The organism is Williamsia muralis, from assembly GCF_002735905.1.
GTDB classification, from domain to species: Bacteria; Actinomycetota; Actinomycetes; order Mycobacteriales; family Mycobacteriaceae; genus Williamsia; species Williamsia muralis_A.
In genome coordinates this window covers 112,226-342,911 of the sequence record NZ_PEBD01000004.1, presented here as the reverse complement: position 1 = coordinate 342,911, position 230,686 = coordinate 112,226, and the positions used below count along the sequence as shown (strand labels likewise).

At 65.3% G+C, this 230,686-nt stretch carries 219 protein-coding genes, 3 tRNA genes, 1 other RNA gene, 1 pseudogene and 1 riboswitch (2 of these 225 cut by a window edge); of the genes and pseudogenes, 106 read left to right on the top strand and 118 right to left on the bottom strand.

All coding sequences use genetic code 11. The annotated features are described in order from the left end of the window. The 5 genes in view from CSW57_RS02270 to CSW57_RS02250 are tightly spaced (at most 52 nt apart) and all read left to right on the top strand, a layout consistent with a single transcriptional unit that may run on beyond the window. Positions 1-919: the 3' portion of a dipeptidase gene (locus CSW57_RS02270; RefSeq protein ID WP_099381984.1), read on the top strand. It extends 443 nt beyond the left edge of the window; only the last 919 of its 1,362 coding nucleotides appear in the window; its start codon lies beyond the left edge, outside the window; it ends in the stop codon at positions 917-919. Beyond that, the gene (moeA, locus tag CSW57_RS02265; protein WP_099381266.1) at positions 919-2,154 is read left to right on the top strand and encodes a molybdopterin molybdotransferase MoeA; all 1,236 of its coding nucleotides are present in this window, start codon (positions 919-921) and stop codon (positions 2,152-2,154) included. Before CSW57_RS02270 ends, moeA begins: the two co-directional genes overlap by 1 nt. 28 nt (positions 2,155-2,182) lie before the next feature. Beyond that, positions 2,183-2,896, top strand: a complete 714-nt coding sequence (locus tag CSW57_RS02260; protein ID WP_099381983.1) for a phosphatidylserine decarboxylase — start codon at positions 2,183-2,185, stop codon at positions 2,894-2,896. Then, positions 2,893-3,864: a CDP-alcohol phosphatidyltransferase family protein gene (locus CSW57_RS02255; protein ID WP_099381265.1), complete on the top strand. Its 972-nt coding sequence runs from the start codon at positions 2,893-2,895 to the stop codon at positions 3,862-3,864. Before CSW57_RS02260 ends, CSW57_RS02255 begins: the two co-directional genes overlap by 4 nt. 52 nt (positions 3,865-3,916) lie before the next feature. Next, positions 3,917-6,157 (top strand): AAA family ATPase, encoded by a 2,241-nt coding sequence (locus CSW57_RS02250; RefSeq protein WP_099381264.1) that lies wholly within the window; start codon positions 3,917-3,919, stop codon positions 6,155-6,157. Positions 6,158-6,173: 16 nt separating this feature from the next. On the opposite strand, the gene CSW57_RS02245 is transcribed toward CSW57_RS02250, so the two are convergent. After that, positions 6,174-6,695, bottom strand: coding sequence for a hypothetical protein (locus tag CSW57_RS02245; protein ID WP_099381263.1), 522 nt, complete (start codon positions 6,693-6,695; stop codon positions 6,174-6,176). A 192-nt stretch (positions 6,696-6,887) separates the two neighbouring features. Here CSW57_RS02245 and CSW57_RS02240 point away from each other — a divergent pair, with 192 nt between their 5' ends. The 3 genes from CSW57_RS02240 to CSW57_RS02235 all read left to right on the top strand — a co-directional run bounded on the left by CSW57_RS02240 (position 6,888) and on the right by CSW57_RS02235 (position 9,151). Continuing rightward, entirely contained in the window at positions 6,888-7,451 is a 564-nt protein-coding gene (locus CSW57_RS02240; RefSeq protein WP_099381262.1) for a dihydrofolate reductase family protein, read from the top strand. A 234-nt stretch (positions 7,452-7,685) separates the two neighbouring features. Continuing rightward, complete coding sequence (locus CSW57_RS24225; protein ID WP_143696454.1) at positions 7,686-7,886, top strand: hypothetical protein; 201 nt, start codon at positions 7,686-7,688, stop codon at positions 7,884-7,886. Between the two features lie 53 nt (positions 7,887-7,939). Further along, positions 7,940-9,151, top strand: coding sequence for an HNH endonuclease signature motif containing protein (locus tag CSW57_RS02235; RefSeq protein WP_370623880.1), 1,212 nt, complete (start codon positions 7,940-7,942; stop codon positions 9,149-9,151). Positions 9,152-9,283: 132 nt separating this feature from the next. Here the strand turns inward: CSW57_RS02235 and aroQ are convergent, their stop codons facing one another. Then, on the bottom strand, positions 9,284-9,886 hold the full coding sequence (gene aroQ / locus CSW57_RS02230; RefSeq protein WP_099381260.1) for a gamma subclass chorismate mutase AroQ: 603 nt from the start codon (positions 9,884-9,886) through the stop codon (positions 9,284-9,286). A 149-nt stretch (positions 9,887-10,035) separates the two neighbouring features. Beyond that, positions 10,036-10,458, bottom strand: coding sequence for a hypothetical protein (locus CSW57_RS02225; RefSeq protein WP_143696453.1), 423 nt, complete (start codon positions 10,456-10,458; stop codon positions 10,036-10,038). A gap of 277 nt (positions 10,459-10,735) precedes the next feature. On the opposite strand from CSW57_RS02225, the gene CSW57_RS02220 reads away from it, so the two are divergent. From CSW57_RS02220 to CSW57_RS02190, 7 genes are read left to right on the top strand one after another with little or no spacing between them, the layout of a single operon-like run. Then, positions 10,736-13,639, top strand: coding sequence for a Na+/H+ antiporter subunit A (locus CSW57_RS02220; RefSeq protein WP_099381258.1), 2,904 nt, complete (start codon positions 10,736-10,738; stop codon positions 13,637-13,639). Next, the gene (locus CSW57_RS02215) at positions 13,636-14,202 is read left to right on the top strand and encodes a Na(+)/H(+) antiporter subunit C (protein WP_099381257.1); all 567 of its coding nucleotides are present in this window, start codon (positions 13,636-13,638) and stop codon (positions 14,200-14,202) included. The genes CSW57_RS02220 and CSW57_RS02215 overlap by 4 nt, the downstream gene beginning before the upstream one ends. Continuing rightward, entirely contained in the window at positions 14,199-15,812 is a 1,614-nt protein-coding gene (locus tag CSW57_RS02210) for a Na+/H+ antiporter subunit D (RefSeq protein WP_099381256.1), read from the top strand. The genes CSW57_RS02215 and CSW57_RS02210 overlap by 4 nt, the downstream gene beginning before the upstream one ends. Beyond that, a complete protein-coding gene (locus tag CSW57_RS02205; RefSeq protein WP_099381255.1) occupies positions 15,809-16,570 on the top strand; it encodes a Na+/H+ antiporter subunit E in 762 nt (253 codons plus the stop codon). The genes CSW57_RS02210 and CSW57_RS02205 overlap by 4 nt, the downstream gene beginning before the upstream one ends. Further along, the gene (locus CSW57_RS02200; RefSeq protein ID WP_023955466.1) at positions 16,567-16,830 is read left to right on the top strand and encodes a monovalent cation/H+ antiporter complex subunit F; all 264 of its coding nucleotides are present in this window, start codon (positions 16,567-16,569) and stop codon (positions 16,828-16,830) included. Before CSW57_RS02205 ends, CSW57_RS02200 begins: the two co-directional genes overlap by 4 nt. A gap of 2 nt (positions 16,831-16,832) precedes the next feature. Beyond that, positions 16,833-17,165: a monovalent cation/H(+) antiporter subunit G gene (gene mnhG / locus CSW57_RS02195; RefSeq protein WP_023955468.1), complete on the top strand. Its 333-nt coding sequence runs from the start codon at positions 16,833-16,835 to the stop codon at positions 17,163-17,165. Then, on the top strand, positions 17,165-18,553 hold the full coding sequence (locus CSW57_RS02190) for an ABC1 kinase family protein (RefSeq protein ID WP_099381254.1): 1,389 nt from the start codon (positions 17,165-17,167) through the stop codon (positions 18,551-18,553). Before mnhG ends, CSW57_RS02190 begins: the two co-directional genes overlap by 1 nt. On the opposite strand, the gene CSW57_RS02185 is transcribed toward CSW57_RS02190, so the two are convergent. The 4 genes from CSW57_RS02185 to CSW57_RS02170 all read right to left on the bottom strand — a co-directional run bounded on the left by CSW57_RS02185 (position 18,543) and on the right by CSW57_RS02170 (position 21,534). Then, positions 18,543-19,625 (bottom strand): glutamate--cysteine ligase, encoded by a 1,083-nt coding sequence (locus tag CSW57_RS02185; protein ID WP_370623879.1) that lies wholly within the window; start codon positions 19,623-19,625, stop codon positions 18,543-18,545. The genes CSW57_RS02190 and CSW57_RS02185 overlap by 11 nt on opposite strands. A 56-nt stretch (positions 19,626-19,681) precedes the next feature. Further along, complete coding sequence (gene sodC / locus CSW57_RS02180; RefSeq protein ID WP_099381252.1) at positions 19,682-20,362, bottom strand: superoxide dismutase[Cu-Zn]; 681 nt, start codon at positions 20,360-20,362, stop codon at positions 19,682-19,684. Positions 20,363-20,466: 104 nt separating this feature from the next. Continuing rightward, the gene (locus tag CSW57_RS02175) at positions 20,467-21,087 is read right to left on the bottom strand and encodes a LytR C-terminal domain-containing protein (protein ID WP_317615564.1); all 621 of its coding nucleotides are present in this window, start codon (positions 21,085-21,087) and stop codon (positions 20,467-20,469) included. A 99-nt stretch (positions 21,088-21,186) separates the two neighbouring features. Beyond that, entirely contained in the window at positions 21,187-21,534 is a 348-nt protein-coding gene (locus CSW57_RS02170) for a DUF3263 domain-containing protein (RefSeq protein WP_023955476.1), read from the bottom strand. 153 nt (positions 21,535-21,687) lie between these two features. Here CSW57_RS02170 and CSW57_RS02165 point away from each other — a divergent pair, with 153 nt between their 5' ends. Together CSW57_RS02165 and CSW57_RS02160 are read left to right on the top strand one after the other, a co-directional pair. Then, on the top strand, positions 21,688-22,296 hold the full coding sequence (locus CSW57_RS02165) for a peptide deformylase (RefSeq protein ID WP_099381250.1): 609 nt from the start codon (positions 21,688-21,690) through the stop codon (positions 22,294-22,296). 38 nt (positions 22,297-22,334) lie between these two features. Then, positions 22,335-23,297, top strand: a complete 963-nt coding sequence (locus CSW57_RS02160) for a GNAT family N-acetyltransferase (protein ID WP_099381249.1) — start codon at positions 22,335-22,337, stop codon at positions 23,295-23,297. Here the strand turns inward: CSW57_RS02160 and CSW57_RS02155 are convergent. Next, positions 23,291-23,734, bottom strand: coding sequence for a protein-tyrosine phosphatase family protein (locus tag CSW57_RS02155; protein WP_099381248.1), 444 nt, complete (start codon positions 23,732-23,734; stop codon positions 23,291-23,293). The genes CSW57_RS02160 and CSW57_RS02155 overlap by 7 nt on opposite strands. Positions 23,735-23,823: 89 nt before the next feature. Between CSW57_RS02155 and CSW57_RS02150 the strand changes: the two genes are divergently transcribed. After that, complete coding sequence (locus tag CSW57_RS02150; protein ID WP_099381247.1) at positions 23,824-24,396, top strand: hypothetical protein; 573 nt, start codon at positions 23,824-23,826, stop codon at positions 24,394-24,396. A 114-nt stretch (positions 24,397-24,510) separates the two neighbouring features. On the opposite strand, the gene eutC is transcribed toward CSW57_RS02150, so the two are convergent. From eutC to eat, 3 genes are read right to left on the bottom strand one after another with little or no spacing between them, the layout of a single operon-like run. Beyond that, entirely contained in the window at positions 24,511-25,233 is a 723-nt protein-coding gene (gene eutC, locus CSW57_RS02145; protein ID WP_099381246.1) for an ethanolamine ammonia-lyase subunit EutC, read from the bottom strand. Then, complete coding sequence (locus CSW57_RS02140) at positions 25,233-26,654, bottom strand: ethanolamine ammonia-lyase subunit EutB (RefSeq protein WP_099381245.1); 1,422 nt, start codon at positions 26,652-26,654, stop codon at positions 25,233-25,235. Before CSW57_RS02140 ends, eutC begins: the two co-directional genes overlap by 1 nt. Before the next feature lie 4 nt (positions 26,655-26,658). Further along, complete coding sequence (gene eat / locus CSW57_RS02135; protein ID WP_099381244.1) at positions 26,659-28,068, bottom strand: ethanolamine permease; 1,410 nt, start codon at positions 28,066-28,068, stop codon at positions 26,659-26,661. Between the two features lie 135 nt (positions 28,069-28,203). On the opposite strand from eat, the gene CSW57_RS02130 reads away from it, so the two are divergent. The 3 genes from CSW57_RS02130 to CSW57_RS02120 all read left to right on the top strand — a co-directional run bounded on the left by CSW57_RS02130 (position 28,204) and on the right by CSW57_RS02120 (position 31,353). Further along, entirely contained in the window at positions 28,204-29,004 is an 801-nt protein-coding gene (locus CSW57_RS02130; RefSeq protein ID WP_099381243.1) for an exodeoxyribonuclease III, read from the top strand. 167 nt (positions 29,005-29,171) lie between these two features. Continuing rightward, a complete protein-coding gene (locus tag CSW57_RS02125; RefSeq protein ID WP_143696452.1) occupies positions 29,172-29,519 on the top strand; it encodes a hypothetical protein in 348 nt (115 codons plus the stop codon). 364 nt (positions 29,520-29,883) lie between these two features. Then, a complete protein-coding gene (locus tag CSW57_RS02120) occupies positions 29,884-31,353 on the top strand; it encodes a wax ester/triacylglycerol synthase domain-containing protein (RefSeq protein ID WP_099381241.1) in 1,470 nt (489 codons plus the stop codon). 97 nt (positions 31,354-31,450) lie between these two features. Here CSW57_RS02120 and CSW57_RS02115 read toward each other — a convergent pair whose 3' ends face one another. Together CSW57_RS02115 and CSW57_RS24375 are read right to left on the bottom strand one after the other, a co-directional pair. Beyond that, entirely contained in the window at positions 31,451-31,885 is a 435-nt protein-coding gene (locus tag CSW57_RS02115; RefSeq protein ID WP_099381240.1) for a MarR family winged helix-turn-helix transcriptional regulator, read from the bottom strand. 181 nt (positions 31,886-32,066) lie between these two features. Further along, positions 32,067-32,231: a hypothetical protein gene (locus tag CSW57_RS24375; protein ID WP_156045404.1), complete on the bottom strand. Its 165-nt coding sequence runs from the start codon at positions 32,229-32,231 to the stop codon at positions 32,067-32,069. Positions 32,232-32,287: 56 nt separating this feature from the next. On the opposite strand from CSW57_RS24375, the gene CSW57_RS02110 reads away from it, so the two are divergent. The 3 genes from CSW57_RS02110 to CSW57_RS02100 are packed head-to-tail and all read left to right on the top strand — an operon-like array spanning position 32,288 to position 35,354. After that, complete coding sequence (locus CSW57_RS02110; RefSeq protein ID WP_099381239.1) at positions 32,288-32,989, top strand: siderophore-interacting protein; 702 nt, start codon at positions 32,288-32,290, stop codon at positions 32,987-32,989. A 20-nt stretch (positions 32,990-33,009) separates the two neighbouring features. Continuing rightward, complete coding sequence (locus tag CSW57_RS02105) at positions 33,010-33,993, top strand: ABC transporter substrate-binding protein (protein ID WP_099381982.1); 984 nt, start codon at positions 33,010-33,012, stop codon at positions 33,991-33,993. A 20-nt stretch (positions 33,994-34,013) separates the two neighbouring features. After that, positions 34,014-35,354 (top strand): SagB family peptide dehydrogenase, encoded by a 1,341-nt coding sequence (locus CSW57_RS02100; RefSeq protein WP_189339106.1) that lies wholly within the window; start codon positions 34,014-34,016, stop codon positions 35,352-35,354. Positions 35,355-35,388: 34 nt separating this feature from the next. On the opposite strand, the gene CSW57_RS02095 is transcribed toward CSW57_RS02100, so the two are convergent. The 6 genes from CSW57_RS02095 to CSW57_RS02070 all read right to left on the bottom strand — a co-directional run bounded on the left by CSW57_RS02095 (position 35,389) and on the right by CSW57_RS02070 (position 52,072). Beyond that, a complete protein-coding gene (locus tag CSW57_RS02095; protein ID WP_099381980.1) occupies positions 35,389-39,948 on the bottom strand; it encodes a non-ribosomal peptide synthetase in 4,560 nt (1,519 codons plus the stop codon). Continuing rightward, entirely contained in the window at positions 39,945-45,881 is a 5,937-nt protein-coding gene (locus CSW57_RS02090) for a non-ribosomal peptide synthetase (protein WP_099381238.1), read from the bottom strand. Before CSW57_RS02090 ends, CSW57_RS02095 begins: the two co-directional genes overlap by 4 nt. Positions 45,882-45,926: 45 nt before the next feature. Beyond that, entirely contained in the window at positions 45,927-46,652 is a 726-nt protein-coding gene (locus tag CSW57_RS02085) for a hypothetical protein (protein ID WP_143696451.1), read from the bottom strand. 112 nt (positions 46,653-46,764) lie between these two features. Further along, the gene (nbtC, locus tag CSW57_RS02080) at positions 46,765-49,962 is read right to left on the bottom strand and encodes a nocobactin polyketide synthase NbtC (protein ID WP_099381236.1); all 3,198 of its coding nucleotides are present in this window, start codon (positions 49,960-49,962) and stop codon (positions 46,765-46,767) included. Next, complete coding sequence (locus CSW57_RS02075) at positions 49,955-51,289, bottom strand: polyketide synthase (protein ID WP_099381235.1); 1,335 nt, start codon at positions 51,287-51,289, stop codon at positions 49,955-49,957. The genes nbtC and CSW57_RS02075 overlap by 8 nt, the downstream gene beginning before the upstream one ends. A gap of 12 nt (positions 51,290-51,301) precedes the next feature. Continuing rightward, a complete protein-coding gene (locus tag CSW57_RS02070) occupies positions 51,302-52,072 on the bottom strand; it encodes a thioesterase II family protein (protein ID WP_099381234.1) in 771 nt (256 codons plus the stop codon). Positions 52,073-52,239: 167 nt separating this feature from the next. On the opposite strand from CSW57_RS02070, the gene CSW57_RS02065 reads away from it, so the two are divergent. Further along, on the top strand, positions 52,240-52,866 hold the full coding sequence (locus CSW57_RS02065) for a GNAT family N-acetyltransferase (protein WP_099381233.1): 627 nt from the start codon (positions 52,240-52,242) through the stop codon (positions 52,864-52,866). Positions 52,867-52,891: 25 nt separating this feature from the next. Here CSW57_RS02065 and CSW57_RS02060 read toward each other — a convergent pair whose 3' ends face one another. The 3 genes from CSW57_RS02060 to CSW57_RS02050 are packed head-to-tail and all read right to left on the bottom strand — an operon-like array spanning position 52,892 to position 59,129. Further along, positions 52,892-54,199 (bottom strand): SidA/IucD/PvdA family monooxygenase, encoded by a 1,308-nt coding sequence (locus tag CSW57_RS02060; RefSeq protein ID WP_099381232.1) that lies wholly within the window; start codon positions 54,197-54,199, stop codon positions 52,892-52,894. Then, a complete protein-coding gene (locus CSW57_RS02055) occupies positions 54,196-57,732 on the bottom strand; it encodes a non-ribosomal peptide synthetase (RefSeq protein ID WP_099381231.1) in 3,537 nt (1,178 codons plus the stop codon). Before CSW57_RS02055 ends, CSW57_RS02060 begins: the two co-directional genes overlap by 4 nt. An 8-nt stretch (positions 57,733-57,740) precedes the next feature. Then, entirely contained in the window at positions 57,741-59,129 is a 1,389-nt protein-coding gene (locus tag CSW57_RS02050; RefSeq protein ID WP_370623877.1) for a salicylate synthase, read from the bottom strand. A 215-nt stretch (positions 59,130-59,344) separates the two neighbouring features. On the opposite strand from CSW57_RS02050, the gene CSW57_RS02045 reads away from it, so the two are divergent. From CSW57_RS02045 to thiD, 3 genes are all read left to right on the top strand, one after another. Continuing rightward, on the top strand, positions 59,345-60,967 hold the full coding sequence (locus CSW57_RS02045; protein WP_099381230.1) for a (2,3-dihydroxybenzoyl)adenylate synthase: 1,623 nt from the start codon (positions 59,345-59,347) through the stop codon (positions 60,965-60,967). Between the two features lie 127 nt (positions 60,968-61,094). Beyond that, positions 61,095-62,783, top strand: coding sequence for a phosphomethylpyrimidine synthase ThiC (thiC, locus tag CSW57_RS02040; protein ID WP_099381229.1), 1,689 nt, complete (start codon positions 61,095-61,097; stop codon positions 62,781-62,783). Further along, positions 62,780-63,634 (top strand): bifunctional hydroxymethylpyrimidine kinase/phosphomethylpyrimidine kinase, encoded by an 855-nt coding sequence (gene thiD, locus CSW57_RS02035; RefSeq protein WP_189339105.1) that lies wholly within the window; start codon positions 62,780-62,782, stop codon positions 63,632-63,634. The genes thiC and thiD overlap by 4 nt, the downstream gene beginning before the upstream one ends. A gap of 21 nt (positions 63,635-63,655) precedes the next feature. On the opposite strand, the gene CSW57_RS02030 is transcribed toward thiD, so the two are convergent. From CSW57_RS02030 to thiO, 5 genes are all read right to left on the bottom strand, one after another. Further along, positions 63,656-64,405, bottom strand: coding sequence for an ABC transporter permease (locus CSW57_RS02030; protein WP_099381228.1), 750 nt, complete (start codon positions 64,403-64,405; stop codon positions 63,656-63,658). Continuing rightward, positions 64,405-65,514, bottom strand: a complete 1,110-nt coding sequence (locus tag CSW57_RS02025) for an ABC transporter ATP-binding protein (RefSeq protein ID WP_099381227.1) — start codon at positions 65,512-65,514, stop codon at positions 64,405-64,407. Before CSW57_RS02025 ends, CSW57_RS02030 begins: the two co-directional genes overlap by 1 nt. A 55-nt stretch (positions 65,515-65,569) precedes the next feature. Continuing rightward, positions 65,570-66,394 carry a thiazole synthase gene (locus CSW57_RS02020; protein ID WP_370623876.1) on the bottom strand — a complete coding sequence of 275 codons (825 nt, stop codon included), beginning with the start codon at positions 66,392-66,394 and terminating at the stop codon, positions 65,570-65,572. Next, positions 66,387-66,590, bottom strand: coding sequence for a sulfur carrier protein ThiS (gene thiS / locus CSW57_RS02015; protein ID WP_023956287.1), 204 nt, complete (start codon positions 66,588-66,590; stop codon positions 66,387-66,389). The genes CSW57_RS02020 and thiS overlap by 8 nt, the downstream gene beginning before the upstream one ends. Beyond that, positions 66,575-67,657 (bottom strand): glycine oxidase ThiO, encoded by a 1,083-nt coding sequence (thiO, locus tag CSW57_RS02010; RefSeq protein WP_099381226.1) that lies wholly within the window; start codon positions 67,655-67,657, stop codon positions 66,575-66,577. Before thiO ends, thiS begins: the two co-directional genes overlap by 16 nt. After that, positions 67,648-67,767: riboswitch (TPP riboswitch) on the bottom strand. It overlaps the preceding gene by 10 nt. Positions 67,768-67,911: 144 nt before the next feature. On the opposite strand from thiO, the gene thiE reads away from it, so the two are divergent. Next, a complete protein-coding gene (thiE, locus tag CSW57_RS02005; protein WP_099381976.1) occupies positions 67,912-68,592 on the top strand; it encodes a thiamine phosphate synthase in 681 nt (226 codons plus the stop codon). 129 nt (positions 68,593-68,721) lie between these two features. Then, positions 68,722-69,210, top strand: coding sequence for a 2-isopropylmalate synthase (locus CSW57_RS02000; protein WP_099381225.1), 489 nt, complete (start codon positions 68,722-68,724; stop codon positions 69,208-69,210). A gap of 39 nt (positions 69,211-69,249) precedes the next feature. On the opposite strand, the gene CSW57_RS01995 is transcribed toward CSW57_RS02000, so the two are convergent. Continuing rightward, a complete protein-coding gene (locus tag CSW57_RS01995; RefSeq protein WP_099381224.1) occupies positions 69,250-69,714 on the bottom strand; it encodes a VOC family protein in 465 nt (154 codons plus the stop codon). A 103-nt stretch (positions 69,715-69,817) separates the two neighbouring features. Between CSW57_RS01995 and CSW57_RS01990 the strand changes: the two genes are divergently transcribed. Beyond that, a complete protein-coding gene (locus CSW57_RS01990; RefSeq protein ID WP_099381223.1) occupies positions 69,818-70,819 on the top strand; it encodes a helix-turn-helix transcriptional regulator in 1,002 nt (333 codons plus the stop codon). A 25-nt stretch (positions 70,820-70,844) separates the two neighbouring features. Here the strand turns inward: CSW57_RS01990 and CSW57_RS01985 are convergent, their stop codons facing one another. Next, a complete protein-coding gene (locus CSW57_RS01985; protein WP_099381222.1) occupies positions 70,845-71,330 on the bottom strand; it encodes an NUDIX hydrolase in 486 nt (161 codons plus the stop codon). A gap of 215 nt (positions 71,331-71,545) precedes the next feature. Here CSW57_RS01985 and CSW57_RS01980 point away from each other — a divergent pair, with 215 nt between their 5' ends. From CSW57_RS01980 to CSW57_RS01970, 3 genes are all read left to right on the top strand, one after another. After that, positions 71,546-72,928 carry a hypothetical protein gene (locus tag CSW57_RS01980; RefSeq protein ID WP_099381221.1) on the top strand — a complete coding sequence of 461 codons (1,383 nt, stop codon included), beginning with the start codon at positions 71,546-71,548 and terminating at the stop codon, positions 72,926-72,928. Beyond that, a complete protein-coding gene (locus CSW57_RS01975; RefSeq protein WP_099381220.1) occupies positions 72,925-73,917 on the top strand; it encodes a glutamate ABC transporter substrate-binding protein in 993 nt (330 codons plus the stop codon). The genes CSW57_RS01980 and CSW57_RS01975 overlap by 4 nt, the downstream gene beginning before the upstream one ends. 66 nt (positions 73,918-73,983) lie before the next feature. Then, on the top strand, positions 73,984-76,254 hold the full coding sequence (locus CSW57_RS01970) for a serine/threonine-protein kinase (protein WP_099381975.1): 2,271 nt from the start codon (positions 73,984-73,986) through the stop codon (positions 76,252-76,254). A 137-nt stretch (positions 76,255-76,391) separates the two neighbouring features. Here CSW57_RS01970 and CSW57_RS01965 read toward each other — a convergent pair whose 3' ends face one another. From CSW57_RS01965 to CSW57_RS01950, 4 genes are all read right to left on the bottom strand, one after another. Further along, positions 76,392-77,603: an acetate kinase gene (locus CSW57_RS01965; RefSeq protein WP_099381219.1), complete on the bottom strand. Its 1,212-nt coding sequence runs from the start codon at positions 77,601-77,603 to the stop codon at positions 76,392-76,394. A 1-nt stretch (position 77,604) separates the two neighbouring features. Next, on the bottom strand, positions 77,605-79,701 hold the full coding sequence (pta, locus tag CSW57_RS01960; protein ID WP_099381218.1) for a phosphate acetyltransferase: 2,097 nt from the start codon (positions 79,699-79,701) through the stop codon (positions 77,605-77,607). Between the two features lie 176 nt (positions 79,702-79,877). Further along, on the bottom strand, positions 79,878-80,438 hold the full coding sequence (locus tag CSW57_RS01955; protein WP_099381217.1) for a TetR/AcrR family transcriptional regulator: 561 nt from the start codon (positions 80,436-80,438) through the stop codon (positions 79,878-79,880). A 9-nt stretch (positions 80,439-80,447) separates the two neighbouring features. After that, on the bottom strand, positions 80,448-81,356 hold the full coding sequence (locus CSW57_RS01950) for a DMT family transporter (protein WP_223248990.1): 909 nt from the start codon (positions 81,354-81,356) through the stop codon (positions 80,448-80,450). Between the two features lie 82 nt (positions 81,357-81,438). Here CSW57_RS01950 and CSW57_RS01945 point away from each other — a divergent pair, with 82 nt between their 5' ends. Together CSW57_RS01945 and CSW57_RS01940 are read left to right on the top strand one after the other, a co-directional pair. Further along, positions 81,439-82,335, top strand: a complete 897-nt coding sequence (locus tag CSW57_RS01945; RefSeq protein WP_099381215.1) for a LysR family transcriptional regulator — start codon at positions 81,439-81,441, stop codon at positions 82,333-82,335. Positions 82,336-82,687: 352 nt separating this feature from the next. After that, positions 82,688-83,521, top strand: coding sequence for a DUF1206 domain-containing protein (locus CSW57_RS01940; protein WP_099381974.1), 834 nt, complete (start codon positions 82,688-82,690; stop codon positions 83,519-83,521). An 82-nt stretch (positions 83,522-83,603) separates the two neighbouring features. Here CSW57_RS01940 and fgd read toward each other — a convergent pair whose 3' ends face one another. Then, on the bottom strand, positions 83,604-84,626 hold the full coding sequence (gene fgd / locus CSW57_RS01935; protein ID WP_370623875.1) for a glucose-6-phosphate dehydrogenase (coenzyme-F420): 1,023 nt from the start codon (positions 84,624-84,626) through the stop codon (positions 83,604-83,606). Positions 84,627-84,754: 128 nt separating this feature from the next. On the opposite strand from fgd, the gene CSW57_RS01930 reads away from it, so the two are divergent. Continuing rightward, a complete protein-coding gene (locus tag CSW57_RS01930) occupies positions 84,755-86,698 on the top strand; it encodes an ABC transporter ATP-binding protein (RefSeq protein WP_099381214.1) in 1,944 nt (647 codons plus the stop codon). On the opposite strand, the gene CSW57_RS01925 is transcribed toward CSW57_RS01930, so the two are convergent. The 5 genes from CSW57_RS01925 to CSW57_RS01905 all read right to left on the bottom strand — a co-directional run bounded on the left by CSW57_RS01925 (position 86,653) and on the right by CSW57_RS01905 (position 91,281). Continuing rightward, on the bottom strand, positions 86,653-87,012 hold the full coding sequence (locus CSW57_RS01925; RefSeq protein ID WP_023956329.1) for a hypothetical protein: 360 nt from the start codon (positions 87,010-87,012) through the stop codon (positions 86,653-86,655). The genes CSW57_RS01930 and CSW57_RS01925 overlap by 46 nt on opposite strands. A gap of 25 nt (positions 87,013-87,037) precedes the next feature. After that, positions 87,038-87,949, bottom strand: coding sequence for an oxygenase MpaB family protein (locus CSW57_RS01920; protein ID WP_099381213.1), 912 nt, complete (start codon positions 87,947-87,949; stop codon positions 87,038-87,040). 96 nt (positions 87,950-88,045) lie between these two features. Then, the gene (locus CSW57_RS01915) at positions 88,046-88,975 is read right to left on the bottom strand and encodes a TauD/TfdA dioxygenase family protein (RefSeq protein ID WP_099381212.1); all 930 of its coding nucleotides are present in this window, start codon (positions 88,973-88,975) and stop codon (positions 88,046-88,048) included. A 136-nt stretch (positions 88,976-89,111) separates the two neighbouring features. Then, positions 89,112-90,299, bottom strand: coding sequence for an acyl-CoA dehydrogenase family protein (locus CSW57_RS01910; RefSeq protein ID WP_023956335.1), 1,188 nt, complete (start codon positions 90,297-90,299; stop codon positions 89,112-89,114). Positions 90,300-90,303: 4 nt separating this feature from the next. Next, positions 90,304-91,281 carry an alpha/beta hydrolase fold domain-containing protein gene (locus CSW57_RS01905; RefSeq protein ID WP_099381211.1) on the bottom strand — a complete coding sequence of 326 codons (978 nt, stop codon included), beginning with the start codon at positions 91,279-91,281 and terminating at the stop codon, positions 90,304-90,306. Between the two features lie 225 nt (positions 91,282-91,506). On the opposite strand from CSW57_RS01905, the gene CSW57_RS01900 reads away from it, so the two are divergent. Then, positions 91,507-95,385, top strand: coding sequence for a Pls/PosA family non-ribosomal peptide synthetase (locus CSW57_RS01900; protein WP_099381210.1), 3,879 nt, complete (start codon positions 91,507-91,509; stop codon positions 95,383-95,385). 38 nt (positions 95,386-95,423) lie between these two features. On the opposite strand, the gene CSW57_RS01895 is transcribed toward CSW57_RS01900, so the two are convergent. Further along, on the bottom strand, positions 95,424-95,870 hold the full coding sequence (locus CSW57_RS01895; protein WP_062795155.1) for a DoxX family protein: 447 nt from the start codon (positions 95,868-95,870) through the stop codon (positions 95,424-95,426). A gap of 134 nt (positions 95,871-96,004) precedes the next feature. Here CSW57_RS01895 and CSW57_RS01890 point away from each other — a divergent pair, with 134 nt between their 5' ends. Both CSW57_RS01890 and CSW57_RS01885 read left to right on the top strand, forming a co-directional pair. Continuing rightward, positions 96,005-97,369: a M1 family metallopeptidase gene (locus CSW57_RS01890; RefSeq protein WP_189339104.1), complete on the top strand. Its 1,365-nt coding sequence runs from the start codon at positions 96,005-96,007 to the stop codon at positions 97,367-97,369. Beyond that, the gene (locus CSW57_RS01885) at positions 97,369-98,655 is read left to right on the top strand and encodes a lipopolysaccharide biosynthesis protein (protein ID WP_099381208.1); all 1,287 of its coding nucleotides are present in this window, start codon (positions 97,369-97,371) and stop codon (positions 98,653-98,655) included. The genes CSW57_RS01890 and CSW57_RS01885 overlap by 1 nt, the downstream gene beginning before the upstream one ends. On the opposite strand, the gene CSW57_RS01880 is transcribed toward CSW57_RS01885, so the two are convergent. Then, entirely contained in the window at positions 98,599-99,474 is an 876-nt protein-coding gene (locus CSW57_RS01880; RefSeq protein ID WP_223248989.1) for a glycosyltransferase family 2 protein, read from the bottom strand. The two genes, CSW57_RS01885 and CSW57_RS01880, sit on opposite strands and share 57 nt — an antisense overlap. A 100-nt stretch (positions 99,475-99,574) precedes the next feature. On the opposite strand from CSW57_RS01880, the gene CSW57_RS01875 reads away from it, so the two are divergent. Further along, positions 99,575-100,264 (top strand): glycosyltransferase family 2 protein, encoded by a 690-nt coding sequence (locus CSW57_RS01875; protein WP_099381207.1) that lies wholly within the window; start codon positions 99,575-99,577, stop codon positions 100,262-100,264. 2 nt (positions 100,265-100,266) lie between these two features. Then, the gene (locus CSW57_RS01870; protein ID WP_023956351.1) at positions 100,267-100,632 is read left to right on the top strand and encodes a DUF2304 domain-containing protein; all 366 of its coding nucleotides are present in this window, start codon (positions 100,267-100,269) and stop codon (positions 100,630-100,632) included. Here the strand turns inward: CSW57_RS01870 and CSW57_RS01865 are convergent. Beyond that, positions 100,629-100,925, bottom strand: coding sequence for an ArsR/SmtB family transcription factor (locus tag CSW57_RS01865; RefSeq protein ID WP_062795151.1), 297 nt, complete (start codon positions 100,923-100,925; stop codon positions 100,629-100,631). The two genes, CSW57_RS01870 and CSW57_RS01865, sit on opposite strands and share 4 nt — an antisense overlap. A gap of 122 nt (positions 100,926-101,047) precedes the next feature. Between CSW57_RS01865 and CSW57_RS01860 the strand changes: the two genes are divergently transcribed. From CSW57_RS01860 to CSW57_RS01840, 5 genes are read left to right on the top strand one after another with little or no spacing between them, the layout of a single operon-like run. After that, the gene (locus tag CSW57_RS01860; RefSeq protein WP_099381206.1) at positions 101,048-102,616 is read left to right on the top strand and encodes an ABC transporter substrate-binding protein; all 1,569 of its coding nucleotides are present in this window, start codon (positions 101,048-101,050) and stop codon (positions 102,614-102,616) included. After that, the gene (locus tag CSW57_RS01855; protein ID WP_099381971.1) at positions 102,613-103,608 is read left to right on the top strand and encodes an ABC transporter permease; all 996 of its coding nucleotides are present in this window, start codon (positions 102,613-102,615) and stop codon (positions 103,606-103,608) included. The genes CSW57_RS01860 and CSW57_RS01855 overlap by 4 nt, the downstream gene beginning before the upstream one ends. Positions 103,609-103,610: 2 nt before the next feature. Next, a complete protein-coding gene (locus tag CSW57_RS01850) occupies positions 103,611-104,432 on the top strand; it encodes an ABC transporter permease (protein ID WP_099381205.1) in 822 nt (273 codons plus the stop codon). Beyond that, on the top strand, positions 104,426-105,196 hold the full coding sequence (locus tag CSW57_RS01845) for an ATP-binding cassette domain-containing protein (RefSeq protein WP_223248988.1): 771 nt from the start codon (positions 104,426-104,428) through the stop codon (positions 105,194-105,196). Before CSW57_RS01850 ends, CSW57_RS01845 begins: the two co-directional genes overlap by 7 nt. Continuing rightward, complete coding sequence (locus CSW57_RS01840) at positions 105,193-105,807, top strand: ABC transporter ATP-binding protein (protein ID WP_099381203.1); 615 nt, start codon at positions 105,193-105,195, stop codon at positions 105,805-105,807. The genes CSW57_RS01845 and CSW57_RS01840 overlap by 4 nt, the downstream gene beginning before the upstream one ends. A 5-nt stretch (positions 105,808-105,812) precedes the next feature. Here CSW57_RS01840 and CSW57_RS01835 read toward each other — a convergent pair whose 3' ends face one another. Together CSW57_RS01835 and rfbA are read right to left on the bottom strand one after the other, a co-directional pair. Further along, the gene (locus CSW57_RS01835) at positions 105,813-106,430 is read right to left on the bottom strand and encodes a dTDP-4-dehydrorhamnose 3,5-epimerase family protein (RefSeq protein ID WP_099381202.1); all 618 of its coding nucleotides are present in this window, start codon (positions 106,428-106,430) and stop codon (positions 105,813-105,815) included. 5 nt (positions 106,431-106,435) lie between these two features. Beyond that, positions 106,436-107,311: a glucose-1-phosphate thymidylyltransferase RfbA gene (gene rfbA / locus CSW57_RS01830; RefSeq protein WP_099381201.1), complete on the bottom strand. Its 876-nt coding sequence runs from the start codon at positions 107,309-107,311 to the stop codon at positions 106,436-106,438. 83 nt (positions 107,312-107,394) lie between these two features. Between rfbA and rfbB the strand changes: the two genes are divergently transcribed. Both rfbB and CSW57_RS24900 read left to right on the top strand, forming a co-directional pair. Beyond that, a complete protein-coding gene (rfbB, locus tag CSW57_RS01825; RefSeq protein WP_099381200.1) occupies positions 107,395-108,399 on the top strand; it encodes a dTDP-glucose 4,6-dehydratase in 1,005 nt (334 codons plus the stop codon). Positions 108,400-108,421: 22 nt separating this feature from the next. Beyond that, positions 108,422-108,736, top strand: a pseudogene (locus CSW57_RS24900) (hypothetical protein); the annotation flags it as partial. Here the strand turns inward: CSW57_RS24900 and CSW57_RS01820 are convergent. Together CSW57_RS01820 and CSW57_RS01815 are read right to left on the bottom strand one after the other, a co-directional pair. Then, the gene (locus CSW57_RS01820; RefSeq protein WP_099381199.1) at positions 108,733-109,665 is read right to left on the bottom strand and encodes an NAD-dependent epimerase/dehydratase family protein; all 933 of its coding nucleotides are present in this window, start codon (positions 109,663-109,665) and stop codon (positions 108,733-108,735) included. The pseudogene CSW57_RS24900 and the gene CSW57_RS01820 overlap by 4 nt on opposite strands. Further along, complete coding sequence (locus tag CSW57_RS01815) at positions 109,665-111,692, bottom strand: DUF6541 family protein (protein ID WP_099381198.1); 2,028 nt, start codon at positions 111,690-111,692, stop codon at positions 109,665-109,667. Before CSW57_RS01815 ends, CSW57_RS01820 begins: the two co-directional genes overlap by 1 nt. 117 nt (positions 111,693-111,809) lie before the next feature. Here CSW57_RS01815 and CSW57_RS01810 point away from each other — a divergent pair, with 117 nt between their 5' ends. Further along, a complete protein-coding gene (locus CSW57_RS01810) occupies positions 111,810-112,352 on the top strand; it encodes a GNAT family N-acetyltransferase (protein ID WP_099381197.1) in 543 nt (180 codons plus the stop codon). Between the two features lie 32 nt (positions 112,353-112,384). Here CSW57_RS01810 and cysC read toward each other — a convergent pair whose 3' ends face one another. The 5 genes from cysC to CSW57_RS01785 form a co-directional block, all read right to left on the bottom strand. Continuing rightward, a complete protein-coding gene (gene cysC / locus CSW57_RS01805) occupies positions 112,385-114,253 on the bottom strand; it encodes an adenylyl-sulfate kinase (protein ID WP_099381196.1) in 1,869 nt (622 codons plus the stop codon). Next, positions 114,253-115,179 (bottom strand): sulfate adenylyltransferase subunit CysD, encoded by a 927-nt coding sequence (gene cysD / locus CSW57_RS01800; RefSeq protein ID WP_099381195.1) that lies wholly within the window; start codon positions 115,177-115,179, stop codon positions 114,253-114,255. Before cysD ends, cysC begins: the two co-directional genes overlap by 1 nt. Next, a complete protein-coding gene (stf0, locus tag CSW57_RS01795; protein ID WP_099381194.1) occupies positions 115,176-115,979 on the bottom strand; it encodes a trehalose 2-sulfotransferase in 804 nt (267 codons plus the stop codon). The genes cysD and stf0 overlap by 4 nt, the downstream gene beginning before the upstream one ends. A gap of 99 nt (positions 115,980-116,078) precedes the next feature. Continuing rightward, positions 116,079-117,566 (bottom strand): cryptochrome/photolyase family protein, encoded by a 1,488-nt coding sequence (locus tag CSW57_RS01790; RefSeq protein ID WP_317615562.1) that lies wholly within the window; start codon positions 117,564-117,566, stop codon positions 116,079-116,081. Positions 117,567-117,587: 21 nt separating this feature from the next. After that, a complete protein-coding gene (locus tag CSW57_RS01785) occupies positions 117,588-118,154 on the bottom strand; it encodes a TetR/AcrR family transcriptional regulator (RefSeq protein ID WP_099381192.1) in 567 nt (188 codons plus the stop codon). A gap of 210 nt (positions 118,155-118,364) precedes the next feature. On the opposite strand from CSW57_RS01785, the gene CSW57_RS01780 reads away from it, so the two are divergent. Beyond that, a complete protein-coding gene (locus tag CSW57_RS01780) occupies positions 118,365-118,916 on the top strand; it encodes a DUF1942 domain-containing protein (protein WP_143696450.1) in 552 nt (183 codons plus the stop codon). Positions 118,917-118,947: 31 nt separating this feature from the next. Here CSW57_RS01780 and CSW57_RS01775 read toward each other — a convergent pair whose 3' ends face one another. The 3 genes from CSW57_RS01775 to CSW57_RS01765 all read right to left on the bottom strand — a co-directional run bounded on the left by CSW57_RS01775 (position 118,948) and on the right by CSW57_RS01765 (position 120,995). Then, positions 118,948-119,724: a PIG-L family deacetylase gene (locus tag CSW57_RS01775; protein ID WP_099381190.1), complete on the bottom strand. Its 777-nt coding sequence runs from the start codon at positions 119,722-119,724 to the stop codon at positions 118,948-118,950. Positions 119,725-119,789: 65 nt separating this feature from the next. Beyond that, a tRNA-Thr gene (locus tag CSW57_RS01770) sits at positions 119,790-119,865 on the bottom strand. A gap of 59 nt (positions 119,866-119,924) precedes the next feature. Beyond that, complete coding sequence (locus CSW57_RS01765; RefSeq protein WP_143696449.1) at positions 119,925-120,995, bottom strand: hypothetical protein; 1,071 nt, start codon at positions 120,993-120,995, stop codon at positions 119,925-119,927. Between the two features lie 93 nt (positions 120,996-121,088). On the opposite strand from CSW57_RS01765, the gene CSW57_RS01760 reads away from it, so the two are divergent. After that, complete coding sequence (locus tag CSW57_RS01760; RefSeq protein ID WP_189339103.1) at positions 121,089-121,508, top strand: MarR family winged helix-turn-helix transcriptional regulator; 420 nt, start codon at positions 121,089-121,091, stop codon at positions 121,506-121,508. 13 nt (positions 121,509-121,521) lie between these two features. On the opposite strand, the gene CSW57_RS01755 is transcribed toward CSW57_RS01760, so the two are convergent. Further along, positions 121,522-122,778, bottom strand: a complete 1,257-nt coding sequence (locus tag CSW57_RS01755; protein WP_099381187.1) for a DNA polymerase III subunit delta' — start codon at positions 122,776-122,778, stop codon at positions 121,522-121,524. Between the two features lie 69 nt (positions 122,779-122,847). On the opposite strand from CSW57_RS01755, the gene CSW57_RS01750 reads away from it, so the two are divergent. Beyond that, a complete protein-coding gene (locus tag CSW57_RS01750; RefSeq protein ID WP_370623873.1) occupies positions 122,848-124,389 on the top strand; it encodes an adenylate/guanylate cyclase domain-containing protein in 1,542 nt (513 codons plus the stop codon). Positions 124,390-124,467: 78 nt separating this feature from the next. Here CSW57_RS01750 and topA read toward each other — a convergent pair whose 3' ends face one another. The 3 genes from topA to CSW57_RS01735 all read right to left on the bottom strand — a co-directional run bounded on the left by topA (position 124,468) and on the right by CSW57_RS01735 (position 128,531). Further along, positions 124,468-127,431, bottom strand: a complete 2,964-nt coding sequence (topA, locus tag CSW57_RS01745; RefSeq protein ID WP_099381969.1) for a type I DNA topoisomerase — start codon at positions 127,429-127,431, stop codon at positions 124,468-124,470. A gap of 170 nt (positions 127,432-127,601) precedes the next feature. Beyond that, positions 127,602-128,180, bottom strand: coding sequence for a hypothetical protein (locus CSW57_RS01740; protein WP_030169088.1), 579 nt, complete (start codon positions 128,178-128,180; stop codon positions 127,602-127,604). Positions 128,181-128,327: 147 nt separating this feature from the next. Further along, positions 128,328-128,531, bottom strand: coding sequence for a cold-shock protein (locus tag CSW57_RS01735; RefSeq protein ID WP_023956397.1), 204 nt, complete (start codon positions 128,529-128,531; stop codon positions 128,328-128,330). A 303-nt stretch (positions 128,532-128,834) separates the two neighbouring features. On the opposite strand from CSW57_RS01735, the gene CSW57_RS01730 reads away from it, so the two are divergent. Further along, positions 128,835-131,153 carry a DEAD/DEAH box helicase gene (locus CSW57_RS01730; protein ID WP_099381186.1) on the top strand — a complete coding sequence of 773 codons (2,319 nt, stop codon included), beginning with the start codon at positions 128,835-128,837 and terminating at the stop codon, positions 131,151-131,153. A gap of 190 nt (positions 131,154-131,343) precedes the next feature. Further along, positions 131,344-132,123 carry a DUF5336 domain-containing protein gene (locus tag CSW57_RS24370; protein WP_189339102.1) on the top strand — a complete coding sequence of 260 codons (780 nt, stop codon included), beginning with the start codon at positions 131,344-131,346 and terminating at the stop codon, positions 132,121-132,123. A gap of 6 nt (positions 132,124-132,129) precedes the next feature. Here the strand turns inward: CSW57_RS24370 and CSW57_RS01720 are convergent, their stop codons facing one another. The 7 genes from CSW57_RS01720 to ssd are packed head-to-tail and all read right to left on the bottom strand — an operon-like array spanning position 132,130 to position 136,750. Further along, complete coding sequence (locus tag CSW57_RS01720; RefSeq protein WP_099381185.1) at positions 132,130-132,483, bottom strand: Rv3654c family TadE-like protein; 354 nt, start codon at positions 132,481-132,483, stop codon at positions 132,130-132,132. Continuing rightward, the gene (locus CSW57_RS01715) at positions 132,480-132,800 is read right to left on the bottom strand and encodes a TadE family type IV pilus minor pilin (protein WP_062795131.1); all 321 of its coding nucleotides are present in this window, start codon (positions 132,798-132,800) and stop codon (positions 132,480-132,482) included. Before CSW57_RS01715 ends, CSW57_RS01720 begins: the two co-directional genes overlap by 4 nt. 41 nt (positions 132,801-132,841) lie before the next feature. Continuing rightward, positions 132,842-133,048 carry a DUF4244 domain-containing protein gene (locus CSW57_RS01710; protein ID WP_030169063.1) on the bottom strand — a complete coding sequence of 69 codons (207 nt, stop codon included), beginning with the start codon at positions 133,046-133,048 and terminating at the stop codon, positions 132,842-132,844. Positions 133,049-133,093: 45 nt separating this feature from the next. After that, the gene (locus tag CSW57_RS01705) at positions 133,094-133,696 is read right to left on the bottom strand and encodes a type II secretion system F family protein (RefSeq protein WP_099381184.1); all 603 of its coding nucleotides are present in this window, start codon (positions 133,694-133,696) and stop codon (positions 133,094-133,096) included. After that, positions 133,693-134,493 (bottom strand): type II secretion system F family protein, encoded by an 801-nt coding sequence (locus CSW57_RS01700; RefSeq protein ID WP_099381183.1) that lies wholly within the window; start codon positions 134,491-134,493, stop codon positions 133,693-133,695. Before CSW57_RS01700 ends, CSW57_RS01705 begins: the two co-directional genes overlap by 4 nt. Next, positions 134,490-135,686, bottom strand: a complete 1,197-nt coding sequence (locus CSW57_RS01695) for a TadA family conjugal transfer-associated ATPase (RefSeq protein ID WP_099381182.1) — start codon at positions 135,684-135,686, stop codon at positions 134,490-134,492. Before CSW57_RS01695 ends, CSW57_RS01700 begins: the two co-directional genes overlap by 4 nt. Then, complete coding sequence (gene ssd / locus CSW57_RS01690) at positions 135,683-136,750, bottom strand: septum site-determining protein Ssd (RefSeq protein ID WP_099381181.1); 1,068 nt, start codon at positions 136,748-136,750, stop codon at positions 135,683-135,685. Before ssd ends, CSW57_RS01695 begins: the two co-directional genes overlap by 4 nt. Positions 136,751-137,180: 430 nt before the next feature. On the opposite strand from ssd, the gene CSW57_RS01685 reads away from it, so the two are divergent. Continuing rightward, entirely contained in the window at positions 137,181-138,017 is an 837-nt protein-coding gene (locus CSW57_RS01685) for an HAD-IB family hydrolase (RefSeq protein ID WP_099381180.1), read from the top strand. Positions 138,018-138,522: 505 nt separating this feature from the next. Here the strand turns inward: CSW57_RS01685 and CSW57_RS01680 are convergent. Together CSW57_RS01680 and CSW57_RS01675 are read right to left on the bottom strand one after the other, a co-directional pair. Beyond that, the gene (locus tag CSW57_RS01680) at positions 138,523-139,269 is read right to left on the bottom strand and encodes an oxidoreductase (protein WP_099381179.1); all 747 of its coding nucleotides are present in this window, start codon (positions 139,267-139,269) and stop codon (positions 138,523-138,525) included. 72 nt (positions 139,270-139,341) lie between these two features. Beyond that, positions 139,342-140,184 carry a helix-turn-helix transcriptional regulator gene (locus CSW57_RS01675; protein ID WP_099381178.1) on the bottom strand — a complete coding sequence of 281 codons (843 nt, stop codon included), beginning with the start codon at positions 140,182-140,184 and terminating at the stop codon, positions 139,342-139,344. Between the two features lie 172 nt (positions 140,185-140,356). Here CSW57_RS01675 and acs point away from each other — a divergent pair, with 172 nt between their 5' ends. Beyond that, entirely contained in the window at positions 140,357-142,300 is a 1,944-nt protein-coding gene (acs, locus tag CSW57_RS01670) for an acetate--CoA ligase (protein WP_099381177.1), read from the top strand. A 29-nt stretch (positions 142,301-142,329) separates the two neighbouring features. Here the strand turns inward: acs and CSW57_RS01665 are convergent, their stop codons facing one another. Beyond that, entirely contained in the window at positions 142,330-142,836 is a 507-nt protein-coding gene (locus CSW57_RS01665) for an SRPBCC family protein (protein WP_099381176.1), read from the bottom strand. 249 nt (positions 142,837-143,085) lie between these two features. Here CSW57_RS01665 and CSW57_RS01660 point away from each other — a divergent pair, with 249 nt between their 5' ends. Both CSW57_RS01660 and CSW57_RS01655 read left to right on the top strand, forming a co-directional pair. Then, the gene (locus CSW57_RS01660; protein ID WP_223248987.1) at positions 143,086-143,607 is read left to right on the top strand and encodes a phage holin family protein; all 522 of its coding nucleotides are present in this window, start codon (positions 143,086-143,088) and stop codon (positions 143,605-143,607) included. Between the two features lie 3 nt (positions 143,608-143,610). Continuing rightward, positions 143,611-144,540, top strand: coding sequence for an alpha/beta fold hydrolase (locus CSW57_RS01655; RefSeq protein WP_030169030.1), 930 nt, complete (start codon positions 143,611-143,613; stop codon positions 144,538-144,540). Between the two features lie 6 nt (positions 144,541-144,546). Here CSW57_RS01655 and CSW57_RS01650 read toward each other — a convergent pair whose 3' ends face one another. Genes CSW57_RS01650 through nth form a run of 4 tightly spaced genes read right to left on the bottom strand, consistent with a single transcriptional unit; the run spans position 144,547 to position 147,880 of the window. Then, a complete protein-coding gene (locus CSW57_RS01650; protein WP_030169027.1) occupies positions 144,547-145,746 on the bottom strand; it encodes a MarP family serine protease in 1,200 nt (399 codons plus the stop codon). Beyond that, positions 145,743-146,483 (bottom strand): NUDIX hydrolase, encoded by a 741-nt coding sequence (locus tag CSW57_RS01645; protein ID WP_099381174.1) that lies wholly within the window; start codon positions 146,481-146,483, stop codon positions 145,743-145,745. Before CSW57_RS01645 ends, CSW57_RS01650 begins: the two co-directional genes overlap by 4 nt. Further along, a complete protein-coding gene (locus CSW57_RS01640) occupies positions 146,480-147,196 on the bottom strand; it encodes a TlpA family protein disulfide reductase (RefSeq protein ID WP_099381173.1) in 717 nt (238 codons plus the stop codon). Before CSW57_RS01640 ends, CSW57_RS01645 begins: the two co-directional genes overlap by 4 nt. 3 nt (positions 147,197-147,199) lie before the next feature. Continuing rightward, positions 147,200-147,880 carry an endonuclease III gene (gene nth / locus CSW57_RS01635; protein ID WP_223249075.1) on the bottom strand — a complete coding sequence of 227 codons (681 nt, stop codon included), beginning with the start codon at positions 147,878-147,880 and terminating at the stop codon, positions 147,200-147,202. Between the two features lie 256 nt (positions 147,881-148,136). On the opposite strand from nth, the gene CSW57_RS01630 reads away from it, so the two are divergent. Beyond that, the gene (locus tag CSW57_RS01630) at positions 148,137-148,385 is read left to right on the top strand and encodes a hypothetical protein (protein ID WP_023956440.1); all 249 of its coding nucleotides are present in this window, start codon (positions 148,137-148,139) and stop codon (positions 148,383-148,385) included. A 168-nt stretch (positions 148,386-148,553) separates the two neighbouring features. Next, positions 148,554-149,228 (top strand): Crp/Fnr family transcriptional regulator, encoded by a 675-nt coding sequence (locus CSW57_RS01625; RefSeq protein ID WP_023956441.1) that lies wholly within the window; start codon positions 148,554-148,556, stop codon positions 149,226-149,228. Positions 149,229-149,302: 74 nt separating this feature from the next. Here the strand turns inward: CSW57_RS01625 and CSW57_RS01620 are convergent, their stop codons facing one another. Beyond that, positions 149,303-150,109, bottom strand: a complete 807-nt coding sequence (locus CSW57_RS01620) for an MBL fold metallo-hydrolase (protein WP_099381171.1) — start codon at positions 150,107-150,109, stop codon at positions 149,303-149,305. 98 nt (positions 150,110-150,207) lie between these two features. Here CSW57_RS01620 and hypB point away from each other — a divergent pair, with 98 nt between their 5' ends. Continuing rightward, on the top strand, positions 150,208-150,999 hold the full coding sequence (hypB, locus tag CSW57_RS01615) for a hydrogenase nickel incorporation protein HypB (protein ID WP_099381170.1): 792 nt from the start codon (positions 150,208-150,210) through the stop codon (positions 150,997-150,999). Positions 151,000-151,008: 9 nt separating this feature from the next. On the opposite strand, the gene CSW57_RS01610 is transcribed toward hypB, so the two are convergent. Further along, on the bottom strand, positions 151,009-151,473 hold the full coding sequence (locus tag CSW57_RS01610) for a RidA family protein (RefSeq protein ID WP_099381169.1): 465 nt from the start codon (positions 151,471-151,473) through the stop codon (positions 151,009-151,011). Positions 151,474-151,479: 6 nt separating this feature from the next. After that, the gene (locus CSW57_RS01605; RefSeq protein WP_023956445.1) at positions 151,480-151,644 is read right to left on the bottom strand and encodes a DUF4177 domain-containing protein; all 165 of its coding nucleotides are present in this window, start codon (positions 151,642-151,644) and stop codon (positions 151,480-151,482) included. 136 nt (positions 151,645-151,780) lie between these two features. On the opposite strand from CSW57_RS01605, the gene CSW57_RS01600 reads away from it, so the two are divergent. Continuing rightward, positions 151,781-152,791, top strand: a complete 1,011-nt coding sequence (locus CSW57_RS01600; protein ID WP_223248986.1) for an ArsA-related P-loop ATPase — start codon at positions 151,781-151,783, stop codon at positions 152,789-152,791. After that, positions 152,791-153,885 (top strand): ArsA family ATPase, encoded by a 1,095-nt coding sequence (locus tag CSW57_RS01595; RefSeq protein ID WP_099381167.1) that lies wholly within the window; start codon positions 152,791-152,793, stop codon positions 153,883-153,885. The genes CSW57_RS01600 and CSW57_RS01595 overlap by 1 nt, the downstream gene beginning before the upstream one ends. Positions 153,886-153,930: 45 nt before the next feature. On the opposite strand, the gene CSW57_RS01590 is transcribed toward CSW57_RS01595, so the two are convergent. Beyond that, complete coding sequence (locus tag CSW57_RS01590) at positions 153,931-154,248, bottom strand: WhiB family transcriptional regulator (protein WP_030169006.1); 318 nt, start codon at positions 154,246-154,248, stop codon at positions 153,931-153,933. Positions 154,249-154,471: 223 nt separating this feature from the next. Between CSW57_RS01590 and CSW57_RS01585 the strand changes: the two genes are divergently transcribed. Next, positions 154,472-156,931 carry a penicillin-binding protein gene (locus CSW57_RS01585; RefSeq protein WP_099381166.1) on the top strand — a complete coding sequence of 820 codons (2,460 nt, stop codon included), beginning with the start codon at positions 154,472-154,474 and terminating at the stop codon, positions 156,929-156,931. A gap of 17 nt (positions 156,932-156,948) precedes the next feature. On the opposite strand, the gene CSW57_RS01580 is transcribed toward CSW57_RS01585, so the two are convergent. Then, positions 156,949-157,416, bottom strand: a complete 468-nt coding sequence (locus tag CSW57_RS01580; protein WP_099381165.1) for a GatB/YqeY domain-containing protein — start codon at positions 157,414-157,416, stop codon at positions 156,949-156,951. Between the two features lie 70 nt (positions 157,417-157,486). Between CSW57_RS01580 and CSW57_RS01575 the strand changes: the two genes are divergently transcribed. Then, positions 157,487-158,482 (top strand): metallophosphoesterase, encoded by a 996-nt coding sequence (locus CSW57_RS01575; RefSeq protein WP_099381164.1) that lies wholly within the window; start codon positions 157,487-157,489, stop codon positions 158,480-158,482. 66 nt (positions 158,483-158,548) lie between these two features. Beyond that, positions 158,549-158,622: transfer RNA gene (locus tag CSW57_RS01570), tRNA-Pro, on the top strand. Positions 158,623-158,845: 223 nt separating this feature from the next. On the opposite strand, the gene CSW57_RS01565 is transcribed toward CSW57_RS01570, so the two are convergent. Next, entirely contained in the window at positions 158,846-159,247 is a 402-nt protein-coding gene (locus CSW57_RS01565) for a hypothetical protein (protein WP_099381163.1), read from the bottom strand. Between the two features lie 127 nt (positions 159,248-159,374). Here CSW57_RS01565 and CSW57_RS01560 point away from each other — a divergent pair, with 127 nt between their 5' ends. Beyond that, the gene (locus CSW57_RS01560) at positions 159,375-160,121 is read left to right on the top strand and encodes an SDR family oxidoreductase (RefSeq protein WP_099381162.1); all 747 of its coding nucleotides are present in this window, start codon (positions 159,375-159,377) and stop codon (positions 160,119-160,121) included. Between the two features lie 36 nt (positions 160,122-160,157). Here the strand turns inward: CSW57_RS01560 and CSW57_RS01555 are convergent, their stop codons facing one another. Further along, a complete protein-coding gene (locus tag CSW57_RS01555) occupies positions 160,158-160,637 on the bottom strand; it encodes a MarR family winged helix-turn-helix transcriptional regulator (protein WP_099381161.1) in 480 nt (159 codons plus the stop codon). 1 nt (position 160,638) lies between these two features. Next, complete coding sequence (locus tag CSW57_RS01550; protein WP_223248985.1) at positions 160,639-161,007, bottom strand: nuclear transport factor 2 family protein; 369 nt, start codon at positions 161,005-161,007, stop codon at positions 160,639-160,641. A 224-nt stretch (positions 161,008-161,231) separates the two neighbouring features. On the opposite strand from CSW57_RS01550, the gene CSW57_RS01545 reads away from it, so the two are divergent. Both CSW57_RS01545 and CSW57_RS01540 read left to right on the top strand, forming a co-directional pair. Continuing rightward, a complete protein-coding gene (locus CSW57_RS01545) occupies positions 161,232-163,613 on the top strand; it encodes an FdhF/YdeP family oxidoreductase (protein WP_099381160.1) in 2,382 nt (793 codons plus the stop codon). A 106-nt stretch (positions 163,614-163,719) separates the two neighbouring features. Continuing rightward, positions 163,720-164,844, top strand: a complete 1,125-nt coding sequence (locus tag CSW57_RS01540; protein WP_099381159.1) for a nitronate monooxygenase — start codon at positions 163,720-163,722, stop codon at positions 164,842-164,844. Between the two features lie 17 nt (positions 164,845-164,861). Here the strand turns inward: CSW57_RS01540 and CSW57_RS01535 are convergent, their stop codons facing one another. After that, positions 164,862-165,053, bottom strand: coding sequence for a (2Fe-2S)-binding protein (locus CSW57_RS01535; protein ID WP_099381158.1), 192 nt, complete (start codon positions 165,051-165,053; stop codon positions 164,862-164,864). Between the two features lie 15 nt (positions 165,054-165,068). Further along, positions 165,069-165,686 carry a fatty-acid--CoA ligase gene (locus tag CSW57_RS01530; RefSeq protein ID WP_099381157.1) on the bottom strand — a complete coding sequence of 206 codons (618 nt, stop codon included), beginning with the start codon at positions 165,684-165,686 and terminating at the stop codon, positions 165,069-165,071. A 149-nt stretch (positions 165,687-165,835) separates the two neighbouring features. Between CSW57_RS01530 and bfr the strand changes: the two genes are divergently transcribed. Both bfr and CSW57_RS01520 read left to right on the top strand, forming a co-directional pair. Continuing rightward, the gene (bfr, locus tag CSW57_RS01525; protein ID WP_023956474.1) at positions 165,836-166,315 is read left to right on the top strand and encodes a bacterioferritin; all 480 of its coding nucleotides are present in this window, start codon (positions 165,836-165,838) and stop codon (positions 166,313-166,315) included. Between the two features lie 250 nt (positions 166,316-166,565). Beyond that, the gene (locus CSW57_RS01520) at positions 166,566-167,231 is read left to right on the top strand and encodes a peptidase S1 family protein (protein ID WP_099381156.1); all 666 of its coding nucleotides are present in this window, start codon (positions 166,566-166,568) and stop codon (positions 167,229-167,231) included. Between the two features lie 37 nt (positions 167,232-167,268). On the opposite strand, the gene CSW57_RS24365 is transcribed toward CSW57_RS01520, so the two are convergent. Then, positions 167,269-167,439, bottom strand: coding sequence for a hypothetical protein (locus CSW57_RS24365; protein WP_189339101.1), 171 nt, complete (start codon positions 167,437-167,439; stop codon positions 167,269-167,271). A gap of 83 nt (positions 167,440-167,522) precedes the next feature. Here CSW57_RS24365 and CSW57_RS01515 point away from each other — a divergent pair, with 83 nt between their 5' ends. Continuing rightward, a complete protein-coding gene (locus tag CSW57_RS01515; RefSeq protein ID WP_099381155.1) occupies positions 167,523-168,476 on the top strand; it encodes a GlxA family transcriptional regulator in 954 nt (317 codons plus the stop codon). A 72-nt stretch (positions 168,477-168,548) separates the two neighbouring features. Further along, the gene (locus tag CSW57_RS01510; RefSeq protein ID WP_099381154.1) at positions 168,549-169,430 is read left to right on the top strand and encodes a hypothetical protein; all 882 of its coding nucleotides are present in this window, start codon (positions 168,549-168,551) and stop codon (positions 169,428-169,430) included. A gap of 44 nt (positions 169,431-169,474) precedes the next feature. Here CSW57_RS01510 and CSW57_RS01505 read toward each other — a convergent pair whose 3' ends face one another. Next, on the bottom strand, positions 169,475-169,954 hold the full coding sequence (locus CSW57_RS01505; protein ID WP_223248984.1) for a hypothetical protein: 480 nt from the start codon (positions 169,952-169,954) through the stop codon (positions 169,475-169,477). Positions 169,955-170,159: 205 nt separating this feature from the next. Between CSW57_RS01505 and CSW57_RS01500 the strand changes: the two genes are divergently transcribed. The 3 genes from CSW57_RS01500 to CSW57_RS01490 are packed head-to-tail and all read left to right on the top strand — an operon-like array spanning position 170,160 to position 172,283. Then, positions 170,160-170,783, top strand: a complete 624-nt coding sequence (locus CSW57_RS01500) for an AIM24 family protein (RefSeq protein ID WP_099381153.1) — start codon at positions 170,160-170,162, stop codon at positions 170,781-170,783. Between the two features lie 5 nt (positions 170,784-170,788). Beyond that, complete coding sequence (locus CSW57_RS01495) at positions 170,789-171,514, top strand: AIM24 family protein (protein ID WP_099381152.1); 726 nt, start codon at positions 170,789-170,791, stop codon at positions 171,512-171,514. Between the two features lie 10 nt (positions 171,515-171,524). Continuing rightward, positions 171,525-172,283 (top strand): AIM24 family protein, encoded by a 759-nt coding sequence (locus tag CSW57_RS01490; RefSeq protein WP_023956490.1) that lies wholly within the window; start codon positions 171,525-171,527, stop codon positions 172,281-172,283. 131 nt (positions 172,284-172,414) lie between these two features. On the opposite strand, the gene CSW57_RS01485 is transcribed toward CSW57_RS01490, so the two are convergent. The 7 genes from CSW57_RS01485 to CSW57_RS01455 all read right to left on the bottom strand — a co-directional run bounded on the left by CSW57_RS01485 (position 172,415) and on the right by CSW57_RS01455 (position 178,452). Beyond that, positions 172,415-173,623, bottom strand: coding sequence for an HNH endonuclease (locus tag CSW57_RS01485; protein ID WP_099381966.1), 1,209 nt, complete (start codon positions 173,621-173,623; stop codon positions 172,415-172,417). A 340-nt stretch (positions 173,624-173,963) separates the two neighbouring features. Next, a complete protein-coding gene (locus CSW57_RS01480; RefSeq protein WP_189339100.1) occupies positions 173,964-174,701 on the bottom strand; it encodes an acyl-CoA thioesterase domain-containing protein in 738 nt (245 codons plus the stop codon). Positions 174,702-174,835: 134 nt separating this feature from the next. Next, positions 174,836-175,201: a fluoride efflux transporter CrcB gene (gene crcB, locus CSW57_RS01475; protein ID WP_099381150.1), complete on the bottom strand. Its 366-nt coding sequence runs from the start codon at positions 175,199-175,201 to the stop codon at positions 174,836-174,838. Further along, positions 175,198-175,680 (bottom strand): fluoride efflux transporter FluC, encoded by a 483-nt coding sequence (locus tag CSW57_RS01470; RefSeq protein ID WP_223248983.1) that lies wholly within the window; start codon positions 175,678-175,680, stop codon positions 175,198-175,200. The genes crcB and CSW57_RS01470 overlap by 4 nt, the downstream gene beginning before the upstream one ends. A 131-nt stretch (positions 175,681-175,811) precedes the next feature. Continuing rightward, complete coding sequence (locus CSW57_RS01465) at positions 175,812-176,285, bottom strand: Dps family protein (RefSeq protein ID WP_099381965.1); 474 nt, start codon at positions 176,283-176,285, stop codon at positions 175,812-175,814. A 137-nt stretch (positions 176,286-176,422) separates the two neighbouring features. Beyond that, positions 176,423-177,877 carry a catalase gene (locus CSW57_RS01460; RefSeq protein WP_099381148.1) on the bottom strand — a complete coding sequence of 485 codons (1,455 nt, stop codon included), beginning with the start codon at positions 177,875-177,877 and terminating at the stop codon, positions 176,423-176,425. Positions 177,878-177,972: 95 nt separating this feature from the next. Continuing rightward, on the bottom strand, positions 177,973-178,452 hold the full coding sequence (locus tag CSW57_RS01455; RefSeq protein WP_099381147.1) for a Fur family transcriptional regulator: 480 nt from the start codon (positions 178,450-178,452) through the stop codon (positions 177,973-177,975). A 176-nt stretch (positions 178,453-178,628) separates the two neighbouring features. On the opposite strand from CSW57_RS01455, the gene CSW57_RS01450 reads away from it, so the two are divergent. Continuing rightward, entirely contained in the window at positions 178,629-179,252 is a 624-nt protein-coding gene (locus CSW57_RS01450; protein WP_223248982.1) for a DUF2231 domain-containing protein, read from the top strand. 2 nt (positions 179,253-179,254) lie between these two features. Here CSW57_RS01450 and CSW57_RS01445 read toward each other — a convergent pair whose 3' ends face one another. Then, the gene (locus tag CSW57_RS01445) at positions 179,255-179,884 is read right to left on the bottom strand and encodes a TetR/AcrR family transcriptional regulator (protein ID WP_317615561.1); all 630 of its coding nucleotides are present in this window, start codon (positions 179,882-179,884) and stop codon (positions 179,255-179,257) included. Between the two features lie 63 nt (positions 179,885-179,947). Between CSW57_RS01445 and CSW57_RS01440 the strand changes: the two genes are divergently transcribed. The 3 genes from CSW57_RS01440 (at position 179,948) to CSW57_RS01430 (ending at position 181,878) form a co-directional block, all read left to right on the top strand. Then, positions 179,948-180,514, top strand: a complete 567-nt coding sequence (locus CSW57_RS01440) for a VOC family protein (RefSeq protein ID WP_099381963.1) — start codon at positions 179,948-179,950, stop codon at positions 180,512-180,514. 36 nt (positions 180,515-180,550) lie between these two features. Next, positions 180,551-181,189, top strand: coding sequence for a carboxymuconolactone decarboxylase family protein (locus CSW57_RS01435; RefSeq protein WP_099381145.1), 639 nt, complete (start codon positions 180,551-180,553; stop codon positions 181,187-181,189). A 233-nt stretch (positions 181,190-181,422) separates the two neighbouring features. Then, entirely contained in the window at positions 181,423-181,878 is a 456-nt protein-coding gene (locus CSW57_RS01430; RefSeq protein ID WP_189339099.1) for a hypothetical protein, read from the top strand. Between the two features lie 81 nt (positions 181,879-181,959). Here CSW57_RS01430 and CSW57_RS01425 read toward each other — a convergent pair whose 3' ends face one another. Then, complete coding sequence (locus CSW57_RS01425; RefSeq protein WP_099381144.1) at positions 181,960-183,360, bottom strand: GntT/GntP/DsdX family permease; 1,401 nt, start codon at positions 183,358-183,360, stop codon at positions 181,960-181,962. Further along, positions 183,360-183,860, bottom strand: coding sequence for a gluconokinase (locus CSW57_RS01420; RefSeq protein ID WP_099381143.1), 501 nt, complete (start codon positions 183,858-183,860; stop codon positions 183,360-183,362). Before CSW57_RS01420 ends, CSW57_RS01425 begins: the two co-directional genes overlap by 1 nt. Before the next feature lie 124 nt (positions 183,861-183,984). Between CSW57_RS01420 and CSW57_RS01415 the strand changes: the two genes are divergently transcribed. Next, positions 183,985-184,695 (top strand): FadR/GntR family transcriptional regulator, encoded by a 711-nt coding sequence (locus CSW57_RS01415; RefSeq protein ID WP_223248981.1) that lies wholly within the window; start codon positions 183,985-183,987, stop codon positions 184,693-184,695. On the opposite strand, the gene CSW57_RS01410 is transcribed toward CSW57_RS01415, so the two are convergent. Beyond that, complete coding sequence (locus CSW57_RS01410; RefSeq protein WP_099381141.1) at positions 184,692-185,423, bottom strand: hypothetical protein; 732 nt, start codon at positions 185,421-185,423, stop codon at positions 184,692-184,694. The genes CSW57_RS01415 and CSW57_RS01410 overlap by 4 nt on opposite strands. Positions 185,424-185,527: 104 nt before the next feature. On the opposite strand from CSW57_RS01410, the gene CSW57_RS01405 reads away from it, so the two are divergent. Continuing rightward, positions 185,528-186,145, top strand: a complete 618-nt coding sequence (locus CSW57_RS01405; protein WP_099381961.1) for a pyridoxamine 5'-phosphate oxidase family protein — start codon at positions 185,528-185,530, stop codon at positions 186,143-186,145. A gap of 9 nt (positions 186,146-186,154) precedes the next feature. On the opposite strand, the gene CSW57_RS01400 is transcribed toward CSW57_RS01405, so the two are convergent. From CSW57_RS01400 to CSW57_RS01390, 3 genes are all read right to left on the bottom strand, one after another. Beyond that, complete coding sequence (locus CSW57_RS01400; RefSeq protein WP_370623870.1) at positions 186,155-187,570, bottom strand: hypothetical protein; 1,416 nt, start codon at positions 187,568-187,570, stop codon at positions 186,155-186,157. 99 nt (positions 187,571-187,669) lie between these two features. Beyond that, a complete protein-coding gene (locus tag CSW57_RS01395; RefSeq protein WP_099381140.1) occupies positions 187,670-188,695 on the bottom strand; it encodes an aspartate-semialdehyde dehydrogenase in 1,026 nt (341 codons plus the stop codon). Between the two features lie 2 nt (positions 188,696-188,697). Continuing rightward, positions 188,698-189,963, bottom strand: a complete 1,266-nt coding sequence (locus CSW57_RS01390; protein WP_030168898.1) for an aspartate kinase — start codon at positions 189,961-189,963, stop codon at positions 188,698-188,700. A 266-nt stretch (positions 189,964-190,229) separates the two neighbouring features. Here CSW57_RS01390 and CSW57_RS01385 point away from each other — a divergent pair, with 266 nt between their 5' ends. After that, a complete protein-coding gene (locus CSW57_RS01385) occupies positions 190,230-191,495 on the top strand; it encodes a hypothetical protein (RefSeq protein WP_099381959.1) in 1,266 nt (421 codons plus the stop codon). Between the two features lie 8 nt (positions 191,496-191,503). Here the strand turns inward: CSW57_RS01385 and CSW57_RS01380 are convergent, their stop codons facing one another. Further along, positions 191,504-192,229, bottom strand: a complete 726-nt coding sequence (locus tag CSW57_RS01380) for a TetR/AcrR family transcriptional regulator (RefSeq protein ID WP_099381139.1) — start codon at positions 192,227-192,229, stop codon at positions 191,504-191,506. A gap of 228 nt (positions 192,230-192,457) precedes the next feature. On the opposite strand from CSW57_RS01380, the gene CSW57_RS01375 reads away from it, so the two are divergent. From CSW57_RS01375 to CSW57_RS01360, 4 genes are all read left to right on the top strand, one after another. After that, positions 192,458-193,978 (top strand): MFS transporter, encoded by a 1,521-nt coding sequence (locus CSW57_RS01375; protein WP_223248980.1) that lies wholly within the window; start codon positions 192,458-192,460, stop codon positions 193,976-193,978. Between the two features lie 28 nt (positions 193,979-194,006). Beyond that, on the top strand, positions 194,007-194,579 hold the full coding sequence (locus CSW57_RS01370) for a nitroreductase family protein (RefSeq protein ID WP_099381138.1): 573 nt from the start codon (positions 194,007-194,009) through the stop codon (positions 194,577-194,579). Between the two features lie 158 nt (positions 194,580-194,737). Continuing rightward, positions 194,738-196,594: a 2-isopropylmalate synthase gene (gene leuA / locus CSW57_RS01365; RefSeq protein WP_099381137.1), complete on the top strand. Its 1,857-nt coding sequence runs from the start codon at positions 194,738-194,740 to the stop codon at positions 196,592-196,594. Continuing rightward, positions 196,582-196,998, top strand: a complete 417-nt coding sequence (locus CSW57_RS01360; protein ID WP_099381136.1) for an acyl-CoA thioesterase — start codon at positions 196,582-196,584, stop codon at positions 196,996-196,998. Before leuA ends, CSW57_RS01360 begins: the two co-directional genes overlap by 13 nt. 25 nt (positions 196,999-197,023) lie before the next feature. Here CSW57_RS01360 and CSW57_RS01355 read toward each other — a convergent pair whose 3' ends face one another. Together CSW57_RS01355 and CSW57_RS01350 are read right to left on the bottom strand one after the other, a co-directional pair. Further along, on the bottom strand, positions 197,024-197,917 hold the full coding sequence (locus tag CSW57_RS01355; protein WP_099381135.1) for a LysR family transcriptional regulator: 894 nt from the start codon (positions 197,915-197,917) through the stop codon (positions 197,024-197,026). Positions 197,918-197,926: 9 nt separating this feature from the next. Then, positions 197,927-199,306 (bottom strand): cytochrome P450, encoded by a 1,380-nt coding sequence (locus CSW57_RS01350; protein ID WP_099381134.1) that lies wholly within the window; start codon positions 199,304-199,306, stop codon positions 197,927-197,929. A gap of 101 nt (positions 199,307-199,407) precedes the next feature. Between CSW57_RS01350 and CSW57_RS01345 the strand changes: the two genes are divergently transcribed. Together CSW57_RS01345 and CSW57_RS01340 are read left to right on the top strand one after the other, a co-directional pair. Next, positions 199,408-200,043 carry a TetR/AcrR family transcriptional regulator gene (locus CSW57_RS01345; protein WP_099381133.1) on the top strand — a complete coding sequence of 212 codons (636 nt, stop codon included), beginning with the start codon at positions 199,408-199,410 and terminating at the stop codon, positions 200,041-200,043. A 56-nt stretch (positions 200,044-200,099) separates the two neighbouring features. Next, on the top strand, positions 200,100-200,693 hold the full coding sequence (locus CSW57_RS01340; RefSeq protein WP_099381132.1) for a class I SAM-dependent methyltransferase: 594 nt from the start codon (positions 200,100-200,102) through the stop codon (positions 200,691-200,693). Positions 200,694-200,723: 30 nt separating this feature from the next. Here CSW57_RS01340 and CSW57_RS01335 read toward each other — a convergent pair whose 3' ends face one another. Together CSW57_RS01335 and CSW57_RS01330 are read right to left on the bottom strand one after the other, a co-directional pair. Then, a complete protein-coding gene (locus CSW57_RS01335) occupies positions 200,724-201,140 on the bottom strand; it encodes a globin domain-containing protein (protein ID WP_099381957.1) in 417 nt (138 codons plus the stop codon). A gap of 44 nt (positions 201,141-201,184) precedes the next feature. Next, positions 201,185-202,432 carry an oxygenase MpaB family protein gene (locus CSW57_RS01330; RefSeq protein WP_370623869.1) on the bottom strand — a complete coding sequence of 416 codons (1,248 nt, stop codon included), beginning with the start codon at positions 202,430-202,432 and terminating at the stop codon, positions 201,185-201,187. 151 nt (positions 202,433-202,583) lie between these two features. Between CSW57_RS01330 and CSW57_RS01325 the strand changes: the two genes are divergently transcribed. From CSW57_RS01325 to CSW57_RS01305, 5 genes are all read left to right on the top strand, one after another. Beyond that, on the top strand, positions 202,584-203,243 hold the full coding sequence (locus tag CSW57_RS01325; protein WP_223248979.1) for a TetR/AcrR family transcriptional regulator: 660 nt from the start codon (positions 202,584-202,586) through the stop codon (positions 203,241-203,243). A 71-nt stretch (positions 203,244-203,314) separates the two neighbouring features. Further along, positions 203,315-203,608, top strand: a complete 294-nt coding sequence (locus CSW57_RS01320) for a hypothetical protein (protein ID WP_099381131.1) — start codon at positions 203,315-203,317, stop codon at positions 203,606-203,608. Positions 203,609-203,701: 93 nt separating this feature from the next. Beyond that, on the top strand, positions 203,702-204,181 hold the full coding sequence (locus tag CSW57_RS01315) for a DUF2975 domain-containing protein (RefSeq protein WP_099381130.1): 480 nt from the start codon (positions 203,702-203,704) through the stop codon (positions 204,179-204,181). Then, the gene (locus CSW57_RS01310; RefSeq protein WP_023956557.1) at positions 204,181-204,387 is read left to right on the top strand and encodes a helix-turn-helix domain-containing protein; all 207 of its coding nucleotides are present in this window, start codon (positions 204,181-204,183) and stop codon (positions 204,385-204,387) included. The genes CSW57_RS01315 and CSW57_RS01310 overlap by 1 nt, the downstream gene beginning before the upstream one ends. A gap of 103 nt (positions 204,388-204,490) precedes the next feature. Continuing rightward, entirely contained in the window at positions 204,491-205,414 is a 924-nt protein-coding gene (locus tag CSW57_RS01305) for an NAD-dependent epimerase/dehydratase family protein (RefSeq protein WP_099381129.1), read from the top strand. A gap of 9 nt (positions 205,415-205,423) precedes the next feature. Here CSW57_RS01305 and CSW57_RS01300 read toward each other — a convergent pair whose 3' ends face one another. After that, a complete protein-coding gene (locus CSW57_RS01300) occupies positions 205,424-206,533 on the bottom strand; it encodes a GGDEF domain-containing protein (RefSeq protein ID WP_099381128.1) in 1,110 nt (369 codons plus the stop codon). 253 nt (positions 206,534-206,786) lie between these two features. Here CSW57_RS01300 and CSW57_RS01295 point away from each other — a divergent pair, with 253 nt between their 5' ends. The 8 genes from CSW57_RS01295 to CSW57_RS01260 all read left to right on the top strand — a co-directional run bounded on the left by CSW57_RS01295 (position 206,787) and on the right by CSW57_RS01260 (position 213,402). Next, on the top strand, positions 206,787-207,239 hold the full coding sequence (locus CSW57_RS01295) for an ATP-binding protein (protein WP_099381127.1): 453 nt from the start codon (positions 206,787-206,789) through the stop codon (positions 207,237-207,239). Beyond that, positions 207,236-208,474, top strand: coding sequence for a glycosyl hydrolase (locus CSW57_RS01290; protein WP_223248978.1), 1,239 nt, complete (start codon positions 207,236-207,238; stop codon positions 208,472-208,474). Before CSW57_RS01295 ends, CSW57_RS01290 begins: the two co-directional genes overlap by 4 nt. Positions 208,475-208,544: 70 nt before the next feature. Then, on the top strand, positions 208,545-209,483 hold the full coding sequence (locus CSW57_RS01285; RefSeq protein ID WP_099381126.1) for an EamA family transporter: 939 nt from the start codon (positions 208,545-208,547) through the stop codon (positions 209,481-209,483). A 47-nt stretch (positions 209,484-209,530) separates the two neighbouring features. Next, a complete protein-coding gene (locus CSW57_RS01280) occupies positions 209,531-210,802 on the top strand; it encodes a Mur ligase family protein (RefSeq protein WP_099381125.1) in 1,272 nt (423 codons plus the stop codon). Beyond that, positions 210,802-211,527 carry a type 1 glutamine amidotransferase gene (locus CSW57_RS01275; RefSeq protein ID WP_099381124.1) on the top strand — a complete coding sequence of 242 codons (726 nt, stop codon included), beginning with the start codon at positions 210,802-210,804 and terminating at the stop codon, positions 211,525-211,527. The genes CSW57_RS01280 and CSW57_RS01275 overlap by 1 nt, the downstream gene beginning before the upstream one ends. Positions 211,528-211,549: 22 nt before the next feature. Continuing rightward, a complete protein-coding gene (locus tag CSW57_RS01270) occupies positions 211,550-212,107 on the top strand; it encodes a hypothetical protein (protein WP_143696447.1) in 558 nt (185 codons plus the stop codon). Beyond that, complete coding sequence (locus tag CSW57_RS01265) at positions 212,107-212,649, top strand: hypothetical protein (RefSeq protein ID WP_099381122.1); 543 nt, start codon at positions 212,107-212,109, stop codon at positions 212,647-212,649. The genes CSW57_RS01270 and CSW57_RS01265 overlap by 1 nt, the downstream gene beginning before the upstream one ends. A gap of 63 nt (positions 212,650-212,712) precedes the next feature. Next, positions 212,713-213,402, top strand: a complete 690-nt coding sequence (locus CSW57_RS01260) for a phosphoribosyltransferase (RefSeq protein ID WP_099381121.1) — start codon at positions 212,713-212,715, stop codon at positions 213,400-213,402. Positions 213,403-213,406: 4 nt separating this feature from the next. On the opposite strand, the gene CSW57_RS01255 is transcribed toward CSW57_RS01260, so the two are convergent. From CSW57_RS01255 to CSW57_RS01230, 6 genes are all read right to left on the bottom strand, one after another. Continuing rightward, positions 213,407-213,964, bottom strand: coding sequence for a uridine kinase family protein (locus tag CSW57_RS01255; protein WP_099381120.1), 558 nt, complete (start codon positions 213,962-213,964; stop codon positions 213,407-213,409). Between the two features lie 5 nt (positions 213,965-213,969). Then, entirely contained in the window at positions 213,970-214,581 is a 612-nt protein-coding gene (gene recR / locus CSW57_RS01250; protein ID WP_023956577.1) for a recombination mediator RecR, read from the bottom strand. Positions 214,582-214,588: 7 nt separating this feature from the next. Next, positions 214,589-214,975, bottom strand: a complete 387-nt coding sequence (locus CSW57_RS01245; protein ID WP_099381119.1) for a YbaB/EbfC family nucleoid-associated protein — start codon at positions 214,973-214,975, stop codon at positions 214,589-214,591. Then, positions 214,914-215,318: a hypothetical protein gene (locus CSW57_RS01240; RefSeq protein ID WP_189339098.1), complete on the bottom strand. Its 405-nt coding sequence runs from the start codon at positions 215,316-215,318 to the stop codon at positions 214,914-214,916. The genes CSW57_RS01245 and CSW57_RS01240 overlap by 62 nt, the downstream gene beginning before the upstream one ends. A gap of 12 nt (positions 215,319-215,330) precedes the next feature. Next, entirely contained in the window at positions 215,331-216,206 is an 876-nt protein-coding gene (locus CSW57_RS01235) for a pseudouridine synthase (protein WP_223248977.1), read from the bottom strand. Positions 216,207-216,288: 82 nt separating this feature from the next. Further along, positions 216,289-216,729, bottom strand: coding sequence for an SRPBCC family protein (locus CSW57_RS01230; RefSeq protein WP_099381118.1), 441 nt, complete (start codon positions 216,727-216,729; stop codon positions 216,289-216,291). A gap of 178 nt (positions 216,730-216,907) precedes the next feature. Here CSW57_RS01230 and CSW57_RS01225 point away from each other — a divergent pair, with 178 nt between their 5' ends. Together CSW57_RS01225 and CSW57_RS01220 are read left to right on the top strand one after the other, a co-directional pair. Then, positions 216,908-218,320, top strand: coding sequence for an FAD-binding oxidoreductase (locus CSW57_RS01225; RefSeq protein ID WP_099381117.1), 1,413 nt, complete (start codon positions 216,908-216,910; stop codon positions 218,318-218,320). Beyond that, complete coding sequence (locus CSW57_RS01220; RefSeq protein WP_099381116.1) at positions 218,317-219,639, top strand: class I SAM-dependent methyltransferase; 1,323 nt, start codon at positions 218,317-218,319, stop codon at positions 219,637-219,639. Before CSW57_RS01225 ends, CSW57_RS01220 begins: the two co-directional genes overlap by 4 nt. A gap of 144 nt (positions 219,640-219,783) precedes the next feature. Here CSW57_RS01220 and CSW57_RS01215 read toward each other — a convergent pair whose 3' ends face one another. The 5 genes from CSW57_RS01215 to ffs form a co-directional block, all read right to left on the bottom strand. Then, on the bottom strand, positions 219,784-222,066 hold the full coding sequence (locus CSW57_RS01215; protein WP_099381115.1) for a DNA polymerase III subunit gamma and tau: 2,283 nt from the start codon (positions 222,064-222,066) through the stop codon (positions 219,784-219,786). Between the two features lie 289 nt (positions 222,067-222,355). Then, positions 222,356-223,699, bottom strand: a complete 1,344-nt coding sequence (locus CSW57_RS01210) for a glycosyltransferase 87 family protein (RefSeq protein ID WP_223248976.1) — start codon at positions 223,697-223,699, stop codon at positions 222,356-222,358. Positions 223,700-223,729: 30 nt separating this feature from the next. Beyond that, complete coding sequence (locus CSW57_RS01205) at positions 223,730-225,082, bottom strand: glycosyltransferase 87 family protein (RefSeq protein WP_099381113.1); 1,353 nt, start codon at positions 225,080-225,082, stop codon at positions 223,730-223,732. Positions 225,083-225,122: 40 nt separating this feature from the next. Next, entirely contained in the window at positions 225,123-226,403 is a 1,281-nt protein-coding gene (locus CSW57_RS01200) for an aminotransferase class I/II-fold pyridoxal phosphate-dependent enzyme (RefSeq protein WP_099381112.1), read from the bottom strand. A gap of 64 nt (positions 226,404-226,467) precedes the next feature. Then, an RNA gene (gene ffs, locus CSW57_RS01195) (signal recognition particle sRNA small type) lies at positions 226,468-226,564 on the bottom strand. A 93-nt stretch (positions 226,565-226,657) separates the two neighbouring features. Here ffs and CSW57_RS01190 point away from each other — a divergent pair. Then, positions 226,658-226,746, top strand: a tRNA-Ser gene (locus CSW57_RS01190). A gap of 72 nt (positions 226,747-226,818) precedes the next feature. Here CSW57_RS01190 and CSW57_RS01185 read toward each other — a convergent pair. From CSW57_RS01185 to CSW57_RS01175, 3 genes are all read right to left on the bottom strand, one after another. Next, entirely contained in the window at positions 226,819-228,543 is a 1,725-nt protein-coding gene (locus CSW57_RS01185) for a cation:proton antiporter (protein WP_099381111.1), read from the bottom strand. Between the two features lie 134 nt (positions 228,544-228,677). After that, positions 228,678-229,721, bottom strand: a complete 1,044-nt coding sequence (gene ligD / locus CSW57_RS01180; RefSeq protein WP_143696446.1) for a non-homologous end-joining DNA ligase — start codon at positions 229,719-229,721, stop codon at positions 228,678-228,680. Continuing rightward, on the bottom strand, positions 229,721-230,686 hold the 3' portion of the coding sequence (locus tag CSW57_RS01175) for an ATP-dependent DNA ligase (protein WP_099381109.1). Its footprint extends 75 nt past the window's final position; the window shows 966 of its 1,041 coding nt (coding positions 76-1,041); its start codon lies off the right edge, out of view; the stop codon is at positions 229,721-229,723. Before CSW57_RS01175 ends, ligD begins: the two co-directional genes overlap by 1 nt.

Sequence of the window (230,686 nt, the reverse complement as noted above, 5' to 3'; positions counted from 1 at the left end):
GGGAATTCGAGTGGTGATCGAGGGCTCGGAAGAAGCCGGCGGCGACGGTCTGGATCAACTCGCCCGCATGCAGTCAGACCTCTTCGATGCGGACATGATCCTGATCTGCGACACCGGAAACGTGGCCCCGGGTGTACCCACGCTCACCACCAGCCTGCGCGGGGTCGCGGGCGTGAAGGTCTCGGTCGAGACCCTCGCATCGGAAGTGCATGCGGGACAGTTCGGCGGCGCGGCCCCCGACGCGCTTGCCGCACTCATCGCCGGGCTGGCGACCCTGCGAGATGCGGACGGCAACACCACGATCGACGGGCTGCCCGCCAGTCAATCCTGGCCCGGCGCAACCTACGATCCCCTGCAGTTCCGCTCCGACTCCACAACGCTCGACGGTGTGGACATCCTCGGCTCGGGCACCCCTGCCGAGATGGTGTGGGCGCGGCCGGCGGTGACGGTGATCGGATTGGACGCACCGAACACCGACGACTGCGTGGCCGCCATCAATCCACGCGCCTCGGCGATGCTCAACCTGCGTGTGCCACCCGGCGTGAATCCCGGTGTGGCCGCGTTGGCACTGGAAGGTCATCTGCACAAGCACATTCCGTGGCACGCCAAGGTGCAGGTCGACACCGTGATGACCGGGGCACCGTTCGCTGCCGACACCTCGGGCCCTGGATACAAGGCGCTCACCGAGGCGATGAGCAAGGCATACCGGGCCGAGGTGGTCCATTCCGGTCAGGGTGGATCGATACCCCTGTGCACGGTGCTCTCGGAGATCTGCCCCAGAGCCGAGATTGCACTACTCGGCGTCGAGGAACCGAACTGCCGGATCCATGCACCCAACGAGAGTGTGGATCCGGACGAGATCTCGAAAACCGCACTGTCCCTTGCCCTGTTCCTCGCCACATACACGGTGGACGCCTGATGCGCACAGTCGAAGAACACCGGGCCGTCGTCGCATCCTTGTTCGCCGAGCCCCGGCCTGTCACCGTGCCTGCCGCAGCCGCCCTCGGCAGGGTGCTCGCCGACGATGTCGTCGCCGGGGTCACGCTGCCCGGCTTCGACAACTCGGCGATGGACGGTTACGCCGTCATCGCCTCGGACATCGCGCACGCGACGGAGACCGATCCCGTCATCCTGCCTGTCGCAGAAGACATCCCGGCAGGGCGAACCGATCAGCTCACCCTGTCTCCCGGCACGGCCCACCGCATCATGACCGGAGCCCCCGTGCCTGCCGGAGCGGACGCGGTGATCCAGGTGGAGCTCACCGACGGCGGCGTCTCCGAGGTGAGGATCAACGCACCGGTCCCAGCCGGAGCCGCCATCCGCGCCGCCGGTTCCGATATCGGTGCAGGGACCCGTGCCCTCTCGTCCGGGCGCGTTCTGCACGCACCGCAGTTGGGCCTGCTGGCCGCGCTCGGGATCGCCGAGGTCGCGGTGTTTGCGCCGCTGCGGGTGCTGGTCCTGTCGACCGGAAGTGAGCTGGTGCCCGCAGGCACGCCGCTGGAGTACGGACAGATCTACGAGTCCAACGGCGCGATGCTGACCGCCGCGGCCATCGAGGCCGGGGCGATCTCCGAACAGGTGCACTTCGTGCCCGATGACGTCGGCCAGTTCCGGGCACGACTCGACGAGTACGTCGACGGCGCGGACGGTACCGCCGTCGATCTCATCATCACCTCCGGCGGTGTCAGCGCCGGCGCCTACGAGGTCGTCAAGGATGCGTTGGTCGGTCACGGGGTGGAGTTCGCCAAGGTGGCCATGCAGCCAGGCATGCCGCAGGGTTGCGGCACCTATACGAGTTCGGGGGGCACGGCTGTCCCGATCATCACCTTGCCCGGCAATCCGGTGAGCGCTCAGGTGTCCTTCGAAGTGTTCGTCCGGCCGGCCCTGCGCGCAGCCATGGGCCTGCCCGCCTCACGGCGCACCATCACCGCGTCGGTCACCGAACCGATCGCCTCCCCCAGAGGCAAGCGCCAGTTCCGCAGGGGTGAACTCACGATCGCCGACGGTGTCGCCTCGGTGCGGCCCATCGGGCCGCCGGGTTCACATCACCTGGCGTTCATGGCATCGGCAAACGCGTTGCTCGACATCGCTGCGGACACCGACAGGGTCGAGACCGGCGCCGACGTCGAAGTGCTGATCCTGGAGGACAGCTGACCGATGAGCACCTGCGACAATGGCGGCCATGGCCAGACGACCCAGACCTACTGAACCCGAGAGTGTGACCCGCCTGGCACATTTTGCCGACCTCGTGCGGGAAACCGTGCCGCCGATCCATCGGGCCGGTGTGCCGTTCGTGGCGGCGGGCGCCGCCGTGGCCCTCGCCGGCCGACGCCACGGCTGGATCCGGACACCGGCTACCGCAGCCACACTCGCCACCGCCGCGTTCTTCCGTCACCCGAGCCGGGTGCCTCCGAACGCTGCCGGAGTCGTGGTCGCACCGGCGGACGGGCAGGTCGCGTTGGTGGACCATGCCGCGCCGCCGCACGAGCTCGGGCTGGGCGACACTCCCCGACCACGCGTGTCGACCTTCCTCTCGATCTTCGACGTACACGTGCAACGGATCCCGATCGCCGGCACGGTCGAGTCGGTCGAATACCGGCCGGGCAAGTTCGTCAGCGCCGACCTCCCCGATGCAAGCGCGGAGAACGAGCGCAACTCCATGCTGATCCGGACCGCCGACGGCACCGAGTTGGTGGTGGTGCAGATCGCCGGTCTCATCGCCAGGCGCATCGTGTGTGAGGCCAGTCCCGGCGACCCGGTGACGCTCGGCGACACCTATGGCTTGATCCGGTTCGGGTCACGTGTCGACGTCTACCTGCCCGAGGGCACCCGCCCGCTCGTCGCCGTCGGCCAACGCGCCGTCGGCGCGGAGACCGTGTTGGCGCAGCTGGGATGAAGGAGTCCGTCCGCAAGGAACCTGGCCGAAAGGAACCCGTCCGCAAGGACCCGGTTCGCCGGTCCGGCAGCAGGGTGGTTCCGGCGGGGAGTTCCCGGCGGCGCCGCCGTCCGAGCCGCGCCGGAACGCTGAACACCGGCAAGCTCCTCGTTCCGTCGGCGCTCACCGTCCTTGCCATCTGCGCCGGCCTGTCGGCCACCAAGTTCGCTCTCGATGGCCGAATCCACCTGTGCGTTGCGATGATCGCAGCTGCGGCATTGCTCGACGGCCTCGACGGCCGGGTGGCCCGCCTGCTGGGGGCGACCACGCGCATCGGCGCCGAACTGGATTCTCTCGCCGACGCCATCAACTTCGGGGTGGCCCCCGCGCTGACCCTCTACGTCCTCCTGCTCGAGGGCAACGACGTGGGATGGCTTCTGTCGCTGATCTATTGCTGCGCAATCGTTTTGAGGTTGGCGCGGTTCAACACCCTGATCGACGAAGACGACACGCCGCAGTACACCAAGGACTTCTTCGTGGGTGTGCCCGCCCCCGCCGCCGCTCTCATCGCGATGCTTCCCATCGCCCTCGAGGAGCAATTCGGAATGGGCTGGTGGACCTCGGAGGCAACCGTCGGCACATGGATGACCATCACTGCGCTGCTGGCCGTCAGTCGCCTGCCGACCGCATCACTCAAGTCGTACGCGGTGCCGCCGAATGCGTTGGTGCTGGTACTCATCGGTGTGGCCCTGTTCGCCGCCGCGCTGCTGACCTACCCGTATCTGCTCATGGTGGTGGCGATCGGTCTCTACCTGCTGCACATCCCGTTTGCCTGGCGCACCAAGCGATGGGTGGCCAGCCGACCGGAGACCTGGGACTTCCACCCCCGGGAACGCCGGGCCGAACGACGCGCCATCCGGCAAGTGCGGCGCGGCAGGCCCACCAAATCGTCGGCCCGTCTGGGCCTGCGACGCCCCGGCGACCAGTAACGGGTAGCGAGCACCAGCCCGCGCCGATCGGCGCAGACGGTAGTTTTGGCCTGTGACTCCCGCATCTGCCGCATCTGCCGCGTCTCCGCAACTGACGCTGACCGCCCGGCTCAACCTCTCGGCGGCCGAGGCGCGCCGCGGCATCGTCAGGGTGCATCCGGAGGTCCTGGCCGCCTTGGCGCTGCGCGAGTGGGATGGGGTGGCCGTGATCGGCTCGCGTACCACCGGTGCGGTGATCGCAGCCACCGATGCGTCCGCACCCACCGGCATCGCGCTACTCGATGAGTTGACGCTGTCCAACGCGGGCCTGAAGTCCGACGCCCCGGTGGTGTTGTCCCCCGTGGTGGTCCACGGCGCTACCCGCGTCATGGTGCGCGGTTCGATGCTGACCGCCGATTCGGTGGACGAGACCACCCTGCGGCGCGCACTCCTCGGAAAGGTGGTGTCGGCCGGAGATGTGGTGTCGCTCTTGCCGCGCGACCTCGGTCCCGATTTCGCGACGTCCGACGCCACTCGTTCGCTCGCCAGGTCGGTGGGCATCACCTGGACCAACGAACTGCTGACCGTGGTGGACGCCGACCCATCCGGCCCGGTGAGCGTGCAACCGAACACCGCGGTGCTGTGGGCTGACAAGAGCGCCGGACCGCCTACGACCGCCGAGGCGGCCACCAGTGCATCCACCCGGCACACACCGGCCAAGGCGACCGTCAACACTGCTCCTCCGGCTCGGACCGTCGACGAACTCGTCGGCGTCGACGCACAGGTGGACAAGCTGACCGAATGGCTCGGCCTCGCCCTCGACAACCCGGAACTGCTCACCGCCCTCGGCGCGCAAGCTCGACTCGGTGTGGTGCTCACCGGCCCACCCGGGGTGGGCAAGGCAACCGTCGCCCGGGCCGTGTGCGCCGGGCGAGCCCTCGTCTACATCGACGGCCCGGTCACCGGCGCGCTCGAGGCATCCGGCCGGCTCACTGCTGTCAAAGATGCGGTCGGTCAACTGGTGTCGGCAGCGTCCGGCACGGGCGCGGTGTTGCTCATCAGCGATGTCGAGGCGCTGCTTCCCGCCGAGGCAGACCCCGTCTCGGCGCTCATCCTCGACGCCCTGCGCACGGCGATCACCGCCGACCGGGTCGCCCTGATCTGCACCAGTTCGGCGCCCGAAAACCTCGACCAACGGCTCCGCGATCCCGACCTCTGCGACCGCGAGCTGTCGATCGGATTGCCCGACAACAAGATCCGGCGAGGTCTCCTCGGCGCGCTCCTGGATTCCGTGCCCACCGGAACCATCGACCTCGGCGCGATCAGCGCTCGCACACCCGGTTTCGTCGCCGCCGACCTCGCCGCCCTCACCCGCGAGGCCGCCCTGCGGGCAGCTGCCCGCAGCGCCCGCGACGGCGAGCCACCTACGCTCGTCGAGGCCGATCTGCTGGGCGCACTGGAGGTGATCCGGCCGGTGTCCAGGTCGGCATCGCCCGAGGTCGCGGTCGGCAGCCTGACGCTCGACGAGGTCGGCGACATGGTGGAGACCAAACAGGCTCTCACCGAGGCCGTGCTCTGGCCGCTACAGCACCCGGACACCTTCACCCGCCTCGGCGTCGACCCACCCCGCGGCGTGCTGCTCTACGGTCCCCCCGGATGCGGCAAGACCTTTGTGGTGCGCGCACTCGCCGCGTCCGGACAGCTGAGCGTGCACAGCGTCAAAGGTGCTGAGCTGATGGACAAATGGGTCGGGTCATCGGAGAAGGCAGTCCGCGACCTGTTCGACCGGGCACGCGAATCGGCGCCATCGCTCATCTTCCTGGACGAGATCGACGCCCTGGCCCCACGCCGCGGTCAGTCGTCGGACTCAGGCGTCGGCGATCGGGTGGTCGCGGCGCTGCTCACCGAACTCGACGGGGTCGAGCCGCTACGGGATGTGGTGGTTCTCGGCGCGACCAACCGTCCCGATCTCATCGATCCAGCGCTGCTGCGTCCCGGCCGTCTGGAGCGACTCGTGTTCGTGCCGCCGCCCGACGCCGATGCCCGCGCCGCGATCCTGCGGACGTCGAGCAAGTCGGTGCCACTTGCAGAGGACATCGATCTCGACGAGCTGGCCGCGGAGCTGGACGGATACTCGGCCGCCGACTGTGCCGCACTGCTCCGAGAGGCTGCTCTGGCCGCGATGCGGCGGAACATCGACGCGGCCATCGTCACCGCCGAGGACGTCGGGGTGGCGCAGGACAAGGTTCGGCCGTCCCTCGATCCGGCCCAGGTGGAGAACCTGCGTCAGTACGCCGAAAAGCGTGGAGCCTGAAGCTCTCTTACGACTCTCAGTGGGCCATCGACGGCGTTTTTGTCAGCGACGTCGTGGATGCGGTGCGATGCCGACGCGCGGCCAAGGCCGTGCCGACGAGCAATCCGAGCACCGGCAGCGCGACGAAGACCACGCTCCGCGACATGGTTGTGCCATGGCCCGCGGTGTCCTGGAACACCAACTGCTGGGGAATGAGCCAGACCGCACCCGCGGCCCCAGCGCCTCCGGCCATACACCCCGCGATGAGCAGACCATCGCGTACTCGGGGGGTCACCAGCGTATTCGTCCGCTCGAGAAGACTTTGCACCGCCAATCCCGCCAGCCCGAACGTGGCCCCGAAGATGTAAGGCAGCCACCAGATCACGTCGGGTGTGTCCACCGACTGGTACTGGCCTGGGGCCTGCACTGGAGCACGTTGGTGCCCGTTGTCGGTGACGAACCATGCGCCGGCCGCCACCACACCGGCACACAAGCCGATCAGGCCGGACCAGTCCCACAATCGATACACCTCGACCTCAGGCTGATTTGACGCTTTCACTACCTCAGTATTGTCGAGGCATTCTTAATTCGCTGGCGAACACGACGGCGGAACAAGTGATGTACCGGCGCCGCGCGTCTCTTCTCGTGCCATTCCTCTGCAATTCCTGTCGATTTCCGGTTCTCTCGTTCGACGTAGGGATGAGAACAGCTTCGGCACGGGCCGAGGCATCACCCATCACGGAGGTTTGTCATGCGCACATTGATCGTCACCGCATTCGTCTCGCTGGACGGTGTCATGGAAGGGCCGGGCGGCGAGCCCGGGTACCGCAATTCGGGGTGGACCTTCAAGGATGTCGAGTTCGACGAAGCTGCCTACGAGATCAAGGGGCGCGAGCAAGAGGAGACCACCGCACTACTGCTGGGCCGCACGTCGTACGAGGCGTTCGCTCCGATCTGGCCGACCATGGACGAGTTCGCCGAGTACAACGCGATGCCCCGATACGTCGTCTCCACAACACTCCAGAAGGACGACTCACGCTGGCCGGCGACGATCCTTCGGTCGGTGGATGACGTCGCGGCACTCAAAGAGACCGATGGTGGCCCGATCGCCGTGCACGGCAGTGCAACCCTCGGGCGCAGCCTCGCCGACGCCGGCCTCGTGGATCGCTATCACCTTCTGGTGTTCCCACTCCTTCTCGGCGCCGGCAAGCGCCTGTTCAGTGAGTCGGACAAAGACACCACCAAGCTCAACCTGGTCGAGCACGAGGTGTACGGCAACGGCATCCAGAAACAGATCTTCGACGTGGTGCGGTAGGTCGAGCCGATAACGGTTCTAGCGCAACGCCGTTCGTAGCATGCGCAACTCTGCTGCGGGCTGTAGCGCAATCACACGCAGGGCTTTTGTTCGCCTGCAGGCGTTGCAACACCTGCAGATGAACGCAAAGCCTGCAAGGAAGCCAGAGCCTATCGAACTCGAACACATGTTCGACAATGTCGGATTCTGTTGGTAGGCTTGGCGCAAGGGGTTCGAGGGCTGGGGGGCTTGTCGATGAGTGATTCGGTGACGGTGAATCCACCGCCAATGCCGGTGTTGGTGGGGTTGTATCGCGATCTTGATGCGGTGTTGCAGCGGATTGCTGGTGCGTCCGCAGCTGATGTTGATGATGTGCAGGTTGCTGAGTTGGTGCGGGTGAACGAGAGAGTTGTTCGGGCACTTGCGTTCAGGGCCTCAAGCGGTTGCAGGAGGTGAATGATCGGGGTTTGTTTCGTAAGGCTGGTCATTCGACGTTGCACCGGTTTGTGATGAGTGAGCTGCGCGTGTCTCGCGGTGATGCCTCCTCACGGTTGAAAGCACTCGATGCCGCCAGCGAGTTGTTGTCGATGCACGGGCAGCCGTTGCCACCGAAATGTCCGGCTGCAGCCGAAGCGTTGGCCGACGGTGTTATTGGGTTGGCGCACATGGACGTGATGCTCAAAGTCCGCGACAAAATCCCACACAAGTCAGCGCCAGAAGTGTACGACGTGGTCGATGCCTGGATGACCGACAACGCCCGCACCCTGGGCCCCACCGAACTCGAAGTCTGCGGACGAGAAGTGTTGGCCCGGGTGGACCCGGACGGGACACTCACCGACGACGCCGACCGCAGACGCAACCGGGGTTTGTCCGACGGTGCCCAAGGGTTGGACATGATGGCCAAGCTCACCGGCAACCTTGATCCGGCGACGTTGGCACTGTTTCGGACGGTGATGGATGTGTGGGCAGCACCAGGAATGAACAATCCTGATGACCCCAATTCACCCGTCGGTGCTATTGACGATCCGCGCATGGATCCCGCGATCATCGAGGCTGCCGCGGGGCGTGACACCCGTTCCCGTGCTCAACGGCAGCACGATGCGTTCAAAGCGATCTTGAAGACCATTCTGGAGTACAAACTGCTCGGTTCCTCCCATCGTGGGCTGCCGGTGCAGGTGATGGTCACCATGACCAAACAGCAGCTTGATGAGGCTGCAGGGATCGCCCACACCGCGTCGGGGGTGGATGTACCCGTGAAGGATGCGTTGGAGTTGGCGGCTCGCTCGGATTGGTCGTTGGCGGTGTTCGCCAACCACTCCGCCGACGTCCTCTACTTCGCCCGCGCCAAACGCACCGCCCAACAAGGCCAACGGATGGCGCTGTTCGCCAAAGACCGAGGCTGTACCAGTCCGGGTTGTCGTAACCCGATCTCGTGGACCGAGATCCATCACACCACTGCCTGGGCTGACGGCGGTTTCACTGACATCGACGAACTGGCCCCGGCCTGCATCCCGCACCACGCGATGATCGGACCCGGCGAGGATCAATGGCAAACCATCATGCTCCGCGACGGCCCCGATGCCGGCCGCGTCGCGTGGATTCCACCCACATACATCGACCCGGACCAACAACCAAGAATCAACCGAGCCCACCACACCGACCACACCATCGAAGCGGCATGGCAAAAGATCATCGCCGAACGCCAAGCGGCACTCGACTAACGCGAGCAACGCATGCAACAGCAACAACGACAGCAACGAAATGCTCCACCATTTGCGGGTTCCGAATCAGACGGCGAAGCAACGCATCTCGAATAGAAACCTCGACGAGGTCGATCCGGCCGCCCACCCGTCTCAGCAAATATGTTGCACTGCAACGCGCATCGCCGTCACGATGCTCGGAACCATTGCGGGATCGCCGGCATCGGCAATGACCCGTGCAGCGGTCGGACCGCTTGCCGCAACTACCGACAGTTGGCAGAGCTGCGGTGAGGTGTTCGCCGACCTCACCCCGGCAAGGTCAATCAGGAGGCGTGAGGAGATGCTGTCGAGCTTGGCCCTTAGATCCGACAGCGGCGGGTTCGGAATGGACAACTGCGCTTGGTCCGAGAGCGTCCATGTGGAGAAATACGCGTACTGAACACCGGTCGCCGCCTGAACCTGATCGGTGAAGAACGCGGCCACCCGCGCTCGATCCAGCCCGTGAGCGGCCGCCGAGTCCGACGCGGCCTGGACGACCGTGGCCGCACGAACAGGGTCGTTGATCGGGCTGCCGGAGTGCCACTTCGACTGCGCGACCTCATGGGCCACGATCAAACGGTCACCAATGGTGTTGACCAACCGGACGACTCGATCGTGCCCTACCGGCGTCGCATGAGCTGTCGGGCCCGCCAACACCGCACAGACTGCGGCCAACGACATCACCAGGAACGACGCAACAACTCGTACTGCCCGCATTCTTCCTCCGACCCGTCCAGCCCGATTCCATGCGACCGTACTCGCCGCGACCGGGCCGAGCGTTGCGAATTGCCGCACACCGATCCTTCAGCCGTCCGCCCGTGGACCGCACTCGCCGCACCGGGCCGCGCGACGACCGATGAGCAGTGTCAGCGTTGCGACACGAGATATGTGATCGACGTCGGGCCGCTCGGTGAGCCGGCCGTGGTCCCTATCACCACCGTGTAGCGCTTGCCGTCCTTGTCGGCTCCATACCCGACGACGGTCTGGCCACCTTCCTGCCGACGGAACTCCTCGGTGAACCCCGCGTCGGTGAGCACCTTGCCTGCGTTGTCGAAGGGATTCCCCGCGTCGGGCTTGCCGGCGACGGTGAGGTTCCAGCCCTCCTGCGCGGTCCCGCCCGCGGCGAGTATCGAACCCTCGATCAGCGGTACCGAATCCGGGAAGTCTTGCGGCAGATTCACCGACCCGACCGTGGTGGATTCAGCCTCCTCGCTGTCTCCGCCACACGCTCCCAACACCAGCGCAAGACCCGTGATCATCAGCACCAAAACCACTCGCACCCGACTCATGCGAACAGAGTAGGGGGTGGGGTCCGGTTGTGCCCGATCGGCTGCGATCTTGTCGTGAACACCAACTTGTCCGTTCTGCGGTGACCAGCAGCGAGAGGCCGCCTCGGCGGCCGCCTCATCCCCGAATACGGCACCTAGCAGCAGCAACGGTAGACTGGGTGACAACAAACCGGAGCTAATCCGTCTTCGGTGAACGGTCGCAGGCATTGTTCGGTGTGCCTGTCCCCGTTGTCACGACCCACCCGACACCCCGCCCATTCGATCGACGGAGTGCCTCTTGATCGCAGTCTTGGCCGCCTTGGCCATCACGGCTGTGCTGGCCCCTGCGATCATCACCGCCCTGGGCAGGCGCGGCTTCTACCTCCTCGCGCTCGCCCCGCTGGGCGGCCTGGTGTGGGTGGTGCTCAATTGGCCCGACGACGAGCACGGCGTCCGCACGGAATCCTTCAGCTGGGTCCCTGCCCTGCAGATGAACATCGACTTCCGCTTCGACACGCTCGCGGCCGTCATGTCTGTTCTGGTGCTCGGGGTCGGAGCCCTGGTGCTCTGTTACTGCGCCGAGTACTTCAGTGAGGTGCGACGTCGGGTCGCCGGCTTCGCGGCCGAGATGGTGGCCTTCGCCGGCGCGATGTTCGGGCTGGTCATCAGCGACAACATGCTCGTGCTCTACATCTTCTGGGAACTGACCACGGTGCTGTCGTTCCTGCTGGTCGGTTTCTACGCCGTCCGCGCGACGAGCCGCCGGGCCGCCACCCAGGCCCTGCTCGTGACCACGGCCGGTGGACTCGCGATGCTGGTCGGCATCGTGATGCTGGGCGAGAAAGCCGGCTCCTACCTGTTGTCGGACATCGTGGCCGACCCCCCGGTCGGGTGGACGGTCACCGTGGCCATCGTCCTGATCCTGATCGGCGCGCTCAGCAAGTCGGCGATCTTCCCGTTCCACTTCTGGCTTCCCGGTGCCATGGCGGCCCCCACCCCGGTCAGTGCCTATCTGCATGCCGCAGCCATGGTCAAGGCCGGAATCTTCTTGGTGGCCAGGCTCGCCCCGGGCTTCTCCGACCTCGTTTCCTGGGACGTCCTGGTGGTCGGGCTCGGCTGCGCCACCATGGTCCTCGGCGGATTCCGGTCGCTGCGCGAATACGACCTCAAGTTGGTGCTCGCCTTCGGAACGGTCTCGCAGCTGGGGTTCCTGATGGTGCTGGTCGGCATTGGCGACGAGGATGTCGCGATGGCGGCGATGGCGATGCTGGTGGCCCATGCGCTGTTCAAAGCGTCGCTGTTCATGGTGGTCGGCATCATCGACCACTCCACCGGTACCCGCGACCTGCGTAAACTTGCCAGACTTGGTCACAGCACCCCTGTGTTGGCGGGCATCGCCGCACTCGCGGCCGCCAGCATGGCGGGCCTCCCCCTCACCCTGGGATTCGTCGGCAAGGAGACCGCCTTCGCCGAGATCTGGGACACGGGCGCCCTGAGTGAGTGGCAGGGGCCGGTGGTGGTCCTGGTGCTGGTACTCGGATCCACTCTGACCGTCGCCTACTCGCTGCGATTCCTGTGGGGCGCATTCGGCCGCAAACGTAAGGCCGAACCCAGCCCAGCAGTGGCGCGCATGCACCGTCCGAGCGCCGCGTTCCAGGCGCCCGCGGCGATACTCGCGCTCGCCGGGGTGGTCTCCGGTCCACTCGCCGGACTCATCGGAAAGCGCGTGGAGCCCTACGCCGAAACGGTGCCCAGCTACGACGAAGGCATAGCCCACCTTTCGCTGTGGCATGGCTTTAACCTCGCCCTCGGTTTCACGGCCATCGCAGTGGTCGCGGGTACCGCACTGTTCCTCCTGGTACGCGAACTCGGCCGGCTGGGTTTTGTGCGTCCCGCGCTCGGTAACGCCGACAGGATCTACGACGCGGTGCTGCGCGGCGCGGACACCATCTCGATCAACCTGACCCGCAACACCCAGCGGGGGTCGTTGCCACTCACCCAGGGCGTCATCGTGATCACGCTGGTGCTCCTGCCCACGATCGTCCTGTTTCTCGGGCAGCGGAACAGGCTGCAGATCAACGGCTTCGAGTCTCCCGTGCAGTTCGTGATCGGCGGGATCATGGTGGCCGCGGCGATCGCCGCCACTGTCCTGCGCAACCGGCTCGCAGCCGTCCTCGTCGTCGGGGTCACCGGCTACAGCTGCGGCGTGCTGTTCGCCTTGCACGGCGCACCCGATCTCGCGCTCACCCAGTTCCTGGTGGAGACACTGACGCTGGTCATCTTCGTACTGGTCCTGCGCAAGCTCCCCGCCGAGGCGGAAAACCGCCACGCCACCGGGTTCAAGCCGTTGCGCGCACTGCTCGGCCTGGCCTTCGGCGCACTGCTCGTGGTGGTCGGCCTGTTCGCCGCCGCCGCCCGCAACACCATCCCCATGTCCACCGAGATCCCCTATGCCGCATACAAGTACGGCAATGGCTCCAACGCGGTGAACGTGCTGCTCGTGGACATCCGGGCATGGGACACCCTCGGCGAGGTCTCGGTCCTGATGGTTGCCGCGACCGGGGTTGCGTCGATGGTGTTCCGGCACCGCCGATTCGGTGCGGCGCCGCGAGTGGCCGACGCGACCAGGGCACGCACTCCCCGACCTGAAGCCGATGGCGAGCAGCTGTTCGGCGAACGCACCACGTGGTTGCGTGGCAGCGACTTCCGCGACCCACGCCATCGGTCGATGGTGCTCGAGGCCACCACACGACTGCTGTTCCCGACGATGATCGTGTTGTCGCTCTACTTCTTCTACGCCGGTCACAACGCTCCGGGCGGCGGATTCGCAGGTGGTCTGACGATGGGGCTGGCTCTGGTCCTGCGTTACCTGGCCGGTGGCCGATACGAACTCGGCGAGGCGTTGCCGATCGACGCGGGGCGCATCCTCGGCGTGGGCCTCGGCCTGTCCGCCGGTACCGCCGCCGCGTCGGTTCTGCTCGGCGCGCCTGCACTCTCGTCGGCGACCTTCGAGTTCACGCTTCCGATCTTCGGCGACGTGAAGCTGGTGACCGCCCTGTTCTTCGACCTGGGTGTCTACCTCATCGTGGTGGGCCTGGTGCTCGACGTACTGCGCAGTCTCGGGGCCCGGCTCGACGAAGACAGTCCACGGGTGCGTCGCGGCGCCGACCAGTCCGAGCCCGAGGAGGTGGCGGCACAATGACCATCAACCTCGGCCTGATGATCGTGGTCGCCCTGATGGCCGCCTGCGGCGTCTACCTGTTGCTCGAACGCAGTCTCATCCGCATGCTGCTCGGACTGCTGCTGGTGGGCAACGCGATCAACCTGATGATCGTCACCGTCTCAGGAGCCATGGGCAATCCGCCGATCATCGGCCGCACGTCAGAGGGCCGCACCGGAGACGCCGATCCGCTGGCGCAGGGCATGGTGCTCACGGCCATCGTCATCACGATGGGCATCGCTGCCTTCGTCCTGTCCTTGGCCTACCGCTCCTTCATGATCAACACCGACGACGAGGTGGACGACGACCCCGAAGACCTCAAGGTGAAGTCACAGTCGAGCGCCACCGCACCCGACCGCGATCGCAGCGACGACCCGATCACCGGTCTCGACACGTTCCGTGGCGACCTGTTCGACGACGACGGCAACCCGCTCACCGACGAACAACTGCGCGCCCGTGCCGAGTTGCATCAGACCGACCTGCTGCCCAGCCCCGACGACAGTGATGACGTCGAGCCGACCGACCGTGACGGGGATGGCCGATGACCTTGTCGCACGAGTGGTTCTCGACGCTCATCGTCGCTCCCGTCCTTGCGCCGATGATGGGCGCGGTGCTGACCCTGATCATGGGGCGGTATCCCCGGTTCCAGCGTGTGGTCACAGTCGCGGCGATCACGGTCGCGTTTGTCGCCTCGTGCCTCCTGCTCTATCTGACGAACCGCGACGGTACGTATGCCTTGCACGTCGGCGGTTGGGACTCCAAGGGCGGTGACCTCGGTCCCCTGGGCATCACCCTTGTGGCGGATCAGCTCTCGGCGTTGATGCTGGTGGTGTCCACCGCGGTGTTGCTCTGCGTCATGCTCTACGCCGTCGGGCAGGGTATCCGCGACGGCACAACCGAACAGCCGGTGTCGATCTTCTTGCCGACCTATCTGCTGCTGTGCACCGGCGTCTGCAACGCCTTCCTCGCCGGCGACCTGTTCAACCTGTACGTCTCGTTCGAGGTGCTGCTCGCCGCGAGCTTTGTGCTGCTCACACTTGGTGCCAGCGCGGACCGGGTGCGCGCCGGTGTCTCGTACGTGATGGTCTCGATGGTGTCGTCGCTGATCTTCCTGGCGGGCATCGCGTTTGCCTATGCAGCCACCGGCACGCTGAACCTCGCGGAGATGGCGGTCCGACTCGAGGATGTTCCCGACGGGACCAAAGGTGCGCTCTACGCGGTGCTGCTGGTGGCGTTCGCCATCAAGGCCGCGGTCTTCCCGCTGTCGACATGGCTGCCCGACTCCTACCCCACCGCCCCCGCCCCGGTCACCGCGGTCTTTGCCGGCCTGCTCACCAAAGTCGGTGTGTACGCAATCATCCGCGCGCACACCCTGCTGTTCCCCGGCGGCGCAATGGACCGGGTGCTCTTGGTGGCCGGACTTCTCACGATGTTGGTGGGCATCTTCGGCGCCATCGCGCAGTCCGACATCAAACGTCTGTTGTCGTTCACGCTGGTCAGCCACATCGGGTACATGATCTTCGGCATCGCTCTGTCCACCGAGTTCGGTTTGTCGGGCGCGATCTACTATGTGGCGCACCACATTTTGGTCCAGACGACGCTGTTCCTCGTGGTGGGGCTGATCGAGCGGCAGGCAGGCTCGGCGTCACTACGACGTCTCGGTGGTCTGGCGGCCAGCCCTCTGCTCGCTGCCTTGTTCCTGATCCCAGCTCTGAATCTGGGTGGCATCCCGCCCTTCTCGGGTTTCATCGGCAAGGTCGCTTTGATCGAGGCGGGTGTACAAGAGGGCAGCGTGCTGGCCTGGATCCTGGTGACCGGCTCGGTGGTGACCAGCCTGCTGACCCTCTACGTCGTCGCCCGCGTCTGGACCAAGGCGTTCTGGCGGCCGCGCGCCGATGCCCCCGACGGTGAGATGGCCGATGCGGGACCGGCGGCGCTTCTCGAGGGCTCGGCCGACGTGTCGTTCGACGACCGCGCCGACGTGGGCCGGATGCCGATCGGCATGGTGGTCCCCACCATCGCCATGGTGGCAGCCGGACTCGTGTTGACTTTGTGGGCCGGGCCGTTCTTCGAGTTCACCGAATCGGCCGCTGCCGACCTGATCGACTCCAGCATCTACCTCGACGCCGTCCTCGGCGCAGGAGGCCCCCGATGACCCACGAACCTGACCCCGGACAGCGGCCACAACCGCCGGCTCCCCGGGGCCCCATCCGGGCGCACCTGGTGAACGCCTGGCGTTACTCGGTGATCTTCGTTGCGTGGTATTCGGTGAAGGCCTTCCTCTTTCTCAAGTCTCACATCCACATCAAGCGCTGGTTCGGCGGAAATGCACGCGAGGTGGCCGTCCGGCTGTGGACGATGGCGTGGCTGACGTTCGTGTGGGTGCTGCTGTGGGGTACCTACGACATCGCAACGGTGGTCAGTGGTCTCGGTATCGCACTCCTCGTGCTGATCGCACTGCCATTGCCCCGGGTACCGGTCGAGGGCCGAATCCATCCGCTGACGATCCTCGAACTGGTGATCAGACTGGTGATCGACCTGTTCCGGTCGAGCCTGCAAGTGGCCTGGCTGTCGGTGCGCCCAGGCAAGCCGCCATTGAGCGCGGTGGTCCGGGCACGCCTGGCCATCAAATCCGACATGGTGCTGACCCTTGCGGTCGACTATCTCAATCTCGTGCCCGGCACCATGGTCGTGGAGATCGACCACAGTCGCCGTCTGCTGTACGTGCACCTCATCGACGCGAGCTCACCGGAGAAGGTGAAGGCGTTCTATGGGCAGGTCGCCACCATCGAGAGGCTGTTCATCAAAGCCTTCGAGCGTGAGAGCGAATGGCACGCCAGTCCCTACCATGGGATCGACGATGAAGTCGGTGGCCAAGACGCCCAGAATCTTCGGAGCGGAGCGAAGTCATGAACGTGGTCTGGATGATCGCCGCCGGTCTGTTGTTGGCAGCATCGGTACTCACCACCGCACGGATCCTCATCGGCCCCAACACGCTCGACCGCCTGGTCGCCCTGGACACCGGTGTCGCGATGGCGATGTGCTCGCTGGCCGTGTGGGCCGCATATTCGATGGATTCGACAGTGGTGTCCGGCCTCGTCGCCTTGTCACTGCTGAGTTTTGTGGGCACGGTTGCCGTCGCCCGATTCCGCGTACGGGACAACGAGGTTTAACGATGGTCTCCGACATCTTCGTCGCGGTGCTGGTGCTGTCCGGTTCAGGTCTGGCGTTCACCGCATCGGTGGGCATCTTGCGATTCCCTGACACGCTCACCCGCATGCACGCGGCCACCAAACCGCAAACCCTCGGTTTGCTGCTGGTCCTGATCGCGGCGATGATCCGTCTCTGGGACACCGTCGACTTCGGAATGCTGGTGCTGACCGGGATATTCGCGCTGATCACCGCACCGGTGATCGCACACCGCGTCGGCAAACTGGCGTATCAGGAGCAACGGGTGCGGGACGACCTGATCGACAGCAGCGAGCTCGAATCCCCCCGCAGCGACTGATGACGGGCGACGATCAGCTTCCCCCGACCTCTCGTGTGCGCCGCGGGAGTGAACTGGGAAAGGTTGCCGCCCATTCGGTTGCCCGGCGCGTCCGCTCGCGGGCCGCCGGGGTCGGTGCCACACCCGACGAGCGGCGCTCGCGCGCCGAACTCGATGCCCTCGCTGCCGCAGACGAACTCATCACCGTGCTCGGGTCGATGAAGGGCGCAGCGATGAAGGTCGGGCAGTTCCTGTCGATGATGGACCTGGGTATGGTGCCGGCCCACGCGCGTGACGGCTTCAACCGGAAGCTCGCCATCCTGCGCGACAACGCCCCTCAGGTCTCCTCGGAAACGATGCTCGAGGTTGTCCGAAAAGAGCTCGGCTCGAACATGTCCCACATCGAGTCGATCCATCCGAATCCCATTGCAGCCGCTTCCATCGGCCAGGTCTACCAGGCCAGATTGATCGACGGGCGCGACGTGGCCATCAAGGTGCAGTACCCGGGCATCGACCGGGTGGTCCGGGCAGACCTCAAGAACCTCGCGATGGCCCTGCGCCTCTACAAGGGTCTGCTGCCGACGGTGGACCCGCAGTCGTTTGTCCGGGAGATCTCCGGGGACATGTTGTCAGAACTGGACTATCGGGCCGAGGCGGCCAATCACCGTCGTCTCGCGGACCGCTACGCCGGGCACCCGTTCATCCAGATCCCCGATGTCGTCGAAAGTCTGTGCACATCGAAGATCCTCACCTCCGAGCTGATCACCGGGATACCGTTCGACGAGATCACCGCCCTCGACGCCGACATACGAGACCAGGTCGGCGAGGTGATCTATCGCTTCTACTGCGGCAGTATCCATACCGACGTCACCTTCTGCGGCGATCCACATCCCGGAAATGTGATGCTCGCCGACGACGGTCGGGTGGCGTTCCTCGACTTCGGATCCTGCAAGACGATGTCGGCCGATGCCCGGGACCTGGAACGTCGCGCGGTCATCGCAGCTCGCGCCGGGGATGCTGCCGAGGTGGCTCAGATCCTCCGGCAGGGACAGGTGCTGATCAGCGAGGAGTCCATCGATGACGCCGACGTGCTTTCCTATGTTCGAGACGCCACCTGGTGGCACATGGACGACGCCGAATTGACCATCACCCCGGACATCGCCAACGGCGTCATGATCTCTGCGGTGCACCCGGCCACCGAGTACGGCAGCGCGGCGCGGGAACAGCATTTCCCGGAAGACAATTTGATCGCACGCCGCGTCGAGTTCTACACCTGCGCGATGCTCGGGCAACTCCGGGCGACGGCGAACTGGTGTCGAATCGAAGCCGAATGGCTGAGCGGAGCCGAACCCGAAACCGAACTGGGTCAGATCGATCAGTGGTGGCGACGGCGAACGTTCACCGATTGAGTTCGGAGACAACCTGATCGACCACGGCCACCATGTCTCCGGTGTCGGCGAATGTACGCCGCTGCCGCTGGTACGAGCCCCCGTGGCCGGGGATGTCGGCGACCGACGCCAACTCGTCGGCGCACCCGAGGTCGACGGCGACCGGAGTGAGACGTTCGAGCATGTCGTAGAGGTCGTCCGTCACCAACCGCTCGTTGCAGTCCGAGTCGGTGATGATGATCGCGTCGAGTCCGTAACGGGCTGCGCGCCACTTGTTTTCCTGCACCAGCCAAGGCGCCATGTCGGGCAATGTCTCCCCGGCATCGAGTCGCCGATCGAGGTCCACCACCAGGCAGTGAATCAGTGCCACGAGCCCGGCCAATTCGGCGATGGTCGAGACACCGTCACACACCCGGATCTCGACGGTACCGAGGTTCGGAGAAGGCCGGATATCCCAACGGATCTCGTTGAGGTTCTCGATGATGCCCGTGGTCATCTGGTCACCGACGAACTTCTCGAACTCGTTCCACCGCTGGAACTGGAACGGAAGGCCGGCCGTGGGCAACTGCTGGAACATCATCGCCCGGTTGCTGGCGTACCCGGTGTCCTGCCCCGACCACATCGGCGATGACGCTGACAGCGCCAGCAGATGGGGATACTGGTTCAGCAACGACGACACGATCGGCAAGACCTTGTCGCGGTGGTTGATCCCGACGTGAACGTGCACACCCCAGATCAGCATCTGCCTGCCCCACCACTGGGTCCGCTCGATCAGCTCGGCGTACCGCGGCGACGGCGTCAACTGCTGGGTGGACCACAGTGCAAACGGGTGGGTTCCTGCGCCGAACAGGTCCACACCGAGATCGTCAGCAATCAGGCGCACCACCGACAGCGACTCTTCGAGATCGGCGATCGCCTCACCGGTGGTACGGCAGACACCCGTCACCAGTTCAACTGTGTTGCGCAGCAGTTCCTTGTGGATCCGATCTCCGGAGCTGGGATTGTCCAGTTCACTCACACGCTCGAACAGCTGCGCCGCAGAGTTCGACAGATCTCGCGTCTGCTTGTCGACAAGCGCGAACTCCCACTCCACGCCCAGCGTGGGCCGCGGGGAAGCGTTGAAATCGATGGAGCGAACGTTGTTTATTCTCAGCTCTTTTCGATGACGCCGCAGGCGATCCGCTTGCCCGCGTCTCCGGTGGCGAGGGTTTCCTCATCAGGGGCGGGAGCGTACTTGGTGGGGATGTTGCCGAAGTTGTCCGGCTTCTCGTGGATCATGATCGAGGTGTCGATGATGTCCTCGATGCTGAAAGCATCACTGGCAGTGGTGGTCTCGCCATTGCCGGCTTCGTCGATGAAGATCGAGACCAGGTCGCCGCTGGCCGGATGACCGGAGTGACCCTCGACCTGCAGGTGGCCACCCGCGGAGAGGAAGTCACCGGCCGCGCCCCCGGTGGGAGGCGTCGAGTTGGCTTCACACTTGCCGACCGCGTGCAGGTGCATGCCGTGAAACCCCGGGGCGAGGTTCTCGGCCTTCACACTCACGATCACCGAACCCTCCGCGGTGGTGAACGTCGCCTCGCCTGCAGGTTCGCCACTGGGGGTCTGGAGTTCGGCAGTGGCCTCGCCACCTTCGCTGGGCGCCCCGATCGCGCCCACATCCTCGGGTGCCGGGTCACCGGTGATCACACTGGGAGTGGTTCCCTTGGCGTCGGTCGGCTCTTCGTCCGGACTGCAACCCACAACCAGCAGCGCGACGGCTGCGGCGGGTGCCACCAGCGCGGCGATTCGCCGGGTGCCGGTCAAGTTCCTGAGCGAACGCTGCGCCATGGTTGAGCTCCCTTGCAGTTGGCGGTCGAGTGCAGTTCTACCGTTGGTAGTAGTCAGCGAAATCATATCGGTTCCCCGCACACGGTTCGCCGCCGGTTGAGTGGCTAACGCGTCACGACGATCAGGACGAGGCCACCCTGACATTGACTGAAGGCGGCCGGACGGGGATCCACCGAGATGTCGCCGCCGAGTTCTTCGGCCAGCTGATCGGCGTACTCCTGCTGCGTCCCGGTGTAGAAGATGGTGTTCTCGGTGATGCTGGCCGACTGCAGGTTGGACGGCGTCGCCGTGGTCCAGCCCGCATCGTCGACAAGCTTGCGGTACGTCTGCCCGAGCCCGCCGACGGTGCCTGCGTTGAAGATGCACACCCGCGGCCGGTCGGGATCCACCGACGTCGACGTGCTACTGCTCGCAGACGTCTCGGCGCCGCTTGAACTGGTGGCCGCTGGTGACGACGATGTGGGCTGGCGGCTCTGAGCTGCCTCGAGACCTGCCTCGGGATCGGAGTCACCGGTGGCTGCCGAGTGCCATCCGAGTCCGATGAACACCACTGCGATCGCCAGCAACAGCATCGCCCCGGCACGTAACGGCAGGTGAGCCGCCTCGGAGCGGGCCGGAGCGGGGGGCCGAGCACGACGCGAGCCCGCCCCGCCCGAGTCCGGACTATTCGTGCCGGTCCCGCTCGGGTCTTCCCCGGGCTGGTCTGGACGGTCGGACGTGGTCATTGGACCAACCTTACGAAACTTGCCAATCTTACGAAAATTCGCGGCCCGTCTGGCCGACAAGGCCGACGGCGCCGAGGGCGTGGCGGGTCGGCACACCCATCAGGTGACGTCGAACCCGAGCCGGCGAGCCGCCCGGGCCTTCTGCCGGCTCGCGCGCAGACGACGGAGTCGCTTCACGAGCATCGGATCCGCGGCCAGTGCCTCCGGCCGGTCCACCAAGGCGTTGAGGACCTGGTAGTACCGGGTCGCAGACAGACCGAACAGTTCTTTGATGGCCTCTTCCTTGGCACCGGCGTACTTCCACCACTGCCGTTCAAACGCCAAGATGTCATGCTCACGCCGAGTCAATCCGTCGGCCCCGACCTCGCCCGGACCGAGCTCTGCGTGGTCTTGGTGTGAGTTGTCCGCCTGCCCGGATTGCTGGTCTCGCGCGGTTGCGCCGTCCATCTCGCTCCCTTGAGAATCGGTCCTGCTCCACCCCGTCGCCACACCGGAGTTCGTCGCTATCAACGGTGTGAATTACAACAGTGTGGTTCGCAGTACATCTAACCACGCCGCCAAAGGAATTCGCGCGATGGCGTGCCGAGTAATCTGACCCCCATGGCAATTCTTCCCATCTGCATCGTCGGTGATCCGGTGCTGCACAACCCGACTGAAATCGTCGCATTGGACGCCGAGGGCAAGGCCCCCGCCGACGTGGCCGCGCTGCTCGACGACATGTACGAGACGATGGACGCCGCAAACGGTGTCGGGCTCGCCGCCAATCAGGTCGGCGTCGCAAAGCGGATGTTCGTCTACGACTGCCCCGAGGGCGACGGCCGCACGGGTCCTCGTCGCCGGGGCGAGGTGATCAATCCCGTCCTCGAGACGTCGGAGATCCCCGAGACGATGCCCGACCCCGACGACAACGACGAGGGGTGTCTGTCGGTGCCAGGCGAACAGTTCCCGACCGGCCGGGCCGACTGGGCCAAGGTGACCGGGGTGGACCGCAACGGCGACCCGGTGGAGATCGAGGGCAAGGGGTTCTTCGCCCGGATGCTGCAGCACGAGACCGGCCACCTCGACGGCTTCCTCTACACCGACGTGCTGATAGGCCGAAACGCTCGCGCCGCCAAGAAGACGATCAAGCGCAACGGCTGGGGCGTACCCGGGCTCACCTGGCTGCCCGGCGAAGACGCCGATCCCTTTGGACACGATGACGAGGACTGACCGCATCGGTCGGGTTTGCGTGTGATCGGCCGCAGCACGTGACCAGCCCGTCACCCGGTGACCGTGTGGTGATCCGGTTCCGCAAGGGTCCGGGTGCGCCCGCCGACTGGCGCGCCGACGAGTCGGCGACCCTGAGCGATGTCACCGGCATCCTGCAGGCAGGCGATGCCTCTGCCATGGTTGTTCGTCGAGGCAGCGATGAGGTACGGGTGCCCGCATCGCTGGTCGAAGCGGTGAGAGTGCTCTCGGACAAGCCTGTCCGCAACTCCAAGATCCGCTCGCTCGAGGTCGCCGCGGCGCGCAGCTGGCCCGGGCTGGAGTCGACGATGATCAACGGCTGGCGGGCCCGAGCCGGCGGCGGTTTCAGCCGACGGGCGAACTCCGCGGTGCCGCTTGAGATGGGTGCCCGCATCGATGCCGACACGGTCACGCGCCTACGAGAGTGGTACGCCGGCCGCGGACTACCGCTCAAGCTCGCGGTTGTGACACGTTTGATTCCGGGGTCGCACGTGTCGGTGGATGATTACGTCGTCACGGTGGAAGCACTCACAGCGCCGGTCGATGTGCTGTCGAACTCCCCTACTCAGGGCGTCGAGCTGAGCGATCAGCCCTCGGACTCGTGGGCTGCCACCTACTGCGCCGAGCACGGCGACTCCGACGTCGCGCTCGCCGGGGCCGTGGTGTCTGCGGTCGATTCCGGCACCCTCGCCTTTGCGAGTGTTCGTGATCCCGGCGGGCCGCTCATAGCGATCGGCAGGGGCGCAGTCACCGAAGGATTGAAAGGTGATCGCTGGCTGGGACTTTCGGCGTTGTGGACCGCACCCGAGCACCGAGGCGCAGGACTCGGCCGGTCTGTGCTCGGGGCCCTGGCCCAGTGGGGCGCCGACCAGGGTGCTTCATCGATCTACCTGCAGGTGGAAACCGGAAACTTGTCCGCCCGAGAGTGGTACCGCCGCTTGGGTTTCGGACTTCACCACAGCTACGGCTACATCGACTACTGACACCCCGCCGGCCTGAACCCCATGACAAACCGACGTTGCCATGGGGTCTCGATGGCACGCGGTGCGTAATGGGTGCGTACGTACGCCACCGCTTCGGTCGGAGGCACTCCATCGATGATCGCAAGGCACGCCATCGCCGTGCCCGTGCGTCCGCGTCCGCCGCCGCAAGCGACCTCTACACGCTCTGACGCCGCACGTACCCAGATCTCCTGCAGCGCGTCCGCGAAGTCGACGGGGTCTGATGGCAACCAGAAGTCACGCCACCGCACCCATCGGCTCTCCCAGTCCATTGCGGGAGGCCTGGCCCCCAGCAGGTACAGCCCGAAGTCGGGGACTGATTCAGGTCGCGTCTCGTATCGCAGACCGCGGCCGCGAATCACTCGCCCCGACGGCAGTCGCAGGAGGCCTGACTCAGAGTTCTCCCAGCTGAGGGACATACCGCGAGACTAGCGCTCCGCCGACAGCGAACGAACTCGACGGCGGTATGTAACGGTGTAATCATGTAATCACCACCGAAGGAGACATCATGAAAAACGAACACAGAGGTTCGCGTGGGCCGGGAGCCGGACGCCGCGGCGGTTGGCAGCAGGCCGAACTACCCGACGCGGGCGACGCTGCCGCCTGGTTCGCCGGACGGCTTCCCGACAATTGGTTCTCAGGACCTGTCGAGGTGACCGTCGACCGAGACGAGATCACCGTGATCGGCACTCTCACACCGCCGGACACCGGCGAGGAGGGGAACGCGGCTGCAGCAGCAGAGGGTCGGGCGTCGCGCTTCCGCGAGGACACCCGCGGCGAACGGATGGCCATCGCCGACGAGGCCCAGGCCCGTTATGCGCGCAAGGTGTCATGGGGCGTCAAGGTCGGCGACCAGCGAATCCTCTTCACCCACATCGCCGTTCCCGTGATGACCCGGCTCCGCCAGCCCGAACGTCAGGTGCTCGACACTCTCGTGGACGCCGGGGTTGCCCGCTCCCGCGCCGACGCGCTGGCGTGGTCGGTCAAACTGGTCGGCGCGCATACCGATGAGTGGCTGGGCAAACTCCGAACGGCAATGGACGAGGTCGACAACCTGCGCGCGGAGGGCCCCGGGCTCTGACCCACCCGCGTGAATACGCTCCACCTGCTTGCGTTCGAGCCCGTTGCAACCGGATCGAACGCAGGCAAGTGGAGCGAATTTGGGAAAGGGCGAGGGCGAGGGCGAGAGCGAGGGTCAGGTCAGGGCGCGGCTGTTGTCCTTGAGGTCCACACCGCTGCGCCCCAGCTTGCGGGCACCTTCGACGAGCGCTGCGCAGACGCGTGCGGCGTCGGCGTACCCCAGGCCCCCGGGCGGATGGATGTTCGATATGCAGTTACGCATCGAATCCGCCCGGCCGGGCTTCGGGAGGTGGGTGAGGTAGATGCCCACACTGTCGGCCACCGACAGTCCCGGCCGCTCGCCGATGATGACGATCAGTGTCCCGACCTTTTGAGCCGCGCCGATGTGGTCGCCGAGGGCCACCCGCGCCTGGGTTGCGATGACCGGCGGAGCGAGCGAGTAGCGCGGTGCGAGAACGTCTTTGAGTGCCGTGAGCAATCCGACTCCGTGTTCGGACAGGGCAATCGGTGACAGCCCGTCCGCCAGGACGAAGCCGATGTCCGCGCTGACGTCCGAGACTGCCGTCAGGTCGTCCGGAGTGCGGCCCAGATCCGGACGCCTCAGGTATTCGCTGCGGTCGGATGCCTTGCTGGTGACCACGATGGGCTCACCGAGACCCACCTCGGCCACCGCTGCCGCCAGACCCCCGACATCCAGCGGCTGATGCACCGCGTCGCGAGCGGCGGCGTGCGCGGCAGCGAACTCCAACACGCGGCTGGTGGGCAACGAATCGCCGGTGCGCCCCAGCCCTATTCGAGCGGCGGTCCGCAATCGCAGACCGTCCCACAAGTCGCTCATCAGGCCACCGGCCCCGTCAGGCTTCGCAGCGGCGACGACTCGGGTGCCAGGTCGAGCACCCGACCGTCTGCTCCCAGCATTCCCACCCGGTCGAGCCACGCCTCGAACTCCGGCGCCGGCTTCAGTCCGAGCGTCCGCCGCGCGTACAGGGCGTCGTGGAACGACAGGCTCTGGTAGCCGAGCATCACGTCGTCGGCGCCGGGGACGGTGATGACAAACGGCACGCCGGCGACCCCGAGCAGGGTGAGCAGATCGTCCATGTCGTCCTGGTCGGCCTCGGCGTGGTTGGTGTAGCAGACATCCACACCCATTGGCAGCCCCAGCAACTTCCCGCAGAAGTGATCCTCGAGACCGGCCCGCACGATCTGTTTTCCGTCGTAGAGGTACTCGGGACCGATGAAGCCCACGACCGTGTTGATCAGCAGCGGATCCAGTTCTCGCGCAACGGCGTACGCCCGCGTCTCCAAAGTCTGCTGGTCCACCGGCCTACCGCCGGTTCCGAGGTGTGCCCCTGCCGAGAGGGCAGATCCCTGGCCGGTTTCGAGATACATCACATTGTCGCCGACGGTCCCGCGCGACAACGACCTGCCCGCCTCGTTGCCCTCGCGCAACAGCGCGAGATCCACTCCGAACCCCTTGTTCGCGCCCTCGGTACCAGCGATCGACTGGAACACGAGATCCACCGGCGCCCCGGCTTCCACCAGACCGATGGTGGTGGTGACGTGCGACAGCACGCACGACTGCACAGGGATCTCGAAGCGCTGACGGATGTCGTCGAGCAACAGGAGCAGTTCAGATGTGGCGTGCGGCGAATCGGTGGCCGGATTGATCCCGATCACCGCGTCGCCGCATCCGAGCAGCAGACCATCCAGCGTCGCCGCGGCGATGCCGGTCGGATCGTCGGTCGGATGATTCGGCTGCAACCGTGTGGCCAGCCGGCCCGGAAGGCCGATCGTGGTGCGGAACGCCGTCACCACCGAAACCGCCTTGGCGACCGCGATGAGGTCCTGGTTGCGCATCAACTTACTCACTGCGGCAACCATTTCCGGCGTCAGACCCGGCGCGACGTTCCGGAATGTCGCCGCCGCGACATCCGAGGGCCGCGCCGCGATCTCGAGCAGCCAATCACGTAGACCACCGACGGTCATCGACGACACCGGCGAGAAAGCCTCGCTGTCATGCGAATCCATGATCAACCGGGTGACCTCATCGGATTCGTACGGCACCACGGCCTCGGACAGGAACACGGTCAGGGGTACGTCGGCCAAGGCCCACTGCGCTGCCGCCCGCTCGGTGTCCGACTCGGCAGCACACCCGGCCAACTCGTCGCCACTTCGGCGTGGAGTGGCCTTTGCCAGCAGCTCGACCAACCCGTCGAAGGCGTAGGTGGTGCCGGCAAGCGTGTGTCGATAGACGGTCACACCCTCATTCCATTTCTTTGTCGACCTCGGCAAGCAGGGCGAACTCCTCGTCGGGCGAGGACGCCACCAGGTGCTTGCGGCTGTACAGGCCAAAGTAGGCCATGAACGCGACGAACGCTGCCAGACACCATAAAGCTGCGGTGGTGTCGACCAGGAAGGTGGCGATCACCGATGCCACCGCGATGACCAGCGCGAATCCGGTGGTGACGATGCCTCCGGGTGTTTTGTAGGGCCGTTCCATTTCCGGCTCGCGCACGCGCAACACGATGTGACTCACCATCATCAACACGTAGCTCAGCGCCGCTCCGAAGACCGCCATGTTGAGCAGGATCGCACCCTCGCCGGTGAAGGTCAGGGCGAACCCGATGACACCCGGGATGATCAGCGCCCAGGTGGGTGCCTTGCGACTGTTGGTCACCGACAACACGGTCGGCAGGTAGCCAGCACGCGACAGCGCGAAGAGTTGGCGCGAATATGCGTACATGATCGAGAAGAAGCTGGCGACCAGGCCGGCCAACCCGATGTAGTTGACGACGGTCGCGGTGGTGCCGTCGAGCGCGTCGACCAGCGGATTGGCGGACTCCCCCACACCCTGGGCCCCGAGGGCCCCGGTGGCGAGGAACAACACCAGCGCGCAGGTCAGGAGCAGTACGCCCATTGCGGCGATGATGCCCCGCGGCACGTTCTTCTCCGGGTTCTCGGCTTCCTCCGCGGCGAGCGGAACACCCTCGATCGCGAGGAAGAACCAGATGGCGAAGGGAAGCGCAGACCAGATGCCCAGGTATCCGAACGGCATGAAATCCGACGACCCCGCGGCGTCGGGGTCCGGGGCGATGTCGGTGAGGAGTCCCGCATCGAATTTGCCGAGCGCGGCGACCCCGAAGATCACCAGGCCGACCAGTGCGATGGCGGTGATCACGAACATTGCCTTGAGTGCTTCACCGGCCCCGACCAGGTGGATGCCGATGAAGACCACGTAGACAACCAGGTAGACCCACCAGCCGTCGGAGATGCCGAACAGGTCGAGCGATTCGACGTATCCCCCGATGAACGTGGCGATTGCTGCAGGCGCGATGGCGTACTCGATGAGGATGGCCGTGCCCGTGGCGAAACCACCCCACGGGCCCATCGCCCGACGGGCGAAGGTGTAGCCACCTCCGGCCGCGGGCAACGCAGAGGACATCTCGGCCATCCCGAGGACCATCGCGAGGTACATCGCCGCGATGATGATCGAGGCGATGAGCAGTCCACCGAAGCCACCCTCGAGTAGCCCTGCATTCCAGCCGGCGTAGTCGCCAGAGATCACATAACTCACGCCGAGCCCGGCCAGCAGCACCCAGCCGGCCGTGCCCTTGCGTAGTTGGCGCTTTTCGAGATAGTCGGAGTTTTCCGACGATGCAACGGTTTCAGTCATGCCGCAAGGTATCCGGCGACTGAAACCGCATCGTTAGCGTGAGTTTTCGTTCGTGTTTCGTTTTGGCGGTCCTTCGCGGTGAAAAGCCCACCTCAGCAGCCGGCCACCTTTTCCCCGTGTGAAAAACTGCATGGCATGCGTATCGCCACCTGGAACGTCAACTCCATCCGGGCCCGGAGTGAACGGGTCGTCGATTGGCTCGAACGGGCCGACATCGATGTGCTGGCGATGCAGGAGACCAAGTGCAGCGACGACCAGTTCCCCGCCATGGGGTTCGCTGCGGCAGGATATGACCTCGCCACGATCGGATACAACCAGTGGAACGGCGTGGCCATCGCGTCGCGGGTCGGACTGACCGACGTCCGCACGGCATTCGACAACCAACCGGGTTTCAGCAAGGACGCCGACGTGGATCCCGCGGTCGAGGCCCGGGCCATCGGTGCCACGTGTGGTGGGGTGCAGGTGTGGAGTCTCTACGTACCCAATGGCCGCAGCCTCGACGACCCCCACTACACATACAAGCTGGAATGGCTTGCTGCGCTGCGTGATACTGCGGCGGGATGGCTCACCGACGACCCGACGGCGCAGATCGCGCTCACCGGAGACTGGAACATCGCCCCCACCGACGACGATGTCTGGGACCCCGCACTCTTCGCCGACAGGACACACACATCCGAGCCCGAGCGCAAGGCGTTCCGTGCGGTGGTCGATGCCGGGTTCTCTGATGTGGTGCGCCCGCACACACCTGGCCCGGGGGTGTACACGTACTGGGACTACACGCGGTTGCGGTTCCCACGCAAGGAGGGGATGCGCATCGACTTCGCACTCTGTTCACCGGCGCTGTCCGCGCGGGTGAACGGTGCCGAGATCGACCGCCAGGAACGAAAGGGCAAGGGCGCCAGCGATCACGCGCCCGTGATCGTCGAACTCGGTTAGGACGGGTGGTGCGGCGCGTCGGGCGGAAGGAGCATAGGCCAGGGCGCTCCACAGCAGCACGCACCGATCGTCAGATATGTTGCTGGAGCGACGGTTAGAAGTGACCGTCACAGTCAGTATCGCGGACTTGCCGCCTACACCCGGCGATCGTCGTACTCTCACTTCCTGTGAAGCGCTGGGTAACCGTGGTGCCGGTCGCCGCGATCATCGCGAGTGGGTGTTCTCAGGACGACCACTCGCTCGACCACGCGGTCCCACCTTCGCAGCCGAAGATGGTGAGCGACAGAACTGTTGCCGATGTTCCGTCGGTGACAGACCCTGACTTCTACTCCGACACCTGCACCCTGCTACGACACACTCAGGACGTCACCGGCCTTCATCCGGGCTCATCCGACTCCGAATTACGGGCTTTCCTCATCGCGCAGGAACAGGCTTCGTGGTGGGTCGCGCTCGACGTCGGCCGCCAGGATACCTATGTACGCGCGGCCCGTGACTTCACCGGAGGTAAATGCTGAGTACTCACCAGTCATCGTTCACGACTGCCGTAACCCGTTGTAGTACAACACCTTTATTCATCGGTAGCCGGGGTTGCAATCCGTTCGACAAGCATTTTGCGGTCGCGTGTCGTGCGTTATCCTGCGATCGCCGGTCGGGGCCGCGAACACCGAGAAGAGGATACGTGTTACATCGTCGACCAGTCTTGACCGCGAGCGCAAAGCGTATGCGATCTTGTGACAACCGCTGCCGTATAGGAAAATGGCCCAAATCTTCTGTGCTCGAACACTACCGAGCGATGCGTACTCGTTCCACCGTGGCATCATCTGACGTCTTTTTGCCAGGTGACATCAAACATCCGGCAGCCGCGATACCACCAACGGTGTGCGAATCGCTCTCGCCGACCAGTGCGGGCGGTTCGTCGTGGTCGATCTGAACTGGGGCGAACTGTCCCCACATGACGCCGCCTACATCTACTTCGGCAGGTCCGCGACCACGTCAACAGTGTTGTCGTGCAGCGTGATCGCCGCCGAAGACGGCAAACCCCTGAATATCACGGTCAGCGAAGTCATCGAGTATGTGCAGCGCCGACTACACATCTCGGATATGTTCACCGCGCGACTGGTTCGGCTACCCGGTGACATCGCCATGCCCTACTGGACCCGAGAACGGCACCGAGATCTGGCTGAGCACATCACCGTGCACGCCGCGGGCCTCACGTGGACGTCGGTGCAGCAGGTGCTTTCGTCGCTAGCCGACGCGCCCGTGCGGACCGACCGACCCCTGTGGTCGCTCGACGTAGTCCCTGACATCCCGGATTACCCCCACACCGACGGCATGGTCACGGTGGTTGCGATCCGCTTGCACCATGCCGCCATCGACGGGGTGTCGATGGCAACAGTGCTCTCCGCAATCTGCCGCGACGACATCACTCCCGAAACCCTTCACCGACTGCTTCCCCCGCGCGAACACCCCCGACATCGCCACCTGATGCGCGCTGTGGCGCGCGTGCCACTTTCCTGGACCCGATTCGCGATCGCCATCGGCACGACCATGGGTACCAAGGGAAAGTCGACATCCTCGCCCGTCCGCAAGCAGTGGCCGATCACCCGTTTCAACACCGGTTTCACCGGTCCGCGCACGACCACCGTGTTCGAGATGGATCTCGAAGATGTCCGGGCCATGAAACGCACCGTCCCTGGGGCAACCGTGAACACGGTGCTGCTGTCGGTGATCGGAGACGCGGTCATCCGGTACCTGGACGAGCACGGGGAACATCCGCCGAGACTGTCGGCGTTGGCACCGATGTCCACCCGCGCCATCGCCGGCACCCGGGATGCACCCTCGCGTGGATCCAATCAGTTCACACCGCTGGTCATTGATCTGGCCGTCGACGAAACCGACCCCACCCTGCGACTGCAGCAGATCACCCACGCCAGCAACGAGGAAAAAAGCAGGGCGGCCGTCCACACCTCTGACAGGAACGGCCCGCTGCTGGAAACCGCACCCCCGGCTCTGCTGCGGCTTCTCGGAGCGCTCACCCGTCGACAGCACCGACGCCGGCCCACGCCCGCCGCAGCGATCGCCAACATCGTCGTCTCCAACGTCTACAACCCCAACCCCTCCCGGACAGTGTTCGGGCATCGCATAGTGAGCGGTTTCGGAATTCAGCCACTGACACCGCTCTCGACCCTCGCGCACGCCGCATCCACCAGAGACGACAACATCTCGATCTCCATCACCACCGACCGCGCAGTCATGCCCGACCTTGATCGATACCGTCAGATCCTGCACATCACCTACCTCGACCACCGAAACGCCCTGCTCGGCGACCAACGCAACCGCGCGATGTAGCCCCATCACTCAGACGCCTGCGACAACACAGACCAGGTGTTAGAACACATCGTCGGGTAGCCCCCACTCAAGAGGTGACTTCAACACCGGCGTAACACTATTCGCGATCTTCCACCAACTCGTCGGCGACCACGCGCAGGGTGCGGCCCAGCACCTCGCGCTCCGCGGAATCGAGTCCGTCGAGTGCTTTCTCCAAAGCCTGGATACGACGTGATCGGCTGCCGTTCACCAGTTCATTGCCGGCATCACTGAGGGCGAGCAGACTCGCCCGGCCGTCGGCAGGATCAGCAGTCCTGGCCACCAGACCATCCCGTTCGAGAGCAGTCACGATCCGCGACATCGTTGGCACCGTGACGTTTTCACGTTCGGCCAGTTCGGAGAGCCGGATCGGCGCCTCGGCGGCCATCAGGACCCACATCGCCGACAAGGCACTGAGCGGCTGCGAATGCTGGCCGGTCCGCTGACGCAGCGCCCGGGTGATCCTGGTCAAATCGCGGTACAGCGACGATGCGGTGGTGGTCTGGCCAGTCATGACTTCGATCCTGTCAGTTCGGTACGCGGCGCCTTCGAGAGATCATCGTTCACTGAGCTCTTCGGCGCCATCGGAGGACGCCATGGACGCAGTGACCATCATGACGGTCGTCGACGGCATCCGACCACCCCTCACACAAACTCGTCACCGGGGCGACACAGCCTGTGCAACTGACGGCTGTTCACCGGGTGTGGAGGATGAGGATCAGGACGAGCCCGCTGGTCACGATCAGTGCGGCGACCACGGCCGAGACCCCGACAGCCACGAGAACGGTCGCCGTGTTGACGCCTGATTCCGGTTCGACGGCCCGGATCTCCTGCGTCGGATCGTCGTCTTGCGGCTGCATTTGCCCATTACAACACGGCAACGCGATCCATAGGGAGCTTAGGCTAAGCTCACCCCATGACCAGAGGACTGTCCGGTTTGGCCCTCAAGGCGTTCGGGGCGAACGACTACCGGCTCACGGTGACGGGCAAACAGCAGATCACCGACCGCTACATCCGTCTCGGATTCGCAGCGGGGGGGTTGCTGGAACACCACCCGAGTCACCCGACCCAGTGGATCCGGCTGTGGATCCCGAACGGTGACAAGGTGCAGCAACGGGGCTACACCCTCGTCGACCCCGATCCGGCGGCCGACCGCTTCGACATCGAGTTCGCGCTCCACCCCGGCCCGGCATCGGACTGGGCGACCTCCGCGGCGGCCGGCGACGAGATCGACGCGTCTGTGATGGGTTCGAAGTTCGAGATCCCCACACCGCCCCCAACCGAGTACCTCCTGTTCGGCGACCCCGCGTCCCTCCCTGCGATCAACTCGCTGCTTGACGTCGTCGGCGACGTGCCGGTGCGCGTCTGGCTCGAGTACCAGCACGACTCAGATCGCGATCTGCCGCTGCGCACCACATCCAGCACAACTGTGCAGTGGTTCGATCGGGGAGACAAGGGCCAGGCCCTGCGAAGAGCAGCGAGCGAGTTGAGTTGCGGCCCAGGCGCATACGCATGGGTTGCCTGCGAGTTCCACACCACGCGCGACATCGTCAAGTCGCTCAAGTCGATACACAAGATCCCCAAGTCCGCGATCAAGTCGCAGGCCTACTGGAAATGACCGTCAGCGAAAGAGTGCAGATGCCCACCCGTTTCAACCGCCTCGGGGGCCCGGCCCTCACCGCAGTGTTCGCCGTCTTGATCCTGCTGATCTCCGCCTGCAGTTCACCCGAGGAGAAGGACGACTCCGCAGGCGGTCCGATCCAGGTGAACACCTCGATGGGTCAGGTCACCATCGACGGCACACCGGAACGGATCGTCACCCTCGGTACCCAGTGGACCGATGTTGCCCTCGCGTTCGGTGTGACGCCGGTGGCCTACCTCGACAACGTCGAATTGCTCACCAAGGAACCCACGCCGTGGGTGGGAGAACGCCTTGCCTCGTCGCAGTCGGTGGACCCTGCTCGCGACGTCGCCAGTCAGGTCGCGTCCGTCGATCCGCAGCTCATCCTGTCGACGAACTTCGGCGAACAGCAGGAGACTTACGAGAAGCTGAACAAGCTCGCCCCCACCATCCCGTCGATCACCGGACAGCAGGTCGATCCGTGGGAGGACATGGTGACCTTCATGGGCACGGTGCTGCGTCAGCCCGACAAGGCCAAGGAGATCATCGATGGCGTCCACGCCAAGGTCGACCAGATCAAGCAGGACCATCCCGGGCTGAACGGCAAGACCTTCTCGCTGGCGTACATGTTCACCAACGACCAGATCCAGGTCTTCGGTGATCCCAATGACGGTGCGGCCACCCTCTTCTCGTCACTCGGTATGGCGATGGCCCCCAGCTTGCTCGACACGTTCAAGAAGAACGGTGAACCGCGGTTCCCGATCTCCACCGAGAACGTGCCGCTGATGAACTCGGATCTGCTGGTGGTGACGGCCAATTCACCGCAGATGCGGGGCGCCCTCGAAAGTCTGCCGGGATACAAGAACCTGACCTCGGTCAAGGACAAAGCCGTGTCGTGGCTCAGTGTCGCCGAGATCAGCGGCATCAATCAACCGTCGCCGCTGTCACTTCCGTACGTCCTCGACAAGATCACGCCCGCATTCGACGCCGCTGCCAAGTGACCGGGGCCAACCCATCCTCGATGGGTGACCTGCAGTTCGTCTACGCCTTCCGGCCGGGAGCGTCCTGCATGACCGCCCCCGGCGGCGTGGCGGTGTTGTTGCCCGACAAACAGCGCCTCACCGGGCTGTCACCCGAACAGATCCGACTGCTCAAAGCGCTGGGCCGAGAACCCACCCAACTCGACCCGGCCGACACCCGTGTCAGCCCTCTGCTCGATCGACTCATCACGGCCGGACTGCTTAAGGTCACCGTCCGGTCGGGCGGAGTGGACCTGTACTCGCTGCTGCCGTTTGCGCCTCCGCCGGCGCGAACGGCCCCCGAGGCCGGCCGGGTACCGATCACCCTGTCGAAGTTCGCTGTGATCCATCGGATCGACGACCGTTGTGTTGCAGAACATCCGATGTCGTGGTGTGACATCGAGATACACGACGGGCGGGTGCTCGCGGCCATCGCAGGCATGTCCGCCACCGGGGAGCTCTCTCCCGATGCCCTGTCGAGGTTGACCGACGACCTGGGCTGGGCGGGTTTTGTCACCGACCCGCGATCCGAGCACGACGACTTCGCCACCCGCAGTTGGGGTCCGCACGAACTGTGGTTCCATCGCCGGAGCACGTTCGGTGTGCGCACCCGAGACTGGGGACGCTTCGGGCCGACCAAATGGGCGGCCGGTACGTTCCCTCCCCTGCCCGCTCGCAAGACCGCCTATGTAACAGACCCGATCGCCTTGCCCCCTCCCGACCTGAACAGCCTGCGCGTCGCTGGGCATTCACTCACCGCCGCGATCGAGGACCGCACCTCGTGCCGCGACTTCGCGGCCCAGTCCCCGCCCACCGTCGCCCAACTCGGAGAGTTCCTCTTTCGCACGGCACGGAACCGGACGCTCCGGGTGATCGGGGACGAGGAGTTCCCGTCGAGGCCGTTCCCATCGGGCGGGGGTCTGTACGAGATGGAGGTGTATCCCGTTGTGCGACAGGTGCACGGACTCGCTCCCGGGATGTACCACTACGACGCATTCGATCACGCACTGCGTCCGGTGGCCGCCATCGACCATCCGGCGATCAGCCGGCTGCTCACCCCGTCGTCGCTCACTCTCGCCGACGGACAGCTGCCGCAGATCCTGTTCGTCTTCGCCGCACGCGTAGGCCGGGTGATGTGGACCTACGAGCAGATTCCTTACGCAGTCATGCTCAAGCATGTCGGTGTGCTGACCCAGACGATGTCGCTGGTGGCCACCGACATGGGCATGGGGTCGGTGGCGCAGGGCTACTGCGACACTGCCGCATTCGCCGAACTGGCCGGGGTCGATGAGATGACCGAATGTGCCATGGGCAGTCTGGTTCTCGGCTCCCCGCGCCGGTAGGTCAACCAGTCCAGTCGTGGACGAGAACCCGACGTCAGAGGGCGCGGGCGAGCGCGGCCACACACTCCTGCCAGATACCGGCGAGGTCGTCGGCCTGCCTGGCGTTCATCAGCGACTCACTCCAGCGCAGGCTGGTGACCAACTGCGGCCCCTCGACCGTGCCCCGGACGACTGCGACCACGTCCAGTGCGTACCGGAGCGGCAACTCGGGTTCTGGGGCGGTGGGCAGATGACCGTTGAGTTCGAGGTCGGTGATGGCCGACCACGGTCTGGGATTGTCCGTCGCTCCGGCCGAACTCAGATCGAACCGCCCGAGGTAGTTGAACTCGATCTGCGGGTCGGCGAGATCCACGAGGCCTGGAACCCGCTCGACATGGCGTAGCAAGCCGTAGTCGATCCCGCGACGCGGGATGGCGCCGACATGCGAGGTGACCGAATCCAACAGGGCAACTGCGACTTCCGGAACGCGTGTGACCGCGTCGAGGTCGACCGGCTTGCCCGCACCGAGCCGGACCGGGAAGACGCTGGTGAACCACCCGACGGTCTCCGAGGTGTCCACTTCACCTGCCACCACGCCGTCTTCGCGGCCGTGTCCCTCGAGGGCGATCAGAGCACCGCCGGTGTTGTCCTGCCCGTTGACGGTTCGCCACGTCGTCACGGCAATGGTGAGGGCAGTCAGCAGGAACTCGCGCATCCCGGCGTCCTGGCCCGCCAGTTTCGCCAGCACGCGGCCGGTGATCTCGGTGGTGGTGTGTGCGTCGGTGGTCTGCAGCGACGACCAGTCGTCGACGGCCGGATCGGGAGGCCGCTCCCCGATCTCCGGGTCGGGCCCCGCGAGTTGACCGACCCAATAATCCTGCTGCGCAAGAACGTCCTCGGATCCGCTCCGCTCGGTGAGCAAGTGCGTCCAGCGTCGATACGAGGTGGACACACGTCCCAGAACGGGCGCCGATCCCTCGCTCAGCATGCGTCCGCACTCGGCGAGATCGCCGAAGAGTATCTGCCAGGACACCGCATCTGTCGCCAGATGGTGGATGGCGAGGAGCAACACGTCTGCGCCGACCGGGTTCTGTAGTCGAACAGCGGCCATCATGGCGCCGGCTTCGGGGTCGATCCGCCCCGCCGCGATCCGAGCGGCGTCCTCGACTGCACGGCCCGGGTCTTCGGCCACCACAACCGTCTCGATGATGTCCGCCCCGCTCACCGCCCCGATCTCTCGCGTCACGAGCCGGTGGCCGGACGGATCGGAGTACAGCTTCGACCGCAGCATGTCGTGGCGGTCGAGCAGCGCTTGCAGCACCGACTGCACGTCTCCGTCCGTCACACCCTCCGGCAATGCGATCAAAGTTGTCTGGGTGAACCGACGGAAACGACCGTACTCGTACATCCACCGGACGATCGGCAGTGCAACCACCTCGCCGGGGCCGTCGTGCTCGCCGTCGTCGTCGACCACGGCCACCTCACCGGCATCGATGGCCGCGGCAAGAGAGCGCACCGAGGGGTTCTCGAGAACCGCTCGTGGACTGACGTGCACGCCGAATCGTCTGAGCGCGTTCACCAGCGACATGGCGACGATGCTGTCCAACCCGAGATCGAAGAAGTCCTCGTCGACGCCTGGCGGGGGCCCGCCGATCAATTCGGCGAACGCCGTGCACAAGGCTCGCTCGGTGTCCGTCGACGGCAGCGCATCGGCTCCTGTCCTGGCCGACAGTGCGTCTCGCGCCAGATTCGTCAGGATGTCGTTGTCCAGCTTGCCGTTTGATGTCATCGGCAAGGACTCGAGCGTCAGCACTCGGGCGGGAAGCATATGGGTGGGCAGGCGTTCGGCGAGGAACGCACGAATCCGTTGATCCGACATAGACGTTCCGACAACAAAGCCGACCAGCGTGGCCCCGGCCGAACGTCGAAGTACCACCACCGCAGCCGTTTTCACGCCCGGCACGCCGCGCAAGGCGCTCTCGATCTCGCCGATCTCGATGCGATATCCCCGGATCTTCACCTGACTGTCAGCCCGGCCGAGAAAGGTCAGCTTGCCGTCGGGCAGATGCCGGACGAGGTCCCCGGTTCGGTACATCCTGTCGCCGGCACCGGTGGGGTTGGCGACAAACCGCCCGGCGGTCATCCCGGGCTGCGCAGCGTAACCGCGGGCGACCTGCTCGCCGGCGAGATACAGCTCCCCCGCTACCCCACGCGGAACGGGCCGCAAAGCCGAATCCAGAACGTGCGCCGTCATGCGGTCCACGGCCTGACCGACCGTGGGTGTGGGTGATTCCTTGACCGTTGCGACCACGGCTTCGACAGTGGTCTCGGTGGGTCCATAGCAGTTGTAGACGTCCAGATCGTCGAACTCTTGCAACTGTTTCCACAGTGCCGCGCTGATGGCCTCGCCGCCGAGCGCCAGCACCGACAGCGGTGTGCGCGTGCTGTTCGCCGGGATCAGGCCGGCACCCGAGAGTTGCCCGAACATCGACGGGGACGTGTCGATCATGTCGAGTCCGTGCGTGATGATCCCCTCGACGAGGGCGTCGGCATCACGCATGTCCTCGGAGTCGAACAGATGGACGCTGTGCCCGTCGAGCAGACCGACCAGTGGTTGCCACGACGCGTCGAAACTGAGCGACCACGCGTGAGCGATGCGCAACGGGCGGCCGAGGCGATTCTTCGCGGGCGCGTACACCCGGTCCCGGTGGTCGGCGAAGTAGCTCAGCACGGCGCCGTTGGTACCGATGACACCTTTGGGCTCACCGGTCGAGCCGGAGGTGAAGATGAGATAGGCGCTGAGGTGGGGCTCGTCCGGCACCGATGGCGGCACGGGTTCTCGGCGTGCGATCGAATCGGTCACCGCCGGGTCGTCGAGCCGCAGTACGGTTGTGGCACCGCCCAGGAGCTCTGCGAGCAGCACATCTGACCTGGTGATCACGAAGGCGGAGTTCGACTGTCGCAGAATCGATTCGATCCGCGCCGCCGGCAGCGAGACATCCACGGGGACGTACGCCGCACCAGCGGCCAGCACACCGAGGATCGAGATCACCGAATCGGCCGACCGCTCCAGCGCGATCGCCACCACGTCTTCCGGACCGACTCCACGGTGGCGGAGTTCCTGAGCCACACGCAGTGTGCGGTCGCGCAATTCGGCATAGGTGAACTGGGTGGTCGTGGTGGTGAGTGCGGTCGCGTACGGGGTCATCGCGGCCTGGCGGAGGAACGCGGCAGCGATGGTGCCGGTGGGCACGTCATCGACGGCGACACCGCGTTCGGTGGCAGTGTGCTCGGCGGGTAGCAGCACGTCGAGCGCGTCGGTACCGGCAGACCCAGAATCGGGAATCTGCTTGAGCACCTGCAGGATCCGCTCAGCAATGTCTACGGCGGGCAGGTGCGGAAGGGCCTCGTCGATGGCCTCTGCCATCACCACCAAGGAACCGTTCTGCAGGTATGCCGCGATGGTGAGTGGGTAGTGCGCGAGGCTCTCCATCGCCACGGGCAAGAATCGCGTCCCATCGCTGGTGCTGAGAGGGTCGGTCACCGCACCGATCGGGGCGTTCTCGAAGACGAACAGGGTGTCGAAGAGACTGCCGTGCCCTGCGGCACGCTGCACCGCAGACAGACCGAGATAGCCGAGATCGCGCATCCGCGCAGAGTCTCGCTGCAGTGCCGCAAGACTTTCTGCCACCGATGTGCCGGGTTCGAAGACGACCACAGAGGGAACAGTGTTGATGAACAGGCCGATCATGCCCTCGACGCCGGGCAGGGAGTCCGGCCGACCCGAGATGGTGGTGCCGAACACCACGTCACGCCGATCGGTCAGCCGTCCCAACACCACTGCCCATGCGTATTGGACGACGGTGTTCACCGTCAGACCCTGGGTCCGTGCCCACGATGTCAGCCTGGTGGTGTCGGACCGGTTCAGCTGCACTCTCGTGCGCCGGGGGACCGAATCCGGCTCGGCCCCGCGGCCTTCGGCCAGCATCACCGGACCACGTAACGGCGCGAGGTAGTCGACCCAACTCGCCAACGCGGAGTCATCGTCCTGGGCCGCCAGCCAGCCGATGTAGTCACGGTATGGCCGCGGCAGAGGCAATGACCTGCCATCGCCGCCCGCCTCGTACACAGCCAACATCTCCTGGAAGAAGATCGCGACGGCCCACCCGTCCATCAAGATGTGGTGCGCGGTGATCAGCAGTCGCCGGCGGTCGTCAGGCATGTTCACCAGCAGCACACGCAGCGCGGGGCCCCGGGACAGATCGAACTTGCGTCGCCGCTCGGATCCGGCGATCGAATCGAACTCGCCCGGGGTGGCGGAACGCTCGGCCCACGGCAGTTCGACCCAGGTGGGAACGATCTGTACGGGTTTGGGGATGTCGCGGTCCCAGAAGGAGACCCTCAGGTTCGGGTGGCGCTCGAGGATCACCTCGACGCTTCTGCGCAACAACTCGGTGTTCACATCGCCGCTGATCTCGACGATGAATTGCATCGTGTACAGATCGAGGTCGTCGCCCGCGATCTCGGCGAGTGAGAAGAGCCCCTCCTGCAGTGGACTCAGTGCCAGAACATCCTCGATGGCGGGTGCGGAGCGATTGACCACGTCCTCGGTCATGAACCCGGTTTCCACGAGGCGGTTAGGGCTGCCAGGGCGTCGTCACTCAACCCGGAGACAGACATCGGCGCATGGGTTGATGCGGGGGCCTCGGGCCGGCCGACCTCGGGGTCCTCATCCGATCCGGGATTTGCGGCACGGGCCTCGTCGACTGCGGTGGCCACCTCGGCGATCGTGTGGTGATCGAAGATCATCTGTGGCGTGAGCGGGATGTTCTCGGCTGCAAGCTTTCCCGCGAGCTGTATCGAGATGACGCTGTCGCCACCGAGTGCAAAGAAGTTGTCATCGCGACCCACGCCGTCGATGTCCAGCAACTCCGCGAGAACATCGCAGATCGCGCGCTCGGTGTCGGTCCGGGGCTGTTCGCCGCCGCCGGCGACGCCCACGACCCCACCGGCCACCGTGGCCTCGGACGGCATCTGGAAGACAAGCGAACCCGTGCGGTCCCACCTCGCCCTGTCACCGGTGCGCACGCGTCCCGACCCCGCCACCTGGACGTGGACGTCGCCCACCACCCCCGGCGGAACCGGGTCGAGGTGTGCATCGAGCACCAATACCTTCGATCCTGGGACCGGACGTCCGGACTGAGAGGCGGAGTGGGAACCGGACAGCTCGCCCGTCACCAAGATGGCATCCAGATCCCCTGCTGTGTAACGGTACTCAGCAACCGAACCGGCAGACAGGGACCCGAGCGTCTCGCCCAGAGATGGTTGGGTGCTGACCGAGGCAGCCACCCAGGTCCGCACCGACGGCATCATCGACACCCCCGAGTGCGGGAGCATGCCGAGCATCTCCGGTGAAGCGACCACCCTCTGCGCCGACTGCCCGGCGATCACAGCCGCCAGGGCGGCCGGATCGGTGCGTTCGGAGTCGGTGGCGAGCACCACGGTCGCTCCGTCCGACAGTCCGGCGAGAAGTTCGGAGACCATCACCGGGTCGCCGGAACGAACAGCGATCAACCGAATGTCATCGGTGCCCGGAACCGGAAGATGACACGGATGTCCTTGCAGCGCACGGCGCGCCACCGTGACGACATCGGACAGCGGGCCACTCGCGTCGTCGTTGCTTGCCAGATCATCGGCGAGGGAACGGTAGTCGAGGACATCGTCGCCCCGCCGGATCGCAATCGTGTCACTGCCGGCAGGAAGGGCATTCATCCTGGCCCGGAAGGCCTCGACATCAGGCGGTCCTCCATCGCACCACTGGTCGAGAAGGCGGTGACGTTCGTCGGCAAGAAACACGTCCGCCTTCTCCACCGGAGTGTCCACGTGGTCGGCAAAGTGCTCGAGCATGACGATCATTCGGCGGGCCAGCTCTTCGGCGGTGTCGCGATCGTAGAGATCCGTCGATGCCACGAGGCGTGCGGCCAGACCGCCATCGGCTTGCGAGGCGAAGATGATGTTCAGGTCGAGGAACGAAGTCTCGAAATCCACCGGCAGCAACGAGATCGTGGTTCCGTCGGTCAGTGCCGATGCGCTGGAGGCACCGCTCTCGGCGCGGCCGTGCTCATCCCGGCTGTGCTCATCACGAAAGTGCATCATCACTTGGAACAGTGGATTACGGGACCGGGTGCGGCGCGGGTTGAGTGCTTCGACGAGGCGCTCGATGGGCACGTCCTGGTTGGCGTACGCTCCCAGCGCTGCATCTCTCCCCCTGATGAGGACGTCGTGCAGCGTCGGGCTTCCGCTGAAGTCGTTGCGTAACACCACCATGTTCGCGAACAGCCCGACGATGTCGGCCGTGGCATCGTCGGTCCGGCCGGCGACCGGCGTACCGATGGTGATGTCGTCGCCGCCGCCCAGTTTGTGCAGCAGGGTCGCCACCGCAGAGTTCAGCAACATGAACTCGCTGACGCCGGCGCGATCGGCCACCGAACGCAACTTGGCCCGCAGATCTGCGGGCACGGCGAACGTCACGATCTCGCCGGACTTTCCGAGCACCGCGGGCCGGGGACGGTCCGCTGCGACGGTGATGTGGTCGGGAATGCCCGCCAACGTCGACCGCCAGTACTCGAGCTGCGCATCACCCACGTCGTGCGCCACCGCGCCTGGTTCGAAGAGGTCGCGTTGCCACAACGCGTAGTCGCTGTACTGGATCGGCAGGGGCAACCAGGGCGGCGCCGACCGATGACCGAGGCGGTGGCGGTAGGCGGTGCCCACATCGGCCAGCAGCACGTTGAACGACCAGTGGTCGATCACCATGTGATGCACCAAGATCGACAGCACATGCGAATTCTCGCCGAGTGAGAACAGCTCCGTACGGATCAGCCGTTCGGATTCGATCGCGAAAGTATGGCCGGCCACCCGCTCGAGTTCCGAACTCAGCTGCGCTTCCTTCTCGGCGATCGACGTGCCGTTCACCACCGTGAGTGGCAACACCGCGGGCTCGACGGGTCCGACAACCTGATACGGCACACCTTCTCGCTCGACAAACGTTGTCCGCAGAGCCGAGTGGCGGGCGATCACGTCGCCCAATGCGTCGGTCAGGGCAGGCACATCAAGCGGACCATCGATCCGCACCGCCATCGGGATGTTCCCGACCGCACTGGGCCCTTCGAAGCTACGGGCGAACCACATCGCGAGCTGTGAGTACGACAGGGGCACGTGTTCTGGCGCCTCGGTGCGAGCAGAGATCGCGGGCCGACGCGGTGCGCCGGTCAGAGACGATGACGCCGCAGCCTCCGCGATCGAACTGCCGCCGAGATCCCAGTCTCCGCCTTCGTCATCGTCATGCGCGTCGAGGTCGATGCCGAACTCACTGCGTACCTGGGCCACCAACCACGACGCCAAGCCGGCAACGGTGGGCGTGTCGAACGGTGCCCGGACGTCGATGTCCACTCCGAACTCGGTCCGGATCTGCGTGACCAAGCGCGCCGCCAGCAACGAGTGCCCGCCGAGTTCGAAGAAGGAGTCGTCTGCGCCGATGTCATCGCGGCCGAACAGGGACGTGAACAGTGCGGCAACACGGATCTCGGTCGGGGTGGTGGGCGCACGCGATTCCGCGGGCCGGCTGCTCACCGGTTCCGGAAGCGCTCTGCGATCGAGTTTCCCGTGTGCGGTGAGTGGTATCTCGTCGATCACGGCAAAGCCGCTCGGCACCATGTATTCCGGCAGCACCGACGCAGCGTGGTCCCGGACAGCTCCGATCTCGATGGTCTGATCACGTTCGGCGACAAGGTAAGCCGCCAGCGATGCGCCCACACGTGGATCGTCGGTGACGATGACCAGGGCACGGGCGACCGCAGGGTGGCCGGCGAGCGCCGACTCGACCTCGCCGAGTTCGATCCGGAAGCCGCGTATCTTCACCTGCTCATCGATCCGGCCGACGAACTCGATGTCGCCGTCGACGTTCCAGCGCGCGAGGTCGCCCGTCCGGTACAGCCGGCCACCGGGCGACATCGGATCGGCGACGAACCTCTCGGCGGTCAGCGCTGGACGGCCGAGGTATCCACGTGCGAGTTGCTCTCCACCGATGTAGATCTCGCCGACCACTCCGGTCGGCACGAGTTGCAGTGCGGCGTCGAGGACGTACACCGTCACATTGCGGTTCGGCACACCGATCGGCACGATCCGGACACCCTGTGGTCCGTCGACCGGGTAGTGGGTGGCCGCGACAACCGCTTCGGTGGGGCCGTAGTTGTTGCGCAATTGGGCGTCGAACACCGTGCCGAACTTGTCTGCGATCTCACCGGGCAGCGCTTCTCCACCCACGGGTATCTGGCGCAGGGTGGTCCACTCGTTGACCCCGGGCAGCAGCAGGAACATCCCCAGCATGGAGGGAACCATGTGCATGACGGTGACGCCCTGGCGCACCAACAGGTCCGCCATGTACGGGATATCCTGCAAGCCATCGGATTTGGGGATCACCAGGGTGGCCCCGAGGGTGAGCGTGCAGAACACCTCGAACAGCGAGGCATCGAAGCTGACCGACGATGTCTGAACCAGTCGATCCTCGGCGGTCATCCCGAATTGGGCATGGAAGCCGGCGAGATGGTCCGCGATCGCCGCATGGGGTACCGGGACACCTTTGGGCCGGCCGGTGGAGCCGGAGGTGTAGATGACGTACGCCAGACCAGCCGGGAGCAGCGGGCGGATCCGATCCGCGTCGTCCGGGTCGACGACGGACAGGACCTCGGCTGCCTGCTCAGCAGCGGCCAGATCGGCCTGGGACAGCACGATTCGCGGCCTGGCGTCCTCGACGAGGAAATCGATCCGGTCCTGCGGGTAGGACGGATCTATCGGAAGGTACGCGGCGCCCGCCTTGAGCACGGCGACCGCCGCCACGACGAACTCTACCGACGCGGCAAGACTCAGTGCCACAAGGTCTTCGGGTCCGATGTCGCGAGAGATGAACCAGCGGGCCAGACGGTTGGACCGGGCGTTGAGCTCGGCGTAGGTGAGGGTGTGGTTGTCGTCGATGATCGCGGGCTGGTCCGGATGTGCCCTGACCCGACTCTCGAACATCTCCGGCAGCGTGGCGAGTGTCGCAGAGACCTGGCCACCGTGCGAACGCTCGATGATCTCCGTTCGCCGCTCCCCCAGGATGTCGAGATCGACGATTTGTGTGCTGGGTGACGCGACAGCCTCGTGGAGCAACCGCACGTAAGCGGCCAGCATGTCGTCGACGACTGCTTGGTCGAGCACTTCCGCGAAGTACTCGGCTTCCACCGATGCGTCATCGCCATCGCGCACCACCGTCAGACCGAGAGGCATCTGGGTCACCGAGGCGGCAAGGTCGAGTTGTTCGGCCGTCACGCCGTCGAGCGCGAACCCGACCGCGCTCTTGCGTGTCGAAAAGCTTAGTCGGACAATTTGTTCGAGACCGTCGCCACCAGACCGGTCCGGGTTCAGCTCGCGCACCACCCGGTCGATACCAACGTGCTGGCGGCCGAACGCACCGAGAGCGTTGTCGCGCGTGGCTGCGATGAGGTCAGCGAAGGGGGCCCGGGGGTCGATGGTCGTCCGCACCAGCACCGTGTTGCCGAAGTACCCGATCGCCCTGTCGGCCCCAGGCTTGCGCCGGTCGGTGATGGGCACGGCAACCAAGAAGTCCGTCGCACCGGTGTACCGGTGGATCAATGCTCCGAAGGCTGCCAGCAGCACTGTGAACGGTGTTGTCGAGGCCGCGCGAGCGAGCTCGTTCACCGCCTCGATCAGATCCGAGGACATCGCCCTGGAACCACGGCCTGCGTTCTTGGACGCGACACCGGGTGTCTCCGCCGGCATTTCGAGCCATTCTGGAGCCGGGCTCAGCAATTCGCGCCAGTATGCGATCGCTGGGTCGTCGACGTCGAGGGCGGCAGGATCGGTTGCCACGTCGAGGAACTGGATCGGCTCCCGGTGTGCGGACCGCCCGTCATAGGCCGCATTCAGGTCGTCGAAGAAGACCGCCCACGAGTCGTCGTCCCAGCAGATGTGGTGGAGGACGAAGATCAACACCCACTCGTCGCGGCCGGTTCGGACCAGTGTCGCCCGCAGCAGCACGTCCCGGGCGAGGTCGAACGGCCGCCCGAACTCACGTCGGGCGAGCACCTCGAGACGGCGAGAGCGACTCTGCTCCACGAGATCGGTCAGGTCGTGTTCACTCCATGGCACCTCGACGTGCTCGGCAGCAGACTGGTACGGGGCTCCATCGTCGTCCACGCCGTAGGAGGTGCGCAGGATCTCGTGGCGTTCGACCACGTCGGATAGCGCTCCCCGCAACCGGTCGACGTCCAAGCGGCCCGACAACCGGTATGCCACACAGACGTTGAGGGTGGTGTCATCCGGGTCACGGGTCTGCAGAAACCACAGCCGCTGTTGCCCCACCGACAGCGGTGAGCGTTCACCGGCCGATCGAGTGCGAACAGGAACAGAGACGTCGGATGCGAGGCCGCTCTCGGCAAGCTTTCGGCGGAGCAGTTCTTTGCGGCGGGATATCAGGTCTTCTGGCATGGAACGCCCCTAGCGATCACGGTCCGACGGCAGACGCAGGCGGCGCTACAGCGCGCACGGAACCTGCGCGTACCCGGCGACCTCACAGGCGCTGGTGTTGGACAGCTTCCACTTGTTGTCTTTCCACACCCAGGTCAGGCCCATCGTCGCGTCATTGAAACCCGGCGACGAGAGGATGAGGTTGGCGGACATGGTGTTTCCGTTGACGGTCACCGGGCCCGCGATCCGCCATTTCACACCGGCGGGCTCGAACGTACGCAGCGTGTTGCCGATCCCCTCGCCCACCGGCACGCCTCGGGTGCCCGCCTCGAGTTCATCGGCTTTCTGGGCACTCGAGCCGTTCAGCACCAATTTCAGTTTGTTCTGCAGTTCTCCTGCGGACAACGCCGCGGGCGCAGCCGTTTCGGCTGCGGGCGCCTCGGTTGTGGCCGGTGCCGCGGGGGCCTGCGGTGCGTAGCCGCCACCCGAGGTGGTGCCACCTCCGACCGCTGGTGCGGGTGCAGCGGCCGCGGTGGTCGGCGCAGGGGCGGCGGGCGCAGCGGCGGTCGGCTGAGCCGTGGCTCCGGCCTGCACGGTTCCCTGCGGGTTCGCCGCGGCCCCGAGATTCACCACGGTGGGTTCGGCGGAGTTCGACGCCGAATTGTCGGTGTCGACCGCGAACAAAACCCCCACCACACCGATGGACACTATGAGCGCAGAGATGACCGCCGACACACCGGCAGCCACGAACACTGTCGGCACGTTGACACTCGAGTTCGATTTCTCGGTCACCACATCTGCTTTCTGTTCACTTCATGATCTCCCCGCATGTACGCGCTATTGAACCACGACACGGGCTTAAATGGTAAGCCTGTCCTTACCTGCTTCCGGAGTGCGATGACCGTCACCCGCCGACGGCGGTCTCAGACCCGACATCCATCAACCTGACCACCTCGTCGAACGATGCGCCGCCCAGGATCGCCTCCACCGGAAGGTCCCGATCGAGTTCGGATTTCACCCGGCGACGGAAATCGAGCGCCTGCAGCGAATCGAGCCCGAGCGCAACCAACGGCACCGTCCGGTCGATGTCGCCCCCGTCGATGCCCATCACGCGATTGAGCTCGGTGACGACCAATTCGGCAAAAACCGCGCTGTCCGTCGGCGCAGCGGGCATCTCGGGTGCTGCCGGTTCCGACGCCGTCGGCGAGCCGGCCGTCACCGGCGAAGGGGTAGTCGGCAACACGGACGAAGCCAACTGTGCCGGCGGGCGTTCGGGGACCAGCCCAGCGACCAGGGGTCCGTGCCCGAACAGGGACACGATGTCGTGCAGCTCGGCCCAGTCGGCCGCGGCGACGATCGTGTCCGCCGTCGCGCCGGTGAAGGCCACCGACAACGCGTCCGCGGGCCGCATGGGGATGACACCTGCCCCTTCGACCCGATCGACGCCGGCCGTGTCGAGCGGACCCTGCACGTTCCACAACCCCCACTGCACCGATGCCGCCCGCATGCCCTGTTCGCGCAGCGTGCGCGCCAGCACATCGAGCATCCGGTTGCCTGCCGCGTACAGGATCTGACCGCGACCTCCGAGGGTTGCCGCGATCGATGAACACAGCACAACACGACATCGTGGCGCCAGCGGTGTCGCCGCCAGCACATGCATGAGGCCGACGACCTTCGATTGTGTCGCTGCCGCAACGAGATCGGGTGTGATGTTGCCGGATTCGGCGTCCACATAGTTCACCGCAGCGTGTACCACCACGTCCACCGGCTCGGTCACGTGATCGGAGACGAACTGCAGAACCGATGCCTCGTCACCGACGTCACACGCCACGACATCGACCCTCGCGCCGCCCAGACTCCGGATGTGCCGCAATCGGCCTGCGGTGGAGGCGGTTTCACCTGATCGGCTGAGAAGGGTGATTCTGGTCGCGCCCCGCGTGGCGAAGTACTCGCAGAACTCCAGACCCAGCTTGCCGGTTCCACCGATGATCACCACGTGATCGTCGGGACCCGAACCGATGGCCGGATCGTCGAACCCGAGTGGTGCGGCGTCCCCGAGCACGGGCGCGGGGCGTCCGTCTACACCGTCGACGTAGGTAAGGCGTTTTGCGTAGACCTTGGCGCCGCGCAGGGCCAGCTCCGGCTCGGCAGCGATGTGCAGAGCACCGATGACGGCGGAGGCCGACGGTGCCCCCTCCCCGGGCAGATCGAGGTGCCGGAACGTCGTGCGCGGGTACTCGGCTGCCAGACATCGGAATCCGGCGTTGGCAGCGGCATGGAACAGATGCGGGACCGGGTCGTCTGGCACCACGTGTTCGCCGGCTGCAGTCACGAGCCAGCATTCGGCGGCGGCGGTGACCGCGGCCGGCAGCCAGCCCCGGTTGCCGAAGAAGTCGGACAGGTCCGCGATCGCGTCGGACACGGCGTCGCCGGAACCACCCGGCAACAGGATCACCACCGAATCGAACTGCACCGACCCCGGCGGTCCCTCCTGTCGGTACATGCTCGCGGTGGCGCCGTGGGCCGGCGCTGCGGCGCACAGGTCGGCGGCCCATTGCTCACACCGCCCGGTGTCGTCGACCAGCAGAATGGAACGCGGTGGCACCAGCGTGCGGCGCGCCAGTCGCGTCCACGTCTCGGTGATGCGACGGGGAAACAGCGCCGAGTCTTCCTCAGGCACTGCCGATTCCAGTTCCTGCCCGGGCGCCAGATGCGAGGCCCACAGCGACCGCCGCGCCATCTGCACGTGAGGGAAATCGGGCAGTGGGGGTACGGGTTCCACCTCGGCGACAGCGAGGGATTCCCACCGATAGCCGGAGTCGTTGACGGCGACGGTGGCGAGATTGTGTGTGAACTCGCGTAGGTCTTCTGCGCTGCGCCGCGACGTCCCGATCACGGGCATCGCCGCGTCAGGCGCTGTGGTCGCGATGTTCTCCTGGATGGCAAGCGCCAGGGTGGGGTGCTCGGCGATCTCGATGAAGGTGTTGGCCCCGCTGCGCACGGCGCCGCCGACCGCCAGATCGAACCGGACACGGTTACGAAGGTTCCAGAACCAGTAGTCCGACAACGGTTGTGACGGCGACATCGCCTTGCCGAGGGTACCGCCGAAGCATGGGGTCGACGTCTCCGTGAATCTCGAGTTCTCGAGCTTGTCGGCCAGCGCCTCACCGAGTTCGTCTCGGAATCTGCTGACGATGGAGGTGTGCGCCGGGTAGTCGACCCGGATCTCTTTCGCGAACTTTCCTGCCGCAGTCAGTGTTTCAACCATGTCGTGCACCGTCGAACGGTCGCCTGAGATGCACAGGATGTGCGGAGAATTGACCACCGACAGCTCTGCCCACCCCGAATGTTCGGCCAGTAGCGCCTCGCACTCATCACGGTCGATGGCGACCACTGCCATCGAATAGCCGGTCGGCGAGAACTCGACGACCAGATTTGCCCGGGTTGCCACCACGTGGATGACGTCCGTCAACGACATCGCTCCCGAAATGTACGCGGCGGCGATCTCACCCTGGCTGTGCCCCACCGTCAGCATCGGTTCCACGCCGAACGAACGCCACATCTGCGCCAGGGCGATCATCTGCATCAGAAGCGCGGGCTGTACCACGCGGATGTCTTCGTGCACACGCCCGTCCGCGTCGACCGAACGCTCCTGCTGATCGAGCAGATAGTCCCTGGGGGAGATGCCGTACAACTCGACGAAGATGTCGTTCATACGGTCCACCTCGTCCCGGAAAACCGGTGACGCGTCGTAGAACATCTTCCCCATACCGGGGTACTGACTGCCCTGCCCCGGAAAGACGAAAGCCGTTGTCCGCCTGGTCGCCGGGCCGCGACCACGCACCACGTCCGGATGGTCGCCGCCGTCCGCGAGCGCCTGCAGGCCGGCGGCGAGGCGATCCCGATCGGAGGCCATCACGAGTGCACGATGCCTGCGGACCACACGGGTACGCATCAGCATTGCCGCAACAGCACTCGGGGTCACCGTCGGGTTGTCGCGCACATACGCCGACAACGCGCCGGCCTCGGCCACCAGAAGCTCTGGCGAATCAGCAGACAGGACAACCGCGGTCCGGCCATCCGGTAGGCGAGGATCAGGCATGGCGGGCTCCCGCGGTGTCGACGGCCACGGCACTTTCCGGCATCGCGACGATCGCGTGCGCATTGGTGCCCGAGACCCCGAACGACGACACGGCGCCGTAGCGCACACCATCTTTCGGCTCCCAGTATTCGAGGCCCTCGGCCAATCGGAGCGCCGAACTGTCCCAGTCGACCTTCCTGGTGGGCCGATCGGCGTGCAGTGTCGGCGCGATGTGCCCCTTGCCGCCGCAGAGCAGCATCTTGATCAGGCCGAGCATCCCCGAGGCAGCCTGGGCGTGGCCGGCGTTCGACTTCACCGATCCCAGCTTCACCGCCCCGGCGCTCCCCTGCCCGTAGGTGTTCTGCAATGCGGTCAGCTCCATCGGGTCGCCGAGCGGTGTCCCGGTGCCATGCCCCTCGATCAGGCCGATGTCGCCGGCCTCCACCTCCGCTGCCGCCAGTGTCTTCTCGATCAGGCGAACCTGCGCCGCCGCACTCGGCACCACGATCGGCATTCCCTTGCCGTTGTGGTTGATACGTGTTGCCAGCACGCGCCCGTGGATCCGGTGTCCGAGAGCCCGCGCCCTGGATTCGCGTTCGACGACGACCACGCCGGCCCCTTCACCCCACAGAGTTCCGGTGGCATCGGCCGCATACGACCGGCAATGTCCGTCCGATGCCAGCCCGTTGTTCTTGGAGAACTCGTAAAACGCAGCGGGAGAACCCATCACGCAGACGCCGCCGGCAAGCGCCCAATCACATTCGTCGTCGCGGACCGCTCCGGCGGCTAGGTGCAGTGCTGTCAGCGACGAAGCGCAGGCCGTGTCCACGCTGATTGATGGCCCGACGAGTCCGAGGCTGTGTGAGATCCTGCCGGCAACCGCGCCGAGCGCGGTTCCGGTGATGCGGTGACCGCTGAACTCGTTGACAGCGGCCGCTCGCGGGCCGTACTCACTGATCGACACGCCCATGTAGCAACCGACCTCCGCATCCTCCAGAGAACCGGGGTTGATACCGGCGTCTTCGAGTGCGCGCCAGGCAACTCGCATGGCGACCCGCTGCTGAGGGTCCATTGCGATCGCTTCGCGTGGACTGATCCCGAAGAAGCCCGGGTCGAAATGCGATGCGCCGTCGAGGAATCCTCCGGCATCGGCGACGGCACTCCAGCCGTCGAGCCGATGCAGAGCGAACAGTTCCTCGATCGGCCAGTCGCGGTCTCTGGGAAAAGGACCGATCAGCTCACGCCCGGCGACGAGTGCCTCCCAGAAGGCTCCGGTGTCCTCGATTCCTCCCGGCGCTTCCACGGCCATCCCGGAGATGACGATCGGATCGTTCGTGTTCGCTGACATTCGCCGGCTCCGCTACCGCTGGATCGATTGTTGTGTTGCCGCGGGTTCGGCGACGAGCAACTCGGCGACATCGTCACGGTTCTCGTCGAGATAGAAGTGCCCGCCGTCGAAGACGGTCACATCGACCGAACCGGTGGTGTGTGTGCCCCAGCCGTGCAGTTGGCCGGGGGTGATGAAGGGGTCCTCCGCGCCCCCCATGGCGCGGATCGGGGCCGCGACCGTCACCTCGGGGCGGCAGGAGTAGGCATCGAAGGCGCGGTAGTCGATCTTCATGACAGGCAACGCCATCCGCATCACATCCGCACTCGCCAGCACGTCACCACCGGTGCCGTTCAGCGCCGAGAGGTGCTCGAGCAATTCCTCGTCCCCCGTCGGGTGGGGAGGCAGGTCCGCAACCTGTGATGGCGCCACCGCCGCCGACACCCCGAGCAATCGCACGTCGATGCCGCGGGCTTCGGCCAGACGGACGAACTCGAACGCGGTGACAGCACCCATGCTGTGGCCGAACACGGTGATCGCTGCCTGTCGGTTCCATCTCGATCCGACGAACTCTGCAAAGGCACCCGCAGCGAGATCGGGCAATGTCTCCGCCGGCGCCTCCCGTGCGCGGTCCTGCCGTCCCGGATATTGGAAGACGATCACGTCGAAGGAGGCACTGAGTTCTTTGGAGAACGCCCGGTAGGTCGATGCCCCGCTGCCCGCGTGGGGAAAGATCAACAGAGGCGGATTCGCCGGGGACGTGGGCTGGTGGAACTGCCGGATCCATCCGAGGTCGCGTGACATCTAGGTACTGCTCCTTCATCCTGGGCGGCCATGGGCCGACACCCCCGGGCGGCCAGAAGCGCTGCTTTTCCGGCGGTCAGAGGCCGGTTCCCGGTACCCGAAGGCCGGAACTCCTTGGTTAGGCTACCCTACTTGCGTCCGGCTGAACTGAACGGAGCACGACCGACGTGACCTCGCATGTCCTCAAACGTGAACTCACCGACGTCGGTGACGATGTCCGGGCAGCCCCGCCGCCGGTGGTGCCCGACTTCGATCCGCCGTTTGCGTTGCGCCTCGTCGACCCCGACGGCTCCGACCCGGAGATGCTCGCCGCGTGGATGTCGCTGCCGCACCTGGTGGAGACCTGGGAACAGCCATGGTCGGCTGCGCAGTGGCGAGCAGACTCGGCGGCACGCCTTGCCGGCGACTACTCGCGCCCGTGCATCGTGAGTGCCGATCTCGCCGCATTCGGAGTGTCCGGTGAAGCGATGACCGAGGTGGCGTACGTGGAGCTGTACCGCCCGGCCCGCGACGAGAACGCCAAGGTGTATCCCGCTGCGCCCCGCGACATGGGATTTCACATCGCGACCGCACGAACCGACCTCCTCGGCCGAGGTGTGATGTCTACCTGGATGGAACGGCTCGCGGAGGCGATCTGGGCGGCAGAGCCGTTGTGCCAAAGTATCTTTGTGGACCCCGATCATCGGAACGTCCACATGCGGCGGGCTCTGGCGAAGAAGGGCTATCGCGATCTCGGCGAGTTCGACGTGCGTCCCGGTCGCCGGATTGCGCTGCATTCGCTCAGCCGACCCTGACCGCTCCCCGGAGTCGGCCGGTCGGTCATCTACGTCCGTAGCCCGCTTGGGCTCGCCGGCCCGGTGACACCTTCTCGGGCGCGCGCAGCAGACGATTGGACAGCTCTCCCAGGCAACTGAGATTCGGAAAACCGGGGCCCTGGGCGAATCCGGCCAGATTCGGCAGATACAGCTTGGGGAGAAGACCGGTGACCGAGAGGTCGTAGCCGATGGACAGTTCCAGACGTTCTTGATCGATCGGCCAGCCGATCGCGAGTTCGATGAGGTCTGTGGTGGCCGGGTCGAACAGCTCCATGAACCACAAGGGCTGTCCACCCGTGGCATCCACCACGAGGTCGAAGGTGTGCGCCTGGTCCGAACGCAGTTCGTTGTGCAGCGTCACCGCCACCGACGGCCCCTGCTCTACCACCCGCACCACTCTTCCCTGCAGGTGATGGACTCGGGCGTCGCTGATCAGGTTCTCCTGCACGCGAACCGAGAACACACCGCGGTCGGTGCGGCGGATCACGTCGCGTCTCTCGGCAGTGCTGAGCGCCGCCCACTTGGACGGGTCGCTGAACAACGCGTTCTCGAAGAAGCTCTCTCCGCGGGTGTAGATCGTGGCCATCGGTGAGATCACGGAGATCGTCATCGCGTCGTGTCGAACCAGTTCGTCCAGTGCAGACCCGGCAGTCTCGCCACCGCCGATCACGGCGGCCCGAGACGATGCTGGAATCTCCCTGCGCCCGGCCAGGTTCCAGAACTCGGCGATGCTCAGTACCCTCGGGTGCCGGGCCAGGGCTCGATCGCTGCGGCCCGGGCCGGAGATCATCAGCGCGTCGGCCGTGATCTCCTGTATCGAGCCATCAACTCCCGACACCTCGACATTCCAGCCGGGGCCATCGGCCGAGATCTTGCGCGCCGTCCCGAGCACCACCTCCAGGTCGATCCTGCTCGCCACCCACTGCAGGTACTTTGCCCAGGTGCTGTGCGGAGGTGCCGGTCTGCCCCGATCGATCCATTCCGAGTAGGTGCCGCGATCGATGAGATACGACGTCCAGCTGTAGGCCATCATCCGCGTGTTGATCTCGTGGTTGTGCCCGCGAGCGATGTTGGAGCGGTACGGAAATCCGATGTCCTTTTCCGGGCTCGTGCCCAGTCGATGCCGACCGTCGGTCCATCCACCCCCGGCTTGCCAGTTGGCGCCGACGGCATGCGATTCCACCGCCACGACACGCGGCGCCGGTAGGCCGAGTTCCCGCATCACCGTCGCCTTGGCCGCGACAGCAAGCGCTTTCGGTCCGGCCCCGACGACCAGTAGCGTCTGCACCGGCGGCCGGCTCGCACCGCTCATTCGGTCACCCGGTCCGCGAGTTCGTCGTCGCCCATCGCGATGACCTCGAGGTACATGTCCGCAACCTGCTCGAGGCGGCCGACGACAGGGTCGGAGGCCATCAGCCTCTCGGCGATGGTCGCAACCGTCCGTCCCGAGAACACGTCGGCCACAACCGCGTTCGGCGCATCCAGCCACTCACGGACACGGGCGACCAGTGTGGTCGCGAGCACCGAGTCCCCACCGAGAGCGAAGAAGTCGTCGTCCCGCCCGACCCGGTCGGCCCCGATGAGCTCGCCGACAATGTGGGCGAGCGCGCGCTCGAGTGCGGACCGGGCCGGCTCGAACTCCGAGCTGGTGTCCTCGATGTCGAACATCGTGTGCACCGCCCGGCGATCGAGTTTCCCGACGCCGGTGATCGGCATCGTTTCCAGGATGAGCAACTGTACGGGGATCATGTACCCGGGCAGCAACTCCCGAAGACCGTCCAGCACGGCGTCGCGCTCGAGCGAGACACCGAACTCCGGCGACACGGCGGCCACCAACGTGGGAGCTGCGCCCGTGAGCACCGACGCCACCGCACGGTGTACCCCCGGCAGCAACCGGAGCGCGCCCTCGACCTCACCCAGTTCCACCCGGTAGCCGCGGATCTTCACCTGATGGTCGGCACGTCCGAGGAACTCCAGGCAACCGTCGGGCCAGTAGCGCGCGAGATCGCCGGTGCGATACCAGTTCTGGCCATGGTGGCGCACAAAGCGGTCGGCGGTGCGTCCGGGGTCGCCGCGATATCCGTGCGCGACCCCGGCTCCCCCGATCCACAGTTCGCCGGCGACCCAGTCCGGGCAGTCGTTGCCCGTGGCGTCGACAACCCGGCACTGCACGTTGTTCAGCGGCGTTCCGTACGGCACTGCGGCCCAATGATCAGGCGGGTCCACCGTCTCGCAGATCGTGGCGTGGATGGCCGTCTCGGTGGTACCACCGAGGCCGGCAACCCGAACGCCCGGTGCCAGCGCAGTCATGCGGCGGGGCAGGTCGACGCCGACCCAGTCGCCACCGAGGAACACCGCGCGCACCGACGCGAGCGCGGTGCTGCCGGCGGGTGTGGCGTTGAGCAGCATGTCGAGCAGGCTGGGTACGCATGCGAGCAGCGTGATCGAATGGCGCTCGATCAGTGCCTTCCAGACGTCGGGATCGGTGCGCTCGGCGTCGGTCATCGTGACAACTGTGCCGCCGACACCCCACAGTCCGAAGATGTCGTAGATCGACAGATCGAACTCGAGGTTGGAGACCAGCAGGGCGCTGTCGGCGGCAGTCACACCGAAGCGGTGATGCAGGTCGTCGATGGTGTTCATGACCGCACGGTGTGGCACCTCGACCCCTTTGGGGATCCCGGTGGACCCGGATGTGAACAACACATACGCGACGGACTCGCGGTCCGGGATCACTGCCTCTGCAAGAGGGGCGGGACACTGTGCGGCGTCGGTGTAGGTGAGCGCGGTGAGGCCGGTCGGTAGGTGGGGATCGGGAGTGGCACCCACCCAGGCGACAACCTGTCCAGCGGCAAGGATGTGCGCTCGCCGCGCCGCGGGTTGATCGTGACCCACCGGTACGTACGAGGCACCTGCGGCGAGGATGCCGAGGGTGGCGATGATCTGTTCGGGACCTTTCGGAAGCTGTACCGCGACAGCCTGACCCGGCTTGACACCCGCCTGGTGCAGCGCTCCCGCGACAGCGAGAGCTGCTGCCCCGACCTCACGATAGGTCAACAGGCCCTCTGCACCGAACCGGATGGCTGCAGCCTCCGGAGTCGTTGCCGCCCACGAGAAGAACCCCTCGTGCAGCACCTGTCCGCTGGTCGGGTGGTCGGTCGCGTTGACCCGGTCGCGCACCGCACGCTGATCGAGGGGAAGCTGCGGGGTGGTGGCGGCCTCCCAGGCCGCCTTCGAGAGGGTGAGCCTGTCGACCGCCACACGGTACTGGTTGAACATCGCGTCGACGACCCCTGGAGAGAAGGCCGATTCACGCACGTCCCAGTTGAGCAGCAGTCCGCCCCGCACCTCGGTGACCTGCGCATCGAGCAGGACCTGCGGGCCCTGCGAGACGATCCACTCGGGATCGCCGAAGGTGTGCACAACATCGTCGTCGAACAGCTCGCCGAGATTGAGTGCGCTGGTGTACACGACCGGCGCGAGCACCTGTTCTCCGCGATGGCGACCGAGGTCACGCAGTACTTCGAGCCCGCTGTAGGAGGCATGGGACCCGTTCGCGTGCATCACTTTCTGCAACGCACGGGCGCGGTCGAGAATGGATGAGTGGGCAGAGGCGTCGACGTCGAGCAGGACCGAGGTGGTGAAGTCGCCGATCAGCCGATCGGCGTCCGGATGTACGGCCTCGCGCTGGAACAGGGGAAGATTCAGCAGGAATCGGGGCGTACTCGACCATCGCGCGATCGACTCGGCGAACACCGACGCCAGAGCCATGGCCACCGTCACGCCACGCTCGTGCGCTGCCGCGATGAGGGTTTCCTTGGCTGCCGCATCGATCCAGTGGTGGTGGCGCACCACCCGGTGTTCGTCGGTTCGCTGCGACCTCGGCACCAGCGGAAGCGCTGGGGCCGAGGGTAATTCATCGAGCCGCTTCGACCACCACTGCTGATCGCGAGAACGATTGACGTCCGGATGCTCGTCGCGCCAGGCGAGGTAGTCCCGGTAGGTGAACTCGGTGGCAGGTAGTGAACGGCCGTGATAGGCCGCAGCCAGGTCGGCCAGCATCGTCCGGTAGCTCATCGCGTCACCGGCGATCATGTCGACATCGACGTGAAGCCGCGTCCTGCCGTCCGGCAACAGCGTCAGGGTGATGTCGAGGACCTGGCCTTCTTCGATCGGCAGCATCTGGTGAGACTTGTTCTGGCGCAACTCGTTCAGGACCTGCTCGACCTGCGCATCGCCTACCGATCTGAGATCCACGACGTCGAAAACCGCGCGGCCGGGTTCGGCCAACACGCGCTGCGTACCGTCGGACAGGATCTGTACCCGGAGCATCGGATGTGCCGCAACCAGACGTGCAACGGCTTCTCGGAGTCGTGACGGGTCCACATCGGCTCCGTCGAACTCGACGTAGAGGTGGGCCGCGACACCGCCCAGGTCCTGACCTTCGGAGCGGCCGATCCAGTAGGCATGCTGCATCGGCGCCAGCGGGAAGGGCCCCGACTCGGCGAGCGCCTCGTGCGGGGCGTCCGGTGACGCCGACTGTTCTTGCGTCGACGGGGGAATCGACACCTCGTCGGCCTGTGACCGCGCCGATTCCGGGTCCCCGCCGATGAGGTTCGCCCAGGCGGCAACCGATGGAGCCTCGGCCAGCTGCGCGAAGTTCACGTTGTGGCCCCGTTTGCGCCAGCCACCCGCGATCTTCATCATCCGGATCGAGTCGAGACCGAGTCCGATGAGGTCGGCGTCGTCGTCGATGGTGTCCGGAGAACACCCGAGTTGCTCGGCGATCTGCCGGCGGATCTCATCGAGGCCGACCTTGTCCGTGGGCTCGGTACCGTCGTTCATCACACGGCTCAGCGGTCGTCGGACGTGCGTTCGACGAGATAGGGCGCGATGCTCCCCAACTTCTCACACGTCTCGGTGAATTCCCGCTCGGGAGACGACTGGCCGACGATGCCGGCACCGGCGCGCACCCAGGACCGGCCACCTTCCCGGAAGACGGTGCGCAAAGCCAGTGCAGCCTCGAGCTCGCCTTCGGACGAGGCGGTCAGAACCGCTCCCGAGTACAGTCCGCGCCTGGTGTCCTCCAGACGGTAGATCGCATCCACCGCAGCAGGTTTCGGGATACCAGAGGCTGTGACGGACGGAAAGAGCACCTCGAGCGCGTCCCAGGGCCCGAACCCCGGCGCGAGCGTTCCCTGCACGGTCGAAGCGAGGTGCTGAACACTGCCCCGTTCGCGGACCACCATGAACTCGGTCACCGCGGTGGTGCCGGGCAGCGCCACCGACTGCACCTCGGTGAACGAGGTGCGAACCGAAACCGCGTGTTCCACAATCTCTTTCGAGTCCGACACCAACTCGGCACGAGAGGCTGCGTCGAGTTCGGGCGACCGGCCGAATGCGCGTGTGCCCGCCAGCGGTTCGGTGACGATCCGGCGGTTGGCGTCAACCGATCCGACGAGCTCTGGACTGAAACCCGCCGCTTCGAGACCACCGAGCCGAAGCAGGAACGATCGAGCGGGGTTGTTCTTCTTCCGGCCCTCGCTGTAGGTGGCGGCGATGTCGACGTCGAAGGGGACATCGACCCCTCGCGAGATGATCACCTTCTCGTAGTCCCCGCGATGAATCTCCGCGACCGCCTTCGCCACGCGACCCCGGTAGTCGGACGGGTCGTCGTCGACCGGCAAGGGACTCGGCGACACCGGGTGAGAATGCGGCGCACGGGCCGCCATCTCGCGCAGTCTCTCGGCCAGTTCGTCGCCACCACCCTCCACCCGGATGCCGTCGGGTTCCACCCATGCCTCGAATTCGGGCACGACGAGGTGGGCGAGCACGCTGCCTGCGGTGAGGTGATCGCCGGCACCGAGACCCGGCGCGCAGAAGTCGAACGCGATCCATCCGTAGACACGCCAGTGCGGGAAGGGCAGCCCGGCGAGCGCTGCGGAGATCGCGCCGGCAGGCAGGCCCGACCAGGCTTGTGACGTCGACTCGGTCCCGATCGTCGTGACCACCTCGTCGGTGGTGAGCACGACGCTGGCCCGCTGTCCCCCGGCGAAGACCCAGCGATTCTCGCGTTCGTACACGACATAGTCGTCGGCGACGTCCGCCTGCGCCCAGGCCGCACAGATCTGTGCGGCACCGAGGTCCCGGAGAACCGCCCCGGACTCGTCGCCGCCCTTGTTGTCGCCGCCCTTGTTGTCGCCGCCCTTGCTGCCACTGTTGGTGTCGATGGTCGCGGTCACGCGATCGCCCCGGCAAATGCTCTGCTGCTCATGGCATCCTCTACTCACCCGCACCACGTGTGGACCCCAATGGCCCACGGACTTGACAGGCGTCTTGTCGATCGAAAGTTCGTCCGTGCCCCCATGATCCCAGCAACCGCGGACTTAGGATGGGCTAACTCTCGCGCTTGAGGCTAGCCTAACCAACTGATCTGGGCCAAGTCTACGATCACCACATGTCTGTGATGCACGACGGCAGCGACCTCACGAGCGGTTTCACACCCCACCCCCCGGCGGCCGCAGCGCGGTACCGGAAGCTGGGCCTGTGGCGAGAGACACCTCTCTGGCGAATGTTGTGGGACCAGGCCGATGGCACACCGGATGCGCCCGCCGTCTCCGACATCACCCGCACGCTGAGCTATCGCGACCTGGCCGAGTCGTCGGCCCGGCGTGCGGCCGGGTTCGTCGAGGCCGGGCTGCGCCCCGGCGAACGCGTGGTGCTGCAGAACCAGAACTCGGTAGATTTTGCGGTCAACTTCTTCGGCATGCTGCGGGCGGGAATCGCGCCCGTGATGACTCTCCCCGCCCACCGCATCAACGAGATCGCCCATCTGGCTCAGACCGCCGGGGCGGTTGCCTATGTCTGCCATGGCCGCGCCGGCGGGTACGACTACCGCGACCTGGCCCACCAGCTGCGCGGGCGGGTCGACACCATCCGCGCAGTCTTTGTCGACGGTGACCGGGGTTTCGAGGCCGCGCCGCCACAGGGCGACCCGAGCCGCCTCGACGTTGTTCCCGCCCCGGATCCCGACAGCCCCGCACTCTTCCTGGTGTCCGGGGGCACCACAGGTCTGCCCAAACTGATCCCGCGCACCCACAACGACTACCGGTACAACGCCGAACTCAGCGCCGAGGCGGCCGGGTGGACCTCCTCCGACACCTACCTCGTGGCGCTTCCCGCCGCGCACAACTTCCCGCTGGCCTGCCCAGGGTTGCTCGGCATCATGTCCGTCGGTGGCCACGCGGTGTTCACCGACAACCCCTCTCCCGACCACACCTTCGACCTGATCGAGAAGTACCGGGTCACCGCGGTGGCGCTCGTACCCGCGTTGGCACAGGTCTGGACCGCCGCGACCGATTGGGAACCCGCCGACGTCTCGTCACTGCGGCTGCTGCAGGTGGGTGGGGCCAAGCTCGCCGAATCCGACGCGATTGCTGCGAATGCGGCGTTCAGCGGCGCGGTACAGCAGGTGTTCGGGATGGCCGAGGGGCTGATCTGTTACACCCGGTCCACCGACGACGAACAGACGGTCACCCGCACCCAGGGTCGCCCGATGAGCGACCACGACGAAGTGCGGGTGGTGGACGAGAACGGTGATGAGGTCCCCGACGGCGCGGAAGGTGAGTTGCTGGTGCGCGGTCCGTACACAATCCGCGGCTACTACCGCGCCGGCGAGCAGGGCCGGCGGTCGTTCACCGACGACGGCTTCTACTGCAGCGGTGATCGTGTGCGGAGACTGGCCTCGGGCCATTTCGTCGTCACCGGCCGCATCAAGGATACCATCGTCCGCGGCGGTGAGAACGTCGCGGCCGACGATGTGGAAGAAAACCTGCTTGCCCACAACAACATTCGACAGGTCGCGGTTGTCGGAATGCCCGACGACTCCCTGGGCGAACGCATCTGCGCCGTCATCGTCGCCGACGGCCCGGCGCCTGATCTCCCGACCATCCGGCAGTTCCTCGCCGACCGCGGGCTGGCGACGTTCAAGCAGCCCGACCAGCTCGAGGTGGTCGCCGGTCTGCCGGTGACCGCGGTCGGGAAGATCGACAAACGCGCATTGCTGCTGCAGCTGACTTGACGAGCGGCGTAAGCTGCCCTTGGACAATAGAAAAGCACGGGGGCTCTCACGATCCGAGGGCTGAGATGACGGCAGGCGGCCGTCGACCGGATGAACCTGACCGGGTAATGCCGGCGTAGGGAGAAAAATGGTTGACGCCGTAAATTCTGTGACCACGGGCCCGATCCGCGGGAGCTCCAAGACCTACCAGCAGATCGATCATCTGCGGGTACCCGGGCGGCGGGTGCACCTGTCGAACGGTGAACACCTCGACCTGTACGACACCTCCGGCCCGTACACCGAGCACAATCCCGAGTTCGACCTCGAAGTCGGTCTGCCCAAGATCCGCGACAGCTGGAACCGGCCCGGGCCGGTGGACGGCGCCAGCACCCAACTCGCTTGGGCAAGAGTAGGTTTGATCACGGACGAGATGCGCTTCATCGCCGCCCGTGAGCAGATGGATCCGGAGTTCGTGCGGTCCGAGGTCGCGATCGGCCGAGCAGTCATCCCGGCCAACCATCGCCACCCGGAGTGCGAGCCGATGATCATCGGCAAGGCGTTCACCGTCAAAGTCAACGCGAACATCGGCAATTCGGCGGTCAGCTCGTCGATCGCCGAAGAGGTGGAGAAGATGGTCTGGGCCACCCGGTGGGGTGCTGACACCATCATGGACCTCTCCACCGGCAAGGACATCCACGCCACCCGCGAGTGGATCATGCGCAACTCACCGGTTCCGGTGGGCACGGTGCCGATCTACCAAGCCCTCGAGAAGGTGAACGGCGACCCGGTCAAGCTGACGTGGGAAGCCTACCGCGACACCGTGATCGAGCAGGCCGAGCAGGGTGTGGACTACATGACGGTCCACGCCGGCGTGTTGCTGCGATACGTGCCGCTCGCCGCGAACCGGGTCACCGGCATCGTGTCGCGAGGGGGGTCCATCATGGCTGCCTGGTGTCTGGCCCACCACGAGGAGTCCTTCCTCTACACCCACTTCGAAGAGCTGTGCGAGATCTTCGCCCGCTACGACATCACGTTCTCCCTCGGAGACGGTCTGCGACCGGGCTCGATCGCCGACGCCAACGACGCCGCCCAGTTCGCCGAACTGCGCACGCTCGGCGAACTCACCAAGATCGCGAAATCACATGGCGTACAGGTGATGATCGAGGGTCCCGGGCACATCCCCATGCACAAGATCGTCGAGAACGTCCGCCTCGAGGAAGAGCTGTGCGAGGAGGCGCCGTTCTACACGCTGGGCCCACTCGCCACCGACATCGCCCCCGCATACGACCACATCACCTCGGCGATCGGCGCGGCGATGATCGCACAGGCCGGTACCGCGATGCTCTGCTACGTGACCCCGAAAGAGCATCTGGGACTTCCCAACCGCGACGATGTGAAGGTCGGTGTGATCACCTACAAGATCGCCGCGCACGCAGCTGATCTGGCCAAGGCTCATCCGCGCGCGCAGGAACGAGACGACGCCCTCTCGCGGGCACGTTTCGAGTTCCGCTGGAACGACCAGTTCAACCTGGCCCTCGACCCCGACACCGCCGTCGAGTACCACGACGAGACGATGCCCGCCGAGCCTGCCAAGACGGCCCACTTCTGTTCGATGTGCGGCCCGAAGTTCTGCTCGATGCGGATTTCCGCGGATGTACGGGCGTACGCGGAAGAGCACAACTTGGTGACCCAGGACGACATCGACCGCAAGCTGGCCGCGGACATGGCGGCCAAATCGGCCGAGTTCGTGGAGAAAGGTGCGGCCGTGTACCTGCCGCTCACCGAGGCCGGCTCGGCACCCGCGACCGGTGTGGGTCCCGTACTTTCGACACCATGACCGACGCCGTGCAGCTTCTACCCCGGGTACCGCTGGGGCAGACACCCATCCGAGTGATGACCATCGCCGGAACCGACTCCGGCGGTGGCGCAGGCATCAACGCCGACCTTCGGACGATGGCCCTCTGCGGAGTCCATGCCACGGTGGCCGTCGCCGCGGTGACGGTTCAGAACTCGCTGGGCGTCAGCGGTTTCCACCCGATTCCGCCGAGTGTCGTGGCCGACCAGATGCGGTCGGTGATCACCGACATCGGGATAGGCGCGGCCAAGACCGGCATGCTCGCTTCTGGCGAGATCATCGATGCGGTGGTGGGCGCGGCCGGTGAGCTGGATCTGGGTCATGGACGGGCCATCCCCCTGGTGGTCGACCCGGTCTGCGCGTCCATGCACGGCGACCAGCTTCTGGCCGACGAGGCGATGGATTCGCTTCGCGGAAAACTGATCCCGATCGCCACACTGATCACGCCCAACCTGGACGAGGTGCGGCTCATCACCGGGATCGACGTCACCGACCGGGTCTCCCAGGAGAAGGCCGCACGCGCGCTCCACGCTCTGGGTGCTCAATGGGCTCTGGTCAAAGGAGGTCATCTGCGGTCGGACCCGAACAGTCCGGATCTGCTCTTCGACGGCACGGACTTCATCGAGCTCACCGCTCCGAGAATCGACACCGGCCACGACCACGGTGCCGGAGACACGTTGGCCGCGGCCATCACCTGCGCGCTGGCACACGGCTATTCGGTACCCGATGCCGTCCGATTCGCGAAGTCGTGGGTCACCAGGTCGCTGTCCGTGGCCTACCCCTTGGGGGCAGGCCACGGACCGGTCAACCCGCTCTGGCGGCTCGAGGTCTAGCGAGACCCCGTCGTCGTCTGGTCAGGCGTCGCGGCGATCGGTCACGAAGATCGCCGCACCGAAGACCAATGCGGTGATCACGATGAAGTAGAACAGCGACCCGTATTCGTTCCAGTACCAATCGAATCCGAGTTCTCGGCCATCGATGAAGTGGTTGGCGTTCAGGAACGGCATGAGAGGTCCGGCAACGTCCCGGACCTTCGGGATCGCCGACAGTACGTTCTCGAGCACCAGGCTCCAGACCAGCAAGATGACGATCGCACCGGCCGTCTGGCGGATCAATGCACCGATACCCAACCCGATGAGCACAGCCAGGAATGCGTACAGCGGAACGCCCCAGTACAGCCGGATGGCGTGGGAGCCGAGCAGGTCGACGTCGGAACCCGACATAGCCTTGCCGATCGGAATCGAGATCAGGGTGAGCACAAACGTCACTGCCGCAGCCAAACCGCCATATACGGCCGCCTTGGCCAGCAAAACGTTGTAACGCTGCGGAACCGCCTGGAACGAGGTCCGGATGGTGCCGAAACGGAACTCACTGGTGACCGCCAGCACGGCCATGATCATGAGGACCGTGACACCGAATCCGGTGGTACCGACCACGAAGTCGGAGACGTTGACCTCGTTGTCCGAGGTGTTGTCGGCATTGGTGGCCCACCCCAGGAGAAATGCCAGACCCAGTCCGAGAACGATGACGATGCCGACACACCAGTACGGAGACTTGGTGGTGACGAGTTTGATGCGCTCTGCCGCTACGGCGTTGGTGAGCATCAGGCTTTACCCCCAGATTGATTCTGACCCGATTCGTCCCAACCTGATTGCGGATGACCCGGTTGCGCGTAACCCGATTGGCCCGCAGGCGGTTGCACACCTGGTTGCGGACCCCACCCCGGTGGCGGTGGGGCGAATTGACCGTGCTGAGCAGGATAGGAGGGTCCCGACTGTTGTTGTCCGGGAAAGGCCATCGCGTCGTTGCCGTGATATTCGACAGCACCCGCGGTCATCGACATGAACACTTCCTCGAGTGAAGCCGTCTTGCCCGAGAGCTCGTGAAGGCCGATGCCGTTGGCCGCAGCGATGTCGCCGACCTGGTCGGTGGTGACGTTCTCCAGGCGCAACGACTGGCCTGCCCCGTCGTCGGCCACCGGCACCGAACGCAGCCCGGCCGCGGCGAGCGCAGCCTGCAGTTCGCCCAGTTTGGGACTACGCACGCGGACGGTGACCTGCGCGCTGCTGGTGAAGTCCTTGACAGACGCGTCAGCGATCAGCTGTCCGCGGCCGATCACCACCAGATGCTCTGCGGTGAGCGACATCTCGGTGAGCAGATGACTCGACACCAACACGGTGCGCCCCTGGTCGGCCAGAGCCCGCATGAACTTTCGGATCCAGACGATGCCTTCGGGATCGAGGCCGTTGACCGGCTCGTCGAAGAGCAGGACACCTGGGTCGCCGAGCAGTGCACCCGCCAATCCGAGGCGCTGGGACATGCCGAGTGAGAAGCCCCCGGCCTTCTTGCCGGCCACCTCGGTGAGTCCGACATCGGCCAGCACCTGGTCGACACGGTGGTTCGGGATCCCGTTGGACGCCGCCATCCAGCGCAGGTGGCTGCGGGCGGTGCGGTTCGGATGTACCCACTTGGCGTCGAGCAAAGCGCCCACCTGTGTCAGCGGCCTCTTGAGCTCGCGGTACGGCAACCCATTGATGGTCGCGGTACCCGACGTGGGACGGTCGAGCCCCAGGATCATCCGCATGGTGGTGGACTTGCCTGCACCGTTGGGACCCAGAAAACCGGTCACCACACCTGGTTTCACGTCAAACGTGAGGTTGCTGACCACCTGGTTCTTGCCATAGACCTTCGTCAGGCCCTGAACTCTGATCATGGCCCTCAGTGTGCCAGAGCAGCACCGCCGCCCACCTCATCCTTGTGACTGATCTTCACCGGTGGTCTCGGCAGTCGAGCCGCGGCGACGACGCCTGGGCCCAGAACCGCTTGGGGATCCGGCCGGCACCGCGGGCGAGCCTGCCCGCGGTCACCGCCGAACGCATCGCGGCAGCCATCCGGGCCGGGTCGGCAGCCCTGGTCACCGCAGAGGCGAGTAGGACCGCGTCACAACCGAGCTCCATGGCCAGCGCCGCGTCACTCGCGGTGCCGATGCCCGCATCCAAGATCACCGGCACGCCCGCAGTCGCGACGATCATCTCGATGTTGTGTGGGTTGCTGATGCCCAGCCCCGTTCCGATCGGTGAGCCGAGAGGCATCACGGCGGCGGCCCCGGCATCTTCGAGTCGTCGCGCGAGGATCGGGTCGTCGTTGGTGTACGGCAACACCACGAACCCGTCCTGGACCAGACGGTCGACCGCTTCGATCAACTCGGGTCCGTCCGGGAGAAGGGTTCGTTCGTCGCCGACCACCTCGACCTTGACCCAGTTGGTGTCCAGTGCCTCTCGGGCCAGTTGCGCCGTGAGCACGGCCTCGGCGGCGGTCCGGCAACCCGCGGTGTTGGGCAGCACCTCGATCTGCAAGCGGCGCAACAGATCCAGTACTCCGGTGCGTCCGCCGGCATCGACCCTGCGCATGGCCACCGTCGTCATCTCGGTGCCGGAGGCGACCAGCGCGTCTTCGAGAACCGCCAAGTTGGCGGCGCCACCGGTGCCGGTGATGAGCCGAGACGTGAACTCGCGGCCCGCGATCACCAGCGAGTCGTCGGCAGCGGTATCCACCTGAGTCAGTTCGTCAGGCGCCGTGAGCTGTTCAGCCACCCTGCACCGCCGTGAGGATCTCGATCCGCTCACACGGCCCCAGCTCCTGCGCCCACCGGGACTGCGGATGCACCACGCCGTCGACGGCAACAGCGACCCCGGTACGGGGGAGGTCGAGTTGGTCGAGCAACGTCAGCACGGTCGCCCCGTCGGGTAGCCGAACGTCGTCGCCGTTGACGTTTACATCGGTTGCCATGCGAATCTCCCTGGTTCTGTCGCTGGTTGGTCGATCTCCTTGCCGGAGAGGATGTCTGTCACCAGATCTGCGGTGACCGGGCACATCAGGATGCCGTTGCGGCCGTGACCCGTCGCCACGATCGTCCGCTCGTCGAGCCTGCCGATGAGTGGCATTCCGTCGGGTGTGGCGGGGCGCAGTCCCGCCTCGGCGCTGAGGAGGTGGTACTCGCGCAATGACGGCATGAGCTCGATGGCGTCGGTGAGCAGGTCCGCCACCCCACCGGCCACGGGACGCCGGTCGAACCCGCTGTCGTACTGGGTGGCACCGACGACAACGCCGTCGGGCCGAGGCACCACGTACACCGCCCGCCCGTTGACCCGGCCGCGCACAACGTGTTTCGGTGGCGGCAGTGCACCCGGTGTGGATCCGAGTCGCAGAACTTCGCCCTTGGACGGATAGACCGGGAGTCCGGTCCAGAGCGCGGCCGACCCGACACCTGCGGCGAGCAGCACCTGGTCGGCGGAGACCTCCGCGAGGTCGTGCACCGTTGTGGTCTCGATCCGTACTCCCGACGCCGCTGCGCGGTCGGCCAGCACGGCAAGCAGGCGGCGATTGTCCACTGCCATCTCTCGCCGGGCCAGGTAACCACTGCGAACCCGCCCAGACACCGCGGGCTCGAGTGCGCGGATCTCCCTGCCGGTCAACGGTTCTATCGGATGACCGCGTCGGGTCAGCCATGCGGCGACCATGGCCAGCTCGCCGACGTCCGCGCTGTCGACACCCACCATCAGGCTCGAGGAGGCAGCGACCACCTGATCGTCGCCCAGCCTGTCGACGAACTCAGGCCAGCGCGACATCGCCTGCTCGGCAAACGCGAGGTAGACGTCGTCACCGGTGCGACTCTCCCCCGCGATGCCCAGCATCCCGGCCGCCACCCGAGATGCAGCGGTGGAAACCAGCCCCCCGCCGCGCTGCGGCTCGAGATGACCCGAGTCGTAAATGGTTACCTGCCAGCCTGATTCGGCGGCACGGACCGCGCATGCCAGACCTATGACGGCGCCACCGACGATTGCGAGAGACTTCATCCCACCTTCTTCCTTCGCCGGCATTACCCGGATCAGGTGTAACGGTCATGGGCAGGCTCGCGACCCAGATCTCAGCCCGACGCATCCCTCGGGCACCCGTGTGTGTACTGACCGACAGACTACTCCGTCGGTTCGGCCGGCAGGCTGGTCCGTCCGATCGGCCAGGAGGCCGGTCCGTCCGATCGGCCAGCAGGCCGGTCCGTCCGATCGGCCAGCAGGCCGGGCCATGGTTCCTGCAGAAGGTAGATTCGGCGATCGTGAATCCCCGCGATCGCCTGACCACCGCCCACCTCTACCTCTGCACCGACGCCCGGCGTGAGCGCGGCGATCTCGTCGAGTTCGCGGACGCCGCGCTGGCCGGCGGCGTGGACGTCATCCAGTTGCGTGACAAGGGGTCGGCTGGTGAACGCGAGTTCGGGCCTCTCGAAGCCGCGCAAGAACTCGATCTCCTCGGTGCGCTCGCCGAGGTGACCGCACGCCACGGCGCGCTGCTGGCCGTGAACGATCGAGCGGACATCGCAGCGTTGAGCGGCGCCGATGTATTGCACCTGGGGCAGGACGACCTGCCGGTGGATCTGGCTCGCCGCATCGTGGGCGACGACGTGGTGATCGGCCGTTCGACACACGATGTCGGGCAGGCGACGTCCGCTGCCGAGCAGCCGGGGGTCGACTACTTCTGCACCGGACCCTGCTGGCCCACCCCGACCAAACCCGGCCGGTTCGCACCGGGTCTCGACCTCGTGCGTGCCACCGCCGAACTGGCATCGTCGCGGCCGTGGTTCGCCATCGGCGGCATCGACGAACAGCGACTCGCGGAGGTACTCGACGCCGGCGCCGAACGCATCGTGGTGGTGCGCGCGATCACCGCCTCGGACGATCCCTGTAACGCTGCCCGCCGTTTGAAGGACAAACTGGTTGCAAGGACAAAATCCTGAGGACTATGGTTGGCGAATCATGAAGCGCATTCTCGTAGTTCACCGCAGCGGGGTCTGATCCGACCGGCCCCCCGTTGCGGGCCGTGAGCGCTACCTGCTGGTCATCCTTTTCTCTGGAAGACCATTTCGATGAACACTCTCACCACACCAGATACACCGATCTCCCCACATTCCCAGGCCACCGCGCCCGATCCTTTTGCCTCCCGCTATGGCAGATCACTGCCATCGCCGCTGCGCGCCGAGGCCGCCGGCATGACGTGGACGGCCTTCGCCGACACCTACGCGCCCACGACCGGACCGATTCGGCTCGGCAACTGGACCGCGTCGGCCGCCCCACAAGACCTCCTGCACTGTAGGGCGACCATCGCCACCGGCGACGTCATCCGATCGCTCTCGGCGACCGCGACCGGACCGATCAGCGCACTCACCGACATGCTGTACCGATTGGGCGCCGGCGTCGAGATCGTCAGCCTCCACCAATACGACTTCACCGGCGGCGTGGCCACTTTCCTGCTGTGCGAGCGCGACGACCGGCGCACCTGGGCGATGGGGAACGGCCGCACCGGTCAGGAGTCGGCACTGAGTGCGCTGATCGCGGCGGCCAACCGGCTTTACTGAGAGTCGGTCACCCGTAGATCGGCGACGGCCCGTGCCAGATCAATACTGCGCTGCCACGTCGATGATCCATGTGACACCGAAACGATCGGTGAGCATGCCGAAGGCCGGCGCCCATGGGGCGGGGCCGAACTCTTCGACGATGTCGGCGCCGTCGGTGAGCCCGTCCCACAGGGCACGGACCTCATCAACGCTCTCACCCCGCACGGACACGAAGAACGGCGAGTTCGTGAGGGTCATCCCGTTCTCGCGCTTGGTGACCGGCGTGGGCGCTGCCGCGCGTGACGGCTCGGCCGGTGCGGGCGCGTCGTAGGCCATCACGCCGAATCCGGACTGCCCCACGATCTGGCCGAACACGACCCGATCGGCTCCAGGGGCGTCTTTCGGCATACCGAAGTCGCCATAGGTCGCGACGGTCATCTCGCCGCCGAAGATCGATCGGTAGAACTCGAGGGCGGCGCGGGCCTCACCGTCGAAGTTGAGGTGGGTGACTGCGTTGTAGGTCATATCTGCTCCTTTGAGGCTCGGACATCGGTTTCTCCGGTCCGGTGCCCACTGTGCGCACCTCATAGGTCAGAGTTTGTCCGCTTATCCCGGCAGAATCGATGGCATGCCGCTGACACCCGCCACGAGTACCTCCCGCCGACTGCTGTCGCTGCTGTCACTGCTCCAGGCACCACGCGACTGGCCGGGGTGGCTCCTGGCCGACCGTCTCGACATCAGCGAGCGCACCCTGCGTCGCGATGTGGACCGGCTGCGTGAGCTCGGCTACGAGATCCGCGCCACCAAGGGTCGCGACGGCGGCTATCGGCTCGACGCCGGCGCGATTGTTCCCCCGATGCTGTTCGACGACGAACAGGTCGTCGCGATTGCGATCGCGTTGCAGGCCGCACCCAACACCGGCGCAGACATCGGGGAATCTGCGGCTCGGGCACTGACCACCGTCAGGCAGGTGCTGCCGAGCCGACTGCGGCCACGAGTCGACGCGGTCGAACTCACGCCACTCGCGGGAAACAATTCGCCGACAGCGGGAACCGACGTGCTGCTCGCCGTCGGCGACGCGATCCGACGCGGCGAAGAACTTCGTTTCGACCATCGGCGTGACGGCGACGCGGAGACCGATCGTGAGGACGCCGCCCTGGCGCGTCCGCCCCGCCGGGTGCAGCCACACCACCTCGTGTCACGGCTGGGCCGGTGGTACGTGGTGGGGTGGGATCCCGACGCCGATGACTGGCGGGTCTTCCGGGCCGACCGGACGACTCCGAGGACACCGACAGGACCCCGGTTCGTCCGTCGCGCGATCCCCGGGGGTGACGTGGGCACCTTCCTGGAAGGCCGGTTCAAGGGTTCGGCCGACAACACCGACCGCTGGCCGTGCATCGGTGATGTGATCCTTCACGCCGACGCCACGGACGTACTTCCATTCGCCCACGATGGGGTTGTCGAGTCACTCGGACCCTCGCGGTGCCGACTGCGGTCGGGTGCGTGGTCATGGGCGGCGCTGGCGGCCGCACTGTGCAGATTCGATGTCGACATCGAGGTGGTGGGGCCGCCCGAACTCCGCGCCGCCTTCGCAGACTTGACGCGACGGGCATCGCTCGCAGCGCAGTGACCCGTCGTGGTCAGTTGTCGGACCGTCAGGTGTCGGACTGAGAGAACGCGCTGAGTTTGCTGCGCAGTTCAGGCCAGCTCACGGCGAATGCGGGATGGAGCGCCAGATCACCGACCTCCTCGGCGCCGACCCACCGCAGCTCCACCGACTCGCGGTTGGCCGTGGTGGCCAGAGGCGCGGCCACCTCGGCGATCACCGTGGTGTAGGTCCAGCCGCTCGGCGCCCGGTGCGTCACCAGTTCGTCACGAACAGTGAGCTCGGCGTCGGCGATGCCCGCTTCTTCGTCGGCCTCACGGACGGCCGTGTCCACCGCACTCTCGTGCGAATCGCGAGCTCCGCCAGGCAACGCCCACGTGCCGCCCTGATGGCTCCACACAGCGCGATGTTGCAGCAGAACGAGGACCGAACTGGTCTCGCTCGGGGTGTACAGCAACAGGCCCGCGGCGCCGTGCCGTCCCCAATATCGCGATCCGTCCGCGTCGAAAACCCAACCGTCGCCGTCGCCCCGCACGCGACACCTCCTCGCCCAGCCGACCTACCTCGGTGCAACGCTACTTGCCCCACCGCGGTGACACAGGGCCGCACTGTCGCAACGGGCTCGGTAATTCGCAGTAATGTCGGTTTCACATCCACTCATCTGCGATCAGGACCTGGCCCTGCGGCGGGCCTGGAGGAAGAAGGGATCGCGTGACCGGCGGCAACGCAAGTTCTTTGCGTACCCGGCTCATGCATGCGGAGAAGCCGTACAGCGGCCGCTTCCGACGGCCGCTGTTCGATCGGCCCGCTCCCCTGACCCGGCGCGAAGTACTGAGTCTGACCCGTGAGCGCACCCAGAACCCGCTCACCAACATGCGCGAGCTGGCCTGGACCAGCCCCGGCAAACTGATGATCATCTCGCTGGTGCTGCTGATCTCGTCGGTGGTCGTCGGGTGGTATTCGTCCGACACGCTGGACGACCGCACCACCACGCTCGAGAACATGATCGTGCAGACCGAGCCGCTCGCCGAGGCCTCGCAGGTTCTCTACAGCTCGCTGTCGATCGCGGACGCCGCCGCCAATTCGGCGTTCATCTCCGGCGGCCTCGAACCGCCCGAACTCCGCGAGCGTTACAACGATGCGGTCGCCACCGCGGCGCACGCCCTCATCCAGTCGGTCAGTGGCGCCGCAATGGACAACACCGAGATCCGTCAGGACCTCACCACCCTCTCGGCCCAGATCCCCGTGTACACCGGTCTGATCGAGTCGGCCCGGATCAACAACCGACTCGGCAATCCGGTGGGCTCGGCCTATCTCGGCGAGGCATCGAACATGATGCAGGAGATGATCCTGCCCGCGGCCGAACGGCTGTACGCCGAGCGCGCCGACGCAATCGGCGATTCGAGGACCAACTTCACCAACGCGCCGTGGGGCGTCTACACGGCTCTGATGTTCCTGCTGGCAGCGATGATTGCCGCGCACCTGTACGTCGCCAGGCGCAGTCGACGACGCTTCAACCTCGGATTGCTGGTGGGCATCGGGTGCGTCCTGATCGGCTTGCTGTGGTTGCTCGTCGGTGGCCTGCTGTCGGTCAACTCCACCGCCAACGCCGAGAACCGCGGCGCAGTTCCGCTTCGCGAGTTGACCCAGGCCCGCATCCTCACCCAGCAGGCGCGGTCGGATGAAACCCTGTCGCTCGTCCGGCGAGGCGATCAGCAGGAGCTCGAGTCGGGGTACGCCAAAGCCGTGGCGCAGATCGACACCGTGTTGACCGACTACCGCGAGGACAATCGCAAGGACGTCGCCGAGGACTCGGTGGCCGACGCGATCGACGCCCTCGCCCTGTGGCGTGATGCCCATGCCGCCATCCTCGAACGCACCAACGCCGGCGACTTCAACGGCGCCACCGCCATCGCGGTGGGCGACAACCCCGACGGGTCGGCGGCGGCATACAGTCGCCTCGACACCGCCCTTGTCGATGGCATCACCGACACCCGCAACACATTCCGCGATGACATCAACACCGCACGCGTGGTCATCGGGTACGCCGGGCTCGGGATCATGCTCTTGGGCATCGCGGCCGGCATCGCCGCCTTCATCGGGATCTTCCCCAGGATCCGGGAGTACCGATGACCACGCGATCGAGAGTCCGTGGCCTGGTGGCTGCCGGCACGCTCATGCTCGCCACAACCATGGTGGCCGGCTGCGTGAATGCCGAAGCGCCCGAGAGTCTCCCGCCGTCGGCGGCGGCGGCCTGGCCACAGCCTGCAGGGGTGAGCCTCGACGTGCCGATCGAGCCGCCCCCGGCCACGGAGTCGTGTGATGCGACGGCGAGTCTGACGCCGGGGCCTCTACCCGAACCCGGCAAGATGCCACCGGGCACCACCATGGAGACGATCTACAAACGGGGCTGGCTCAAGGTGGGCCTGGACATCGGGTCGAACCTGCTCTCGTTCCGTGACCCGATCAGCGGCACCATCGAGGGCTTCGACGTCGACGTCGCCAAGGAGCTGGCCCGGGCGATCTTCGGTGACCCCGAACGCATCGAGTTCCGCATCCTCAACTCTGACGACCGGATGAACGCACTGAAAGACAGTACGGTCGATGTTGTGGTCAAGACGATGAGCATCACCTGCCAGCGACTGCGGGACATCGCGTTCTCCACCGTGTATTACGAGGCGTCTCAACGCATCCTGACCATGCGCAGCTCTGACATCAACGGTGTTGCCGACCTGTCCGGCAAACGCGTGTGCGCGGCCCGCGGCACCACGTCCATCGCACGGATCCAGCAGCGGGTGCCCGACGCCATCGTCGACACCGTCTCCACATGGGCCGATTGTCTGGTGATGGTGCAGCAGGGCCAGGTGGATGCGGTCTCCACCGACGACGCGATCTTGGCGGGCATGGCGGCGCAGGATCCGTATGTACACGTCGTCGGGCAGAGCCTCGGCGAGGAGCCTTACGGTATCGGCATCAACAAGAACGACGAAGACCTCGTCCGCTTCACCAATGGCGTGCTGCAGAAGATGCGTGAAGACGGCACGTGGTTCGACATCTACGACCGCTGGCTGTCGATCCTGGGACCGAAATACTATCCACCACAACCGTCGTACCGGGACTAGAGGTGATTCGTGAACAACGATGAGCCCGCCGGAGGCGACACCGAGGTCGGGACGCAGGCGGTGTCGATGGAGGACCTCGACATCGGGACGCAAGCCGTTCCGATGGAGATGGCGTTCACCGAACAGACCGAACGAACCCAACACGACGAGCGGCCTGGCCCGCCGGCCAACCCGGTGCTGTCTGCTCAGACGCCCATGGTCCCCACCAGCCGCAGCTCGCGCAGTCGCCGCCGGATGGGCGGCGGCCTGGTCGATGTCCCGCGCGTCTTCGACATCGAACCCGCCGATGCGGTCATGGATCACGCGGTGGTGGCCGAGGGCAAGCGCAACTGCTGGAAGTGCGGGCGGCCGGTCGGCCGTCAGTCCGGGCCGGGAGCCGGACCGCTCACCGGGGTCTGCAGCCGTTGCGGGGCACGCTATTCGTTTGTACCGGGCCTGGCCAAGGGGACGATGGTCGCCGACCAGTACGAGATCTCGGGCGCGATCGCCTACGGCGGGCTGGGCTGGATCTACCTCGCCATCGACCGCAATGTGTCCGACCGCCCCGTGGTGCTCAAGGGCCTTCTGAACTCGAAAGACGCACAGGCACAAGCGGTTGCACTGGCCGAGCGACAGTTCCTCGCGTCGGTGTCACACCCCGGCATCGTCAAGATCTACAACTTCGTCGAGCACGTGGATCCCGTGGGCAACACCTTCGGGTACATCGTGATGGAGTACGTGGGCGGCAGCACGCTCAAGGACATCACGGCCGTGGACGGCGAATGTGGTCCCGGCCGAAAGCTTCTCACCCCCGAGCAGGCCATCGCGTACCTCCTCGAGGTGCTGCCGGCGGTGAACTACCTCCACTCGGTAGGGCTGGTGTACAACGACATCAAGCCCGAGAACATCATGGTCGGTAGCGAGGACGTGAAGCTGATCGACCTCGGGGCCGTCTCCCCCATCAACGGTTACGGCCATCTCTACGGAACACCTGGCTTCCAGGCCCCGGAGATCGTCAAGACCGGCCCACAGATCGCCACCGACATCTACAGCCTGGGCCGCACCCTGGCCGTCCTGACTGTCGACATGCCGATGGAGAAGGGCCGCTACCTCGACGGTCTGCCGGATCCCTCGGAGGCGAAGGTGTTCGCCGACAACCCCTCGTTCTATCGGTTGCTGCAGCGCGCAACCCATCCCGATCCCGCCAAGCGTTTCGCCAGTGCCGACGAGATGGCAGGTCAACTGCTCAACGTACTCCGGGAGTTGGTCGCGGCGCATTCCGGTGTGCCACGACCCGGCCTGTCCTCGGTCTTCAGTCCGCAGCGCACCACGTTCGGCACCGAGATGATGCTCGCGCCCGTGGACGGAATCCTCGAACCCGTACGTGCGCAGATCAAGCTCGACACCACCGATGTCGTCGCCGCCCTTCCCGTGCCGCTGGTGGATCAGTCGGATCCGGCTGCCGGACTGCTCAACTCGACTGCGCTGTCCGAACCCACCCAGACACTCGACTCGATCCGCAGCGCCCGCGAGGGTGGACTGTCGTCGGTGATCGGCACCGACCCCTCCGACGACCACCCGTCCCGAGAGATCGACCTGATCGAAGCACGTGCCTATCTCGAGCTCGGGGACGCACAGACCGCTCTCGACCTGCTCAACCAGGCCACCGAACATCACGGAAAGTCTTGGCGCACAGAGTGGTTCCTGGGCCTGTGCGCGTTGCTGATGAACGATGTCGAGGTGGCGCACACCCGGTTCAACGACGTGCTGGCGGCCATGCCCGGCGAAGTGGCACCCAAGCTCGCGGTGGCGGCGACCGCGGAGCTGATGAACAACCATGACGTTGCGCTGCAGCACTATCGGACGCTGTGGCAGACCGATCGCGCGATCGTCACCGCGGCTTTCGGACTCGCTCGCATGCGGTTCGCCGGCGGCGACATCGACGGTGCGGTCAAAGCACTCGACGACGTCCCGCCGACGAGCCGCCACTACAACGCCGCGAGTTGCACGGCAATCCTCACCCTTGTCCACGGCCGAGATCCTGCCGAGGTCACCGAAGAACAACTGCGCGAGGCCGCGAGGCGACTGGACGCCATGTCCGACACCGAACCTCGCAAGCAACGTCTGGTGATCCTGGTCCTCGGCATCGCGATCGGCTGGATACATCGCCGGCCCGACCAGTCACCCACGGATGCATCTGCGCGCGGCGACATCCTGGGCTACCCGTTCAACGACCACGGCCTGCGCGTGGGCTGCGAGCAATCGCTGCGGCGACTGGCGCGGGGCACGATGAACCGAACCCAGCGCTTCTTGCTGGTCGATCTCGCCAACTTCATCCGGCCGCATACTTTGTTCTGACGTCGACGTCGGCGCGGAGGTCCCATTCCCTCCGACTCCAGCCACATCCTCCGGTTGCAACCGGAGGAACTCAACACAACCGGAGGGACTGGCCGGACTCGGGCTGGCTCCCAGCAGAACCGGATGCGTCTGACCGGCTAACCCTGCAGCGCGGTCACCGACTGCCTCGCGATCGCGAGTTCTTCGTTGGTCGGTATCACCAGTACGGTGACAGCGGAGTCGTCGGTCGAGATGATCCGCGCCTCACGGCTTCTGGCCGCGTTGCGTTCTGGGTCGATCTGGATGCCGAAACTCTCCAGACCCGCGAGGCTGTCGGCCCTCAGTTTCGGAGCATTCTCGCCGACCCCGGCGGTGAAGACGATCGCGTCGGTACGGCCCAGGGTCACCATGTAGGCGCCGATGTATTTGCGCAGCCGGTGAACATACACCTTGTAGGCCAGCGTCGCATCGGCGTCGCCTGCCTCGACCTTCTCGGTGAGCGTACGGAAGTCGTTCTCCCCACTGAGACCCTTGAGCCCGGCCTCACGGTTCAACATGGTGTCGATCTGGTCGACGTCCATGTCCGCCGCGCGCCGCAGATACATCACCACACCCGGGTCCACATCACCGCTACGTGTGCCCATCACCAATCCCTCGAGGGGGGTCAGGCCCATCGACGTCTCCACGGGGCGACCACCCTCGATCGCCGACGCCGACGCGCCGTTACCGAGGTGCAGCACAATCTGATTCAGGCTCTCGCCATCGGCACCGAGGAACTCGGCGGACACGCCCGACACGTACTCGTGCGAGGTGCCGTGGAAGCCATATCTCCGGATGTCATGCTTCTTCGCCAACTCGCGGTCGATCGCATACGTGGCGACATGGTCGGGTAAGCCGTGGAAGAACGCGGTGTCGAACACCGCCACAGACGGCACGTCGGGCAACAACTCCCGTACTGCTTCGATGCCGACGAGGTTGACCGGGTTGTGCAGCGGGGCAAGGTCTTCGAGATCCTTGATCGCAGCCACCACATCGTCGTCGATCACGGTGGGGCGATAGAACTTCGGTCCGCCGTGGACGACCCGATGGCCCACCGCGACGATACCTTCGGACCCCAGATCGTGTCCGGCCTCGGCGAAGAGATCGAAGACCTTCGCAAGACCGGCCTGGTGATCGGCGATCTCACCGACGAACTCGTTCTTCTCGTCACCCTGCACGTGCTCGACCCGCGCCTGCGACTCGCCGATCCGCTCCACCAGGCCGTGAGCCACAACCGTACCCGAGTCGGGTTGCACCAGCTGATATTTCAGTGACGACGAACCTGCGTTGAGCACCAGGACGGTGTTGTCGGGATTGCTCTGGGATGTCATGTCATTGCTCCGCGTCGTCTGATCGGCCCTGGGCCTGGATGGCGGTGATGGCCACGGTGTTGACGATGTCCGACACCAGCGCACCGCGCGACAGGTCGTTGATCGGTTTGCGCAGGCCTTGCAGCACGGGACCGACGGCCACCGCATCGGCACTGCGCTGCACGGCTTTATAGGTGTTGTTGCCGGTGTTCAGATCAGGGAAGATCAGCACCGTCGCCTGGCCGGCGACCGGCGAATCGGGCATCTTCGACTTGGCCACCGAAGGATCGACTGCGGCGTCGTACTGAATAGGTCCCTCCACCAGCAACTCCGGTGCTCGTTTCCGGACGAGTCCGGCAGCTGTGCGCACCTTGTCCACGTCTGCGCCGCTGCCCGATTCGCCGGTGGAGTACGACAACATGGCCACCCGCGGCTCGATGCCGAACTGAGCAGATGTCGCGGCGGAGGAGATGGCGATGTCGGCCAGCTGCTCGGCGGTGGGGTCGGGGACGATGGCGCAATCGCCGTACGCCAGAACGTGGTCGGCCAGGCACATGAAGAACACGCTCGACACCGTCGACACACCCGGCGCCGTCTTGATGATCTCGAACGCAGGCCGGATCGTGTGCGCGGTGGTGTGCACGGCGCCCGACACCATGCCGTCGGCGTAGCCCAGTTGCACCATCAGGGTTCCGAAATACGAGACGTCCTGCACTGTGCTGCGAGCGCGCTGCAGGTCCATCCCCTTGTGCTTGCGCAGTTCGGTGTAGACCTCGGCGAACTCGTCGAGCAGTTCCGACGACGTCGGGTCGATCACGTCCACACCCGTCAGGTCGACATCGAGTTCGGCGGCCCGATCCCGCACTGCCCGTTCATCTCCGAGGATGGTGAGGTCGGCCACCTGGCGTCGGAGCAGTCGTCCGGCGGCGCGCAGGATGCGATCGTCGCCGCCCTCCGGGAGCACGATGCGTTTGCGGATCTTGCGCGCCCGTTCGATCAACTGGTACTCGAACATCTGGGGGGTCACGACCTCGGGGATGCGCAACTTCAGTTTCTCGAGCATCGCCACGGAGTCGACGTGCTCCTCCATCAGATTGAGAGCCACGTCGATCTTGCGGACCGAGTTGATGTTCATCCTCGCGCGGGCATGGGCTGCGGCCCTTGCCGTTTCGTAGGTCCCCTGTTCACAGCAGATGAGCGGCAGAGGCGACTGCAACCCCTCCATCAACGCAGCGATCTTCGGGTGAGGCTTGATGCCACCGTTGAGGATGATGCCGGAGAGCTTGGGGAACCCCTCCGCGGCATTGGCCGCCACCAGCGAGACCAGCACATCGGAGCGGTCGGCCGGCGCGATCACGGCAACGCCTTCGGTGAGTCGCTCCAGGATGTGCTCGATGGTCATCCCGCCGACCATCACATGCATGGCCTCCCGGCTAAGCAGCTCGGGATCACCGCTGTACAACTCGCCGCCGAGTTCTTCCATCAGTTCCCCGACCGTCGGCGCGATCAGCACCGGGTCTTCCGGCAAGGTCCACGTCGGCAGTCCGGTGGCCTCCTGCAGCGCGTCCTTCACCGAGTCCAGCCGATCCGGATCACAACGGTTGGCGATCAGTGCGACCGCTTGAGCGTGGTTCTGCTCCAGCTCGTGCAGACACAACTCGGCAAGACCGACCACCTCGGCGTCGGTGCGATCCGCTGCCTTGAGCGCCAACAGCATCGGCGTCTGCAGGTTCGCGGCGATCCGGGCATTGAAGCTGAGTTCGGACGGACTGGCGATGTCGGTGTAATCCGAGCCGATCACCAGTACCGAATCGCATCGCTCTTCCACCGCATGGAATCGGGTGACGATCTCCCCGAGCGCTGCCTCCGGGTCGGCATGGACCTGCTCGTAGGTGACGCCGATGCAGTCCTCGTAACTCAGGTCGGTCGAATCGTGTTCGATCAGCAACTCCAGGATGTAGTCGCGTCTGTCGGATTTGGTTCTGGAGATCGGCCGGAACACCCCGACCCGGCCGCCCGAGGCGGCCAGCAGGTGCAGCACCCCCAACGCCACTGTCGACTTGCCGGTGTCGCCTTCAGGTGAGGCGAGGTAGATGCTGCTCGATGACGAAGCGCCCATACCGCCCACCCTAATGTGGGCGCCATCGGCCGGCGGTGCGACGGGCCACAGGGCCACGCAACGCGTGGAGGGTGCTGAGCGGCTACTCGGCGACGGTCCGCCGAGTCGTCACGGTCTCGCTGCGCGGAGCATCGTCGGCCGACGTGAGCACGGACTGCAAGGTTGCCGGACCGAGCTCACCGGATCGTCGAACGCACCACCATGTCGGCGATGTCATCGTCGGACAACGCGCTCCGCGGAATGAGCATGTAGGAGTAAATGATTCGGATCATCATCTCGGTGGCGCGGCGAGCATCCGGCACCAGTGCAGCCTCGAGTTCCGGCTCGTTCGCGAAGTTGCCGACACTGTTCGCCACGATGAGGTCCACGATGGTGACGTCGGAGGTGCGGTCGGGCCCACGGGCGACGATCGTGGTGATGATCTCTTCCGGCTCGTTCTTCAGGATGTATTGCAGCGCTTCATGATTGCGGATGTAGTCGAGCACGTTGAGGACGAGGACACGAACCTTGTCCGCCGGCTCGGGTTCGGACGCGGTCCACTCGGCGATCAGGGTACCGAGCCTCTTCACCTCGCGTTCGACAATCGCCTGCACCAATTGGTCGCGGCCACCGAACATCCGGTAAGCGGTCGCCCGGCCCACCCCCGCATGCCGGGCCACCGACGTCAGGCTCAGTGCACGAGCACCGAATCGTTCCACCACAGCGATGGCGGCGTCGACCATCCGCTCCCGATCCATGCAAGAAGGTTAAGAGGTGGCAACCGGTTCTGGTACATCGGCCGTCGTTCGGGACCGGCGCCGACTGATCGCGACACCCGTGAGGGCCATCGCGCCACCGACCAGGCCGAGTGGGGTGGGCACCTCACCGAGGAAGAGCCAGGACAAGCCGATGGCAATCGCCGGTACGGCCAGAGTCGTGGCCGCCATCTTGCCCGCGTCGGTACGGGCCAGCGCATACGCCCACGTCAGGAAGGCGATCGCGGTGGGTCCCACACCCAGGAAGATGACGCCTGTGATCGCCCCTGCGGAGGCATCGGCGAGTTCGTCGATCGCCTGTGGCGCGAACGGCACCGTGGCCAGCAGACCGGCGAGGCAGCCAACCCATGTCGCCGTGACGGCGTCGACGGTGCGTAGCGCCACCTTCTGCATCAGGACGCCAGCCGCGTACAGCACGGCAGTGATCAGTCCCAGGATGATGCCGAGTTCGTCGTTGTGGCTGCCGCCCGAACCGCCCAAGGCGATGAGCAATACCCCCGCGAAGGCGATGAGGATTCCGATCACCAGGGGTTTCGGGAAGCCTTCCCCCATGAAGAGACCTGCGAACACCGCCACCAGGATGGGCGCGAAGTTGACCAGCAGCGCGGCCGTTCCGGCATCGAGGTGTTGCTCGGCCCAGTTCAGCAGCACGGTGTACGCGGCAAACCAGAGCAGGCCGTAACCGATCACCAGTCCCAGCGCTCGGCCGCGAGGAATCGGACGGCGATAACGCAGCGCGATGACAACCAGCACCACGGCGCCGGCAGCGAGGCGGGTGAACGCCATCGCACCAGGCGACAGCGTCTCACCGACAAATCGGATCACCACGAACGACGACGACCACAGCAGCACCGTCACGATCGCGGCCACCACCGCGAGATTGTTCGACAAGACCTTCACAGGGATCACTCTGATTCATGCGACACATAAGCACAAGCGATTTCTCCTTGAGAACACTTCAGTAGAGCTGTACAGTTCGACCATGCTCGACGCCCACCGCCTCCGCCTGTTCCGCGCCGTGGTCGCCGCGGGATCCATCAACGGCGCAGCTGCCGCACTGGGCTACACACCGTCTGCTGTCAGCCAGCATCTGGCCGCCCTCCAGAAGGAGACCGGGCTGGTCCTGGTCGAAAAACGCGGTCGCGGGATCGAGCCGACCATGGTGGGCCGCACGATCGCCGCGGAGGCCGGCCACGTGCTCGAACGCCTGGCCGACCTGGAATCGCTTGTCGCAGACCTGCGGTCGGGGCGGGTCGGAAGCCTGTCGGTGAGCTATTTCGCCTCCGCCGGGGCTGCCTGGATACCCCCGGTCATCGCGGCGATCACCAACGAGTTTCCCCGCCTCCGCATCGACCTACGTCTCATCGAACTGGTCCACGACAGCTCCGGCGAGCCCGATGTGGAGATCTTCGTGGAGGGCGCCGCATCCACGTCTCTGCGCGGATACGACATCGAGCCGCTGCTCACCGAGCCCTACGTGGTGGTGCTCCCGGAAAATCACAAATTGACCGCACGTGACGAGGTCGAGTTGTCGGCGTTGCGCAACGAGCGCTGGGTGGACAACGACGTGTCACGCGGCCCGTGCCGTCAGGCCATTCTGGATGCCTGCTCGGTGGCGGGTTTCAGCCCCGGGTTCCACATCGAGACGCACGACTACCCGACGGCGATCAGCTTCGTCGCGGCAGGAGTGGGCGTCACGGTGCTGCCCGAATTGGGCACCGGGAACCTGCCGCCCACGGTGGTGGCGCGGCCGCTACGGAATCCGACGCCGACGCGGACGATCTCAGTGCGTACCCGCGACGCCGTCCGCGACAACCCCGCCGTGCTCCGAATAATGGAACTGCTGCGCGAGCGCGTGGCGTGTCCTCAGGCGGCCTGAGGCCCGGCGTCCGCGTCGCGCACGATGATGCTGGCCATCCCGTAGATGGCCCACGCCGAGGTGACGATGGATTGTGTGATGACGATCAGGGGAAAGAACTGCACGCTGGAACTCCTCAAGTAAGCGGGTGACGGGCCGGCACATCTGAGTCGGCGGTGACTCACTTCTTGGATGCCTTCGTTCGGGCGGGCTGTGACATCCGGCAACCGAACAAGTTCACCAACGTAGACAAACAGCCCAGAGCTGTCGACCGAATCGGCCGCTTTGTGATCGACGCAACCATTCGCACTAGGGTTGAGTGAATCTCAGGTCGAACATCGTGCCTGCGTGTTCTGCAGCTGAAGGGTTCACCATGACCGACAAATCAGTTTCCGGCGCCGTCGATCGGGCCACGGACAGCTCCGCCTTCGAACGCCTGGCGCGAGCCGGGCACGTCGTGAGCGGACTGCTGCACCTGCTGATCGCCTACATCATCTTCCGGCTGGCATTCGGTTCCGGTGGCAGCGCCGATCAGTCCGGCGCACTCGGAACCCTCGCAAAGAACTCGGGCGGCAAGTTCGTGTTGTGGCTTGCCGCGGTGGCCTTCGTGGCCATGGCGCTGTGGCGTCTGGCCGAGACCATCGTCGGACCACACGCCACCGAGCCGGGTGATGGGAGCGATTCCCAGGGAAAGAAGGACGCGTCGGCGCTCTTCGACCGGCCGAAGGCTCTGAGCCTGGCCGTCGTCTACTTCGCCTTTGCGTTCTCGGCAGTTCAATTCGCCCGTGGCACAGGTCAATCGAGCGGTAAGCAGAACGCGGGCCTGTCGGCGCGCCTGATGGAGAACGGGGCGGGCAAGACGCTGCTCGTTGTCATCGGGCTGATCATCATCGCCGTCGGCGCATACCACGTCTACAAGGGCGTGACGAAGAACTTCCTCGACGACCTGAAGGTCTCCGACGGCAAGGTCGTCACACCCCTCGGTGTGGTCGGGTACACCGCCAAGGGCCTGGTGCTGGCCGGCGCGGGGATCCTGGTGATCGTGGCATCGGTGAAATCGGATCCCTCCAAGGCCACCGGCATCGACGGTGCGGTCAAGACGCTCGGTGAGGCACCGTTCGGCCAATTCCTGCTGGTGCTCGCCGCCATCGGCATCGCGGCCTATGGCGTCTACAGCTTCGCGATGGCCCGCTTCTCACGTATGTAGCACCCGATGATGTGCCCTTTTGGCGTCCCCCACCTGGAAGTTCGCTCGCCAAAAGGGCACACTTTCGGGGAGGGGCAGGCCTTCAGCCCAGCTTGCGCAGGCGGGGTTCGAGGTCTTTCTGGAAGTTCTCGAGGAACCGCTGCTGGTCGTGCCCGGGGGCGTGGAAGACCAGGTGGTTGAGGCCGGCGTCGGTGTACTGCTTGACCTTCTCCACGGCTTCGTCCGGGTCGGAGGCGACGATCCAGCGCTTGGCGACCTGCTCGATCGGTAGTTCGTCGGCCAGGCGTTCCATCTCGGTGGAGGAGTTGACGCTGTGCTTTTGCTCGGCGGTCAGCGACAACGGCGCCCAGAAACGGCAGTTCTCCAACGCCAGTTCGGGGTCGGGATCGTAGGAGATCTTGATCTCGATCATCCGGTCGATGTCCTCGAAGTTGCGTTCGGCCTTGTCGGCCCCTTCCTTCACCGACGGGATCAGCTTCTCGGTGTAGAGGTCCATGCCCTTGCCCGAGGTACAGATGAAACCATCACCAGCGCGACCTGCATACCGTGCGACCACCGGACCACCGGCAGCGATGTACACCGGAACCGGCTGCTCGGGAATGTCATACATGTAGGCGCCCTGGGTGTGGTAATAATCGCCCTCGAACGACACCTCCTCACCGGTCCACAACTCACGCATCAGCCGGACCGCTTCCCGCAGCCGCGCGAAGCGCTCCTTGAACTCGGGCCACTCCCCCTGAAAACCGGTCGCGTACTCGTTGAGCGCCTCACCCGTACCTACGCCGAGCATGATCCGGCCGGGATACATGCACGCCATCGAGGCGAAGGCCTGCGCGATGACCGCCGGGTTGTAGCGGAAGGTCGGTGTCATCACCGAGGTGCCGATCTGCACCCGCTCGGTACGCTCACCCACCGCCGCCATCCACGCCAGCGAGAACGGGGCATGCCCACCGTTGTGACGCCACGGCTGAAAATGATCGGACACCGCAACCGAATCCATACCGTGGGCCTCGGCCGCCACTGCGATCTCGACGAGCTCACGCGGATTGAACTGCTCTGCCGAAGCCTTGTATCCGAGTCGCAATACCACAGTGATTCTCCTCATCGTCCAGCTCTGTCCAGCACAGGTCTTTCCAGTTCACCACAAACCCGCACCGCCCCGGAGGCCGGGCGGATTCAGCTGTGCGCATATTCGATTGACTTCAAGTTAACTTGAACTCCTACAGTGGCTGTATGAGTATGGAGTCGGTTGCCAGGAACACGCTCTACCGGTCGATGAACGCACCCGACCTCAGCAAGGAACGCAGACGCGAGAACCGCCGGGAATCGATGCGCCGGATCGCCGAGTTCGCGCGGCCCCACCGCGGCAAGCTCGCGGTGTTCATGGTGCTCAGCGTGGTGGTGGCCGTGCTCACCGTCCTCACTCCTGTCCTGGCCGGCCGCGTGGTCAACAACATCGTCGACGGCGGCGCCGCGTCCACCGTGGTCTGGCTGTCGATTCTCATCGCCATCATCGCGGTGGCCGAAGCCGGCACCGGCCTGGTGGTCAGCTGGCTCTCGTCCACGATCGGCGAGGGTCTGATCTACGACCTGCGCCGCTCGGTGTTCGACCACGTGCAGAAGATGCCCGTCGCTTTCTTCACCCGCACCCGCACCGGGGCACTGGTCAGCAGGCTCAACAACGACGTCATCGGCGCACAGCGCGCGTTCTCCGACACGCTCTCGGGAGTGGTGTCGAACATCGTCACCCTGTCGCTGACCCTGGCCGTGATGATCTCGATCAGCTGGCAGGTCACCCTTCTCGCGCTTGTTCTGCTACCGCTGTTCGTGATCCCGGCCAGGCGGATGGGCAAACGTATGGCCGCGCTGTCGCGGGAAGCGGCCGAGTACAACTCACTGATGTCGACCCAGATGACCGAACGCTTCTCCGCCCCGGGCGCCACCCTGATCAAGCTGTTCGGACGACCACATCAGGAGTCGAACGAATTCGCCTGGCGCGCAGACAAAGTGCGCGACATCGGAGTGCGCCGGTCGGTGGCGCAGAGCATCTTCGTCACCTCCCTCACCCTCGTCTCCGCGCTGGCACTGGCCCTCGTCTACGGCTTGGGCGGCTACCTGGCGGTGAACGGGCATCTCAACGCCGGGGCCGTGGTGTCGCTGGCCCTGCTCCTCACCCGCATGTATGCACCGCTGACGGCGCTGGCCAACGCGCGTGTCGAGATCATGAGCGCCCTGGTGAGTTTCGAGCGTGTCTTCGAGGTGCTCGATCTCAAGCCGCTCATCGCCGACAAACCCGACCCCACACCCGTGCCCGAAGGCCCGCTGTCGCTGAGCTTCGATCACGTCAGCTTCAGTTACCCGTCCGCGGACAAGGTGTCGCTGGCGTCGCTCGAAGAGGTTGCGGTGCTGGACAAGCGGGGCGGCGAAGAGGTCATCCACGACGTGTCGTTCACCGTGCCACCCGGCCAGATGGTGGCGCTTGTGGGCAGTTCCGGAGCCGGTAAATCGACCATCGCCCAGCTGGCCACCAGGCTCTACGACGTGGACTCGGGCGCGGTCCGCCTCGGCGGCAACGACGTCCGGGATCTCGAGAGTGGAGAACTGCATCGGGCCATCGGACTAGTAACCCAGGACGGTCATCTGTTCCACGACACCGTGCGCTCGAATCTGTTGCTGGCCAACCCCACTGCCGATGAACAGGACATCTGGGACGCACTGCGGCGGGCGCGCCTCGACGGTCTGGTCGCGAGTCTGGCCGACGGCCTCGACACCGTGGTCGGCGAACGCGGCTACCGCCTGTCCGGTGGTGAGCGCCAGCGGCTGACCATCGCCCGACTGCTACTCGCTCATCCTGCCGTGGTGATCCTCGACGAGGCCACCGCCCACCTCGACTCCACGTCGGAAGCAGCAGTGCAGGAGGCGCTGGCCGAAGCGCTCGCCGGCCGCACATCGGTGGTGATCGCCCACCGCCTGTCGACCATCCGAGCGGCCGACCAGATCCTGGTGCTCGAAGACGGTCACGTCATCGAACGCGGCACCCACCTCGACCTGCTGTCGCGCGGTGGCCGGTACTCAGAGCTGTATCGAACGCAGTTCGCCGACCAGACCGATCAACCTGCCGACCCGCAGGCTCAGGCCACGCCGTCTCTGCCACCGCTGGGCTCGGACCGCGCCTGACGAACCAGCTTCGCAGCCTTCTCCAGACTCAGGCCGCGGTCGGCCCGGCGGAGTTTGCGGATGGCGTTGACCTCGTTGTCGATGCCGTCGGTGACCTCGCGAACCTCGGACAAGGTCCACGGCAGCGGCTTGGGCTTGGGCCGCAACTCGGTGACGATCAAGCCGATGTTGACGGCAATGATCACCATCCCGAGTGCGAACCAGCCCCATCTGCCGTCATTTGCCCAGCTCACGGACAGCAGCGCGACACAGACCATCAGGACCAGCGAACCGATCACCGTCAGACTGGTGCCGAATTTCTTCAGAGCATGCATGGGGTCAAGTGAACACGGCCACCCCTCAGGGCCGCACCCCGGCCTTTGCAAACCCTTTGAGGGCGTACTTGTTGTAGCGGGTGGTGGCAGGCAACCGCCGGTAGATCGGATCGAGTGCGCGTACCGCCGCACAGAACCGTTCGTAGTTGCGCTGTTTGCGGTCGCTCCAGGGCAGGGCGAGTTGCTCGCGGGAGCGAGCAGGCAGGCCACCGGTGGTGATGAATGCCGCCACCGGGTTGACGATCGGGGAGATCAATCTCCAGACGACCGGCTTCATCCCCGGAGGCAGCGGATAGCCCTTGGTCACGTAACCGACGCCGTACCGGGCGGTCTTGTGCGGGATCAGCACCTCATCGACCATGTGATCCCAGTACCTCACGAACTCGGCGTAGGTGGCCGGCATCGGCCGATCGCTCACGCCATAGCGCCGGTACCAGGTGACCGACTCTGCGTAGATCTGCTCTTTCTCCGCGTCCGTCAGCTTCTTGATGAAACGGTCGGTGGCGGTGAGCACGATGTCGACGAAGGTGGCGTGGGCCCAATAGTAGGTCTCGGGGTTCAGCGCGTGGTAGCGATCGCCGCCGGGCATCGTGCCCTTGATGTCGGTGTGGAAATCGCGAACCGTGGGGCCCGCGCTGTCGCCTTCAGGGGCGTACACCGTTCCGTAGATGCCCGGCAGCGAGCGCTTGACGCGCGCGAACGGGTCATCGAAGAACACCGAGTGTTCCAGGACGGCCTGTCCGAGTTCGGGGAGCATGTTCTCGAGCACCCCGGGCCGCGGCCCCAGGAGCGAAACACGGTTGTCGCCGAAGTACTTCCAGGTCAGTGAGTCCGGCCCGAGCGGCGCGCCGACGATCTCCGGACGTGCGTAGTGCTCATCGGGTGCGGGTTTGCCCTCGGTTGCGTCAGAGGTCGATGTTTCGATTGCCTCGGTCATGTTGGCGACGGTAGCACCAATGGAACACATTTCACAGACCGTTCCATTGATTGCGTATACCGCAGCACACCCCGTTTGCGGAATCGTCCCAGACGCTCAGACCGCCAGCGCACGGTCCGATTCGCGGGGATCGACGATGTCGGAATAGTGCGATGCGTCGCCGGCCACCACCCTGCTGCGTTCGCCGCCCACGCTGACCGGTACGTCGCCCGCGAGGGTGATGCGGTTCAGCCGGCGGTACTGGTCGTCATAGTCGGCCACGGCGTAGTGCTGGGTGGCCCGGTTGTCCCAGATGGCCAGATCGCCGGGCTGCCAGTTCCAGCGAACAGTGTTCTCGAGTTTGATGATCCGGGCCTGCAGCACGCTGTACAGCTCGGCCGACTCCGCACTGCCCAGATCGACGAACCGCTTGACGAAGTGACCGAGCAGCAGCGCCCGCTCACCCGTCTCGGGATGTACCCGCACCACCGGATGTTCGGTCTCGTAGTAGGTGGACTGGAACTCGGCCCGGTACTCCTCGGTGTGCCGGGACACCACCGACTGAGCCGAGCTCGCCGCGTAGTCGTACACGTTGCTGTGCACCGCCCACAGGTTCTCGGTGAGCGCCCGCAGCGATGCCGGGAGCTGTTCGTAGGCGGCAACCGTGTTCGCCCACACCGTCGAACCTCCGTAGCTCGGAAGGTTTACCGCACGCAGGATGGACGCCTTGGGAATGCGGTCGACGAAGGTGACGTCGGTGTGCCAGCTGTTGGCCCGGCCATAGTCGGAGTCGATCGGCAAGATCGTGTCACCGCGGGACGTCACCGTCGGATGGGCGGTGGTCGGGATGCCGAGAGCTCGGGCGAACGCCAGTTGACCGTCGTCGTCGAGGTGGTCCTGCCCCCGGAAGAAGATCACCTTGTGCTCGAGCAGGGCGGCGTTGATCGCCGAGACCGATTCGGGTGCAAGGTCTCCCGACAGTTTCACCCCATCGATACGCGCGCCGACATTCGATCCGAGCTTGACCACGTCGAACTGTGTAGACATTGGGTAGCCGCCTTCCGGGAACTTCGCTGTGAGTGTCTTCGCAGTGAAGTTATTCGCGGCGAGGCAATTCGGTAACCGTTCAGCGCGCCCTGAACGAAAGGCCGACCCCGAACGAAACAGCGTTGATCACAACGGATTACCGGAAGGCATCGTGGCCGGTGAGCGCTTTGCCGATCACGAGTTGATGCATCTCGGACGTGCCCTCATAGGTGAGTACGGACTCGAGGTTGTTGGCATGCCGGATGATCGGGTACTCCAGCGTGATCCCGTTGGCCCCCAATATCGTCCGGCAGGTTCGGGCGATCTCGATGGATTCGCGGACGTTGTTGAGTTTGCCGAGACTGATCTGCTCCGGTCGCAACGTTCCCGCATCCTTGAGCCGGCCGAGATGCAGCGCCAGCAGCATGCCCTTGCCCCATTCGAGCGACATGTCGGCGATCTTCGCCTGCGTCAGCTGATATCCCGACAGCGCCTTGTCGAACACCTCGCGGTCCCCGGCGTAGGCAATTGCGGTCTCCAGGCAGTCCCGGGCCGCTCCGAGCGCACCGAACACGATGCCGAATCGCGCCTCGTTCAGACAACTGAGTGGCCCCTTGAGACCTTCGACGCCCGGCAACATCGCCGACTCGGGCAGTCGCACGTCCTCCAGGACGAGTTCGGAGGTGACCGACGCCCGCAGCGACATCTTGTGTTTGATCTCCGGTGCGCTGAACCCGGGTGTGTCGGTGGGAACGACAAACCCACGGATTCCCTTCGAACCCGTCGCGAGATCGGTGCGGGCCCAGACCACCGCGACATCGGCGACGGATCCGTTGGTGATCCACATCTTGGTGCCGTTGAGCACCCAGTCGTCGCCGTCACGCTTGGCGTTGGTGCGCATGCCCGCCGGATTGGACCCGAAGTCGGGCTCGGTCAGACCGAAACACCCCAGCGCACGTCCGGCCGACATCTCCGGCAACCACCGTTGCTTCTGTTCATCTGAACCGAAAGCGTGGATCGCGAACATCGACAGCGACCCCTGCACCGAGACAAAGCTGCGCAGACCGCTGTCGACGGCTTCGAGTTCGGTACAGACCAGGCCGTATGTGGTGGCCGACATGCCGGCACAGCCGTAGCCGTCCAGGTGCATGCCGAGAACACCGAGCTCGCCCAGTTCGGTGGCGAGCTCGCGTACCGGCAATTGGCCGGCCTCGAACCATTCGGCCATGTGTGGACGCAATCGGGACGATCCGAATGCCCGGACGGTGTCCCGGATCTCGCGCTCGTCGTCGCTGATCAGCGAGTCGGTTGCGAAGAGTTCCGGTAGTTGCTGAGAATTGTTCACCGGGCTATCCCACTCCTTGTAGTGATCGTCCGCGGCCTTTTCGGCCGGATCCGGCCGCGGCTGCTGTGGCAAATGCGGCGGTCCTCGCGATTGCTTTCAGGGCATCGGGCAGACGACCGGCGAGAACCGGGAAGGCGTGTACCTGCCATGAATGGCTGTGCAGGTCGGCCTCCACGCCGTCGGCCATCAACTTCTCCACCAGTGCCACCGCATCGGGTTCGAGCATCTCATCCTCGGCGGTCACCACGATCGTCGGCGGGAAGGCCTCGCTGTCGATGTCCATCACCGAACGAGCACCGGTCAGGGCGATCGGGCCTTTGTCGAACTTCGGGGCGAGCTTGGCGAACTTGTTCATCGGCAGGTATGCATCCGATCTGCTGGTGCGATCAGGATTGCTCGCCATGTCGAGGTCCAGGAGCGGCGAGTAGGCGACGTACGCCACCGGGCGCGGCAACCCGTCGCGGTGGGCGAACTCGATCACCTTGGCGGCGAGGAACCCGCCTGCCGAATCCCCCGCCACGATCACGCGGTTGAAACCACGCTCGAGCACCAGTTCGCGATATGCCTGATAGGCGTCGGTGACCGAGGTGCCCACTCCTGCCTCCGGGAGCTGCCGGTAGGCCACCGAGTAGAGCGGCAGGTCGATGTCGAGGCACAGGCGGGCCGCAACCGCACGGTGCGTGGCCAGTCCACACACCACGAGAGCTCCGCCATGCAGGTACAGCACCGCGGTCGCGTCGTCACGTTTGCTGGGTCCGGCAGGCACCATCAGTTCGACCGGCCGACCGGCGAGGGTCATCTGCTCGCGGACGACGCCGCGCGGGCCCGGGGCCAGTGCGAACAGTTCATCGATCATGAACAGCGGCCGGAGCCCGAACACGCTGATCGGCCACAGGGCGAGGGCCGGTTTGACGAACAGCCGAGAGCCCAGCCAGATCGGGTACGAGCGCAGACTCGGGTGTCTGTGTGTGGTGACGGTCATGACGAACCTCCATGCGTCCAGTCGTGCGGCGCGGCGGTTTCGGCGACCACGGCGGCTACCCCGGGTGGATGAACCCAAGGCGAACCGTTGGTGAAGTTCACCCCATCATGCGCCCTCGCGACCTGCGCGCGCACGAACAGACACGCTGATTTGTGATCTGGTTGGCTTCGCGGGGCCGGTACCTGCTGCGACAATGAGCATTCTTTGACTTGAGAAAGGACCTCGGTGACAGCTCCGACCCTCGCGCAGTTCAGCAGATCAGCGCAGGCGCCGACCGCACGCACCCTGATCGACATCCTGACCGAAACCGCGTCAGCTCATCCGGATGCACCCGCCATCGACGACGGGGAGTTGGTTCTCACCTACTCCGAGGTCATAGACCTGATCGACGAGGGCGCAGCGTGGCTCGGCAGCCGCGGCATCGGCCGGGGCGACCGCATCGGGATCCGCATGCCCTCGGGCTCACGCGAGCTGTACCTGGCCATCCTCTCGACGCTGGCGGCCGGTGCCGCCTACGTTCCGGTGGACGCCGACGATCCACCCGAGCGGGCGACACTCGTCTTCGGCGAGGCCAAAGTGGCTGCGGTGCTCGGGGCCGACGGCCTGCGGTGGCCGTCCGACCTGGGTCTTTCTCGTTCGGGTGACAGCGACGTCGACCGGCCGGCCGATGCCGAGCGACCGACCGTCGAGGACGACGCATGGATCATCTTCACCTCCGGTTCCACAGGGACGCCGAAGGGCGTGGCGGTGACCCACCGCAATGCCGCCGCGTTCGTCGATGCCGAGGCCGAGATGTTCCTGCAGGACGAGCCGCTGGGTCCGGGCGATCGGGTCCTGGCCGGCCTGTCGGTCGCGTTCGACGCGTCCTGCGAAGAGATGTGGCTGGCCTGGCGCTATGGCGCGTGCCTGGTGCCTGCGCCACGCGCCCTCGTGAGGTCGGGCATGGACCTCGGGCCGTGGCTGGTGCAACGTGACATCACTGTTGTCTCGACGGTGCCGACCCTGGCGTCGCTGTGGCCACCGGAGGCCCTCGAAGCGGTGCGACTGCTGATCTTCGGCGGCGAGGCCTGCCCGCCTGAGCTCGGTGCCCGACTTGCCGTCGACGGCCGCGAGGTGTGGAACACCTACGGCCCCACCGAGGCGACCGTGGTGGCGTGCGCTGCGCAGCTCGACGGCACCATGCCGGTCCGCATCGGCTTGCCGCTGGCCGGCTGGGATCTCGCGGTGGTCGATGGCGACGGGCAGCCCGTTGCACCTGGCGAAATCGGCGAGCTGGTGATCGGTGGAGTGGGTCTGGCCCGGTATCTCGACCCGGCCAAAGACGCCGAGAAGTACTCCCCCATGGCCACACTCGGCTGGGACCGCGCGTACCGCAGTGGCGACCTGGTGCGTTTCGAACCCGAAGGCCTGGTCTTCATGGGTCGTGCCGACGACCAGGTGAAGGTCGGTGGCCGGCGGATCGAGCTCGGCGAGGTCGACAACGCGCTGCAGCATCTGCCGGGTGTCGGTGGCGCCGCCGCGGCGGTGCGCAAGTCCGCCGCGGGCAACTCGGTCCTCGTGGGTTATCTCGTGTCCACCGATCCCGACTTCGACATCGCACTCGCCCGCGACCGGCTCTCGGACCAATTGCCCGCCGCGCTGATCCCCCGGCTCGTCCTGGTGGACGAACTGCCGACCCGCACGTCGGGCAAGGTCGACCGGAACGCACTCCCCTGGCCCCTGCCGTCATCCGGCGACGACCAGACGCCCGGCGACCTGAACTCCACCGAGGCATGGGTGGCCGAGCGCTGGACCGCGGTACTCGGGGTGTCGATCACCGACGCCGAGACCGACTTCTTCTCCGAGGGAGGCGGTTCGCTGGCGGCGGCACAGTTGGTCACCGCGCTGCGCGAACGTTTCCCGACGGTGACGGTCGCCGATCTCTACGACCATCCGCGGCTCGGCTCGTTGGCGCAGATGCTCGACGACATCAATCCCGGAGCGGTGACCGAGAAACGCATCGTTCGTCTCACTCCCCGCCGGACCGGTCTTGCGCAAGTGGCGTTGTCGGTGCCGCTGACAACTCTCACGGGTCTGCAGTGGGTCACCTGGCTCGCGGTGATCAACAACGTGCTCGATTGGTTCACCGACGCACCGTGGATCCATCCGGTGAACTGGTGGGTGGTGTTGGCGGCGTTCATCGTCTTCATCACCCCGCTGGGCCGGATGGCCATCGCCGCGGGCGGGATCCGCATGCTGCTCGCCGGGGTGGCGCCGGGTGATCATCCGCGCGGCGGGTCGGTGCACCTGAGGTTGTGGATCGCCGAGCGGCTCACCGAGGCCAGCGGCGCAGCCAACCTCGCCGGTGCCCCCTGGATGATCTACTTCGCCCGATCGCTGGGCGCTCAGATCGGCCACGGCGTGGACATGCACACGCTCCCACCGGTCACCGGCCTGATCACCCTCGGCGACGGCTGCTCTGTCGAGCCTGAGGTGGATCTGGCCGGCTGGTGGATCGACGGCGACGTGGTCCACATCGGCGACATCGAGATCGGTGCCGGCGCAAGCGTGGGATCGCGCTCGACCTTGTTGCCCGGCACCACCATCGGGGCCAACGCCGAGATCGCACCCGGGTCGGCGGTGATGGGCCGGGTCAAGGGCGGCCAGCACTGGGCCGGGTCACCCGCGGTGAAAACCGGTAAGGCCCAGCGCCCCTGGCCCCACCACCGACCGCCACGGCGCAGCTATTGGGTGCCGATCTTCGGTCTGTCGTCCATCGCGCTGGCCGGCGTCCCGCTCATCTCCCTGTGTGCCGGGCTCGCCGTCATCGGCGCGTGGGCCGGCAGCGCGGACCGGCTGCAATCGGTGGCATTGCGCGCGCTCGCGCTCCTGCCGGCCGCGACCATGGTGAGCCTGCTGGTCTTCGCGTTCATCACGGTGGTGCTGGTGCGCCTGCTGTCCCTCGGGATGCGCGAGGGCTATCACCCGGTGCGGTCGCGGACCGGCTGGCAGGTGTGGGCCACCGAACGCCTGATGGACTCTGCCCGCACCTTCCTGTTCCCGCTGTACGCCTCACTGCTGACACCGTGGTGGTTCCGGTTGCTCGGCGCCGACATCGGCAAGGGCACAGAGATCTCGACCGCACTGGTGATCCCGAAGTTCACCACGGTCGGTGACGGGGCGTTCCTCGCCGACGACACCATGGTCGCCTCGTACGAACTGGGCGGCGGATGGATGCACATCGATGAGGCCAAGGTGGGCAAGCGCGCCTTCCTCGGCAACTCCGGCATGACCGGGCCGGGGCGCAAAGTCCCGAAGAACTCTTTGGTGGCGGTGCTCTCGGCCACCCCGAGCAAGGCCAAGTCGGGGTCGAGCTGGCTCGGCAGCCCACCGGTACGTCTGCGCCGGGCGGCCGCACAATCGGACACCTCGCGGACCTTCGATCCGCCCATGAAGTTGAAGGTGGCCCGCGCTTCGGTGGAGACGCTGCGTCTGATCCCGGTGATGATCACCTTCGGCCTGGGGTTGTTCGTGCTGATCGGCCTGCAGTACATCTCGCAGGAATCGAACATCTACGTTGCGGCAGCCGTCAGCGGGCTGGTGCTGTTGGTGGCCGGAGCCGCCGCCTGCTGCATCGCGGCCGCCGCCAAATGGGCTGTGGTGGGACGTATCCGGGCCACCGAGTACCCGCTGTGGAGCTCGTTCGTCTGGCGCAACGAGTTGTCGGACGCGTTCGTCGAGACCGTCGCGGCCCCGTGGTTCGCCAACGCCGCCACCGGAACACCCATCCTCAACCTGTGGCTGAGAATGCTCGGCGCCCACATCGGTAAGGGCGTCTGGTGCGAAACGTACTGGCTACCCGAGGCCGACCTGGTTCGCCTCGGTGACGGCGCCACCGTCGCGCGGGGCTGTGTGGTGCAGACCCATCTGTTCCACGATCGGGTGATGGCCATGGACGAAGTCGTCCTGGGCGCCGGGGCCACCCTGGGACCGCACTGCGTCGCGCTGCCTGCCTCAGGTCTCGGCGACGGGGCGACCGTCGGCCCGGCGTCGCTGGTGATGCGTGGCGACGTGGTGCCCGATTCGACCCGCTGGCAAGGCAATCCGATCGCGCCCTGGAATTGAGGGCCCGGAATCAGTGCGGGAGTGTGACGGGCCGGTTGTCAATACGCGACGTCGCGGTCGCGATTGAGGTCGCGGCGGCGGCGCCGGCGATTCATCAGGTATCCGTCGCCGCCGATCCGGCCGGTGTCGGCAAAGCCGACGGCGATGAGGCCTGCGATGAGCGCCAACGGCAGTTCGTAGCCCTGATCGGCGTTCCAGAATCCGTTGTCGATGTGCGCGTAGAAGATCGCCCCGATCATGTCGGCGATCAGCAGCAAGGACACCAGCGGAGTGAGAACTCCGAGGATGAGCAGGATTCCACCACCGAACTCGACCAGCGCCGAGTACCACGCAGCGGCCGCAGGCAGAGGGATGTCCAACGACTTGAAGTACGCCTCGGTGGCGTCGATCCCGTCTTTGTTCAGCTTCTGCCAGCCGTGGAAGATGAAGATGATGCCGAGAATCACTCGGGCGACAAACGATGCGAGATTCCTCGTGATACCCATGACTTCCATCCTTCAGGTCGTTTGGCACATCGGTGTGTTTCCGGGCAAGCGGCCCCACGGGTCTCAGAGCGCCATCGCCCTAGGAGCCATGTAACGTCATGAAAGACCAAGCGTGGGGCCGAATAGGAGGATTAGTGCCAGGTAAAGCGGGCCGACGTTCCCCTGGGACAGGTCAACCGCTTCTCGGCGATCCTTCGGACGGCATCGATCCGTATCTGCCCGCCAACGGCAACCTCGGTTATCGCGTGTCCCGCTACGACCTCGACCTCGAATACCGGGTGGCAACCAACCGGCTTGCCGGGACCGCGACCATCACGGCCACCACGATCATCACACTGAACCGATTCACGCTGGATCTCTCCGGCGCCCTCAAGGTCGACCGGGTGACGGTCAACGGCACCCGCGCGCGGCGGTTCAGTCACCGCAGCAACAAATTGACGGTCACGATGGAAGACGAGTTGCCACCGGGCGGCGTGATGACCGTGGTGGTGAAGTACTCGGGCAATCCGCGTCCGATACGCGGCCGGTGGGGTGAGGTCGGCTGGGAGGAGCTCACCGAGGGCTCGCTCGTGGCAAGCCAGCCCAACGGCGCGGCATCGTGGTTTCCATGTGATGACCACCCGATCTCCAAAGCGGCATACGGTATCTCGATCACCACCGACAGCCCGTTCATGGCGGTGGCAAACGGGTCGCTGCAGCGCAAACGGACCAAGGCCGCCCAGACCACCTGGGTCTACGAGCAGGTGGAGCCGATGGCGTCGTACCTCGCCACCATCCAGATCGGTCAGTACACGCGACAGACCCTGACGACCAAGCCGGTGCCGATCCATGCTGTGATCCCGCCGAGGCTGCGCAGGGACTTCGATGCCGAGTTCGTCAACCAGGCACGCATCATGGAGGCGTTCATCGAGTGGTTCGGGCCATACCCGTTTCCCGAGTACTCCGTGGTGGTCACCGACGACGAACTCGAGATCCCCATCGAGGCACAAGGTCTGTCGATCTTCGGCGCCAACCACTGCGATGGCTCGGGTTCTTCCGAGCGTCTCATCGCGCACGAGCTCGCTCATCAGTGGTTCGGCAATTCCCTGACCCTGTCGCGGTGGAAGGACATCTGGCTTCACGAGGGCTTCGCCTGTTACAGCGAATGGTTGTGGTCGGAACGCTCGGGCGGGCTCACGGCCGAAGCGCAGTCGCGCAAGTACTACGACCGTCTCGCCTCGTCGGCGCAAGATCTGGCGATCGGTGATCCGGGACCCGCGCGGATGTTCGACGACGTCGTGTACAAGCGGGGCGCACTCACCCTTCACGCGGTGCGAAAGTCACTGGGCGACAACAACTTCTTCGCCCTGTTGCGCGAATGGACCCGCGAGTACCGCTACAGCTCGGTCAGCACCGAGGACTTCACCGGACTCGCCGCCCGGTACAGCCCACAGCCGCTGAACGACTTGTGGCACCAGTGGCTCGAGCAGAAGGCGCTGCCGCCCTACCCAGGTCCCTGATGAGCGAAGGCCCGACGAGCGACGTGGCTCCGAGTACTCGTGATTCCCTAGGCCGGGTGGCAGTGGCCACCGTGGTGGCTGCGGCGTCGGGTTACCTTGTGCTGTTGCTGGCGGCACGCGCCCTGGGCGCCGACGGGTACGCGGCATTCGCCGTCTTCTGGGCCGCGTACGGGTTGGTGACCGGCACCCAGAACGGACAATTGCAAGAGACCACCCGAGCGGTTCGGCGCGCGCGCGAACAAGGGTGCGGCACCGGTGCCCGGCCGATGCCGATGAACGCGATTTTCGGCGTCGCGCTGGCTGCCCTCGTCGCCGTCACCTCCCTTGCCTGGGCCGGGGTGGTGTTCGAGTCGGACCGCGTCGAATCGGTGCTGCTGCTGACGGCAGGTGTCGCGGCGTTCGGTCTCTACGCGGGGCTGGGCGGCGTGCTGTCCGGGCTGGGTCGGTGGGGCGTTTTCTCGGCCCTTCTCGTCGTCGATGCGTTGATCCGTCTGCTGCTGACCGTGGTCGCGGTGGCTGCCGGCTGGGGCCTGCAGGCCTTCTTGGTCATCACTGTCGCGGGCACGGTCTCCACCGCCGTGGTCGTGGCCGTCTTTGCCGGCGCACGGGGGGCGCTCGGCGCGCGCGGCGACATCCCGTCCGGTGAGCTGGCGGGCAACATGCTCACGGCGATGACCGCCGCGATGGCCAGCGCTGTTCTCGTCATGGGGTTCCCCGTGCTCATCTCGATTTCCAGCGACGGCCTCGACGCGTCTGCCGGCGCGGTGATCCTCGCGGTCACGCTCACCCGCGCGCCACTCCTGGTCCCGCTGAACAGCTTTCAGGGCGTCCTGATCAGCCGCTTCGTCGACAACCGTGATCACATCCTGCGGTCGGTGGCGTCACCGGCCGCTGCCGTTCTTGCGGTCGGCCTGGTGGGGATCCTTGCTGCGTGGCTGACCGGACCGTGGCTCCTCGAGACCGTCTTCGGTGCGGACTACCAGCTGTCGGGAGTCGCCGTCGCCGCACTCACCGCCGGGGCCGTGGCGATGGCGATGCTGACCCTGACCGGGGCGATGGCGCTGGCCGCCGGCCGACATCGGCTCTATGCCATCGGATGGTGGCTGGCGACGGCGGTGAGCGTGGGACTGCTGTTCATCCCCGCCGACCTTACGGTCCGCGTCCCGATCGCCTTGATGATCGGACCGCTGGTGGGCATCGCCATGCACCTGCTGGCAGCGCGCGGCGGATCAGCGCACGACGTGCCGGCCCAGCGCCCGGACGACGCTCCACTGTCGGCCGACTAACGCACTCGGCAAGAGCGTCGCCGCGTTGAGCCTCGAGGTGACGTGCCGTCGAGCCGCCCGTTCGGCTCTGGACCATCCCCGCTCGCGGCAGCGCGATGCCTCGGTCTCGAAGAAGGCGCGTTCCTCTTCGAACCGGCGGCCGTCGACCGCGCGCACAGAGCTGACGGACTGCTGATGGCGCCGATAGTAGAAGGTGACGTGGGGGTCGAAGACCATCGATCCGCCCGCGCGGGCGATGTCGGTGAGCAGCCCCAGGTCGAGGGCCACCTCGAGACCGGACCGGAAACCGATGGGCGCCGCGATCTCGGTGCGCCAGACCAGTGATGGGAAGTACGTCCAGTTCCCGCGGTAGAGGCTCTGCGCCATCGACTCACCGCTCAGCGTGGTGGGCGACGTGGGGGCCATCGAGGCCTTGACCCGATCGCCCAGCGGGCGGACGACCTCACCTGCGGAATCGATGACGTCGACCCCGGGCTGCACCACCGCTGCCTCGTCGTGACTCTCCAGTGCGGCGACCGCTCGCGCCAGGTGGTCGGGGGCCATCACGTCATCGCATCCCATGATGGCGAACGCGGGCGCCTGTACCAGGTCCACACACCGTCGGAAGTTGCCGTTGACCCCGAGATTCTCCTCGTTGCGCAGATAGTGCACCCGGGGGTCCGTCAATTCCTGCAGCCAGCGCGCGGGTTCGGGGTCCGGGTATTGGTCGTCGACCATCACCAGGCGGAAGTCGCCGTGGGTTTGGGCCAGGACGCTGCGCACGGCGGTCTTGAAGAGGGCGACGTCCCCGTAGAACGGCAACATGACATCGACCAGCACGGTGGAAGAATACGCTGCGGCGAACCGATAGACTCCCAGGCGGCCGGTTTGCAGTCGAGGTGGGCGTGGAGGTGGAACGATCACTGAGCCAGGTACTGCCGTGGGCAATTCAGATGTGTGGCTGATCGTTCCCGTCTTCAATGAAGCTCCGGTCATCCGATCGGTGGCCGGCGCGGCAAAACGAACCTTCCCGAACATCGTCTGCGTCGATGACGGCAGCAAAGACGGCTCTGCTGACGAAATACTAGCGGCCGGAGCACATCTGGTGCGACATCCGGTCAATCTCGGTCAGGGCGCGGCCATTCAGACCGGCGTGGAGTACGCGCGTTCTCAGCCGGGCGCCAAGTATTTTGTGACCTTCGATGCCGATGGCCAACATCAGGTGGACGACGTGGTGGCCATGCTGGACCGCCTGCGATCCGAGCCCCTGGACATGGTCATCGGCACCCGATTCGCCGACGACCGGAGCAAGAGCGTCCCGGTGGTCAAACGGATGGCCCTGCGCACCATAGTGTTTCTCAGCCCGCGTACCCGGCGACTGGGTTTGACCGACGCTCACAACGGCCTTCGGGTCTTCAACGCCACGGTGGCCGCACAACTCGACCTGATCATGAACGGGATGAGCCACGCGTCAGAGTTCGTAGCACTCATCGACCATCATCAGTGGCGGGTTGCCGAACAACCGGTCACCATTCTCTACACCGAATACTCCATGGCCAAAGGTCAGTCGCTGCTCAACGGTGTCAACATCTTGACCGATGGCCTTCTTCACGGCCGGATGAGGCGGTAATCATGCTGGCCATTCAGATCATCCTGATCCTGTTTGTCATCGCGCTGGTCGGATACTTCATCACCCAGCGCGGCAATGCCAAGGCCTCGGCCTGGGTGAAGATCGCGTTTGTCGGCTTCCTGGCCTTCGGTGTGTACGCCTTGCTGCGGCCCGACGACCTCACCGTCATCGCCGGATGGGTGGGTGTCGGCCGTGGCACCGACCTGGTGCTCTATTGCCTGGTGGTGGCTTTCGCGTTCACCACCATCGGAACCTATCTGCGGTTTCGCGAACTGGAAGTGAAATACGCGCGCCTCGCCCGGGCCATCGCTTTGCAGAATGCCGCGCTGGAGAACCGGAAAGCCGAACCCGGCGACGACCCGTTCTAGTGGTGGTGCGCGCCCATCACGTCGTGCAAGATCCGGTGGACGATGGCGTCGGCGACCACACGGTAATGCACCGTCCGACCTGCCTTGGTGGTGGTCACCCAGCCCTGTGCACGGAGGGCGCGCAATGACTGCGAGGCCGCGTTCTCGGTGATCCGGGCGGCCGCGGCGAGTTCACTGACCGTTGCGTCCGGGTGTTCGTGCATGTGCGTGATCAGTCGTAACCGGGTGGAATCGGACAGCAGCGCAAAGCGTTTGGCCCAACCGTCGATATCGGTGTGTTCGTGGTCGCCCATGTCCGCCCCCACGCTCTCGTGCTGCTGCCCCGTCTCGTCGGTGTTAGGCTACGGCACGTAAATGTGTCTGTGCAGACACATGTTGTGGGCGAGGGAGTCGATCGGTGCCACGCATTCGTCGAATGCCTCTGTTCCTGGCTCTCGTCTGCGTGGCATCGGTCGCGGCCGGATGTGCTTCGCCGAGCGAAGATCGCTCAGACCGCATCGTGCTGGCCGAGAGCCAGGAACTCGGCGGATACAACCCCGTCGCAGGCTACGGCGAACTCGGTGTGTCCCCGCTGTACGACGGCCTGCTGCGCCCAGCGTCCGACACCGACACGACGCTGCCCGATCTGGTTCCGGCACTGGCGGTCGCGGCGCCGGTACCCCTCGGCGAGCGGCAATGGCGATTGCAGCTGCGTCCAGGCGTCACGTTCTCCGACGGATCGTCGCTGGACTCCGCCGATGTCGTCGCGACGTACAAAGCGGTGGCCAACACACTGGTCGCCTCCGAGATCGCGACCCACTTCCGCCCGATCACCGACATCCGCGCCGACGGTGCCGACGCCGTGGTCGTCACGATGGCCAACAACGCCGACCCGTCACCTCACCTGCTGCTGGGGATCGCGCCGTCGGAACGGATCGAGCAGGCACCCGTTGCAGACTGGGCGCTGAACACCGAACCCGTCGGTACCGGCCCCTACGAACTGACGAGCCTGCGTCCAGACCAAGCTGTCTTCACCGCCCGCGACGACTACTGGGGCCCTCGGCCACACGTGCGTTCGCTGGTGTTCACCCATACTCCCGACGACAACACCCGCGCCCAGCGTGTCGTCGCCGGAGAGGTCGACGGCGCAAGCCTGCCGCCCGGGTTACTCGGCGCGGTCGCCGGTCGTGAAGGAATCACGACCATCGGGGTCGCATCGGCGGACTGGCGCGGAGTGTCACTGCCACGCAACAACTCTTTCACCGCCGATCCGGTTGCGCGGACGGCGATGAATGTCGGTGTCGACCGGCAGACCATGATCGACGACGTACTGGCAGGCCACGGTCGGCCTGCGAGCACACCCGTCGCCGAAGTGTACGGCGACGCCTACGATCCCAGAGCTCAGTTTCCCCACGATGTCGACAGCGCCGCAGCCATGCTCGACCGCGCGGGCTGGCGGTTGGGCACTGCCGGCCTGCGGCAGAAAGACGGCACCACAGCCAGTTTCGATCTCCTCTACAACGCGCAGGACAGCCTGCGCCGTGATCTCTCTACAGCTTTCGCCGCGGCAATGGCACCGCTCGGCGTCGAGGTGCGGACACGGGGCACGAGCTGGGACGAGATCGACACCAGATTGGACACCGCGGCGGTACTCCTGGGCGGAGGCGAAACCCCCTACAGCATCGACTCTCAGGTGTACGACACCCTGCACACTCGGGTTCCGGACTCGTCCCCGTATGCGAACCCGGGCAACCTCACTCCCACGGGTGTGGATCGATTGCTCGACGAAGCGCGGTCGGCCGGGCCATCGCCCGACACCGACGCGAGATATCGAGAAGTGCAGCAGCGGTACATCTCTGAGCCGTCGTATGTGTTCCTCGCCTTCCTTGACCACACCTACGCCTACCGCGATCTCCGATGGAACCAGACCGCACCGATCCTCGAGCCACATTCACACGGGGTGTCCTGGGGCCCCTGGTGGCATGTCGCCGGGTGGACCCGATGAACGCTGTGACCCGATCGAGACTCGTACCGGCAGTTCGCCTTCTGGGCGTACGGGCGGTGGTCGCCCTGCCCGTGACACTGGCCGTGTCGGCGGCGATCTTCTTCATCGCGTCGCTCTCGCCCCTGGACCCGCTGACCGTATACCTCGGTGATGGATATCAATCCGCCACGCTGTCCCAGCGGACCGCGGTGCGTGAGGCATACAACACCAACGGCTCCTGGTACACCGCCTGGTGGCGGTGGTTCACCGAGCTGTGCCAGGGCAACCTCGGATGGTCGTCCACCCAGTCATTGCCGGTGTCAACCGTTCTCACCGAGCGGCTGCCGTTCACCGTCGGATTGTCACTCGCCGCGATGATTGCTTCCGCGCTGATAGGGATCCTGGTGGGCACTCTTGCCGGGATGCGGCGCGGCGGACCACTCGACCAGATGTGTTCGGCGCTGTCTGCGGCGTTGGCCGCCGTACCACCCTTTGTGGTGTCGCTGGTATTGGTGTCGGTGGTCGCGGTGTCGTTGGGGTGGTTCCCAACCTCGGGGGCAGCCGCTCCCGGCGATCCGTACACCGCCCGGGGGATCCTCACCCACGGCTTCCTTCCCTTTGTCGCGCTGACCATCTCGCAGATCCCTTGGCTGCTGCTGACCACGCGGACGGCCGTGGTCGAGGCGTCGTCGTCGGACGCGGTGCGCGCGGCGAGGGCTCGGGGTCTGCACGGGTGGGCACTGCTGCGCGGCCACATCCTGCCCACATCCGTGGCACCTACCCTGGCCTTACTGGGGACCCGGCTGCCGGAGGTGATCGCCGGAGCCGCCATCGTGGAAACCGTCTTCGGCTGGCCGGGACTGGCATCGGTGCTCGTGGATTCCGCAGTGGCGCTGGACTTTCCTCTGCTGGCGTCGTTGACGGTCGGCGCGGCGTTTGCCGTGTTGCTGGGTTCGGCAGCGGCAGATGCCGCGGCGACTGCCATCGACCCCCGGATCGGTGCGACGTCGTGACCATGGCCTCATACGCGACACCGCTTCGCCGACAGTGGCCGTGGTTGTTGCTGATCCTCATCGCGATGTCGGCCGTGGTGATTCCCCTGCTTTCCGGTTCACCGGTCGCGGACTTCGGTGAGGCGTTGCGGGCGCCGGGCTTCGGCCATCTGGGCGGCACCGACCACTCGGGATACGACCTGCTCACCCGCACAGCCGAGGGTTTGCGCATCTCGCTGACGATGGCAGCGGTGTGTGCGGTGGTGGCCACCGGGCTCGGCGTGCTGATCGGGGTGGGCTCGGTGGCGGCCGGCGGCTGGATCGATGCCGTCGTGATGCGCGTGGTCGACGGGGTGAATGCTCTGCCGCATCTGGTGATCGGCATCGTGATCGCCGCGATGTGGCGCGGCGAACCGCTGGCGATCATCGCCTCGATCGGATTGACCCACTGGCCCGCGGTCGCGCGGGTGGTCCGGGCGGAATTGCGGTCGGGGGCCGAAGCAGGGTGGGTACGGTCGGCTCGACTCGCCGGGGCGTCTCGCTGGTTCGTTGGACGACACCACCTCCTGCCCGCCGTGGGCGGGCAAGCACTCGTGGCGATGGTGATGCTGCTACCCCATGCGGTGTGGCACGAGTCCACGCTGTCCTTTCTCGGCGTGGGACTCTCGCCCGACCGCGCCAGCCTGGGTACGCTGCTCGGCCAGTCCCGCGGTGACGTGATGCTGGGCGCGTGGTGGACGTTGGTGGTTCCAGCATCGGCGCTTCTTGTCACCGCCCTGGCAGTGGCCGCCGGAGGTTCCGGATTGCGTCGACGACTCCAGCCACCAGGAGGTCAGGTGTGGTAACCGACATGGCTGCCCGGCTGGATGGTTTCGGCGTTCGCATCGCGACCCGTGAGCGGGAGATCGCGACGGTGACCGGCCTCGACGGCGTCGACCTGGACGTCGCGGCCGGCGCGGTGACCGCACTGGTCGGTGAGTCGGGATGCGGCAAATCGCTGGTGGCGCTTGCTCTGTGCGGGCTGCTGCCACCGGGGTCCACAACTCGGGGACGGTTGCACGTGGCGGGCCACGAGGTGACCGACGCGGGCGAGAAGACGTGGCGGGGACTCCGAGGACATGCCGTCGGCCTGATCCCGCAGTCTCCGGCGACGTCGTTCACCCCTGTCCGCACCATCGGGTCGCAGATTGCCGAGGTGGTCCAGGCACTCGACAGTGACCGCAGTGCAGTCGAATTGGCTGGGCTGGCAGGGCTGCCCGACGACGCCCTCGAACTGTTCCCACATCAATTGTCGGGCGGGATGGTGCAGCGCGCCGCGATTGCAGCTGCGCTCGCCGGCCGACCGGCCGTGCTGCTCGCCGACGAGCCGACATCCGCACTCGACACCGAGCTCGCCGAGATGGTGTGGAAGTTGCTGCGCAGCATCGCCGATGACGGTGTCGCCGTCCTGGTCATCACCCACGACATCGCATCGATGCTCGCGTCGGACGTCTGCGAATCCCTCGCCGTCATGCGACGGGGTCGGATCGTCGCGCAGGACTTTCCATACCGTGTCCGGCACGCAGCCGATGAACACACGCAGAAACTGTTCACGGGGGTACCCCGATGATCACCGCCCGTGCTATCGGGGTGCGGTTCGGCGGCACCACGGTATTGAGCGACATCGACTTCGACGTTGCGCCCGGCCGTGTCAGCGGGATCATCGGTCGCTCGGGCAGCGGGAAGACCACGCTGCTGCAGGTTCTCGCCGGCATCCGCCCACCCGATGCAGGCGTGGTGCGGTTCGCCGGAAGAGCCCGGGCGCCTCGCGGATCGGTCGCGATGATCGATCAGCACCCGCGATTGGTCTGCAATCCCCGGTGGACGTTGTCGCAGATCATTCGCGAACCCGCCGACATCAGGCGGCGTCCGGTCGACCCGGACAAGTACGCCGCGCGCACCGGACTGGACCCGGAGCTGCTGGGCCGCTTCCCATCACAGGTCAGCGACGGCCAGCTTCAACGCGCTTGTCTTGCCAGGGTGCTCGTCCAGGAGCCGGCGTACCTGCTCTGCGACGAGCCCACCGCCATGCTCGACCCCATCGCCGCCGCCGACGTGGCGTCGCTGTTGAGTTCGATTGCCGCACAAGGGGTGGGCATGGCTTTGGTCAGTCACGACCGCACGCTGGTCGAGCAGATGTGCTCGACGATCACCACGTTGACCGGCCCCGGCGTCTCCTGAACCACTCAGGTGGTGAGGCTGCGGATGTAGCCGATGACGTCGGTGTATTCGGGAAGCAGACCACTGGCCTCGGCTTCGGCGAGCGTCGGCGCGGCAGTGTCCTTGTCCGACAGTGTGAAAGTGAGATCCGAGCCGTCGCGGGCCGCGGTGGGAAACTCGATTCCGATGGCCGGGTCCAACGGGTTGATGCCGTGCTCACCGGCGGGGTTGTATCCGGTCGAGCACAGATAGGTGACGACGGAGTTGTCTTCGAGCGCGACGAACGCGTGCCCGAGTCCCTCGCCGATGTAGAGCGCTCTGCGGTCCACGTCGTCGAGCAGTGCGCCGTCCCAGGCACCGAACGTCGGTGAGCCGACGCGGATGTCCACCACCACATCGAAGATCGCACCTTTGGGGCAGCTGACGTACTTCGCCTGTCCCGGTGGCACATCGGCGAAATGCACCCCCCGCAGCACACCTGCGGCCGACACCGAGAGATTGGCCTGCTGGAGGTCGAAGGGATGCCCGATGACCTCCGCCAGCAGGTCACCACGGAATGCCTCCATGAAAAGGCCACGCGGGTCGCCGAACTTCTTCGGGGTGATCTCCCAGGCGCCGTCGATGGACAGGGGTTCGATCAACATGTTCTCTACAGTTCCTTGCCGCGTTCGAGGAGGTCGATGAGATAGGTCCCGTATCCCGATTTGAGCAAGGTCTGGGCGCGAGCCCGCAACTGCTCGTCGTCGATGAAGCCGCGTCGCCAGGCAACCTCTTCGGGCACAGCGATTTTCAGGCCCTGACGTTCTTCGACGGTGCGGACGAAATTGCCCGCGTCCAGCAGTGAGTCGAAGGTTCCGGTGTCGAGCCACGCTGTGCCACGGGGCAGCACCTCGACGTGCAGCAGGCCCTTGTCGAGGTAAGCCCGGTTGACGTCGGTGATCTCGTACTCGCCGCGGGCACTCGGCTGCAACCCCGATGCGATCTCCACGACGTTGTTGTCATAGAAGTACAGGCCCGGGATCGCGAAGTTGGACCGAGGATGCTCCGGCTTCTCCTGCAGGTCGATGGCCTTGCCGTCGCTGTTGAAATCCACCACCCCGTACGCCTCGGGATTGCGGACCCAGTAGGCGAACACCGCGCCACCCTCGATGTCGTGGAAGCGGTTGAGCTGCGAGCCCAGCCCGGGTCCGTAGAAGATGTTGTCGCCGAGGACCAGCGCCACCGAGTCCGACCCGATGTGGTCAGCACCCAGAACAAACGCCTGCGCCAACCCGTCCGGACTCTCCTGCACCTTGTACGTCAGCGAGATCCCGAATTGACTGCCATCACCCAAGAGATTTTGAAACGCAGACGAGTCGTGCGGCGTGGTGATCACCAGGATCTCGCGGATACCGGCCAGCATCAACGTGGTCAGCGGATAGTAGATCATCGGCTTGTCATAAACGGGGACGAGTTGTTTGCTCACACCTTGCGTGATGGGATGCAGCCGACTTCCGGTGCCCCCCGCCAGGATGATTCCGCGCATACGTGACACCTTAGGCCCCAGGCACTGGGCCTAATCGATGAGCTGTCGATCGGTAGGGTTGCAGCAGTGAACGGAGGTTTGACATGCGGGTACTGATCACCGGTGGCGCCGGTTTCATCGGCGCCAACTTCGTGCACCGCACGCTTGCGACCAGGCCGGATGCCCGGGTAAGGGTGCTGGACGCGATGACGTACGCCGCGAACAGGCAATCCCTTGCATCGGTGTCCGATCAGATCGAATTGGTCGAAGGAGACGTCGCAGACTCCGCATTGGTGAACCAGTTGGTCGGCGAAAGTGACCTTGTCGTCCATTTTGCCGCCGAATCGCACAATGACAATTCACTGGCCGACCCATCGAGTTTTGTTCACACCAATCTCGTCGGCACATTCTCGATTCTCGAAGCAGTGCGTGCGCATGACGTGCGCTACCACCACATCAGCACCGACGAGGTGTACGGCGATCTCGAACTCGACGACCCCGGACGCTTCACCGAGCAAACCCCGTACAACCCGTCGAGCCCGTACTCGTCGACCAAGGCAGGCAGCGACCTTCTGGTCCGGGCCTGGGTGCGCTCGTTCGGAGTGCAGGCCACCATCTCCAACTGTTCCAACAACTATGGCCCGTACCAGCACATCGAGAAGTTCATTCCTCGCCAGATCACCAACGTGCTCAGCGGGATTCGCCCCAAGCTCTACGGGCAGGGCACCAACGTGCGGGACTGGATCCACGTCAACGACCACAACGACGCGGTGTGGACCATCATCGACAAGGGACAAATCGGCGAGACTTACCTCATCGGTGCCGACGGAGAAGCCGACAACCGCACCGTCATCGAGACGATCCTCGAACTGCTCGACCAGCCCAAGGACGCTTTCGACTTCGTGACCGACCGGCCCGGCCACGACATGCGTTACGCCATCGACTCCACCCGTCTGCGCACCGAACTGGGCTGGCAGCCAAGGTTCACCGACTTCCGGTCCGGGCTCGCCGACACGGTGGCGTGGTACCGCGACAACACCGACTGGTGGCAGCCCCTCAAAGAGGCCACCGAGAACAAGTACGCCACCACCGAACGCGTGGTGGGCTGACCTCGCCCACCGGGCCGAAAGCCGCGTCGACCGGGCCCTAACTTCCGCCCACCGGGCCGAAAACCGCGTCGACCGGGCCCTAACTTCCGCCGAGCGGGCCGAAAACCGCGTCGACCGGGCCCTAACTTCCGTCGAGCGGGCCAATAACGGCGTCGACCGTGCCCTAACTTCCGCCGACCGGGCCATTATCGTGATCGACCGGGCCTATGCCTGGATCCTGGTGAGAACAAGTAGCTCAGGAGTCCGGACGACGGCCCACTCAGCGGAGTTAAGGGCCCGGTCGACGCGTTTATCGGCCCACTCAGCGGGGTTAAGGGCCCGGTCGACGGCTTTCTAGGTGGCGCGGAAGTACTCGACGGTGCGCCGGACTCCTTCGGCCAGCGACACTTGCGGGTACCAGCCGAGCACGGCGCCGGCGAGCGAACCGTCGATGGATGAATCCCGGACGTCACCGAGCCGGGCCGGTTCGTACACCGGTTCGTCGGGAGCGTGTGCGGCCTCGGCGACCAGGGTGTGCAGCGCCCGGTCTGATGTGGCCGCCCCGGTGCCGACGTTGAAGCGCTGTCCGCCACCGAGTTCGCCGCCGGCCAGCACAAAGGCTTGCACGACGTCGTCGACGTAGACGTAGTCCCGGGTGTTGCCACCGTCACCGAACAGCTTGGTGACGCTGCCCGACAACAGATTCCGCGCGAAGATGGCCACCACGCCGGCTTCACCGTGGGGATCCTGCCGCGGCCCGTACACGTTGGCGGGGGCGATGTGGGTGCAGTCCAATCCGTACAGCGAGCGGTACATGTTCAGGTACACCTCACCGCTGACTTTGGCGGCCGCATAGGGGCTCATCGGCGCAACCGGTGCCGCTTCCGACACCGGAAGGTGCTCCGGCGAGCCGTAGATGGATCCACCAGATGAGGTGAACACGATCTTGCGCACTCCCGCTCGCCTGGCGGCCTCGGCGAGCCGAACGGTCCCGACGACATTGACCTGTGCATCGGCAACCGGATCGCTCACCGAGGCACGCACGTCGATCTGGGCGGCGAGATGGAAAATCACCTCGGGTTGTGCTTGCGCCACAACCGTTTCCAGGTCCGCAACGGTGAGATCTCCCTCGACGATGCGACATCCGCGTTCGACGGCGCCGGTCAGATTGGCCCGGCTACCCCGCGAGAAATCGTCCAGGGCGACAACGTCGTGGCCGTCGGCCAGCAGCCGATCCACGAGTGTCGAACCGATGAACCCGGCACCGCCGGTGACCAAGGTGCGCATCACTTCTCGCCTTTCCGTATTGCGTCCGCGACCTCATAGATCGTCACGTTGCCCTGCCGATAGACCTCGCGCAGACCGGGCGCACCGTTTTCGCGCAACGGAAGGAAGGGGTCACCGAATCGGCCTTCCGCGAGATTGGGTGCGCCGTTCTGGAACCACCAGTAGCTCGGCGGCGCGTCGATCACGTACCTGATGTTCAGATCCCGGACTATCTGGTCGATACGAGGATCCGCGCCGATCCGGGCAACGTTCCAGTACAGATCAGACTGACGCCGGCTGAAGTCGTTTGCCCGGTAGAACGGGAACAGCGGGGTCAGATCCGCCACCGGGTACATCCATCCACTGCCCTGATCGAGGTTGTTGAGGATGACGGTGCTGCGCGCCTCCGGCTGCTGCGCCAGCCACCGGTAGGCCTCGACGTCCTCGACACCCACATACGCGCCGCTTCGGTACTGGACGGCGATCTTCCCGTTGTCGGCGTACCGTACGGCGCCCGCGCCGGCAACGATGAGCAGGCCGATCAGGGTCAGTGCAGGCAGCGCCAGCCGGTTTCGCTGCCAGACGGGTTTTCGGGCCAGCAACCGCGCGACACCGAGAACCAGCACCCCGAGCCCGATCCCCGCGGCGACCGCGGTGAACATCGACACCACGAAGGTCAGTCGGTGTGGCGAGTTGTAGAAGTATCCACCCAAGAGGCCGAACAACTTCGACGGCAACCCGCCGAGGTCGTAGACCGCATTCGCCGTGGTGACGATGAACGCCAGCCAGGCGGCGACCACAGCCCAATTGCGCGACCACACGAGCCAGCCGAGCCCGATCGCGGCCGGCATCAGCAGGTACAGCAACGGGTACTGATGGCCGAGCAGATCGGTCCCGTTGAACGCGGCGCGCACAAACGCCTTTGCGACGCCGGCATTCTCATCGCGGAAGTCGAAGCCGGAGAGCTCGTTGTTCTCCGAGATCTTCAGGGTGCCGATGATCACCGGGCTGATCAGCACCAGTGCGCCCGCCCCGATCACTGCGAGCGTCGCAATGTCACCACCCCGACCACGTACCGGCTTCCACAATGCCTGCAGCAGCCACCAGGATCCGACGATCACCGCCATCACCACCAGCCCCGACGGGTGGGTGGCTGCGGTACCGGCGATCGCGAGCACAGCCGCGAGCACGCGGCGACGATCGCCGACCGCACTGATCACGAGCACCGCGGTGACCGGCGCCAAGGAGACTCCGACCGCGTTGGGGACTGCCGTGAACGCGAGTTCCACGTAGGGCAACGACGGGAAAACGGCTGTGACCGCAGCGGCAAGAGCTGCGAAGACCGCGCTCCGGTCCGGATCGAATCGCTTGCGGCCCAGCCAATATGCGAGTGACCCGATACTGATCGGCAATGTGAACGCCAGCGACGCCGGAGAGTAGATGTTGTACAACTCCACGGTGTTTGCACCGGTCAACGGGTAGAGCAGAGCGCCCAGATCGTGCCACGTGTTCGGGTAGTAGTTGAATCCGTGCGTGTCGTAGTTCATCAGCTCGCCCATGTGGAGCGACGACCCGTCGCCGGTCTGATGGATCCACTGCAGAGCATCGGCATGCCACAGGGCGTCCCACACCTGCGAGATGTTGTTCAGTCCGAAGAATGTGGTGCCGATCAGTCGCCGGATCGACGTCAGGACGATGATCAGCGCGCCCAGCAGCACACCGGCGGCAATGGTCAACAGTGCCGGGCGGCTGATCGGGCGTACCTCGGCGGCGACCGCCGGGGCCAGGGACCCGAATCGCCGGGTTCCGAGGTCCCACCCCCACGCCACCAGCCAGGACACTCCGACCATCACGGCAGCCGTCCCGACGTTCCACGGGATGGACAGCGCCCCGTAGAGCACGGTGAAGATGCCGATCATGCCGAATGTGAGCGGTGCACCCGCGGCGACCGCCACCGGCCACGGCAATGACATCCGCCGTCCGACCAGGGCCCCGGGCACGATCAGGATCACCGCGGTGACGACCGTGATCCACGCGGCCAAAAGCATGCATTCCCTTTTCGTTGGCTGGGGCGGCCGGCAGGACGGCCGGGGACACTGCTTCTGCACCTTAGTGGAGGTGTGTGAGAGGCCGCGCCCCCGCCACTCGCCACTACCGTGGGGCACATGGACTGGCCTCGGCACATCCCCACGCTGACCGATCGGGTGATCACCCTCCGCCCCTTCGTGCACGACGACATCGGCGCCGTACTCGCGGCCAGCCAGGACCATGCGACGGCCGAGTTCACCGTGGTCCCGAGTCCGTACACCGAGGCCGACGCCCGCGATTTCGTCGAGGACCGCTCGGTCAAGGTGTGGCCGGGGTTCGACGTCGCGATCGTTGATCCCGAAGACGCGTTCCTCGGGGTGTGCGGTTTGCGGGCCAAGGACGACGACGCGGTCACCGAGATCGGGTACGCGGTGGCTCCCTGGGCACGCGGCGCGGGTGTCGCCACCCGGGCGACCCGGCTGCTCATCGAGTTCTCCTGGCAGATCGGGGCGGTCCGGGTGGAACTGGACGCCTACACGGAGAACAAGGCGTCACGCGCCGTCGCCCGAAAGTGTGGGTTCACCCAGGAGGGTGTCCTCCGATCGGCAGCGCCGGGCAAGAACGGTCGCAGGCACGACCTCGTCGTCTTCGGTCTCCTCAAGACCGACGACGTGCCCTGAACCCCAATACCGAGAGCACGCCCCGGCGGGGATCAGACGCTTGCGTGCTCGCGATCGGCGAGGATCTCCAGGATCTGCCGCACCAGTTCGTCGGCATCCGCTCCCGTCGTATCGATCACCAGGTCCGGGTTCTCCGGCGCCTCGTACGGCGTGTCGATCCCGGTGAGCCCCTTGAGTTCGCCCGCCCGTGCCTTCGCGTAGAGCCCCTTCGGATCGCGACGCTCGCACTCTGCCAGCGGCGTGGCCACATGGACTTCGATGAACGGAAGGTCGGCGGCGGCGGTCAGTGCCCGGGGGATCTCCCGGTCACTGCGCAGCGGCGACACCAGCGATGCGATCGCGACCACTCCGGCATCAGCGAAGAGCCTGGTCAGATGCCCGACACGGCGGATGTTCTCGGCCCTGTCCCCGGCCGAGAACCCGAGGTCGTCCGACAGCCCGTGGCGCACGTTGTCGCCGTCGAGCAGATAGGCCACCCGGCCCGACTCGACCAGTGCACGCTCGAGTGCCACCGCGACGGTCGACTTGCCCGACGCCGGCAGGCCGGTGAGCCAGATGACCGCTCCCCGCTGACCGACCGCACTCCACCGATGGGTGCGTTCGAGGGAGGACGGATGCCACTTGATGTCGTTGCGTGTCCGGGCGCCCGGCTTGACCTCCCGGGGCTCGGTGATGGTGCCGGCGCCCACCGTGTCGTTGGAGTTCTCGTCGATGAGGATGAACGCACCGACATCGCGGTTGTCCGCGTACGGATCGGCCACCACAATGGAACTGGTGCGCAACGTCACCGTGCCGACGTCGTTCAACGCGAGTTCCACGGGATGTGGGTCCTCGCCCAGCGTCTCGGGATCCAGTCGACTGTGCAGCTCCTGGACCGTGGCGCGCACCGTGCGCGTCGCCTGCTTCAGCGCAATCCGGTCCCCCGCACGAAGCGGCGTCTCCGAGAACCAGCAGACCGTGACGTCGAGTTCACGGGCGGCGACCGGTAGGTGCGCATCCGGTGACCCACTGACGATCATGTCACCGCGGCCCACGTCGATCTCGTCGGCCAGTTCCACCGACACCGACAACGGAGCGACGGCCACGCTGCGGTCGTCGTCGAGGGTGTCGAGTGCGGTGACGCTGCTCTTCGAACCCGACGGCAGCACCACGATCGGATCGCCGACCTGCAGGGTGCCCGCAGACAACCGGCCCGTGTAGCGACGACGCTCGCCGGCGGCCGGCCGCGACACCCACTGCACCGCGAGACGCACCTCGGTCGGTTCGGCGGCGGGTGCCTTCAACTCGACGGCCTCGAGGAACTCCAACAAGGTCGGACCGGTGTACCAGGGTGTGTTGGTCGAACGGGTCACCACGTTGTCGCCGAGCTTGGCGGCCAGAGGAACAACGGTGAGGTTCTGGACACCCAAACGTTGTGCGAGGACGTGCAATTCGGCTTCGACCTCGGCGAAACGCTCTTCGCTGTAGTCGACCAGGTCGATCTTGTTGACGGCCGCGACCAGGTGGGGCACCCGGAGCAACGTGGCGATCCGGGCATGGCGACGGGTCTGACGAACCACGCCCGCGCGGGCGTCCACCAGCAGCACCGCCACGTGCGCGTTGGACGCACCGGTGAACATGTTGCGGGTGTACGCCTCGTGACCGGGGGTGTCGGCGAGAATGAAATTGCGTGTGGCCGTTGAGAAGAAGCGGTAGGCCACGTCGATGGTGATGCCCTGCTCGCGTTCGGCCCGCAGACCGTCGGACAGGGCGGCGAGATCGGCGACACCTTCGGTGTCGGTGACCGATTCGAGGTGATCGAGCGGCAGACTGTCGGTGTCGTGGAGCAACCGGCCGATCAATGTGCTCTTACCGTCGTCCACCGAACCGGCGGTGGCGAGCCGGAGCAGTTGGCGTGTCATCAGAAGTACCCCTCCCGTTTGCGGTCTTCCATGGCCGCGGCGGACGTGCGGTCGTCTGCGCGGGTCTCGCCGCGCTCGGACACGGTGGATGCGGAGATCTCGGTGACCACGTCGGCAATCGTGGTGGCCCGTGACCGGACCGCGCCGGTGATGGTCAGATCGCCGACCGTGCGATAGCGCACCCATTCCACGGAAGCCGACTCCCCTTCCGCCGGACTGGTGAATTCCGAAGTGGCGAGCAGGATTCCGTCACGCTCGAACACCTCGCGCTCGTGGGCGAAGTAGATCGGCGGCAACTCGAGGCCTTCCAGCTCGATGTACCGCCAGATGTCGAGCTCGGTCCAGTTGCTCAGCGGGAAGACGCGGACCTGTTCGCCCCTGCGGATGCGCCCGTTGTAGAGCGACCACGGTTCGGGTCGCTGTGCACGCGGGTCCCATTGACCGAACTCGTCGCGAAAGCTGAGCACCCGCTCCTTTGCCCGAGCGCGTTCTTCGTCGCGCCGAGCGCCGCCGAACGCCGCATCGAACTTGCCGGCCTCCAGTGCGTCGAGCAGAGTCCTCGTCTGCAGGCGATTGCGCGAGCCGGCCGGTCCGCCGACCTCCTGCACGCGCCCGGAGTCGATCGATTCCTGCACCGAACCGACGATCAGCCTGTGCCCGCCCTCGGCGAGGCGCCGGTCGCGGAAGTCGATGACCTCAGGAAAATTGTGCCCGGTGTCGACGTGCAGCACCGGAAAAGGCAGTGGCGAGGGCCGAAAGGCCTTCTCTGCCAACCGGAGCAGCACGATCGAGTCCTTACCCGCCGAGAAGAGCAAGACCGGTCGCTCGAGTTCGGCCACCACCTCACGGATGATGTGCACCGCCTCGGCTTCGAGAACTCGCAGCTCATCGACGTGGGTCACGTCGGCGGTGATCTGCGTTGTCATACTGGCAACCCCCTTTGTCGGGCCTCGGCGCGGTATCGCTCTACCCATTCACCGGACCGGTTGTTCGCTTGACGTTCCAGCACCGGCGGCGGCGCTGCGGCAGGGTCGAGATCGAGGGCGGCGAGGATTCGCGCCGTGACCCCGGTGGAGTCATTCGCCAGCTCGCTGTAGTCGACCTCGAACGGCGTGATCGACTCCTGGTCGAACCAGGTGCGCCAGCCGCGCTCCTGCTCGCGCAAGATCGTGACCAGGTGCGCGATGCCGTCTGCGTTGTACTGCGCCGCCGCGTCGACCTCCGGCTCTGCGTGTCCCCGCCACACCTGCGTCTGCACCGCACGCCAGAACGACACCGCCTGCGCCACGACATCCGGCCGGTTCACCTTGATGTACAGCGGTTCCTCGCCGATCACGCCGGCGATGGCAGATCGGAGGGCACCACCGGATCGGCCCGTGAAGCCCTCGGCCCGGTCGATCACCAGCGGAACCTGATTCCACATCAGCTTGCCGCCCCAGACTCCGTTGGGGGTGCGCGCCTCCCGCGCGATGCGCTCACGCCATTGGTCGCTGGTCTCGGTGCTCGGCGTCCCCGCCCGCAGCGGGGCCAGCAGGGCGAGCACAGCGGGATCGGTGACGTCGGCGAACCACTGGCGCGGTTGCGGCGGCAGAGAGGTCGACGGCAGGTACTGGAAGAACTCCTCGGGTTCACCGGCAATCTTGCTGGCCCGCAACGATTCGACGAGGAGGGTGCTACCGCTGCGTTGCGATGCGCATACGAGGTAGGAGCGCGGAGCGGAGGCCATGGATTCGAATATAGAGATCACACCGTGTGGGTTCCCCAGCCGCGACGGCTGATATTCACCACGATTCCAACCGTTGACAGCTTTCGGCGATTGTGTGGGTCAGAATCGCTCCCGGTGGCGCTCCTGTTCGAGGACGGCGTCGAGATCGGCCAGTCGTTCCATCGACGCCACGGCCCGCCGCGTTCGCATGTTCTTGGCGAGCCGGTCACGGTGGCGATGCGTGAAGGCCCAGTAGCCGGCAGTGAACGGGCATGCGTCCGCGCCTATCCGCTTGCGCGGATCGAACTCGCAGTCCTTGCAGAAGTCGGACATCTTGTTGATGTAGGCGCCGCCCGAGCTGTAGGGCTTGGTCGCCATCTTGCCGCCGTCGGCGTGCTGACTCATGCCCACGACGTTGACCGGCATCACCCATTCATAGCCGTCCACGAAGTTGGCCGTGTACCAGCGGGTGAGCTCGTCCGGGTCGTATCCCTGTTGCAGCGCATGGTTTCCCAGCACCATCAACCGCGGGATGTGGTGGACCCATCCTCGGTCGTGGACGCCACCCAAAGCATCGGAGAGGCATTTGGCCGTCACCGCGCCGGCATCGAGATCGCGGAACCAGTCGGGCAGCGGCCGATGCGCGTTCAATTCGTTGTTCCCGGTGCGGTAGTCGCGACCGAAATGCCAGTACAGATGCCAGACGAACTCACGCCACCCCAGGATCTGCCGGATGAACCCCTCGGCGGATGCCAACGGGACCGACCCTTCACGGGCGGCGGCTTCGGCGGCATGAACCGGGTCCAGCGGGTGTAGCAGCGACAGATTCAGCGGCACCGACAACAGCGAGTGGGACATCGACCAGTCCCCACCCATCATCGCGTCCTCGTATGGCCCGAAATCGGCCAGCCGATGGTCGATGAACGTCTCGAGAGCGGACTGCGCCTCCGCCGCGGTCACCGCGAACAGCCGCGGCCCGTCGACACCCGACCACGGTGCGTCGAGTGCGTCGAGGTCGGCGCGCACCTGCTCGTCGATCCCGTCCTCCTCGGGCCACCAGGGGTCGGGCACTCCCAGGGTCGGCGTCTTGGGCGGCGACTTCCGGTTGTCGTGGTCGTAGTTCCACGCCCCACCCATCGGTTGATCGCCGTCCATCAGGATGTCGAAACGCGTGCGCTGATCGCGATAGAACATCTCGAGGCGAAAGCGTGAACTGTTCCCCGCCCACTGTTCGAAGTCACTTCTGGGAAGAGCGAACGACGGATTGGGCAGGACCTCCTCGACGAGGCCCTCCGCCTGGAGGCGATGCACGAAGTCGTGAGCGGCCCACGAGGTCGGCTCATGCACCACCACCGGTCGGCCGAACTCGACGAGGGCGTCGCGGTAACCGTCCGCTTTCAGGTAATGGGCGCGCTCGCCGAGGTCGTCGGCCAGGTGCCGCATCCCCGACAGCAACAGATGCGCCTTCTGCCGGTGGCCTGCCCGCCTCCGCAAGGCCGCGGTGGACTCGATGAGGACCACCTCACGTCCGAGATGGCCGTCGGCGGAGTGGATATGGGGACCGAGTTGGTCGGCAAACAACCACAGCGGCGCCGAAGAATCGCTCACCTCGTCCAGCGTACGGTTTGCTCAGCGGCGGGCCACGGAATCGACGATCTCGTCGATGAAACCGGGCGTCACATCGAGACGCTGCATCGCGGTTCGATAGATGATCGGCCCCAGGGTTCTTGCCACCACGTCTGCCTGATCGAGTTTTCGATCCAGTTCACCACGCTCGACGGCCTGGTCGATCATCCCTTCCATCACCCGGTATGTCCGCTCGATGAGCTCGGCACCGAGGTCCGCGATCACCGTGTGATTGTCGGCCTCGGCGATCATCAAGGCGATGAACTGCCGACTGGTCGGCAGGGCCAATTCCACAGCGGCGTGCGTGAGCTGATTCCGCAGCCACTCGTCGAATGGTTCGTCGCCGGGCTGCATGATCGTCTGATCGATGTCGCGCAGGGTGTCGACGAGCAGGTCCAGTGTGGTCGGCCAGTGCCGGTAGACCGTCGCCCGCCCCACCCCCGCCTTGAGCGCGACACGCTGATGCGTCAGCCCCGAGGCGCCTTCCTCCTCGAAGATGCGGTGCATCGCCTCGATGACCACTTGTCGTGTGCGGGTGATCCGCGCATCGACGGCCGGTTGTTCAGTCACGTATCGAGCATATGCGAGTGGGCGTGTCCGATTGTTGCGCAAACGAATGTTCGTGAAGTCGGCAACTATATTTCACTTTCTTTTGTCGCCCCCATCGAGAAATGTTTTCGGCCTCCCCGTACTCTCATCTAAACGCGTTCGACCGGCGACAACAAAGAACGCCCTGCCGAAAAGAAGAGAATTGTGCGAGACGATCAACACGAACGGAATGTGATTGCAACCGTTCTCACATATGCATTTGTTCTCTTGATACTCGGCGGCGGAACCGCCGTTACTCTTGCACTCATTCAGGCGACGCCGGAGAACCGGTCACCCACGGTCGCCGACAGCAGGTCGGTTGCATCGCTCATCGCCGGGGCGCCACAGACCCATCAACTGGGTGACGCTGTGGTGGTCGACACCGGTGGCGGTGAACTCCAGATCACACTGGACAACGTGCGCGCGGGCGCAGAGGGAGCGGACTGTTCGGGCGGCTCTCTCCACGTCGTGGACGCCACGGTCCGATTGGTGCGCGGCACCGCACTTCTCGAGCCCGCAGAACTCACTGCGCGCACGTCCGGCGGAAGCCAATTGACAACCGTCGCAACAGCACTCGAGCACCCACTGCAAGCGACAACCCTCACCCAGAACGACGTGGCCACGGGATCGGTCGCGTTTGTGCTACCCCCTGGCGAGACGATCGTGGCCCTGTCGTTTGCAGGCGGTTCAGAAGTGGCGACCTGGGCGGTGCCCGATGACACCTCCGGCCCGCTCGAGCCCTGAGGTCAACTCGAAAGACACTCTGCTCTGCCGACTACAGCGGCAGAGACAGCTCCTTCGCCCCACCCGGTTGTGAGCCAACCCGCCGGAACCACTCGGTACCGAACGCAGCTTTCAATTCCTCGTCCGCCAATTTCAGCACAGGGCCGAAGTCGCCGATCTGGGTCTCGTGCACTTGCATCGCCGCACGCTTGGCCGCAATGGCCGCGGCCACGTCCACCCTTGTGGTGATCTCCGCTTCCGGGGTGCCGAACGATTCGAAATCGATCGGCGAGTCGTCGTTGTTCCATTCCGGATTCGACATCAACATCTCGCGCATCTGATCCCGATTGATCACGCTCTCGTACACGTTCTGCACGCCGGCGATTTCCGCGGCGCGCATTCCGACGCGGTGCACCTGGATGTGGTCGGGGTGCCCGTAACCGCCGTTGCTGTCGTACAGCGTGATGACATCCGCCTTCTCCTCGCGGAGCACAGCGGCCAGACGTTCGGCCGCCTGCTCGACGGGGACGTTGGCGAAGGCGTCCGGGCTGTTGTTCTCCGGCGTGCCGGCCATCCCGGAGTCGGCGTAGCCCAGCATGACCAGGCGGTGCGCGCCCAGGATGCGGGCAGACTTCTCGAGTTCGGTACGCCGACGCTCGGCGAGCGATTCGCCCGGGACCAGCAGTCCGTCGGGGACCTCACCCGCAGCACCGTCGGTGGCCGTGACGAGTACCACCCGGTGGCCGGCATCGGCCGAGAGCCGGATGATCCCACCGGTCCCGAACACCTCGTCGTCGGGATGAGCGTGGAAGCAGACGAGGACACCCATGAATCAACCGCCACCTAGTGTTTGCCGAATGCACCAACCGGCACCGATCGGTGCCGGTTCTGACGTGGAGCCGCCTGCGAGAATCGAACTCGCGACCTTTTCATTACGAGTGAAGCGCTCTACCGACTGAGCTAAGGCGGCGTGCTGCCAAGGCAGCGCAGACGAGTCTATCGACCGGAGCCGACAGCGACCAAACCGGCTCAGTCAGTGAGCTCTCGATGCGGCAAAAGGCCCAGCTCCGCAGCTTTGTCGATGAGATACCGCGTGGTCGCGATCCGGTCCGGCACATCGTCTCCGGGTGTGACGACGTCGAACCCATTGCGGATCAACGCCGACCCGACAAACCCGGTCCACACGTCTGCGGCCGCCGTCGGAAGGCCTCCGTCGGCCAGCCCCCGAACGAACTGGCCCACGACGTCTGCGATGAAGCCTTCACCCATGGCGATCGCGGGACTGCCCCGACCGAACAGCAGTTGCCCGAGGTCATAGCCGACCGCATGCCGGGGAAATTGCGCAGTGTCGATCAGGACGATCGTGCGTGGATCTCGGGGATCTTGGCGCAGATTCTCGGGCGCGGCGTCACCGTGAACGGGCGTTTGGGGCAGTGCGTGAACAACGCCGAGCACGTCCTCGAGATGTTCACCCACCCTGAGCAAGTCGCTGACGAGTTCCGGCGTGACGAGGTCGCCCGCGGCATCCCCCGTCGGTCCGGAGAGAAGCGGGAGCAGGCCGGACATCACGCGACCCCTCGCGATCATCGTCAGAGCGAAGCCGTCCTCGAACGCCTCGGACATCGCCGATCCGGCCAGAGAACGACGGCCTGCCAGTTCACCGAGCAAGCGCGCCGTGCCTGCTATCTGCTCGGCGGTGAACGGCGCAGATGCCTCTCCCAGGTCCTCCATCCACATCGTCCGGAGCTGATCGCCGTGCCACTGCGATTCCAGGAGCCCGACCGCGCGCATGCCCACCGGGCACGCCGCCGTGAGCTCGCTCAGCACCTCGGGCTCACCCGACCACGGGAACGTCGCGAGAAACATCGCCCGATCTGAGTCGGAGAGCTGGGCGAGCATCGGCCAGCCGCTCGGGTGTCGCAATGCCTTGACCACGGAGGTGGCCGAACCGTTGGCCCCGACGATGTGCACACGCCAGAGGCCACCTGTGCCCGGCGCAGCAATCTCGAAGTCGAGCGGCCGGGCCGAGTAGGTGACGGACCCCGTCACACCAAGTGCGCGAGCCACCGTGGACAACGTGCTGTCAGTAGGAACCGGCATCTCGATCATGATGAACACCGCCAGAGTAGTAAACTAGCTTGATCAATGGCCTTTATACTAAAGGAACTTTACTAAATGGCGCAACGGTCTCCCATGACTCATCTGGCGGCCCTGATGGACGACGCGTTCACGCAATTCCGACGGGATCTGCTCACCCAGGTCGGCGACGTGGGACCGCTGCGGCCGTCACATCTGCGCATCCTCGATTCCGTCGACAAAGACGGCACTCGGCCCAGCACCCTTGCCGAGCGGACCGCGATCACAAGGCAAGGCATCTCGCAATTGATCGGCCACCTCGAAGAGCACGGATACGTCGAGTCCGTACGCGACCCGACTGATCGCCGCGCCACGATGATCACTCCCACACCCCGCGGGGTGGCCGCGGTGCACCGCACGCGCGAAGCGATCGGTGAGGTGGAACGCGTCTGGGCCGATCGGCTCGGCCCGGACCGCTACGAGGTGTTCCGCACCTGCCTCGAGGAACTCGGTACCGCCGAACCGCCGGCGACGTGAGCATCCGCCACACTCAGTGGCGCAGGGCCAAGCCGATCTTGGCGACCATCGAATCGACCGCGAACTTCGGTTTGACGTTGAAACCCAACGACTCCCGGCATTCCAGAACCGCCTCGACGCAGGCCAGCAGTTCCTCGCGACGGGCGTAGCCGGCCATCGCGACAGTCTGCTCGGACATGTCGGGGTGCATCGCGGTCACCGACGATCCATACGACGCCGCCAGCGCGTCCCGGAACAGAGCCGCCAGATCAACGAGCGCGCGATCAAGGAGGTCGCGCCCGGTACGCGTCTCCCGGGACTTCTGCCGGCGTTCGAGATCCTTCAGGATTCCGGCCGAACCCCGCATGGCCCCGACCGCACCTTTTCCCGTGCCGCCGGCCCCGAGCGCAGTCCGCATCTCCTCGGTCTCGGCCTCGTCGAGCCTGGCACTGATGGCCTTCGCCGCGGCGTCGGCCGACTTCACAAGAGCCTCGGCCGCCGAGTATGCGGTCGCGTCCCTGGTGGCCGCCCGTGCGACTGCCAGCGCCTGCTTGCGCTGCTCACGGGCCTCGTCGTCAGTGGCCAGCCGTCGCGCCCGACCGACATGACCGCCACACACCGACGCGGCCCACTTCGCCATGTCCGGATCGATGCCGTCGGACTCGATGAGCACCTCGGCGATCGAGGCCACCGACGGCATGGTCAGCGCCACGTGTCGGCACCGCGACCGGAGCGTCACCGAGATGTCCTCGGGATCGATGCTGGGGGCGCACAGCAAGAACACCGTGCGAGGTGGCGGTTCCTCGACCGCCTTCAACAGCGCGTTGGCCGCGCCTTCGGTGAGCCGGTCGGCATCCTCGATCACCACGACCTGCCAACGACCCACACTGGGACGGCGCGCAGCGGTCTGAACGATGGCTCGCATGTCCTTCACCGGAATCGACAATCCCTGCGGGACTATCCTCCGAACATCCGAATGTGTGCCCGCCATCACAGTCGTGCACGCGTGACATCGCCCACATCCGGGCGAATCGGTCACCTCACATTGCAGCGAGGCAGCGAAACACTGAGCCGCTACAGACCGCCCCGAACCAGGCGGACCGGTGAACAGCCACGCGTGTGTCATCGCCGATGAGCCGGAGTCCGGGTCCCCGGCAAGCAGTGGTAAAGGGTCATTTCCGTGCGCTTGAAGGTCGCGCGAGGCGGCGAGCCGAACTGCGGCAACCGCCGCCGATGTGAGTTCACCCACCACCGCGTGCTGGCCGACGAGTCGATCGAACACAGTTGTCACAGGTCAAGCCTATCGGGCGCCTCCGACTGTCGTGTTTAACTCTTGCAAGCAGCCAGCTACCGTGGTCACGTGGTGGAAAGACAGTCACGCTTACAACGGGGATGGCACCTGTTGCGCTGGCTGGTGCGCACACCGTGGCCGGTCCTGGCTCTGGACATGCTCCGGGCCAACGTCGTCGGCGCCCTGTTCACTTTTGCCTTCCTCCGGTTCGGCCTCCCCCAGCAGACGTCGGTCCAGTTGTCCGAGATCAGCGGCCTGAGCCAGCTGGTGTTCGTGGTCTACCTCTTCATCGCCGGCCTGGTGAGTGCGTACGCCACCATCGCCCTGTCGCTCCCGGTTCTCGTATGGACCCGCCGACGATCCCGACTCGACAACGAAAGCGCACGCCGACGCGCCCTTCGCCTCCCGGTGCTGCTGGTGCAGGTGCATGGCGCCCTGTGGTTGCTCGGCGGCGCGATCTTCGCCCTGCTCAGCCTGTCGCAGTCAGCGAAGACGGCCATCGTCGTGGCACTCGGTTCGTTCGTCGGCGCCCTCATCACCTGCGTGCTGGGCTACATGCAGTCGGAAAAAGTCCTCCGCCCCATCACCGTTGCCGCGATGGCCAACAACCCTGAGAGCGCCTCGGCCCCCAGCGTCACCCAGCGCATCATCCTGTTCTGGATCATCAGCGTGGCCGCTCCCCTCTGCGTCATCATCGCACTGGTGATCGGTCAGCAGATCGGCGTGATCGACACCGACGCCGCCGGTCTGCAACGCCCGGTCCTGTGGATGGCGATCGCCGCACTCGCCTTCGGTTCGATCGGTCTCGTCCGCGTGGTGTCCGCCATCGCCGACCCCATCAAACAGCTACGGTTTGCGCAGGCAGAGGTGCGAGAAGGAAACCTCGACACCTCCGTGCGCATCTACGACGGCAGCGACCTCGGTCTCCTACAAGCAGGATTCAACGAGATGGTGGCCGATGTGCGTGAGCGCCAACAGCTCCGCAACCTGTTCGGCCGCTACGTCGGCGAAGACGTGGCGCGCCGTGCCATCGAGATCGGCACCGAACTCGGTGGCGAGGAACGCTACGTCGGGGTGCTGTTCGTCGACATCGTCGGATCGACCCGACTGGCCGTCAACCGGCCGCCCCGCGACGTCGTCAACCTGCTCAACGAATTCTTCCGGGTGATCGTCGACGTCGTCGGCCGCCACGGAGGCTTCGTCAACAAGTTCCAGGGCGACGCCGCCCTCGCGATCTTCGGCGCCCCCTTGGATCAGGAAGACTTCGCCGGTCACGCGCTGGCCGCGGCCCGAACGCTCCGTCAGGAACTGGACACCGCGCTGGGCGACACCGATGTGGGTATCGGCGTATCGGCAGGTAAGGCGATCGCCGGACACATCGGTTCGCAGCAACGACTCGAGTACACCGTCATCGGCGACCCGGTGAACGAGGCGGCCCGGCTGACCGACCTGGCGAAGTTCGAGCCGAGTCGCGTACTCGGTTCTGCCCGCGCCGTTTACCTGGCGTCATCGGAGGAAGCCGAGCACTGGGACATCGGCGAGGGTGTCGAACTACGTGGGCGCGGCATCGAGACACGTTTGGCGAGGCCGAAATACGAGGTCGAGGTCTAGCTCCACCAGCATCGTCCCCGTCGGCCGGGGCGGAGGGGCATATGCCCTCTGCCGTCGCCGACGGGGACGATCGTGGTGCTAGTCCGCCTTCTTCTTGGCAGCAGCCTTCTTCGCCGGAGCTTTCTTCGCCGCTGTCTTTTTGGCGGTGGTCTTCTTCGCGGTTGTCTTCTTGGCAGCGGTCTTCTTTGCCGGTGCCTTCTTGGCCGACTTCTTCGCCGGGCCACGAGCACGCCTGTCCGCCAGCAACTCCGACGCACGCTCGTCGGTGATCGACGCGACGTCATCGTCTTTTCGCAGGCTCGCGTTGGTCTCGCCATCGGTGACGTACGGACCGAAACGGCCGTCCTTGATCACCATCGGCTGCTCGGAAACCGGGTCCTTGCCCAGCTCACGCAGCGGAGGAGCAGCTGCTGCCCGACCGCGGCGCTTGGGCTCGGAGTAGATCTTCAATGCCTCGTCCAAGGTGATGTCGAAGATCTGGTCCTCGGATGTCAACGAACGAGAATCGGTGCCGCGCTTCAGGTATGGCCCATAGCGACCGTTCTGTGCGGTGATCTCCTGGCCTTCGGCATCCTGCCCGACAACCCGTGGCAACGACAGCAACTTCAACGCGTCGTCGAGAGTGACCGAGCCGATCTCCATCGACTTGAACAGCGACCCGGTGCGCGGTTTGGGGCCGGCCTTCTTGGCCGCCTTCTTCGCGGTTTTCTTGGCCGTCGCCTTCTTGGTGGCGGTTGCGGTGCCGCCACCGCCTGTCGGTGCGTCCAGTGGGGTCGCGCCGTCGTCGAGCGGCGTGAGTGCAGGCGGAGGAGTCAGCGCCGGGACCGAGTTCCCGTCGTCGCCTTCGTCTTCCGGATCCGGGAGGATCTCGGTCACGTACGGACCGAAACGTCCTTCCTTGGCGACGATCTCATGACCGGTGAGCGGATCGACACCCAGGGTGCGGCCCTCTTGCGGTGTGCTGAAAAGCTTTTCGGCCAAATCCAGCGTGAGCTCGTCGGGCGTGATGTCGTCGGGCAGGTTGGCGCGCTGCGACTCCGGCTCGCCCCCACCTTCAGGGGTGACCGTGCGCTCGAGGTACGGACCGAACCGGCCGACCCGCACGTACACCGGGCGCCCCTGTTCGTCGTCGAACAACCGGATCGAGTTCACCTCACGGGCATCGATCTCTTCGAGGTTCACGCCGACGAGCTTCTTGAGCCCGGTGCCGGCCTGTCCCTCTGCGCCCTCCTGCCCGTAGTAGAAACGGGTCAGCCAGGCGGTGCGATTCTCGGCGCCTTGCGCGATCTGGTCGAGGTCGTCTTCGAGGGTGGCCGTGAAGTCGTAGTCGACAAGGCGTTTGAAGTACGCCTCGAGCAGTCCGACCACCGCGAACGCGATCCAAGACGGCACGAGGGCCGAGCCCTTCTTGTGCACGTACCCACGGTCTTGGATGGTGCCGATGATCGACGCGTACGTCGACGGACGTCCGATCCCCAACTCCTCCAACGTCTTGACCAAAGAGGCTTCGGTGTATCGGGCGGGTGGGTTGGTGGTGTGCCCGTCGGGACGCAGCTCGGTCGCGGTCAGCGACTGACCTTCGACGAGATTCGGCAGGCGACTCTCGGCGTCGTCCGCGGTGCCGCCGGCCTGCTCATCCACCGTCTCCACATAGGCCGACAAGAAGCCCGGGAAGGTGATAGTGCGACCGGACGCCGCGAAGGTACAGGTCTCCCCGGTTTGAGCCTTACCGCTGATCCGCAGACTCATCGTGGTGCCGCGTGCGTCGGCCATCTGCGAAGCGACCGTGCGCTGCCAGATCAGCTCGTACAACCGGAACTCGTCGGTCTGCAGCGCCGAGGCGACCTGACCCGGCGTCCGGAAGGACTCGCCCGCCGGCCGGATGGCCTCGTGCGCCTCCTGCGCGTTCTTCACCTTGCGGGTGTACTGCCGCGGCGTCGGATGGACGAAGTTGGCCCCATAGAGATCACGGGCCTGATTACGGGCCGCTGTGATGGCCGACTCGGACAGCGTGGTCGAGTCGGTACGCATGTAGGTGATGTAGCCGTTCTCGTACAGCCGTTGTGCCACCCGCATGGTGCGGTCGGAGGTGAACCGGAGTTTGCGGCCGGCCTCCTGCTGCAGGGTCGACGTCATGAACGGCGCGTACGGGCGGCGCGTGTAGGGCTTCTCCTCGACCGACGACACCGTCATCGCGGCGCCTTGGAGCCCTGACGCGAGCGACACGGCACGCGACTCGTCGAGCACCGTCACCCCGTCGGCCTTCTTCAGCGCACCGGCGGAGTCGAAGTCGCGGCCACTGGCCACGCGGTCGCCGTCGACACTGACCAGCCTGGCGCCGAAGCTGCGGGGTGTCGCATCCGCGCCGGCGTCGAGCGTGGCGGCGATGTCCCAGTACGTTGCCGACCGGAACGCCATCCGCTCGCGTTCGCGCTCGACGATGATACGAGTGGCCACCGACTGCACACGGCCTGCCGAGAGCTTCGGCATGACCTTCTTCCACAGGACCGGCGACACCTCGTAGCCGTACAGGCGGTCGAGGATGCGTCGGGTCTCCTGAGCGTCGACCAGGTCTTCGTCGAGGTCACGGGGGTTCTCGGCGGCAGCTCTGATGGCCGATTCGGTGATCTCGTGGAACACCATCCGCTTGACCGGAACCTTGGGCTTGAGGGTCTCCAGGAGGTGCCAGGCGATGGCCTCGCCCTCCCGGTCACCGTCTGTCGCGAGATAGAGCTCGTCGACGTCCTTGAGCAGCGATTTGAGCTCGGTGACGGTGGACTTCTTGTCCGGCGAGACCACGTAGAGGGGCTCGAAGTCGTGCTCGACGTCGACACCGAGTCGCGCCCAGGGCTGACCCTTGTACTTGGCGGGCACGTCCGCAGCGCCGCGTGGGAGGTCCCGGATGTGTCCGCGGGACGACTCCACCACGTAGTTGTTGCCAAGATAAGAGGAGATCTTGCGGGCCTTGGTCGGAGACTCGACGATCACGAGCCGGCGCACGACACCGCCAGTCCCGCGGGCTGTTGTACCTGAATCCGCCACCGTCTTTGCCTGCACCTTTCCCTGGGCCTTCTGGCCCGTTTGTACCTTATGTATAGCGCTACTGACACACCTCTACCTGATCTGCCACCCGCGAAACCGGTCGGGGCCCGGTGTTCGAACCCCCCTCGGACAGGGTGTCGTCGCAGTTCAGCGATCGATCGGCGCACTCGTCAAATGAATGGCCAGCATGCGGCCGCCCCGGGGATGTCCGGAGCCTCACCCACTGATTCGATCAGACGCGTCAAGCGGCGTTTGCCTGCGATCCGCAGGGCAGGGGCGGCGCCCCGCGTGCCCACCAGCGTCGGCGCCACCCCTGCGCGCATCACAGCGGTGGCCAGAGCCCCATGGGACTCAGGGGTGTGCGGGTCGAGTCCCAACAGGTAGCGGTCGACGTCGCGCTGCCCGGCAGCGATCACCCACAGACGCAACGCCCGGGGGCTCGGCACCCACGTTGCGGGCATCGTCTTGATCGCGCCTTTTGTCCAAGCGCGATGGAGCGGCTCGAGAGCCCAGGTGGTGGCGGTACCCACGAGCGGCGAACCCTCAGACGACACCGAGACCTCGGGAGTCAGTCCGCACCGTTCCATCTCGTCTGCCAGCGCTTGTGCCCGCCAGTCGTCGGCCACGACCACCGAGACGCGTGCGCCGCGAGATCCGATCGTGGTTTGTCCGGCCGACGCCAACAGACCGGCGAGATCGTCCACAGACGGTTCGTCGGTCTCCGCGGAGAACATGGACAGCTGACCCACGATGAAACCGTACGGTATGCGGGCCGGAAAACGGCTCACCCCCGGACACCGGAATGCGGCGACCGGGGGTGAGATCGTCGAGCACCGAAAGAAATGCCCGAATCAAACGGAGGTTCCTCGCGTGGTGCGAAGGTCCTCGGGAGTGACCTACAGCGCGCGAACGCCGGTGGCCTGTGGGCCCTTGGTGCCCTGACCGACCTCGAACTCGACCCGCTGGTTCTCCTCGAGGGTGCGGAATCCGTTCCCCTGGATCTCCGAGTAGTGGACAAACACGTCGTCCGGTCCATCATCAGGCGCGATGAAGCCGAAGCCCTTCTCCGCGTTGAACCACTTCACAGTCCCCTGTGCCATCTTGCATTCCTTTTCTTCACCCGGGTGCGGCGGGGAGTTACCCCGCCGGGCCGGTTCCGACCGCCATACCTACTGGCGTCGCTCACGGGATGAACCCGCGCACCAACCTTCAGTACCACGCTCGCAACACGATCCCGAGAGATCGGCCAAATGCTTGAACCGCCCCCCAGAAGCTGCGACCGAGATCAGTCAATCATGTTCCGGGCGTGCACAACAGTCGAGAGTTCAATCTGATTCCAAACGTGGCCACAACCGTGATTGTCGGCAGCAATCGGTACGATCACGACGTGGTGAACTGGCTTTATGAGTAGTGATGATTTCGGCTCCGCGCTACTGGCGCGAACATTGGCCGGGATCTCCCCTGACGAATCGCCCCTCACGCACAAGTCGGTAATTCCCAGCCGGACAGCATCTTTCGCCGAGTGGCCGAACTGGGTCGCCGGTCCGGTTGAGGAAGCGCTTGTGGAGGCGGGTGTCCGCAGGCCTTGGTCGCACCAGGTGGCGGCCGCCGAACACGCCTGGGCCGGTCGACATGTGGTGCTTTCCACGGGCACCGCGTCCGGTAAATCACTCGCCTATCAAGTGCCCATCTTGAGCAGGATGCTCGCCGACCCGCGGGCCACCGCGCTCTACCTCGCGCCCACCAAAGCGCTCGGCGCGGACCAACTCCGCTCCGTCAGCTCGCTCCTGGCCGGGCGAAAGGAGTTCCTGCACCTACAGCCCTGCGCGTACGACGGAGACACCGAACCCGCGGTCCGGCAATGGGCACGCGAACATTCGAGGTGGATCTTCACCAACCCCGACATGCTGCACATCGGAATACTCGGCTCCCACGGGCGATGGCGACATTTCTTACGCGGTCTGCAATTCATCGTCGTCGACGAATGTCACCACTACCGCGGCGTATTCGGGTCGCACACCGCCCTGGTGTTGCGGCGTCTGCTGCGATTGGCACGCGCGGTCGGTGCCGATCCGGTGGTGATCGGGGCCAGCGCCACCTCGGGAACGCCAGGTGCGGCTCTGAGCAGACTCGTCGGCGCCCCCTGCGAGGAGATCACCGAGGACGGGTCGCCTCACGGTGCTCGCACCGTCGCTCTGTGGGAACCCGGTTTCGTACCCGAGATGACCGGCGAGAACGGTGCGCCGGTGCGTAAGCAGGCCGGCGCCGAAGCGGCCCGCATCCTCGCCGACCTGGTACTCGAAGGCGCCCGGACGCTCTGTTTTGTACGCAGCCGCCGAGGAGTGGAGCTGGCCGCACTCTCGGCCAAACGGATTCTCGACGAGGTCGACCCCGAGTTGTCGTCGCGGGTGGCCGCGTACCGCGCCGGTTACCTCGCCGACGACCGCAGAGTGCTCGAGCGCGACCTCGCCGACGGTCGACTACTGGGGGTCGCGACGACGAACGCGCTGGAGCTCGGCGTCGACATCAGTGGTCTCGATGCCATTGTGGTGGCGGGTTTTCCGGGCACTGTCGCGTCGTTCTGGCAGCAGGCCGGTCGCGCCGGCCGCCGCGGTGAGGGTTCACTGGTGGTGCTCGTCGCCCGCGATGACCCCCTCGACACCTATCTCGTGAACCATCCGGAAGCGTTGCTGGACAAGCCCGTCGAGGCAACGGTCACCGACCCCACCAACCCGTATGTACTCGGTCCTCAATTGCTCTGCGCGGCAGCCGAGATGCCGTTGAAAGAGGCCGAGGTGGACGCATTCGGCGCACGGGAGCTGCTCGAGGACCTCGCCCGGCAGGGGCTCATCCGGCACCGGAAGGCCGGCTGGTACGTCGCGGCGGGTGTAGATCCGCATGGCGCCGTGGACATCCGGGGCGGCATCGGCGGACAGGTGATGATCGTCGACGAGACCAGCGCTCAGCTGCTGGGCACCGTGGACACCGGTCGGGCCATGTCCACCGTCCACCCCGGGGCCGTCCACATCCATCAGGGTGAGAGCTACGTCGTCGACGAACTCGACCTCGAGGACGGGCTGGCTCTGGTCCACCCAGAAGAACCGGACTGGACCACCAGCGCCCGCGAGACGACAGTCGTGGAGATCACCGAAGTGATGCAGGAACAGCGGCACGGGCCATTGAAGGTCTCCCTCGTCCGCGTCGACGTCACCCATCAGGTGGTCGGTTATCTCCGTAAGTTGCTCACCGGTGAGGTCCTGGACTCGGTGGAGTTGGACATGCCGCCGCAGACGCTGTCGACGCGGGCGGTGATGTACACGATCGAGCCCGAGGCACTCGAGGCGATCGGGATCGCCGAGGTGGACTTCCCCGGTGCGTTACACGCCGCCGAGCATGCAGCAATCGGCCTTCTCCCACTGGTGGCCACCTGCGATCGATGGGACATCGGCGGGCTGTCGACCAACTTGCACCCCGACACGGGGTTGCCCACCGTGTTCGTCTACGACGGATATCCCGGCGGCGCCGGGTTCGCCGACCGCGGACATGAGGCGTTCGGGATCTGGATCAAGGCGACCCGGGATGCGGTGTCGGACTGCGGTTGCGAGGCGGGCTGCCCCTCGTGTGTCCAGTCACCCAAGTGCGGGAACGGCAATGACCCCCTCGACAAGGCGGCCTCCATTCGTGTTCTCGACCTGATCCTGCGTGAACTGCCCGACAGCTGAGGCCTTGTTCCGGGTTCCGCGTTGTCGGTGTCGCGGAGTCGTGCGGCTCCTGCGCCAGGCTGTGTCGACCATCTGACTGAAATAGCTTTGATTTGCCGGGGTGAGACAGGAATTCGGGTTCTTTACGGCCTTGTTTGGGCTTACCGTTGGATATCCAAACTCGTTGAAGGATTCGGCAGAAGGATTGACGATGTCTCAGAGCCCCGGGCAGCCCGACCCGTACGAACAGACGCGGTTCAGTCCGACGTCCACACCACCGCCCAGTGGGCCGCCGCAGGGGTACTCGCAGCCGGGCGGCCAGCAGAGTGGTCAGCCCGGCGTCCAATCCCAAGGCCAGTACGGGCAGCAGCCGCAGTATGGACAACCGCACTACGGGCAGCCGCAGGGCCAGCAGCCGCAGTACGGTCAGCAGTACGGCCAGCAGCCCTTGAGTGCGCAGCAGTACGGGCAGCAACCGCAATACTCGCAGGCTGGGCAGAGCCCGTATCAGGCCGGCCAGAATCCCTATGGCGGTAGCCCTTACGGCGCGGGACCCTACGACGCGGCGGCCACCGAACCGACCACGCTGTCGAAAGCGGTCAAGATCATCGGCGGGGTGATCGCGGCGCTCGGCCTGCTGACCGTGATCGCGGCGTTCTTGCCCTGGGTCACCGGCATCGTGGAGGTCAATGGCCTCGGCGACTCCGATTACGGCGTCAAGGACGGCATGATCACACTGGTCCTGGGACTGGTCGCGGCCATCTTCGGTGTGGTCTCCGCGCTGATTGCCAAGCGATCACCGCTGCACCTGGTCGCAGGCATCATCGCACTGATCGCCGGTCTGCTGATCGTGCTCACCTCGACGATCGACATCGCCGACATCAGCGACTACAGCCCCCTCCTCGAAGTCGGTTTCGGCCTGTGGCTCACCCTCATCGCGGGTATCGGTCTGGTGATCGCCGGGATCGCGGGCATCGTCAAACGAAAGTAGCCACCCCTACTCGGCCGGGCCCGCGCGGGCAACCGCGCGGGCCTGCCGCTGTCCGAAGACACCCACTTCCACCCCCACGGCCACCGTCAGCACCACATCACTGACGTCGACCGTGCACGACACCACACCCGCCGACATCCGGCGAGTGATCACCTCAGCCCGGCCACACGGGTCAGCACCTCCGAGCGCAAGAGCCTGCGCCGCGGCCAGCGCGCCGAGATCAGCAGCCGATTGCGCCTGATGCCGGGCCGAAACAGCCGCCCCCACATACACAACCAACACCACCAATCCCGCGAGCGCCGCCACCACACACGCCCCCACCACCGTCGCCGACCCGCGCTCATCGGCAACAACCCTCACGGGTCCGCACCCTCCGGCTCCACCGCCGCGACCGCATCAGCACCCACATCGAGCATCGGAAACAGCGGCACAGACGCACTCACCCGCGCCACCACCACATCACCCTCAGTCCGAATCTGCACCTGCGCGCCCCGTGGACCGACCTGCGCGGCAACCTCTTCGGCCCGACCCGAATCACCCTGCGCCGCAATCCGCGCCGCCTCACGTGCGGCATCGATACACCGCACGTGAGCCGCCACCGCGACGATCCCCACCACCCCCATCACCACCGCAGCAACAATCGAGGCGATCGCGATGGCCGCCTCCACCGTCACCATCCCCCGCTCGTCAGACACCAGACGAGCCCGACCACGACGAATCATCCGACCGACGTCTGCAACGCCTTGTCGATGATCCCCGTCAACGCCGACACGATGTTGTCGCCAGTGACAACGGTGTACAGAATGGCCCCGAACGCCGCGGCAGCGATCGTCCCGATCGCATACTCTGCGGTCGACATCCCGTCCTCGTCTGTCATCAGCAGCGCCGCGCGTGCCTGCGCTTCTCGAAAGACTCTGTTCATCATGGTTTTTCCCCCTTTTTCGTGCCGCGGCGATTCCGCGGCAAGTCTTCACAGCAGTCCCCCGCCGAACACCGGCCCGGCCAATCCGATGACCACCGGCACGATGCCCAGACAGACAAAGGCCGGCAGGAAACACAGACCCAGCGGACCGCTGATGGCGACACCGGCGCGCTCGGCTGCCGCGGCCGCCCGGTCTTGCGCTTCGGCCCGCTGACCGTCCGCCAACTCCCCGAGGCCACGCACCGGCGACGATCCGGCACGCGCCGAACGCCTCGCCATGGCAGCCAGGGCATGTGCGGCCGGATCGGCGTCGTCGGGAACGGCCCACGCACGCAACGGATCCGCGCCCAGCGAGAGGAGGTCGGCGGCCTCGGCAAGGGTTCTGCCCAGGGCCGGTGGCGCCGAGTCCGCCACCACGCGGGCCGCCATACCAACCGGGAGTCCCGACCGCAGGCACACCGCGAACAGTTCATAACTCGCCGCCGCAGCGAAGGGCTCGTCGCCGTCCTTCGGCTTTCCCAGCCAACGCGGCTCCCGACTACGGGGTGTGCGAGTAGGCGGACCGACAACCCGATAGGTGCGCCACACCGGACCTGGTATCAGCCACAGTCCACCCGCCCCGGCCACGGCGGCGACCACCCACGGCGTCACAGGGCGGTCACCTTGCCCACGATCCTGCGCGACCACAGCAGGCCGCAACACACCAGCGCCACACCGACCACCAGCAGCACGCCACCAAGGCCACCACCGAGCAGCACCGACAGCGGAGCCGCCCCGATGGCCTGCCCCAACACGATCCCGAGGACGGGCAACAACGCGAGTACCAGTGCGGTGGCCTTCGCACCGGCGAGCGCAGCCCTGGTTCGCTCACGAAAACGGTTGCGAGCCATGAGGTCCGACCGCACGGACGTCAGCAGTTCGGCCATCGGCAGTCCATATTGCTCGGCCGTGCGCCACGCCACCGCGACCCTGCGCCACGACTCGCGCTGATTGCTCTCGATCTGCTCGATGCCACCGGCGACATCACCCCCGAGCGCGGCCCGACCGGCCATCATCTGCAACATCGCGAAGGTCGCAGCACGATCGACACAGTCCTGCGCGGCCTGCCGGCACGCATGAGCGGGGTGAGCACCGACGCGGAGCTCGGCGATCATGACCTCGAGCGCTGCCAGCAGCCGGGCCATCTCAGCTGCGGCGTCGCTCTCCCGTCGTCGCGCCACCACCGCCAGGTAGATCATCGCCGAAGCCATGCCGGCCGCGAGTGCGGCTGCCGGGCCGAATACCGCCAACGCCACCACCGGTGCCGCACCGGTGAAACACGCTGCAGGATCCCCGATTCTTCGATGGGGAGGGCGGGCTGTCCCGGCCAGCCCGGCTGCGCGCAGATGCTGCGGGGTACGAGGCCACATCAGCAGAGCGACCGCAACAGCGGCGAGGACGGCGCTCACCGGCGCAGCCTCGAGCCGAGGAGATCGGCGAGATCCATTGCGGCTTGCGCGAATCCGTCATCTCGATCCCAGACCGGCACGATCTTCACCAGGCCGTCGTCGCCGCGGCGGACCATGCCGATCTCGGCGACGCCCCGGGCGCCCGAGGCGTCGCGGAAGACGCCGATCACGACGGAGATGGCTGCTGCCAGCTGACTGTGTAACGCCGGGCGATCCATGCCACCGAGCGCGGCGAGCGCCTCCATTCGCGCGGGTACCTCCGCCGTGGAGTTCGCATGCAGTGTTCCCGCGCCACCGTCGTGTCCTGTGTTCATCGCGGTGAGGAGATCGACCACCTCGGCGCCGCGGACCTCACCGACAACAATGCGATCGGGGCGCATGCGCAGCGCCTGGCGAACCAGCGCGCGTACCGGAACCTCCCCCGCACCTTCGACATTGGGCGTACGGGCCACCAGCCGCACCACATGAGGATGGCGCGGGGCGAGTTCGACCGCGTCCTCGACGCACAGAATGCGTTCGGCCGGATCAACTCGGCCGAGCAGGGCCGACAACAGAGTTGTCTTGCCAGCACCGGTCCCCCCGACAACCAGGAAGGCCAGCCGGGCGTCGATGATCGCCTCCAAAAGAGTCGCCGCCTCCGCGACGATCGCACCCGACGCGACCAACGCGTCGAGGTTCTGCGTGGCCGGCCGGAGGACTCGCAGCGACAGACACGTGCCATCGACGGCGATGGGTGGGATGACCGCGTGCAGGCGCACGTTGTAACCCCGCCTGCCGACGTCGGTGAGTTGACCGTCCACCCAAGGCTGCGCGTCGTCGAGGCGTTTGCCCGCGGCGAGCGCCAGCCGCATGGCCAGTCGCCGGACTGCATCGTCGTCCTCGAACTCGATCGTCGACGGCTGCAGCCCGTGGCCTTGGTCGACCCACACCTGTTTCGGGCCGACCACCAGGATGTCGTTGACCGTCGGTCCTGCCAGCAAGGTCTCGAGCCTTCCGGCGCCCACCAGTTCGGTGTGCAGGAACCGCAGGGCGTCAAGGAGATCGGTGTCGCCGAGGACTCCACCGGCTTCTTCCCGGACCACCGCGGCCATCACCTCGGGGGTCGGGTCCTGTGCGGTCGCGGCCAGTCGTTCCCGGACACGGGTCAGCAGAGCCGCTCGAGTGGTGCCGGCTACATCGGTCCGAGTGGTCATCGCCGCCCCCGACGTGAGTCGACGCCACGCTGGAGCACGGCTTCCGCGGTCCGCCGCAGCGGTGATCGCCGACCGAGTACAAGGCCGCCGGACTCGAGTTGCCAGGGAACTCTTGGGTCCGACCGCGTCGCACCGAGCAACGGGAGACCGATCACCTCGGCCACCTGCCGGGCCCGCAGACCCCCCGGGGCAGGGCCACGGACCACCACTTCCAGTCGCCCGCTGCGTGAGCCCATTCGTCGCACCACCTCCCGGGTGGCCGCGCACGACCGGATGGTCGCCGAGCAGACGACAACCACGACATCGGCCGCCTCCACCACGGCCGCCGCCAGCTCGTCATCTCGCCGGGGCAGGTCGACGACCACCACATCGCCGTGTGCACGGCAGGCGTCGATTGCGGCGAGCGCCGTCTCGGGACGCACAAGCTGCGCGGATCCTCGGCGGCTGGTCAGGACGGCCAGGCCGCCGCGCGCGTGGGGCAAGGCGGCGTGGAGTGAGTCGGCTGCCACCTGGCCGCTTTCCAGGGTCAGTTCCTGCCATCGAAGGCCGGGTTGGTCCTCGATGCCGAGCATCAGGTCCTGGCCTCCCCCCAGATCGTCCAGATCCAGGAGTAAGGCGCCGGCGCCCTGTTCGGTCGCCAGCAGCCCGACGGCCGCCGCCAAAGTCGACGCTCCGGCGCCGCCATGCCCAGCCAGCAGAGCGACCGCAACACCGGATGGGCCGGTGGGTGTGCGAATGCGTGACAGGGCGGAGACGACGGCGTGCTCGTCGTCGGGCAGGACGAATCCGTCTTCGGCCCCGAGGGCCAGCGCCGTGCGCCACATGTCCGGTCCACTGCCCGTCAGCCCGACCACCATGACGCCGGGTCGGCGGGGCAGACCGGCCGACAAAGTGGCGTCCACGGTGGTCGCGTCGACGAGCACCGCGGTGGCCTCGGACCACTCGCGACGACAACGGTCAGGTGCCGCACGCCACACCTGATAGCCGGAGGCTGCTGCGACACGTGCCACGTCATCGACGACCTCGGACGAGACCATGACGAGCACGCTTGGTGATTCGGGCATGGACTCAGCATCGGGTACGCCACCGACCGGGGAACCTGGCCGAACCCTCCATCTGTGGATGGCCGACGGTCTGTGGACAACCCGATCCGTCAGACGGTCGAGCAGGCACACACGCCACACAGAACTGCAGGTCAGAACGGTGAAATGCGGGGAATGATCGTGTGGGTCAGATGACCGACAGACCCCGGAAATGGGGACGACCCCGGCCAGGGGGGGAGGAGGCCAGGGTCGTCGCGTTCAGCCCCGGGGGGTCGGGCTGAAAGCCCCGGATCAGGTCCGGGTAAGAACGACTATACACAAAAACTCCGGATTGATTGCAACTTCAACCATTTGTTTCTCGTCATGCCGATCCGACATCGTTAACGGCCTCCGCTGTAGTCCGAACCGATGAATCTGCGCCCGGGATGGACGGCCGACGTACCCTCGACACGTGACTTATTCCTGGCCCGCGGACGGTGGTCCGGAATCCACCTCCGGCCCGCGGATCGCCGCCTTCTTCGACCTCGACAAGACCATCATCGCGAAGTCGAGTTCGCTGGCGTTCTCTCGCCCGTTCTTCGACCAGGGGCTGATCAACCGTCGCTCGGTACTCAAGTCGTCGTACGCCCAATTCATGTTCTTGCTGTCGGCCGCCGACCACGACCAGGTGGAGCGGATGCGCAAACACGTCACCGAGATGTGTACGGGATGGGACGTGGATCAGGTGTCGTCGATCGTCCGCGAGACGCTGCACGACATCGTCAACCCCCTGGTGTTCGCCGAAGCCGCGGACCTCATCGCCGGCCACAAGGCCCGGGGTCACGACGTCGTGATCGTGTCCGCCTCGGGAGCCGAGATCGTCGAACCGATCGGCGAGATGCTGGGCGCCGACTATTCGATGGCCAGCCGGATGAAGGTCATCGACGGCAAGTATGCGGGCGAGGTCGAGTTCTACTGTTACGGCGAGGAGAAGGCCGCGGCGATGAGTGAGATCGCCGCATCCATCGGTTACGACCTCTCCCAGTGTTTCGCCTACTCGGACTCCATCACCGACCTGCCGATGCTGCAGGCGGTCGGCCACCCCACGGTCATCAACCCCGACCGTGCGCTGCGCAAGCAGGCCACCGCTCTCGGCTGGCCGATGTTGTCGTTCACCAAGCCCATCTCGATCCGCGACCGCCTGCCCAACACGCCGTCTCCCACCGTGACCGCCTCGGCGGCAGTCGGTTTGGGCGCCGTGGTCGCCGGCGCCCTCACCTATTCGATCCTGGCCCGCAAGCGCCACTGACGCGCGACGCGCCCGAGCCCACCGCGAACACGAAAAACGTTTCCGCCCAACGGGAAATGTCAACCTCGAATTGATGTGCCCGAGGCCTTGATGTGACCGCGGTCACGGTGTAGAAAGTAGTTACGGAAAGCGCGGAAAGCCAAGTTCGGGCCGGAAGAGAAGGAACGGACTCCTGACCGCGCACTCCCAGCACGGATACCGAGCACCCACGCGCAGCACGCCGCGGGAGGCACCAGGTTGCGGGCCTGCGAGATCCGGCGTCGAGTTCGAGTGAGTTCCTTTGGGTGGGAACGGCTTCGAAGCGGCGGCGGAACACTACGCCTAGGTCATCCCACACAACCACCAAAGCACGCTTGGTAACTCGGATCCGTGCTAGCGGGCGGCGATCGGAACGCAGAGGCGGACCGGTACGCCGCCCGCAGTGCGTTCGCAGCAAGTCAGTGCGTTCGGAGCAAGGTCAGTGCGTTCGGGGCAAGTCAGTGCGTTCAGAGCAGGTCGACGACGCTCATCGCGCGGCTTCGGCAATCGAGTTCGCCTCTGCCGCACCGGCTTCGAGGGCATCACAGCACAACAGCACCCATTCCCGGATACGGTCGGGGTCTCCGGAACCGAAGGCGGTCGAACTGTCGCGGTACTCGCGCACGCGCTGGAACCACGTCACCTCGGGCACGCCCAGGTTGTGTGGATCAAGTCCGCTGCTGGTGCAGACAAGCCGCGACGCCGCGCGAGCGACGATCCCGTTCGCATACGTGAAGGGTTCGAGGGAGAGCAGTTCTGCATGCACCACCGCCGCCACGATGGGGGCGGGTGCCTTTGTCGCGCCGGTGATGAGCTGGGCGAGCAGAGCCAGACGCTGGCCGAGGTCGCGGTCCGCGCGGGGACGGCCCAACAGTTGCGGATCGTCGGTGAGGTCGTTCGCGGCGAGAACGTGCAGTCGCGCCAACGTCTGCAACGGAGCACGCGTCCAGGTCGACACAAACTGCGGAAGCGATCCGCCGTCGAGCGCCTGGGCCACCCGCATGGCACCCGAGAGCACGGGATCATCGAAGTCGCCGTCGCGCACCAGATCGACACTTCCACCGTCGATGGCAGCAGACGACCGTCCAGCCCGCCACGACGCCTCCGTTGCCGTCTTCTCCCACCCGCGCAGGTTCACCGGATGCCGGTGGGCAGCGGCCAGGGCATCACGCGCTCGGTCGGCTGCCTCGATCACGCCGGGCAGGTCGAGTATCGGGGCCAAAGGGTCGGTCACGAGAGGCCAGCGTACTGGGCCGAGATGGCGTGCCCGGCCGGGATGCGGCAGCGAGAGCAGACGGCCGGGGAGTCAGATCAATTCCAGGACGTGCCCGGCGGCGCGCGCTTTCACCACGGCTTCGTGACGGGTGCGGGCACCGAGACGAACCATGGCGGCTCGGAGGTAGGTCTTGACGGTGTCGACCGTGAGCCCGAGACGATCGGCCACCACCCTGTTGCCGAAACCCATCGCCACCAGCGACAGCACCTGCAGCTGGCGTGGCGTGAGTGCGATCGTCGGCTCGATCCCGGACCGGTCGACACTGGTGATCTGATCGACGAGTCGGCCGATCCGGCGCCGGGTCTGCTCATCCTCGGCACCTGTCGCGATGTCGCGGAGCTCGTGGATCCAGTCGGGAATCGGCCGCTGAGCCTGCTCGCGTGCTGCGATCGCGGCGACCCGGCGGTCCACCTCGTCGCGGATCCGCAGCTCGGTGCCGATCCGGCCGGCCTCGAGCGAGAGCGCATCCATCGCGTGCTCGCCGAGTAGTCCTCCGCCACCGCGCCAGCCGCCGTACAACAACCCTCTGACCGCGCCGTCTACGACGATGGGGGCCGCAGCCAGGTCGGTGATGCCCTCACCGAGGATCTGGTCGTCGAAGTCATGGGTGATCTCGCTGGCCGACCCGTAATCCCGAACCATCTTGGCCCGCTTGTTCAGCCACGTCAGCCCACCGAGCCCACGTTCGGGGGTGACCGTGATGGTTCGAAGGGCAGCAGTCTGGTGACCCACCGACTCGGTGACCTGGATGACATCCCGATCGCGCAGACCGGCGAAGACCACCGGGATCCCGGCTGTCTTGCGCAGACGTGCACTCGTGGCACGCACCAGTTCACGATCACTGGGACGGAGCACGCTGTTGTCTGGACTCATCTGCACTATCCACTTTCGGGGCTATTGCCTCCGATGATGCCGCAACCATCATGTGGTGTACAACACAGCGACCGCGCGTCTGTGACGGGACCGAGCACAGCGGCACGTGAATCGGTGTCCGGATCGGGCTCGCCCCATGCAGGTCGGGCAGCCAGTACGAAAGGGCAAAAGAATGAGTGAAGGAACCGCGCAAGCGGCGTACCCCCCACCCCCCGCGTTTGTCGAGCAGGCCAACGCCGGACCTGAATTGGCCGAAGCAGCCGAGGCCGACAGGCTCGCGTTCTGGGCCGAGCAGGCCCGCCGACTGCACTGGGACACCGACTTCACCGACGTCCTCGACTGGTCCGGCGCGCCGTTCGCCAAGTGGTTTGTCGGCGGCAAACTCAACGTCGCATACAACTGCGTCGACCGTCATGTCCTCGAGGGCAACGGCGACAGGGTGGCGATCCACTGGGTCGGCGAGCCGGGCGACTCCCGCGACCTCACCTACAGCCAGTTGCTCGCCGAGGTGAGCCAGGCCGCGAACTACTTCGTCGAGATCGGCCTGGTCGCCGGCGATCGCGTGGCCATCTACATGCCGATGGTTCCCGAGGCCATCGTCACGATGCTCGCCTGCGCACGTCTGGGACTCACCCATTCTGTTGTCTTCGCCGGGTTTTCGGCCGGCGCGCTGCGGTCGCGGGTCGATGACGCCGAGGCGAAGTTGGTCGTCACCACCGACGGCCAGTACCGCCGCGGCAAGCCGGCTCCCCTCAAAGCTGCTGTCGACGAAGCGCTCGGAAGCGGCGACAACGCCGCGAAATCCGTCGAGCACGTGCTCGTGGTCAACCGCACCGACTCCGACATCGACTGGATCGACGGCCGCGACGTCTGGTGGCACGAGACGGTCGCCAAGGCCGAGAACGTGCACACGGCAATGGCGCACGACGCCGAGCACCCGCTCTTCCTTCTTTACACGTCCGGTACCACCGGCAAGCCCAAGGGCATCGTCCATTCTTCGGGCGGCTATCTCACGCAGGTGAGCTACACGTTCCACAACGTCTTCGACCACAAGCCGGGCAAGGACGTGTTCTGGTGTGGCGCCGACATCGGCTGGGTCACCGGTCACAGCTACCTCGTCTACGGCCCGTTGTCGAACGGCGCCACCGAGGTGGTCTATGAAGGAACTCCCAACTCCCCCAACGAACATCGCCATTTCGAGGTGATCGAGCAGTACGGGGTGAGCATCTACTACATCGCCCCCACCCTGATCCGCACGTTCATGAAGTGGGGCAGGGAGATTCCCGATGCCCACGACCTGAGCTCTCTGCGACTTCTGGGCAGTGTCGGTGAGCCGATCAACCCGGAGGCCTGGCGCTGGTACCACGAGGTGATCGGCGGCGAGCGGTGCCCGATCGTCGACACCTGGTGGCAGACCGAGACCGGCGCGATCATGATCTCTCCCCTGCCCGGGATCACCTCGACCAAGCCGGGTTCGGCGATGGCCCCGCTCCCCGGCATCAGCGCGAACATCGTCGACGACAACGGCGAACCGGTCGGCGCGGGCGAACAGGGCTTCCTCGTACTCGACAAGCCGTGGCCGTCGATGCTGCGCGGCATCTGGGGTGATGAGGAGCGTTTCCGCGACACCTACTGGTCGCGATTTGCCGAGCAGGGTTGGTATTTCGCAGGCGACGGCGCGCGTTACGACGACGACCACGCCCTCTGGGTCCTGGGCCGGATCGACGATGTCATGAACATCTCCGGACACCGGATCTCCACCGCCGAGGTCGAATCCGCGCTCGTCGGACACCACAGCATCGCCGAGGCCGCCGTCATCGGCGCCGCCGATGCCACCACCGGCCAGGGCATCGTCGCGTTCGTGATCTTGCGGCAGGGCCAGGAGGACACCGGCGACCAACTGGTCAAGGAACTCAAAGACCAGGTCTCCAAGGACATCTCGCCGATCGCCAAGCCACGCGAGATCTACGTGGTGCCCGAACTGCCCAAGACACGCTCTGGCAAGATCATGCGACGGCTGCTCAAGGACGTCGCCGAGGGACGCGAACTCGGTGACACCTCGACGCTGGTCGACCCGTCGGTGTTCGACAACATCCGCCGCCGCAAGGCCGACTGAACCCGAGGGGCACCGGGTGGTGGCTGCTGTCAGCTCAGCTTCGAGAAGTGCTTGACGGTATCGGTTTCCAGGGTTGCGAACGTCTTCTGCGTGATGGGCAACGCGAACCTGGAGGTCTTTGCCATCACCCCACCCATCTCGATGGCGAACGACCATGTGAAGCGGCAGCCACCTCCCGACGGCTCCACTTCACTCAACTCACCGAAGCGACGAAGACTGGGCACATTGGACTGTTCCACGTAGAACGCGTTGCGGTAGGTGCCTGCCTCACGGTCTTCGTCCCAGCAGAAGAACCTCTCCGACAGTTGCGCGTATCCGGGCGCCAACTGAGCACTACGGGTTGTCCCCACGCCGTAGGGCGCCGGAGAGGTGAACGTGATCGATTTGATCACCCGGCACCAGTCGAGGGTGTTCTGCCTGGTCAGTTCGGCCCACGCCTGCTCAGGAGACACCGGGAGGTTGACACTGAATCGGTGGGTGATCGGGGCGGTCTCGAAAAAGTCCAGCTCGAACGGTTCCATGGGGTAAGTCGGCATGCCAGTCCTTCGTGATCGGGGTCGGTGGTGTCACCCGATCGACCGGACGGCCCCCGGGTGCACCACCCGACAGTTAACGCGTGCACCTCCCGACAGTTAACGCATCTACGGCGCCTCGCGCCCGTAGAAAGGTCCGATGAACCTGCAATCGGGTCGGGCATGGCAACATAAGGCCTACTAACCCCGGCGATGCAGAGATGAACGTCCGGGATGGACTCGGGCGTGGTGTCCGAGGATGGAGGAGTTGCAGTGACGCTGGACGACCGCCCTTCGGGAGATGTTCCGCCGAACGTCTCGTCGATTCCGTTGTCCGACCCCAATGTGCGCCCCGGCGGCGACCCGAGTGTCGGTGGTCTGGTCAAGGACGCCACCACGCACTTGTCGACGCTGTTCCGCGCCGAGGTCGCACTGGCCAAGGCCGAACTGACCGCCGAGGCCAAGAAGGCCGCGGTGGGGTCGGGCCTCATCCTGGTCGCGCTCACCGTGCTGCTCTACGCGAGCCTGTTCTTCTTCTGGTTCCTCGGGGAACTGCTGGACGAGTGGCTGCCTCGCTGGGCCGCGTTCGGCATCGTGTTCCTCATCCTGCTGGTCCTGGCGATCATCACCGGATTCATCGGTTATCGGGTGTTCAAGCGGATAACCGGTCCGAGTAAGACGATCGCATCGGTTCAGCGGGTGCCTGAAGTGCTGCCCACGTCCGGGCACGACGGAGTCCATCCCGCTGCAGACCTGAGCAAGCCGTCCGGCTCGCACAAGGTCCTCAAAGGCTGACGTTTGGCGCCCCCGGACCCGTCGACCGTTCGATTCGCGGGACCGTGGCATCACCATGATGTCCGCGCGAACGGCGTGCGCCTACACGTCGTCGAATGTGCGGACACACCCACCAACCGACCCCTGGTGCTCCTCATGCACGGTTTCGGGGAGTTCTGGTGGAGCTGGCGTCACCAGATCACCGCACTCACCAACGCCGGGTTCCGGGCCGTCGCGGTTGATCTGCGCGGATACGGCGACAGTGACAAGCCGCCTCGTGGCTACGACGGATGGACACTGGCCGGTGACACGGACGGCCTGATTCGCGCGCTCGGTCATTCCGACGCCACCATCGTCGGACACGCCGACGGCGGTCTCGTCGGATGGGCGACCGCGACCCTGCATCCCCGGTCGGTCCGCTCGATGGCGGTGATCTCCTCACCGCATCCGCAGGCACTGAAGAACGCCAACATGCGGGAGTCGACGCAGCGCAAGGCATTCCTGGGTGGGTTACTTCGAGCCCAGATCCCACGGACCGCCGAGCGTGACCTCACCCGTGACGACGGCGCGATGGCCGAGGAACTGATGCGACGTCGATCCGGGCCGGGGTGGCCACGCACCGACGACTTCGCGGACGCCGCCAAGCGCAATCGATCGGCGGTGCAGATACCCGGTGTGGCGCACTGCAGCCTGGAATACCGGCGCTGGGCCTTCCGGTCCCAATTCCGTCCGGACGGTTACAAGTTCCTCCAGCTGATGGATCGTCGCCTCCAGATCCCGGTGCTGGCCATGCACGGCGAACTCGATCGCTACATCCTCCGGTCCACGGTGGCAGGCAGCGCCAAATGGGTCGACCGGCTCGACTTCACCGAGGTCACCGGCAGCGGCCATTACGCACATCAGGAAAACCCCGACGAGGTCAACGAACTGCTCATCGAGTTCGCCGGGCGCTGAAGGCGACTACCCCGAATGCACGCAGGACTGCGTGTCGACCGCGGTGCTCAACCGTTCCGATTCCGCGAGGCCAGGCTTGACCTGATCAGCCGTGAGCACGAATCCGGTTTCGCTGGCCGGGTCCTCGGCGGCCCCGAATACCACGCCGAGGACGTCGCCGTCCGAGTTGATCAGCGGTCCACCGGAATTGCCCTGTCGGATCGAGCCGCGCACCGTGTACACCTCCCGGGTCACAGCAGATCCGGGATAGATTCCCGGGCCGCGGAGCTGGATGACCTCCCGGACACGTTCGGCGCTGGCGTTGAAGGGTCCTGCCTCGGGGAAGCCGAGGGCGATCGCGTCCTCGCCGGTCTTCGCGAGTTCGTCGGCGAAACGCAGCGCCGGCGCCTGCAGGCCCGGCACGTCGAGCACCGCGATGTCGGTGTTCGGGTCGAAATAGACAACGGTGGCGTCGAACTGGTCGCCTGAGGCCACCACGTGCAGGGTGGTCGTTCCCGCGACGACGTGCGCGTTGGTCATCACCCGCTCTGGAGAGACCACGAATCCACTGCCTTCCAGCGCCTGATTGCAGCTCGGGGCGACGCCCTCGATCTTCACCACACTGGGACGGACCCGACCGATCACCGGCTGTTCGAGCAGCCCCTGGTCGGGGGCTTCGACACTCGTGATGGGCGTGCGGCCGAACGGGCCGATGGCCTCCTTGAGCCCGGAACCCTCGAACATGTCCCAGAACTCGCGCGGCAATCGCTGCATCCATTGCGGCGCAAGCGAATTGACCTCGTCGATGACTTTCGATTCGCTCACCGCGCCGGCGATCTGGGGCTGGGCCGACGTGCTGATCGGGGTGGCGAGCACCCATGCGGCGAGCAGTACCGCGACTGCCTGGAGCAACGATCCGATCACCGAATCGATCCGGCGTACCGAGAGGGTCCGGATGCTGCTTCGTGCGGCCCGTCCCAGCACCATGCCGGAGATCTCCCCGACGATGACCAGCGCGACGAGCAGAAGCACGCCGGCGACGAGCCGCCATCGCTGATCCTCGATGTTCCGGATGAGGTGCGGCGCCAGGAGAACCCCCGCGGCAGCACCCAGGAGCACCCCGACAAACGCCATTGCCGACGAGACCGCACCTTGGCGGTACCCGGAGGCCGCGGCGAGCAGCGCGATGCAGATCACCAGGACGTCAACCCACGCGGCTCCGCTCACTCCTGTCCCACCTTGGCCAGCTCATCCGCGAGATCGCGGACATCCGTCTTGTCCCACGCGATCTCCCAGCCGGCCGCCTCCACGATGGCCGCGAGCAGTCCCCCGGTGAATCCCCACACCAGCATCTTCTCGACGCCGAAGGCAGGCCCACGGTAAGGACGTCCCGGGATACCGGTGGGGCGCTGCACCTGAAAGCGGTTGCGGGGGTTGACGACATCGCGCAGAGGCACCCGGACCACCCGGGCGGTCTCTGCGAGGTCCACCACCCCCACCTCCGACGGGTCGCGCCAGTAACCGATCACCGGCGACACCTCGAAGCCGGAGGGTGGCACGGGAAACGTGTCGAGGGTGGCGAGCAGGTCGACACCGGCAGGGTTCAGCCCGGTCTCCTCGACGGCCTCACGCATGGCGGTGCCGACCGGGAACTCGTCACCGTCGTCGCGGACGCCACCGGGAAAGGCGATCTGCCCACTGTGATTTCGCAACGTCGCAGCGCGTTGGGTCAGCAGCACGTCGGCGTCGGCAGGGATGCCACCGTGGTGGGTGGGGTCGCCGCTCCAGTCGCCGCTGAACAGGACCAGTACAGCTGCCGACCTCGGGTTCCGCATCATCGATCGCAGCAGTCGCTCGGTGACGCCGCCGCGGTCTTCGACCGACCGGGTGACCCCGCCGAGGTTCGCAGTGAGCCCACGAAGCCATGGCGGCACCTTCTCGTCGGGCACCAGAAGTCGGGTCATGCGTCGACGCCCAGATGTTGGCGCACCACATCGGCCACTTCGTCGGGCGACTCGAACACCCTCGGGAGCACCGCTGCCACCGTGCCGTCTGCGCGCACGAGCACGGTCGAGGGGTAGGCGCGCGGCACCCCGAGCGCCGCAGCGATCTTGGCGTCTGTGTCCACCACCGTGGGCAAGTGGACGCCAATCTCGGCGAGCAGGGTCAACGACAGAAACGGGTTCTCGGCGCCCTCTTTGCCTTGCACGGTGAGCACTCGCACGCGGTCGCCCGCCCTCTTGGCGTATTCGTCGATCACCGGCAGTTCGGCCCGGCACGGTCCGCACCAGTGGGCCCACACGTTGACGAGCATGGGGGTACCGGCCGTTGCGCTGCCCAGGTCCACCGTTGATCCGTCGGCCAGGCACGGCACGGTCACACCAGCCAGCTTCGACCCGGCCGGTGTTGGGCCCGTGGCGACCGGACAAGGCAGCAACGCGGCCTTCTCGCGGCCCTTCGCCATGTCGTCGTCGGTGACCGCGGCCTCGAGGCCAGGAAGCGCGGTGCTTCCCGTCGTCGGCATCCCGCTCGGCGACGGACTCGGGTCGGATGAGTCACGCGGCCAGATCGCGACGATCAACGCCAGGACCACGACCAGCGCGGCGACGGTCCAACGGGCGGACGTCGAGAGATGAAACCGCGCGCGCGGGCGCTCGGGTCGGGTGTCCACTGGCATCGACTACAGACCTGCCAGTCTCAGGAGATGGTCGGTCTCGGGGCCCTTGACGAGCTTGGCCGCTTCCGCTTTCTCCGTGGGTCCGAGGCCGTAGGACGGGCAGTCCGCAGCCAGCACGCACACCCCACAGGCGGGCTTGCGCGAGTGACACACGCGCCGACCGTGAAAGATCACCCGGTGCGAGAGGTCGGTCCAGTTCTTGCGCTCGATGAGCTCACCCACGGCCTGCTCGATCTTCACCGGATCGGTTTCGGCCGTCCATTTCCAGCGCTGCACCAACCTGCCAAAGTGCGTGTCCACGGTGATTCCCGGCACACCGAAAGCGTTACCGAGAACCACGTTCGCAGTCTTGCGACCGAAGCCGGGCAGCGACACCAACTCGGGCAATGTCCGTGGGACCTCACCGTCGAATCGCTCGACGAGCGCCTGCCCGAGACCGGTCAGCGAGTTGGCCTTGTTCCGGTAGAACCCGGTGGGCCGGATCATCTCCTCCAGTTCGGCGCGGTCGGCGCCGGCATAGTCGGCGGCTGTCCGATAACGCCGGAACAACGCAGGCGTGGTCAGGTTGACCCGCACGTCAGTGCACTGCGCCGACAGGATTGTCGCCACCGACAACTCCAGCGGGTTGGTGAAATCGAGTTCGCAGTAGACGTGCGGGAACGCCGTCTGCAGCGTTCGGTCCATCCGCCGCGCCCGCCGGACCAGACCGGTGCGGGTCTCGGTACCGCGCTGTGCTGCGGTCTTGCCACGCCTGGCCGGGGCCGCCCCGTTCTCGCGCACACTCACCAAATCAGGGTACGGCGGACCTCTGTGAACGGCTCTATCCGGTGGTCGACCGACGGACCTCGCGAGGCGACGCGTGGTCCGCGTCGCGTCAACGACGTGCATTCAGATGCAGATCGTGTCTCTTCTGAGACCTGCGTTGTGTTAACTACTCCCCATGCACGGACTCGCCGTACTTTTGTTCCCCGCAGTTCTCATGCTCTTCGCGTTGGCGATGGAGCGTCTGGAGAACCAGCTCGAACGACTCAACGTGCGACCGAACGATGTCGAGGAGTTCCTGGAGTCGGCTCAGCCCGAGCAGATGGACACGCTGGCCCGGTCGGGCTTTCCCGCGGCGCTCGACGAATTCCGCGATCGGAGGGTCCCCACCACGGTCGAGACCGAGCATTCGATCCGCGCCAGCTGACCATCGATACCCGCGAGCGACAGGCGTGATCGCTCGATGAGGGGTAATTAACCTGTTTCGCACCCGATACCCGTAGACTGGACGACGGGTGACGAACACAACACATCGACCGTGTGACCGGCCCCAAGTTTTGATCGTGGTCTGGCTGGACCCTAGAAAGGGGCGTAAGTGGAGGAAGTACTGGCGCGGGCGGGCATCTTCCAGGGAGTGGAACCGACGGCCGTCGCGGCATTGACCAATCAGCTTCAGCCGGTTGATTTTCCACGGGGCCACGTGATCTTCAACGAAGGTGAGCCGGGTGACCGGCTCTACATCATCTTGTCCGGCAAGGTGAAGGTCGGTCGTCGTTCCATCGACGGCCGCGAGAACCTGCTGACGATCATGGGTCCCTCCGACATGTTCGGCGAGCTCTCCATCTTCGACCCCGGACCACGCACATCGTCGGCGACCACGGTCACCGAGGTACGCGCCGTGTCGATGGACCGCGAAGCTCTGCGTTCGTGGATCGCCGATCGGCCCGAGATCGCCGAACAGTTGCTGCGCGTCCTGGCCCGCCGATTGCGTCGCACCAACAACAACCTCGCCGACCTCATCTTCACCGACGTGCCCGGCCGTGTGGCCAAGCAGCTGCTGCAGCTGGCACAACGTTTCGGCACTCAGGAGGCCGGCGCTCTGCGAGTCACCCACGACCTCACGCAGGAAGAGATCGCCCAGCTCGTGGGCGCCTCCCGCGAAACCGTCAACAAGGCGCTTGCCGACTTCGCCCAGCGCGGATGGCTGCGACTCGAAGGCAAGAGCGTCCTGATCGCAGACTCCGAGCGGCTGGCTCGCCGCGCGCGATAGAACAACTTCGAAAAACCGCCCCGATCGCTGACGCGGTCTGGGCGGTTTTGTTGTTTCTGCTGCTGCCTTGCCGGCTACTGCTCGGCCAGGTAGGCCAGCTGGGTCTTGACCGACATCGTGGCCGCAGGCCACAGTTTTTTGTCGATGTCCGCGTACACCTTCTTGACCACCTTCTTCGGCTTGGCTTCCGCGGCACTCACCCCGAGTTCGGCCAGTGCGGCACGTACCTGATCGATCCGCTCTTCGCGGTGCGCCTTGTAGTGGCGGGCCAGCGGGATCACCTCGCCATGATCGGGCCCGTGCCCGGGCAGCAACACGCAATCGTCACCCTCGACGATGATGCGGTTGAGCGAGTTCATGTAGTCGCGCAACGTGCCGTCTTTGGGATCGAGCACGGTTGTCCCACCACCGAGGATGGTGTCTCCGGTCAACATCGCCTTGCGTCCGTTGTGCTCGACGAGAAAACTCACCGAGTCGCCGGTGTGTCCGGGTGTGTGCAGCACAGTGATCTTCAGTCCGGCGGCCTCGATCACCTCCCGGTCTTGGAGTGGGCTGCTGTCGCGGGTGTACTTGTCGACCCGTGCCCGCACGGGTGCGCCGGTCAGTTCACGGAAGAACTTGATCGCGCCGGTGTGGTCGGGGTGGCGGTGGGTGACCAGCCCGAGAACCACATTGCCCTGCGCGACAACGTTCTTGACGTGCTTTTTCTTGCCCTTGGGACCGGGGTCCACCACCACACAGTCTTGGTGACCGGGCGCCCGCAAGATCCAGGTGTTCGTGCCGTCGAGTGTCATCATCCCTGGGTTGTGGCACAGGACAACCGACGCGAAATCGGTCACCGGACGAACGACACCGTACGCAGGATGCTGCGGTTCACTCATGACGATCAGGCTATATCCTGCACTTGGCGACGGCGGGGTCGACTCTGTCGGGTCGCTGCGGGTGCAGGAACCGGCTACAAAGAGGCGAGGCGCAGACGATGGGTAGATTCCACCGCCACGACGAGACGCACACCCACGCCGACGGGACAACGCACAGCCACGAACACACCGACCCAGGTCATTCCGACCACGGCGACCACAGTGGCTACGACACCGGCGCCGAACGCATCGATGTGCTCGAAGCGATCTTTACCGAGAACGACATGCGCGCCGACCTGAACCGGGCCGCATTCGACGGCGCCGGGGTACCCGCGATCAACCTGATGAGCTCACCGGGTTCGGGCAAGACCGCCATCTTGTCGGCCACCCTCGACGCCATGCGCGCGGATGTGCGCGTCGGTGTTGTCGAAGGCGACATCGCCACCGACCTCGATGCAGCACGGCTCGCCGACAAGGGCGCCCAGGTCTCACTGATCAACACTGCCAACGGGTTCGGCGGCGAATGCCATCTCGATGCCCCGATGGTGAACCGCGCGTTGCAAGATCTCGACCTGCAGACGCTTGATCTGGTGATCATCGAGAACGTCGGGAATCTGGTGTGTCCCGCAGAGTTCGATGTGGGCGAGCACGCCCGCGCGATGGTCTATTCGGTCACCGAAGGCGAGGACAAACCTCTCAAATATCCGCTGATGTTCAGCCGGGTGCACGTGATCCTGCTGAACAAGATCGACCTCCTGCCCCACCTCGACGTCGAGTTGCAGGCGTTCCTCGACACCATCGCCCAGACCAACCCGCGCGCACGCGTCATCCCGGTCAGTGCACGCACCGGAGAGGGACTCCCGGAGTGGTTCAGTTGGGTGCGTGCACTGGTCGAGCGTCGCGCAGGCTGACGACGAGGGTCAGACCTCGACGATCAACTCGATCTCCACCGGCGCCCCGAGTGGCAGCTCGGCCACTCCGACCGCAGACCTGGCGTGCGCGCCGGCCTCTCCGAAGATCTCGCCCAGCACGTTGGACGCACCGTTGATGACCTGGGGTTGACCGGTGAAGCCCGGGGCCGAGGCCACGAAGCCGACAACCTTGACGATCCGCTTCACCGAGTCGATTCCGACCAGACTGTCCACTGCCGCAAGCGCGTTCAGAGCGCAGACACGTGCGGCCTCGGTTGCCTCATCCGGCCGGACAACACCTTCGGCGCCCTCGGATACCTTGCCCTGCACCGTCAATTCGCCACCGAGCAACGGCAACTGACCCGCGGTGTAGACGAGGTTGCCGGTCTGGACTGCCGGCACATACGCGGCCAGTGGCGCCACCACCTTGGGCAGCACGATGTTCAGTTCGGCCAATCGCTGCGACCACGTCATGGCGGATCAGCCCTTGGCGCGCTTCAGGTAGGCGACGTGCTGCTCGCCCGTGGGTCCCGGCAGGACGCTGACCAGCTCCCAGCCGTCAGCACCCCACTGGTCGAGGATTTGTTTGGTGGCGTGGGTCAGAAGGGGGACGGTGACGTACTCCCAGGCAGTTGGCTCGCTCATGTGCACACCCTATCTCTCCTGAATGTGTTCGGGCCGCGTACGTTCACCAACCCGGACATCCCCTGATGACAGGGGTGAAATGCCCGGACTGCACGGTATGGTTCTCGGCCATGACCAACGTGGATATGGTGAACCCGTGACAACAGAACAGCCCACGGGCTATCGCTGGTCAGAGGCCGCTGCGAAGGCGCGCCTGCACTTCGTGTCCGGTAAGGGCGGGACCGGAAAAACCACTGTCGCGGCCGCTCTCGCGTTGACACTGGCAGCCGAGGGCAAGAAGGTCCTCCTCGTCGAATGCGAGGGACGTCAGGGCATCGCGCAGATCTTCGATGTTCCGCCCCTTGCCCCCACCGAGACCAAGGTCGCCACCGCAGAAGGCGGCGGACAGGTGTGGGCACTGGCGATCGACATCGAACACGCGCTGCTCGAGTACCTCGACATGTTCTACAACCTCGGATTCGCCGGCCGCGCCATGCGCCGTATCGGTGCCATCGACTTCGTCACCACCGTCGCGCCGGGGCTTCGCGACGTCTTGGTGACGGGGAAGATCAAGGAGACCGTGGTCCGAACCGACAAGCGCGGCAACAGGATCTACGACGCGGTGGTGGTCGACGCACCTCCGACAGGTCGCATCGGCAACTTCCTCGACGTCACCAAGGCCATGGCCGATCTGACCAAGACCGGCCCCTTGCGCAACCAGAGCGACGGCGTGGTCAAGCTGCTGCACTCGGACCAGACCGTGGTGCATCTGGTGACGTTGCTCGAGGCGATGCCCATCCAGGAGACCATCGAGGCGGTCCGCGAGCTGGAGGGCAAGAATCTCACCATCGGGTCGGTGATCGTCAATCGGGTGTCGCCGCATCATCTCCCGCCCGAGTCGATCGGCGACGTCGCCGACGGCGTCATCGATGCCACCGAACTGCGCGCCCAGCTCGACAAGTCGGGCCTGAAGTACTCCGAGGCCGACTTCGAAGGCCTGCTCACCGAGACCATCGAGCACGCCAGTCGGGTGCAGGCGCAGCTCGAGGCCGGCGCCGAACTCGATGCCATGGAACTCGACAAGCTGCAGCTGCCCGCGTTCGACGATGGCGTCGACCTCGGCGGCCTCTACGAACTTTCCGAAATCCTCCAGAAGGCTGGTGCCTGATGCCGATCGACCTGAAAATGGGCGCAATCCTCACCGACCTCGGAACCAAGGTCGTGATCTGTTGCGGCGCAGGCGGAGTCGGCAAGACGACCACCGCCGCGGCAATGGCCGTGTATGCCGCCGAACGGGGACGCAAGGTGGTTGTCCTCACGATCGACCCCGCCAAGCGACTCGCGCAGTCGCTGGGTATGAACGAACTGACCAACAGCCCACAGCCGGTCAAGATCGACGGCGAGGGCACCCTCGACGCGATGATGCTCGACATGCGTCGCACCTTCGACGAGATGGTGACGCAGTACTCGACGCCTGAACGCGCCGAGGCGATCATGAACAACAACTTCTATCAGACCGTTGCCAGCTCGTTCTCCGGCACGCAGGAGTACATGGCGATGGAGAAGCTGGGACAGCTTCTGGCGCAGGATGATTGGGACCTCGTGGTGGTGGACACCCCGCCCTCGCGCAATGCCCTCGACTTCCTCGACGCGCCCCAGCGTCTCGGGTCGTTCCTCGAAGGCCGGCTGATGAAGATGCTCGTGGGCGGCGGTCGCGGTGTGGGCCGGGTCGTCAACGGTGTTGTCGGACTCGCCATGAAGGGCATCTCGACCATCATCGGCGGCGAGACGCTGCGCGACGTCTCGGTCTTCGTGCAGTCACTCGACTCGATGTTCGGAAGCTTCCGGGAACGGGCGAACCGGACCTACAACCTGCTCAAACAACCCGGCACCCAATTCGCCGTGGTTGCGGCGGCCGAACCAGACGCCCTGCGGGAGGCCGCGTTCTTCGTCGACCGGCTCTCCGAGGAGAAGATGCCGCTCGCCGGCCTGATCCTCAACCGCACCCACCCCAACCTCACCGCGATCAGCGGGAGTACCGCTGAGGCGGCCGCAAACAATGTCGACGACCCGCTGACCAAGGCCGTCCTCACGATTCACTCCGAGCGGGCGACCACCGGCAAACGCGAACTGCACCTGCTGCACAGCTTCACCACGTCGCATCCGGCGGTCCCGATCGTGGGTGTGCCGTCACTGCCGTTCGAGGTCGCCGACATGACCGCACTGCGCGCGGTGGCCGAAGAGATCACCAGCAAAGGCTGACGCCGCCGCCCGGCAGGGCGACGGCGTCAGGATGTTCGCGAAGACTCAGCCAACGCTGGTGATCTGCCTGCGACGCTGCGTCTCGAAGAACGTGCTCCACGAGGTGACCTCGGGATGCTGGCGCAACAGCGCTCGGCGCTGGCGTTCGGTCATGCCTCCCCAGACCCCGAACTCAACGCGATTGTCGAGTGCATCTGCACCACACTCGAGCTGGACTGGGCAATGACGGCAGATCGTCGCAGCCTTGCGCTGGGCGGCTCCACGGACGAACAGCTGGTCAGGATCGACCTCGCGGCACCGTGCCCTGGCCACCCAGGCCAATCTTGCTTCGTTCTCTACCGTCGCAGCTGCCGCTTTTGCCATTACGATCCCCTGTCTGAAGCACAATATTGACGTCCGCCGCCACATTTAGAACTGAATGTTACGTGTGTCACATTCAATTACGACCAATGTATGGACCACACTTACGCACCGTCAAGACCTGGAATGAAAAAAGTGGCACTCGCGTGCAAACCGAGTGCGTCGATCCGGTCTTTGCGCCGCTCGGTGCCACCTGTTAGGGCCGACGCCACGTATCCTTGCTGGCGTGCCAAAGTCGAAGTCCCTGTCACTGCTCGCGGGATGCTGCGTCCTAGCCGGTGTTCTCGTCGCCGGACTGCTGTTTCCGGTGGCCGGTGGAATCGGTCTGGTGTCGAGCCGGGCCGCGGACACGGTCCAGAACGTGTCGTCGGAACTGCTCGAAGGCACGGTCCCCGAGGTCACCACGATGACGGACGTCACCGGCAAGCCGATCGCGTTCCTCTACGACCAGCGACGAACACAGGTCGGCTACAACGACATCTCGCCTGAGATGATCCGCTCCATCATCTCCATCGAGGACCGGCGTTTCCTCGACCACGACGGGGTGGACTGGAAAGGCACGATCCGCGCGTTCCTCAAGAATTCGTCGTCGGGCGAGGTGCAGCAGGGTGCTTCGACCATCGACCAGCAGTATGTGAAGAACTACCAGCTGCTGGTTCTCGCCCGCACCGACGCCGACCGTCGCGCCGCCACCGAGACCACGCCCGCGCGCAAGCTCAAAGAAGTCCGCATGGCACTCACGCTGGAGGAGAACCTCACCCAGCAGGCAAAGCGGGACAAGAACCTGAGCGACGAGCAGGCCAAGCAAGAAGCCAAGAAAGAAATCGTCACCCGCTACCTGAACGTGGTGCCGTTCGGTAACGGCGCCTACGGCATCGAGGCCGCAGCTCGCACGTACTTCAACAAGGCTGCGAAGGATCTGACGATCCCCGAGTCGGCGATGCTCGCCGGCATGGTGCAGTCGAGTTCGGCACTCGACCCCTACAACAACCCCGATGGTGTGCTCGAACGCCGCAACCTGGTTCTCGACACGCTGATCTCCAACTTCCCGAATCGCGCGGCCGAGTACCAGGCCGCCAAGGAGACCCCGCTCGGCGTGGTCCCCTCCCCGATCACCTTGCCCAACGGCTGCATCTCGGCCGCCGACGCCGGTTTCTTCTGCGATTACGCGTTGAAGTTCCTGGCCGAGAACGGCCTGAGCCGCGAGACGGTCGCCCGCGGCGGCTACACCATCCGCACCACGCTCGATCCCGCCGTCCAGCGGTCGACGCTGACCGGGGTGCAGAACATCACCGACCCCGACCTCGACGGTGTCGCGACTGTCATGAGCGTGATCCGGCCGGGCACCGAGAGCCACGACATCATGTCGATGGCATCGAGTCGCCAGTACGGACTCGACCAGAATGCGAACCAGACCGTGCAGCCTCAGCCGTTCTCGATGGTCGGCGACGGTGCGGGGTCGGTGTTCAAGATCTTCACGGTCGCCGCGGCGATGGAAAAGGGCCTGGGTGCCGGGTCCTCCCTTCAGGTCCCTGCCACCTTCCAGGCGCAGGGCATGGGTAGCAGCGGCGGTGTCAACGGTTGCCCGGCGAACACCTACTGTGTGCGCAACGACGGCCGGTATCCCGCACAGTTGTCGGTGACGCAGGCACTGGCCCAGTCCCCCAACACCGCATTCGTCAAGCTCCTCCAAGACGTCGGGGTGGGACCTGCGGTGGACATCGCCGTACGTCTCGGACTGCGCTCGTACACCAATCCGGGTACCTCCGGCCAGGGCGAGCAGAGCCTGGCCGACTACTTCAAGCAGAACAATCTGGGGTCGTTCACCCTGGGACCCACCGCCATCAACGCACTCGAGCTCTCCAACGTTGCCGCCACGCTGTCTTCGCACGGTGTGTGGTGCCCGCCGAACCCGATTGCATCCATCACGCAACCCAAGCGCGACCGGAACGGCAACCAGGTCCTGGGTGCCGACGGACGGCCTGCGGTGCAAGAGGTCGCGTTCGAGCGTCCGAAGTGCGAGAAGGTCGTCGAACCCGGCCTGGCCGACACCCTCGCCAACGCGATGAGCCAGGACGATCGCGGGTCGGGTACGGCTGCCGGTGCTGCCGGGTCCACCGGATGGAACCTGCCGATGGCAGGCAAGACGGGCACCACAGAGGCCCACCGCTCGTCGGCCTTCGTCGGGTTCACCAACAACCTGGCGGCCGCGACCTACACGTACAACGATTCACCGACCCCGTCGGAGCTGTGCTCGAATCCGCTGCGGCAGTGCGGATACGGCACCCTTTACGGCGGTAGTGAACCGGCACGAACATGGTTCACCGCGATGTTGCCGATCGCCAACAACTTCGGGCCCACAGCACTGCCACCGAACGACCCGACCTATGTGGCCGGTGTGGGCGGCAAAGCTGTTCCGTCGGTTGCGGGAATGACCGCCGACGAGGCCACGAAGCGGATCGAGCAGGCGGGCTTCAGGGTCGCGCGCCTCGATACCGACAGTGCGCAAGCAGTGGGCACCGTGGTGTTCACCGCCCCCGAGGACACGGCGATCCCCGGGAGCACCGTGACCATCTACGTGAGCACCGGGCAGTCGTCCCAGCTCCCCACCCGACGGGCGTCGCCACCCACCACCATCACCGTCCCCGGGGTCGGCCCGATCGTCATCCCGGTACCGGGCGGCTGATTCGCCGGGCAGCCGGATTACTGCAGGCGCGCGCGAATCGCCGATGACAGGCGCTTGCCGTCGGCGCGACCGGCGGCGAGCTTGGTGGCGTGCCCCATCACCTGGCCCATCTGCCTCATGGCCGGCGCCTCACCGGTCTCCTCGGTGACGGCTGCGACAGCTTGGTCGACGATGCCCGCCAGTTCCTCGTCGGACAGTTGCGCGGGTAGGTACCCGGCGATGATCTCGCCCTCGGCGCGTTCCTTCTCTGCCAGTTCCTCGCGATTGTTCTCCGCGAACACCGCGGCCGCCTCTGCACGCTTCTTGCTTTCACGCGCAAGCACTTTCATCACGTCGTCATCGGTCAACTCGCGGGCAGCCTTGCCCGACACCTCTTCGGACTGAATGGCGGCCAAGACCATCCGCAGGGTCCCGGTGACCGTGGTGTTCTTGGCTTTCATGGCAGCGGTCAGATCGGTGCGGATCTGCTCTTTGATCGTGGACATGTGGTCAAACCTACGCCGCCGAGGTCGCCGGTCCGCACCCGTTTTGCGCCTGCGGGCGTATTCTGGCCAGATGCCTCAGGGACGAAAAAGCATCACTCGTCGCACAGATCAACTCGCCGCACTGACCCCGGTCCACGCGATCGCGGGGGTCGCGGCCGCGGGCGCCGCCGGTCTCGCCTATGCGACCTTGATCGAGCGAAACGCGTTTGCGCTGCGACACGAGACCCTGTCGGTTCTCGAGCCCGGCTCCACTTCGCTGCGGGTGCTGCACATCAGCGACCTCCACATGATGCCGGGACAGCGGCTCAAGCAAGCATGGGTTCAGGAGCTCGCCGCGCTGCAGCCCGACCTCGTCATCAACACCGGCGACAACTTGGCCCATCCGCAGTCGGTACCGGCCGTGGTCCAGGCGCTGGGCGATCTGTTGTCGCTTCCCGGGCTCTTCGTGTTCGGGTCCAACGACTACTTCGCGCCCATTCCGAAGAACCCGCTGAAGTACTTCAAGAAAGACCACAAGCGCACCCACGGGGAGCCGCTTCCGTGGCAGGATCTGCGCGCGGCGTTCACCGAGCGTGGCTGGCTCGACGCCACCCACTCGGTGCGTGAACTCGAGGTCGCCGGGGTGCGGGTGGCTGCTGCGGGCGTCGACGATCCGCACATCGGCCGCGACCGCTACGAGACCATCGAGGGACGTCCCAACCCCCTGGCGCATCTGCGCCTGGGTCTGACCCACTCGCCCGAGCCGCGTGTGCTCGACCGGTTCGCCGACGACGGGTACGACCTCGTGATGGCCGGGCACACCCACGGGGGCCAGCTGTGCCTGCCCGGTGTCGGCGCCATCGTGACCAACTGCGACCTCGACCGGTCACGGGTCAAAGGCGTGTCGGCATGGGGTGCGGCGATGAAGCTTCACGTCAGTGCCGGTCTGGGCACCTCGCCGTATGTCCCGGCCCGCTTCTGCTGCCGGCCCGAGGCCACGCTGCTCACCCTCACCCCCGTATCGGCCGGCGACGCCGACTACGAGCAGGAGGGGTCACTGCCTCCGGTGAATGCCGAAGCCAATTGACCGTCATGACCAGGCGATTTAATCCGCTACCGCGGCTGAGGTAAGCTATCGCAGGCTGATTGATCACGGGGTGTGGCGCAGCTTGGTAGCGTGCTTCGTTCGGGACGAAGAGGTCGTGGGTTCGAATCCCGCCACCCCGACATGGAGGAGAAGGGCGAAGCCCGGATCCGACCGATAGGCTGGAGGAGAAGGGCGAAGCCCGGATCCGACCGTTAGATGTGTTGGTTGAGACACAAGCAGTGAGACCCGGCTCTGGGTGACCAGAGCCGGGTTTCCTCGTTTTCAGCCGCCCACTCCCCGATGATGTGTGGTTATTGCGACCGAAAGCCCAGGTCGGCGCCGCCACAACAACACACTTTCGGGCTATGAGCCGCTGTCGTCCAGAACTCCGACCGAGACGCCGTAGGGCAGGAACCGGACTCGCCGTTGCGGGTCCACATTGTCTTTGTGCGCGCGCAGAGCATCGAGTTCTGAGGCGTACACCTGGTCGATGCGAGCCGAACCGTCTTCGGCGACGGTGTAGATGGCCCAGACACCGTCACCGGTGTCGCCCGTGGTCTCACGCGTCGGCGGCGCGGGCTTGGTGCGCTGCGACGCCGTGCTGAACACCGAGTCGCGAAGTAGCGACGCCAGGGGGTTCTCGCCTCCGGATTGAGACATTCCCTTGGCAACCTGGCCCAGCATGTCGCGGAATCCCTCGCCGGCCTCTCTGGCAAAGCGGTCGAAATCCTCGGGCTCGAAGCCGAACGGTCCGTTGGTACTCATTGATCACTCCTGTTGTGCGGTGAGGACTCCAGTGTGCCTGCCCGTTCGAGCAATGGGGAATAGCGTGACATGTCATGTGTTCTATTGAGCGGGCAGACAGCCCGCATCAAGAAGTTAGGAAGTCATCATGGCTCAGCTCACGGGTAAGACAGCCCTCGTCACCGGCGGTACCTCGGGTATCGGACTCGCGTCAGCGCAGCGACTCACAGCCGAGGGCGCCCACGTGTTCATCACCGGCCGCAGTCAAACGGGGATCGATGCGGCCGTGTCGACACTCGGCGCGCAGGCGACCGGGGTTCGCAGCGACGTCACCGACCCCACCGACCTACGGGCCCTCGCGCAAGCCATCGCCGACCGCGGCCGAGGACTCGACATCGTCTTCGCCAATGCAGGCGGCGGCGAGTTTGCCACCCTCGCCGACGAGACACCCGAGCACCTCGCGGACACCCTCAATCGCAACGTCGGCGGAACGGTCTTCACCGTGCAGTCGGTGCTGCCACTGCTGAACGAGGGCGCTTCGGTCGTGCTTGCCGGATCGACCTCTGCTTCTGCAGGGGTCCCCGCCTTCGGCGCGTACGCGGCTTCGAAGGCAGCGATCCGATCGCTCGGACGAACATGGGCGGCCGAACTGGTCGACCGCAAGATCCGCGTCAACACGATTGTTCCGGGGCCGGTCGAGACCCCTGGACTCAAGGGACTCGCATCCGATGGGGAGGAACAGGCGCTGCTCGACGGGATGGCGGCAACAGTGCCGATGCACCGCCTGGGTCAGCCCGACGAGATCGCCGCGGCCGTGCTGTTCCTGGCTTCCGACCAGAGCAGTTTCATGACCGGGTCCGAGGTGTTCGTCGACGGAGGCGCTGAACAGATCTAATCCGGGCAGGGCAGATCTAATCCGGGCGGGGCAGATCTAATCCGGGCGGGGCAACGTGCCCTCACGCAGGATGTTCTCGTAGACGAGCGCGAGGATGTCGGCGAGTTCGGATTCCTGGGCGGTATCGAGGTCGGCGAAGAAGAGTTGCCGGATCCGGGCCACGTGCCGTGGGGCCGCGTTCTTCAACTGTTCCCAGCCGGCCTCGGTCAACACAGCGTCGGTGACGCGTCGATCGACGGCGGATTGGGTCCGCTCGACGATTCCGCGGCGGCTCATCCTCTGCAGGTGATGCGACAGTCGGCTGCGCTCCCACCCGATCGTCGTTGCCAGCTTCGTCAACGGCATACGGTGATTGTCCGCGCCCGACAACGCGTTCATCACGGTGTAGTCACCGAGCGACATACCCAGTTCGGCCTGAAGATGGCTGTTCATCTCGTACTCGAGCCGGTGGTAGACCCTCATGTAGTTCAGCCACGTCCGCTGCTGAGATGGGGTCAACCACTCGCTCGAGGCCACCTCACTCCTTCTCAGGCCCGGTGATGACGGTGTACAGCGCAGAGATCCGACCGTCGGTCACGAGTGCGGCATCGAAACCGGTGGCCACCGGATCTTGCCCGGGAGGACCCAGCTTCCAGGCGAGATGGCCGAAGTTTTGAGCCTTCTGCACGTTGCCGACCTTGCTGAAGACCAGGCCCTGCATACCATCGAGCAGCGTTTGCGCCTTTGCAGCCAGGGCATCTCGCCCCACCGTGACTCCTTCTTCGTCCGTCCAGACGACGTCGTCGGTGTAGGTCTCCATAATCGCTTTCGCGCGCCGCTCTCGATCGGACTCACCGAACACCGCCAGCAAGTTCGCTTCCATCAGCGCAGTCACTTCGTCAGACATGCAGCTCCCTGTGTTCGGCGGGTTTTCCGATGACATGTCACAAAGTACGGCCTGCCTACGAAGCCGGCACGACGCAGGATCCCCATTCGTCAAATGGCGCGAGACGTCCTACCGTAAAAGTCACCGTCGTATGTTTGCCTGAGCCCACAGGCTTCGCACAAAAGCGCATCGGGGTTGTCCGATCCGGACTCCCTCGATGGACTCGGAAATCGTAGGAGGCCGACATGCCGGACCCGGACGTGGACAAACAACAGAACGAGCTGGATCTCGCGCAGCTCGACATCGAGAAGCCGAAGTCCCATGCAGCGGGCGCCACCGCCGTCGCCGTCTCGATGAAACGCGCCCTCGGCCACATGGGGGCGGTCCGGACCGCCAAGACGCTGCTCAAATTGAACCAGGCCGAGGGCTTCGATTGCATGAGCTGCGCCTGGCCGGACCCCGACCCGGGCCATCGCCACGCCGCCGAGTTCTGCGAGAACGGTGCCAAGGCTGTGGCCGAGGAGGGCACCACGAACCGGGCAACTCCGGAGTTCTTCGCCGCACACAGCATCGAGGATCTGTCCGGGCGCACCGAACACTGGCTGGGCCAGCAAGGGCGCATCACTCATCCGATGATCAAGCGTCCCGGCGGAACACATTACGAACCCATCGACTGGGATGACGCCTTCGCGCTCATCGGCGACGAACTCAACGGTCTCGCCTCACCCGACGAAGCCGTCTTCTACACATCGGGCCGGGCCTCGAACGAGTCCGCCTTTGTCTACCAGCTGTTCGCGCGCGCTTTCGGCACCAACAACATGCCCGATTGCTCGAACATGTGTCACGAGTCCACGTCCATCGCACTGCAGGAATCGATCGGGATCGGCAAGGCGAGCGTCACCCTGGACGACGTCTACAACGCTGAGCTGATCATCATCGCCGGCCAGAATCCGGGCACCAACCACCCCCGGATGCTCTCCGCCCTGGAGAAGGCGAAACAGAACGGCGCGAAGATCCTGTCGATCAATCCGCTGCGTGAAGCCGGACTCGTCAACTTCAAGAATCCGCAGACCCCCCGCGGCATGGTCGGGCCGGGCACCGACCTGACCGACATGTTCCTGCCGATCGCCTTGAACGGCGACCTCGCGCTCTTCCAGGCGATCGGATCCCTACTCGTGGAGTGGGACGCACTGGACCACGACTTCATCGACGCGCACACTACCGGTTTCGACGCGTGGCGCGAGCATGTCAGTGCCGTCGACTGGGACGTTGTCACCTCCACCACCGGACTCTCGCGCGCACAGATCACCGAAGCTGCCGAACTCCTGCGGGATTCGAAGGCCACGGTGTTCTGCTGGGCGATGGGACTGACGCAGCATCGTAATGCGGTTGCCACCATCAAAGAGGTCACCAACCTCGCTTTCGCACAGGGCAACATCGGCAAGCCGGGCGCGGGATTGTTCCCCGTGCGGGGGCATTCGAACGTGCAGGGCGACCGCACGATGGGCATCTGGGAACGTCCCCCGCAGCACTTCCTCGACGCCATCCAGAAGGAGTTCGGGTTCGATCCCCCGCGCGAGCACGGGCTCGACACCGTCGACTCCATCCGCGCGATGCGCGACGGCAAGGCGCACTTCTTCCTGGGTCTGGGCGGCAACTTCGCCCAGGCAACCCCGGACAGCGACGTCACGTTCGACGCTCTGCGCAAGGTCCGGATGACCGTGCAGATCTCCACGAAGATCAACCGCGGCCACCTGGTGTGCGGCGAGACCGCGCTGATCCTGCCGACCCTCGGCCGCACGGAGAAGGATGTGCAAGCCAGTGGGCAGCAGTACATCTCGGTAGAGGACTCGACCTGCTCGGTGCACGCCTCGCGTGGACCGCTCCCTCCGGCGAGCCCGCACCTCAAGTCCGAGGTCGCGATCATCACCTCGATCGCCGAAGCCACCATCGGCGACCGGCATGGCATCAATTGGGAAGCCATGCGCGACGACTACCGCAACATCCGAGCGCACATAGCGCAGGTGGTGCCCGGATGCGAAGGCTATGAGGTGAATGTCCGCAGGCCCGGCGGGTTCATCCTGCCGCACCCACCTCGGGACTCCCGAACGTTCGACACCGAGTCGGGTCTCGGCGAGTTCGCCGTCTCCCCCATCGATGTTCTCCAGGTCCCGCCGAATCACCTGATTCTGCAGACACTTCGAAGCCACGACCAGTTCAACACCACCATCTACGGCTTCAGCGACCGGTACCGCGGTATCGAGGGTGGTCGCCGTGTTGTCTTCGTCCACCGCGAAGACATCTCCGCGCTGGGATTTCGGGACGGCGACATCGTCGACATCGTCACCAAATGGGATGACGACGACAACGTGCGGTGTGCGCCCTCGTTCCGGATCGTGGAGTACGCGACGCCACGGGGTTCGGCTGCTGCGTACTATCCCGAGACCAATCCTCTTGTGCCACTGGACTCGACCGCACTGCAGAGCAATTGCCCGACATCGAAGTCGATCATCGTCTCACTGGTTCCGGCCGGCCAGGGCAGAGCCACCGAGAACGCCGCCGATCAGGACTCGACCGGATCGGACTGGAGTCACAAGACCCAACCGCAGCCCGAGCATCTGAGCTGACGCGGGTCCCCGGGGTTGTAAACCGTCGCGCGACGGGGTACACAACTAGAACACGTTCTATTTCGGAGCATGTTCATGTTGAATACCCGGCATTGCGAGGCACACCATGCACACCCCAATCTGTGACGATCTCGGCATCGAGTTCCCCATCTTCGCGTTCACCCACTGCCGCGACGTCGTGGTCGCCGTGAGCAAGGCCGGCGGATTCGGGGTGCTGGGTGCGGTCGGATTCACGCCGGAACAGTTGGAGATCGAACTCAACTGGATCGATGAGCACATCGGTGACCATCCCTATGGCGTCGACATCGTGATCCCCAACAAGTACGAGGGCATGGACTCCAACCTGTCCGCCGAGGAACTCACGTCGATGTTGCAGTCGATGGTCCCGGCCGAAACCCTCGACTTCGGCCGCAAGATCCTTCTCGACCACGGTGTTCCACTGCCCGAGGACGAAGAGAATTCGCTTCAGCTCCTGGGGTGGACCGAGGCCACCGCGACCCCTCAGGTCGAGATCGCGCTCCAGCATCCCAAGGTCAGCCTCATCGCAAATGCCCTCGGCACCCCGCCTGCGGAGATGATCGCCCACCTCCACGAGGCCGGCCGCAAGGTCGCCGCGCTGTGCGGGTCACCCAAGCAGGCCCGCAAGCATGCCGACGCCGGTGTGGACATCATCATCGCCCAGGGCGGCGAGGGTGGCGGCCATTGCGGCGAGGTCGGATCCATCGTCTTGTGGCCGCAGGTGGTCAAAGAGGTTGCGCCGATCCCGGTTCTGGCCGCCGGTGGCATCGGCAGCGGCCAGCAGATCGCGGCCGCCCTCGCTCTCGGCACCCAGGGAGCTTGGACGGGTTCGCAGTGGCTGATGGTCGAGGAGTCGGAGAACACTGCCGTGCAGCAGGCCGCCTACGTGTCGGCCAGCAGCCGTGACACCGTTCGCAGCCGGTCCTTCACGGGCAAGCCCTGCCGGATGTTGCGCAACGACTGGACCGAGGCCTGGGAAAAGCCGGAGAACCCCGAACCACTCGGAATGCCGTTGCAGTACATGGTGTCCGGGATGGCGGTTGCCGCAACACACCGCTACCCGGACCAGACCGTGGACGTTGCCTTCAATCCCGTCGGCCAGGTGGTCGGGCAGTTCACCAAGGTGGAGAAGTCCGCCGCGGTCATCGAACGGTGGGTTCAGGAATACCTGGACGCCACAACAACTCTGGACCAACTCAACGCACTGACCTGAGGCTCGGCGGACGTCGCCTACGGCTGGACCCCGGCCGTGGGCACGTCCGCGAAGTGGGCCTCGATGATCGCACGTACGGTGCGTCGACACCTGCCGCAGTCATGACCGGCACCGCAGGCTTTGGCGACCTCTTTGGAGGTACGCGCACCGTCGGCCACGGCCTGCTCGACGACGTGACTCGTAACTCCTTGGCACAGACACACATACATGACGAAGTCCGATACCTAGGCTTGCAACTGCAGTTCCAGTATCCGCTGCAGCTTGCCCACGAACAGCGGCGGATACACCCCGACTCCCGCACCGGACATCCATTCGGCAGCAGCGTCAGGCTGTTCCACCCAGGCGGTCGCGTGCTCTTCGGTGTCGAGCTCCTGCAAGATCATGACCTCGTTCCGGTCATCGAACGCCCGGTAGATCCAGACACGCCGGACTCCTGCAGCGATGAACCTCCGCAGGCTGCCCCGAACCTTCGCCAGAAGAACATCCACGTTGTCGATCGGAGCGATCGCAGCGACGATGATGCCTGTGTGGTCAGTCGGCTCGTCCACCAGATCGATCTTCTCGACAACCTCACCCGCGAACAAAGGAGGAATCTCCTCCACGCCGGCCGCGTCGAACCAATCCATGACCGCAGGATTGCGGAGCAGCTTGTCGATGGATCCCCGGTCGTGCAACCCCAGCGTGGCGAAGACGCGCCGCGGGTCATGCAGCCCGCTGTAGACCACCATGTGATGGGCACCCAGCTTCGCGAGCGAGTCGTTGTTCGCAGACAGAACATCAACGATTCCCTCGTCGCTCGGGAGCGAGAAGTCCGAGGCCAGGATTCGGGAGTGCTGGGTCATTGATCCATCCTGTCGCCGAGGTCCCGTCGTTGTCACCAAAACAGCATCGTACCGAGATAAATTGATTCCGGACGCGTGTGTTGCACAGCCCCTCCGGGACCAGCCCTCCCGTTGGCGACACGACGTGCTCTTCGATGTGAGGAGATTTCATGCAAGGAGATCCAGAAGTTCTCAAACTGCTCAACGAGCAACTGACCAGCGAACTGACCGCCATCAACCAGTACTTCCTGCACTCGAAGATGCAGGACAGCTGGGGGTACACGGAGATTGCCGCACAGACCCGTGCCGAGTCGTTCGAGGAGATGAACCACGCCGAGGCACTCACCGACCGGATCCTGCTGCTGGACGGATTGCCCAATTACCAACGGCTGTTCTCGCTCAAGGTGGGCCAGACGTTGCGTGAGCAGTTCGAGAGTGACCTGCAGATCGAACTCGACGTGGTCGCACGCCTCAAGCCCGGAATCGTGATGTGCCGCGACAAGCAGGATTCGACCAGCGCGATCCTGCTCGAGAAGATCCTGGCCGACGAGGAAGGTCACGTCGACTACTTGCAGACGCAGCTCGAACTGATGAACACGTTGGGCGACCAGCTGTACCTGGCCCAGTGCGTGGCCCGTCCGCCCAAGTGATCTCTGGCGGGTGTGGGGACGTCGACTCCCGAGAACCCGACGGTTCTCACACCCGCTGACCGCACGCGCCCGCACGGTCGACTACAAGCCGGATTCGACTGTGCTCCCGCCAGTTTCATCAATCTGGACGCCCGACAGACGCTCCCGACGGACCGATCGGTACGGAGCCGAGCCCCTGCGACGGTGCCGGTGATGCGTGACACGGCTGGTAGGTTCCTCATTGTCCCGGCAGATTTACCGTGAGGAATTGATGTTCAAGAAGGCCGCCACACTCATTGCAACTCTGTGCGCGCTCGTCGCACTGACAGCACTGGGGGTGTCCACCGCTTCAGCTGCGCCCGCAAAGGCCAACATCGGGGGCGGGACGGGAATCTTGGTGGACAAGGACAAGGGCACAGCGAGCGCCTGCACACTGACTGCCATCGGCCGCGACCAGAACAACATCTTGGTGGGTCTCACCGCAGGTCACTGTGGCCCCGCCGGCAAGGCAGTGTTCGTCGAAGCCGCCCAAGGACTCGGACCGGTCGGCCAGGTCACCTTCACGCACCGTGACCTCGATTACGCGATCATCCGATTCGATTCAGCGAAGGTGAACCCCGTTCAGCGCGTCGGCGGCGTGACCATCCGTGGCATCCGCACGCAGGCCCCCACTTTCCCGGAGATCGGCTGCAAACAGGGACGCACCACCGCCAACACCTGTGGCATCACGTGGTTCTCGGACGGCTCGGCGCACACCAGCCAGATCTGCGTGGTCGAGGGAGACTCGGGTAGCCCCGTGGTGGTCGGCGACCGACTCGTCGGCATGGTCAATGCCTACTACTTCATCGGATGCATCGGGCCGGAGACCGGCACGAACATCAAACCGATCCTCGATGACCTGCCGGCGCGCGGCATCACCGCATTCCACGTCGTCTGACCCCGGACTTACTCGGCGAGTGACTTCCGACGTGCTTCTAGCGGCGCGTCAGGGTTTCCAACTCGTCGCGCACCCGTGCGGAATCGGGGCCGTATTCGGCGTCCAATCCGAACGGGGCGCGCGGTAGGTGTGCCGTCTTCTTGGCGTTCTCGTGGAACGCGATGAAGGCGATGATCAGGACTGGGATGAAGATGATTGCGATTTCCATGTCTGAAACTATGCGCCCGAACAGATAGTGCCACCACTGGCTGTTTTGCCAGTCTTCGCATATTTTCTGCCATACTGGTCGGCATGCTCCGCTCCGTCGCCGTGATCCTGCAAGAGCCCGTCGCCGCCTTCGAGTACGGCGTGGTCAGCGAGGTATTCGGCGTGGACCGCACCGACGAGGGCGTACCGAAGTTCGACTACCGCGTGTGCGGTATCGAACCGGGCAAACCGCTGAACTTCACGACGGGCGCCCAGGTCATTCCGCAGTACGGGCTCGAAGCGTGCGCCGATGCGGACCTGGTGGCGATACCGGCCGGGCAGGTCCGGACCGACTTCCCCGAGGCGGTCCTCGATGTACTCCGGGCAGCCGACGCTCGAGGCGCATACATATTGTCGGTTTGCACGGGCTCGTTTGTCGTCGCCGCCGCAGGCCTGCTCGGCGGCCGGTCGGCGAGCACCCACTGGAAGTACGGCAAGGAGATGTCCGAGCTGTTCCCAGACGTCGACGTGAACACCGATGTGCTGTACGTCCAAGAGGGCAACATCATCACCAGCGCTGGTACAGCAGCCGGCATCGACGCCAGTCTGCACCTGGTCCGCACCGAACACGGGCCGACGATTGCGAACAAGATCGCCCGCCGCATGGTGGTTCCTCCGCAACGCGAAGGCGGGCAGCGGCAGTTCGTGAAAGCGCCTGTGCCGGAATGTGATGAGGACGGATTCGGTCGCGTGCTCAACTGGATGCTGCGCAATCTGAAGCAGGACATCTCGATCGCGGACATGGCCACCAAAGCACACATGTCCCCACGCACTTTTGCCCGCAGGTTCGCCGACGAAGTGGGCACCAGCCCGTTGCGCTGGCTCACCGAGCAGCGGGTCCTCGCCGCGCAGAGTCTGCTGGAAACCACCGATCTCGGCATCGAGGAAGTTGCCCGTCAGGTCGGCTTCAGTTCGGCGACCCTGCTGCGACACCATTTCTCGGCCATCGTCGGTATCACGCCCACTGCGTTCCGCGTCCGCTTCGGTTGCGCCAGCTGAACCACGAGCTGTCCGTGTCTACGATGTGTGCACCGGCAATACGGACATCGACAGCGGGGGTTTGCAGACATCATGACCAACGATCCGGGTGACGCTTCCGGCTCACGTCCCGACCTGACCAAGGCTGACCGCCGGCTCGGCGACGGCGCGCAACCCACGCAGCACTTCGCCGCACCCGCCGACCCTCACCACCCCGGTCACGTCGACCAGAGTGGATTCAATCCGTACCCGCCTGCCCAGCCCGCCGATCAGTTCATGCCGTACCCACCGCCGTATCAGCCGAGCGCACAGCAATTTTCGCAACCCACCCAGTACGGGAACACTCAGTACGGGACCCCGCAGTTCGGCGCTCCGCAGTTCGGGGTGCCGCAGTTCGGGGCGTCGACGCCGGGCTTTGATCCCAAGCCGGTTGCGGTCGGGCTCACGCGCGCCTTCGGTGCCGCAGCGCTCGTCGGGGCCCTACTCATCGTTGTCTACGGATGGCTGACCTGGGCGTCCTTCGAGCCGAAGACGAGCAGCGGCCCGCGAGCCTCGGTCAACGGATGGGGGCAGGTGTTCGAAGCAGGCGAACCGGTTGATCTGGGATCGGGGGCGAGCGGAGCGCCCTATGCCGGAGTGTTCCTTCCGCTCTTTGTACTACCCGTCGCCGTTCTGGGCCTGCTGATTCTCTGCAACATAGGCCGTTTCGGCAATTCGATCGCCGTCTTTGTTTTGTCGGTTCTGCACCTGCTGCTGGCGATCATCTTCTTGGCAGCGCCGAGCATCTGCATCTTGTTCGAGTCGGACATCGAGTCCGAGGTCTTCGAGGCGACCAACAATTTCTCGACAGGTCCGGGCGCCGTGCTCGCCACCCTGACCCTGCTGGTGGTCACCGCGACGAGCCTCGCCGGCATCGTGTTGGGCCGCAGAAGGGCACACGTGCAAGCGCCGACGTACGGCTATCAGCCCTACTGACGTCTGCCGAACACCGATCAGATCTCGCCGACAATGGGTTCGCCTCAGTCGGTGGAGCTTTCGGGCTCGTCGCTGTACGAGTCCGCAAACGAAATCCGCGGCATGCTGGTTGCCGCGTACAGCGTCAGCCCCAGAAACACCAAGAAGGTCAGAGCGAAACCGGCTGCGACAGCGGCCAACCCGTAGTGCACTACGTCAGTGACGATTCCACCTCCGTCGCGGACCCAAAGTGCACCGAACGCCGCGAGGACGGCACCCAACAGGGCCCACGCCGCGCCCCGCGCTCGTGGCCCGACCGTGGATGCGTAGAACAACCGCTCGTAGATCGCCGTCTCGAACTCGTCGATCGCCGCCGCCCGAACCGGATCCTGGCCTGCGATCGTCCGCAGTTTCACCGCAAGATCGACGTCATGGTCCAGCCGAGCCGCCTCGTTCTGCCTGTACCGGACATACAGGCCGATACCGAACACCACCGCGATGAGAAAAATCCCGACACCTACCGCACCCCACGACGCATCATTCACGCCGGTCACGTTACGGCAGCCGACCAGCGCTCACGTCCGTCTGGTCGAACCCATCGGGCATTCCGGCTGCGCTCGGCGGCGCAGCACGACGAACCATGTGTGCGGACGTCAGTCGAACCGAGGATTCGGGCTGTTCACCTGGGTTGCTGGTGCCTACGATATGTCAGTCATCGCTCAGCACGCTTGAACTCAGAGGACGCACAACATGGCCGAGTTATTCGGATTGACCAAACGCGTGGTCGAGGCACGGCTCAACAACACATCCATCAAAGCCGTCAGCGGGTCGATGGTCTCGTACCAGGGGCAGGTTGAGTTCAAGGCAGCCGGATTCGGCGGCGGAGCGGGTGTGCTCGCCGGCCTCAAACAGAAAGCCACCGGTGAATCGCTCAAACTGATGGAGTGCACGGGCAATGGCCTGGTCCACCTCGCGATCGGCGCTCAGTACACAGCGGTGTTGCAGCTGAACAACGAGACGATCCAGGTGGAGTCGCGGCAGTTGCTGGCGATGGCCGGTAATCTTCAAACCAATGTCCAGTTCTCGGGACTCGGCGGAATGTCCAGCGGGCAAGGTCTTTTCACCACGACGGTGTCGGGCACGGGTCAGGTTGCCTTGCTTTCGGCCGGCGGTCCTTTGATTCATCTCGAGGTGAGCCCGAACATGCCTCTGGTGGTCGACCCGGATGCGTTTGTGTCTGCCAAAGGTCAACTGCAGCAATCGTTTGTCACCGACGTCAGCTGGCGGTCGATGATTGGCCAGGACGGCGGCGAGGCGTTCTCGCTGCGGTGGCAGGGTCAGGGTGTTGTGTCCATCCAGCCGGCGGAACGGTGAGTGCAATGGTCTTTGAAAAAGTGAACTCGAAAGTGGTCAAGGTCAACATCGGTCACGCCGGTGGCGTGGTCGCGCGTAAGGGCGCGATGCTCTTCTACACCGGTCAGGTGCACTTCTCGCCGCACCAGATTCCAGGCGCAGGAGGGGGTGGCATGCCGGGAATGGGCGGTATGGGTGCCGTCGCGGGCATGGCGGGTCGGATGATGCGCGGCGAGCACGAGGCCACGATGCTCGCGCAGGGAAATGGCGACGTGCACTACGGATTTGCCGGTCTCGCCGTCCATGTCATCGACATGCCCCAGGGAGGAACGGTTACCGCTGATGCATCGCGCACGCTCGGCTACACGTCGGGTCTGCAGGCGTCGATTGTCTCGATGACCTCGCAGGGCGGCGGCGGGGGCGGCGGTCGAGGCGGCGGAATCATGGGTGCGCTACGCGGAGCTGCCACCGGTGCGTTGACCGGCGACGGAATGTTCACCACCCAACTCCAGGGCATGGGCTCGGTTGTGTTGTTGGCTCACGGTGAGGTGTTGGAGATCCAGGTCGGCGGCCAGTATCCGGTGATCGTGGATCCGCAGGCCTTTGTCGGCACGTTCGGCAACGTCCAAACGCAGCTCAAATCGACGATGGGCTGGCGTGACGCGGTCGGCCGCGGCGCCGGCGAGGCCATGCAGTTGCAGTGTCAGGGCCAAGGAACCGTTTTCGTCCAAGCATCCGAACAGAAGCTGTAGAGGAAAAGCCATGAGCGACATCTTGAATCCGTCGATGCTGCAAGGTGACGACAACATTCCGGGCAACACGTACGCGTACTACATGCAGCTGACCAAGCCCTGGATCATGTCCAAGGGCGCCATGATCGCCTACTACGGACAGATGCAGTTCCAGGCTCTGGTCCAGGGCATGCAGACAGCGATGATGCAGTCGCTGGCCGGCACCATCAGCGCGCCGTTGTACATGGGCGACTACGTGATCGCCCAGGGCCAGGGAACGCTGATCATCGGAGACCGCGGCTTCGACATCAATTCGTATGACCTCGAAGACGGCAACCTCACGGTTCGGGCGGCCAACTTGTTGGCCTTCGAGCCCGGGTTGCAGCTGAACCAGTCAATCGTGCCGGGCTACTTGACACTCATCGGCACCGGCAAGTTCCTGGCGTCCTCGAACGGGCCGGTCATGTTCGCCGAACCGCCGTTGCGGGTCGACCCCGAGGCGCTGGTCGGCTGGGCCGATTGCCCCTCCCCCAGTCACCACTATGACCAGGGGTGGATCACGGGCTTCATGGCCGCCGGAGCCGCGATGATGGGCGCCGCCAGTGGCGAGGAACAGCAGTTCGACTTCACCGGCGCCGGAACGGTTCTCATCCAGTCAAGCGAGAAGGTGATCAACGACCACAACCTTGTCCGCCAGCTGGAGAGCCAGATCCCCGGGTTGTCGACCATGGGACTGCAACGCCTGCAGCAACGCATCCAGACCCAGATGGCCGGCCAGCAGCAGTACTGACGGCGCGCAATTGCACCGCCCACACGCCTGGGAGTCGCAAAACATCCGCGCGGAGCTGACACTATGGAGTTGTCGAAGGTCTTGCGCCGTCTCGACCACATCGAGGGCGCGGAGGGCAACTGTTCGTCGACTTATGCTGCGAGGGTGAGGGTTCGGCGGTTGTAGGCTGGTAGTGGTTGTCGGGTGGGGTCGATGTCGGCGGGTGGGATGAGCCAGGGGTGTCCGTCGGCGCCCATGGTGATGTCCCAGTCGGTGCGGTGCACGGCCCGATGACAGGTCCGGCAGAGTAGGCAGCCGTTACCCAGGGTGGTGGGTCCTCCGTCAGCCCAGTGCACGATGTGATGGCAGTCCGACCAGGTCGCCGGCGCCCCACACTTGATGCAGCAGGTATCGCGAAGCAAAATCGCTTTCCGCACAGGCCCGGTAAACAAACGCTTGGGTGGGCTCAGATCGATCGGCACCTGCTGTCCGTCCAGGGTGATCGAGGTGATCTCCGCATCACACGCAGCTGCGGCTGCGGTTGCTTCGGTGACCGGGCCCATCCACCGCAGTGACGCACGGTCGGGATGATCAGCCGGAACGGTCACGGCCACTTCTGTTCTCGGCGCCGATACCAGCGATTGCCCACCGCCACCACAATCGAGGAGTTGATGCAGGGCATCAGCCCGTCGTTGCGACGGTGTGCGGGTATCTGCGCTGCCGTCGGGTTCGGGACGGGGCCTGGACCACACGTCCAGAGCGGACATCATCTTCTCGCCAGTGACCGCATCCACATCAAACGTGCCCGCCAACCGGCCATCTGGAGTGACCGCATAGTCCAGCGTGTTCAACGAAGCATCCTCGGCGGCCGGCACCCCACCGGACGCCCCGTCGTTACCCACGGCCCGGGCGATCCGCTCGATCTCCGCCGGTGGTGCACCAGCGATCGCATGAGCGACCAGTTTCCGCTCGACCTCACACCGGAACTCATCGCTCATCACACCCACAGAGCGGCCCCGAACATGGCTGATGCCTCTCACGACCGCATCGACGTGCTCGGCGGACAGGAAACCGTCCCGGAAATACCCGGCTGTACGGTCCAAGCCTGCTAGCCCGGTGCCGATGCGTAGCCACCGTGCCGCCGCTGCCGGTGCGGCACCGTTGAATTGCAACAGCTTTGACGTTGTCGACCCGATACGCTTGGCCACACCGAGCCGGTCGATGATCGCCGCACCCGCCGCCAACCGTGCCTCGACGGCATTGCGCAGGGTGATCAGATCTTTCACCATCGCCACCACCCCGGCCGGATCATCCGGGAACTCCACCCCGATGACCTCGTCAACCAGATCAACAACAGCCATCACCACACCCCCTCCACGACAACAACACTGGGACAACAACATTGGGACAGCCGATCACAATGGTGGCGTAGTCACACGTATCTCAGAGTCAGGTCTTGCGGACGATCAGCGTGGTACCAGTCTAATCAAATCGAACACACATTCGATAGTCGTCCGTTCGGATGAACCCGGCCGAGTCATCTCGATGGCATAGCTTTCGGATCAAGATCGCCCGCCGCTGTCGTCATCTACTCGACGGCATCGAAGGAAGCCCGGTGAGAACTGTCGGCTTCCTGCCAATCATCCGGCCCGCTCGACGCATCGAGACTGCCGGCCGAATGAGCAATCGCGCCCACCATGCTCATTCCGAATGCACCTTGACAGTCCCACATGGTGGCCGCGCCGCGGCAATGCCGTCTGCAGACAGATGGTTGTCGGCTTCGATCCCCACGACGTTCCCGATCGGCATACGGGCCAGCAGGATGGTCGCATCGTGGTTGATGAATCCGACACCCCGATCGCCCCAGCTCGTAAGAGTATTCGTCAGCTCGCCGAGCATGGCCGCACGAATCAGCGGCGTGTTTTCCACGTCGTCAAACAAGGAGGGCTGATCAAACCAGAGCCGTTTCCGACTGGCATTCTGATGCTCCGGCATCGGCACACTCCAGCCATCAGGGTGTTCGTCACTGCCCCATAGAATGCCAGGTTTCGGCAACGCTTCTGCAACCCGCCCGTCGAGGGACATGGAGGGACTGACCGGACGCCACCGGGCACCCACTGGTTCCCGGGTCGGAGTGACCGACACCATCGAAGCCCGCGCCACTGTTCGATCCCCCTGGTAAACGTGGACATCGACGATTCGAATGCTGCGCCCTTCGCGTACCACCGCGCCCCGGGTTTGAATCGGAGCGAACTCCGGTTGCCGGAAGATGTCCATGGTGAATCTCGCAGGTCGATAATCGCCTGCACCGCAGTCTTTCTCGAGCGCATGCGCGATCAGCCCGGCCAACGCCGAGCCGTTGATCGAGTTCGGTGCCCACTGACTCTGGGCGAATGGCAAGGGATGAAAACCCTCGTCGCCATGCTCGAAATACCCCACTGTCCATTCCCCCTCAGGATTGACTCGACCCATTCCCCGGCCCCTGAGAACGACAGTAGAACGTGTTCTATTTTTGTCAAGGGAGCAACTTCTTCGCGGCACACGAGGCCGGTCCGACGACTGGCGCACCGAACTCACACCAGATAGACGAGCCAGAGCCCCAACGCGCACGCACCAACTGAGAGAGCAAGCGGTATAACAGCATTCGAAAGGGCCATCCCGTGGCGCCCCTGTTGAACGAGGCGCACCGTCTCGACACTGGCCGTACTGAATGTTGTGTATCCGCCACAAAATCCGGTTCCGACAATGGTCTGCCAGGCACTGAATTGGCCGTGGAACAACACCACTCCGGCCACCAGCCCGATCAGCAAGGAGCCCGACACGTTGATGAACACCGTCCCCCACGGGAACACTGAAGGGCGGCGGCGTTTGACCTCCGAGTCGACCAGGAAACGGGTCACCGCTCCGACTGCGCCGGCCAACATCACCAGAACGATCATCGGCGAGGCGCCGATCGACTCACGCGTGCCTTTGTGGCAACAGCGATGCCCGCCCAGGCCATCACCACACCGAGGATCACAGAAGTCGCCATATAGGCAACGGCGCCAACAACTTCCCCATCCCTGCCGAGCAGAGAAGCTTCGAGAGCAAAGGCACTGTAGGTGGTGAATGACCCGCAGAACCCGGTACCGAAGAACAGGCGAAAATGCTGTCGGCGCCCGGTGTCATCCCCCATCCTGGCCAGCGCCTCCAAGACGATGCCCAACGCAAAGGCGCCCGCGAGATTGATCAGGAAGGTGGCCCACGGCCACTGCGGGGGGTGAAACGGGTAGGCCTGCTCGATCAGGTAACGAGCACCGGTGCCCAGCAGGCCTCCCCCAAAGACCATCGCGAGTGAGGCCGCACGCAGGTGCAACGGTCGTGCAGCCACAACGTCGGGATCCCCGGGGAGTTCGGGGTGGGAATCGGGCCGCGTCACCAGGTGAATGTACTTCGATACGGCGCCGACCGCATACGGCATGCGAAAGCCCCCACGGCCGAGGGGCTGTGCCGTGGGGGCTCTCTTCTACAAGCGCGTCTGAGACGCGCTGGACTTGCTGACCGATCCGGTCAGGCGACCTGCGCCTGCCACATCCAGTGCAACTGCTCGAGCCGCGCCGCAAAGCTGATCAGGAGGTCTTGGGTGACCGGATCAGCCTCTTCGGTGGCCTTGATTCGCGTGCGTAGACCGTCGACCACGGTCTTGATGTTCGCGACAATCGCATCGACGACGTCGGAGTCCTTGGTCCAGCCTTCGCTGAATCCCTTGGTACCTGCGGTCTTTGCAACGGTCTCGGACCGGCCGTCCGGGCTGACGCCGATGGCCGTTGCCCGCTCGGCGGCGGCGTCGGTGAACTCGCGAGCAGCGGTGACGAGCTCATCGAGCTCGAGATGCACCGACCGGAACTGCTTGCCGACTACGTTCCAGTGCGCCTGCTTGGCGATCAGCGACAGGTCGATCAGGTCAACCAAGGTCTCCTGCAGCGCCTTTCCGGCGATCGACTGCTGGTCGTCGTCCAGAGTGCTTGTTATGGGGTTGCTCATTGCACTTTCCTCTCTGTTGAAGTAATTGGTGCGGCCGGTATCCGGCAACACCATCTTGACCGATGGCGACGTGGTCCGTCACGGCCGGTCTGGCATGTGAGCGCTGAGGTCAGCCTTGCCTGAGTGCATGTCCGACTTCAGATTCCGCCTCGAACACCTTCCTCGACCTTTTTGCCGAGTTCGGGGTCAACGTTCTTCCAGTAGTCGAAAACGCGTGAAAGTACAGGCTCACGCACTCCGTCCGAGACGTGACCGACGATGTTGCTCACCAGACGGTCGCGCTCGTCGTCGTTCAGGACCTCTCGGTAGAGAATGCCCGCTTGAGTGAAGTCGCCGTCTTCCTCGTGCTCGATGTACCCGGCCCGCACCGCCTGCCCATCGAAGGCCCACAGGCCTTCGTCGCCGGCCGCTTCAGGATCGGCGTGGGGACCGTCGAACGAGTTCGGCGCGTACACGGGAACCTGCGGCCCGCTGAAGTCATACGCCATCGCACCCTCTTTCGAGTACGTGTTGACCACTGCGGCCTTGGCCGAGTTCACCGGCAGCTGAGCGTAATTGGCGCCGATCCGGTAGCGGTGCGCGTCGGCGTAGCTGAAGACCCGGCCGAGCAGCATCTTGTCGGGCGAGAAGCCGATGCCCGGAACGACATTCGACGGCTCGAACGAAGACAACTCGATCTCGGAGAAGAAGTTCTCCGGATTGCGGTTGAGTGTCCACTTGCCGACCTCGATCAGCGGATAGTCCTTCTGCGACCACACCTTTGTCAGATCGAAGGGGTTGAACCGATATCCCTGCGCCTCGGCCACCGGCATCACCTGGACCTTCAGGGTCCAACTGGGAAAGTTCCCCTTCTCGATGGACTCGTACAAATCCTTACGGTGGTGGTCGGGGTCGGTACCTGCGAGGGTGTCGGCCTCTGCCTGCGTGAGGAACTCGATGCCCTGATCGGTCTTGAAGTGGTACTTCACCCAGAAGCGCTCGCCCGCAGCATTAACCCACTGGTAGGTGTGCGAGCCGAATCCGTCCATGTGACGCCAGGTCTTCGGGATACCACGGTCACCCATCAGCCACGTCACCTGATGCGCCGACTCCGGCCTCAGTGTCCAGAAGTCCCACTGCATGTTGTGGTCACGCAGGCCCGAGCCGGGCAGTCGCTTCTGACTACGGATGAAGTCGGGGAACTTGATCGGGTCCTTGATGAAGAAGACCGGAGTGTTGTTGCCGACGAGGTCGTAGTTCCCGTCCGCTGTGTAGAACTTCACGGCAAATCCGCGCGGGTCGCGCCAGGTGTCAGGGCTGCCCTGTTCGCCTGCGACAGTGGAAAATCGGACAAGCGACTCGGTGGTCTTACCCGGCTGAAGGAACTTCGCCTTCGTGTAGCGGGAGACGTCGCCGGTGATTCGTAGCTCACCGAATGCTCCGCCACCTTTCGCGTGCACCACTCGCTCGGGAACGCGCTCGCGGTTGAACTGAGCGAGTTTCTCGATCAGGTAGTGGTCGTGAAGCAGGATGGGGCCCTGCGTGCCGGCGGTGAGTGACTCGTTGTCGCTCGAGACCGGTATGCCTTGGTTGGTGGTTGTACGTGGGGTCATCTGTTGCCTCCTGATACCCACATCGGGAGCTGCCGATGCGGCCTGAAACGTTGTATTGCAGTCTTTTTCGTGACGTCGAACCCGTTGGCTCGCCGTCAGGTCACGGCCGTCCGCGGGATTCCGGTGATCACAGAGCCATCAGTGGACTCGGCCCGGCAGTCGGGGCACAGGCCCCAGTAGGTGACCTCGGCCTCGTCGATCGCGAAGCCGTGTTTGTCGCTCGGTTCGAGACACGGGGCCTCCCCCACAGCGCAGTCGACATCATGGATCGCCCCACACCGGCGGCAGACGAGATGGTGGTGGTTGTCACCGATGCGGTTCTCGTATCTGACCGACGAGCCTGCCGGTTCGATGTGCCGCAGCAGACCCCGTTCGGAGCAGACGCGAAGTACGTCGTACACCGTCTGGGTCGACACGCCGCCGAGTTGTTGGCGGACGCGAGCGGCAACGAAGTCCGCAGTGGAGTGAGGATGTCGCTCAAGCACCTCGAGGACCGCCACCCGCGGCGCGGTCACCCGAAGGCCCACTGCACGCAACTGCTCTCGCGTGCCTGGGGTTGGTTGCTGCGAACTCATGTCTTCGACCGTACGCCCTTTTCTGGAATGAGTCCAGATCTAATCTGGAATATGTCCAATCTAGTGCCAGGCGTCATGACTGGGCGACGAGTGGTCCGGACCCGACGCAGATCAGTACGGCAGTACCACCCGGCGCGAACGTGATTGAAGCGACGGAAATCGGGAATCCCCTGCACGTGACCACACCACCGAACGACCCCAGCGCGACTATTCCGGCAAAGACGGACGCCGGACCAGACCCGGACGCCATCACGTCGCTGACTGATGTGGTCCGGCCCGACGGTCCCCGCCCGGTGGCCCACGCCCTTGCCTCCGTCGAGGAGCTCTCCGCAGTCGATGCGCCTGCGGGTCAACTCGCCGACCTGGTGAACGGCGCGATCCCGCCCGCAGTCCTTGATGTTCTGCGTGGCCGGTGGCTCGGACACCCCCTCCATCCCGTACTGGTCACCGTGCCCATCGGCGCCTGGATGGCAGTGCCCGTCCTGGACCTAACCGGCCAGCGCATCGCTGCTCAGCGACTGGTCGCCTTTGGTATTGCCGCAGCACTCCCGGCTTCGATCACAGGGCTTGCCGAGTACACAACGCTCGACACGGCCCAGCGCCGGGTCGCCGTTGTGCACATGGCCGCGAACACCGTCAGCCTCGGCTGCCTGGCGCGATCCTGGTGGCACCGCCACAACGGATTCGCGTTGCGCGGTGGAGGTTGGTCGCTCGCAGGCTTGGCGATCAGTGGCGTCGCAGGTGCACTCGGCGGCCATCTGTCCTACTCACAGAGCGCCGGCGTGCTGCGCGAACGCTGATCTCAGGGGCGGTTCAGCCCGAGGGCACCCAGGCACATCTGGTCGAGCGTGTCGAGGAGGGCCTTCTCGTCGGCGTCCTCCCCCTGCACCAGCCACAGATAGAGCGTGTGGTCCACCATCGCGGCCAGGGAGCGGGCCGCCAGCTCCGGATCAAGCGTGGCTGACACGTCACCGTCGTCCTGCCACCGGGCGATCGCGCGGGCGCTGCGCTCGATGAGTTCGCGGCGATGCTCATGGCGCAGGCGTCGGAAGTCGGTGTTGAAGGTCGCTACCTGCTCGACGATCGCCATCAGCTTCGCGTTTCGCCGATACGCCTGGTAATACGCGCGATTGGAGTCGATAAGCTGCTGCGCCGGTGAGGCCTTGTCGTCCATGTTGTTTCGGCGGTGGATGTCCTCGAACAGTCGGGTGCTCAGTTCCCAGAACACGGCGTCTTTCGACTCGAAGTACCGATAAAAAGTGCCGTAGGAAACACTCGCGGCCTGGGCGATGTGCTCAACCCTGGTGTCCAGGAACCCGACCTCCTCGAACACCACGCGCGCGGCGTCGAGCAACGCATCCCGCGTCTTACGGCCGCGAGGGGTCAAACTCTCGGCCGCCGGCAGCGAGGTCTTGACAGGTTGCGTGATCACGGTCACACTCTGTCCAAACATGACATGACTGTCAAGTCATACGGCGACACCGGGGAGATCAACATGGGCACAGCGAACGCCAAATACGAACTGGGCGGCATCAACCACTTGGCTCTGGTGTGTTCGGACATGAAGCGGACGATCGACTTCTACTCGGGCACCCTGGGCATGCCTCTGATCAAGACCATCGAGCTACCGGCCGATCTGGGTCAGCACTTCTTCTTCGATTGCGGCAACGGAAACACCATTGCATTCTTCTGGCTGGCGGACTCGCCTGACGCCGCACCGGGAATCGCTGCGCCGAAGGGTCTCCCCGACGAGGGCGAGCTCGCCAGCGCGGTCGGCTCGATGAACCACGTGGCCTTTGCAGTACCGCCCGAAAAATTCGACGAGTACTACGACCGGTTCACATCCGAGGGCATCAAGGTGAGCCAGGTGCTCAACCACGATGACAGCGCTTTCGGGGTGTCTCGGCACGTGCATCCCGGCACATTCGTGCGGTCGTTCTACTTCCAGGACCCGGACGGGGTACTGCTCGAGTTCGCCTGCTGGACTCGTGAGTTCACCGATGCCGACGTCGCTCACGAGCCGAAGACGGCTGCCGACCGACGCGTGGCGACCTCTCCGTAGCCAGAGATCGCGAGACCATCGACGAGAGGAACTGTAGTGCCACGTCTTCGCCAAGTACCCCGCGCGGAGGTCACCGACGAGAAGATCCTGTACTTCTACGACAGGCTCTTCGGCCCCGACAAAGACCCGGCGGTCGACGGGGGAACCGTTCACGGCACTCCGGGCGACTGGTGGACTGTCTTCGCGCAGTCACCCAACGTATTCGACCATGCGGTGAGGGGATTCGCCCTCTACCGCAACGCGACGCTCGACCCGATGCTGCGTGAGCTCGGCCAGTGCCGGGCCGGTTATGCGCGGGGCAGCCAATTCGTCTTCTCCCAGCACTCCAAACAGATGCGTTCGCTGGGGATGCCCGAAAAAAAGATCGCCGCCATCGCGTACTGGCAGATCGCCGACTGCTACACCGAACTGGAGCGGGCCGTGCTCGCGTATACCGATGGTCTGGTGTTCGACGGTGGTCGGGTGCCCGGCGCGGTCGTCGACACCCTCAAGGCCGATCTCAGCGATCCCGAGATCCTCGAACTGACCTACATCACATGCCTTTACGATATGCATGCCACCATCTGTCGCGCCTTGCGCCTCGAGTTCGACGACCGCGAAGAGCCGGTCGTCGAGGTCGAGGTGCCGGCCGGTATCGGTGCCCGCGATCTGTCTGCGGACTTGTCCGGGGAGTGACGCCGGGGCCCCTTTCCGCATCGCGGACCTGAGCCCCACTGCACACAAATCAGCCTGTGACGTCACATCCGGCCGTCCAGGCAAGGAAAGTGTGCAGCAGGGCACCTCCTGGGCGCTCCAGTAAATCGACCCGAGGTCGATGTTCTAGCTGACGTAACCATGTTCGGGGACACCAATTTTCGGGTTCTCCCGTTCCATGTAGCGCGGACACGTCAACCTGTAGGTTTCGAGCCATGACCTCACAACGTGTCGGGCGCTTGATCCCTGCTGTCATGGCACTGTCGGCCGCTGCCTTCGCCTGGACGGCCCCCGCCGCTTCCGCCGACGTCGCCGACGTCACCATCGTCCCAGGGCTGAGCGGTGGCCCGACCACGCCTTTCGGCACGGGGTGCACTTACCTCGTCATCGCTCGGACCGCTGACGCGCCGCATTCGCCGAGCGAGAGTGGCGTGGGAATCGTCGACCTCAATCAGGCGTCGACGTTGTTTCCGCAAGAGTTGATCTGGGACTACATCGACCCCTACTACACATCGCCCGTGATTTTTGACCACGCGTTTTCCCTCTGGACCCCGCACCTACCGGGCGAACACGCGGTGATGGCATTCCAGACATCTGCCGGCGGACCCGTCGAAACCGTCATGGTCAAATCCGGCACACCGATCGGTCCTGGCTGCCTCGTCGCGCCGTAGACCAACCACGCAGAAACCGCCCACGCGCAGAGCCACCTTCCAAGGTGAATCGCGGGTGAGCGGTTTCTGTGATGGCTTGCCTCAGATCACAAGGCCCAGAAGCAGTACAACGATCAGGCCGGACACCGACAACACGGTCTCCATGATCGACCACGTCTTGATCGTCTGGCCGACGCTCATGCCGAAGTACTCCTTCACCAGCCAGAAGCCGGCGTCGTTGACGTGTGAGAAGAAGACCGAGCCGGCACCGATGGCCAGGACCACCAGGGACAGTTCGCCGCTGCTCAGCCCGTCGACAAGACCCAGGATGAGCGAGGACGCAGTGATCGTGGCAATGGTGGCCGACCCTGTCGCCAGCCGAATGAGGGCGGCGAGCACCCAGGCGAGCAGCAGCACGGAGATGTTCGCTTCCTTGGCCCAATCGGCGAGCAACGTGCCGATCCCGCTGTCGACGAGAACCTGTTTGAAGCCGCCGCCCGCAGCGACGATGAGCAAGATCCCGGCGATCGCGGGCAGCGCGGCGCCGGTCGTCTTGGAGATGGTCTCGCGATCCATCCCCGACCCACGGCCGAGGGTGAACATCGCAACCACCACCGCGATCAGCAGGGCGATGATCGGGGTTCCGAGCACATCGAGTACCTGCCGCACGATCTGGTCGTCATCGCTGATGAAGATCTCGGCAATGGCCTTGCCCAGCATCAACACAACCGGCAACAGGACGCTGAAGATCGTGATGGCGAACGACGGGCGCTTGGTCTTGACAAGTGTGTCTTCGGGATCGGCGTCGAAGGTGGTGGGGACCGGCAACACCACCCAGCGGCCCGCGAGTTTTCCGAACAGAGGTCCGGCCACGATGATGGTCGGCACCGCAACCGCGACACCGAGCGCCAGCGTGGTTCCGAGGTCCGCACCGAGCACGTCGATGGCGACCAGCGGTCCCGGATGGGGCGGCACGAAGCCGTGCATCGCCGAAAGACCCGCGAGAGCGGGGATCCCGACGGTGATCAGTGACAGGCCCGACCGGCGCGCCACCAGGTAGATGACCGGCATCAACAGCACCAGGCCGATTTCGAAGAACATCGGCAGACCGATGATGGCACCGACGAGAGCCATCGCCCACGGCAGCATGCGGGGGGAAGCGTGCCCGACGATGGTGTCGACGATCTCATCGGCGCCACCGGAGTCCGCGAGGAGCTTTGCGAACATCGAACCGAGCGCGATCAGGATCCCGACTCCGGCTGCGGTGCTACCGAACCCGTCGGTGAACGACTCCAGTACGTCCGGAACCGCTTCGCCGGCAACGATTCCCACCGTGAGTCCGCCGGCCACGAGCGCCAGGAACGGGTGCACCTTCGCGATGGTGATCAAGACGACGATGACGGCGATGCCGGCGAGCGCGGCGAGGATCAACTGCCACCCGGCGGCGACCGGCTCGGGAAGTTCGGTGTCTGCCGCCAGCAGCACCGCCGATGGTGAGCTCATCAGTTCTCCTTGTGTTCTGTCCGGGTGATGTAAGACTCGACGATGTCGTCGATCGACTGATCGATGTCGATGACAATTCCTCGCTCATCGTCGGCGAGTGGTTCGAGAGTGTGGAACTGCGACGACAAGAGCGACGGCGGCATGAAATGCCCCGGCCGGCTTGCCTGACGTTTCGAGATCACTTCAGGCGTGCCATCGAGGTGGACAAAACACACCTCGGGACAATGCCGCCGGAGCTGGTCGCGGTACTTGTGCTTGAGCGCCGAACAACTCATCACACCGCCGTCGGCATGATCGGCCAGCCACTGGCCGATCAGCTCCAGCCACGGGTGACGATCGTTGTCGTCGAGCGGGTGTCCACTGGACATCTTGGCGATGTTGGCCGGCGGATGGAAATCGTCTGCATCAGCGAATGGCACCCGGAGACGCTGCGCCAGCGCGGCTCCGACGGTGGATTTGCCGGACCCCGACACCCCCATGACGACCAGCGGTGCTCGCATTGTTGACTCCTCGCTCTTGTGCTGCCGGTCACAGATACTGCCGCAATGGTCATACTTTTGCAACCTCCCTGAGCACTTAAAGCATTCTTTTGAAGACCCTGGGCGACAATGAGAAGATAAATCGGTGGCAACAGAGGCGAGTGTGGGTGAACTTCATGGCAGCGTTCTCACCGGCGTGGGCACGCAGATCGTCTCCGGGCATCACCGTGAGGGCGAGGTTCTCACTCTCGACAGCATCGGCGTGCAGTACGGGGTGTCGCGTACCGTCGCCCGCGAAGCCATCCGAGTCCTGGAATCGATGGGTCTCGTGGCCTCACGCCGACGCGTCGGCATCACCATTCAGCCCCGCAGCCACTGGCACGTCTTCGACCCACGGCTGATCCGCTGGCGACTCGACGCCGGAGAGCGAACCGACTTCCTTCTGACCCTGTCAGAGCTGCGGCGCGGGTTCGAACCCGTCGCCGCGGCCCTCGCTGCAGAGCGCGCGGACGAGCACCAGTGCCGAATACTCGCTGCCGCGGTCTCAGACATGGTCATGCATGGCCGGTCGGGCGACCTCGACCAGTATCTGTTGGCGGACAAGGTCTTCCATCGCACCCTGCTCGAAGCGAGCGGAAACGAGATGTTCCGCGCGCTGAGCGATGTGGTCGGTGAGGTGCTCGCCGGTCGTACACATCACGGCATGATGCCGACCAACCCCAACCCTGCGGCCATCGACCTCCACGACGCCGTCGCCCGGGCCATCCGCTTGCGCAACCCTGTGGACGCCGAGCGGGCCATGCGCGAGATCATCATCGAAGCTGCAGACGCTGTTCGCGAACCCGACCAGGACTAGCGGTTACCCGGCCGGATGATCTGGGTCGGCTTCATCCTCATCGAGGGCGGCAGCCATCGGTTGACGCCACGACGCAGAGTGAACAGCGCAGACAACAGCAGCAACGCGAACTGCAGCCACCCCATGAACTTGATGACGCCGGAGATCGACGGATAGTCGAAGAGGAGATCGATACCCATCGGGATGCACAACAGCATCACCAGCACAGCGGTCACGTAGACGTTCCTGGCACCCCGACTGCGGTGCCGAGACGTCGCCACCAGCAGCGGGTACTGCACGGCGAGCAGAACAAGGGTTGCGACGAGCATCGCCGGTGGGAAGAAGCTCGACAACGAGTCGATGCGGTCCGCAGGCGCCGCCGCACTTGGGTCACGGGCAACATCGGCCTGGAGGCGCTCGTTGAGCAGATCGCTGATGGACCCCGAGTTCACGAACCCGTAGACCACACTGACCAGCGCAGCGGCGGCACCACCCAGCCACAACAACCAGGCGTGGTACAGCGCGGCCGGAGGCGGTGTCGGCTCATCGAGCACCGCGTGGTCTTTGTCCTTGGACTGTCGACCCGCCTCGATCGCCGCCAGATCCATAGCGTCGAGTTCGGCCAATGGCGGCATGCCGGAGAGGTCGGACGGCACTTCAATCGGGCCGTCGGGGCCGACGCTCGATTTCTCGAGGTCGGGGCCATCGCGGTCCGGGTCCTTCGGCTGCTTGTCTGGGTCCTGCGTCACACCGTCGATTGTCCCACTACTCCACCTGCGCCTGGACCAGAGTGCGCACCTTTCGTCTTTCCACCAGGTTGCCGTCCGACACCGATCACGACAACGATGGTCGGATGAACACACGTGTCGAGGTCACCAGCGTTGAAGAGTTACGCGCACTGGTCGGCGAACCGACCGATCGCGTCGCGAAGAAGGTGCGCCCCGAACTCCTGCCGGTGCATCTCGAGTGGCTGGCGCGGTCGCCCTTTGCCTTCGTTGCCACCACCGACGCCGACGGTCGCGTGGATGTCTCGCCGAAAGGCGATCCCCCTGGCTTTGCGCACGTCATCGATTCGCGAACGATCGCCATACCCGAGCGGCCGGGAAACAGGCGCGTCGACGGCTACCTGAACGTGCTGTCCAACCCACACGTCGGCACCAACTTCCTGGTCCCCGGCAGGGGTGACACCCTGAGGATCAACGGAACCGCGACCGTTCTGAGAGACGCGGACTACTTCGACGCACTTGCGAATCGCGGCCGACGACCCATCCTGGCCCTCGAGGTCGCCGTCGAGGAGGTGTTCTTCCATTGCGCAAAAGCATTCATGCGCGCCGACCTCTGGAGTCCGGAAACGTGGAAACCAGACGTGTTACCCACCCCCGCCGAGATCGCGCACGTGTTGAACAAAGGGTCCAATCTCGAAGAACTGCAGAAGTATTACGGAGAGAGCTACGGGAAGAAGCTGTACTGATCCAGCGCCTCACGGGCTGATCTTCAACATCCGGCCCACCGTCGCCTGCCACATCGACCCATCGGCACCGATGGTCCCGGTCAATTGCAAGGGTTCGTCGACTGGCGCTGCTCCGACCTCGGTGAAGGCCCGCCGCGCGCCCGTCGCAAAATCGACGGCCACAAAGTAGATCGGTCCGATCTGCTGAATCCCGTTGCCCGCGAATGCTTCAGTCGAAGGCGCATAGGCCAGCGCGTAGATGAGGCCGTCGGATCTCGACAATTTCGGCAGAGTCGCCATGCGATCGTGGGTTTCCCAGATGCGATGGCATCCGGTGTCCGTGACGTCGATGCGGGTCATCCCTCCGGCGAACGTCGCGGCCGTTGGGTCACTGGGCCCGGACGTTGCGAACGGTGGATAGCCGAATCCGTACGTGCTGGGGATGACAAGCGAATTGCCCCACGCCATCGGCGAATTCTCGGTGCCTTGCCCGGAGGTGCCGAAGGCGGGCGTTGCGCACACCACCGACCCGTTGTCGCTGCGGTGGACGACCAGATTGGGCCGCTCGGCGTCGTCGACGATTGCCACGAACTCGTCGTCCACTCCGAAATATGTTGGTGTGGTGCCGGATCCAGGAGCCAGCTGTCCGGGCTTTCGGACACTGCCCGCGGTGTAGGTCTGCCGCCAGACGGTGGTTGGCGTGCCGGTGTCGTCGGCGTGCATCTCGTAGAGGGCACGATCGGTGAGGACGGAAGCACCGTCCCGCCGAACACTCAAACCGTTGGTGAGCCTCTCGCCCGGTGGCAGGTGCATCGAAGCGATGTGGCCGTCAGCGGAGATCGTGCCCATCACTCCACCGGTGGTCGCGAACCAGATGCGCTGTTGATAGTCGGGCGCCAATCCGGTGATGGCATCTCCGGCGGGAATGTGAGCACTCACGTCGATTCGCTCGGCGACGTACAGAATCCACTGCCCGGCAGCGGTTTTGCGGTGCGCAATCTTGAGCACCGAGCCGGATCCGTCAGCCATCACCACGCGGTCGCGACTGTCGAGATATCCATAGACGCCGCCCAGGAGACCTCCTTTGGTGAGCTGGATCGACGCGACCAGCTGGGCGTTGGCCGGATCGAAGAGTTGCACGGTGGGCACCGCGACTCCGGGCGGGTCGACACCCACGTATCCGGTGCACAGCGCCACGGGCATGCCATCACCACCGATGAAGGTCGCCGCACATGCTCCACCGGGCAGCGACGAGGCGACCAAGCGACCGGCCACCCCAGGCCCGGGATGCGGCGTGGTGTCCGTCGACGCCAGGTCCCCATGGATCAACGACGTCCCCGGCGGCCCGACATCGGGAATGCCCGGTGTGGCCTGAGCAGGCCCGGCGTTCAGTGCTATGACCAGCGTCGTGAGCAGAACTGCCACGCAAGCTTTTCGCGCCATCATTCGAACATCGAACCACGGCACCCCGGCCACATCCTCCGACTCCAGCCACAAACTCCGGCTGCAACCGGAGGAACTGCTCGAAACCGGAGGAACTACCGACTAGACCAGCAGTTCGGCGATCTGAATCGTGTTGAGGGCAGCGCCCTTACGGAGGTTGTCGCCGGAGACGAACAACGCCAGGCCGCGCCCCTCGGGAGCACCCGGATCCTGGCGGATACGGCCGACCAACGAGTTGTCCTTGCCGGCAGCAGCCAGTGGGGTGGGCACATCGGTCAACGTGACGCCCGCGGCGTCAGCCAAGATCTTGGTGGCCTCTTCGACCGACAACGGGTTCGCGAACTCGGCGTTGATCGACAACGAGTGCCCGGTGAACACGGGAACCCGCACACACGTACCGCTCACCAGCAGATCGGGCAGGCCGAGGATCTTGCGCGATTCGTTGCGCAGCTTCTGGTCCTCGTCGGTCTCACCGGAGCCGTCGTCGACCAGCGAGCCGGCCAGCGGGAGCACGTTGAAGGCAATGGGCGCAACGTATTTCACGGGATCAGGAAACGCAACCGCAGAGCCGTCATGGACCAGCTTCTCGGCGTCATCGATGCCGGCGCGAACTTGCGACGCCAATTCTTCGACGCCGGCGAGACCACTACCCGACACCGCCTGGTACGACGAGATGATCAGACGCTGCAGGCCGGCCGCGTCATGCAACGGCTTGAGTACCGGCATCGCAGCCATCGTGGTGCAGTTCGGATTGGCGATGATGCCCTTGGTCAGGTTCTTCGCCTGCTCACCGTTGACCTCTGAGACCACCAGCGGCACATCGGGATCCTTGCGCCAGGCCGACGAGTTGTCGATGACGGTGACACCGGCGGCTGCGAAACGCGGCGCCTGCTCACGAGACATGGTCGCGCCGGCGGAGAACAGCGCGATGTCGAGGCCGGTGGGATCTGCTGTCGATGCATCCTCCACCTCGATCTCGCCACCACGCCACGGCAGCTTCTTGCCCGCCGATCGTGACGACGCGAAGAAGCGGATCTCGTCGGCCGGAAAGTTGCGTTCTTCCAACAGCTTCCGCATGACGGCGCCGACCTGGCCGGTCGCGCCGACAACTCCTACCCGTACACCCATTGCTATCGCCCCGTTCCGGCGTAGACGGTGGCCTCTTCCTCGCCACCGAGATCAAACGCGTCATGCAGTACGCGCACAGCCCTGTCCAGCTCGGTATCGCGGCACAGCACCGAGATCCGGATCTCCGACGTGGAGATCAGCTCGATGTTGACGCCCGCCTCCGAGAGGGCCTCACAGAATGTGGCCGTGACGCCGGGATGCGACTTCATGCCCGCACCGACCAGCGACACCTTGCCGATGTGATCGTCGTAGAGGATCGAGCTGAAGCCGATTTCTTCCTTCAGCGTCGACAACTTCTCCACGGCAATCGGACCGAGTTCTTTCGGACATGTGAAGGTGATGTCGGTCTTACCCGTCTCGACCTTCGAGACGTTCTGCAGCACCATGTCGATGTTGATCTCGGCATCGGCAACAGCGCGGAAGACCCTGGCGGCGTAGCCCGGCTTGTCGTCCAGGCCGACAACCGTCACCTTGGCTTCGCTGCGGTCGTGGGCAACGCCGGTGAGGATGGCTTCTTCCACGGGAATGTCCTCCATCGATCCGGACACCATGGTGCCGGGTTTGGTTGAGTACGACGAGCGCACGTGAACGGGAACGTTGTAACGGCGGGCATATTCCACGCAGCGCAGCATCAGCACCTTCGCGCCACATGCGGCCATCTCGAGCATTTCCTCGAAGGAGACGGTGGCGAGGTGGCGCGCGTTCGGGACGATGCGCGGATCTGCGGTGTAGATGCCGTCGACATCGGTGTAGATCTCGCAGACGTCTGCGTTCAGCGCAGCAGCCAACGCGACCGCGGTGGTGTCAGAGCCACCGCGACCCAGCGTGGTGACGTCCTTGGTGTCCTGCGAGACACCCTGGAAGCCCGCGACGAGAACGATTTTGCCCTCGTCGAGCGCCGACCGGACGCGGCCCGGCGTGACGTCGATGATCTTGGCCTTGCCATGGCTGCTGGTGGTGATCACACCCGCCTGCGAACCGGTGAACGACTGGGCTTCCGCGCCGAGGGAGCTGATGGCCATCGCGACCAGCGCGTTCGAGATGCGCTCACCTGAGGTGAGCAGCATGTCCATCTCGCGAGGAGGCGGCGCCGGGCAGACCTGCTCGGCGAGGTCGAGCAGCTCGTCGGTGGTGTCGCCCATCGCCGACACCACGACCACCACGTCGTTGCCCGCCTTACGGGTCGCAACGATGCGCTCGGCCACTCTGCGGATCCGTTCGGCGTCGCCAACCGAGGAGCCGCCGTACTTCTGCACGACCAGAGCCACCGAGTTTCCCTTCTCTAGCTGCTGCGAACCTTCAAAATCAGTCAGCGGGCAACAGTGCAAGACTGCCTCCCGCCTCGTGCAAGGATAGCCACCCGCAACTCCCCCACGTGCAAGCGTGTCACCGCACCGTCGAGCCGGGAGACCACCGACCACCGGGGCTCGGGTGGGCACGCGGCAATTGCTTTAGCGTGCTTCAGAACTGGCGGATCGGCCGTGCAACCGACAGCGCCCGCCCCGAGCGAGCGTTCGGCACTAGGATCGCTCAGGTGCTGACCCGAGCGAGAATCGAATCCGTCAGCGACCTCCTGTATCAACGGCGTGACTGGGTCGAACCGATTGCCGTCTTCCTCCTCATCCGCTTGGTCGGCATGCTCGTGCTGGAGCGGTTCACGCAGCTGCGCGGCAGCAGCCTCGGGGCTGCGCTCTCGGCCTGGGACGGCAAATGGATGCTCGCCATCGCCGAGCACGGATACGGCGGCGTGCCGCTGACCCAGACCGACGCGCAGGGTATGCGTGACTCCGACACGCCATACGCGTTCTTCCCCGGCTATCCACTGCTCGCCGGGGCAGTGGACAAGGTGCCCGGTTTCAGTCCGTTGGGTGCAGCCCTCACCGTGAACGTGGTGCTCGGCTGCCTGGCCGCGGTGGGCGTCGCCCGGCTCGGAACGCTGTGCGCCGCACAGATGCAGAACCGTGAACACAAGTCCCGGCTCGTGCCCGCACGGTTCACCGCTTGGTTTGCCGAGGACATCCACAGGGCCGACGACGGCGAGGTGGTGCGCGTCAAAGCCGATCCGCGTCGGGCTGGGCTGCTGCTCGCCGTTCTGTTCGCTGCAGCGCCGATGGGCATCGTCTTGTCGATGGCCTACACCGAGGCGCTGTTCTGCGCACTTGCGGCGTGGGCGCTGATCGGCGTGCTGGAGCGACGATGGTTGCTGGCCGGGATCTGGACGATGCTGGCCGGGCTGAGCCGTCCGACCGCAGTGGTGCTGATCGTCGTCGTGGTGGTGGCTGCGGCGTTGCGATTGCGCGACGGACCCAGGGCGTGGGCGGCCATCGTCCTCAGTCCGCTCGGCTACCTCGGGTACCTGGCGGTGGTCTGGCACAAGACGGGCGAACCACTCGGCTGGTTCAAGATCCAGACCGAGGGCTGGGACACGCGGGTCGACTACGGCCAGGCCGCCTACGAGTTCATCAACTACGCGCTTGTGAACTCTGGGGAGATTGCGCCGGTTGCCACGGCCTGGATCATGCTGATCACCATCGCCCTGGCGTTGCTGAGTTTTGCCGAGCGCGTGCCGTGGCCGGTGGCGGTGTACGGAGCGCTGGTGGTCGTATCCATCGGCGCCTCGAGCGGTCTGATGATGAGCCGCCCCCGACTGCTGCTCCCGGCGTTCGTCTTGCTGATCCCGATCGCGATCGGCCTGGCCAAACGTCGCGGGTCCACACAGATCCTGGTCTCGCTCGCGGTTGTCGCGTTCAGCTCATGGTTCGGCGCACACATGTTGACGGTCTATCCACACGCCATGTGATCTGCGCGTCAGTGTCCGCCACGCAATCTGGCCGCCCTCGATTCGAAACCGTCGCACAGCGCGGCCACGCCCTGGGTGAGCAGATGGCGGGGGTCGGTGAGTTCTGAATGATGCGTGCCGACCAGTGCTGCGAGATGGGGCGGCGGCTCGCTCTCAGGATTGCCTGCCAGAAGATGGGCCAGTCCACTCTGACCTTGGTCTTCATCGGCGGCCCGGTCGAGCAACAGTCGTTCGGCGACGGTGCTGAGCACCGTGCCGGCGATGAGGTTCCACAGGGTCAGCGCCATCTCGGTGGCGACCGCGGGGGTGACGTCGAGATCGAGGAAGGCGTCCACGAGCCAGTCGAGACAGTTCAGGCTCTGCGGGCCCATGCTGGTGCGCGGAGATGCGAAGGCCAGCAGCACCCAGGGGTGGCGCTGATACAGAGTCCAGTCGACCTCGGCCGCGATCAACGCCCGCTCGCGCCACGTTGCATCGTCGGCGGGCGGGTACGGGAAGCGGATGCCGATCTCATTCGACATCTCCCGCAGCAGCGCGTCCTTGTCGGCGATGTGCCGGTACAGCGACATCGTGCCGACACCGAGCCGGTCGGCGATCTTTCGCATGGTGAGGGCGCTGAACCCGTCGGCATCCGCGAGTTCGATCGCAGCGTTGACCACCGCGCCGCGGGTCAGTTTCGCGGACTCGGGTGCCGGGTCGAGGCCCCCGCTCACCGCACCCTCCTGTGCTGTCATCACATCTCTCCTTCGCCGCGTTCATTGTCCGTGTTCACGGCCGGGACGGTGAACAAAGGCCGAACGATGGAATAAACGCTTTGCGTACAACGTACTCTTATGCGTACGTTGTACTCAGGTTGATCGAGCCGCCACGAGCGGGCGATCGCCGTCCGAACACATGTAGCGCCCTCAACGCGGCCAACGCCGGCGTCCGCTCGCGTGTTCGCAGCGCGATTGGAGCACCCGGTGAGCATCATCGACAAACAGACCGATCCGCAATCCGACGCGAGCACCAGCCGCCCGGACCGCCGGACCTGGCTGGGACTGGCAGTACTGACGCTGCCGGTCTTCCTGGTGTCCATGGACTTCTCCGTCTTGTACCTGGCGATCCCCACCCTGAGCGCCGAACTCGCCCCTTCTGCCACGCAGCAGTTGTGGATCGTCGACATCTACGGATTCCTCATCGCCGGCCTGTTGATCACGATGGGCAATCTCGGTGACCGGTTCGGTCGACGCAAGCTGCTGCTCGTCGGCGCCAGCCTCTTCGGCGTCGCCTCGGCGATCGCAGCATTCGCCCCCGACGCGAGCGCGCTCATCGCTGCCCGCGCGATCATGGGCATCGGTGGCGCAACCCTCCTGCCCTCGAGCCTGTCGCTGATCAGCAACATGTTCCCCGACCCCGTGGCCCGGGCGAAGGCCATCGGCATGTGGACGGCGGCGTTCGCAGGCGGATCGGCCATCGGGCCGGTGATCGGTGGCGCACTCCTCCACCAGTTCTGGTGGGGCTCCGTCTTCTTGATCAACGTGCCCGTACTGCTGATCCTCTTGGTCTTCGGCCCCCGCCTGGTCCCGGAATACCGGTCGCCCAGCTCGGCCCCCTTCGACGTCCTCGGCGTGCTGCTGTCGTTGATCGGCATCCTCCCGCTCGTCTACGCAATCAAGCACGGCGCAGCCGAGGGATTCGACACCACCACAGCGGTCTTCGCTGCCATCGGCATCGTGGGCATGGCGTTGTTCGCCGCCCACGAGCGTCGGACAGAACAGCCCTTGATCGACCTCAAGCTCTTCAAGAGCCGCGGGTTCTCCGTTGCGATCGGCAGCGCGCTGACGGGCATGATGACCCTTGCCGCGTTGAGCTACCTCAGCGGCATCTACCTGCAGTCGGTCCTCGGACGCGATGTGCTGGAGGCAGCAGTACTCGGTATCCCGATGGCGATCGCCGTGGCGATCTTCTCCATGAGCGCTTCCCGCATCGCCGCGGTCATGTCGGTGCGCTGGGCGTTTGTCTTCTCGCTGCTGGCCGCTGCGGTCGGCAACGCAGGCATGCTCGGTCTCGGCGTCGACCAGGGCGTACTGGTCTACCTGATCAGCTCCACGCTGGCCGGTGTCGGCTACGGCGTGATCTTCTCGCTGGTCTCCGATGTCGCCGTGTCGTCGGTGCCTGCTCAGCGCAGCGGGTCGGCGGCCGGTCTCTCCGAGACCAGCTTCGAGTTGGGAACGGCGTTCGGACTCGCCGTTCTCGGTTCGGTGGCCACGATGGTCTTCCGCCGGTCCGGCGAGGGCAGCGGCGTCGAGGACACCCTCTCGCAGACACTCACCCAGGCACAGACCCTTGACCCGGGCGCCGGAAGTGCTCTCGCCGACGCCGCACGCAGCGCGTTCGTCGACGGCTTGCACATCACGTCGCTGGTGAGCGTGGCACTCTTGGCGGTGGTGGCCGCAGTGGTGGCAATCGTTCTCCGCGAACGCCGGCCGGTCACCGACTAGTCCCCGCCGGCCCAAGGAGCTGCTGCCTGTGCACCCGCTACTCGCAGACCGATGGAGTGCGCGCGGCTACGACGCCGACGCAACCATGTCCGACGGACATCTGCAGTCGATCCTCGAGGCGGGCCGGTGGGCGCCCACGGGTGGCGGTCGCCAGCCGGTCCGCTTTGTCGTCGGCCGCCGCGGTGACCCGACATTCGCCGGGGTCACCGAGGCACTCAAACGGGGGAATCAGTCGTGGGCACCGGCCGCCGCAGCGCTGATCGTCCTGTGTACCGACGACCTCCCCGACGACCCGAAAATGCACGACTACGCCACGCTCGACGTGGGGCTCGCCGCCGGTCAGATGATCGTCCAAGCCCAGGCCGACGGATGGAACGCGCATCCCATGGGCGGGTTCCGCGCGCCAGACCTGGTGCAGCAGTTCGACATTCCGCACTCCATTCGACCCCTGCTGATCCTGGCCATCGGCCGACTCGCTGAAGCTGCAGCCCTGCCCGCCGACATCCGAGAGCGTGATGGCCGCGAACGCACCCGCTTGCCGTTGGCGGAGATCGCCTTTGCCGAGACCTGGGGACGACCATTGGTTCCGGAGAACCGGTGAACCACCTTTGGACTTCCGCGCCTTCGGGAGTACAGTCACAAAAATGCAGCGCGTGCTCCTTCTCGGTTGCCGCGGCGGGGTCTGATCCAGACCGGCTTCCCGTCGCGGGATTTCTGACGCGCCGGTCTCATTCCCCCAACCCCGGAGATTGACCCCCAATGCCTGCCGCCGATGCATTCACTTCCAGTTCCAGCCGGATCAGCGAACCCGCCGGACCGATTCCTTCCGGACAACCGTCGTGGAACCCTCAGCGCAATTCCGCGATGCCCGCCCACCGGTATCGCCCATTCGCCGATGAGGTCGAGAACGTCGCGGTCCCCGACCGCACCTGGCCCGACAAGGTGATCGACCGCGCCCCCATGTGGTGCGCCGTCGACCTTCGTGACGGGAATCAGGCTCTCATCGACCCGATGAGCCCGGCACGCAAGCGCCGCATGTTCGACCTGCTGGTACGGATGGGTTACAAGGAGATCGAGGTGGGGTTCCCCTCGGCCAGCCAGACCGACTACGACTTCGTCCGCGAGATCATCGAAGACGACGCGATCCCGTCGGACGTCACCATCCAGGTCCTGACGCAATGCCGCAACGAACTGATCGAACGCACCTTCGATGCGTGCCGCGGCGCCGCGAATGTGATTGTGCACTTCTACAATTCGACGTCTGTGCTGCAGCGCCGGGTGGTCTTCCGCGCCGACAAGGCAGCCATCAAGAAAATCGCCACCGACGCTGCTCACAAGGTCCGCGCCGAAGAGGTCAAGTACCCCGACACCAATTGGCGTTACGAATACTCCCCGGAGTCGTACACGGGCACAGAGCTCTCCTACGCCAAAGAGGTGTGTGACGCGGTCACCGAGATCATCGACCCCACACCGGAAAAGCCGATCATCCTGAACCTCCCGGCAACCGTGGAGATGGCCACCCCCAACGTGTATGCCGACTCGATCGAGTGGATGCACCGCAACCTCGCCCGTCGCGACTCGGTGATCCTGAGCCTGCATCCGCACAACGATCGCGGAACTGCCGTCGCCGCTGCCGAACTCGGCTACCAGGCCGGCGCCGACCGCATCGAGGGTTGCCTGTTCGGCAACGGCGAGCGAACCGGCAACGTCTGCCTGGTGACGCTCGGCATGAACCTGTTCAGTCGCGGGGTCGATCCGCAGATCAACTTCTCCGACATCGACGAGATCCGCCGCACGGTCGAGTACTGCAACCAACTCGGTGTGCACGAACGCCATCCGTACGGCGGCGATCTGGTGTACACCGCGTTCTCCGGCAGCCATCAGGACGCCATCAACAAGGGCCTCGATCAGATGAAGATCTCCGCGGATGAGGCCGACTCGGACATCGACGACATCCTGTGGCAGGTTCCGTACCTGCCGATCGACCCCAAGGACGTCGGCCGCAACTACGAGGCCGTGATCCGGGTCAACAGCCAGTCGGGCAAGGGCGGCGTCGCCTACATCATGAAGGCCGACCACGGACTGTCACTGCCGCGCCGTCTGCAGATCGAGTTCAGCCGCGAGATCCAGAAGATCACCGACGGTGAAGGCGGTGAGGTCTCTCCCAAGGAGATGTGGGACGTCTTCGCCCAGGAGTACCTGCAGCCGCTCAAGCCGCTCGAACGAATCCGCCAGCGCGTTGACGCCGCAGAGGAAGACGGCGGCGAAGACCGCATCACAGCGACCGTGAAGGTCGACGGAAAAGAGAAAGAAATCACCGGCTCCGGCAACGGACCGCTGGCCGCCTTTGTCGATGCGCTGTCGACCGTCGGGTACGACGTGCAGGTGCTCGACTACGCCGAGCATGCGCTGACCGCCGGCGACGACGCGAATGCCGCTGCCTACGTTGAGGTTCAGGTTCGGGGTGAAACGGTGTGGGGCTGCGGGATAGCACCGTCGATCACCACGGCATCGCTGCGCGCGGTGGTCTCGGCGGTGAACCGGGCAGTGCGTGTGGCCGACGGCAGCGGGGACGGCGATTCCGGCGAGCAGGCCCCACGCACGTGGGCCCCGTAGTCGGTTCCGAGGGAACTCGTCCCACCTGGTCGGCCCCGGTGCGTTACGCCGAGGCCGACCAGCAGGGCGTGGTCTTCAACGCGCACTATCTGCTGTACTGCGACGAGGCCAGCGCGGAGTTCTGCAGGCAACGGGGAATCCTCGATTTCGGCGAGATGCTGCGCGTCAAGAAGTCGACGCTCACCTGGACCGCGCCGGCGGTCTGGGGTGAGGTGGTCGACGTCTATGTGACCTGTCCACGCGTCGGACGTACCAGTTTCACGATGTGCTTCAACGTCAAGGTCGCGGACCGAGAGTGCTGCACCGTGGAGACCGTGTATGTCCACGCCGACGAATCCGGTACGCCACAAGCCATTCCCGATGACGTCGCACAGGTCCTGACCTCCGGCGCGCCAATTGCGTAGGCGGGCAGACGGTTCTGCCGAGTGATCAGGCCCCGGCCGAATCCCCCTCGGCGACAAGTGCTGCAAGAAGTTGCCTCACCGCACCTCGCTGATCACCCATCGGGCGGCTCAACGCCTCGTATACCCGCGCGGCGCGCACCCCGGTGAGAACAAGGCGGCTGCAGTCCGGATCCCGGATGGAGAACCGGGGCATGAGCGCGACTCCGTGATCACGTGCCACCATCGACTCGATGACACGGAAGTCGTTGATGCGGTGGGTGACTCGCGGCGCCACCCCGGTCGCCGCTGCAAGGGAGAGCAGCACGTCATCAACCGGGAACCCGCCGCGGACGCTGATCCAGTCCTCGTCCTCGAGTTCGGCCAGTGTCACCTCGCTGCGGCCGGCCAGACGATGACCACCCCCGACCACCAGGTCGATGGGCTCACGCATCACGGTTGTCACCGACACCCTCGCCTCGACAACCTGCGGCGCTCGCTCGTCCCGATGGGTCAGGACGACGTCGAAGTCGGCCAGCAAGGCAGGCGCGTCAACGTATTTGACGTCTTCGTCGCCGGCGATCACCCGGATCCGACGATCGCTCATCCGGTTGAGGACACCCGGTAGCAGAAGTGCCGCTCCCGAGGGGAACATCGCCAAGCGCACTTCGCCGACTGCGTCATCGCGGTACGACGCCATCTCCGCCTCGGCCCGCTGCACAGCGGCGATGACCTCGTCGGCACGTAGTACCAACGCGCGACCGGCGTCCGTGAGACGAACCCGCCGGCCATCTTGTTCGAGCAAGGCGATCCCGGCTTCGCGGCCCAGGATCTTCAACTGCTGCGACACCGCTGACGGTGTCATGTTCATCGCCTGAGCCACGGCTCCCACGGTGCCGCGGTCTGCGAGCTGCCTCAGGATTCGTAGTCGCTGCAGGTCCATGTGGTCACGCTACACAGTTGGCGGCCGTTCCTTCAGGTCTGCCACATCATTTCGGCTGCGGCGACGAACAGCGATCTGCCCCTTGCGGCGGGGAGCATATGCGACGCCGCGACTGTGCCAACGCTCTGCAGGTTTCGTCGTCGGGAACAGTTCGAACTTCTCCAGCACGGTCCGCAGGGTGACATCCATTTCCATGTTCGCGAAGGCCGCACCGATGCACCGGCGGGTTCCACCGCCGAACGGAAGCCATGCGGCGGACGGCTTGTGATCCAGGAATCGACTGGGGTCAAATCGTTCTGGATCCTCGAACTGCTCACTGTCGTCGTGCAGCAGAGAGATGCTGACAAGCACCGTGTGCCCCTGCGGGATGCGCCACTCGCCCAACTCCAGCACAGGAGCCACCACTGTTCGCCCGGCGAGATCGATCACGGGCCGGCTGCGCTGCACTTCCAGGATCGTCGCCTGCCGGAACGCGGTGTCCCCCTCGTCGACCTCAGCGGTCAAGCGGGCCAACACATCCGGGTTGCGGCGCAATCGCTCGAACGCCCACGCCAGCGTGGTGGCGGTGGTCTCGTGGCCCGCGGCGAGCAGCGTCGCCAGTTCGTCGGCGATCTCCGTGGTTGTCATCGGCGACCCGTCGTCGTAGGTACTTCGCAGCATCAGCGAGACGATGTCGGTACGTTCGGCGAAGTCGGGGTCGCCCCGCACCGTGGAGATCAGGTCTTCGATGATCGAGTCGTATTCACGACGGCGAGCCATGAATCGTTCCCAGGGGTCGAACCGGCCGAGGTTGATCGTCGTGTTTGGCAATGTCGCGAGGCGCGAGCCCAACTCGACCATCGGCGGAATGATGCGCCGTAGTGAGTCGAGCTGCTCCCCATCGGCGCCGAACACCGCACGAAGAATCGCATTGAGCGTTATCCGCATCATCGGAGCCAGACTCTCGAACTCGCGATCTTCCGGCCAGGTAGCGGTCTCGCGCAGGACCTCTTCCTCGATGATCTGCTCGTAGCCCTTCACGCTCTTGCCGTGCAGCGGAGGAGTGAGCAGCTTGCGTCTGCGGCGATGGTCGTCACCTTCGAGCGAGAACATCGAGTGGTCGCCGAGGATCCGGCCGAGGTTGGGCTGCACGTTGCTCAGCACTCCGGCGGGCGTCGTGAACAACTGCTTGGCCAGGTGTGGGTCCGCTACCACCACGGTGTTCCCGAAGACCGGGATGTTCAGTGTGAACGCCGGCCCGTGGCGCCGGGCGAGTACTTGCATCGTCTGCCGACGTGCGGCGACGAACGCGAGTCCTTGCACGTGTCGATGCAGTCGTGGACCAGGCGGCAGGTGTACCGACGCCTTCGCCTGACGACCGTCCTTCGTTTCTGTATGAGCTGGCCCCATGTTCGAACGCTCCCGTCTCGGCGCCGCCCGGTACTACGCCGTACCACCGCGACGGTACGCTTTCGTACCAGGGGAGAACAAGGGGTCGTATCGTTGGGTCGATGGCAACCAACCCGCAGTCAGTCGATCAAGTGCAGCCTGCCGACGCCGGCGGGTCAGTTTTTCGGGTTCGGTTGCTCGACGCGCTGGCCACCTCGATCGAGGTCCGTGGCTACCGGGCCAGCACCATCGCCGACATCGTCGGCATCGCCCGGACGTCGCGGCGAACCTTCTACCAGGAGTTCTCTGGCAAAGAAGACTGCTTCATCGAACTGCTGCGGCGTGCGAACACCTCCATGATCGATGAGATCGTGGCAGCTGTGGATCCGGACGCCGGGTGGGCCAGCCAGATCAGGCAGGCCATCGGCGCATACGTGAAGTCGATCGAGATGGATCCGGCCATCACATTGAGCTGGATTCGCGAGCTCCCCGCCCTGGGAACCAGTGCCCGACCGGTTCAGCGGCACGCAATGGAAGAACTGATTCGCACCCTCGTCATGTTGACGAGCACACCTCAGATGCGGACCGCAGGTGTGGAGACGGTGTCGCGGTCGATGGCCACCTTGCTGCTGGGAGGTCTACGAGAATTGACAGCGGTCGCTGTCGAGGACGGCAGGCCGATCGACTCGATGACCGAGACCATGGTCGAGGCCTGCATTGCCCTTTTGGGCCCGCGACCGGACAACCACCCGGCGTAGTTGCCGAAACAGCAAGAATAGTTGTCGAAACAGGGGTGCACGGCCATTGTGGAGGCATGAACCAAGAATTCTGGGACGAGCACTACAGCAGCGCCGAACAACTCTTCAGCAACAACCCCAATCCCGTCCTCGTCGACGAGGTGTCGGACCTGCCGCCCGGACGGGCGCTCGACCTCGGATGCGGCGAGGGCGCCGATGCCCGCTGGCTCGCTGAACGCGGATGGCAGGTGACGGCCGTCGACATCTCGCAGGTCGCCATCGACCGCGCCATGAAACTGGGCGACTCGGACGCCATCACCTGGGTACGTGGTGATCCGCTCGCCGACCCGCCGACGCCGACCTCCTATGACCTCGTGTCGATGCAATACCTCCACAGCGTTCCTCGGTCCGACGGCGGCCAGACCGCCCGCGCGATCGCACACGCCGTCGCGCCGGGCGGAACGCTGCTCATCGTGGGCCACGAGATCCGAGAAGGCCACAACTGGAAGGGAATCGACCCGCGGGACTTCTACGACCCACACGACTTCGCCGAGCTCCTCGGCGACGAGTGGACGGTGTTGATCGACCGCACCCAGCCCCGGACGACCGCCCCTCCCGGGAACTCACACCACACACACGACACCGTACTGAAAGCTGTTCGCTCGCAGTAGGACTACGACATCAGGTTTACCGTCTCCCGGTCAGCCCAATCCATCCGTGCGCACGGGGTAGGCCTCCAGCATCATGCCGGCGACTGCTCCGAGTGCCTCGGACCACGCATCCGTCATGGCGTCCGTCCACTCGGCACCTCCGCGGTCGGCCATGGTGGCGATCATCGTGGACGCGACCCAGTTGTACATCTCAGGCGTGACCCCCCAGGATGCGTGCCTCTGGCCCAGCGCCCCCAGCGAGGCACGGAGCCACGTCGAGTCCTCGAGGTGGTCGAGCACGGCGACGATCGCGTCCTGGAGCATTCGCGCTTGCGGGCGGATGTCGCTGCTGAAAAGTGCTCGTGCCGAGGGGTATTCGGCGAACAATCGATCATAGAAGTCGGTTGTGAGCCCCACGTCGTCGTCGGCGACCAGCATGAGGCTCCGCTCGAGCAACACCTTGTCCACGTTCACCTTCTCCAAGACTCCGGCGGATTATGCGCGCCGTGGCATCACTTGTAGTTCGGGTTGTTGATGACCGGTATCTCGATATTGATCGGCATGCGGAGTTCCGAGGTGTAGAACAAGACGAACTGGCGCAAGAACTCGTCGAACAACCAGTACGCCTCTTCCGGGACACCCACGTCGAGAAGCCCTTCACGCACGGCCACGAACGGACCCCAGGCGGTTTCGAGCAACGGCGTCCAGACGGGCTCCCGCGGGATTCGCAGCCACTCGGCCACCTGGTCGCCGAGCATGAATCGGGTCAACGCTCCGAGGATGGGCCGGCTGAGCAACGTCAGATCCAGATTCATCCCGAGACCCAGGAGGATGTCTGCGAGTTTGATGCCTTCGGGTGTGGGCGCCAGGATCGGGTCGAGGACCTGTTTGGCCTGCGAGTCGGCCTGATCCCACGAGGCCGGGATGTACTGGTCTTGCACACCGAGCAGATGTGCGGCCAGTTGCCAGGAATGCAGGAAGCCCTCCGATTCGGCGGCCGGGATCTGCACGTTCCACTTCTTCAGGTTTCGCATCACGGTGGTCGGCAAGCTGTGCCAGGTGACCATGATGTCGGCCTGACTGATCGGGATGTCTTCTGGCGCAGACCCTGTCCAGTGCGGCGACTGCGGAAGCAGGTGCCGAACCGCTGCGTGCGCGAGGCGCGTCTTGACGCAGGTGATCACCATTTCACCGTCAGGTTGGTAGGCATTGAGCGAACCGATGTCGTACCCGAGTTTCGCGGTCTTGGTGATGCGGTCCTTCATGTCCGCGCCGCCCTTGGAGTAGTACACCGCCCGCGCCTCTTTGGGGATGACGGTGCTCATCATGCCGCTGGCGAAGCCATACAGCACACCCAGATAGGTCCCGCGCTTCTGGTTGAACTCGACCGCTGTGGCCAACTTGCCCTGATCCGCCCACGACGGCATCTGCCGCGCGTACTCGATGAAATCTCGCAGGTCGTTCGGCAGGCCGGCCGGCAATGCCTGGCCGTTCTTGGTCCAGTGCTTCAACAACTCGTTCACGCGCGGCACCTCGCCGCGGTCGATCAACGACGCAACCACCGGATCGGCCTCGTTGTCCCACACGCCCCGAGGGTCGGCCCCGCTACCGGTTCCCGGCACCGAACCTGCCGGCGACCATGTCCACGGGGTCGCCGGAACGATGACCGCCGCAGCGCCGGCCGCACCCAACACCCCGCCCGCCTTCAACGCGTTGCGCCTACTGAAGTTGTCCACGCTATTCACTCCCCGTCCGACCATGAATTCATTCGCTGATGCAATGAAACAATCAGCGTTTCTTAGTAACATGGTTAGCACAAAAGTGTCGCCGGTCACAAGCGGTGCAGTTTCCTCGTGCGACTCACACCTGTTCGAACGAACTGAGTCCCGGGAACCGGTACCGTCTTCGTCTATGGCGACGTCGAGCACCCGAGCGATGCTCGAACGCGCGTACAAAGACGCGATCAGACGGACCGACGCCGGCGACGACACCACCCGCACCCGATTGCTCGACGCCGCCTACGAGCAGTTCAGCCGCACCGGCGTCCAACGCACGTCCATGGAGGACGTCGCAAGGCGGGCCAACATGTCCCGCATCACGGTCTATCGCCGGTTCGCCACCAAGGACGCTCTGATCGAGCAGGTCATCTTTCGAGAGTTCCGGCGGTACTTCGAGCGGTTCCTCACCGATATCCGATCCGCTGAGACCGCGGCCGAGCGAGTTGTTCTCGGATTCGTGAGCTCCCTGCGCGCCATTCGCGGCAATCCGATGATCGGCGGGCTGATCGACGCCGAACCCGGCCTGGTCGCCGGATCGATGATCGGCGACGACGGCCGCATGGTCGCGGCGGTCCGCGAATTCGTGGCGGGTCAGCTCCGTCGCGAACAACAAGCAGGCAACATCGACAAACAGCTGAACATCGACCTCATCGCGGAAATGATGGTGCGCATCTCCGCGTCGTTCCTGACGATCCGCAGCGATGTCGTCGACCTCGATGACGACGAGCAACTCGCCGCGATCGCATGGCAATTCCTCGTACCCATGCTCGATGTGGGTCGATTGCCGAAATAATCTGTCCGGCAGCTCTTTTGTAGGTCTTGTACTACGTCGCGCCTCGTCGGCGGCGCCTAGTATTGCTGCCCATGGACAAACATGTGGCCGGCAGGCTCGCAGACACCCACTTGGCCGAATGGGGCCGGCGCGTGGACTACACCGAACTCGCATGGGCGGACGACAACGAATCGACGACCAGCCGGGAAGTGGTCGAGGACGGCGTTCACTACACGGTCCAATCAACCGTGTGGCGTGAACAGGGAGCGAATGTCTACACCCTCGGGATTCGTGTCACCGAGACCGGTCGGCGCGCACTGTTCGGAAAGGCCGTGTCGCGGTTCGGTCGCAAGCATCCCGACGGGAGGTTTGTGGAGGGGGCCTAGCTCGGAATGAACACTTAGCTCTCACTGTCGCCCTCTGTTCGTCGTTCCAATCAATCTATTGACATTCGATAGATTTGCCGTGATAGTCGATGCATGTTCAACGAACGCTGGGTCGTCACCGCACTGCGAGTCTTCCTCGTGTCGCTCTTCGCAATACTGGTCTTGTTCCAAACCATGTCCCTGCCAGGACAATTCGCACACATGGCCGAGGAGTCACCCGATCAGGCCTACCTGCGTTGGCCGGCGACAGCCGTCACCGTGTTCTGGGTGTTCTGCGCCCAGGTGGTCATCGTCTGCACCTGGAAGTTGCTCAATCTGGTGCGCAGCGACCGCATCTTCACCCACGCCTCACTCGTCTGGGTCACAGCAATCGTCTGGGCGATCGGCGCCGGTTGGTTCACACTTCTCGGCGTGTTCCTCTTCGTCGGTTTCAATGCGAATGATCCAGGCTTGCCGCTTCTCCTCTTCCTGATGTTGATGGGCGGGGCCGTTTTGGGCCTGTTGATGGTCGTGATGCGCGCACTGCTGCGCCAGGCCACCACGCTGCGGTCGGACATGGACGCGGTGATCTGATGTCGATCGTCGTGCGTATCGACGTGGAGTTGGCGAAGCGGAAGATGAGTGTCGGCGAATTCGCGGAGCGTGTGGGGCTCACTCCCGCGAATGTCGCGGTGCTGAAGAACGGCCGCGCCAAGGCAGTTCGATTCAGCACCCTGGAAGCCATGTGCCGAGTACTCGAATGCCAGCCCGGGGATCTGCTGGAATGGATCGACGACTGAGGGTGTCGCAGCTTGAGTGAGCCGGCCGCTGAAATCCCGAGAACTCCACCGTTGGTCAACTATGTTCAGTGCTAGCCGAACCCGAGTTCGCGAGGAGGTAGCCATGCGAGTCTTCGTAACCGGGGGAACGGGCGCCGTGGGCACTCGCGCGGTGCCCGCGCTGGTCGCGGCCGGGCACGACGTCACTGCGATGGCACGCAGCTCGGAGAAGGCTCGAATCATCGAAAGCCAGGGTGCGCGACCGGTGCTGGTGTCTCTGTTCGACGGGCCAGGACTGACCGGTGCCATCGCCGGGCACGAGGCCGTGGTCAATCTCGCCACCGCGTTACCGGCGACCGCCTCCTTCATCCGCCGGTCGGCCTGGCGTGAATGCGAACGGGTGCGCACCGAGGGATCGGCAACGGTGGTCCAGGCCTGCCTCGATGCCGGTGTGCCGCGGGTGATTCAGGAGTCGGTGGTCATGCTCTATCGCGACGGAGGTCGCGCATGGATAGATGAGAACCATCCTGTCGATCACTTTCCGATCACCAAGGGGAACCACGCCGCCGAGGCGAACGCCGCCCGATTCGCTGGTGCCGGGGGCCACTCGATTGTTTTGCGTTTCGGGCTGTTCTACGGCGTCGGCGCGGCTCACAGTGAGCAGATCGCGGCCCTCGCCCGCCGCCACATCGGCTTTGTGCCGGGCCCACGAGACAGCTTCATGTCGTCGATACACGTCGTTGATGCGGGCGATGCCGTCGCTGCCGCACTGGCCTGCCCGGGCGGCACCTACAACGTTGTGGACGACGAGCCTCTCACCAAAGACCAACACGCGCAGGCGTGTGCCGACGCAATGGGCGCCGCTGCCTGGATCAAAGGCCCCGGCCGTCTCGGTCTACTCCTGGGGGATCGCATGACGTCGATGACCCGGTCGCTCCGCGTGACCAACGCACGCTTCCGGGATGCGGCGCACTGGCAACCCCGTTACCCGAGCGTTCGCGAGGGATACCACCAGATGGCGCGCGACCTACTGGCCGATTCACACTGATCCCGGTGATCAGCACGTCACGTCATCGAGATCGGAATCAACCGAAACACCATTTCCACCAAGCTTTTTCGCCTGGTACATGGCAATATCCGCAGACCTCATCAGCGCCCTCAGGGTTGCCGTGCTCGGCTGCCGCTTGTTCGCCCGCAACTGCTGATGGGTGGCGACCGCAACCCCGACGCTCACCGTGATCGGATGTCGATCGTCCGTGTTGTGCAGCGTCGAACGCACCCGATGCGCCAATGCGACCGCCTGCTCAGGGGTGCCGACGAGCGTGATCGCGAACTCCTCGCCGCCCACTCGGGCGATCAGCGCGTGAGTACCGGCGACTTCCACCAGCCGGGTTGCGACAACTTCGAGTACCGCGTCTCCACCACTGTGTCCGTGCTGGTCGTTGATCTGTTTGAAGCCGTCGATGTCGAGCATCAGCACCGCCAACCCCACCGGGATCCCGCTGTACTGGAGCTGATGAAACCCCGCTTCGAGTCCACGACGATTACGTAGCTGGGTCAGGTGGTCCCGAAATGCGTCATTGGCGTCCTCGCGCAGATCCAGCAGGCCCGACTGCATGACGATCGGCGCTGCCAGCAGGACCGGCAGCAGCACCATCAGCAGTGCCGTGGCGATGCCCTTGTCCGCGTCCGAGCCCAACACCACGCACGCGTAGAGAGCCAGCGTCACCGCCGTTGCGAAACTCAGGTGCCCGAGCAGCCACTTCGGACTGTGGAAAGCGGTCACGTGCGCACCGGTCACCGAGAACAGCGAGCACCCCATCATCGCGATGAACAGATCGGCGAAGGTGAACAGCACCACCGCGACGCCGACATCGGTGTAGACGACGAACAGCCGGGTCATCCACTGGCGTGGCCAGCGCCCGGCAAGCCAGACGACCCCGATGACGGCACAGGCGACCGCGAGTCCGCCGACGAGGATGTCGATCGCGACGCCACCCCGGGGACCGGCAGGCGACGTCAGTGCACAGAAGGCTCCGACGCTGAAGCAACAGCACCACAGCCCGACGGATATGCGATTGACCGCCAGCGTTCCACGGACGCGGTGATAGTTGACCGTCCACTGGTAGTCGAACGGCTGCCGCCACCACGAACGAAGAAAATTCACGGCGATGGACTCCCCCAGGTCACTACTGCATCGACATACTGGCCGCCCCCCGACAGCCGTGATGTGTAGCAACGCGCTGCGCCCGCACCACCGAAAAATCACCTGACTGTATCAACGCCGAACCGAGTAGGCCGGACCTTCCCCGATCGCAGACTCGTCGGCCCCGACGGCTGCATGAGTGATCTGGACCACTCATTCGGGGCCCTCCGCCGCATCCGTGCATAGTTCGCCGACGACTGGGTAGGCAAAGACCATGTCCCTACAACCGGTAGCAGACTCATATGACGACACCGCGTTCAGCCGTCTGGACGTGCCGGCGACCGCTGCGGGAGCCAGTCACCTGCGTCAGGAGTTCAGCCGATGGCTCAACGAGAACTTTGCGATCTCGGACGAGCACCTGTACGCCATCGTCCTGGCGGCGTACGAGGCCCTCGCCAACGCGGCCGAACACGCTTACGTCGGAGACCCGCACCCGGGGACCATGTCGATCGAGGCACACCACTCCCCGTCGAGTGCACACCTCTCGGTGACCGTGTCCGATCGAGGACAATGGCGACCGCCCGCGCACAACCGCTTCCGGGGTCGGGGAATTCCACTCATCCGTGCCCTGTGTGACCGGCCCGTGTTCGTCAAGGAAGCGTCTGGCACCACTTTGACTCTCGAGTGGGTCCAAGTGCGGGCATATTCGTTATCGTCAGCAGGGTGACGCTTCATCTCAAAACGTTCGGTCGCCGGTTCGGGTATTTCGTCAGGACGTTCTGGGCGCCGATCGCGGCGGGAGTGGTGGCGTTGGCCATCGGAGTCGGCAACATCTACGTGACATCCGACTCGGAAGCCGACGACAAGGCAACCCACTGCGCCGCAGCGGTTGCGGGATCCGCGTCACCGTCCGCGGGGGTCTGGTACGGCGCCAGCTTCGACTGGGAGAAGACAACGATCGCGGACTACTCGGAAAACCTCGGTAGCCATCCTGCGGTGACGGTGTTCTTCACCGAGATCCCCTACGACGATGCGGCGCGAGCCGACCTGAGACAGACCGTCGACACCGTCCGCGAAGACGGAAAAATTTTGTTGCTGACAGTGCAGCCGTCGGGTGGCCTGCGCACGGTCACCCCTGAGGTCGCCGAGGCTTTTGCCGCCGATCTCGCAGAGTTCAATGAATCCGGAGTCCCGGTTGTCGTCCGCTTCGCCCATGAGATGAACGGTTCCTGGTATCCGTGGGGTCAGCAACCGGCGCTCTACAAAGAGACCTTCGCTCGCGTCGCTGCAGCCGTGCACGCCGCCGCTCCCGGGTCGGCGATGATGTGGGCTCCCAGTTATGCCGGTGGATATCCCTTCGCTGACGGTGAATACTCGCCGGCGCCCGGCACAGCCGAGTTCACAGACCTGGACAGTGATCGCAACGGACAGCTGACGAGAGAAGACGACCCCTACGCCGCCTTCTACCCCGGCGATGAATCGGTTGATTGGGTCGGGATGTCGCTCTATCACTGGGGCAACCGCTTTCCCTGGAGCGAGAACGAACTCGCCGAACCGAACAAGTTCGCACAGCAACTGACAGGGAGCTACGTCGGGGCGAATGGCGACGACACCGTGTTGCCCGACTTCTACGACGAATACGGTACCCAACGGAACAAGCCGGTGGCGATCCCGGAGACCGCAGCTCTGTTCAATCCCGGCGAGCCCGAAGGTCCCGGCGCCCTCGCGATCAAGAAGTCGTGGTGGACCCAGATTTTCGCGCCCACGATGCCCGACGAATTCCCCCTGTTGAAGATGGTCAACTGGGTCGAATGGGACAGGTACGAACCCGAGGCGGACACGCAGGTCGACTGGCGGACGATGGCCGATCCGGCCATCCGCGCGGAGTTCACCGCGGCGCTTCCCGATTGGCTGGCATTCGGGCCGGACGAACCGTGTGGAGCGATCGCCACCAATGGTTAAGTTCAGCTACACAACCAATACAGTTTTATTCGATTGAACTGAACCTTCCCTTGCCCCGAGAATTGTCCCCATGACACTCCGCGATCGCCTGCTGGCACTGACCGTCGTGGTGTTCTGGGGCCTGAACTTCCTCGCGATCCACGCCGGGCTCGAACATTTCCCGCCACTGTTCTTCGCGGCGTTGCGTTTTGCCGTGATGGCCATTCCGGTGATCCTGTTCGTCCCGCGACCCGATGTTCCCCTGCGCTGGTTCCTGCTCTACGGATTCGGTTTCGGCACGCTGCAATTCGCTTTTCTGTTCCTCGCGATGGACCAGGGCATGCCGACCGGGTTGGCGTCCCTGGTGCTGCAGTCGTCGGCCCCGTTCACGGTCATCTTGTGTGTTCTGCTGCTCGGCGAGAAGATGTCGCTGCGACAAACGGTAGGGATCACCGTGGCCGTCGGCGGCATGGTGGTCATCGGCGTGGACCGCGCCGCACACGGGGCCTCAGCGGGATTGATCCCGGTCCTGCTCACACTCCTCGCCGGGCTCGGCTGGGCCTTCGGCAACATCGGGTCACGGCTTGCCCACCCCCGCAACGCCCTCTACATGGCGTTGTGGATGTCCGTGATCCCACCGATCCCGCTCTACGCCCTCAGCTTGGCTGTCGAGGGACCGTCCGCCGGTTTCGAGTCGATCGCCACAGTGGGAACGCATACAGGCCTCGTGGCCCTCGGTGGCCTGGCCTACATCGTGGTTCTCGGCACCATCGGTGGTGCAGGGCTGTGGGCGTACCTGATGACACGGCATCCGGCATCCAAGGTCGCACCGTTCTCGTTGCTCGTCCCGATAGTCGGCATCAGCGCGGCCTGGGCGATTCTCGGGGAGACACCGACGGTCTGGGAGCTGGTCGGCGGGGCAGTCGTGATCATCGGCTGCTTCGCGGGAGTGACCGGCGCCAAGTCGAAACCCGCCAAAGCGAAGACTCTCGAACCCTCGTCAACCGACGAACCGATGGCGGTCCCCTGACTTGCACATACGGCGGGCGCCGGGCGGCATATGACAAACTCGCAGCCATGCGTGACGAGGACCGAAAGAGTTCCACAGGCTTGCCGATGCGGGCACGACTCGCCCTGCGAGCCGCCGCCACGGCGCGATGGGCGTCGCAGAAAACCGGTCGGGGGAAGGGCTCGATGATCGGCGGCCTGGTGGCGCTCAAGATCGACCCCACCCTGATGGCTGCGCTCGCGCGAGGGAAACGATCGGTGGTCGTCACCGGAACGAACGGAAAATCGACCACCACCCGTATGACTGCGGCAGCTCTGGCCGATCTCGGCGAGGTGGCTTCGCAGGCCGACGGCGCCAACATGGATGCAGGCATCGTCGCCGCCCTGTCGCTGAACCGGCCCGCCGAGTGGGCTGCCTTGGAAGTCGACGAACTGCACGTCCCCCACGTGAGCGACGCCGTGAACCCCGAAGCGCTGATCTTGCTGAACCTCTCACGAGACCAGCTCGATCGGGTCGGCGAGATCAACATGATCGAGCGCCGGCTGCGTGACGGGATCGCACGGCACCCGGAGACCACCGTGATCGCCAACTGCGATGACGTGCTGGTGACCTCCGCCGCCTACGACGCCCCGAAGGTGGTGTGGGTCGCTGCAGGCGCGGGATGGGCCGGCGACTCGGTGAGCTGTCCCCGTTCGGGTGAGCCGATTCTGCGTGACGGTTCCCGCTGGTATTCCACCGGAACCGATTTCGAGCGGCCGGCCCCCGACTGGTGGTTCGATGACGAGAACCTTTACGGACCAGACGGTTTCGAGCACCCGATGACGCTGGCAGTGCCCGGCAACGCCAACCGCGGCAACGCGGCGCAGGCCGTTGCCGCGGCAGTGGCATTGGGCGCCGACCCCGCGAAAGCCATTGCCGCGGTCGGCACCGTCGGCGAGGTCGCGGGCCGATACTCGGTACAACAGATCGGCCAACATCGCGTCCGCATGCTGCTGGCGAAAAACCCTGCGGGATGGCAGGAAGCGATGGCGATGATCGACCAGGACGCCGATGGCCTGGTCATCGCCGTCAACGGTCAGGTGCCGGACGGCGAGGACCTCTCGTGGTTGTGGGACGTCCGTTTCGAAGCATTCGAGAACATGCAGGTGGTCGCTTCCGGCGAACGCGCCACCGACCTCGGTGTCCGGTTGATCTATGCGGGCGCCGAGCACACCACCATCGGTGATCCGATGGCCGCCATCGAGTCCTGCCCGCCCGGCCGGGTGGAGGTACTCGCCAACTACACCGCTTTTCGCGACCTCAACAACGCATTGGCGCGCGCGCAGAAGGGAATTCGCTGATGTCCGACTCCACATTGCGCATCGGGCTGGTACTCCCCGATGTGATGGGCACCTACGGCGACGGTGGAAACGCCCTCGTGTTGCGCCAGCGCGCACGCATGCGAGGCATCGAGGCGGAGATCGTCCAGATCAACCTCACCGATCCCGTGCCCGAATCGCTCGACGTGTATACCCTCGGCGGCGCCGAGGACTACGCACAACGGCTGGCCACGCGACACCTGACCAAATACCCGGGCCTGCAACGTGCGGCAGAAGCAGGCCGGCCCGTTCTCGCCATCTGTGCCGCCATCCAGGTACTCGGGCACTGGTACGAGACATCTTCCGGTGAACGCGTCGAGGGGATCTCGATGCTCGACGTGACCACCACACCGCAGGACAAACGCAGCATCGGCGAGCTGATCACCGAACCGTCACCGGCCTCCGGGCTCACCACCCCACTGACGGGGTTCGAAAACCATCGCGGTGGAACCACTCTCGGGCCGGATGCCCATGCGCTGGGCAAGGTGAAGCACGGCGTCGGCAACGGCGCGGGCGAGAAGGTGGAAGGCGTGGTGCAGGGTTCGGTGATCGGAACCTACATGCACGGCCCTGCCCTGGCCCGCAACCCCGAGCTGGCCGACGTGCTGCTCGCCCGCGCACTGGGCGTCGAACAACTCGATCCGCTGCCGTTGGCAGAGGTCGATCTGCTGCGCCGTGAACGCCTTGCCGCGGGCCGTCGAGGGTGAACGACTCCAGACCCCGGCACCGATGACATCTCCTCGACCGACGCCCACGTCACCACATCCGGGCGGCCAACGCCGCGCCGCCCCCGCGTTGTTCGCCGTCGCCCTGGTGGTGGTCGCCGTGGTGGTCACCGCAACGTGGATGATCACGTGGTCGGTTGTGGGCGAAGATGATTCGTCCACCAGCGCTCCTACCGTGTCTACCACCGTGTCGAACGAGGACACCATCCTCGACACAGTGCGTGCTACCACGGAATCGATCTACAACTTCACCCCCGACACCATCAGATCGACGATGAAGTCCGCGCAGGCCCTGCTCTGTGGAACGGCCCTTCAAGAGTGGAATGACACCGCCGATTCGCTGCTGCAGACGGTCACCACCACCGGCCGCAGCCTGGTGACCAGCAACGCGCACTACGGCATCGCCCGGCAAGACGCAGAGTCGGTGACCGTGCTCGCCGTCTTCGAGGTGTCCGCGAGTCAGGACAACGCCGAACCGGCCCCCATCGAACCCGCTGCCATCGAGTTCACCGTGAGCCGTTCCGCAATCCCCCTGTGCGTCAACATGATGAAGGTGTTGTGATGACGGACCTACATGTGCGCCCGACCCGTCCGCCCGATTCCCACCGCCGCCTCCGACTGCTACTGCTCCTCGGCGGCGTGCTGATCGTGCTCGTCGCACTCACCGCCGTCGTCGCGACACTCACCGCCCCCGACAACGGTGACGGCGAGACACGGTCACCGACGACGCCGGCCGGCCCGACGATCACCGATCAGCAGGCCCGCGACGTCGCGACCGCGGTGACGCGCAGCATGTACGACGTCGGCCCGGCGACCGCGGACGAGCAGGTTGCGGTGTTCAAGGCGAACAGCTGTGGCGAGTTCGCCAAGAAGACGTTGCCCGACCTGATCACGTCCACCGACCAGCTCAAGACGCGTAATTCGTCGAGCACCTTGACCATCGATTCGATGGCGGTGGTGCCGCGCCCTGCGCCCTCTGCCCAAGTCGAGGTGATCGTGGCATTCTCGTGGGAGCAAGGTGACATCTCGGAGAAGACGCGGGCGGTGTATCAGGTGGCCGACGAAGCCGGCCGGCCGTGCATCACCACCGCCCAGTTCTTTTAGCAACGCCGCGCCGACGGAGATGCCGGCCGAGACCTAGCGTGGACGGAACAGGTGGACAGGCAGATGCGACTGCGACGAAGCCGCGAAGAGACCCGGGAGTTCCCGGACCGGCGTGCGGCAGGCCGAGCTCTCGGCGACCAGCTCAAATACGGCGAGCTGGAACTCGCCGACCGCCAGGACGTTCTCGTGCTGGGACTCGCGCGCGGGGGCGTGCCGGTCGCCTGGGAGATCGCCTATGCGCTCAATGCCCCACTCGATGCGATGGTGGTCCGAAAACTGGGGGTACCCGGGCGCGAGGAGCTCGCGATGGGTGCGGTGGCCTCGGGCGGTGATCCGGTGCTCAATCATCGGATGATCCGGGAATTCGGCATCGGTCGCGACGAGGTCCAGCGCGTCCTCGAGGCCGAGACCCGGGAGCTGATGCGGCGCGAGAAGGTGTACCGGGAAGGGCGCCCACCCGCCGAGGTGACCGGCAAGGTTGTCATCCTCGTCGACGACGGATTGGCGACGGGGGCCAGCATGCGTGTGGCGGTCGACGCGGTGCGCAGCCGCCGGCCCGCACAGGTGATCGTCGCCGCCGGTACCGCACCGGAGTCGACCTGTTCGCTACTGACCGGGGCTGCAGACGAAATCGTCTGCGGCGCACTACCTGACGACTTCACGGCGGTCGGGCGGTCATACCGCGACTTCACGCAGGTGTCCGACGACGAGGTGCAGGAACTGCTACGCACCCCGACAACCGAACGAGACTGACGGGTCAGACCCCATCCGGCGCGAACTCGGGCACCACTTCACAGTGCTCGCGGGTGCGGTCGACGGCGAACCAGCCGCGCTCGAAGTTCTGCCAACGGATCAGGTGCCGGCGTTCGTCCTCACCGTCGCGGGCAACCGCCCGTTCCAAACGTTCCGATTCGTCGCCGCCATCGAGCCACAGCGCCCTGGCGAGCTGCCTGCGAACCGGCGCACGAGCACTGGACACACCCTCGATCACCAGCAACGGCTCCCATCTCACCCAGACGCGAGGACCGTGTTCGGGACGGCCGTCCCGCCACACACGCGGGTGGTAGCGGAAATCGTGTCCACGCCAGTACGACCGGATCACCTCTTCGTCGAGCTCGGGCCACCAACCGACCGGGTCGTCCCATGTCGCGAAGTCGTCGGTACGCACCAGCACAGCGGGGGTACCGACATCGTGGAGCACGGCCATCAATCGGTCCGCGAACGTCGACTTGCCCGCGCCGGACGGGCCGTCGATGGCCACGATGCCCGACCTGAGTTGCCGGGCGAAATGTTCGATCCACGCGTCGTCGACCATGAGAGCTACGTCAGGATTCTGCGACCGGACAGTGCCCGGCCGAGCGTCAATTCGTCGGCGAACTCGAGGTCGCCGCCCATCGGCAGACCCGACGCCAGCCGGGTCACCGACAGACCGGGGAAGTCCCGCAGCATCCGTTGCAGGTAGGTCGCCGTCGCCTCGCCCTCCGTGTTGGGGTCGGTGGCGACGATCACCTCGCTGACGTCCACACCGTCTTCCTGGTTGCCCAAGCGGCGCAACAACTCTCGGATCCGCAGTTGGTCTGGGCCGACCCCGCCGAGCGGGTCCAGGGCCCCACCCAGAACGTGATAGCGGCCGGTGAACTCCTTGGTCCGCTCGATGGCCTGCACGTCCTTGGGCTCTTCGACCACACATATCTTGCTGGCATCACGCCGCGCATCACGGCAGATCCGGCAACGCACCTGCGCCGAGACATTGCCGCAGACCTCGCAGAAGACCACGTCGTCGCGGACGTGCACCAGGGCGGCGGTCAGCCGGTCGATGTCGCCTGCCGGAACGGCCAGCAGATGGAACGCGATCCTCTGGGCACCTTTGGGACCGAGCCCTGGCAGCTTCGCCAGCTCGTCGATCAGATCCTGGATCGGTCCTTCATACACGGGTCAGCTATCCGCCCAAACCGGGGAACCCGCCGCCCAACCCGCCGAGCCCGCCGGCCAGCGGACCCATCTTCTGCTGGGTGAGTTCGTCGCGTTTGCTGTTCAGATCGGCAAGAGCGCCGACGATCAGGTCCTGCAGGGTCTCGACGTCGTCGGCGTCCACGACCTTGGGGTCGATGGTGATGGCGGTGACCTCGCCGGTGCCGTTACCGGTGACGGTGACGAGCCCGCCGCCGGCGGATCCGGTGACCTCGGCAGCGGCGATCTGCTCTTGCGCGGCCAGCAACTGCTGCTGCATCTGCTGAGCCTGCTGCAGGAGTCCGGCCATCGGGTTATCTGGTTCCACTGCTGTCCTCTGTGTCGTCGTGGGGCCGGTCGAGGTGATCGGCGCCATCGGGTCGGTTGTCTTGCGGGCGCATCATGCGTTCGAGATGAGCAGCAATGCTGTCGATGGTATCGCCGTCGGCTGCCTCGGCTTCGAAGCGCAGTCGCGCGTTGCCACCGAACATCATCGCCGCGTTGGCCGACAACGCGAACTGGAACTCGTTGCCGACTCTTTGCCACGCCACAACACCTTGGCTCAACGGCGCCCCGACCCCCGCGCTGATCTCGTAACCGACCTCGGATGCGGGCAGGTCGCGCTGCACCTGGAAACAGTCCCCGCTCTCGTCGTCGAGGAAGACCACCACCTCGCAACGCAGGTCCGGGTACCGGTCGTAAGAGACGATGATTGCCACTCGGTTCTCCTCTCAGAGCAGTTCGCGGGTACTGACGAAGCGTCGCAGCTCGCCGCTGAACGGGTCGGTGAACTCGACAGAGTAGGCAAGTAGGCGGAGCGGATCGGAGAAATCACCGCGGTCCGGGGCTGCGGCCATTTCGGGCCGGACCTCCGGGTACAGCGGGTCTCCGTCGATCGGGACACCCAAACCCGCCATGTGCAGTCTGAGCTGATGTGTGCGACCGGTCTGCGGTTTCAGCCGGTAGACCCCCCGATCGCGCGAGGCGCTCAGGAGATCGATGGTCGAAACAGCGTTGACCTCCCCAGGCTCGACCCGAGCTCGCAGGTCGCCCGCGTCTTTGAGGATGCGGTTGCGAACGGTGACCGGCAGTTGCAGGCCGGGGTGGATCGGTGCGCGGGCGCGGTATTCCTTGTTCACCGAACGGTCGGCGAAGAGCTGTTGATAGGGGGCGCGCGCTTGCGGGCGCACAGTGAACATGAGCACCCCGGCCGTGAGCCGATCCAGCCGGTGCACCGGGCTGATCGAAGGGTTGTCGAGTTCTCGGCGCAACCGGACCAGCGCGGTCTGCACCACGTGCGTTCCCCGAGGCATCGTCGCCAGATAGTGCGGTTTGTCCACGACCACCAGATCGTTGTCCTGATGGATGATCGGCAGGTCGAACGGTATCTCCGTCTCCACGGGCAGGTCGCGGTAGAAGTAGACCGGCCGCCCGATCTGGGCCGGTGCAGCCAGATCGACGGGTTCACCACCGATGCCGAGCACCTCACCGCGCTCGGCCCGGGAAAGCAGATCGTCGAGCGTCAGGCCCTCACACGCCGGCGCGGCCAGCATCGCCTCACCGACCGTGCAATCGGCGGAACGCAGAACGACCCGAGTGGGGTCCACACCGTCGCGCAATGGGAGCGGCGCTGGTTTGCGGTGTCGCACTCGGGTCGTCTTCTGGAAGTTTTTCTCGTCGCGATCCGGCTCAGACGCGTTCGACGTGCGACTTGAGGTTGCCGAGCAGTTCGGCCTGGATCTTCGCCAGTCCCTTGGGTGCAAACGTCTTCTCGAAAAATCCGCCGATACCGCCCGCTCCCTGCCACGTGGTGGTGGTGGTGACCTTCGAGCTGGCCCCGGAGGCATCGACCTGATACGTGGTCACCATCGACGAATTGACGTCGGTCTCGGTGACGGTGGAGCCGACCACGCCCACGCGGGCCTGGACGTTGCGCGAGCGCTTCTTTGTTGCCTGGAGGGTCCAGGAGGCGACGGTGCCTGCGCCGACGCCACCCTCGACGACCTTGTAGTCGCGGTACTGGCCGGGGAGGATGCTGGGACGCACCGTCTGGTAGTCGGACAGTGCCGCGAGCACCTTCTCCGGCGCGGCATTGACGACGATCGACTCGGATGCGGTTACCTGTGCCACGAGATATCACCTTTCGGTTGTTGGTAGGTGTCATGTCGAGCCTGCCAGAACACCATCGAATGCCTTCGCGCGGCGCAGCAAGCTCGTGCGGAACCGAACACCGGCAAATCGGTCATGGTGATGGGTGAGCTGGCAACTACTGGACGAGAGTCCTAGGCTCTTATGCGTGTCGCGGGTAATGGGTTCCGAAACAGGGCGAAAGGTCTTCGACGACGGCGTCGAGAGGTTGCTGGCCAGCTACCGGGCCATCCCGGCCTCTGGCCGTGTTCGGCTGGCCAAGAAGACGTCGAACCTGTTCCGCAAGCGGGCGAAGAATCCTTATCCCGGATTGGACGTTTCCGGGCTGGACCGGGTGATCTCGGTTGACCGGCAGGCCCGTACGGCCGACGTGGCCGGAATGTGTACGTACGAAGAACTTGTGGCGACGACGCTCAAATATGGTCTGGCGCCCAAGGTCGTTCCCCAGCTCAAGACGATCACCCTGGGCGGCGCGGTCACCGGCCTCGGCATCGAGTCGACTTCTTTCCGGAACGGACTCCCCCACGAATCTGTACTCGAGATCGACATCTTGACCGGAGCGGGCGAGATCGTCACCACCTCGGCCACCAGCGAGAACTCAGATCTCTTCTTCGGGTTCGCCAATTCCTATGGCACGCTTGGGTACTCGACACGGCTACGCATCGAGCTCGAGGAGGTCGCACCCTACGTCGAGTTGCGCCACGTACGGTTCACCGACGTCGACACCCTGCAGTCCACGATGAACGACATCGTCGAGCAGGGCACCTACGCCGGCGAACGCGTCGACTATCTCGACGGTGTCGTGTTCTCCGCCACCGAGAGCTACCTCGTCCTGGGCGCGCAGACGAGCGTTCCGGGTCCGGTCAGTGACTACACCGGCGATCAGATCTACTACCGGTCGATCCAGCACAGCGCCGATTCCACTCCCATCCGCGACCGGCTCACCATCGCCGACTACCTGTGGCGCTGGGACACCGACTGGTTCTGGTGCTCGCGGGCATTCGGCGCGCAGAACCCCCGCATCCGCCGTCTGTGGCCAAAGCCACTGCTGCGCAGTAGCTTCTACTGGAAATTGATCGCGCTCGACCACCGGTTCGACATCGGCGACAAGCTCAATGCCCGCAAAGGTCAACCGCCCGGCGAACGGGTGGTCCAGGACATCGAGGTTCCGATCGAGCGCACCTCCGAGTTCGTACACTGGTTCTTGGAGAACATTCCGATCGAGCCGATCTGGTTGTGCCCGCTGCGACTTCGCGACCCCTCCCCCGCCGGCGCCGACACACACCGGCCATGGCCCCTGTATCCCCTCGAGCCCCACCGCACCTACGTCAACGTGGGGTTCTGGTCTGCGGTGCCCAAACGCGAGGACAAGCCGGAGGGTTACGCCAACCGGCAGATCGAGATCAAGGTCTCCGAACTCGACGGACACAAGTCGCTGTATTCCGAGTCGTTCTATGGCGAAGAGGAATTCGATCAGCTCTATGGCGGTGAGCCCTACCGCCTGCTCAAGAAACGTTACGATCCCGGGTCGCGGTTACTCGACCTGTACTCAAAGGCGGTGAAGCGGCAATGACAACTGTGAAGAACAACGAGGTGCCCGGGTCGGTGGTCGGGCCGAAACTCAGCCTGGCGGAGGTGGTGGAGGCCGTCGCCGGTGGCGATCTACAGATCAGCGTCACCGCCTACGACGGCAGTTCGGCCGGCCCGGCCGATGCCGAGTACGGGCTCGAACTGCTCACCCCGCGAGGTACCCGCTATCTGGCCACCGCACCCAGTGACCTCGGGTTGGCCCGCGCCTACATCGCTGGAGATCTCTCGCTGAAGGGGTGCCACGAGGGCGACCCCTACCCCGCATTGCGAGCGATCTCCGAGGACGTGCAGTTCTCCAGGCCGTCGGCCCGCACGCTGGCACAGATCACCCGGTCACTGGGCCTCGAGCACTTCAAGCCCATCACACCCCCGCCCCAGGAACAGCTCCCCCGGTGGCGCCGAATTGCAGAGGGCCTGCGGCACAGCAAGACTCGTGATGCCGAGGCGATCCATTACCACTACGACGTCTCGAACACCTTCTACGAATGGGTGCTCGGGCCGTCGATGACCTACACGTGCGCCTGCTATCCGAATCATGAGGCAAGCCTGGAAGAGGCTCAGGACAACAAGTATCGCCTCGTCTTCGAGAAGCTGAAGCTCAAGGCCGGCGATCGACTGCTCGACATCGGCTGCGGCTGGGGTTCGATGGTGCGGTACGCGGCACGCCGCGGTGTACACGTCATCGGCGTGACCTTGTCGGCCGAGCAGGCCCAGTGGGCACAGCAGGCAATCATCGACGAGGGTCTGAGCGAGTTCGCCGAAGTGCGGCACAGTGATTACCGCGACGTCACCGAAGGCGAGTTCGATGCGGTCTCGTCCATCGGATTGACCGAGCACATCGGGATCCAGAACTACCCGTCGTACTTCAAGTTCATCCGCAGCAAACTGCGTGATGGCGGAATCCTGCTCAACCACTGCATCACCCGGTCGAACAACGTGAGCCGAGGCAAGGCCGGACCGTTCATCGACCGCTATGTGTTCCCCGACGGGGAGTTGACCGGCTCGGGCACCATCATCTCGGCCATCCAGAACATCGGTGCGATGGAGGTGGTGCACGAGGAGAACCTGCGCGAGCACTACGCGATGACCCTTCGCGACTGGAACAAGAACCTGGTCGACCACTGGGACGAGGCAGTCGAAGAAGTGGGTATCGGCACCGCGCGGCTCTGGGGTCTGTACATGGCCGGATGCCGGATCGGATTCGAGCGCAACATCATTCAGCTGCATCAGGTTCTCGCGGTGAAATTGGACAACAAGGGCGGCAACGGCGATCTGCCGCTGCGCCCGTGGTGGAACGCCTGATCTGACCTGGCCCTCCGATTCCCTGCTGCCCGAAAATTCGCGCCGGCTGCCGGCGGACGCGCCAGTTGCAACCGGCGCGTCCGCCGGTAAGTGGCGCGAATTTGTTGGACCCGGTCGGTGTCGCGCGTAGCGCGGCCGCGAAGATCAGCTGATCGGGCGGGCGCCCAGCTCGGTGGCAAGGAGTTCGATTGCCACCTGTTCGGGATCCTGCCGCGGATCCGGCGTGGAATCTCGTGCCGTGGCGATCATCTCGTCGCGTTCGGCATCGGTGAGGTCTTCGTCGTCAACTGGCTCGGGTGGTGGTTGTACCGGCTCAGGTTCAGGTTCGGGCTCCGGTTCAGGCGCGTCACCCGAGGCGCTCGCGGCTCCCGCTCCGCGGCTCGGGCGGACGTACGGCGCCTTGGCCTCGGGCTTGCGGGTGCTCCCAGGCGCGGAGGCCTGGGGCTTGGCGGCGTCTGCGGGCAGCGACGATGCCGCGTGCACCGAGATGTCCCAGCTACCACCGAAGACTTTCGACATCGCTCCGGTAAGAACTTCGACCGCATGCGGAGAGCTGAGCCGCTGCACGAGCGGCGCGGAGTCGTGACTGAGCACAAGCGTGGTGCCGTTGACGCCGCGAACCGTGGCGCCGGACAACATCACCTCGGTGACCTTGTTGGCGGTACGGACCTCGGTGCGAACTTCCTGCCACTTCGCCTGCACCGCAGCGAGATCCGGGCCTCCGGCGGCGGGAGCTGCGTCAGGCTCGGCGGGCGCCGCAGCCGGCTCGACAGCGGGTTCCGGCTCGGGCTCGTAGTCGGGTTCCGGCGGTAGTGGGACGTCCGCATCATCGGGGACGGACAGCGCTGTGTCGACGGGCGACTCGGCCGCGGGGCCGGCAGACGGCTCGGGCGTGCGGACGACCGGCTCGGGGGCTGCAGCCGGCTCGGGAGCAGGGGCCGACTTCGTGGATGGCGTCGGCTGGGGCGCCGGGGCCGGTTCCGGAGTCGGGGTGGGTTCGGGCGCGGGGGCCGGTTCCGGAGTCGGGGTGGGCTCGGAAGCCGGGGCCGGTTCCGGGCTCGGTGCCGGTTCCGGCGAGGGGGTGGGTTCAGGCGCAGGTGCCGGGATCGGCGCGGGTGCGGGAACCGCCGCCGAAGCGGGTGCGGAAGAAGTTGATTCGGCTGAGCCCTCGGATTGCTTGCGCTGTGACGCTCGGACGAACTTGCTCGGAGGCGGTTCCGCGGGCGCCCCTCCCGATGACGAGCCGAGGGGTGCAGCCGGAATCGCCGCGCCTCCCGCCAGCTGCGCCTCGATGCGCTCGATCCGTTGCAGCACCGCAGACTCGGCGTCGGACGCCGCCGGAAGCAACATCCGGGCACACATCACCTCGAGCAGGAGCCGCGGCGACGTGGTTCCCCGCATCTCACCGAGCGCGTCGTGCACGGTCTCGGCGAAACGCGCCAACGTTCCCGGCGCCAGCTTTGCCACCTGCTCGGTCATCCGCTCGACCTGGTCGTCGGGCGCTTCCACGAGTCCACGCTCGGCGGCGTCGGGTACCGCGTCCATCAGGATCAGGTCGCGGAGCCGTTCGAGGAGGTCGACAGCGAATCGGCGCGGGTCGTGGCCGGCATCGACAACCGACTCGATGGTTCCGAACAGCTTCGCCCCGTCATGGTCTGCGAGGGCGTTGACGGCGTCGTCGATCAGCGCGACATCGGTGACACCGAGGAGGGTCAGTGCGCGTTGGTAGGTGACACCCTCCGCCGACGCCCCGGCCAGCAGCTGGTCCAGGACGCTGAGCGAATCACGGGGTGAGCCGCCGCCGGCACGGATCACCAGGGGGAACACCGGCGGCTCCACCGTGACTTTCTCGCTGGCACAGATGCGTTCGAGCAGGGTGCGCATCACGGCCGGAGCCAACAGGCGGAACGGGTAATGATGGGTGCGCGAGCGGATGGTGGGCAGCACCTTCTCCGGCTCGGTGGTCGCGAAGACGAAGATGAGGTGTTCGGGCGGTTCCTCGACGATCTTGAGCAAGGCGTTGAACCCGGCGTTGCTCACCATGTGCGCCTCGTCGATGATGAACACCCGATAGCGCGACTCCGCCGGCGCGTAGAAGGCCTGATCGCGGAGTTCGCGGGTGTCTTCGACACCACCGTGGCTGGCGGCGTCGAGTTCGATCACGTCGAGGTTGCCGGGGCCACCCGGGGCGAGGGCCACACATGACGAACACACCCCGCATGGGGTGGACGTCGGCCCCTGTTCACAGTTGAGCGACCGGGCCAAGATGCGCGCCGACGAGGTCTTACCGCAACCACGCGGACCGGAGAACAGATACGCGTGGTTGATGCGGCCGGAGTCGAGCGCGCGACCGAGCGGCTCGGTGACATGTTCCTGCCCGACGACCTCGGCAAAGGTCGCGGGTCGATACGTCCGGTAGAGAGCCACGGTGGCAGCCTACCGGCGCGGTCCGACGTTCGTGGTCCCCGGTAGAGGTCGAGCGGGCGTCGAACAGCAGGTGCTGGGAGGATTGAAGCTCGAACGGACGGCTGCCGGCCGCGCTCGCTTGCACATCAATCGCAGGTTTGGGGCCGGATGTGACTTCGCGGGCGGTTTTGTGAGCAGTCAGGCCCGACGAAGCGTCCGAATATGGCTATGTCACAACACTTGTGGCAATGTTCGCAGGCCGCTCCAGAGCAGCCGACGTCTGACGAGATGCGAACCAGTCCGGGAGCGCTCAGGCGGCCCGAGAACCTGCCAAAGCCCTCGAGCTACGGGCAGCACCCCTGGCCCGGACTTCGCCCGGACCCCAGACGGCGATGCACAACACCGCGGTTACGCCGAATACCCACAGGTACGGCTCGGCAGAGAACCATCGGAGCCAGTCCGGGAACGGCGTCATGAACATGCCGGTGCCGTAGAAGGGTTTGAAACCCAGAGCGCCGCCCGGGAGGTAATTCCGCCAGATGAACACCGTGGCGACGAGCGCCGGGGGCGCAAGGCACAACAATCCGGCGAGTGGTCGTGAGCCGGCCCGCCACGCCGCGATGGGCAGGTGTATCGCGAACGCCAGCAGGGGTACGAACCACACCCAGTGATGGCCCCAGCTGAACGGTGACACCGCGGCAGTGGTCATCCCGGTCAGGCACAGGGCGAGCAGCTCCTGGCCCGCACGGTGCGCAAGCCAGGCCGCGCCGACCCCGAGGACCACCGCGAGTGCAGAACACGCAATCCACAGCATGTTGCTGGGCGTGGTCGTGTCGAACACGGTGGCCAGCGCCCCCTTGATCGACTGGTTGCTCGGGGCGTCGGTCGGACCGACCCGATCAGAGTTGACCACCCGATCGGTCCAGTAATTCCACGATTGCCGGGGCGTCGCCAGGAATCCGATCAGGATTGTCGCCCCGAACGTCGCGATCACCACCATCACCGCACGCCACCGTCGCGTGATGGCGAGATACACGACGAAGAAGGCCGGCGTCAGTTTGATCCCTGCCGCAATCCCGACTCCGACGCCCTTGAGCCGACTGCCATCCGGCCGAAGCAGATCCCATAGGACGATCGCCATCAAGAAGACGTTGATCTGCCCGTACCAGATCGTGGTGCGGACCGGCTCCATCAAGGTGACCGCACACACCATCGCCGCGGACACGATGGCGAGCGACCAGCTCATCTCGTAGCCCAGACTCCGGAACGAGGCCACGATGACCCAGTACAGGGTGACGAAGATGAGGCCACTCCAGACGTCAACGGCCATCTCGGCGCTCATCCAGCCGAAAGGCTGGAAGACGATGGTCGAGAACGGGGTGTAGGTGTACAGCAGGCCGTTACGGAGCATCGGCAAGTCGTAGAGCTGCTGGCCGTGCAACAGGTGCTGGGCCCCGGCGCGGTACACGTCGAGGTCGACCTGGTTCTTGAACAACCCGAAGATGGGGGCGTCCAGAGGAATGAACCGGACTTGCACGAGCAGCGCAATGGCCGCGCCCACCACAAACGCGATCAGCAGAAGTGGGTGACTCGGAAACCGTTGCCGTGGCCTCGTGTCGTCCGTTGTCTCAGCGCGCACTTGATCCGCTGTCACCCATCACTCCTCACCCCGTCTGCAGGGATGCTAACCCGCCGCGACCGGCTCCGGAGCCTCGACGCGGCGCCTGCTGGTGAGACACACGATGGCAGCCACCGCTGTCACCACGAACACCCAGTTGTAAGGGTCGTAGGTGAACCAGCGCAGCTCAGGGATGCCGACCTTGTGGTACAGCCCGGTGAAGTAGCCGTCCGGCAGGACCCGTTCGATCTGCAACACCGGATACGAACGGTAGGTGCGCCAGATGAACGTCGTCGCCAGCAATGCGACCACTGCGGTCGCCGCCAGCGCTGTGGCCATCGCACCCCGCGCCTGCAGCGTCAGGTGGATTCCGATCACCAGGGCCGGGACGAACCACACCCAGTGGTGTCCCCACGACATCGGCGACACCGCAGTGCCCGTCATACCGACAAGGGTGACGGCGAGCAGCTCATGTCCGCCCCGATGAGCCAGTGAGGCCGCTGTCATCCCCAGCGCCAGCGCCGCAACGGCCAGGGTGATCCACACCAACGGGTTGGGGGCATCGGTCTGCCACAGGTTCGCCAACGCTCCCCGGATCGATTGATTGCCGACGGTGTTGGGGGCACCGACCCGCTTGGAGTCGATGAACGTCCCGCTCCAGTACTTCCAGGAATCACGAGGCATCACCGCGAACCCGAGCGCGATGGTGCCCGCAAAACCCGCGCCCGCCAGCCACACTGCGCGCCAATTGCGGTTGATCAGGAGGTAGAACACGAAGATCAAGGGCGTCAGCTTGATCCCGGCAGCGATCCCCACTCCGAGGCCGCGGATGCGACTGTGTCTGCCCTGCAAGAGATCCCAGAGGACGAGCAGCATGAGGAACACGTTGATCTGGCCGTACCACATGGTGGTGCGGACCGGCTCCATCAGCGCGCTCACCAGGACAAGAGCGCAGGCAAAGAGCCGAACCGACCAATTGATCTGGTACCTCAGGCTTTTGAAGCTCAGAGTGATACAGAAATAGAGGGCGACGAAGATGCCGACCATCCAGACGATCCGCGCGAGTTCAAGAGACATCGCCGCAAAGGGCATGAACAGGATCACCGATACCGGCGCATAGGTGTAATCCATGACGCCCACGAGTTTGGCCTCGTACAGGCGGTCACCGTCGAGCACCGCTTGGGCGCCTTCTCGATACACCGCCAGGTCGAGTTGGTTACCGAATACTCCCCAATACGGGGTGTTGATCGGGACGGCCAGATGTTGCAGATACACCGCGAGCAGGCCGAGCGCGAGGGACACCGCGACAACAACGGCAGGCCTCGGCAACGCCGGGCCGTTTGTCACTGCTGTGCGCTCCTGCGAACGGACGTGCGGAGCGGACTCGATGCCCAACCGGGGTGCGCCTTTCTCGAGCATCGGCCCTTCTCGATCACCGAGTGAGGGTTCCTGCGTGATGTCAGCTGTGGTCTTCGAGCAACTTCTCGGCTGCGGCGAGCAGCACACAGGTGGCCACCCCGTCCATCGCCAACCGCAACTCTTCCAGCCCCGGAAAGGTCGGGGCGAGACGGATGTTGCGGTCGTCGGGATCGCGCTTGTACGGGAAGGTCGACCCAGCCGCGGTCAGTGAGATGCCGGCCTTCTTGGCCAGGTCGATGACCTTGGTCGCGGTGCCGTCGACAACGTCGAGGCTGATGAAGTAGCCGCCTTCGGGTTCGGTCCACGACGCGACCTTCGCCGCGCCGAGCCGGTCCTCGAGGATCTGCAGCACCAGCGCGAACTTGGGCAGCAGCAGGTCGCGGTGCCTGGCCATCTGTCGGCGCACGCCGTCGGCATCACCGAAGTAGCGCAGGTGCCTGAGCTGGTTGAGCTTGTCCGGGCCGATCGTCTTGATGCTCGCGTGCCGCTGGTACCAGGCCAGGTTGTCGGCCGAACTACCGAAGAAAGCCACGCCAGCACCGGCGAAGGTGATCTTGGACGTCGACGCGAATACGTAGGGGCGGTTCGGATTGCCCGCGGCCGCCGCCAGCCCCAGCACGTCCACCGGCTCAGGCGGCGTTTCCTGCAGCGTGTGCACCGCGTACGCGTTGTCCCAAAAGACGCGGAAGTCGGGCGCCGCGGCCGGCATCGACATCAGCGCCTTGCTCACCTCGGCGCTGTAGGTGGCGCCGGTGGGGTTGGAGTACGTCGGTACGCACCACATGCCCTTGATCTGCGGATCTGCTGCCACCAGTTCGGCACACACCGCAACGTCGGGGCCGTCCGGGTTCATCGGCACGGTGATCATCTCGATGCCGTAGGACTGGGTGATGGCGAAATGCCGGTCGTAGCCAGGGGACGGGCACAAGAACTTGATCGGACCCTGCCCCCAGGGAGACGACGAGTCCGGCGTGCCGTGCAGCAAGCCGAAGATGACCAGATCGTGCATGTATTCGAGGCTGGCGTTGCCGCCGGCCAGCAGGTTGTCGGTGGGGATCCCCAGCAGTTCACCGAAGATGGCGCGAAGCTCGGGCAATCCGGTGAGACCGCCGTAGTTACGGCAGTCGGTGCCCTTGCCGTCGCGATAGACATCGGCTCCCGGCAACGACAGCAGATCCGCGGAGAGGTCGAGTTGTTCCGGTGACGGCTTACCGCGGGTGAGGTCGAGGTTCAGGCCCGCTTCGGCGAGGCGCTGATATTGATCGCGCAGCTCGGACCTGGTGGCGGTCAGCTGGTCGGCACTCATCGAGTGGTAGTTCACGTCGGCCTTTCGCCCGGAACCACACCTGCCCCGGAACTGTCATCGCGCGCTTCGCTGGGGAACAAAGTAGGGGACCCCGCGCACCCGAGAGAGCCCGCTGACCCTTGCTGCCTTCCGGCCCTGGGGGAGTTCACAGGATGCACGCCGCGCGGGATCCGGGATCGAGTGTAGCCGCCCGGTGCGCGGCGCCGGAAACTGGTCACCTCACCAGCCCGTTTTTGGCAGGTCACCTCGCGACCGGTAAGCTCCCCCACGGAGGATTCGCCTAGTGGCCTATGGCGCTCGCCTGGAACGCGGGTTGGGTTAACAGCCCTCAGGGGTTCGAATCCCCTATCCTCCGCCAACTTCCGAAAGTGGTGGCTTCGGGTGAGCATTCGCCCAGGTGAGCCTCACCCGAACCCACCATTTCGGGAAGTCAGAGGCGGCTTTCGAGCCTCGCCGACAGGCCGGCTTCCTGCAGATCGAGCCGTTCGAGCATCGCGCGGACGGCTTCGTCGTCCACCTCGCCGGCATCGCGGCTGGCGATCAGGGCATGACGCTGCGCCGCCAGCACCTCCCGGTAAAGCTTGGCGAACGTCTCTGCGCGTTCGGTGTGCGCTTCGGGATCGGGCATCTCCTCGGCATCGCGCACCTGGCGCGCGACGGTCGACCGGATGAACTCGACCGTCTTCGCATCCAGGGTGGTGGGCGGTTCGGCCACGAAGTCCTCGATCACCCCATCTCCGGCGAAGTGCACGATGCTCTCGGCCTTCGAGGTCTCGCGAGCTGCGTACTGCTCTTCCTCCTCGGAATGCAGATGCAGGCGCGCGATGAGCCAGGGCAGGCTGGTGCCCTGGATCAAGATGGTGCCCACCGCGACCACAAAGGCGATCGCCTGGATCGCAGCACGCTCCGGAAACGGTTCCCCCGATTCCAGGGTCGCCGGGATGCCGGACGCGGCTGCCAACGTCACCACACCGCGCATGCCCGTCCACGACACCACCAGGCTCTCTTGGAAGGTCAGCGTTCGCTTGTCCATCGACGCGGTCAGGCGTTTGACGGCGGCCGGCCGCTTCTTCTCACGCTTTGCGGTCGGATCTCCACCCGACTCACTGATCCGTCGCGGAACGCGAGGGCCCGCAGCGATCTGCGACGAGCTGACCGTCTTCTCGACGTGCCGTTGCAGCAAGCCCCGGCCGAACATGAGGAACACGGCGAACGGGCGGATGACAAGCACCACGAGCAGGACAACAACCGAGGCCACCGCCACCCCGACGAGCGACTCACGCGCCTCTCGTAGCTCGTCGATGATGAACCTGAGCTGTAAACCTATGTAGGCGAACACAAATGCTTCCAGGAGCACATCCACCGAGTTCCACACATAGCGCTCCTGCAGACGAGTCTGGTAGCCGGCATGAACCGAACCCGACCCGACCACGAATCCGGCGATCACCACCGCGAGCACCCCGGACGCGTGGATGTGTTCGGCGGCAACAAAAGCCGCGAAGGGGACGGTGAAGCCGAGAACCGTTTCGAGCGCCGGGTTCTGCAGGTGACGCCGGATCCACAGGGTGCCGAACCCGATGACGATTCCGACGACGGGCCCGAGCACCGCGCTGTAGCTGAAGAGCAGCAACGGATTCCCGATGAACGCGTGGGTGTGAGCGATCTGCGACACGGCGATCGCGAACAACGACAACGCGGCTGCGTCGTTCACCAGGGACTCGCCGGTCAAGATGGCCATCACCCGCTTCGGCAGGCCCAGTTTGCGGCCGATCGCGACGGCCGTCACGGCGTCGGGTGGGGCGACGATGGCCCCGAGCAACAGTGCGAGAAGGAAGGTGAACTCCGGAATGGCGACCGTGGCAACGGCTCCCACCGCGAACGCCGTGACCACCACCATCGCCACTCCGAGACCGAGGATCGGTTTGATGTTGCGCAGGAAGCTCGGGAACGAGAAGTTCAGCGCCGCCGAATAGAGCAATGGCGGCAACACCACCGTCAGCAGGATGTCGGACTCCAGCTCCACCCGGGGCAGACCGGGGATGAAAGACACCAGGAGTCCGACCACCAGAATGATGAGCGCGGGCTGCATTCCGCGACGATCCGCGAAGGCCGTGACGACAACCGCGCCGAGAAGTACCAGAAGCAGCAGTTCCATGGCCGGATTCTGTCAGGTGATGTCCGTGTCTGCTCGCCGTGAAGTCGTATGGTCGCGCGCACAGATCGTCCCCGTGACAGTCCGCCGAGGGCAAAACACCCTCGGCCGGGTCTCACGGGGGCAAAACGAACGGCTTAAGGCTCCGACTCGTCGTCATGACGGGCCCGCGACGGCTGAACACGCTTGGGTTCACCCGGCATCTTCGGGTAGCTCGGCGGATAGGGCATGTCGCCCAGCCCGTCCTTCTCGTCGCGCGCCACCCATTCGAGCAGCGGATCGAGACTCCCAGGATGATCGCCGATGTCCGCCATGGGATCTCCCCGGCGTTCCAGCAGCGCCGGGACTGTGGCGATGGTGCAGTCAAGGGGATCGACGTCGGCCAGCTCGTCCCAGGTCACCGGTGTCGACACCGTCGCCGTGGGGGTGCGCCGCGCCGAATATCCGGCGGCCATCGTGCGGTCGCGGGCGTTCTGATTGAAGTCGATGAAGAGCCGCTCTCCGCGCTCTTCCTTCCACCACGAGGTGGTGACCGACGAACTGTCGCGGCGTTCGAGCTCACGCGCCAGGGCGATCACCGCACGCCGGGTCTCGATGAAATCCCAGCGCGGCTCGATGGGCACGAACACATGCAGACCGCGTCCGCCCGAGGTCTTGGGGTAACCGACCAGACCCAATTCGTCGAGCAGTGGCCGCAACACGTCGATGGCAACACGGCGAGCGTCGGCGAAGTCCGTACCCGGCTGCGGATCGAGGTCGATCCGGAGTTGGTCGGGATGGTCGTTGTCCGGGGCGATCGTGGGCCACGGATGGAATGTGACCGTCCCCAGATTGGCCGCCCACACGATGACCGGCGCGCTGGTGGTCCGGATCGCGTCGGCCTTGCGACCGGAGGGAAAGGTGATCGACGTCGACTCCACGAAGTCGGGGCGTTTGGCCGCCACACGCTTCTGGTAGATCTCCTCACCTTCGATGCCGTCGGGGAAACGCTGCAAGAAGGTCGGTCGGTCGCGCAGGGCAGTCAACATCGCACCCTGTAGCGCCACCGTGCGGTAGTACTCCACCAAATCCCTTTTGCGGCCGCCCTTCTCGCCGAGCTGGGGGAAGTAGATCTTGTCGGGGTTGGACAACCGCACCGCGGTTCCGTCGACATCGAGTTCTTCGGCCGGAGCTTTCGCCATCAGTCTTGTCCCTCCAGGACGTCGAAAAGGTCGTAGGTGAGCGGGACCTCGAGTTGTTCATAGCCGCAGCTCTCGGGTTCACGGTCGGGACGCCACCGCACGAATTGCACGGTGTGCCGGAACCTGTCGCCCTCCATCTGGTCGTAGGCGACTTCGACGACGAGTTCCGGGCGGATGGGGGTCCACTGCGACGACCCCTTCTCTTTCCAGCGGCTCGGCTCACCCTCGGCGACGTTGTCGGGGTCGAGCCGCATCGGTTCGAGCATCTCCTGCAACTCGATTCGCTTCGCGTCCGAGAACGCGCCGGCTCCGCCGACCATGCGGAGATCACCGTCTCTGTAGAGACCCAGCAACATCGAACCCAGACCGGTACCACTCTTGTGGACGCGGTATCCGATGACGACGCAGTCGGCGCTGCGCTTGTGCTTGACCTTGATCATCTCGCGCTTGCCCGGCAGGTAGATCCCGTCGAGGCGCTTGCTGACGACACCGTCGAGACCTGCGCCTTCGAACTCGGAGAACCAGTTCTGCGCAAGGTCGGCATCGGTGGTCACCCGACTCACCCGGCAACGCCCGGCTCCGGGGATCGATTCGAGGAGCACCTCGCGGCGCGTGGAGAACGGCTCCCGGGTGAGATCCCTGTCGCCGGTGGCCAGCGCGTCGAACCCGATGAACATCGCCGGGGTCTGTTCGGCGAGCATCGTGACCCGGGATTTCGCGGGATGGATCCGGATGGACAGGGCGTCCCAGCTGAGCCGGCGAACCCCACCGAGATCGGCCTGCACGCCGATCTCACCGTCGACAACCACCCTGTCCGGCAATTCCTCTCGGGCCGCCTCGATCAGTTCGGGGAAGTACCGTCCGAGGTCCTTGCCACCGCGCGACCCGATGACCACCTCGTCGCCGTCGCGAAAGATGATTGCCCGAAACCCGTCCCATTTGGGCTCATGCGACCACACCGCGGC

Bases quoted from the DNA above. Each gene is read 5' to 3' on its own strand.
- moeA (WP_099381266.1), top strand. From the start codon at position 919: ATGCGCACAGTCGAAGAACACCGGGCCGTCGTCGCATCCTTGTTCGCC.
- CSW57_RS02260 (WP_099381983.1), top strand. From the start codon at position 2,183: ATGGCCAGACGACCCAGACCTACTGAACCCGAGAGTGTGACCCGCCTG.
- CSW57_RS02255 (WP_099381265.1), top strand. From the start codon at position 2,893: ATGAAGGAGTCCGTCCGCAAGGAACCTGGCCGAAAGGAACCCGTCCGC.
- CSW57_RS02240 (WP_099381262.1), top strand. From the start codon at position 6,888: ATGCGCACATTGATCGTCACCGCATTCGTCTCGCTGGACGGTGTCATG.
- CSW57_RS24225 (WP_143696454.1), top strand. From the start codon at position 7,686: ATGAGTGATTCGGTGACGGTGAATCCACCGCCAATGCCGGTGTTGGTG.
- CSW57_RS02235 (WP_370623880.1), top strand. From the start codon at position 7,940: ATGAGTGAGCTGCGCGTGTCTCGCGGTGATGCCTCCTCACGGTTGAAA.
- aroQ (WP_099381260.1), bottom strand. From the start codon at position 9,886: ATGCGGGCAGTACGAGTTGTTGCGTCGTTCCTGGTGATGTCGTTGGCC.
- CSW57_RS02225 (WP_143696453.1), bottom strand. From the start codon at position 10,458: ATGAGTCGGGTGCGAGTGGTTTTGGTGCTGATGATCACGGGTCTTGCG.
- CSW57_RS02215 (WP_099381257.1), top strand. From the start codon at position 13,636: ATGACCATCAACCTCGGCCTGATGATCGTGGTCGCCCTGATGGCCGCC.
- CSW57_RS02210 (WP_099381256.1), top strand. From the start codon at position 14,199: ATGACCTTGTCGCACGAGTGGTTCTCGACGCTCATCGTCGCTCCCGTC.
- CSW57_RS02205 (WP_099381255.1), top strand. From the start codon at position 15,809: ATGACCCACGAACCTGACCCCGGACAGCGGCCACAACCGCCGGCTCCC.
- CSW57_RS02200 (WP_023955466.1), top strand. From the start codon at position 16,567: ATGAACGTGGTCTGGATGATCGCCGCCGGTCTGTTGTTGGCAGCATCG.
- mnhG (WP_023955468.1), top strand. From the start codon at position 16,833: ATGGTCTCCGACATCTTCGTCGCGGTGCTGGTGCTGTCCGGTTCAGGT.
- CSW57_RS02190 (WP_099381254.1), top strand. From the start codon at position 17,165: ATGACGGGCGACGATCAGCTTCCCCCGACCTCTCGTGTGCGCCGCGGG.
- sodC (WP_099381252.1), bottom strand. From the start codon at position 20,362: ATGGCGCAGCGTTCGCTCAGGAACTTGACCGGCACCCGGCGAATCGCC.
- CSW57_RS02175 (WP_317615564.1), bottom strand. From the start codon at position 21,087: ATGACCACGTCCGACCGTCCAGACCAGCCCGGGGAAGACCCGAGCGGG.
- CSW57_RS02170 (WP_023955476.1), bottom strand. From the start codon at position 21,534: ATGGACGGCGCAACCGCGCGAGACCAGCAATCCGGGCAGGCGGACAAC.
- CSW57_RS02165 (WP_099381250.1), top strand. From the start codon at position 21,688: ATGGCAATTCTTCCCATCTGCATCGTCGGTGATCCGGTGCTGCACAAC.
- CSW57_RS02155 (WP_099381248.1), bottom strand. From the start codon at position 23,734: ATGTCCCTCAGCTGGGAGAACTCTGAGTCAGGCCTCCTGCGACTGCCG.
- CSW57_RS02150 (WP_099381247.1), top strand. From the start codon at position 23,824: ATGAAAAACGAACACAGAGGTTCGCGTGGGCCGGGAGCCGGACGCCGC.
- eutC (WP_099381246.1), bottom strand. From the start codon at position 25,233: ATGAGCGACTTGTGGGACGGTCTGCGATTGCGGACCGCCGCTCGAATA.
- eat (WP_099381244.1), bottom strand. From the start codon at position 28,068: ATGACTGAAACCGTTGCATCGTCGGAAAACTCCGACTATCTCGAAAAG.
- CSW57_RS02130 (WP_099381243.1), top strand. From the start codon at position 28,204: ATGCGTATCGCCACCTGGAACGTCAACTCCATCCGGGCCCGGAGTGAA.
- CSW57_RS02115 (WP_099381240.1), bottom strand. From the start codon at position 31,885: ATGACTGGCCAGACCACCACCGCATCGTCGCTGTACCGCGATTTGACC.
- CSW57_RS24375 (WP_156045404.1), bottom strand. From the start codon at position 32,231: ATGCAGCCGCAAGACGACGATCCGACGCAGGAGATCCGGGCCGTCGAA.
- CSW57_RS02110 (WP_099381239.1), top strand. From the start codon at position 32,288: ATGACCAGAGGACTGTCCGGTTTGGCCCTCAAGGCGTTCGGGGCGAAC.
- CSW57_RS02105 (WP_099381982.1), top strand. From the start codon at position 33,010: ATGCCCACCCGTTTCAACCGCCTCGGGGGCCCGGCCCTCACCGCAGTG.
- CSW57_RS02100 (WP_189339106.1), top strand. From the start codon at position 34,014: ATGGGTGACCTGCAGTTCGTCTACGCCTTCCGGCCGGGAGCGTCCTGC.
- CSW57_RS02095 (WP_099381980.1), bottom strand. From the start codon at position 39,948: ATGACCGAGGACGTGGTCAATCGCTCCGCACCCGCCATCGAGGATGTT.
- CSW57_RS02090 (WP_099381238.1), bottom strand. From the start codon at position 45,881: ATGCCAGAAGACCTGATATCCCGCCGCAAAGAACTGCTCCGCCGAAAG.
- nbtC (WP_099381236.1), bottom strand. From the start codon at position 49,962: ATGCCTGATCCTCGCCTACCGGATGGCCGGACCGCGGTTGTCCTGTCT.
- CSW57_RS02075 (WP_099381235.1), bottom strand. From the start codon at position 51,289: ATGTCAGCGAACACGAACGATCCGATCGTCATCTCCGGGATGGCCGTG.
- CSW57_RS02070 (WP_099381234.1), bottom strand. From the start codon at position 52,072: ATGTCACGCGACCTCGGATGGATCCGGCAGTTCCACCAGCCCACGTCC.
- CSW57_RS02060 (WP_099381232.1), bottom strand. From the start codon at position 54,199: ATGAGCGGTGCGAGCCGGCCGCCGGTGCAGACGCTACTGGTCGTCGGG.
- CSW57_RS02055 (WP_099381231.1), bottom strand. From the start codon at position 57,732: ATGAACGACGGTACCGAGCCCACGGACAAGGTCGGCCTCGATGAGATC.
- CSW57_RS02045 (WP_099381230.1), top strand. From the start codon at position 59,345: ATGTCTGTGATGCACGACGGCAGCGACCTCACGAGCGGTTTCACACCC.
- thiC (WP_099381229.1), top strand. From the start codon at position 61,095: ATGGTTGACGCCGTAAATTCTGTGACCACGGGCCCGATCCGCGGGAGC.
- thiD (WP_189339105.1), top strand. From the start codon at position 62,780: ATGACCGACGCCGTGCAGCTTCTACCCCGGGTACCGCTGGGGCAGACA.
- CSW57_RS02030 (WP_099381228.1), bottom strand. From the start codon at position 64,405: ATGCTCACCAACGCCGTAGCGGCAGAGCGCATCAAACTCGTCACCACC.
- CSW57_RS02025 (WP_099381227.1), bottom strand. From the start codon at position 65,514: ATGATCAGAGTTCAGGGCCTGACGAAGGTCTATGGCAAGAACCAGGTG.
- thiS (WP_023956287.1), bottom strand. From the start codon at position 66,590: ATGGCAACCGATGTAAACGTCAACGGCGACGACGTTCGGCTACCCGAC.
- thiO (WP_099381226.1), bottom strand. From the start codon at position 67,657: ATGAAGTCTCTCGCAATCGTCGGTGGCGCCGTCATAGGTCTGGCATGC.
- CSW57_RS02000 (WP_099381225.1), top strand. From the start codon at position 68,722: ATGAACACTCTCACCACACCAGATACACCGATCTCCCCACATTCCCAG.
- CSW57_RS01995 (WP_099381224.1), bottom strand. From the start codon at position 69,714: ATGACCTACAACGCAGTCACCCACCTCAACTTCGACGGTGAGGCCCGC.
- CSW57_RS01990 (WP_099381223.1), top strand. From the start codon at position 69,818: ATGCCGCTGACACCCGCCACGAGTACCTCCCGCCGACTGCTGTCGCTG.
- CSW57_RS01980 (WP_099381221.1), top strand. From the start codon at position 71,546: ATGCATGCGGAGAAGCCGTACAGCGGCCGCTTCCGACGGCCGCTGTTC.
- CSW57_RS01975 (WP_099381220.1), top strand. From the start codon at position 72,925: ATGACCACGCGATCGAGAGTCCGTGGCCTGGTGGCTGCCGGCACGCTC.
- CSW57_RS01970 (WP_099381975.1), top strand. From the start codon at position 73,984: ATGGAGGACCTCGACATCGGGACGCAAGCCGTTCCGATGGAGATGGCG.
- CSW57_RS01965 (WP_099381219.1), bottom strand. From the start codon at position 77,603: ATGACATCCCAGAGCAATCCCGACAACACCGTCCTGGTGCTCAACGCA.
- pta (WP_099381218.1), bottom strand. From the start codon at position 79,701: ATGGGCGCTTCGTCATCGAGCAGCATCTACCTCGCCTCACCTGAAGGC.
- CSW57_RS01955 (WP_099381217.1), bottom strand. From the start codon at position 80,438: ATGGATCGGGAGCGGATGGTCGACGCCGCCATCGCTGTGGTGGAACGA.
- CSW57_RS01945 (WP_099381215.1), top strand. From the start codon at position 81,439: ATGCTCGACGCCCACCGCCTCCGCCTGTTCCGCGCCGTGGTCGCCGCG.
- CSW57_RS01940 (WP_099381974.1), top strand. From the start codon at position 82,688: ATGACCGACAAATCAGTTTCCGGCGCCGTCGATCGGGCCACGGACAGC.
- fgd (WP_370623875.1), bottom strand. From the start codon at position 84,626: ATGAGGAGAATCACTGTGGTATTGCGACTCGGATACAAGGCTTCGGCA.
- CSW57_RS01930 (WP_099381214.1), top strand. From the start codon at position 84,755: ATGAGTATGGAGTCGGTTGCCAGGAACACGCTCTACCGGTCGATGAAC.
- CSW57_RS01925 (WP_023956329.1), bottom strand. From the start codon at position 87,012: ATGCATGCTCTGAAGAAATTCGGCACCAGTCTGACGGTGATCGGTTCG.
- CSW57_RS01920 (WP_099381213.1), bottom strand. From the start codon at position 87,949: ATGACCGAGGCAATCGAAACATCGACCTCTGACGCAACCGAGGGCAAA.
- CSW57_RS01915 (WP_099381212.1), bottom strand. From the start codon at position 88,975: ATGTCTACACAGTTCGACGTGGTCAAGCTCGGATCGAATGTCGGCGCG.
- CSW57_RS01905 (WP_099381211.1), bottom strand. From the start codon at position 91,281: ATGACCGTCACCACACACAGACACCCGAGTCTGCGCTCGTACCCGATC.
- CSW57_RS01895 (WP_062795155.1), bottom strand. From the start codon at position 95,870: ATGGGTATCACGAGGAATCTCGCATCGTTTGTCGCCCGAGTGATTCTC.
- CSW57_RS01885 (WP_099381208.1), top strand. From the start codon at position 97,369: ATGAGCGAAGGCCCGACGAGCGACGTGGCTCCGAGTACTCGTGATTCC.
- CSW57_RS01870 (WP_023956351.1), top strand. From the start codon at position 100,267: ATGCTGGCCATTCAGATCATCCTGATCCTGTTTGTCATCGCGCTGGTC.
- CSW57_RS01865 (WP_062795151.1), bottom strand. From the start codon at position 100,925: ATGGGCGACCACGAACACACCGATATCGACGGTTGGGCCAAACGCTTT.
- CSW57_RS01860 (WP_099381206.1), top strand. From the start codon at position 101,048: ATGCCTCTGTTCCTGGCTCTCGTCTGCGTGGCATCGGTCGCGGCCGGA.
- CSW57_RS01855 (WP_099381971.1), top strand. From the start codon at position 102,613: ATGAACGCTGTGACCCGATCGAGACTCGTACCGGCAGTTCGCCTTCTG.
- CSW57_RS01850 (WP_099381205.1), top strand. From the start codon at position 103,611: ATGGCCTCATACGCGACACCGCTTCGCCGACAGTGGCCGTGGTTGTTG.
- CSW57_RS01840 (WP_099381203.1), top strand. From the start codon at position 105,193: ATGATCACCGCCCGTGCTATCGGGGTGCGGTTCGGCGGCACCACGGTA.
- CSW57_RS01835 (WP_099381202.1), bottom strand. From the start codon at position 106,430: ATGTTGATCGAACCCCTGTCCATCGACGGCGCCTGGGAGATCACCCCG.
- rfbA (WP_099381201.1), bottom strand. From the start codon at position 107,311: ATGCGCGGAATCATCCTGGCGGGGGGCACCGGAAGTCGGCTGCATCCC.
- rfbB (WP_099381200.1), top strand. From the start codon at position 107,395: ATGCGGGTACTGATCACCGGTGGCGCCGGTTTCATCGGCGCCAACTTC.
- CSW57_RS01820 (WP_099381199.1), bottom strand. From the start codon at position 109,665: ATGCGCACCTTGGTCACCGGCGGTGCCGGGTTCATCGGTTCGACACTC.
- CSW57_RS01815 (WP_099381198.1), bottom strand. From the start codon at position 111,692: ATGCTTTTGGCCGCGTGGATCACGGTCGTCACCGCGGTGATCCTGATC.
- CSW57_RS01810 (WP_099381197.1), top strand. From the start codon at position 111,810: ATGGACTGGCCTCGGCACATCCCCACGCTGACCGATCGGGTGATCACC.
- cysC (WP_099381196.1), bottom strand. From the start codon at position 114,253: ATGACACGCCAACTGCTCCGGCTCGCCACCGCCGGTTCGGTGGACGAC.
- cysD (WP_099381195.1), bottom strand. From the start codon at position 115,179: ATGACAACGCAGATCACCGCCGACGTGACCCACGTCGATGAGCTGCGA.
- stf0 (WP_099381194.1), bottom strand. From the start codon at position 115,979: ATGGCCTCCGCTCCGCGCTCCTACCTCGTATGCGCATCGCAACGCAGC.
- CSW57_RS01775 (WP_099381190.1), bottom strand. From the start codon at position 119,724: ATGGGTGTCCTCGTCTGCTTCCACGCTCATCCCGACGACGAGGTGTTC.
- CSW57_RS01765 (WP_143696449.1), bottom strand. From the start codon at position 120,995: ATGCCGGTTCCTACTGACAGCACGTTGTCCACGGTGGCTCGCGCACTT.
- CSW57_RS01760 (WP_189339103.1), top strand. From the start codon at position 121,089: ATGACTCATCTGGCGGCCCTGATGGACGACGCGTTCACGCAATTCCGA.
- CSW57_RS01735 (WP_023956397.1), bottom strand. From the start codon at position 128,531: ATGGCACAGGGGACTGTGAAGTGGTTCAACGCGGAGAAGGGCTTCGGC.
- CSW57_RS01730 (WP_099381186.1), top strand. From the start codon at position 128,835: ATGAGTAGTGATGATTTCGGCTCCGCGCTACTGGCGCGAACATTGGCC.
- CSW57_RS24370 (WP_189339102.1), top strand. From the start codon at position 131,344: ATGTCTCAGAGCCCCGGGCAGCCCGACCCGTACGAACAGACGCGGTTC.
- CSW57_RS01715 (WP_062795131.1), bottom strand. From the start codon at position 132,800: ATGGTGACGGTGGAGGCGGCCATCGCGATCGCCTCGATTGTTGCTGCG.
- CSW57_RS01710 (WP_030169063.1), bottom strand. From the start codon at position 133,048: ATGATGAACAGAGTCTTTCGAGAAGCGCAGGCACGCGCGGCGCTGCTG.
- CSW57_RS01695 (WP_099381182.1), bottom strand. From the start codon at position 135,686: ATGACCACTCGGACCGATGTAGCCGGCACCACTCGAGCGGCTCTGCTG.
- ssd (WP_099381181.1), bottom strand. From the start codon at position 136,750: ATGCCCGAATCACCAAGCGTGCTCGTCATGGTCTCGTCCGAGGTCGTC.
- CSW57_RS01675 (WP_099381178.1), bottom strand. From the start codon at position 140,184: ATGAGTCCAGACAACAGCGTGCTCCGTCCCAGTGATCGTGAACTGGTG.
- acs (WP_099381177.1), top strand. From the start codon at position 140,357: ATGAGTGAAGGAACCGCGCAAGCGGCGTACCCCCCACCCCCCGCGTTT.
- CSW57_RS01665 (WP_099381176.1), bottom strand. From the start codon at position 142,836: ATGCCGACTTACCCCATGGAACCGTTCGAGCTGGACTTTTTCGAGACC.
- CSW57_RS01645 (WP_099381174.1), bottom strand. From the start codon at position 146,483: ATGACCCGACTTCTGGTGCCCGACGAGAAGGTGCCGCCATGGCTTCGT.
- CSW57_RS01640 (WP_099381173.1), bottom strand. From the start codon at position 147,196: ATGCCAGTGGACACCCGACCCGAGCGCCCGCGCGCGCGGTTTCATCTC.
- nth (WP_223249075.1), bottom strand. From the start codon at position 147,880: ATGGACCGAACGCTGCAGACGGCGTTCCCGCACGTCTACTGCGAACTC.
- CSW57_RS01630 (WP_023956440.1), top strand. From the start codon at position 148,137: ATGCACGGACTCGCCGTACTTTTGTTCCCCGCAGTTCTCATGCTCTTC.
- CSW57_RS01620 (WP_099381171.1), bottom strand. From the start codon at position 150,109: ATGAGTGAACCGCAGCATCCTGCGTACGGTGTCGTTCGTCCGGTGACC.
- hypB (WP_099381170.1), top strand. From the start codon at position 150,208: ATGGGTAGATTCCACCGCCACGACGAGACGCACACCCACGCCGACGGG.
- CSW57_RS01610 (WP_099381169.1), bottom strand. From the start codon at position 151,473: ATGACGTGGTCGCAGCGATTGGCCGAACTGAACATCGTGCTGCCCAAG.
- CSW57_RS01605 (WP_023956445.1), bottom strand. From the start codon at position 151,644: ATGAGCGAGCCAACTGCCTGGGAGTACGTCACCGTCCCCCTTCTGACC.
- CSW57_RS01595 (WP_099381167.1), top strand. From the start codon at position 152,791: ATGCCGATCGACCTGAAAATGGGCGCAATCCTCACCGACCTCGGAACC.
- CSW57_RS01590 (WP_030169006.1), bottom strand. From the start codon at position 154,248: ATGGCAAAAGCGGCAGCTGCGACGGTAGAGAACGAAGCAAGATTGGCC.
- CSW57_RS01580 (WP_099381165.1), bottom strand. From the start codon at position 157,416: ATGTCCACGATCAAAGAGCAGATCCGCACCGATCTGACCGCTGCCATG.
- CSW57_RS01575 (WP_099381164.1), top strand. From the start codon at position 157,487: ATGCCTCAGGGACGAAAAAGCATCACTCGTCGCACAGATCAACTCGCC.
- CSW57_RS01565 (WP_099381163.1), bottom strand. From the start codon at position 159,247: ATGAGTACCAACGGACCGTTCGGCTTCGAGCCCGAGGATTTCGACCGC.
- CSW57_RS01560 (WP_099381162.1), top strand. From the start codon at position 159,375: ATGGCTCAGCTCACGGGTAAGACAGCCCTCGTCACCGGCGGTACCTCG.
- CSW57_RS01550 (WP_223248985.1), bottom strand. From the start codon at position 161,007: ATGTCTGACGAAGTGACTGCGCTGATGGAAGCGAACTTGCTGGCGGTG.
- CSW57_RS01545 (WP_099381160.1), top strand. From the start codon at position 161,232: ATGCCGGACCCGGACGTGGACAAACAACAGAACGAGCTGGATCTCGCG.
- CSW57_RS01540 (WP_099381159.1), top strand. From the start codon at position 163,720: ATGCACACCCCAATCTGTGACGATCTCGGCATCGAGTTCCCCATCTTC.
- CSW57_RS01535 (WP_099381158.1), bottom strand. From the start codon at position 165,053: ATGTATGTGTGTCTGTGCCAAGGAGTTACGAGTCACGTCGTCGAGCAG.
- CSW57_RS01530 (WP_099381157.1), bottom strand. From the start codon at position 165,686: ATGACCCAGCACTCCCGAATCCTGGCCTCGGACTTCTCGCTCCCGAGC.
- bfr (WP_023956474.1), top strand. From the start codon at position 165,836: ATGCAAGGAGATCCAGAAGTTCTCAAACTGCTCAACGAGCAACTGACC.
- CSW57_RS01520 (WP_099381156.1), top strand. From the start codon at position 166,566: ATGTTCAAGAAGGCCGCCACACTCATTGCAACTCTGTGCGCGCTCGTC.
- CSW57_RS24365 (WP_189339101.1), bottom strand. From the start codon at position 167,439: ATGGAAATCGCAATCATCTTCATCCCAGTCCTGATCATCGCCTTCATC.
- CSW57_RS01515 (WP_099381155.1), top strand. From the start codon at position 167,523: ATGCTCCGCTCCGTCGCCGTGATCCTGCAAGAGCCCGTCGCCGCCTTC.
- CSW57_RS01510 (WP_099381154.1), top strand. From the start codon at position 168,549: ATGACCAACGATCCGGGTGACGCTTCCGGCTCACGTCCCGACCTGACC.
- CSW57_RS01500 (WP_099381153.1), top strand. From the start codon at position 170,160: ATGGCCGAGTTATTCGGATTGACCAAACGCGTGGTCGAGGCACGGCTC.
- CSW57_RS01495 (WP_099381152.1), top strand. From the start codon at position 170,789: ATGGTCTTTGAAAAAGTGAACTCGAAAGTGGTCAAGGTCAACATCGGT.
- CSW57_RS01490 (WP_023956490.1), top strand. From the start codon at position 171,525: ATGAGCGACATCTTGAATCCGTCGATGCTGCAAGGTGACGACAACATT.
- CSW57_RS01485 (WP_099381966.1), bottom strand. From the start codon at position 173,623: ATGGCTGTTGTTGATCTGGTTGACGAGGTCATCGGGGTGGAGTTCCCG.
- crcB (WP_099381150.1), bottom strand. From the start codon at position 175,201: ATGATCGTTCTGGTGATGTTGGCCGGCGCAGTCGGAGCGGTGACCCGT.
- CSW57_RS01465 (WP_099381965.1), bottom strand. From the start codon at position 176,285: ATGAGCAACCCCATAACAAGCACTCTGGACGACGACCAGCAGTCGATC.
- CSW57_RS01460 (WP_099381148.1), bottom strand. From the start codon at position 177,877: ATGACCCCACGTACAACCACCAACCAAGGCATACCGGTCTCGAGCGAC.
- CSW57_RS01455 (WP_099381147.1), bottom strand. From the start codon at position 178,452: ATGAGTTCGCAGCAACCAACCCCAGGCACGCGAGAGCAGTTGCGTGCA.
- CSW57_RS01440 (WP_099381963.1), top strand. From the start codon at position 179,948: ATGGGCACAGCGAACGCCAAATACGAACTGGGCGGCATCAACCACTTG.
- CSW57_RS01430 (WP_189339099.1), top strand. From the start codon at position 181,423: ATGACCTCACAACGTGTCGGGCGCTTGATCCCTGCTGTCATGGCACTG.
- CSW57_RS01425 (WP_099381144.1), bottom strand. From the start codon at position 183,360: ATGAGCTCACCATCGGCGGTGCTGCTGGCGGCAGACACCGAACTTCCC.
- CSW57_RS01420 (WP_099381143.1), bottom strand. From the start codon at position 183,860: ATGCGAGCACCGCTGGTCGTCATGGGGGTGTCGGGGTCCGGCAAATCC.
- CSW57_RS01405 (WP_099381961.1), top strand. From the start codon at position 185,528: ATGAACACACGTGTCGAGGTCACCAGCGTTGAAGAGTTACGCGCACTG.
- CSW57_RS01400 (WP_370623870.1), bottom strand. From the start codon at position 187,570: ATGATGGCGCGAAAAGCTTGCGTGGCAGTTCTGCTCACGACGCTGGTC.
- CSW57_RS01395 (WP_099381140.1), bottom strand. From the start codon at position 188,695: ATGGGTGTACGGGTAGGAGTTGTCGGCGCGACCGGCCAGGTCGGCGCC.
- CSW57_RS01380 (WP_099381139.1), bottom strand. From the start codon at position 192,229: ATGACAGCACAGGAGGGTGCGGTGAGCGGGGGCCTCGACCCGGCACCC.
- leuA (WP_099381137.1), top strand. From the start codon at position 194,738: ATGCCTGCCGCCGATGCATTCACTTCCAGTTCCAGCCGGATCAGCGAA.
- CSW57_RS01355 (WP_099381135.1), bottom strand. From the start codon at position 197,917: ATGGACCTGCAGCGACTACGAATCCTGAGGCAGCTCGCAGACCGCGGC.
- CSW57_RS01350 (WP_099381134.1), bottom strand. From the start codon at position 199,306: ATGGGGCCAGCTCATACAGAAACGAAGGACGGTCGTCAGGCGAAGGCG.
- CSW57_RS01345 (WP_099381133.1), top strand. From the start codon at position 199,408: ATGGCAACCAACCCGCAGTCAGTCGATCAAGTGCAGCCTGCCGACGCC.
- CSW57_RS01340 (WP_099381132.1), top strand. From the start codon at position 200,100: ATGAACCAAGAATTCTGGGACGAGCACTACAGCAGCGCCGAACAACTC.
- CSW57_RS01330 (WP_370623869.1), bottom strand. From the start codon at position 202,432: ATGGTCGGACGGGGAGTGAATAGCGTGGACAACTTCAGTAGGCGCAAC.
- CSW57_RS01325 (WP_223248979.1), top strand. From the start codon at position 202,584: ATGGCGACGTCGAGCACCCGAGCGATGCTCGAACGCGCGTACAAAGAC.
- CSW57_RS01320 (WP_099381131.1), top strand. From the start codon at position 203,315: ATGGACAAACATGTGGCCGGCAGGCTCGCAGACACCCACTTGGCCGAA.
- CSW57_RS01315 (WP_099381130.1), top strand. From the start codon at position 203,702: ATGTTCAACGAACGCTGGGTCGTCACCGCACTGCGAGTCTTCCTCGTG.
- CSW57_RS01310 (WP_023956557.1), top strand. From the start codon at position 204,181: ATGTCGATCGTCGTGCGTATCGACGTGGAGTTGGCGAAGCGGAAGATG.
- CSW57_RS01305 (WP_099381129.1), top strand. From the start codon at position 204,491: ATGCGAGTCTTCGTAACCGGGGGAACGGGCGCCGTGGGCACTCGCGCG.
- CSW57_RS01295 (WP_099381127.1), top strand. From the start codon at position 206,787: ATGTCCCTACAACCGGTAGCAGACTCATATGACGACACCGCGTTCAGC.
- CSW57_RS01285 (WP_099381126.1), top strand. From the start codon at position 208,545: ATGACACTCCGCGATCGCCTGCTGGCACTGACCGTCGTGGTGTTCTGG.
- CSW57_RS01280 (WP_099381125.1), top strand. From the start codon at position 209,531: ATGCGTGACGAGGACCGAAAGAGTTCCACAGGCTTGCCGATGCGGGCA.
- CSW57_RS01275 (WP_099381124.1), top strand. From the start codon at position 210,802: ATGTCCGACTCCACATTGCGCATCGGGCTGGTACTCCCCGATGTGATG.
- CSW57_RS01270 (WP_143696447.1), top strand. From the start codon at position 211,550: ATGACATCTCCTCGACCGACGCCCACGTCACCACATCCGGGCGGCCAA.
- CSW57_RS01265 (WP_099381122.1), top strand. From the start codon at position 212,107: ATGACGGACCTACATGTGCGCCCGACCCGTCCGCCCGATTCCCACCGC.
- CSW57_RS01260 (WP_099381121.1), top strand. From the start codon at position 212,713: ATGCGACTGCGACGAAGCCGCGAAGAGACCCGGGAGTTCCCGGACCGG.
- CSW57_RS01255 (WP_099381120.1), bottom strand. From the start codon at position 213,964: ATGGTCGACGACGCGTGGATCGAACATTTCGCCCGGCAACTCAGGTCG.
- CSW57_RS01245 (WP_099381119.1), bottom strand. From the start codon at position 214,975: ATGGCGCCGATCACCTCGACCGGCCCCACGACGACACAGAGGACAGCA.
- CSW57_RS01225 (WP_099381117.1), top strand. From the start codon at position 216,908: ATGGGTTCCGAAACAGGGCGAAAGGTCTTCGACGACGGCGTCGAGAGG.
- CSW57_RS01220 (WP_099381116.1), top strand. From the start codon at position 218,317: ATGACAACTGTGAAGAACAACGAGGTGCCCGGGTCGGTGGTCGGGCCG.
- CSW57_RS01205 (WP_099381113.1), bottom strand. From the start codon at position 225,082: ATGCTCGAGAAAGGCGCACCCCGGTTGGGCATCGAGTCCGCTCCGCAC.
- CSW57_RS01185 (WP_099381111.1), bottom strand. From the start codon at position 228,543: ATGGAACTGCTGCTTCTGGTACTTCTCGGCGCGGTTGTCGTCACGGCC.
- ligD (WP_143696446.1), bottom strand. From the start codon at position 229,721: ATGGCGAAAGCTCCGGCCGAAGAACTCGATGTCGACGGAACCGCGGTG.